The organism is Limnohabitans sp. Hippo3 (genome assembly GCF_003063665.1).
GTDB lineage: Bacteria > Pseudomonadota > Gammaproteobacteria > Burkholderiales > Burkholderiaceae_C > Limnohabitans_A.
Genome location: NZ_NESF01000001.1, coordinates 111,462 through 339,305 on the forward strand (window position 1 = coordinate 111,462; position 227,844 = coordinate 339,305).

206 protein-coding genes, 8 tRNA genes and 1 riboswitch (2 of these 215 running past the window's edge) are annotated in these 227,844 nt (G+C 60.7%); of the genes, 125 read left to right on the forward strand and 89 right to left on the reverse strand.

The genetic code is table 11. The annotated features are described in order from the left end of the window. The 14 genes from B9Z34_RS00570 to B9Z34_RS00635 all read left to right on the forward strand — a co-directional run. Positions 1-175 carry the end of a type II toxin-antitoxin system HipA family toxin gene (locus B9Z34_RS00570; protein WP_233249360.1) on the forward strand. Its footprint begins 1,118 nt before the window's first position, so 175 of the gene's 1,293 nt are visible here — the last part of the coding sequence; its start codon lies beyond the left edge, outside the window; its stop codon occupies positions 173-175. A gap of 276 nt (positions 176-451) precedes the next feature. Further along, a complete protein-coding gene (locus B9Z34_RS00575; RefSeq protein WP_108426157.1) occupies positions 452-6,295 on the forward strand; it encodes a filamentous hemagglutinin N-terminal domain-containing protein in 5,844 nt (1,947 codons plus the stop codon). Beyond that, positions 6,292-7,992, forward strand: coding sequence for a ShlB/FhaC/HecB family hemolysin secretion/activation protein (locus B9Z34_RS00580; RefSeq protein WP_108426158.1), 1,701 nt, complete (start codon positions 6,292-6,294; stop codon positions 7,990-7,992). Before B9Z34_RS00575 ends, B9Z34_RS00580 begins: the two co-directional genes overlap by 4 nt. A gap of 338 nt (positions 7,993-8,330) precedes the next feature. Beyond that, entirely contained in the window at positions 8,331-16,562 is an 8,232-nt protein-coding gene (locus tag B9Z34_RS00585; protein WP_108426159.1) for a YDG domain-containing protein, read from the forward strand. A gap of 111 nt (positions 16,563-16,673) precedes the next feature. Further along, positions 16,674-17,006, forward strand: a complete 333-nt coding sequence (locus B9Z34_RS00590) for a hypothetical protein (RefSeq protein ID WP_108426160.1) — start codon at positions 16,674-16,676, stop codon at positions 17,004-17,006. Continuing rightward, positions 17,003-17,401 (forward strand): hypothetical protein, encoded by a 399-nt coding sequence (locus tag B9Z34_RS00595; protein WP_108426161.1) that lies wholly within the window; start codon positions 17,003-17,005, stop codon positions 17,399-17,401. Before B9Z34_RS00590 ends, B9Z34_RS00595 begins: the two co-directional genes overlap by 4 nt. A 64-nt stretch (positions 17,402-17,465) precedes the next feature. Beyond that, the gene (locus B9Z34_RS00600) at positions 17,466-18,224 is read left to right on the forward strand and encodes an ABC transporter substrate-binding protein (RefSeq protein ID WP_158268686.1); all 759 of its coding nucleotides are present in this window, start codon (positions 17,466-17,468) and stop codon (positions 18,222-18,224) included. Positions 18,225-18,421: 197 nt separating this feature from the next. After that, complete coding sequence (locus tag B9Z34_RS00605) at positions 18,422-19,921, forward strand: sigma-54-dependent Fis family transcriptional regulator (protein ID WP_108426163.1); 1,500 nt, start codon at positions 18,422-18,424, stop codon at positions 19,919-19,921. Between the two features lie 204 nt (positions 19,922-20,125). Continuing rightward, positions 20,126-21,313 carry a substrate-binding domain-containing protein gene (locus tag B9Z34_RS00610; RefSeq protein ID WP_108426164.1) on the forward strand — a complete coding sequence of 396 codons (1,188 nt, stop codon included), beginning with the start codon at positions 20,126-20,128 and terminating at the stop codon, positions 21,311-21,313. 136 nt (positions 21,314-21,449) lie between these two features. Next, a complete protein-coding gene (locus B9Z34_RS00615) occupies positions 21,450-22,214 on the forward strand; it encodes an ABC transporter ATP-binding protein (protein ID WP_108426165.1) in 765 nt (254 codons plus the stop codon). After that, entirely contained in the window at positions 22,211-22,951 is a 741-nt protein-coding gene (locus B9Z34_RS00620) for an ABC transporter ATP-binding protein (RefSeq protein ID WP_108426166.1), read from the forward strand. The genes B9Z34_RS00615 and B9Z34_RS00620 overlap by 4 nt, the downstream gene beginning before the upstream one ends. Continuing rightward, positions 22,948-23,934 carry a branched-chain amino acid ABC transporter permease gene (locus B9Z34_RS00625; protein ID WP_108426167.1) on the forward strand — a complete coding sequence of 329 codons (987 nt, stop codon included), beginning with the start codon at positions 22,948-22,950 and terminating at the stop codon, positions 23,932-23,934. The genes B9Z34_RS00620 and B9Z34_RS00625 overlap by 4 nt, the downstream gene beginning before the upstream one ends. A 10-nt stretch (positions 23,935-23,944) precedes the next feature. Further along, a complete protein-coding gene (locus B9Z34_RS00630) occupies positions 23,945-25,045 on the forward strand; it encodes a branched-chain amino acid ABC transporter permease (RefSeq protein WP_108426168.1) in 1,101 nt (366 codons plus the stop codon). Further along, positions 25,042-25,908: an alpha/beta fold hydrolase gene (locus tag B9Z34_RS00635; RefSeq protein WP_108426169.1), complete on the forward strand. Its 867-nt coding sequence runs from the start codon at positions 25,042-25,044 to the stop codon at positions 25,906-25,908. The genes B9Z34_RS00630 and B9Z34_RS00635 overlap by 4 nt, the downstream gene beginning before the upstream one ends. Positions 25,909-25,952: 44 nt before the next feature. Here the strand turns inward: B9Z34_RS00635 and hemH are convergent, their stop codons facing one another. Then, positions 25,953-27,041: a ferrochelatase gene (hemH, locus tag B9Z34_RS00640; protein WP_108426832.1), complete on the reverse strand. Its 1,089-nt coding sequence runs from the start codon at positions 27,039-27,041 to the stop codon at positions 25,953-25,955. A 19-nt stretch (positions 27,042-27,060) separates the two neighbouring features. Between hemH and B9Z34_RS00645 the strand changes: the two genes are divergently transcribed. Continuing rightward, positions 27,061-27,777, forward strand: a complete 717-nt coding sequence (locus B9Z34_RS00645) for an HAD family hydrolase (protein ID WP_108426170.1) — start codon at positions 27,061-27,063, stop codon at positions 27,775-27,777. Position 27,778: 1 nt separating this feature from the next. Further along, positions 27,779-28,429: a glutathione S-transferase family protein gene (locus B9Z34_RS00650; protein WP_108426171.1), complete on the forward strand. Its 651-nt coding sequence runs from the start codon at positions 27,779-27,781 to the stop codon at positions 28,427-28,429. Positions 28,430-28,453: 24 nt separating this feature from the next. Here B9Z34_RS00650 and hpnD read toward each other — a convergent pair whose 3' ends face one another. Next, positions 28,454-29,293: a presqualene diphosphate synthase HpnD gene (hpnD, locus tag B9Z34_RS00655; RefSeq protein WP_108426172.1), complete on the reverse strand. Its 840-nt coding sequence runs from the start codon at positions 29,291-29,293 to the stop codon at positions 28,454-28,456. Between the two features lie 55 nt (positions 29,294-29,348). Beyond that, the gene (locus tag B9Z34_RS00660) at positions 29,349-30,422 is read right to left on the reverse strand and encodes a squalene/phytoene synthase family protein (RefSeq protein ID WP_108426173.1); all 1,074 of its coding nucleotides are present in this window, start codon (positions 30,420-30,422) and stop codon (positions 29,349-29,351) included. An 85-nt stretch (positions 30,423-30,507) separates the two neighbouring features. Here B9Z34_RS00660 and B9Z34_RS00665 point away from each other — a divergent pair, with 85 nt between their 5' ends. From B9Z34_RS00665 to B9Z34_RS00710, 10 genes are all read left to right on the forward strand, one after another. Further along, the gene (locus tag B9Z34_RS00665) at positions 30,508-31,647 is read left to right on the forward strand and encodes an efflux RND transporter periplasmic adaptor subunit (RefSeq protein WP_108426174.1); all 1,140 of its coding nucleotides are present in this window, start codon (positions 30,508-30,510) and stop codon (positions 31,645-31,647) included. A gap of 4 nt (positions 31,648-31,651) precedes the next feature. Then, positions 31,652-34,807 (forward strand): efflux RND transporter permease subunit, encoded by a 3,156-nt coding sequence (locus B9Z34_RS00670; protein ID WP_108426175.1) that lies wholly within the window; start codon positions 31,652-31,654, stop codon positions 34,805-34,807. Positions 34,808-34,922: 115 nt separating this feature from the next. Beyond that, positions 34,923-35,009 (forward strand) — tRNA-Leu (locus B9Z34_RS00675). 64 nt (positions 35,010-35,073) lie between these two features. Continuing rightward, a complete protein-coding gene (gene tig, locus B9Z34_RS00680; RefSeq protein WP_108426176.1) occupies positions 35,074-36,387 on the forward strand; it encodes a trigger factor in 1,314 nt (437 codons plus the stop codon). 132 nt (positions 36,388-36,519) lie between these two features. Continuing rightward, positions 36,520-37,128, forward strand: a complete 609-nt coding sequence (gene clpP / locus B9Z34_RS00685) for an ATP-dependent Clp endopeptidase proteolytic subunit ClpP (protein WP_108426177.1) — start codon at positions 36,520-36,522, stop codon at positions 37,126-37,128. A gap of 108 nt (positions 37,129-37,236) precedes the next feature. Next, the gene (gene clpX / locus B9Z34_RS00690) at positions 37,237-38,502 is read left to right on the forward strand and encodes an ATP-dependent Clp protease ATP-binding subunit ClpX (protein ID WP_108426178.1); all 1,266 of its coding nucleotides are present in this window, start codon (positions 37,237-37,239) and stop codon (positions 38,500-38,502) included. 98 nt (positions 38,503-38,600) lie between these two features. Continuing rightward, positions 38,601-41,024 carry an endopeptidase La gene (gene lon, locus B9Z34_RS00695; RefSeq protein WP_108426179.1) on the forward strand — a complete coding sequence of 808 codons (2,424 nt, stop codon included), beginning with the start codon at positions 38,601-38,603 and terminating at the stop codon, positions 41,022-41,024. A 99-nt stretch (positions 41,025-41,123) separates the two neighbouring features. Next, a tRNA-Gly gene (locus B9Z34_RS00700) sits at positions 41,124-41,199 on the forward strand. A 44-nt stretch (positions 41,200-41,243) separates the two neighbouring features. Continuing rightward, positions 41,244-41,319: transfer RNA gene (locus B9Z34_RS00705), tRNA-Gly, on the forward strand. 81 nt (positions 41,320-41,400) lie between these two features. Continuing rightward, positions 41,401-41,474, forward strand: a tRNA-Cys gene (locus B9Z34_RS00710). 57 nt (positions 41,475-41,531) lie between these two features. On the opposite strand, the gene B9Z34_RS00715 is transcribed toward B9Z34_RS00710, so the two are convergent. The 3 genes from B9Z34_RS00715 to B9Z34_RS00725 form a co-directional block, all read right to left on the reverse strand. Continuing rightward, positions 41,532-41,810: a cupin domain-containing protein gene (locus tag B9Z34_RS00715; protein WP_108426180.1), complete on the reverse strand. Its 279-nt coding sequence runs from the start codon at positions 41,808-41,810 to the stop codon at positions 41,532-41,534. A gap of 95 nt (positions 41,811-41,905) precedes the next feature. Beyond that, complete coding sequence (locus tag B9Z34_RS00720; protein ID WP_108426181.1) at positions 41,906-42,691, reverse strand: hypothetical protein; 786 nt, start codon at positions 42,689-42,691, stop codon at positions 41,906-41,908. Then, entirely contained in the window at positions 42,682-43,221 is a 540-nt protein-coding gene (locus tag B9Z34_RS00725) for a hypothetical protein (RefSeq protein WP_108426182.1), read from the reverse strand. The genes B9Z34_RS00720 and B9Z34_RS00725 overlap by 10 nt, the downstream gene beginning before the upstream one ends. A gap of 129 nt (positions 43,222-43,350) precedes the next feature. Here B9Z34_RS00725 and B9Z34_RS14585 point away from each other — a divergent pair, with 129 nt between their 5' ends. The 5 genes from B9Z34_RS14585 (at position 43,351) to B9Z34_RS00745 (ending at position 46,097) form a co-directional block, all read left to right on the forward strand. Further along, positions 43,351-43,521 (forward strand): hypothetical protein, encoded by a 171-nt coding sequence (locus tag B9Z34_RS14585; RefSeq protein WP_199220036.1) that lies wholly within the window; start codon positions 43,351-43,353, stop codon positions 43,519-43,521. A gap of 93 nt (positions 43,522-43,614) precedes the next feature. Continuing rightward, on the forward strand, positions 43,615-44,007 hold the full coding sequence (locus B9Z34_RS00730; protein WP_108426183.1) for an MAPEG family protein: 393 nt from the start codon (positions 43,615-43,617) through the stop codon (positions 44,005-44,007). Positions 44,008-44,046: 39 nt separating this feature from the next. Further along, positions 44,047-44,138, forward strand: a tRNA-Leu gene (locus B9Z34_RS00735). Between the two features lie 18 nt (positions 44,139-44,156). Further along, a complete protein-coding gene (locus tag B9Z34_RS00740) occupies positions 44,157-44,783 on the forward strand; it encodes a DUF6806 family protein (protein WP_108426184.1) in 627 nt (208 codons plus the stop codon). Positions 44,784-44,795: 12 nt separating this feature from the next. Continuing rightward, on the forward strand, positions 44,796-46,097 hold the full coding sequence (locus B9Z34_RS00745; RefSeq protein WP_108426185.1) for an MFS transporter: 1,302 nt from the start codon (positions 44,796-44,798) through the stop codon (positions 46,095-46,097). 10 nt (positions 46,098-46,107) lie between these two features. On the opposite strand, the gene murI is transcribed toward B9Z34_RS00745, so the two are convergent. The 3 genes from murI to B9Z34_RS00760 form a co-directional block, all read right to left on the reverse strand. Then, the gene (gene murI, locus B9Z34_RS00750) at positions 46,108-46,965 is read right to left on the reverse strand and encodes a glutamate racemase (protein WP_108426186.1); all 858 of its coding nucleotides are present in this window, start codon (positions 46,963-46,965) and stop codon (positions 46,108-46,110) included. 54 nt (positions 46,966-47,019) lie between these two features. After that, the gene (locus tag B9Z34_RS00755) at positions 47,020-48,573 is read right to left on the reverse strand and encodes a fumarate hydratase (RefSeq protein WP_108426187.1); all 1,554 of its coding nucleotides are present in this window, start codon (positions 48,571-48,573) and stop codon (positions 47,020-47,022) included. A gap of 67 nt (positions 48,574-48,640) precedes the next feature. After that, positions 48,641-49,240, reverse strand: a complete 600-nt coding sequence (locus tag B9Z34_RS00760; protein WP_108426188.1) for a TIGR00645 family protein — start codon at positions 49,238-49,240, stop codon at positions 48,641-48,643. A 171-nt stretch (positions 49,241-49,411) separates the two neighbouring features. Here B9Z34_RS00760 and acs point away from each other — a divergent pair, with 171 nt between their 5' ends. Continuing rightward, positions 49,412-51,373 (forward strand): acetate--CoA ligase, encoded by a 1,962-nt coding sequence (gene acs / locus B9Z34_RS00765; RefSeq protein ID WP_108426189.1) that lies wholly within the window; start codon positions 49,412-49,414, stop codon positions 51,371-51,373. Between the two features lie 76 nt (positions 51,374-51,449). Here the strand turns inward: acs and B9Z34_RS00770 are convergent, their stop codons facing one another. Both B9Z34_RS00770 and B9Z34_RS00775 read right to left on the reverse strand, forming a co-directional pair. Then, entirely contained in the window at positions 51,450-53,279 is a 1,830-nt protein-coding gene (locus B9Z34_RS00770) for a gamma-glutamyltransferase family protein (RefSeq protein ID WP_108426190.1), read from the reverse strand. 124 nt (positions 53,280-53,403) lie between these two features. After that, complete coding sequence (locus B9Z34_RS00775; protein ID WP_108426191.1) at positions 53,404-54,162, reverse strand: 3-hydroxyacyl-CoA dehydrogenase; 759 nt, start codon at positions 54,160-54,162, stop codon at positions 53,404-53,406. 216 nt (positions 54,163-54,378) lie between these two features. Here B9Z34_RS00775 and cfa point away from each other — a divergent pair, with 216 nt between their 5' ends. Beyond that, positions 54,379-55,554: a cyclopropane fatty acyl phospholipid synthase gene (gene cfa, locus B9Z34_RS00780; protein WP_108426192.1), complete on the forward strand. Its 1,176-nt coding sequence runs from the start codon at positions 54,379-54,381 to the stop codon at positions 55,552-55,554. A 29-nt stretch (positions 55,555-55,583) separates the two neighbouring features. Here cfa and B9Z34_RS00785 read toward each other — a convergent pair whose 3' ends face one another. Next, positions 55,584-55,712 carry a DUF3149 domain-containing protein gene (locus tag B9Z34_RS00785; protein WP_199220037.1) on the reverse strand — a complete coding sequence of 43 codons (129 nt, stop codon included), beginning with the start codon at positions 55,710-55,712 and terminating at the stop codon, positions 55,584-55,586. A gap of 137 nt (positions 55,713-55,849) precedes the next feature. Between B9Z34_RS00785 and B9Z34_RS00790 the strand changes: the two genes are divergently transcribed. From B9Z34_RS00790 to ahpF, 3 genes are all read left to right on the forward strand, one after another. Beyond that, on the forward strand, positions 55,850-56,272 hold the full coding sequence (locus B9Z34_RS00790) for a DUF423 domain-containing protein (protein WP_108426193.1): 423 nt from the start codon (positions 55,850-55,852) through the stop codon (positions 56,270-56,272). A 127-nt stretch (positions 56,273-56,399) separates the two neighbouring features. Continuing rightward, complete coding sequence (gene ahpC, locus B9Z34_RS00795; RefSeq protein ID WP_090141908.1) at positions 56,400-56,966, forward strand: alkyl hydroperoxide reductase subunit C; 567 nt, start codon at positions 56,400-56,402, stop codon at positions 56,964-56,966. Between the two features lie 165 nt (positions 56,967-57,131). Continuing rightward, the gene (gene ahpF / locus B9Z34_RS00800) at positions 57,132-58,724 is read left to right on the forward strand and encodes an alkyl hydroperoxide reductase subunit F (RefSeq protein ID WP_108426194.1); all 1,593 of its coding nucleotides are present in this window, start codon (positions 57,132-57,134) and stop codon (positions 58,722-58,724) included. Between the two features lie 44 nt (positions 58,725-58,768). Here the strand turns inward: ahpF and hemP are convergent, their stop codons facing one another. The 7 genes from hemP to B9Z34_RS00835 all read right to left on the reverse strand — a co-directional run bounded on the left by hemP (position 58,769) and on the right by B9Z34_RS00835 (position 64,865). After that, positions 58,769-58,996, reverse strand: coding sequence for a hemin uptake protein HemP (hemP, locus tag B9Z34_RS00805; protein ID WP_233249361.1), 228 nt, complete (start codon positions 58,994-58,996; stop codon positions 58,769-58,771). Beyond that, complete coding sequence (locus B9Z34_RS00810) at positions 58,993-59,406, reverse strand: biopolymer transporter ExbD (protein WP_108426195.1); 414 nt, start codon at positions 59,404-59,406, stop codon at positions 58,993-58,995. Before B9Z34_RS00810 ends, hemP begins: the two co-directional genes overlap by 4 nt. After that, entirely contained in the window at positions 59,396-60,094 is a 699-nt protein-coding gene (locus B9Z34_RS00815) for a MotA/TolQ/ExbB proton channel family protein (RefSeq protein WP_108426196.1), read from the reverse strand. The genes B9Z34_RS00810 and B9Z34_RS00815 overlap by 11 nt, the downstream gene beginning before the upstream one ends. Before the next feature lie 23 nt (positions 60,095-60,117). After that, a complete protein-coding gene (locus tag B9Z34_RS00820) occupies positions 60,118-60,756 on the reverse strand; it encodes an energy transducer TonB (RefSeq protein WP_233249362.1) in 639 nt (212 codons plus the stop codon). Beyond that, positions 60,753-61,439 carry a Fe2+-dependent dioxygenase gene (locus B9Z34_RS00825; RefSeq protein WP_108426198.1) on the reverse strand — a complete coding sequence of 229 codons (687 nt, stop codon included), beginning with the start codon at positions 61,437-61,439 and terminating at the stop codon, positions 60,753-60,755. The genes B9Z34_RS00820 and B9Z34_RS00825 overlap by 4 nt, the downstream gene beginning before the upstream one ends. Positions 61,440-61,450: 11 nt before the next feature. Next, a complete protein-coding gene (locus tag B9Z34_RS00830) occupies positions 61,451-63,679 on the reverse strand; it encodes a TonB-dependent siderophore receptor (protein WP_108426199.1) in 2,229 nt (742 codons plus the stop codon). A gap of 142 nt (positions 63,680-63,821) precedes the next feature. Further along, positions 63,822-64,865 (reverse strand): extracellular solute-binding protein, encoded by a 1,044-nt coding sequence (locus tag B9Z34_RS00835; protein ID WP_108426835.1) that lies wholly within the window; start codon positions 64,863-64,865, stop codon positions 63,822-63,824. A gap of 167 nt (positions 64,866-65,032) precedes the next feature. Here B9Z34_RS00835 and B9Z34_RS00840 point away from each other — a divergent pair, with 167 nt between their 5' ends. After that, positions 65,033-65,917, forward strand: a complete 885-nt coding sequence (locus B9Z34_RS00840) for a patatin-like phospholipase family protein (protein WP_108426836.1) — start codon at positions 65,033-65,035, stop codon at positions 65,915-65,917. A gap of 191 nt (positions 65,918-66,108) precedes the next feature. Here the strand turns inward: B9Z34_RS00840 and B9Z34_RS00845 are convergent, their stop codons facing one another. After that, positions 66,109-66,642, reverse strand: coding sequence for a phasin family protein (locus B9Z34_RS00845; RefSeq protein WP_108426200.1), 534 nt, complete (start codon positions 66,640-66,642; stop codon positions 66,109-66,111). A gap of 193 nt (positions 66,643-66,835) precedes the next feature. Here B9Z34_RS00845 and B9Z34_RS00850 point away from each other — a divergent pair, with 193 nt between their 5' ends. From B9Z34_RS00850 to B9Z34_RS00900, 11 genes are all read left to right on the forward strand, one after another. After that, positions 66,836-67,765, forward strand: a complete 930-nt coding sequence (locus B9Z34_RS00850) for a histone deacetylase (protein WP_108426201.1) — start codon at positions 66,836-66,838, stop codon at positions 67,763-67,765. Continuing rightward, the gene (locus tag B9Z34_RS00855) at positions 67,762-68,214 is read left to right on the forward strand and encodes a thioesterase family protein (protein ID WP_108426202.1); all 453 of its coding nucleotides are present in this window, start codon (positions 67,762-67,764) and stop codon (positions 68,212-68,214) included. The genes B9Z34_RS00850 and B9Z34_RS00855 overlap by 4 nt, the downstream gene beginning before the upstream one ends. Further along, a complete protein-coding gene (locus B9Z34_RS00860; RefSeq protein WP_108426203.1) occupies positions 68,211-68,948 on the forward strand; it encodes a nitroreductase in 738 nt (245 codons plus the stop codon). The genes B9Z34_RS00855 and B9Z34_RS00860 overlap by 4 nt, the downstream gene beginning before the upstream one ends. Positions 68,949-68,974: 26 nt before the next feature. Beyond that, the gene (locus tag B9Z34_RS00865; RefSeq protein ID WP_108426204.1) at positions 68,975-70,846 is read left to right on the forward strand and encodes an ABC transporter permease; all 1,872 of its coding nucleotides are present in this window, start codon (positions 68,975-68,977) and stop codon (positions 70,844-70,846) included. After that, positions 70,843-71,652: an ABC transporter ATP-binding protein gene (locus B9Z34_RS00870; RefSeq protein WP_108426205.1), complete on the forward strand. Its 810-nt coding sequence runs from the start codon at positions 70,843-70,845 to the stop codon at positions 71,650-71,652. The genes B9Z34_RS00865 and B9Z34_RS00870 overlap by 4 nt, the downstream gene beginning before the upstream one ends. Continuing rightward, positions 71,639-72,289, forward strand: coding sequence for an ABC transporter ATP-binding protein (locus tag B9Z34_RS00875; RefSeq protein WP_108426837.1), 651 nt, complete (start codon positions 71,639-71,641; stop codon positions 72,287-72,289). Before B9Z34_RS00870 ends, B9Z34_RS00875 begins: the two co-directional genes overlap by 14 nt. Positions 72,290-72,397: 108 nt before the next feature. After that, positions 72,398-73,582 carry a nicotinate phosphoribosyltransferase gene (pncB, locus tag B9Z34_RS00880; RefSeq protein ID WP_108426206.1) on the forward strand — a complete coding sequence of 395 codons (1,185 nt, stop codon included), beginning with the start codon at positions 72,398-72,400 and terminating at the stop codon, positions 73,580-73,582. A 99-nt stretch (positions 73,583-73,681) separates the two neighbouring features. Further along, positions 73,682-75,061, forward strand: coding sequence for a sodium:proton antiporter (locus tag B9Z34_RS00885; RefSeq protein WP_233249403.1), 1,380 nt, complete (start codon positions 73,682-73,684; stop codon positions 75,059-75,061). Next, positions 75,061-76,047 carry a D-glycerate dehydrogenase gene (locus B9Z34_RS00890; RefSeq protein ID WP_108426839.1) on the forward strand — a complete coding sequence of 329 codons (987 nt, stop codon included), beginning with the start codon at positions 75,061-75,063 and terminating at the stop codon, positions 76,045-76,047. Before B9Z34_RS00885 ends, B9Z34_RS00890 begins: the two co-directional genes overlap by 1 nt. Next, the gene (locus B9Z34_RS00895; protein ID WP_108426207.1) at positions 76,044-77,423 is read left to right on the forward strand and encodes a DNA recombination protein RmuC; all 1,380 of its coding nucleotides are present in this window, start codon (positions 76,044-76,046) and stop codon (positions 77,421-77,423) included. The genes B9Z34_RS00890 and B9Z34_RS00895 overlap by 4 nt, the downstream gene beginning before the upstream one ends. 28 nt (positions 77,424-77,451) lie before the next feature. Beyond that, a complete protein-coding gene (locus B9Z34_RS00900; protein ID WP_108426208.1) occupies positions 77,452-78,612 on the forward strand; it encodes an MFS transporter in 1,161 nt (386 codons plus the stop codon). Here B9Z34_RS00900 and B9Z34_RS00905 read toward each other — a convergent pair. The 4 genes from B9Z34_RS00905 to B9Z34_RS00920 form a co-directional block, all read right to left on the reverse strand. After that, complete coding sequence (locus B9Z34_RS00905; protein WP_108426840.1) at positions 78,609-79,481, reverse strand: TIGR00730 family Rossman fold protein; 873 nt, start codon at positions 79,479-79,481, stop codon at positions 78,609-78,611. The two genes, B9Z34_RS00900 and B9Z34_RS00905, sit on opposite strands and share 4 nt — an antisense overlap. Positions 79,482-79,593: 112 nt before the next feature. Further along, complete coding sequence (gene efp / locus B9Z34_RS00910) at positions 79,594-80,148, reverse strand: elongation factor P (RefSeq protein ID WP_108426209.1); 555 nt, start codon at positions 80,146-80,148, stop codon at positions 79,594-79,596. Positions 80,149-80,245: 97 nt separating this feature from the next. Continuing rightward, the gene (locus B9Z34_RS00915) at positions 80,246-80,680 is read right to left on the reverse strand and encodes a DUF6691 family protein (RefSeq protein ID WP_108426210.1); all 435 of its coding nucleotides are present in this window, start codon (positions 80,678-80,680) and stop codon (positions 80,246-80,248) included. After that, positions 80,677-81,159 (reverse strand): YeeE/YedE family protein, encoded by a 483-nt coding sequence (locus B9Z34_RS00920; protein ID WP_108426211.1) that lies wholly within the window; start codon positions 81,157-81,159, stop codon positions 80,677-80,679. Before B9Z34_RS00920 ends, B9Z34_RS00915 begins: the two co-directional genes overlap by 4 nt. 269 nt (positions 81,160-81,428) lie before the next feature. Here B9Z34_RS00920 and B9Z34_RS14430 point away from each other — a divergent pair, with 269 nt between their 5' ends. After that, entirely contained in the window at positions 81,429-81,923 is a 495-nt protein-coding gene (locus B9Z34_RS14430) for a hypothetical protein (protein WP_146179607.1), read from the forward strand. 23 nt (positions 81,924-81,946) lie between these two features. Then, on the forward strand, positions 81,947-82,252 hold the full coding sequence (locus B9Z34_RS00930) for a hypothetical protein (protein ID WP_108426213.1): 306 nt from the start codon (positions 81,947-81,949) through the stop codon (positions 82,250-82,252). A gap of 142 nt (positions 82,253-82,394) precedes the next feature. Here B9Z34_RS00930 and earP read toward each other — a convergent pair whose 3' ends face one another. Next, complete coding sequence (earP, locus tag B9Z34_RS00935) at positions 82,395-83,465, reverse strand: elongation factor P maturation arginine rhamnosyltransferase EarP (protein ID WP_108426841.1); 1,071 nt, start codon at positions 83,463-83,465, stop codon at positions 82,395-82,397. Between the two features lie 54 nt (positions 83,466-83,519). Between earP and uvrC the strand changes: the two genes are divergently transcribed. From uvrC to dnaB, 9 genes are all read left to right on the forward strand, one after another. Continuing rightward, positions 83,520-85,448, forward strand: a complete 1,929-nt coding sequence (uvrC, locus tag B9Z34_RS00940) for an excinuclease ABC subunit UvrC (protein WP_108426214.1) — start codon at positions 83,520-83,522, stop codon at positions 85,446-85,448. A gap of 53 nt (positions 85,449-85,501) precedes the next feature. Then, positions 85,502-86,071 (forward strand): CDP-diacylglycerol--glycerol-3-phosphate 3-phosphatidyltransferase, encoded by a 570-nt coding sequence (pgsA, locus tag B9Z34_RS00945; protein WP_108426842.1) that lies wholly within the window; start codon positions 85,502-85,504, stop codon positions 86,069-86,071. Then, a complete protein-coding gene (locus tag B9Z34_RS00950; protein ID WP_108426215.1) occupies positions 86,068-86,976 on the forward strand; it encodes a DMT family transporter in 909 nt (302 codons plus the stop codon). The genes pgsA and B9Z34_RS00950 overlap by 4 nt, the downstream gene beginning before the upstream one ends. A 102-nt stretch (positions 86,977-87,078) precedes the next feature. Then, positions 87,079-88,164 (forward strand): tartrate dehydrogenase, encoded by a 1,086-nt coding sequence (locus B9Z34_RS00955; RefSeq protein ID WP_108426216.1) that lies wholly within the window; start codon positions 87,079-87,081, stop codon positions 88,162-88,164. A gap of 165 nt (positions 88,165-88,329) precedes the next feature. Beyond that, positions 88,330-88,602: an HU family DNA-binding protein gene (locus tag B9Z34_RS00960; protein WP_108426217.1), complete on the forward strand. Its 273-nt coding sequence runs from the start codon at positions 88,330-88,332 to the stop codon at positions 88,600-88,602. A gap of 16 nt (positions 88,603-88,618) precedes the next feature. After that, positions 88,619-88,694: transfer RNA gene (locus B9Z34_RS00965), tRNA-Val, on the forward strand. 62 nt (positions 88,695-88,756) lie between these two features. Next, on the forward strand, positions 88,757-90,688 hold the full coding sequence (locus tag B9Z34_RS00970; protein ID WP_108426218.1) for a SurA N-terminal domain-containing protein: 1,932 nt from the start codon (positions 88,757-88,759) through the stop codon (positions 90,686-90,688). Between the two features lie 26 nt (positions 90,689-90,714). Beyond that, a tRNA-His gene (locus B9Z34_RS00975) sits at positions 90,715-90,790 on the forward strand. A gap of 174 nt (positions 90,791-90,964) precedes the next feature. Further along, a complete protein-coding gene (dnaB, locus tag B9Z34_RS00980) occupies positions 90,965-92,383 on the forward strand; it encodes a replicative DNA helicase (protein WP_108426219.1) in 1,419 nt (472 codons plus the stop codon). Positions 92,384-92,400: 17 nt separating this feature from the next. Here dnaB and B9Z34_RS00985 read toward each other — a convergent pair whose 3' ends face one another. From B9Z34_RS00985 to B9Z34_RS00995, 3 genes are all read right to left on the reverse strand, one after another. Beyond that, a complete protein-coding gene (locus B9Z34_RS00985; protein ID WP_108426220.1) occupies positions 92,401-94,074 on the reverse strand; it encodes a PhoH family protein in 1,674 nt (557 codons plus the stop codon). Between the two features lie 157 nt (positions 94,075-94,231). Beyond that, entirely contained in the window at positions 94,232-94,717 is a 486-nt protein-coding gene (locus B9Z34_RS00990) for a peroxiredoxin (RefSeq protein WP_108426221.1), read from the reverse strand. A gap of 158 nt (positions 94,718-94,875) precedes the next feature. Beyond that, on the reverse strand, positions 94,876-95,253 hold the full coding sequence (locus B9Z34_RS00995) for an Mth938-like domain-containing protein (RefSeq protein WP_108426222.1): 378 nt from the start codon (positions 95,251-95,253) through the stop codon (positions 94,876-94,878). A 132-nt stretch (positions 95,254-95,385) separates the two neighbouring features. Here B9Z34_RS00995 and B9Z34_RS01000 point away from each other — a divergent pair, with 132 nt between their 5' ends. Genes B9Z34_RS01000 through B9Z34_RS01025 form a run of 6 tightly spaced genes read left to right on the forward strand, consistent with a single transcriptional unit; the run spans position 95,386 to position 101,452 of the window. Next, on the forward strand, positions 95,386-96,627 hold the full coding sequence (locus B9Z34_RS01000) for a pyridoxal phosphate-dependent aminotransferase (RefSeq protein ID WP_108426223.1): 1,242 nt from the start codon (positions 95,386-95,388) through the stop codon (positions 96,625-96,627). Between the two features lie 58 nt (positions 96,628-96,685). After that, the gene (locus B9Z34_RS01005) at positions 96,686-98,008 is read left to right on the forward strand and encodes a homoserine dehydrogenase (RefSeq protein WP_108426224.1); all 1,323 of its coding nucleotides are present in this window, start codon (positions 96,686-96,688) and stop codon (positions 98,006-98,008) included. Continuing rightward, positions 98,008-99,453, forward strand: coding sequence for a threonine synthase (thrC, locus tag B9Z34_RS01010; protein WP_108426225.1), 1,446 nt, complete (start codon positions 98,008-98,010; stop codon positions 99,451-99,453). The genes B9Z34_RS01005 and thrC overlap by 1 nt, the downstream gene beginning before the upstream one ends. A 5-nt stretch (positions 99,454-99,458) precedes the next feature. Next, complete coding sequence (glp, locus tag B9Z34_RS01015) at positions 99,459-100,712, forward strand: gephyrin-like molybdotransferase Glp (protein WP_108426226.1); 1,254 nt, start codon at positions 99,459-99,461, stop codon at positions 100,710-100,712. Next, complete coding sequence (gene moaD, locus B9Z34_RS01020) at positions 100,709-100,960, forward strand: molybdopterin converting factor subunit 1 (RefSeq protein WP_108426227.1); 252 nt, start codon at positions 100,709-100,711, stop codon at positions 100,958-100,960. The genes glp and moaD overlap by 4 nt, the downstream gene beginning before the upstream one ends. A 3-nt stretch (positions 100,961-100,963) precedes the next feature. Continuing rightward, positions 100,964-101,452, forward strand: a complete 489-nt coding sequence (locus B9Z34_RS01025; RefSeq protein WP_108426228.1) for a molybdenum cofactor biosynthesis protein MoaE — start codon at positions 100,964-100,966, stop codon at positions 101,450-101,452. 13 nt (positions 101,453-101,465) lie between these two features. Here B9Z34_RS01025 and B9Z34_RS01030 read toward each other — a convergent pair whose 3' ends face one another. Further along, the gene (locus B9Z34_RS01030; RefSeq protein ID WP_199220038.1) at positions 101,466-101,909 is read right to left on the reverse strand and encodes a hypothetical protein; all 444 of its coding nucleotides are present in this window, start codon (positions 101,907-101,909) and stop codon (positions 101,466-101,468) included. A gap of 193 nt (positions 101,910-102,102) precedes the next feature. Here B9Z34_RS01030 and clpB point away from each other — a divergent pair, with 193 nt between their 5' ends. Both clpB and B9Z34_RS01040 read left to right on the forward strand, forming a co-directional pair. After that, positions 102,103-104,709 (forward strand): ATP-dependent chaperone ClpB, encoded by a 2,607-nt coding sequence (gene clpB / locus B9Z34_RS01035; protein WP_108426229.1) that lies wholly within the window; start codon positions 102,103-102,105, stop codon positions 104,707-104,709. Positions 104,710-104,781: 72 nt separating this feature from the next. Beyond that, complete coding sequence (locus B9Z34_RS01040; RefSeq protein WP_108426230.1) at positions 104,782-106,473, forward strand: thiamine pyrophosphate-binding protein; 1,692 nt, start codon at positions 104,782-104,784, stop codon at positions 106,471-106,473. A 70-nt stretch (positions 106,474-106,543) separates the two neighbouring features. On the opposite strand, the gene B9Z34_RS01045 is transcribed toward B9Z34_RS01040, so the two are convergent. Then, on the reverse strand, positions 106,544-106,945 hold the full coding sequence (locus B9Z34_RS01045; RefSeq protein ID WP_108426231.1) for an SWIB/MDM2 domain-containing protein: 402 nt from the start codon (positions 106,943-106,945) through the stop codon (positions 106,544-106,546). A gap of 246 nt (positions 106,946-107,191) precedes the next feature. Between B9Z34_RS01045 and rraA the strand changes: the two genes are divergently transcribed. The 10 genes from rraA to B9Z34_RS01095 all read left to right on the forward strand — a co-directional run bounded on the left by rraA (position 107,192) and on the right by B9Z34_RS01095 (position 117,110). After that, entirely contained in the window at positions 107,192-107,707 is a 516-nt protein-coding gene (gene rraA / locus B9Z34_RS01050; protein WP_108426843.1) for a ribonuclease E activity regulator RraA, read from the forward strand. Between the two features lie 250 nt (positions 107,708-107,957). Then, positions 107,958-109,289, forward strand: coding sequence for an isocitrate lyase (gene aceA, locus B9Z34_RS01055; protein WP_108426232.1), 1,332 nt, complete (start codon positions 107,958-107,960; stop codon positions 109,287-109,289). Positions 109,290-109,393: 104 nt separating this feature from the next. Further along, positions 109,394-111,313, forward strand: a complete 1,920-nt coding sequence (gene thrS, locus B9Z34_RS01060) for a threonine--tRNA ligase (RefSeq protein ID WP_108426233.1) — start codon at positions 109,394-109,396, stop codon at positions 111,311-111,313. Positions 111,314-111,399: 86 nt separating this feature from the next. Next, positions 111,400-111,999, forward strand: coding sequence for a translation initiation factor IF-3 (infC, locus tag B9Z34_RS01065; protein ID WP_108426234.1), 600 nt, complete (start codon positions 111,400-111,402; stop codon positions 111,997-111,999). 136 nt (positions 112,000-112,135) lie between these two features. Further along, entirely contained in the window at positions 112,136-112,339 is a 204-nt protein-coding gene (rpmI, locus tag B9Z34_RS01070) for a 50S ribosomal protein L35 (protein WP_019428895.1), read from the forward strand. A gap of 25 nt (positions 112,340-112,364) precedes the next feature. Continuing rightward, complete coding sequence (gene rplT, locus B9Z34_RS01075) at positions 112,365-112,727, forward strand: 50S ribosomal protein L20 (protein ID WP_026036460.1); 363 nt, start codon at positions 112,365-112,367, stop codon at positions 112,725-112,727. 123 nt (positions 112,728-112,850) lie between these two features. Next, positions 112,851-113,909, forward strand: coding sequence for a phenylalanine--tRNA ligase subunit alpha (gene pheS, locus B9Z34_RS01080; RefSeq protein WP_108426235.1), 1,059 nt, complete (start codon positions 112,851-112,853; stop codon positions 113,907-113,909). A gap of 21 nt (positions 113,910-113,930) precedes the next feature. Beyond that, entirely contained in the window at positions 113,931-116,360 is a 2,430-nt protein-coding gene (pheT, locus tag B9Z34_RS01085; protein ID WP_108426236.1) for a phenylalanine--tRNA ligase subunit beta, read from the forward strand. A gap of 29 nt (positions 116,361-116,389) precedes the next feature. After that, positions 116,390-116,740 carry an integration host factor subunit alpha gene (locus tag B9Z34_RS01090; RefSeq protein ID WP_108426237.1) on the forward strand — a complete coding sequence of 117 codons (351 nt, stop codon included), beginning with the start codon at positions 116,390-116,392 and terminating at the stop codon, positions 116,738-116,740. 22 nt (positions 116,741-116,762) lie between these two features. Next, entirely contained in the window at positions 116,763-117,110 is a 348-nt protein-coding gene (locus tag B9Z34_RS01095; RefSeq protein ID WP_108426238.1) for a DUF1840 domain-containing protein, read from the forward strand. Between the two features lie 23 nt (positions 117,111-117,133). Here the strand turns inward: B9Z34_RS01095 and B9Z34_RS01100 are convergent, their stop codons facing one another. Together B9Z34_RS01100 and B9Z34_RS01105 are read right to left on the reverse strand one after the other, a co-directional pair. Further along, entirely contained in the window at positions 117,134-117,616 is a 483-nt protein-coding gene (locus B9Z34_RS01100) for a DUF192 domain-containing protein (protein ID WP_108426239.1), read from the reverse strand. A gap of 81 nt (positions 117,617-117,697) precedes the next feature. After that, entirely contained in the window at positions 117,698-117,982 is a 285-nt protein-coding gene (locus tag B9Z34_RS01105) for a cold-shock protein (protein WP_108426240.1), read from the reverse strand. A 152-nt stretch (positions 117,983-118,134) separates the two neighbouring features. Here B9Z34_RS01105 and clpS point away from each other — a divergent pair, with 152 nt between their 5' ends. Continuing rightward, entirely contained in the window at positions 118,135-118,494 is a 360-nt protein-coding gene (gene clpS, locus B9Z34_RS01110) for an ATP-dependent Clp protease adapter ClpS (protein ID WP_108426241.1), read from the forward strand. Positions 118,495-118,551: 57 nt separating this feature from the next. Beyond that, the gene (gene clpA, locus B9Z34_RS01115; RefSeq protein WP_108426242.1) at positions 118,552-120,891 is read left to right on the forward strand and encodes an ATP-dependent Clp protease ATP-binding subunit ClpA; all 2,340 of its coding nucleotides are present in this window, start codon (positions 118,552-118,554) and stop codon (positions 120,889-120,891) included. Positions 120,892-120,972: 81 nt separating this feature from the next. Here clpA and B9Z34_RS01120 read toward each other — a convergent pair whose 3' ends face one another. Further along, complete coding sequence (locus B9Z34_RS01120) at positions 120,973-121,947, reverse strand: NADPH:quinone oxidoreductase family protein (protein WP_108426243.1); 975 nt, start codon at positions 121,945-121,947, stop codon at positions 120,973-120,975. A 129-nt stretch (positions 121,948-122,076) separates the two neighbouring features. Here B9Z34_RS01120 and surE point away from each other — a divergent pair, with 129 nt between their 5' ends. The 5 genes from surE (at position 122,077) to rlmD (ending at position 126,833) form a co-directional block, all read left to right on the forward strand. Continuing rightward, the gene (gene surE / locus B9Z34_RS01125) at positions 122,077-122,853 is read left to right on the forward strand and encodes a 5'/3'-nucleotidase SurE (RefSeq protein ID WP_108426244.1); all 777 of its coding nucleotides are present in this window, start codon (positions 122,077-122,079) and stop codon (positions 122,851-122,853) included. Beyond that, positions 122,850-123,671 carry a protein-L-isoaspartate(D-aspartate) O-methyltransferase gene (locus B9Z34_RS01130; protein WP_108426245.1) on the forward strand — a complete coding sequence of 274 codons (822 nt, stop codon included), beginning with the start codon at positions 122,850-122,852 and terminating at the stop codon, positions 123,669-123,671. Before surE ends, B9Z34_RS01130 begins: the two co-directional genes overlap by 4 nt. Positions 123,672-123,685: 14 nt before the next feature. Next, positions 123,686-124,534: a peptidoglycan DD-metalloendopeptidase family protein gene (locus tag B9Z34_RS01135; protein ID WP_108426246.1), complete on the forward strand. Its 849-nt coding sequence runs from the start codon at positions 123,686-123,688 to the stop codon at positions 124,532-124,534. An 11-nt stretch (positions 124,535-124,545) separates the two neighbouring features. Next, the gene (locus B9Z34_RS01140) at positions 124,546-125,331 is read left to right on the forward strand and encodes a 3'-5' exonuclease (RefSeq protein ID WP_108426247.1); all 786 of its coding nucleotides are present in this window, start codon (positions 124,546-124,548) and stop codon (positions 125,329-125,331) included. Between the two features lie 65 nt (positions 125,332-125,396). Continuing rightward, positions 125,397-126,833, forward strand: coding sequence for a 23S rRNA (uracil(1939)-C(5))-methyltransferase RlmD (gene rlmD / locus B9Z34_RS01145; protein WP_108426248.1), 1,437 nt, complete (start codon positions 125,397-125,399; stop codon positions 126,831-126,833). 89 nt (positions 126,834-126,922) lie between these two features. On the opposite strand, the gene B9Z34_RS01150 is transcribed toward rlmD, so the two are convergent. Then, entirely contained in the window at positions 126,923-127,618 is a 696-nt protein-coding gene (locus B9Z34_RS01150; protein ID WP_108426249.1) for a Bax inhibitor-1/YccA family protein, read from the reverse strand. Positions 127,619-127,800: 182 nt separating this feature from the next. On the opposite strand from B9Z34_RS01150, the gene B9Z34_RS01155 reads away from it, so the two are divergent. Beyond that, the gene (locus B9Z34_RS01155) at positions 127,801-128,208 is read left to right on the forward strand and encodes a heme-binding protein (RefSeq protein WP_108426250.1); all 408 of its coding nucleotides are present in this window, start codon (positions 127,801-127,803) and stop codon (positions 128,206-128,208) included. A 116-nt stretch (positions 128,209-128,324) separates the two neighbouring features. Here B9Z34_RS01155 and B9Z34_RS01160 read toward each other — a convergent pair whose 3' ends face one another. Both B9Z34_RS01160 and ilvD read right to left on the reverse strand, forming a co-directional pair. Next, positions 128,325-128,630, reverse strand: a complete 306-nt coding sequence (locus B9Z34_RS01160; RefSeq protein WP_108426251.1) for a c-type cytochrome — start codon at positions 128,628-128,630, stop codon at positions 128,325-128,327. Positions 128,631-128,649: 19 nt separating this feature from the next. Then, positions 128,650-130,353 carry a dihydroxy-acid dehydratase gene (gene ilvD, locus B9Z34_RS01165; RefSeq protein WP_108426252.1) on the reverse strand — a complete coding sequence of 568 codons (1,704 nt, stop codon included), beginning with the start codon at positions 130,351-130,353 and terminating at the stop codon, positions 128,650-128,652. A gap of 103 nt (positions 130,354-130,456) precedes the next feature. Here ilvD and lgt point away from each other — a divergent pair, with 103 nt between their 5' ends. The 3 genes from lgt (at position 130,457) to B9Z34_RS01180 (ending at position 133,978) form a co-directional block, all read left to right on the forward strand. Further along, complete coding sequence (gene lgt, locus B9Z34_RS01170) at positions 130,457-131,254, forward strand: prolipoprotein diacylglyceryl transferase (RefSeq protein ID WP_108426253.1); 798 nt, start codon at positions 130,457-130,459, stop codon at positions 131,252-131,254. Between the two features lie 88 nt (positions 131,255-131,342). Then, positions 131,343-132,338: a tripartite tricarboxylate transporter substrate binding protein gene (locus tag B9Z34_RS01175; protein ID WP_108426254.1), complete on the forward strand. Its 996-nt coding sequence runs from the start codon at positions 131,343-131,345 to the stop codon at positions 132,336-132,338. 74 nt (positions 132,339-132,412) lie between these two features. Next, a complete protein-coding gene (locus B9Z34_RS01180) occupies positions 132,413-133,978 on the forward strand; it encodes a malonyl-CoA synthase (RefSeq protein WP_108426255.1) in 1,566 nt (521 codons plus the stop codon). 18 nt (positions 133,979-133,996) lie between these two features. Here B9Z34_RS01180 and B9Z34_RS01185 read toward each other — a convergent pair whose 3' ends face one another. Together B9Z34_RS01185 and B9Z34_RS01190 are read right to left on the reverse strand one after the other, a co-directional pair. Further along, on the reverse strand, positions 133,997-135,304 hold the full coding sequence (locus B9Z34_RS01185; RefSeq protein ID WP_108426256.1) for an ABC transporter substrate-binding protein: 1,308 nt from the start codon (positions 135,302-135,304) through the stop codon (positions 133,997-133,999). Positions 135,305-135,417: 113 nt separating this feature from the next. Beyond that, positions 135,418-135,861: a universal stress protein gene (locus B9Z34_RS01190; protein ID WP_108426257.1), complete on the reverse strand. Its 444-nt coding sequence runs from the start codon at positions 135,859-135,861 to the stop codon at positions 135,418-135,420. Between the two features lie 167 nt (positions 135,862-136,028). Here B9Z34_RS01190 and B9Z34_RS01195 point away from each other — a divergent pair, with 167 nt between their 5' ends. The 9 genes from B9Z34_RS01195 to B9Z34_RS01235 all read left to right on the forward strand — a co-directional run bounded on the left by B9Z34_RS01195 (position 136,029) and on the right by B9Z34_RS01235 (position 143,917). Beyond that, positions 136,029-138,350 (forward strand): cation-translocating P-type ATPase, encoded by a 2,322-nt coding sequence (locus tag B9Z34_RS01195; protein WP_108426844.1) that lies wholly within the window; start codon positions 136,029-136,031, stop codon positions 138,348-138,350. A gap of 9 nt (positions 138,351-138,359) precedes the next feature. Next, the gene (ccoS, locus tag B9Z34_RS01200) at positions 138,360-138,497 is read left to right on the forward strand and encodes a cbb3-type cytochrome oxidase assembly protein CcoS (RefSeq protein WP_090046617.1); all 138 of its coding nucleotides are present in this window, start codon (positions 138,360-138,362) and stop codon (positions 138,495-138,497) included. Positions 138,498-138,567: 70 nt separating this feature from the next. Then, the gene (ccoN, locus tag B9Z34_RS01205; RefSeq protein WP_108426258.1) at positions 138,568-140,007 is read left to right on the forward strand and encodes a cytochrome-c oxidase, cbb3-type subunit I; all 1,440 of its coding nucleotides are present in this window, start codon (positions 138,568-138,570) and stop codon (positions 140,005-140,007) included. A 13-nt stretch (positions 140,008-140,020) separates the two neighbouring features. Further along, positions 140,021-140,647 carry a cytochrome-c oxidase, cbb3-type subunit II gene (gene ccoO, locus B9Z34_RS01210; protein WP_108426259.1) on the forward strand — a complete coding sequence of 209 codons (627 nt, stop codon included), beginning with the start codon at positions 140,021-140,023 and terminating at the stop codon, positions 140,645-140,647. Between the two features lie 9 nt (positions 140,648-140,656). Then, complete coding sequence (locus B9Z34_RS01215; protein ID WP_108426260.1) at positions 140,657-140,797, forward strand: cbb3-type cytochrome c oxidase subunit 3; 141 nt, start codon at positions 140,657-140,659, stop codon at positions 140,795-140,797. Between the two features lie 38 nt (positions 140,798-140,835). After that, complete coding sequence (ccoP, locus tag B9Z34_RS01220; protein WP_108426261.1) at positions 140,836-141,768, forward strand: cytochrome-c oxidase, cbb3-type subunit III; 933 nt, start codon at positions 140,836-140,838, stop codon at positions 141,766-141,768. A gap of 61 nt (positions 141,769-141,829) precedes the next feature. Then, on the forward strand, positions 141,830-143,281 hold the full coding sequence (gene ccoG / locus B9Z34_RS01225) for a cytochrome c oxidase accessory protein CcoG (RefSeq protein WP_369907562.1): 1,452 nt from the start codon (positions 141,830-141,832) through the stop codon (positions 143,279-143,281). Positions 143,282-143,310: 29 nt separating this feature from the next. After that, positions 143,311-143,595 (forward strand): nitrogen fixation protein FixH, encoded by a 285-nt coding sequence (locus B9Z34_RS01230; protein ID WP_108426263.1) that lies wholly within the window; start codon positions 143,311-143,313, stop codon positions 143,593-143,595. Between the two features lie 16 nt (positions 143,596-143,611). After that, entirely contained in the window at positions 143,612-143,917 is a 306-nt protein-coding gene (locus tag B9Z34_RS01235; protein ID WP_108426264.1) for a hypothetical protein, read from the forward strand. Here B9Z34_RS01235 and fnr read toward each other — a convergent pair. Then, entirely contained in the window at positions 143,895-144,614 is a 720-nt protein-coding gene (gene fnr, locus B9Z34_RS01240; protein WP_108426265.1) for a fumarate/nitrate reduction transcriptional regulator Fnr, read from the reverse strand. The genes B9Z34_RS01235 and fnr overlap by 23 nt on opposite strands. A gap of 208 nt (positions 144,615-144,822) precedes the next feature. Here fnr and hemN point away from each other — a divergent pair, with 208 nt between their 5' ends. The 3 genes from hemN (at position 144,823) to B9Z34_RS01255 (ending at position 147,807) form a co-directional block, all read left to right on the forward strand. Further along, positions 144,823-146,205, forward strand: a complete 1,383-nt coding sequence (gene hemN, locus B9Z34_RS01245) for an oxygen-independent coproporphyrinogen III oxidase (RefSeq protein ID WP_108426266.1) — start codon at positions 144,823-144,825, stop codon at positions 146,203-146,205. Positions 146,206-146,287: 82 nt separating this feature from the next. Next, positions 146,288-146,965 carry a sulfite exporter TauE/SafE family protein gene (locus B9Z34_RS01250; RefSeq protein ID WP_108426267.1) on the forward strand — a complete coding sequence of 226 codons (678 nt, stop codon included), beginning with the start codon at positions 146,288-146,290 and terminating at the stop codon, positions 146,963-146,965. 98 nt (positions 146,966-147,063) lie between these two features. Further along, a complete protein-coding gene (locus tag B9Z34_RS01255) occupies positions 147,064-147,807 on the forward strand; it encodes an SIMPL domain-containing protein (protein ID WP_158268687.1) in 744 nt (247 codons plus the stop codon). A 28-nt stretch (positions 147,808-147,835) separates the two neighbouring features. Here the strand turns inward: B9Z34_RS01255 and B9Z34_RS01260 are convergent, their stop codons facing one another. From B9Z34_RS01260 to B9Z34_RS01270, 3 genes are all read right to left on the reverse strand, one after another. Continuing rightward, positions 147,836-148,651 (reverse strand): sulfite exporter TauE/SafE family protein, encoded by an 816-nt coding sequence (locus tag B9Z34_RS01260; RefSeq protein WP_108426269.1) that lies wholly within the window; start codon positions 148,649-148,651, stop codon positions 147,836-147,838. 250 nt (positions 148,652-148,901) lie between these two features. Further along, positions 148,902-149,228 (reverse strand): cell division protein ZapA, encoded by a 327-nt coding sequence (locus B9Z34_RS01265; protein ID WP_108426270.1) that lies wholly within the window; start codon positions 149,226-149,228, stop codon positions 148,902-148,904. Continuing rightward, positions 149,225-149,455, reverse strand: a complete 231-nt coding sequence (locus B9Z34_RS01270; RefSeq protein WP_108426271.1) for a DUF904 domain-containing protein — start codon at positions 149,453-149,455, stop codon at positions 149,225-149,227. Before B9Z34_RS01270 ends, B9Z34_RS01265 begins: the two co-directional genes overlap by 4 nt. Before the next feature lie 71 nt (positions 149,456-149,526). Then, positions 149,527-149,774, forward strand: a riboswitch (cobalamin riboswitch). A 67-nt stretch (positions 149,775-149,841) separates the two neighbouring features. Between B9Z34_RS01270 and B9Z34_RS01275 the strand changes: the two genes are divergently transcribed. The 9 genes from B9Z34_RS01275 to fumC all read left to right on the forward strand — a co-directional run bounded on the left by B9Z34_RS01275 (position 149,842) and on the right by fumC (position 159,283). Further along, the gene (locus tag B9Z34_RS01275) at positions 149,842-151,869 is read left to right on the forward strand and encodes a TonB-dependent receptor (RefSeq protein ID WP_108426272.1); all 2,028 of its coding nucleotides are present in this window, start codon (positions 149,842-149,844) and stop codon (positions 151,867-151,869) included. A 7-nt stretch (positions 151,870-151,876) separates the two neighbouring features. After that, positions 151,877-152,686 (forward strand): ABC transporter substrate-binding protein, encoded by an 810-nt coding sequence (locus B9Z34_RS01280; RefSeq protein ID WP_108426273.1) that lies wholly within the window; start codon positions 151,877-151,879, stop codon positions 152,684-152,686. Beyond that, the gene (locus B9Z34_RS01285) at positions 152,679-153,554 is read left to right on the forward strand and encodes an ABC transporter substrate-binding protein (protein WP_108426274.1); all 876 of its coding nucleotides are present in this window, start codon (positions 152,679-152,681) and stop codon (positions 153,552-153,554) included. Before B9Z34_RS01280 ends, B9Z34_RS01285 begins: the two co-directional genes overlap by 8 nt. 38 nt (positions 153,555-153,592) lie before the next feature. Next, on the forward strand, positions 153,593-154,555 hold the full coding sequence (locus tag B9Z34_RS01290) for an iron ABC transporter permease (protein WP_108426845.1): 963 nt from the start codon (positions 153,593-153,595) through the stop codon (positions 154,553-154,555). Further along, positions 154,552-155,316: an ABC transporter ATP-binding protein gene (locus tag B9Z34_RS01295; protein WP_108426275.1), complete on the forward strand. Its 765-nt coding sequence runs from the start codon at positions 154,552-154,554 to the stop codon at positions 155,314-155,316. The genes B9Z34_RS01290 and B9Z34_RS01295 overlap by 4 nt, the downstream gene beginning before the upstream one ends. 4 nt (positions 155,317-155,320) lie before the next feature. Continuing rightward, positions 155,321-156,814 (forward strand): cobyric acid synthase, encoded by a 1,494-nt coding sequence (locus B9Z34_RS01300; protein ID WP_233249365.1) that lies wholly within the window; start codon positions 155,321-155,323, stop codon positions 156,812-156,814. 10 nt (positions 156,815-156,824) lie between these two features. Next, entirely contained in the window at positions 156,825-157,067 is a 243-nt protein-coding gene (locus tag B9Z34_RS01305; protein WP_108426276.1) for a glutaredoxin domain-containing protein, read from the forward strand. Between the two features lie 133 nt (positions 157,068-157,200). Continuing rightward, positions 157,201-157,803: an NAD(P)H:quinone oxidoreductase gene (wrbA, locus tag B9Z34_RS01310; RefSeq protein ID WP_108426277.1), complete on the forward strand. Its 603-nt coding sequence runs from the start codon at positions 157,201-157,203 to the stop codon at positions 157,801-157,803. Positions 157,804-157,861: 58 nt separating this feature from the next. Next, positions 157,862-159,283, forward strand: a complete 1,422-nt coding sequence (gene fumC / locus B9Z34_RS01315) for a class II fumarate hydratase (RefSeq protein ID WP_108426278.1) — start codon at positions 157,862-157,864, stop codon at positions 159,281-159,283. Between the two features lie 40 nt (positions 159,284-159,323). Here the strand turns inward: fumC and B9Z34_RS01320 are convergent, their stop codons facing one another. Beyond that, positions 159,324-160,796 carry an RNB domain-containing ribonuclease gene (locus B9Z34_RS01320; protein ID WP_108426847.1) on the reverse strand — a complete coding sequence of 491 codons (1,473 nt, stop codon included), beginning with the start codon at positions 160,794-160,796 and terminating at the stop codon, positions 159,324-159,326. 144 nt (positions 160,797-160,940) lie between these two features. On the opposite strand from B9Z34_RS01320, the gene B9Z34_RS01325 reads away from it, so the two are divergent. Continuing rightward, positions 160,941-161,924, forward strand: coding sequence for a TauD/TfdA family dioxygenase (locus tag B9Z34_RS01325; protein WP_108426279.1), 984 nt, complete (start codon positions 160,941-160,943; stop codon positions 161,922-161,924). Positions 161,925-161,948: 24 nt separating this feature from the next. Here the strand turns inward: B9Z34_RS01325 and B9Z34_RS01330 are convergent, their stop codons facing one another. From B9Z34_RS01330 to nth, 5 genes are all read right to left on the reverse strand, one after another. Next, complete coding sequence (locus B9Z34_RS01330; protein WP_108426280.1) at positions 161,949-162,533, reverse strand: DUF2894 domain-containing protein; 585 nt, start codon at positions 162,531-162,533, stop codon at positions 161,949-161,951. Next, complete coding sequence (locus B9Z34_RS01335) at positions 162,530-163,165, reverse strand: OmpA family protein (protein WP_108426281.1); 636 nt, start codon at positions 163,163-163,165, stop codon at positions 162,530-162,532. The genes B9Z34_RS01330 and B9Z34_RS01335 overlap by 4 nt, the downstream gene beginning before the upstream one ends. After that, on the reverse strand, positions 163,165-165,315 hold the full coding sequence (locus tag B9Z34_RS01340; RefSeq protein ID WP_108426282.1) for a DUF802 domain-containing protein: 2,151 nt from the start codon (positions 165,313-165,315) through the stop codon (positions 163,165-163,167). The genes B9Z34_RS01335 and B9Z34_RS01340 overlap by 1 nt, the downstream gene beginning before the upstream one ends. Then, positions 165,312-166,112 carry a DUF3348 family protein gene (locus B9Z34_RS01345; protein ID WP_108426283.1) on the reverse strand — a complete coding sequence of 267 codons (801 nt, stop codon included), beginning with the start codon at positions 166,110-166,112 and terminating at the stop codon, positions 165,312-165,314. The genes B9Z34_RS01340 and B9Z34_RS01345 overlap by 4 nt, the downstream gene beginning before the upstream one ends. Positions 166,113-166,415: 303 nt before the next feature. Then, complete coding sequence (gene nth / locus B9Z34_RS01350) at positions 166,416-167,048, reverse strand: endonuclease III (protein WP_108426284.1); 633 nt, start codon at positions 167,046-167,048, stop codon at positions 166,416-166,418. A gap of 54 nt (positions 167,049-167,102) precedes the next feature. On the opposite strand from nth, the gene B9Z34_RS01355 reads away from it, so the two are divergent. The 3 genes from B9Z34_RS01355 to B9Z34_RS01365 are packed head-to-tail and all read left to right on the forward strand — an operon-like array spanning position 167,103 to position 169,326. Further along, positions 167,103-168,299, forward strand: a complete 1,197-nt coding sequence (locus tag B9Z34_RS01355; protein ID WP_108426285.1) for a PLP-dependent aminotransferase family protein — start codon at positions 167,103-167,105, stop codon at positions 168,297-168,299. Between the two features lie 3 nt (positions 168,300-168,302). Continuing rightward, the gene (locus B9Z34_RS01360) at positions 168,303-169,106 is read left to right on the forward strand and encodes an alpha/beta fold hydrolase (protein ID WP_108426286.1); all 804 of its coding nucleotides are present in this window, start codon (positions 168,303-168,305) and stop codon (positions 169,104-169,106) included. A gap of 10 nt (positions 169,107-169,116) precedes the next feature. Beyond that, positions 169,117-169,326, forward strand: a complete 210-nt coding sequence (locus B9Z34_RS01365; protein ID WP_108426287.1) for a DUF3820 family protein — start codon at positions 169,117-169,119, stop codon at positions 169,324-169,326. A gap of 133 nt (positions 169,327-169,459) precedes the next feature. On the opposite strand, the gene serB is transcribed toward B9Z34_RS01365, so the two are convergent. The 4 genes from serB to mfd form a co-directional block, all read right to left on the reverse strand. Continuing rightward, positions 169,460-170,188, reverse strand: coding sequence for a phosphoserine phosphatase SerB (gene serB, locus B9Z34_RS01370; RefSeq protein WP_108426288.1), 729 nt, complete (start codon positions 170,186-170,188; stop codon positions 169,460-169,462). Positions 170,189-170,215: 27 nt separating this feature from the next. Next, positions 170,216-170,629: a PIN domain-containing protein gene (locus B9Z34_RS01375; protein WP_108426289.1), complete on the reverse strand. Its 414-nt coding sequence runs from the start codon at positions 170,627-170,629 to the stop codon at positions 170,216-170,218. Next, complete coding sequence (locus B9Z34_RS01380) at positions 170,626-170,973, reverse strand: antitoxin (protein ID WP_108426290.1); 348 nt, start codon at positions 170,971-170,973, stop codon at positions 170,626-170,628. Before B9Z34_RS01380 ends, B9Z34_RS01375 begins: the two co-directional genes overlap by 4 nt. Positions 170,974-171,059: 86 nt before the next feature. After that, complete coding sequence (gene mfd, locus B9Z34_RS01385; RefSeq protein WP_108426292.1) at positions 171,060-174,551, reverse strand: transcription-repair coupling factor; 3,492 nt, start codon at positions 174,549-174,551, stop codon at positions 171,060-171,062. Positions 174,552-174,733: 182 nt separating this feature from the next. Here mfd and ispD point away from each other — a divergent pair, with 182 nt between their 5' ends. Both ispD and ispF read left to right on the forward strand, forming a co-directional pair. Beyond that, positions 174,734-175,459, forward strand: coding sequence for a 2-C-methyl-D-erythritol 4-phosphate cytidylyltransferase (gene ispD / locus B9Z34_RS01390; RefSeq protein ID WP_108426294.1), 726 nt, complete (start codon positions 174,734-174,736; stop codon positions 175,457-175,459). Further along, a complete protein-coding gene (gene ispF, locus B9Z34_RS01395) occupies positions 175,456-175,935 on the forward strand; it encodes a 2-C-methyl-D-erythritol 2,4-cyclodiphosphate synthase (RefSeq protein WP_108426295.1) in 480 nt (159 codons plus the stop codon). The genes ispD and ispF overlap by 4 nt, the downstream gene beginning before the upstream one ends. 118 nt (positions 175,936-176,053) lie before the next feature. On the opposite strand, the gene B9Z34_RS01400 is transcribed toward ispF, so the two are convergent. From B9Z34_RS01400 to B9Z34_RS01410, 3 genes are read right to left on the reverse strand one after another with little or no spacing between them, the layout of a single operon-like run. Then, entirely contained in the window at positions 176,054-177,439 is a 1,386-nt protein-coding gene (locus B9Z34_RS01400) for a sensor histidine kinase (protein ID WP_108426296.1), read from the reverse strand. Next, the gene (ompR, locus tag B9Z34_RS01405; protein WP_108426297.1) at positions 177,436-178,167 is read right to left on the reverse strand and encodes a two-component system response regulator OmpR; all 732 of its coding nucleotides are present in this window, start codon (positions 178,165-178,167) and stop codon (positions 177,436-177,438) included. Before ompR ends, B9Z34_RS01400 begins: the two co-directional genes overlap by 4 nt. A 4-nt stretch (positions 178,168-178,171) precedes the next feature. Further along, on the reverse strand, positions 178,172-178,942 hold the full coding sequence (locus B9Z34_RS01410) for a 3-hydroxybutyrate dehydrogenase (protein ID WP_108426848.1): 771 nt from the start codon (positions 178,940-178,942) through the stop codon (positions 178,172-178,174). 101 nt (positions 178,943-179,043) lie between these two features. Here B9Z34_RS01410 and B9Z34_RS01415 point away from each other — a divergent pair, with 101 nt between their 5' ends. The 3 genes from B9Z34_RS01415 to B9Z34_RS01425 all read left to right on the forward strand — a co-directional run bounded on the left by B9Z34_RS01415 (position 179,044) and on the right by B9Z34_RS01425 (position 182,414). Continuing rightward, positions 179,044-179,985 (forward strand): alpha/beta fold hydrolase, encoded by a 942-nt coding sequence (locus B9Z34_RS01415; protein WP_108426298.1) that lies wholly within the window; start codon positions 179,044-179,046, stop codon positions 179,983-179,985. 40 nt (positions 179,986-180,025) lie between these two features. Further along, positions 180,026-182,275 carry a bifunctional (p)ppGpp synthetase/guanosine-3',5'-bis(diphosphate) 3'-pyrophosphohydrolase gene (locus tag B9Z34_RS01420; protein ID WP_108426299.1) on the forward strand — a complete coding sequence of 750 codons (2,250 nt, stop codon included), beginning with the start codon at positions 180,026-180,028 and terminating at the stop codon, positions 182,273-182,275. A gap of 62 nt (positions 182,276-182,337) precedes the next feature. Next, positions 182,338-182,414: transfer RNA gene (locus B9Z34_RS01425), tRNA-Val, on the forward strand. A 149-nt stretch (positions 182,415-182,563) separates the two neighbouring features. Here the strand turns inward: B9Z34_RS01425 and B9Z34_RS01430 are convergent. The 5 genes from B9Z34_RS01430 to B9Z34_RS01450 form a co-directional block, all read right to left on the reverse strand. Next, positions 182,564-182,947, reverse strand: coding sequence for a DUF2237 family protein (locus tag B9Z34_RS01430; RefSeq protein ID WP_108426300.1), 384 nt, complete (start codon positions 182,945-182,947; stop codon positions 182,564-182,566). Between the two features lie 69 nt (positions 182,948-183,016). Further along, entirely contained in the window at positions 183,017-185,056 is a 2,040-nt protein-coding gene (locus B9Z34_RS01435; protein WP_108426301.1) for a M3 family metallopeptidase, read from the reverse strand. A gap of 35 nt (positions 185,057-185,091) precedes the next feature. Further along, positions 185,092-185,943 (reverse strand): bifunctional methylenetetrahydrofolate dehydrogenase/methenyltetrahydrofolate cyclohydrolase FolD, encoded by an 852-nt coding sequence (gene folD, locus B9Z34_RS01440; RefSeq protein ID WP_108426303.1) that lies wholly within the window; start codon positions 185,941-185,943, stop codon positions 185,092-185,094. A gap of 76 nt (positions 185,944-186,019) precedes the next feature. Then, positions 186,020-186,646, reverse strand: coding sequence for a response regulator transcription factor (locus B9Z34_RS01445; RefSeq protein ID WP_108426304.1), 627 nt, complete (start codon positions 186,644-186,646; stop codon positions 186,020-186,022). A gap of 19 nt (positions 186,647-186,665) precedes the next feature. Beyond that, on the reverse strand, positions 186,666-189,182 hold the full coding sequence (locus B9Z34_RS01450) for a PAS domain-containing sensor histidine kinase (protein WP_108426305.1): 2,517 nt from the start codon (positions 189,180-189,182) through the stop codon (positions 186,666-186,668). 171 nt (positions 189,183-189,353) lie between these two features. Here B9Z34_RS01450 and aceE point away from each other — a divergent pair, with 171 nt between their 5' ends. From aceE to lpdA, 3 genes are read left to right on the forward strand one after another with little or no spacing between them, the layout of a single operon-like run. Next, on the forward strand, positions 189,354-192,050 hold the full coding sequence (aceE, locus tag B9Z34_RS01455) for a pyruvate dehydrogenase (acetyl-transferring), homodimeric type (RefSeq protein ID WP_108426307.1): 2,697 nt from the start codon (positions 189,354-189,356) through the stop codon (positions 192,048-192,050). Between the two features lie 15 nt (positions 192,051-192,065). Beyond that, positions 192,066-193,670, forward strand: a complete 1,605-nt coding sequence (aceF, locus tag B9Z34_RS01460) for a dihydrolipoyllysine-residue acetyltransferase (protein ID WP_108426308.1) — start codon at positions 192,066-192,068, stop codon at positions 193,668-193,670. A gap of 13 nt (positions 193,671-193,683) precedes the next feature. Beyond that, a complete protein-coding gene (lpdA, locus tag B9Z34_RS01465; protein ID WP_108426309.1) occupies positions 193,684-195,498 on the forward strand; it encodes a dihydrolipoyl dehydrogenase in 1,815 nt (604 codons plus the stop codon). 86 nt (positions 195,499-195,584) lie between these two features. Here lpdA and B9Z34_RS01470 read toward each other — a convergent pair whose 3' ends face one another. From B9Z34_RS01470 to mltG, 10 genes are all read right to left on the reverse strand, one after another. Further along, complete coding sequence (locus B9Z34_RS01470) at positions 195,585-196,484, reverse strand: hypothetical protein (protein ID WP_108426311.1); 900 nt, start codon at positions 196,482-196,484, stop codon at positions 195,585-195,587. 78 nt (positions 196,485-196,562) lie between these two features. After that, entirely contained in the window at positions 196,563-197,159 is a 597-nt protein-coding gene (locus tag B9Z34_RS01475) for a 3'-5' exonuclease (RefSeq protein WP_108426313.1), read from the reverse strand. 4 nt (positions 197,160-197,163) lie between these two features. Then, the gene (gene ylqF, locus B9Z34_RS01480) at positions 197,164-198,099 is read right to left on the reverse strand and encodes a ribosome biogenesis GTPase YlqF (protein WP_108426314.1); all 936 of its coding nucleotides are present in this window, start codon (positions 198,097-198,099) and stop codon (positions 197,164-197,166) included. 122 nt (positions 198,100-198,221) lie between these two features. After that, the gene (locus tag B9Z34_RS14590) at positions 198,222-198,632 is read right to left on the reverse strand and encodes a hypothetical protein (RefSeq protein ID WP_199220039.1); all 411 of its coding nucleotides are present in this window, start codon (positions 198,630-198,632) and stop codon (positions 198,222-198,224) included. A 326-nt stretch (positions 198,633-198,958) separates the two neighbouring features. After that, entirely contained in the window at positions 198,959-199,240 is a 282-nt protein-coding gene (locus B9Z34_RS01490; protein ID WP_090047922.1) for an HU family DNA-binding protein, read from the reverse strand. A 179-nt stretch (positions 199,241-199,419) separates the two neighbouring features. After that, a complete protein-coding gene (locus tag B9Z34_RS01495; RefSeq protein WP_233249366.1) occupies positions 199,420-200,196 on the reverse strand; it encodes an ankyrin repeat domain-containing protein in 777 nt (258 codons plus the stop codon). 61 nt (positions 200,197-200,257) lie between these two features. After that, the gene (locus tag B9Z34_RS01500; protein WP_108426316.1) at positions 200,258-201,067 is read right to left on the reverse strand and encodes a TatD family hydrolase; all 810 of its coding nucleotides are present in this window, start codon (positions 201,065-201,067) and stop codon (positions 200,258-200,260) included. Between the two features lie 3 nt (positions 201,068-201,070). Next, positions 201,071-202,075 carry a DNA polymerase III subunit delta' gene (locus B9Z34_RS01505; protein ID WP_108426317.1) on the reverse strand — a complete coding sequence of 335 codons (1,005 nt, stop codon included), beginning with the start codon at positions 202,073-202,075 and terminating at the stop codon, positions 201,071-201,073. After that, entirely contained in the window at positions 202,072-202,797 is a 726-nt protein-coding gene (gene tmk / locus B9Z34_RS01510) for a dTMP kinase (RefSeq protein WP_108426319.1), read from the reverse strand. Before tmk ends, B9Z34_RS01505 begins: the two co-directional genes overlap by 4 nt. Before the next feature lie 60 nt (positions 202,798-202,857). Next, positions 202,858-203,859 (reverse strand): endolytic transglycosylase MltG, encoded by a 1,002-nt coding sequence (mltG, locus tag B9Z34_RS01515; RefSeq protein WP_199220040.1) that lies wholly within the window; start codon positions 203,857-203,859, stop codon positions 202,858-202,860. 70 nt (positions 203,860-203,929) lie between these two features. On the opposite strand from mltG, the gene B9Z34_RS01520 reads away from it, so the two are divergent. Together B9Z34_RS01520 and B9Z34_RS01525 are read left to right on the forward strand one after the other, a co-directional pair. Then, entirely contained in the window at positions 203,930-204,886 is a 957-nt protein-coding gene (locus B9Z34_RS01520; protein ID WP_108426320.1) for a folate-binding protein YgfZ, read from the forward strand. A gap of 24 nt (positions 204,887-204,910) precedes the next feature. After that, on the forward strand, positions 204,911-205,231 hold the full coding sequence (locus B9Z34_RS01525) for an HNH endonuclease (RefSeq protein ID WP_108426321.1): 321 nt from the start codon (positions 204,911-204,913) through the stop codon (positions 205,229-205,231). Between the two features lie 11 nt (positions 205,232-205,242). Here B9Z34_RS01525 and B9Z34_RS01530 read toward each other — a convergent pair whose 3' ends face one another. Together B9Z34_RS01530 and B9Z34_RS01535 are read right to left on the reverse strand one after the other, a co-directional pair. Next, entirely contained in the window at positions 205,243-206,100 is an 858-nt protein-coding gene (locus B9Z34_RS01530; protein ID WP_108426322.1) for a YbgC/FadM family acyl-CoA thioesterase, read from the reverse strand. Between the two features lie 90 nt (positions 206,101-206,190). Continuing rightward, on the reverse strand, positions 206,191-207,177 hold the full coding sequence (locus B9Z34_RS01535) for an alpha/beta hydrolase (RefSeq protein WP_108426850.1): 987 nt from the start codon (positions 207,175-207,177) through the stop codon (positions 206,191-206,193). Between the two features lie 186 nt (positions 207,178-207,363). Here B9Z34_RS01535 and B9Z34_RS01540 point away from each other — a divergent pair, with 186 nt between their 5' ends. Next, positions 207,364-208,500: an iron-containing alcohol dehydrogenase gene (locus B9Z34_RS01540; RefSeq protein ID WP_108426323.1), complete on the forward strand. Its 1,137-nt coding sequence runs from the start codon at positions 207,364-207,366 to the stop codon at positions 208,498-208,500. An 11-nt stretch (positions 208,501-208,511) separates the two neighbouring features. On the opposite strand, the gene B9Z34_RS01545 is transcribed toward B9Z34_RS01540, so the two are convergent. The 4 genes from B9Z34_RS01545 to B9Z34_RS01560 all read right to left on the reverse strand — a co-directional run bounded on the left by B9Z34_RS01545 (position 208,512) and on the right by B9Z34_RS01560 (position 213,595). Further along, positions 208,512-208,907, reverse strand: coding sequence for a TfoX/Sxy family protein (locus B9Z34_RS01545; protein WP_108426325.1), 396 nt, complete (start codon positions 208,905-208,907; stop codon positions 208,512-208,514). Between the two features lie 14 nt (positions 208,908-208,921). Next, positions 208,922-209,875: a rhodanese-related sulfurtransferase gene (locus B9Z34_RS01550; RefSeq protein ID WP_108426327.1), complete on the reverse strand. Its 954-nt coding sequence runs from the start codon at positions 209,873-209,875 to the stop codon at positions 208,922-208,924. A 160-nt stretch (positions 209,876-210,035) separates the two neighbouring features. Continuing rightward, positions 210,036-211,121: a phospholipase gene (locus tag B9Z34_RS01555; RefSeq protein WP_108426329.1), complete on the reverse strand. Its 1,086-nt coding sequence runs from the start codon at positions 211,119-211,121 to the stop codon at positions 210,036-210,038. Positions 211,122-211,213: 92 nt separating this feature from the next. Next, a complete protein-coding gene (locus B9Z34_RS01560; RefSeq protein WP_108426330.1) occupies positions 211,214-213,595 on the reverse strand; it encodes a Tex family protein in 2,382 nt (793 codons plus the stop codon). Positions 213,596-213,811: 216 nt separating this feature from the next. On the opposite strand from B9Z34_RS01560, the gene B9Z34_RS01565 reads away from it, so the two are divergent. Continuing rightward, positions 213,812-214,204: a hypothetical protein gene (locus B9Z34_RS01565; RefSeq protein WP_233249367.1), complete on the forward strand. Its 393-nt coding sequence runs from the start codon at positions 213,812-213,814 to the stop codon at positions 214,202-214,204. A gap of 42 nt (positions 214,205-214,246) precedes the next feature. On the opposite strand, the gene B9Z34_RS01570 is transcribed toward B9Z34_RS01565, so the two are convergent. From B9Z34_RS01570 to B9Z34_RS01630, 13 genes are all read right to left on the reverse strand, one after another. Beyond that, on the reverse strand, positions 214,247-215,152 hold the full coding sequence (locus B9Z34_RS01570; RefSeq protein ID WP_108426332.1) for an SDR family oxidoreductase: 906 nt from the start codon (positions 215,150-215,152) through the stop codon (positions 214,247-214,249). Beyond that, a complete protein-coding gene (locus B9Z34_RS01575) occupies positions 215,149-216,084 on the reverse strand; it encodes a glutathione S-transferase family protein (RefSeq protein WP_108426334.1) in 936 nt (311 codons plus the stop codon). The genes B9Z34_RS01570 and B9Z34_RS01575 overlap by 4 nt, the downstream gene beginning before the upstream one ends. A gap of 10 nt (positions 216,085-216,094) precedes the next feature. Continuing rightward, positions 216,095-217,111, reverse strand: a complete 1,017-nt coding sequence (locus B9Z34_RS01580; protein ID WP_108426336.1) for an NADP-dependent oxidoreductase — start codon at positions 217,109-217,111, stop codon at positions 216,095-216,097. A 40-nt stretch (positions 217,112-217,151) separates the two neighbouring features. Next, positions 217,152-217,574, reverse strand: a complete 423-nt coding sequence (locus B9Z34_RS01585) for a PaaI family thioesterase (protein WP_108426338.1) — start codon at positions 217,572-217,574, stop codon at positions 217,152-217,154. 21 nt (positions 217,575-217,595) lie between these two features. Then, on the reverse strand, positions 217,596-218,387 hold the full coding sequence (locus B9Z34_RS01590; protein WP_108426340.1) for an SDR family oxidoreductase: 792 nt from the start codon (positions 218,385-218,387) through the stop codon (positions 217,596-217,598). Between the two features lie 12 nt (positions 218,388-218,399). Further along, complete coding sequence (locus tag B9Z34_RS01595) at positions 218,400-218,705, reverse strand: Dabb family protein (RefSeq protein ID WP_108426342.1); 306 nt, start codon at positions 218,703-218,705, stop codon at positions 218,400-218,402. Continuing rightward, positions 218,705-220,519: an acyl-CoA dehydrogenase gene (locus B9Z34_RS01600; RefSeq protein WP_108426344.1), complete on the reverse strand. Its 1,815-nt coding sequence runs from the start codon at positions 220,517-220,519 to the stop codon at positions 218,705-218,707. Before B9Z34_RS01600 ends, B9Z34_RS01595 begins: the two co-directional genes overlap by 1 nt. A gap of 148 nt (positions 220,520-220,667) precedes the next feature. Then, a complete protein-coding gene (locus B9Z34_RS01605; RefSeq protein ID WP_108426346.1) occupies positions 220,668-221,843 on the reverse strand; it encodes an acetyl-CoA C-acyltransferase in 1,176 nt (391 codons plus the stop codon). A gap of 59 nt (positions 221,844-221,902) precedes the next feature. Next, positions 221,903-224,014: a 3-hydroxyacyl-CoA dehydrogenase NAD-binding domain-containing protein gene (locus tag B9Z34_RS01610; RefSeq protein WP_108426348.1), complete on the reverse strand. Its 2,112-nt coding sequence runs from the start codon at positions 224,012-224,014 to the stop codon at positions 221,903-221,905. A gap of 120 nt (positions 224,015-224,134) precedes the next feature. Next, complete coding sequence (locus tag B9Z34_RS01615; RefSeq protein ID WP_108426852.1) at positions 224,135-224,830, reverse strand: ABC transporter ATP-binding protein; 696 nt, start codon at positions 224,828-224,830, stop codon at positions 224,135-224,137. After that, a complete protein-coding gene (locus B9Z34_RS01620) occupies positions 224,830-225,603 on the reverse strand; it encodes an ABC transporter ATP-binding protein (RefSeq protein ID WP_108426350.1) in 774 nt (257 codons plus the stop codon). Before B9Z34_RS01620 ends, B9Z34_RS01615 begins: the two co-directional genes overlap by 1 nt. Further along, positions 225,600-226,892, reverse strand: a complete 1,293-nt coding sequence (locus tag B9Z34_RS01625; RefSeq protein WP_108426352.1) for a branched-chain amino acid ABC transporter permease — start codon at positions 226,890-226,892, stop codon at positions 225,600-225,602. The genes B9Z34_RS01620 and B9Z34_RS01625 overlap by 4 nt, the downstream gene beginning before the upstream one ends. A 3-nt stretch (positions 226,893-226,895) precedes the next feature. After that, on the reverse strand, positions 226,896-227,844 hold the 3' portion of the coding sequence (locus B9Z34_RS01630; RefSeq protein ID WP_108426354.1) for a branched-chain amino acid ABC transporter permease. It continues 86 nt past the right edge of the window; only the last 949 of its 1,035 coding nucleotides appear in the window; its start codon lies beyond the right edge, outside the window; its stop codon occupies positions 226,896-226,898.

Consider the following 227,844-nt stretch of genomic DNA (forward strand, 5'->3'; position numbering starts at 1 on the left):
GCAGGCCAAAAAGCGGATTCTGGCCATGGCCAAGGCGATGCCCCTTGCAGCCCGTGAACTGCAGTCCAGCCATGCACATGGCTTTGCAGCCCATGCAGTCGTGACCCAAATCGTGACCTTGATCGAGCAACGCTGTGCCCTCACAGAGCGAAGGCTCAATGCGCCTGATTTGTAGGTCAGCGGCTTTAGCCCTGACATGCGGTTGTGCCAAGACCTTGAATGTCGGATCTGAAGGTCCCGACCTACAACTGACCCCCCTGTAGGAGCTTGCCCCTGCAAGCGAATGCCTGCAGACCAACAACACCAAAACTGTTGACCCACGATTTTTGATTTTTTAATAAATTTAAACCAACATTTATGTTCACTTAAGAATAAAAACTGACGCAAATTCTGATAATCACCCTATTCAAAGACTTTTGTGGTCTTTTGTAGCATCCGATTGGGGTTTCAGATGAACGCACGCAGTTACAAAACCGTATTTTCCAAACGCCTGGGCGCACTGGTGGCCGTTGGCGAACACGCCACCAGCCAAGGCAAGGCCAACGGTGCAGGCTCCGGCGGCGGGGCTGCATCGGGGGCATCGTCCACGATCGGCTACATCGCCGCCCTGACCGCCAGCTTTGCATTCGTCAGCCTGGCCTGGGCGGCCCCGGCCACCAACGCGCTGCCCACAGGCGGCAACGTGGTGCAGGGCGCGGCCAGCATGGCCCAAAGCGCCAACCAGCTCAACATCACACAAAGCACCCAGCGCGCCGCCATCAACTGGCAAAGCTTTGACATCGGCGCAGCCGCCAAAGTGAACGTGGCCCAGCCCAACGCGCAAGCTGTCTTGCTCAACCGCGTGGTGGGCCAAAGCCCCAGCCAGATTTTTGGCAAGTTGCAGGCCAACGGCCACGTCATTTTGGTCAACCCCAACGGCGTGCTGTTTGGCAAAGATGGCAGCGTCAACGCAGGCGGCTTTACCGCATCCACCCTCAACATCACTGACGCCAACTTCATGGCCGGCAACATGGTGTACGAGCGCAACGGCAGCACCGCTGGCATCGTCAACCAAGGCAGCATCACCGCAGCGCCGGGCGGCTACGTGGCCCTGCTGGGCGCCACCGTCAGCAACGAAGGCAGCATCCACACCCAAGGCGGCAGCGTGGTCATGGGCGCAGGCGAAACCATCAAAGTGCCCGTGAGCGGTACAGGCCGCATCAAATTGGAGCTGACCCCAGCCGCCATCAACGCCAGCCTGAGCAACACCGGCAGCATCGTCACCGAAGGCGGCCAGGTCTACATGCAAGCCCTGGCCCTGAACCGGGCGGCGGCGCAAATCCTGCAAAGCGGCAGCATCGACACCACGGGCGACAAGGGTGGTAACGTGCACTTGCTGGCCGATGGCGGGCAGATTCGGGTGAGCGGCAGCATCAAGGCCAACAGTACCAACGGCACAGCCGGTGGCGACATTTACATTGGCCGCGACAAAGACACTAATATGTTGGCGGCAGTGGGGGATGTGAGTGGGGCTATGTTGGAGTCCAAGGGCGGGTTTGTGGAGACCTCGGGCCACGAACTCACTGTCGACAACACGCAGGTGCTAGCAGGTACTTGGTTGCTCGACCCGGACAACATAGACATCACTAACGCGGCTACGGCAACGGCAGGCTACTCTAAGGTCTCGGCCGCAAACGTCTCCAGCGCACTCAATGCTGGGGCCAACGTGGTCATCCATACCACCAACGGCGTCAACACCTCTGCAGGCAGCGTCCCTTACACCGCCACCAATCCCACAGGCGAGGGCAACATCTTGGTGTCCTCGGCCATCAGCAAAACCAGCGGCGGCAACGCCAGTCTGACCATCACCGCAGACAACGGCTTGACCGTCAACGCCGCCATCACCGCCTCGGGCGTTGGCACCGGCACCTTGGACATCAACCTCACCGCCAACGGCCTGACCAATGGCACTGCGGTGGGGTCGATGACCACAACCGAGCGCGCCTTGAGCCGCGGCCTACTCATCAACGGCGTGGCGCTCAACGCCAATGGCGGCGACATCACCCTCACCGGCACGTCCTACGCCAGCGCCAGCAGCAATGCCAACGCCAACGCCACCAACGCCGTGGGCAAAGGCGTTCAAATTCACAATGGCGCCAGCTTGACAGCTCGCGACATCACCATCAGCGGTACGGCCGAGAACCAAAGTGGCCAAGTCAGCAACGGCGTGCTGATCCAACGCTACCCCAGTGCATCCACCTTCACCGCCAGCCGCAACATCGCCATCACCGGCACGCTGCAAGGCGCGGGCAGCGGCGCTGCCATTGATATTCGTGAGAGCGGCTGGGGCTCGCAGTCCATCACCATGAACGCAGGTGGCACCATCACCCTGCGCGGCAATAACCGAGCATCGACCAGCAACCCCTCACAAGCCATCTACATCGGCGCTGGTCTTCAAGCGCGGGCGGTGGGCAACATCACGGTTCAAGCTGAGACCAACAACGCCAACGTCAACGCTATCAGTTTCTTCTCAAGTGCCACGACCACGAATGGTGGCTTGAACGGCAACGTGAGCCTGCGCTCCATCGATGCCAACGGCAACGCCACTGGCGATGTGCTGATCCAGGCCAACCAGGGCGGCATCACCTTCAACAACCAGCTACCCAGCGCTTCCAGCGCCACGGCGATCGTGGGCCGCAACATCACCATCGACAACACCGGCGGCACGGTGGACGCCAACACCGGCGCCATCACCGCAGGCACAGGCCGATCGGAGTCGGCCGTGGGGGGCGTCAACTTGGCCGACGGCCGCAGCCTGAGCGCCTCTGGCAATATCAACATCCTGGGTGTGACGAACGCCAACAACCAATGGGGCGTGATGCTCTCAGGCCCCCTGAGCGCCAACACCATGAACGTGGTCGGACGTCACACCAACGGTGCAGCCGGTGGTGGTGGCATGTACATCCGCTCGGGCACCAGCCTGACCACTCGCAGCGGTGACAGCTTGGTTCAAGGCGTCATGCCCTCGGTAGTGGCTTCTTCAGCCTTGGTGCTCGGCGATAGCGCAACCAGTACTGTGACCCTGAACGCGACCAACGGCTCGCGCATCAAACTCCAGGGTGATGCCACAGGAGCGGCGGTGTTCAACAGTGCGCAGGTTTCTACAGGCATCCTGGCCCAAGGCACTGTCAACAGCACCGGCAATATTGAGCTGCAGGGCAGCAGCGGCAGCACCACCGGTTTGAATCTCAACGCAGCCGTCAACCACAGCGGTGGCACCTTGACCCTGTCGGGTACGTCCTCGCCTGACGGCGTAGCAGATGGGTACAGCACCCACGGCGTTTTGGTTCAAAAGGCTGTGACTGTTACAGATAACAGCGAGTTGAACATCACCGGTGCCTACGTCGGTCGTGGTTCGCTCAGCACTGCTTCTAGCACCATTCTCAGCGGAGTCACTGTCTCATCAACTTTGACGGGCAATGGTGGCGCTCTGAACATCACGGGCACATCGTCCTTGCCCTCGGCCATTGCCGCCAATGCGCGGGGGGTGGCCATCACCGGTGCAGTCAGTGGCTGGGGCAACACCACCGTCACTGGGCAGGCTGCAGGCAGCTCCATAGGCCCTAGCATCGTCCTGACCAGCAACGTCAACGTCGGCTCCAGCAAGCTCCAGCTCTTGGCCAACGGGGGACAAATCAACCAAAGCTCAGCGTCCACCATCACTGCTGGCGCCGTGGTCATTGACAACACGGGTGCAGGCCGAAACAGCTTGTTCACCGACAACAGTGTGAGCTCCAACCTGGCTCTCGGCACCTCTTACGGCGGGAGTATCGCGGCTGACGGCACCATCGTGGCAGGTAATGGTGTAGCAAATACGCACAACGGAGTCGACCTAAGTGGCATCTTCAATATCAGTGGCGATGTCAACATCGCTGGCACCACCGCCAGCACCACCGCAGGCCGCGCTGGCGTGAGGTCCTCTGGCACTGTCAATGGTCGCAATATCACCATGGTGGCTAACGCTACGGCCAGCACTGGCTCTGTTCTGGGGTACTACGGTGCTGGCGGGCGTTTCATTGCAAGCGAAAAACTCAACCTGACCGGCATCAGCAGCAACGCAGGCAATGGTCTGTACAGTTATGGAGGGCGCTACGAATCGGGCACGGGCATGACCTTGGTGGGTATATCGGCCCAAGGCAATGCGATGGGCATGGATGCCAACTTGGCGGTCGTCAACGGATCTGCGGGTGGCATCAGCATCACAGCCACCGCGACAGACCCAACGAAAAATGCTTTGAGCCTAAATGGTGCTTCACTGACCAGTTCTGGGGGTGACATTGTTCTCAATGCAGCCAGCGGACATGTAACGGTCGGTACGGGTAATCCGGTTTGGGGCTTGGGTACTCTCAGCAATACCATCACCAGTAACGGCAGTGGTGCCATCCAAATCAAAGCCGCCAGCAGCACACCGAGTACCAGTGATATAGGCAGCATCGACGGCACCACACTTTCGATTGTTCAAAATGGAAATGGTGGGGTGGAGGTCAGCACATCAGGCCAAGGTAATGTCATCGCACCCAAAATCACAAACGCAGGCACAGGCGCTGTGGTTGTTGCTGCAGGTAGTGCCATTGATGCAGGTGACGGCTCCGGCGGTCAGGTCAAGACGGTTGCAGGCAACGCAATTACGCAAACGAGCACTGGGAAAACTTATATTTTCTCAGGCAGTGCATCAGCTACAGATGCTTTGACTAACCTGGATGTCAGCTTTTCCGAACTGCGTTTGTCGGGCGACATGGGCAGTGCACAAAACGCCGACTCTAATGTGAAGTACGCTGCAGGCACCAGTATCAGCGCAGGGGCCAGTGCTCAGGTCATGTTCCGCGAAAAAGTCGTGCTCGACGCCTCGTCGATTTCTGGCAAAGTCTTGAAGACCTATGGCGATGCCAATACCACCAGTAGTACGTCCGATCAGGCGGGCTTGCTCGCTGAGATGAAGAGCGCACTGAAGACAGCCAACACAGGCACCATCACCCAAGTGACAGGCAGCGCGAATTTCAAGATTTCCAAAGCAGCGTTGATTGATGACCTGTCGGGTGCGTTGAGCGGCGCAACTCGCAGCGCCTCAGACCATTTGAGGGCCGTGACCCACAACTACGGTGCATTGACGGCTGGCAAATACACGGCAACGGTGTCGGCTGGACAAGCGCAGGTTGAAGTTGGCAAACGTGCCCTGAGCGGCAGCATTGTCCAAGGCAACACCACCTACGGTGAGGCCCTGGTTGCTGGTGCGGTGAACTTGACCAACATAGTGACAGGCGACGCGGTGCACGCCAACGACGTAATCTTCACGACGACCGGACTGACCAGCAACAGCGGCAACCTTAAGGCGGGCACACACGTTGACGTGCAAACGGTTAGCGGACTAAGCGGAGCGGACAGCGATAACTACACCTTCGCCGATGTCAAAGGCAGTTACAAAGTGGATCAAAAGTCCTTGGTGATTGGTGGGATCACGGCCAACGACAAGGTCTATAACGGAGACGCGGTTGCTGCCGTCAATACAGCGGGGGTGACTAAAGTTGGCCTGGTTGGCGCGGATGTGGTTACCTTGAACGTGAGCGGCACTTTCCGCAACGACACCAACACAGCCGATGATAAAAATGTGAAATTGGTTGCGGGTGTCGTGGCGGCTAAAACGGTCGCGCTCAATAGCACTTATGGTGGCGCAGACAGAGATAATTACCTCATCACAGACCAGACTACAACCAGTGCAGTGATCGCGCAACGAGCGCTGACCATCGATGTGGGAACCGTGGCCACCAAGACGATTGATGGCACCACGACAGCGACCGTGACCCCGGGGGCGCTCAATAACTTGGTCGCGGGTGAATCTTTGGGCGTTTTGGCTGTGGCCAATTTCAGTGATCCCAATGTGGGCACTGCCAAGGTGGTGACCGCCAGCTACACTTTGCAAAACGGGACCAACGGCCTTGCATCGAATTACATTTTGAATGCGGCTACGCCTAACCCTGACAGTCGGCTGCGTGGCAATATCGTGTCGAGTGTGAACCCGATCGTGAACCCGTCGCCGTTGCCTGTGAATAACAACACGACTAGTCGTGTGAGCACCGTGACGGGCTCAGGTAGCTCAGGTGCTGCGACCGGTGTGTTGGATGATCAGCCATTGAGTCAAACGCAAGAGGTATGCTCTGACTTGACTCCAGAAAATTGTGAGTGCCAAGCCAGCGTGATCCCGAGCATCGAGATCTGCTTTGCGCCCAAGAGCGTGGCTGCCACCAAGGAAGAAAAATGAAGAAGTTTGTGATCCGTGACATCAGCTTGTTGACCCTGTTGACCCTTGGGGCGCTGCCGGTGTGGGCGCAGCAAAGCCAGGCACCGGGCGTCAACCCCGGCACGCTGCTTCGCAACATTGAGACCCTGCAGGTCCCCGCCAAGCCTGCCGACAAGCCTACCGCCACTGAGCAAAGCGACGATGCAGACTTGAAGCCCCTGGCCAAGCTGGCCCGGGTGGAAGTGCGCGGATTTGACACTTTGGCCCCAGCCTTCAAACTTTATTGGCAAGACGCCATTGGCAAGCCAGTGTCGGCCGAAGACTTGGCCAAGTTCAAGATCTGGGCCAATGACGAGGCCAAAGAAAGTGGCCTGTACGCCTTTGCCCAAACCGAGGCTGAGCCCGCAGAAAACCCCGCCGACGGCGAGGTGCTGGTGGTGACTTTGGTGGCACCCAAGATCAAGTCGGTCCGCATCTATGTGCCCGACGAAGATCTGGCTAAGCGCTATGAGACTTTGATCACCACCCGTTTTGCCAAGGACTTTGCCCCTGGCAGTTTTGTAGACCCGAACGGTCTGGACCAGCGCCTGGAATCGGCCAGCTTTGATTTGCCTGTGAGCCTGGAAGTGGCCATCCGCTCGGCAGGCCCGAGCTTGGTGGACTTGGTGGTCAATGTGTCGCCTTTGCCCGCCACCCCCGGCCAGGTGAGCAATGGGGTGATGCAGGTCAACAACTATGGACTCAAAGCCTATGGCCGCCCGCAGCTGATGGGTTCGGTCTCGGTGGGCGGCTTCACGCCCAATTCGCTGTTGAACCTGACCACGCAGTTGTCTGAAGGCGTGCGCTACGGCCGCGCCGAATACGAGGCGCCGGTCGAGGCGTATGCGGGGCGCATGAAGGTTTTTGGCAGCCGCTCAGACAGCCACACGATTTTAGGGGGCGATACGGCCACCAAGTCTGTGTCGCAAGAGATGGGCCTGGGCCTGACGCAGATGTGGGGTAGCCACAAGAGTTATGTCTTCAAGACGGTCACCGAGTTGGGCGGGCGACAAACCATTGGCCGCCTGGCACTGGACAACTCAGAGACAAGCCGAGTCGAAGACAGCCAGCTGCGCCTGATTTGGTCGATGGACAACGAACGTGTGGCCCGCGAACCGTCCAAGTTGGCCGTGACGCTGACCGCTGGCGAATATACCCGCTTGGGTGGATCGGAGGCGGCCAACGTCGAAACCGGGGGCTACGGCAAGATCAACGTGTCGGCCCGCGTTCAGCGCAACCTGAACCGCGAAGGCGATTGGCAGTGGGTGGGCCGCTTGCAGGCCCAGGCCGCCAGCCGCACGCTCGATGGTTACAACCGCATGTCTTTGGGTGGTGTGTATGGCGTGCGTGCCTACACCGCTGCCGACGGTGTGGGCGACCAAGGCGTCAGCGGCTCCCTGGAGCTGAACCGCCGCCTGTCCGGCAATCAGCTGGTGGGTGTGTTTTACGACGCGGGCGTGATCCGGCCCAACAAGGTGCATGTGGAAGGTGCGTTCAACACCAGCTACAGCCTGCAGGCCTTGGGCGCACAGTGGTCCGGCAATGTGGGCCGCTGGTACTACAACCTGACCTTGGCCAAGGGCATTGGCGGCTACAAATTGGCAGAAGCCCCTGAACAAGTGACCGAATCCCCCCGCAACCCCTGGCGCTTGTCGGCGGCCCTGTCTTACTTGTTCTGACAGCGCTTGCCCCAACCCTGCTAGCCCGGCCAGTCCGGGCTTTTTTGTTTCCTGAGTCATAAGCGCGTACGCGGTTATCCAAATTCACCAGTCATGCCCGCGCAGGCGGGTATCCATAGGATTTGCATCTTTAATTAAAATTTGTTGAATTAATTGAATTAACAGTTTTAAATGAATTTAATAGTGTTTTTTTAAATCAAAATCACAATATAGTTTGCATTTTTGACGATTTCATCCTAGAATCGCCAAAAAATGCGCTGAGTTAGCAAATTTGTCTATATCTCAGGCGTTCGGGCTGACCACGGGCTGGGTTGGCGCTTGTTGATGTCGAATTTCCCATGAACGCAAACTGCTTTAAAACTGTTTTCTCAGAACGCTTGGGCTGCCTGGTCGCGGTGGGTGAACACGCCTGCAGCCAAGGCAAGTCCTCGGGCGAGTCGGCCTTTGGCCGTTCTGCTGTTGTCGTTTCGGTGTTGGCCTTGGCGGGTGTGTTCATTGGGGCCTTGGTGTTGTCGCAGGTGTTTGTGGGCCTGGCTTGGGCGCAGCCAGCTGCCAACGCGCTGCCTACCGGTGGCACTGTGGTGCAAGGCGCGGCCAGCTTGGCCCAAGGCGCCAACCAGCTCAACATCACCCAATCCACACAGCGTGCGGCCATCAACTGGCAGAGTTTTGACATCGGTGCCAGTGCCAAAGTGAACGTGGTGCAGCCCAACGCGCAATCGGTGTTGCTCAACCGCGTGGTGGGCCAAAGCCCCAGCCAAATCTTTGGCCAGCTGCAGGCCAACGGCCATGTGATTTTGGTCAACCCCAACGGCGTGCTGTTTGGCAAAGATGGCAGCGTCAATGCGGGTAGTTTCACGGCATCGACCTTGGGCATCACCGACGCCAACTTCATGGCGGGCAATATGGTGTACGAGCGCAACGGCAGCACGGCCGGGGTGGTCAACCAAGGCACGATCGAAGTTTCGCCGGGCGGCTATGTGGCCTTGCTGGGTGCGAGCGTGAGCAACGAGGGCAAGATCATCGCGCCTAAAGGCGGTGTGGCCTTGGGCGCAGCAGAGACGATCAAAGTGCCGGTCACGGGCAGTGGCCGCATCAAGCTGGAGCTGACGGCAAGCGACATCAACGCCAGCGTGAAAAACAGCGGCACCATCGTGTCGGAGGGCGGGCAGGTGTACATGCAAGCTCTGGCGCTGAACCGGGCGGCAGCGCAAATATTGCAGAGCGGGCGCATCGACACGACGGGAGAGCAGGGCGGAGCGGTGCACCTGCTGGCGGACGGTGGAACGATCCGGGTGGACGGTAGCATCACGGCCAACAGCACGGGCCAGGATGACAAGGGGCAAGCCCTGGCCGGTGGCGACATTTACATTGGCCGCGACAAGGACACCAACGTGCTGGCGGCGGTGGGCGACGTGAGCGGGGCCATGCTGGAAAGCCGGGGCGGTTTTGTGGAGACTTCGGGCCAGTATCTGGCGACCACGGGGACGCGTGTGCTGGCCAAAGACTGGTTACTCGACCCTTACAACATCACCATCGCCTCAGGTGCAGCCACTGGCACCGATTACAGTGCCTGGACGCCCAGTGCGGACTCCACTATTTTGGCTAGCGACATTGCTGCCAACCTCAACACTGGCACTAACGTGACGATTGCGACAGGCCTGGCTGGCTCGGCTGGCTCTAGCGATGGCAACATCACCGTCAACGCTGCCATCGTGAAGTCTGGCAGCAGCGATGCGACGTTGACTTTGACCGCCAATAATGGCATCACCATCAACCAGCGTATTGGACGGGCTGCAGCAGACACCACGTCAAGTGGCAAGCTCGAAGTGGTCATGACCGCGAACGGCGATGCCACCGATGCGTTGAACAGTCGTGGCATCACGCTCAACAGCTTGATTGACGCCAACGGTGGCACGGTTACCTTAACGGGAACTTCAAAGAACACTACGGGTGTACAACTTGGCCCGACTTACACATACGGTGCCACCAACAACAGCTACAGCGGTGTAGTGTTCAACAATGGATCGGGCATCACTGCCGGTAATTACCAAGTCGCGGGCACACACACTGTGACTGCAGGCAATTCATTTGGTGTCAACGGTATTTACATGACCGGGGCAGTTACTTTCAAAGCGACGGGCAACATCGACAGCAACATCACAGGCAACAGCAACGCCCAAGGCAATTTTGGTGCAGGTGTGATGGTCTGGGATGGTGCTGTGGTCAGGCTTGAAAACCAAGGGACTGGCATCACCACGCTGAAAGGTTCAAACACGAATACAGCGGGAGGTAACGGCATTCGTATTGGCGCTAGCACCAATACGGCAACCATCAACGCGATTGGGCGGGTGACCCTTGGCCAGAAAACGGCTGGTGTGAATGCTCCTGTCTTTGTTCGCGGCGTCCTCAACGCCAGCCAAAACACCTCCAGCCTGGGTGGGCTGAGTGTCTTGGGTCAAACGGGCACTGGCTTGAACACATCGGCCGTTCAAATCTGGGACACCAACATCAATGCCACCGGTATCGATGTGCTGCTTGATGGTGTCACGAACAACGCTACGGGGGTCTACATTCAAACAGCCCCTAACAACACTTGGGCTACAAAAAACCTCACGGTCTCAGGTGTGGCCAATACCACGGCGGGGTCAAGTGGTGCGGGTGTGGTGGTCCAGCGCTACCCAGGGGTTTTAACGGTCAACGCCAGCGGCAACATAGCCATCGAAGGCAGTGTGCAAGGTACTGGCAGCGGCTCTGGTCTCTCCTTTTCGCAAAGCGGTTGGGGACCTCAAGCCCCAAGCCTGACGGCGACGGGGAACATCACCTTGCGGGGTAACAACCGTGCTTCGACAAGCAACACCAGCAATGCTGTGTCCATTGCTTCGGGCGTCCAAGTCAGCGCAAGCGGCAACATTGTCTTGCAAGCGGAAACCAATAACGCCGCGGCCACTGCGATTCTTGCGAATTCGGCGGGTAATTTTGCTGACTGGGCTGCAGCATCAACTGCAAGTACTGGGGCACTGACCGGCAACATGTCGCTCAAATCCACATCGGGTGACGTGTTGATTCAATCGAATCAAGGCAGCATTATTTTGAACAACCAGCTCACCAGCACGCTGGTCAATGGCACACAAACCACTTCAACTGATATTTCAGGCCGCAACATCACCATCGACAATACCGGCGCGGGGATGGCAACGGGTGCCGGGACTGCGGTCACCGGAACAGGTGGTACACAAGGCGCCACCCTAGGATCGGGCAGCATCGACGCGGCGACCGGTGTCATCACACGAGGAGCGGGTAAATCAACCTCGAGCACAGCAGGTGTGCGTATGGCCGATGGCCGTGCCATCACCGCAAAAAATAACATCAATATTTTCGGCGCGGGTACCACTGGGAGCGGCGTTGAAATCAGTGGCGCTGCCGCGCTGTCTGCAAATATGGTGGGCTACACCGGCAACATCAATATCGCAGGTGAAAACACCACCAGTTCTGGCGCTGCCATCAACATCAGCAATGCTTTGTCGACAATCACCGCGCTCAATATTGCAACGTTGACATCCAGTGGCACTGGTTCCGGCACTTCTTTGGTTGCAGCAGGAAATATCACAGTGGGTGGTGAGTTGCAAGTGGAGAACCCTGCGTCGGGAACGATTTCCGGTGTGATCGGGGGCACGGGCATGCTACGAAAAAGAGGAGGTACTGGTGCTGGTACGCTGACACTGACCGGTGAAAACACATACACCGGAGGTACTACGGCAAATGGCGGCATGCTGCAGGTAGGTAATGGCGGAACCACGGGCACATTGGGTGTGGGCGGCGCTATTTCGGTAGGGGCAGCACTGAGTTTCAAGCGTTCCAATACGCTGGAAATTTCTCAAAACATCAGTGGTGTGGGGCAGATCAGCCAGATTGGGACTGGGACAACCATTCTTACCGGTACCAACAGCTACTCGGGTACAACGACCATCAGTTTGGGTGGACTCCAGATCGGTCATTCAGGAACAACGGGAACTTTGGGGGTAGGCGCTGTCAGCGTCGCCAGTGGCGCGAACTTGTCATTCAAAAGATCGGACACATGGACCGTTGCCAATGCCATCAGTGGTGCAGGTAATTTGACGCAAGAGGGTGCGGGAACCACTGTTTTGACTGGCGCCAACACTTACACGGGCACGACCACCATCAGCGCCGGTGCCTTGCAAATCGGTGATGGAGGAACCAGTGGTGCACTGGGTTCGGGTGCTGTGGTCAACAATGCCAGCCTGATTTTCAATCGGTCAAACGCTTTGACAATCGCCAATGCGATCAGTGGCAGTGGTGGGCTGGTTCAGCAAGGCACCGGAACCACTGTTTTGTCTGCAGACAACAGCTATGGCGGCACCACGGTGGTGAGTGGCGGAACGCTGCAAGTGGGTAATGCGGGTGCCACAGGTACGTTGGGTGCGGGTACAGTCACACTCAGCAACAACGCCAACTTGAATTATGTGCGTTCGGCTGACACAACCATTGCTAACAATATCTCGGGTACGGGTAGCCTTTCGGCCAGCATCACGGGCGTGGGCAGTGATTTGACCATCGCTAATGCCGTCGCATTGACAGACGGGACAGTCAATTTGGCTGCAGATGGTCATCTGACAGTGACGCAAAGTGTGGGAACAAGCAACGCCACCAGCAGCGCTGTTGTCATGACATCGGGCAAAGCCACTTCGGCAGGCACGGCGAGCGGTGGAGACATCAGCTTTTCCGGCAGTGGCGGTGTGAGCGTTGGCACCGGTGGGCGTGCGACTTTGTACACGGGTTCGCTGGCTGGCAGTACAGGTTTGGGCATCGTCGCAGGCAACAACCGCTACAACAGTGACGAACTCGCGAGCAATTACACGAATGCCTTGGGCACGGGCGTCTATGCGATCTATCGCGAAGCGCCGACGCTTTCGATCAACGTCAATAACGCCAGCAAAACATACGATGGCGCTGCTTTCAGTGGTGGAAATGGCTTCACGGAGTCAGGCGCGACGGGTCTCAAAAACGGCGACACCCTCTCTAGTGCCTTGTCTTCGGCGGTTTGGGGCGGCAATGCCCAAAACGCGGTGAATGCGGGGACTTACACCCTGAGCGCCAGCGAGAGTGTTGCGGGCAAGAGCGCCTTGGGTTACGTGACCACCTACACATCCGGGACACTGAGCGTCAACAAAAAAGATGTCAGCTTAGCGAATATCACGGCCGCCAACAAGACCTATGACGGCAGCGATGCGGCCACGGTCACCGCAGGTTCGATCAGCACAGGCGTCGGTACAGAGACTTTGCTGATCAGCGGCAGCGGCACGTTCTCGGACAAGAACGCTGCAGACGGAAAAACCGTGACGGTGGCCGATGTGACGGCCCTCACCAAAACCAATGGCACGGGCGACTGGAACAACTACAACCTGACCACCACGGGGGCCATGACCACCACGGCCAACATCGCCAAAAAGGACGTCAGCCTGGCGAGCATCACGGCCGCCAACAAGGCCTACGACGGCAGTGATGCGGCCACGATCACTGCAGGCAACATCAGCACGGGCGTGGGGTCTGAGACTTTGTTGATCAGCGGCAGCGGCACGTTCTCGAACAAGAACGCGGCCGATGGAAAAACGGTCACCGTGGCCGATGTGACCGCGTTGACTAAAACCAACGGCACAGGCGATTGGGGCAACTACAACCTGACCACCACCGGGACCATGACCACCACGGCGAACATTGCCAAAAAGGATGTGAGTCTGACGAGCATCACGGCAGCGAACAAGGTCTATGACGGCAGTGATGCAGCGACAATCACCGCAGGTTCGATCAACACGGGCGTCGGAACGGAGACTTTGCTCATCAGCGGCAGCGGCACCTTTTCGGACAAGAATGCCGACGTCAACAAGACGGTCACTGTGGCCGATGTGACGGCATTGACCAAAACCAATGGCACAGGCGACTGGAACAACTACAACCTGATCACCACGGGCGCCAAAACCACCACGGCAACGATTGACAAAGCCACGCTCTCTGCGGCATTGACCGGGACTGTTGAAAAGGTCTATGACGGCACCACCGCAGCGAGTAATTTGGTCAATGCCAATTTCGCAGTCACGGGCTGGGTGACCGGTGAGGGGGCTACGGTATCCCAGATAGCTGCCACTTACGACAGCAAGAACGTATCTGACAACAATGGCGCAGGTGGCGTTGCCGCAGTGTTGTCGTCATCGCATTTCACAGCGGCAGCGGGTACTTTGCTGAGCAACTACGAGCTGCCAACGACGGCGAGTGGCAATGTGGGCAAGATCACACCGGCTTCCCTCGTGGTCAAGGTCAATGATTCCGCTGCTTTTGTGACGATGAACGCCAGCCAAGCGACCGACAATGGTTTGAGCTATACCGGCTTTGCCAATGGCGACAACGCGGCCAATGCGCTGACGGGTATTGGCACACGCACCTACCTGCCAGCCAGTTTGACGCCTGTAGCAGGCACTTACACGGATGCTTTTGGCTTGAGCAGCACGCCCAACGCTGTCAACGGCAATTACGATGTGACCGTGCAAAAGGGCACGCTGACTGTGGTGCCTGCAGACAAGCTATTGATCACCATTGCAGGCAAGACGGAAACCTATGGTGTCTTGACGGCTGCCAATGCCGGTTTGAGTGCCAGCACGGTAACGGCCCAGTATTGTCTGACGTCCAACTGCTCCAGCAGCTTGGTGGACCTGACAGTGAGCAGGCTACCCGATGGCCGCTGGCAGGCGACGGATGCGACTGGAACATCGGTCACTTTCTCGACCCTGGTGGATACGACAGGAAAAATCTCGACGGGCGGTTTTGTCAATGTGGGTAACTACACCTACGACGCCAGCAACACGCTGCCGCCTTCGGGCACCAATTTCAATGGCCGTGTGGTCAATGGTGGAGTGCTGACGATTGACCCGAAAGCCGTGAGTCTGGAGGCTTCCGGCGTGACCAAGACCTACGATGGCAGCATGGCTTTGGCTGGTCGCAGCGTGGATATCACCAACGCCATGAGTGGCGATCAGGTCTCGGCCTCTTCCAGTGGTGGCAGTTTCGTGGGGAAAAATGCGGGCACGCAGGGCTACACCCTGACTGGCTTGTCGCTGAGCGGTGCAGACAGTGCTAATTACTCGAATGCGACGCAGCTGAGTGGCAGTGATGGCCGCATTGACACCAAGGTTTTGACCTTGACCGCCGGCAGTGTGGTCAAAACTTACGACGGCAACACGAGTTACGCAGTGACCCAGGCCGATCTGGATGCTTTGAGCCTTCAGTTGGTGTCGGGCGATCGGGTGACCGCTGCACAACTGGCATTCGCAGACAAGAATGTATCTCGTGCTGGCAATGGTACGGTGTTGTCAGATAAAACGGTCACATTGAACTCGGTGACTTTGAACGACGGCAACAGTGGTGGCAATTACAGCCTGACGTTGCAAGGCAATCAGACCAGCACGATCAACCCCAAAACTCTGCAAGCCGCAGGCGCTGTGGCTGACAAGGTGTACGACGGTACGCGTCTGGCGACATTGGGTGATTTGAGTGGCTCTGGTGTCGTGGCTGGAGATGTGGTGTCTTTCCAGGCCTCCAGCGCTTTGTTTGACAGTAAGAATGTTTTACGGGATGGCGGTGGTCAAGTGCTCGACAGGATGGTCACTGTGAGCGGTTTGACCCTTGGGGGGCCGCAAGCAGGGAACTATGACTTGTCTTCCGTTAGCTTCACAACACAGGCCAAAATTTTGCCGCTTGAACTCTATGTTGAAGCGTCTGCTCAGAATAAAACGTATGACGGCACACGTGCGGCCAGCGGCACACTGGACATGACGGGTGTTCTCACTGGAGAGTCGGTGTCTTTGAATTGGGGGGCGGGGCAGTTTGCATCCAAGGATGTGGCGCGTGACGGCACAGGTCAAGTGACCGCTCAGACGGTTACATTTGCTGGGCTGCAACTTGCGGGGCCTGATGCGGACAATTACAGCTTGGCCTCAACCACTGCGACCACGACGGCCCGTATCACGCCCAAGTTGCTGAGCGTGTCGGGCACCCGGGTGGCCAACAAGACGCAAGACGGCACGACCCAGGCAGAAGCGTCTGCAGGGAGTCTGTCGGGTCTGGTTGGTGCCGAGATGCTGCAGGCTGTGGCGATGGCAAGCTTTGACAGTGCGAGTGCAGGCAGCAACAAAAATGTAACGGTGCGCTACAGCCTCGCCAATGGTTCCGGTGGCGGCCTCGCGGGAAATTATGAGTTGATGGATGAGGTGTTGACAGCCAGCATCCTGGCGCAAGCTGGCGGCAATCCTGTACAACCTCTGGTGATTCCAGCCGAATCGACAGTACAAAGCTATTTGCGTTCGTCTGGTTCTTCTGCGACAGCAGTGACAACATCCAAGCCAGAGCTTGAAAGGCGCAACGAATGTTCTTCGCTCACGCCAGAGGATTGCGATTGTCAGCCATCCACTCTGAGTGGGGTTGATATTTGCATGGTGCCACTCAAGGTGGTGCGCGACAGGCCTGGTTTGCAGCTGGGCGTGACCTCTCTGAGAGATTGAGCAATTTTTAGCTGTACTGACTGCAGGTGTCCCTCAACAGAGGCGACTTCTATGCAATTTTCTGTTTTATTGATTGAGGCATAAAATACGCATTTTTATGGCATTGATCGCATGAAACGCTTGGCGTGTCTGGTGTTGGGCTTGGCATCCACATGGGGGTGGGCTCAGTCGCGCGACGCGCTGCTTGATTTTTCGCTGGTGGCGCCGCCAGCCACCGATCGTCACAAAATCGTGCAGCCGGTGGTTCAGTGGGTGGTCAAGCCGGAGGCCGCTGACCATTGCGCACAAATTCAGGAGCACGATGGTTTTGCCGTCTGGCAAGAGGGGTGTGTGTATTGGTCTCGCGCCCAGTCCACATGCACCATCGTGACCACGGGGCGCACCACCCATTCTCAAGTGGGGCGATTGTTCCTGTTGTGTTTGAGTGGCGGAGAGCCAGCATGATCGGTGCGTTCGAGTCATGGATTGTGGGTCTGATGGCTGTGCTGGTCGCCAGTCCAATGGCGCAAGCTCAGTCGGTCGATGTCAACGACATGCCCGATGCTGCTCTCGTCAAGCGTTTTCGCCCGCCCTTGGTGGACCGCATGCGGTTTGAGCCTTTGCCTCCAGATCAACGCATGCTCAACGAGCCCAAGGTCAAACTCTTGGCCCGCAAGGATGGGTATGAGTTCTGTTCGCGCATCACGGGGGTCCCCATCAGCCTGACTTCGCGCCCGATGGCTTGTGCCTACTGGAACATCAAGCGCCGCGAGTGCACCGTGGTCACGCCGGAGGTGACGGGCTTCAACTACGTGGGGCATGAACTGCGTCACTGTTTTGAGGGGGCTTTTCATGATTGAAAATCGCACTCGTCAGTTGAATGGGGTTCAGGCAGAGGGACGCAGGGCGTGTTTGCAATGGGCCTTGTCTGCGCTTGTGGCTGGCGCCGTGCCTGCAGCACTGGCACAAGACAGCAAGCCCCGCATGAAGGTGGGCTTCATTGCCCGCTATCAGCCTTACAGTTTTGTTCAGCCCGATGGCCGCTTGACCGGGTTTGATGTGGAAGTGGTCAAGGCCTTGCTGGAGGCATCGGGTTACGAGATGGAGCCGGTGAGTGACACCTTGACGCATCTGCGCACCAAGCTGCAAAACGGCGAGATCGCTTTCATCGGCAACCAGCTGCTGGTCACGCCAGAGAATCGCCGTTATTTTGACTTTGTACGGTCTTACGCCACGATCCAGTTGGTCAGCGTCTTGCATGAAGACGACGACCGGGATTTTCTGAGCCTGGACGACTTTGTAGGCAAAAAATTAGGTGTTTTGGCCAATACCGGTATTGAAGACCAAGCCCGTGGGGCTTTGGGCAAGGCGGTGCATGCGTTCGAGCGGATCGAAGACGCCTTCAAGGCCCTGGCCGATCGCAAAATCGATGCGGTGTTGGAAGAGAACCTGATTGCCGAGTATTTCATCGACCGCGATGGTCTGCCTCTGAAAGTGGGGGTGCCTTTTGCATCGCCCATTCGTGTGGGGCTTGCGGTGCCCAAAGGCCACAAAGAGATGGAAAACCGCTTGACGCAGGCGGTGCAAGGTCTTGTGAAAGACAAAAATTTCAAAACCATCTCGAACCGCTGGTTTGGCTACGACGTCAGCCGCCCCCGGGTCTCGCACGCGGCCAGCACCTGAAGCCCCGCCTGTTTGTCAGTTCTGCGGGAGGCTGCCCCAAGGCAGAACAGTGGTGATTGTGGGAGGCTGCCCCTGCGGCCGAATGGTGGTGCGGCACAAACGCCCGAGCCAGACCACACATTCGCGAGCAGGTGCTCGCTCCCACCAGGGCAGGCCGAATGGCTGAAGTGGCTCCTGCGCCTCGTTAAGATCGTGGGATGCCTTTATCTGTAGATTCTGATTTGACGGGTTTGCCCAGAGATGCCCAGAGCATTTTGAACTTGGCGGCCAAATCATTGTTCGATGTTTTTGCCCATGCCAGCGAGGGTATGCTGCTGGTGGACCGCTCGGGCTGTGTGGTCTGGATCAACGACCAGTACCGCCGTTATCTGCCCGCCTTGGGATTTGCCAGCGAGCAGGACTTTGTGGGCCAGCCGGTGGGCGAGGTGATTCAAAACACGCAGATGCAGCGTGTGCTGGAGACCGGAAAGCCCATTCTGATCGACCTGCTGACCAACAAGGCGGGGACCTTTGTGGTCAGTCGATTTCCGCTGCGTGACGATGCCGGTCAGGTGATTGGGGCTTTGGGTGTGGTGTTGTTTGACCAGGCGCAGTCAAATTTGCAGCCGTTCTTGGCCAAGTTTTCCTTGATGCAGCGCGAATTGGACGAAGCCCGTGACGCCTTGGCGGTTCAGCGGCGTGCGGGATTGGGTTTGCGCCAGGCGCGGCACAGTTTTGCCAGCTTCATTGGTGCCAGTGCGCCCGTGGTGGCGCTCAAGCGCCAAGCCAGAAGGGCGGCCCAGTCCAGCAGCCCGGTGTTGCTGTTGGGCGAAACGGGCACAGGCAAGGAGTTGCTGGCCCATGCGATCCATGCCGCGTCGCCGCGTGCCAAAGGACCTTTGGTGAGCGTGAACATTGCCGCTGTGCCAGAGACTTTGCTCGAAGCCGAGTTTTTTGGTGTGGCCCCTGGCGCTTACACCGGGGCTGACCGCAAGGGTCGGGATGGCAAATTCAGGCTGGCCGATGGAGGCACCTTGTTTCTCGATGAGATTGGGGACATGCCCTTGGCTTTGCAGGCCAAGCTCTTGCGTGCCTTGCAAGAGGGTGAAATCGAACCTTTAGGTTCTAACCGCCTGGTGCCTGTTGATGCCCGTGTGATTGCGGCCACCTCGCGCGATTTGCCCAAGCTGGTGCAGGCTGGCCAGTTTCGGGAAGACTTGTTTTATCGCTTGAATGTGTTGCCCTTGCGAGTGCCGCCTTTGCGTGAGCGCGCCGGTGATATTCCTGCTTTGCTGGAGGTCTTGGCCGAAGATCTGGCTTTGCGCAGCGACTTGCCGCACCCGGAGTTCAGTGCACAGGCGGTGGCCTTGTTGTCGGCCCAGCATTGGCGCGGCAATGTGCGCGAGTTGCGCAACGTGATCGAGCAGCTTTTGCTGCGCAGCGAAACCGGCGTCATCGATGTCTCCGAGGTCGACTGGGTGCTGCGTGAATCGGGGCTCAGCCAGATATCACCTGTGCCTACCGATGTGGGCATGCGTTCATTGAAGGGCGAGCTCGTGGAGGCCGAAGACACAACTCTGCAGCCTTTGTCGCAACAGGTGCAGGCTTTGGAGCGTTCGGCTGTGGCAAAGGCCCTGGCCTTGACCGGCGGCAACAAAGTGGCGGCGGCCAAAATGTTGGGCGTGTCCCGTGCCAAGCTGTACCAGCGCCTTGCATAATATGTCTGAATTTTAGACATATGTATTTTTATTGGTCATTTGAACTGTCTTATAAAAATACACTTCATCTCGACCAATCGGGTACTCATGAAAAGTTCAATGCCGACAAGGACTTGGCGTGTGCCTGATACCGGTGCGTGCTTGGCATAAGTTGTGCAAACGCACAGGGTGACAACCGTCAGTCCATTCCAACAGGAGACCTCCATGTTCCGTCGACACCTCATTTCTCTGGCCGCATTGGCCGTGTCCAGCGCCTTGATGCCCGCCGCCATGGCGCAGGGCAAAGACATCAAGATCGCCCACATCTACAGCAAAACCGGTCCGCTGGAAGCCTATGGCAAGCAAACCCAGACCGGGCTCATGATGGGCTTGAGCTATGCCACGGGCGGCACCATGGAGGTTGCAGGCCGCAAGCTGGTCGTGATTGAAAAAGACGACCAGGGCAAGCCCGATCTTGGCAAGAACCTGCTGGCTGCCGCTTATGGTGACGACAAGGTGGACCTGGCCGTGGGTCCGACCGCCTCGCCTGTTGCGCTGGCCATGCTGCCCGTGGCCGAAGAATACAAAAAGATTTTGCTGGTCGAACCGGCTGTGGCCGACTCGATCACGGGTGAGAAATGGAACAAATACATCTTCCGCACCGGCCGCAACAGCAGCCAGGACGCGATTGCCAACGCCGTAGCGGTAGACAAGGAAGGCGTGAGCATCGTCACCATGGCGCAGGATTCAGCCTTTGGCCGTGACGGTGTCAAGGCCTACAAGGACGCGATCAAGAAGGCCAAGATCGTGCACGAGGAGTACTTGCCGCCCGCCACCACCGACTTCACCGCGGGTGCGCAGCGCATGATCGACAAGCTGAAGGGCCAACCCGGCCGCAAGATCATCTTCATCATCTGGGCCGGCGGCAACCCGTTCAAGATCGCCGACATGGACTTGAAGCGTTACGGCATTGAGATCGCCACGGGCGGCAACATCCTGCCCGCCATGGTGGCCTACAAGCAGTTTCCCGGCATGGAGGGCGCGGCTTACTATTACTTCGGCATGCCCAAGAACCCTGTGAACGACGCCATGGTGGCCTCGCACTACCAGCAGTTCAAGTCGCCACCTGACTTCTTCACCGCAGGTGGCTTCTCGGCTGCGATGGCGTTGGTGACGGCGCTGAAAAAGACCAACGGTGATACCAACACCAACAAGCTCATCAGCACCATGGAAGGCATGAGCTTTGACACGCCCAAAGGCAAGATGACCTTCCGCAAGGAAGACCACCAGGCCATGCAGAGCATGTACCACTTCAAGATCAAGGTCGATCCGGCTTTCGCCTGGGGCGTGCCCGAGCTGATCCGCGAGATCAAGCCCGAAGAAATGAACGTGCCCATCCGCAACAAACGCTGATCGGGTGTCCTGTAGGTCGGTGGCTTTAGCCCCGACATGGTGCCCAAGCGAAGGCGCTTGTCGGGGCTGAAGCCGCCGACCTACAAAAATCACTTTCATTCGCACTGGCGGGTTCGCCCATTTTTGAATTGATCACATGCTTGAAACCCACAACTTGTCCGTGCGGTTTGGCGGTCATGTGGCGGTCAATGCGGTCTCGTGCCGCTTTGAGCCCGGCACGCTGACCGCCATCGTTGGCCCCAACGGGGCAGGCAAAACCACTTACTTCAACCTGATCTCGGGGCAGTTGCCTGCGACCGATGGCAAGGTGCACTTGAACGGGCGCGAGCTGACCGGCTTGCCCGCTTCGGCACGCACCCGTGCTGGCCTGGGCCGGGCGTTTCAGCTGACCAATTTGTTTCCGAACCTGTCGGTGCTGGAGAACGTGCGCCTAGCGGTGCAGGCCACGAAAGAGGGTGCACACCGCCGGGGCCTGAACCTGTGGAGCATCTGGAGCGACCACGCGGCATTGACGAACCGCGCTTTGGACATTCTGCAATCCGTGTCGATGACCGCGCAGCAGAACGCCCCGGTGGCCAGCCTGCCGCATGGCGACCAGCGCAAGCTGGAAGTGGCGCTCTTGATGGCGCTGGAGCCTTCGGTTTATATGTTCGACGAGCCCACGGCGGGCATGAGCCACGACGAAGCGCCGGTGATCCTGGACCTGATCCGCCAGCTCAAAAAAGACAAGACCAAAACCATCTTGCTGGTCGAGCACAAGATGGACGTGGTGCGCGAGCTGGCCGACCGCATCATCGTGTTGCACAACGGCGCTTTGGTGGCCGATGGCGAGCCGAACGAGGTGATCGCTTCACCCATCGTGCAAGAAGCCTACTTGGGCAAAGCCAGGGAGGCCGCATGAACGCGCCAAACATGGACAAGAATTTGCTGACGCTCGAAGGCGTGCACACCCACATCGGGGCGTACCACATCCTGCACGGCGTGGACTTGGTCGTGCCGCGTGGCAAGCTGACCATGCTGCTGGGGCGCAATGGCGCAGGCAAGACCACCACGCTGCGCACCATCATGGGGCTCTGGCAGGCGTCTCAAGGGCGCATCAGCTTTGGCGGCGAAGACATCACGGCGCTGAACACGCCCGCGATTGCGCAAAAGAACATCGCCTATGTGCCCGAAAACATGGGCATCTTCTCGGACTTGACCGTGAAGGAAAACATGCTGCTGGCCGCCCGCAGTGCCAAAAACGCCGCGCAGATGGACGAGGCGCGGCTGCAGTGGATTTTCAAACTGTTCCCGGCGGTCGAAAAATTTTGGAACCATCCGGCGGGCAAGTTGTCTGGCGGACAAAAGCAGATGCTGGCTGTCTCGCGGGCCATTGTGGAGCCGCGCGATCTGCTGATCATCGACGAGCCCAGCAAGGGCCTGGCCCCGGCCATCATCCAGAACATGATCGATGCCTTTCAGCAGCTCAAGGCCAGTGGCGTGACGATTTTGCTGGTGGAGCAGAACATCCACTTCGCCCAGCAGCTGGGCGACACCGTGGCCGTGATGGACAACGGCCGCGTGGTGCACGCGGGCCGCATGCAGGCGCTGGCCGAAGACACGGCTTTGCAGCAATCCTTGTTGGGGCTGGCTTTATGAAGTTATTTCAAGATGTGGACATGCGTCCTTTGCTGCTGGTGCCGGTGCTGGCCTTGTTGGCCTTTCCCTTGATCGGCTCGGGCTCCACCTGGCTCACGCTGACCGTGGCGGGCCTGGCCATGGGCATGATCATTTTCATCATGGCCTCGGGCCTGACACTGGTGTTTGGCCTGATGGATGTGCTGAATTTCGGCCACGGTCTGTTCATCGCGCTGGGCGCATTTGTGGCCACCAGCGTGCTGGGGGCCATGGGCGATTGGACGGGCTCGGGCGAGTGGTGGCGCAATATGGTGGCGGTGCTGCCTGCCATGGGTATCGCCATGGCCGTGGCCGCAGCCGTGGGCCTGGCTTTTGAGCGCTTCATCGTGCGGCCCGTGTATGGCCAGCACCTCAAGCAGATCCTGATCACCATGGGCGGCATGATCATTGGCGAGGAACTCATCAAGGTCATCTGGGGCCCGCTGCAGATCGCCTTGCCGCTGCCCGAGGCCATGCGCGGCTCGGTGCTCTGGAGCGATGCGGCGATTGAGAAATACCGCCTGCTGGCTGTGGCCGTGGGCCTGGCGGTGTTTGCTGCACAGATGTGGGTGCTGGGCCGCACCAAGATCGGCTTGCTGATTCGCGCGGGCGTGCAAGACCGCGAAATGGTCGAGTCGCTGGGCTACCGCATCCGCCGCCTGTTTGTGGGCGTGTTCGTGGTGGGTAGTGCGCTGGCGGGTTTGGGCGGCGTCATGTGGGGCCTGTACCAGCAAAACGTGGTGCCGCAAATGGGCGCGCAGGTCAATGTGCTGATCTTCATCGTCATCATCATTGGCGGGCTGGGCTCCACGGGCGGGGCCTTGATCGGCGCTTTGCTGGTGGGACTGATGGCCAACTACACCGGTTTTCTGGCCCCCAAGGTGGCGCTGTTTTCGAACATTGCGCTGATGGCCGCGATTTTGTTGTGGCGTCCGCAGGGGGTCTACCCCGTGGCCAACCGCTGAAGGGCTGGACATGTTGAACCGTTTGATTTCCAACGACCAGCCGCGCAGCCCCTGGCTCGCAGCCGTGCTGATCGTGATCTTGTTGGGCCTGGCTTTCGCACCGTTTTTGTTTCCTGGCGTCAAAGCCTTGTCGGTGGCAGCCAAGGTGCTGATTTTTGTGGTACTGGTGGTCGGCTTTGACTTGCTGCTGGGCTACACCGGCATCGTGAGTTTTGCCCACACCATGTTCTTTGGCATTGGGGCTTATGGCATCGCCATCTCGTCCAACACCTGGGGGCCGACCTGGGGTGCCATTGGCTTGGGCTTTGCGCTCTCGCTGGGCCTGACGCTCGCGCTCTCGCTGGCCATTGGCCTGTTTTCGCTGCGGGTGCGGGCCATCTTTTTCGCCATGATCACGCTGGCGGTGGCGGCGGCCTTCCAGACGCTGGCCTCGCAGCTGTCCGACTTCACCGGCGGCGAGGACGGCCTGAGCTTCAAGTTGCCCGAGGTCTTGTTGCCCAGCACCGAGTTCAGCGAGGAGCCATTTTTAGGCGTGTCCCTTGACGGGCGTTTGCTGTGCTATTACCTGCTGTTCGTGCTGGCCTTGGGCATGCTGCTGGCCATGCTGCGCATCGTCAACTCACCGTTTGGCCGGGTGCTGCAGGCCATCCGTGAAAACGAGTTTCGTGCGGAGGCCATTGGCTACCGCGTGGTGGTGTACCGCACGCTGTCGAGCGTGCTGTCGGCCTTGTTTGCCTGTGTGGCCGGGGCCATGCTGGCACTTTGGCTGCGTTACAACGGGCCGGACACCTCGCTGAGCTTTGAAATCATGATGGACGTGCTGTTGATCGTGGTGATTGGCGGCATGGGTACGGTCTATGGCGCGGCGATTGGCTCGGTGCTGTTCTTGCTGGCGCAAAGCTATTTGCAAGACCTGTTGCGTCTGGCCAGCGAGGCGGCTGCGGCTTGGCCTCTGTTGTCGGCTTTGTTATCGCCTGACCGCTGGTTGCTTTGGCTGGGCTTGTTGTTCGTGCTGTCGGTGTATTACTTCCCGACCGGGGTGGTGGGGCGCTTGCGCGTGCGCGCTGCCCTCAAGCAGCGCGGCAAGCCAGGCGTTCAGGAGGCTGCATGAGTTTCACTTCCAACTACATCCGATGCGCCGGGCTGGAAATCCATTACACCGACTGGGGCAAGGCCGAAAAAGGCACGGTGATCGCCTGGCACGGCCTGGCCCGCACGGGCCGTGACATGGACGAGCTGGCCGCGCACCTGAGCCAGCGTGGCTGGCGCGTGATTTGTCCGGACACCGTGGGACGCGGTTTGTCGCAATGGAGCGCTGACCCGAAAAACGAGTACTGCCTGGCCTTTTACGCCCGCCTGGCGCGTGAGCTGATGGACGGTTTGCAATTGCGTGCCGTGCATTGGGTGGGCACCTCCATGGGGGGGGCGATTGGCACCGTGTGCGCGGGCGGCCTGGTGGAGCCCAAGCTCAAACACCGCATCTTAAGCCTGACCCTGAACGACAACGCGCCGCAATTGGCACAAACGGCCATCGACCGCATCAAAGCCTATGCGGGCAGCCCGCCCAGCTTTGCGACGGTGACCGAGCTGGAGGCTTTTTTGCGCCAGGTCTACAAGCCCTTTGGCTGGCTCAGCGATGCGCAATGGCGCCGGTTGACCGAGACTTCGGTGCGCCGCCTGCCGGATGGCCGCATCACCCCCCATTACGACCCGGCCATGGCGATGCAGCTGACGGCGCACACCAACGATTACCTGATTTGGGCGCACTACGACGCACTCAAACTGCCTGTGCTGCTGTTGCGCGGGGTGGAGTCGGATTTGGTGCTGCCCGAGACAGTGACCGAAATGCGCGTTCGTGGGCCGGGTGCACTGGGCCTGCTGCGGCACATCGAGGTACCCGGCTGCGGTCATGCACCGGCCTTGAATGTGCTGCAACAACTCGAGTGGGTGACGGAGTTCATTGAATCAGCTTGAGTTCCCATTCGCGAGCAGGGGCTCGCTCCCACGATAAGCGGTGGTTAGGCTTTGGCGCCGTGCGCCAAAGCCCGCGCACGGCTGGTGGCCAAGGCTTTCTCGTCTGGCGCTGACAGGTCCCAGCCCTGCATGTGGCCCAAGCTGATGTCGGCCAGCGCCTCGATCCACTGGGCGTGGTTGTTCAGGCAAGGGATGTAGCTGAAGCTTTCGCCGCCTGCGTGCAAAAACGCTTCTTGCGCTTCTTGTTGGATTTCTTCCAGTGTCTCCAGGCAGTCGCTGGTGAAGCCCGGGCAGATCACGTCGACTTTTTTCACGCCTTGCTGCGCCATGGCGATCAGCGTCGGCTCGGTGTAGGGCTCCAGCCATTTGGCCTTGCCAAAACGCGACTGAAAGGTCAGTTTGTACTGGTCCTTGGACAGGCCCAGCGCCTCGGCCAGCAGGCGGCCGGTTTTCATGCATTCGCAGTGGTAGGGGTCACCCAGGTGCAGGGTGCGCTCGGGCACGCCATGGAAGCTCATCACCAACTTTTCGGCCTGGCCGTGGCTGGCCCAGTGTTCGCGCACGGTTTGCGCCAGTGAGGCGATGTAGCGCGGGTCGTCGTGGTAACGGTTCACAAAGCGCATCTCGGGGATGAGCCGGGTTTTCAGGCCCCAGCGGTAAACCGCGTCGAACACGCTGGCCGTGGTGGTGCCGCTGTATTGGGGGTAGGCGGGCACGATCAGCACGCGCTGCACACCTTCGGCCTTGAGGGCGCTCAGTTGCTCGGGGATGGACGGCTGGCCATATCGCATGGCGTAACGCACGGTGATGTGGTGACCGCGCTCTTGCAGCGTTGTGCCCAGCGACTGGGCCTGTTGTTCGGTGAAGGCTTTCAGGGGCGAGCCCTGCTCGATCCAGATGCTGGCGTATTTGGCCGCCGATTTGGCCGGGCGCACGCGCAAGATGATGCCGTGCAGGATCAACCACCAGATGGGTTTGGGGATCTCCACCACGCGGCTGTCGCCCAAAAATTCGGCCAGGTACTTGCGCAGGGCTGGGGCGGTGGGGGCGCTGGGCGTGCCCAGGTTGCAATACAGCACCGCGGTGCGGGCGGCCTGACCATGCTGGAAGGAGGGTTCTTGTTGAAATGCCATGCGGTATTCTCCCACCACCATGATTGACATTTCCCGAATCAAAGCCATTACCCTCGATCTGGACGACACTTTGTGGCCCGTTTGGCCCACGATCGGCCGGGCCGAGGTGGTTTTACAGACCTGGCTGAGCGCCCATGCCCCCGGTGCGGCAGCGCTGTCGGCCGATGCCGAACTCAAAAAAACCATCCGCGCCGAAATCAACGCCCGCCACGCCGACCGCGCGCATGATTTGTCGTTTCTGCGTCGGGAGTCGATCCGCGCCCTGTTGCAGCAAGCCGGAGAGCCCGGGCACCTGGCCGAGGCGGCTTTTGAGGTGTTTTTTGCCGAACGCCAACGGGTCGATTTGTTTGACGATGCGCTGCCTGCGTTGGCGTTCTGGAGCCAGCGCCTGCCGGTGGTGGCGCTGTCCAACGGCAATGCCGACGTGCACCGCGTGGGCATTGGCCAGCACTTTCATGCCAGCGTGAGTGCCCAGTCGCTGGGCGTGGCCAAGCCGGACTTGCGCATTTTTGTGGCGGGTGCTGCCGCAGCGGGTGTGCAGCCGCATGAGGTGCTGCACATTGGCGACGACGCGCACGCCGACTGCGTGGGCGCTTTGGCTGCAGGCATGCAGGTCGCCTGGCTCAACCGCGAAGGCCACGACTGGACCCATGGCGACACCCGTCCGCACCTGGAGGTGCGAGACTTGCACGCGCTGTGCGCCAGCTGGCCCGACTACACAAACTCAGGAGAATGACATGACTTTGAAGATTTACGGCATTGGCGCTTCCCGCGCTGCACGACCCATCTGGACTGCGCTGGAGTTGGAGGTGCCGTTTGAGCACATCCCCACCCCTTATGCCGCGGGTGCGACCCGCACGCCCGAGTTTTTGGCACTCAACCCCAATGGCCACATCCCGGTGGTGGTGGACGAGCGCCCTGAAGGCGTGGTCACTGTGTGGGAGAGCATGGCTTGTGCTTTGTACATCGCCCGCGTGCATGGCCAGGCCGATGGTCAGTCGATCACGCCCGCCACACCTCGCGAAGAAGCCGAAGCCCTGCGCTGGAGTTTCTGGACCGTCACCGAGCTGGAAAAAGACGCGCTCACCGTGCTGATGCACCGCATGGCCATGCCGGCAGACCAGCGCAAACCCGAGCTGGCCGAGCAAGCGGAAAGTCGGCTGAAAGTGCCGCTGGCTGTTTTGGAAAAACACCTGCAAACCCAAAACGCCCAAGGTCAGCACTTTCTGGCCGCCGACCGTTTCACCGTGGCTGACGTGTGCGTGGCCAGTGTGGCCAGCTGGATCCGCCCGGCGGGTGCGCTGCTGGCGCAATACCCGGCTGTGGCAAGCTGGCTGCACGCCTGTGTGGAACGTCCTGCGCAAAAGCAGGCGCGTGCCATGAAGTGAGGTGTGTGCTTGGTGGCGCGTATTTCAGAACCGCCCCAGCGCCTGCATCTTCCAAGCCAGCCACAGCTTGCGCAGTGGCGTGAGCGCGATGCGCTGGTGCAGAACCTGAAAGCCCGAGGCTTCGATTTCGCGCAGCAGGGTGCGGTAGATGCTGGCCATCATGAGGCCGGGTTTTTGGGCGCGGCGGTCGGCCGCAGGCAGCAGGGCCAGGGCTTCGTCGTACAGGGCGTGTGCGCGCTCGGTCTGGAACTTCATCAGCGCTTTGAAGTTGTCTGAATAGTCACGCTGCATCAGCGCGTTGGCTTTGACGCCAAAGCGCTGCTGCTCGTCCAGCGGCAAATAGATGCGTCCGCGCATGGCGTCTTCGCCCACATCGCGGATGATGTTGGTCATCTGAAAGGCCAGGCCCAGCTTGTGGGCGTAAGCGGTGGTGGCCTCGTCGGTCTGGCCAAAAATGCGGGCGGCGACTTCGCCCACCACGCCCGCCACGAGGTGGCAGTATTGCGTCAGGCCCGCAAAGTCCAGGTAGCGGGTCTGGTTCAGGTCCATCTGACAGCCGTCGATCACGGCCATCAGGTGGCGACTTTCGATGCCGAAGGTCGGGGCCAGGGGCATGAGAGCGTGCATGACCGGGTGGCTGGGCTGGCCCGCGTAGGCTTGCAGCACTTCTTTTTGCCACCAGGCGAGTTTGGTGGCGGCCACGCTGGGGTCTTTGATCTCGTCGACCACATCGTCCACTTCGCGGCAAAAGGCATAAAAAGCGGTGATGGCCGCACGGCGCTCGGGCGGCAAAAACAGGAAGGCGTAATAGAAACTGCTGCCCGAGGCGGCGGCTTTTTGCTGGACGTAGTCTTGCGGGCTCATGGGCTGGGATTCTCGCACCGAAAGAAATGCCCCCGGGCGGGTGCCAGGTGGGATGTCAAGCGGGGGGTGTGCCGGCCAATTTCGTGAATTGCCTGTCCAGCACATCGCGGGTGCCCAAGCCCAGCGCGATGCGCCACAGCAGGGCGCGTATTTCCTGGCGCGGCATTTTGACGCGCTGGGTCAGCGCGGCAGGTCCGGCTTGGCGCAGCAACGCGATGGTGCGCGCTCCAATTAAGGCAGGCAGGGCGCTGGCCAGGCGCAGGCGCAGCGGTTGGAGGGCCAAGGCATAACGCATGCCCTCGGCCAGTTGCGCTTGGGTGTGGTCCAGCCAGGCGGTGTAGAGCGGTGCCAAGGCTTGCATGGTGTCGGCATCGCCGGTTTTGGCAGCATGTGCCAGCACTTCTGGGGTCAGGCCCGCATGCGCCAGGGTTTCTTCTGGCCAATAGCAGCGCCCGACGGCCAAGTCGGCCCCGGCGTCGCGGATGATGTTCAGTCGCTGCAGGCCCATGCCGTAGGCACGGCCGATGCGCATCATTTCGGCCTGCGGCCGCAGGCTGTAGCCGGGCAGGTGGCGGCCGCACAACTCGGTCCAGAATTCGCCCACGCAACCGGCCACCAGCCAGGTGTAATCGCTCAGCTCGGCCTCGGTCTGCAAAGCGTGCAGGCCGGGGCCAAAGCGGGCCATGTCCAGCTGTTGGCCACGGGTGATGTGGCCCAGCACCTGGCGCACGCTGGCCTGGTCGGCGGGGTGCAGGGTGTGCAAAAGCGGCAAGCATTGGGGCAGGGCCTGCATCAGGGCGCGTTCATGCGGGTCGGTTTGCTGCGCGGCAAAGGCCTGGGTCAGGCGCTGGAGTTCTTCGTCTTCTGATGCCGAGGTGCTCGGGGTGGCGATGGCCTGTGTCATGAGGTCCAGCAAGACCTGCCGCTCGGCCAGCGGCAGGGCGGTGGTGTCGGCCACGGTGTCGGTGGTGCGGGCCAGCAGGTAGCCGATGCCCACAGGCGCTTGAAGGGCCGGGGGCAAGAGGCGGATGGTCAGGCCAAAAGAGCGGGAGACGCCTTGCAGGATGGTTTTCTGTGCAGAGTTCAGCCCGCTCGGCTGAGCGCTCGAAAATAAGGGGGTGTGGCGCATGGTCAATACCTATTGTCGCTTGACACCGTTGGTGACTTTGAATAGATTACTAACCAGTCAGTCATTATCTTTTTCCGGAAATCCCATGCCCATCACCTGGTCACTCGCCAAGCGGCGAGTTTTTCATTTGTGCGCGAGCGCAGCTTTTTTGACAACTTTGGCAGCATGTTCCAAGCAAGAGGCCCCGCTGGAGCCCTTGCGCTCGGTCAAATTGATCACGGTGTCAGCGGGCGAATTGAACGTGTCGGGCGAGTATTCGGCCGAGGTGCGTGCGCGTGTGGAGTCGCGCCTGGGGTTTCAGGTCGCTGGCAAATTGGTGGAGCGCCCGGCAGAGCTGGGCCAGCGCGTGACGGCTGGTCAGTTGTTGGCCCGCATCGATGCGCAAGACTACCAACTGGCCTTACAAGCAGCTCAGGCCCAGGTGAGCGCGGCGCAAAGCCAGCGCGATTTGGCCGCAGCAGAATACAAACGCTTTGAGGCATTGAAGGCGCAAAACTTCATCAGCGGTGCCGAGCTGGAGCGCCGCGAGGCCAGCCTGAAAGCCGCCGACGCGGCGCTGAACCAGGCCAAAGCCCAGGCGCAGGCACAAGGCAACCAGGCTGGATACGCCCGTTTGACAGCCAGCCATGCTGGCGTGATCACGGCTGTGGAGGCTGAGGTGGGCCAGGTGGTGTCGGCGGGGCAGCCTGTTGTGCGTCTGGCGCATGACGGTCCGCGTGACGCGGTGTTTGCCGTCTCCGAGCAAACCGCGTTGGCCCTCAAGCCAGGGCAAAGCATGCAGGCCATCTTGGCCAGCACAGGCCAGCCGCTCAAGGGCAAAGTCCGTGAGCTGGCCGCCAGCGCCGATCCGGTCACGCGCACTTATGCCGTCAAGCTGGCTCTAGAGGCATCCGAGCGCTTGCCATTGGGGGCCACCGTCCATGTGCTGGCGGCCGATTTGCCGGGCAGCCAGGCTGCGGTGATCAAGCTGCCGACCAGCGCCCTGCGACAAGAAGGCACCGGTACGGTGGTCTGGGTGCTGGACGAAGCGAGCATGACCGTCAACACCCAGGCGGTGCAGGTCGGCGCGGTGGACGGCAACGCGGTGGTCATCACCGCGGGCCTGAAACCAGGGCAGAAAGTGGTGACTGCAGGCGTGCATGTCTTGTCGCCCGGTCAAAAGGTCACGGTGTACGGCGCTGCACCGATGGCTGCCCCCGCTGCTGCAGCTTCAGCCCCACGGTGACCGCATGAGCAGCACCGACAACACCCGATTCAACCTCTCGCGCTGGGCGCTGGAGCACCCGGCCCTGACCCGCTACCTGATGGTGGTGCTCATGGTGCTGGGCATGGCGTCTTATTTTCAGTTGGGGCAGGACGAAGACCCGCCCTTCACCTTCCGCGCCATGGTGGTGCGGGCCTACTGGCCAGGGGCCACCGCCGAGCAGGTGGCCGAGCAGGTGACCGACAAGATCGAGCGCACCCTGCAGGAAGTGCCTTTTGCCGACAAGATCCGCAGCTATTCCAAGCCGGGCGAGGCGCAGATCATTTTCCAGATCAAGGACAACTCCAAGCCGGGTGATGTGCCTCAGGTTTGGTACACGGTGCGCAAAAAAATCGGAGACATGCGCGGCAGTTTGCCGCAGGGCGTGGTGGGCCCGTTTTTCAACGACGAATTTGGCGATGTGTACGGCGTCATTTACGCTTTAAGCGGTCAGGGTTTCACGGCAGCCGAGCTCAAGACCCAGGCCGACAGCCTGCGGCAGGATTTGCTACGCGTGCCCGATGTGGCAAAAGTGGAGCTGTTTGGTGCCCAAGACGAAAAGGTGTTCGTCGAGGTGTCGCAAAAGAAGCTGGCGCAAATGGGCTTGGACATGGGCGCGGTGCTGGCCCAGCTGAACCAGCAAAACGCGGTCGAGTCGGCGGGCAGTTTGCAGTCGCCCGCCGATGTGGTACAGGTGCGTGTGGGCGGGCAGTTCCAGAGTCTGGCCGATCTGCAGGCCATGCCGATTCGCGGCGCTTCAGGTGCGCAAATCCGTTTGTCCGACATCGCCACCGTGACGCGTGGTTACATGGACCCGCCTTCGGTGAAGGTGCGCCACGACAGCCAGGAAGTGATTGCGCTGGGCGTGTCCATGGCCAAGGGCGGCGACATCATTGCCTTGGGCAAATCCTTGCGAGGTGCGATGGCCGCCGCACAGGCCAATTTGCCTGCGGGCATGAGCCTGACGCAGGTGCAGGACCAGCCCAGCGCCGTGTCCAACTCGGTCAACGAGTTCATCAAGGTGCTGATCGAGGCGGTGGTGATCGTGCTGGCGGTGAGCTTTTTGGCGCTGGGCCTGCACAAGCGGCCGGGCCATCACCCTTTGTGGCGGCGCTGGACGCTGGACATGCGGCCCGGTCTGGTGGTGGGCATCACCATCCCGCTGGTGCTGGCGGTCACCTTTTTGGCCATGCATTACTTTGGCATTGGCCTGCACAAAATCTCGCTGGGCTCGCTCATCATTGCCCTGGGTTTGCTGGTGGACGACGCCATCATCGCGGTCGAGATGATGGTGCGCAAGATGGAAGAGGGCTACGACAAGGTGCGTGCCGCCACTTTTGCCTATGAACTCACCGCCATGCCCATGCTCACGGGCACCTTGATCACCGCGGCGGGCTTTTTGCCCATCGGCATGGCCAAGTCCATGACCGGTGAATACACCTTCGCGATTTTTGCGGTCACGGTGGTGGCGCTCTTGGTCAGCTGGGTGGCTTCGGTTTACTTCGTGCCCTACCTGGGGGCCTGGTTGCTCAAACCGCCAGCGCATGCCGTGTCGGCCGAGCACCTGGATTCTGCAGAGATGTTTGACACCCCGTTTTACCGGCACTTTCGCACCTGGGTGACCTGGTGCGTGACCCACCGCTGGAAGACGATTGGCATCACCGTGTTCTTGTTCGTGATGGGCATTGTGGGCATGGGCAAGGTGCAGCAGCAGTTCTTCCCGGATTCCTCGCGTCCCGAAATCATGGTCGACTTGTGGCTGCCCGAGGGCTCGCCCTTCAAGGCCAGCGAAGACATGGCCAAACGGGTGGAGCAACGCCTGGCGCAGGAAGACGGCGTGAAGTCGGTGACGGCCTGGGTGGGCTCGGGTGTGCCGCGCTTTTATTTGCCACTGGACCAGGTCTTTCCCCAGACCAATGTGTCGCAGCTGATCGTCTTGCCCCATGATCTGAAAACCCGTGAAGTGCTGCGGGCCAAGCTGCCGACCTTGCTGGCGCAGGAGTTTCCCGAAGTGCGGGGGCGTGTGAAATTGCTGCCCAACGGCCCGCCTGTGCCTTACCCGGTGCAGTTTCGCGTGGTCGGGGCAGACCCCAAGGTCCTGCGCCTGAAGGCCGACGAGATCAAGGCGCAAATGCGCCAAAACGTCAACACGCGCGGCGTGAATGACAACTGGAACGAGTCGGTCAAGTCGGTGCGGCTCGAAGTCGACCAAGCCAAGGCACGCGCCTTGGGCGTGACCAGCCAGTCGATTGCGCAGGCTTCGCGCACCTTGCTCAGTGGCTCCACCGTGGGCCAATACCGCGATGGCGACAAACTCATCGACATCGTGCTGCGCCAGCCACTGGCCGAGCGCGACGCCTTGTCGGACCTGTCCCAGGCGTATGTGCCCACGGCTTCGGGCAAATCGATTCCGCTGCTGCAGATCGCCACCCCGGTGTTTGCCTGGGAGCCTGGGGTGATGTGGCGCGAGGGGCGGCAGTTCGCCATCACGGTGCAGTCCGACATTGCCGAAGGTTTGCAGGGGGCCACCGTGACGGCGCAGTTGCTGCCCGAGCTGAAAAAGACCGAAGTCAGCTGGCAAGGCCAGGGCTTGAGCGGCTACCGCATCGAGGTGGCGGGCGCGGTGGAGGAAAGTGCCAAGGGCTCGGCCTCCATTGCGGCAGGTGTGCCGGTCATGTTGTTCATCACCTTCACCTTGCTGATGCTGCAGCTGCAAAGCTTCAGCCGCGCGATGCTGGTGTTCTTGACGGGACCGCTGGGCATGGCCGGGGTGGCAGGCGCTTTGCTGGTGCTGAACCGGCCGTTTGGCTTTGTGGCCTTGCTCGGCGTGATCGCGCTCATGGGCATGATCCAGCGCAACTCGGTGATTCTGATCGACCAAATCGAGCAGGACCGGGCGGCGGGCGTGGTCCCCTGGCAGGCCATTGTGGAGTCGGCGGTGCGGCGTTTGCGCCCCATCGTGCTCACGGCCGCTGCTGCGGTGCTGGCCATGATTCCGCTGTCGCGCAGCATTTTCTGGGGGCCGATGGCTGTGGCCATCATGGGCGGTCTGATCGTGGCCACGGCGCTGACTTTGCTGGCGCTGCCGGCCATGTACGCGGCCTGGTTCAGAATTGAACGCCCAAATCAAGCCCGTGCCTGAATTTGGCCAATTGAAGCGGCTAAAATAGAAAGTTGACCGATTTCAACCGGGCGGTCAGGTGCGTCAGGTGGCTTTCATGCCAGTGACAAGCCTGACGCCCTTTTTGTTTGGACTTGCGCGGGTGGCGAAATTGGTAGACGCACCAGGTTTAGGTCCTGACGGTGGCAACACTGTGCGGGTTCGAGTCCCGCCCCGCGCACCAACCGACTTGTGGCCAAGGGGGCAACCCGGTGGCCTGAGAGACATTCAATTAACCGAGAACGACGATGACTGTGACTGTTGAAACCCTTGAAAAGCTGGAACGCAAGATCACCCTGACTGTGCCTGTGACGGCCATTCAGTCCGAAGTGGATGCACGCCTGAAGAAAATGGCCCGCACTGTCAAGATGGACGGTTTCCGTCCCGGCAAGGTGCCCATGAACGTGGTGGCTCAGCGCTATGGTTACTCGGTTCAGTATGAAGTCCTGAACGACAAAGTGGGCGAGGCTTTTGCTGTGGCCGCTAACGAAGCCAAACTGCGTGTGGCCGGTCAGCCCCGCATCTCCGAAAAAGAAGGTGCGCCAGAAGGCGAGCTGAACTTCGAAGCCATTTTTGAGGTGTACCCTGAAGTCAAGCTGGGCAACCTGGCCGACACCGAAGTGGAAAAACTGACGGCTGAAGTGTCTGATGCCGCCATTGACAAGACCATCGACATCCTGCGCAAGCAGCGCCGCACCTTTGCCCAGCGCGCCCAAGACGCCGCTGCGCAAGACGGCGACCGCGCCACCATCGACTTCGAAGGCAAGATCGACGGTGAAGTCTTCGCTGGCGGCAAAGCCGAAGACTTCCAGTTCATTTTGGGCGACGGCCAGATGCTCAAGGAATTCGAAGACGCCGTGCGCGGCATGAAGTCCGGTGAAAGCAAGACTTTCCCGCTGTCTTTCCCTGCCGACTACCACGGCCAAGACGTTGCGGGCAAAACAGCCGACTTCCTGGTCACGGTCAAGAAAATCGAAGCCGCCAACCTGCCTGAAGTCAACGAAGCCCTGGCCAAGTCCTTGGGCATTGCCGACGCCACAGTGGAAGGCCTGCGTGCCGACATCCGCAAAAACCTTGAGCGCGAAGTGAAATTCCGCCTGCTGGCCCGCAACAAGCAAGCCGCCATGGACGCTTTGGTCGCCAAGGCCGAGCTGGATCTGCCCCAGGCCATCGTGCAAAACGAAATCGAGCGCCTGAAAGAGGGTGCCCGTGCCGATCTGAAGCAGCGCGGCATCAAGGACGCCGACAAGGCCCCGATCCCCGATGACATCTTCCGCCCCCAAGCCGAGCAGCGCGTGCGCCTGGGTCTGGTGGTGGCTGAAGTGGTGCGCGGCAACACCTTGCACGCCAAGCCCGAGCAGATTCAGGCTCACATCCAGGAGCTGGCCTCCAGCTACGAGCGTCCCGATGACGTGGTGCGTTGGTACAACAGCGACAACCAGCGCATGGCCGAAGTGGAAGCCGTGGTCATCGAGAGCAATGTGTCCGATTTCGTCCTGGCCCAGGCCAAGGTGGTCGAAAAAGCCATCACTTTTGAAGAGCTGATGGGTCAGCAGGCCTGATCGGTCATTTGAATCCTTGAAATCCCTTGAGCATGGGGCTTGTGCCGGGCTTGCAGTCTGGCTCACAAGCCCCATCTCTTTGGTGGGGTTGAAAACCCGGTTAAAGTCATCCATGAATTTTCTGGAGAAAAGATGAGCGCACTGGACATCACAAATTTGGGCATGGTGCCCATGGTCATCGAGCAATCGGGCCGTGGCGAACGGGCCTATGACATCTATTCGCGTTTGCTCAAGGAGCGCGTGATCTTTTTGGTGGGTGAGGTCAACGACCACATGGCCAACCTGATCGTGGCCCAGTTGCTGTTTTTGGAGAGCGAAAACCCTGAAAAGGACATCTCGCTGTACATCAACTCCCCCGGTGGTTCGGTGAGCGCCGGCATGGCGATTTACGACACCATGAACTTCATCAAGCCCGATGTGTCTACCCTGTGCAATGGCATGGCCGCCAGCATGGGCGCGTTTTTGCTGTCGTCGGGCGCCAAGGGCAAGCGTTTTGCGTTGCCCAACTCCAAGATCATGATTCACCAGCCTTTGGGCGGTGCGCGGGGTCAGGCCACCGAAATCGAGATCGCCGCCCGCGAGATCGTCAAGACCCGTGCCCAGTTGAACCGCATCCTGTCCGAGAACACCGGGCAGCCTCTGGAGAAGATCGAGTTCGACACCGAGCGCGACTATTACCTCTCGGCCACCGAGTCCAAAGACTACGGTTTGATCGACGAAGTCATTTCCAAACGCGCTTGAGGGTGGCCGGGCTTTCCGGCACCCTGGCTGACGGCGTTGACCCCCAAAGGGTGAACGCCGTTTTTCTTTCGTTATCATTGACGAATTACGGATAGCGAGGCGACATTTATGGCCGATAAAAAAGGCTCAACCACTGAGAAAAACCTGTTCTGCTCTTTCTGCGGCAAGAGCCAGCACGAGGTCAAGAAGTTGATCGCAGGTCCGTCGGTGTTCATCTGCGACGAGTGCATTGATTTGTGCAACGACATCGTGCGCGATGAGTTGGCCACCACCACAGTGAGCGAAGGTGCCAAAGAGGGCTTGCCCACGCCGCTGGACATCAAGACCAATCTCGACAATTACGTGATCGGTCAGGAAAAAGCCAAGCGCAGTCTGGCCGTGGCGGTGTACAACCATTACAAGCGCCTCAAACACAAAGACGGGGCCAAGAAAGACGACGTCGAGCTGGCCAAAAGCAACATCTTGCTGATTGGCCCCACGGGCTCTGGCAAAACCTTGTTGGCCCAAACCATGGCCCGCATGCTGGATGTGCCTTTTGTCATGGCCGATGCCACCACCCTGACCGAAGCCGGTTATGTGGGCGAGGACGTGGAAAACATCGTGGCCAAGCTGCTGCAGACCTGCAATTACGACGTCGAGCGTGCCCAGCGCGGCATCGTCTACATCGACGAGATCGACAAGATCACCCGCAAGTCCGACAACCCCTCCATCACCCGTGACGTGTCGGGCGAGGGCGTGCAACAGGCCTTGCTCAAACTGGTCGAAGGCACCATGGCCAGTGTGCCGCCGCAGGGCGGACGCAAGCACCCCAATCAGGACTTTTTGCAGATCGACACGACCAACATCCTGTTCATTTGTGGAGGCGCATTTGCCGGCCTGGAAAAAGTCATCGAAAACCGCACCGAATCGGGCGGCATTGGCTTTGGCGCCACCGTCAAGAGCAAGAAGCAGCGTTCGCTGACCGACGTGTTCAACGAAGTCGAGCCCGAAGACCTGATCAAGTTCGGTCTGATTCCCGAGCTGGTAGGCCGTTTGCCGGTGATCGCCACTTTGGCCGAGCTGACCGAAGAGGCTTTGGTGCAGATCCTCACCGAGCCCAAAAATGCGGTGGTCAAGCAGTTCACCAAACTGCTGGCCATGGAAGGCGTCGAACTCGAAGTGCGTCCGAACGCACTGACGGCCATGGCCCGCAAAGCACTGGCCCGCAAGACCGGTGCCCGAGGCCTGCGCTCCATCATGGAGCAGGCGCTGATCGACACCATGTTTGAATTGCCCAACCAGGCGAATGTCGAAAAAGTGGTGGTGGACGAGTCCGTCATCGACGACAACAAGCCCCCACTGCTGGTTTACCGCGAGTCGGCCAAGCAGGCCTGAACCACAGGTGCCCACCGCCATGAATACTCCTTCGCCTCTGTGGGTTGAAATCGTGGTGATTGCATCCATGTGCTTTGAATTGACCTGAGGGACACACCATGTCTGGACACACACCTTTGCCATCCACCCCGATCGAATTGCCCATGTTGCCGCTGCGCGACGTTGTGGTGTTTCCTCACATGGTGATCCCACTGTTTGTGGGTCGCCCCAAGAGCATCAAGGCGCTGGAGTCGGCCATGGCCGCAGAGCGCCGCATCATGCTGGTGGCCCAAAAAACCGCCGCCAAAGACGAGCCAGCCATCGACGACATGTTCGATGTGGGCTGCGTTTCGACCATTTTGCAGATGCTCAAATTGCCCGACGGTACGGTCAAAGTCCTGGTCGAAGGCCAGCAGCGTGCGCAGGTGCTGTCCATTGTGGATGGCGAGGCCCACTTCGTGGCCACGGTCACCCCTGTAGAGCCTGCGGGCGAGCAGTCCGATGCCAGCAGCGAGATCGAGGCCTTGCGCCGAGCCGTGATGCAACAGTTTGACCAGTACGTCAAACTCAACAAGAAAATTCCGCCGGAAATCCTCACTTCGATTTCCAGCATTGACGATGCCGGTCGCCTGGCCGATACCATCGCTGCGCACCTGCCCTTGAAACTGGAAAACAAACAGCAAGTGCTGGACTTGTCCAACATCAAGGTCCGGCTGGAAAACCTGTTTGCCCAGTTGGAGCATGAAGTCGACATCCTGAATGTGGACAAGCGCATCCGTGGTCGCGTCAAGCGCCAGATGGAAAAAAACCAGCGCGACTTCTACCTGAACGAGCAGGTCAAAGCCATCCAGAAAGAACTGGGCGAAGGCGAAGAGGGCGCGGACATCGAGGAAATCGAGAAGAAAATCAAGTCCGCCAAGATGTCGGCCGAGGCCCGCAAAAAGGCCGAGGGCGAGCTGAAAAAGCTCAAGCTCATGTCGCCCATGTCGGCCGAAGCGTCGGTGGTGCGCAACTACCTCGATGTGCTCACGGGATTGCCCTGGAGCAAGAAAACCAAACTCAAACACGATCTGGGCAATGCCGAGGACGTGCTGAACCAGGACCACTTTGGTCTCGACAAGGTCAAGGACCGAATTCTGGAATACCTCGCGGTCCAGCAACGTGTGGACAAGGTCAAGGCACCCATCCTGTGCCTGGTCGGGCCACCCGGCGTGGGCAAGACCTCGCTGGGCCAGTCCATTGCCAAGGCCACGGGTCGCAAATACGTGCGCATGGCGCTGGGCGGCATGCGCGACGAGGCCGAAATTCGCGGCCACCGTCGCACTTACATTGGGGCCTTGCCCGGCAAGGTGCTGCAAAACCTGAACAAGGTTGGCACCAAGAACCCCCTGTTCTTGCTGGACGAAATCGACAAGCTGGGCACGGACTTCCGGGGTGACCCGTCCAGCGCGTTGCTGGAGGTGCTGGACCCTGAGCAAAACCACACCTTTGGAGACCATTATGTCGAGGTCGATTTCGACCTGAGCGATGTGATGTTCGTGGCCACCTCCAACTCGATGAACATCCCTTCGGCCCTGCTGGACCGCATGGAAGTGATCCGCTTGTCGGGCTACACCGAAGACGAAAAGACCAGCATCGCCATGAAGTATTTGTTGCCCAAGCAAATGAGCAACAACGGCGTCAAGGAGTCCGAGTTGCTGGTCATCGAAGATGCGGTGCGCGACGTGGTGCGCTACTACACCCGCGAGGCGGGTGTGCGCTCGCTCGAGCGCGAGTTGGGCAAAATTTGCCGCAAGGTGGTCAAGGCCTTGCTGCTCAAGCAAATGAAGCCCCAGGTGGTGGTGAATGCCGATAACCTGAACGACTTTTTGGGCGTGCGCAAGTACACCTATGGCCGTGCCGAGCAAAAGAACCAGATCGGCCAGGTGGTCGGTTTGGCCTGGACCGAGGTGGGTGGCGATCTGCTGACCATCGAAGCCGCCTTGATGCCGGGCAAGGGCGTCATCACCCGCACCGGTTCGCTGGGCGATGTGATGAAGGAGTCCGTCGAAGCCGCGCGCACCGTGGTGCGCAGCCGTTCGCGCCTTTTGGGCATCAAGGACGAAGTCTTTGAAAAGAAAGACCTGCACATCCACGTACCCGATGGCGCCACCCCGAAAGACGGCCCCAGTGCCGGTGCCGCCATGACCACGGCCATGGTCTCAGCCATGACGGGTATTGCGGTGCGTGCCGATGTGGCCATGACCGGCGAGATCACCCTGCGTGGTGAGGTCACTGCCATTGGGGGGCTCAAGGAAAAGTTGTTGGCCGCTTTGCGCGGGGGCATCAAGACCGTGTTGATCCCCGAGGACAATGTGAAGGACCTGCAAGACATTCCCGGCAATGTCAAAAACGGTCTGGAAATCGTGCCCGTCAAGTGGATCGACCAGGTTCTGGATGTGGCCTTGGAAGCCAAACCCACGCCGTTGAGCGACGAAGAGGTAGCAGCCGCAGCCTTGCCGACTGTGACGGCCACGGTCAAAACCGAAGCCGTGAAACATTGATGCAAAATTTTCAGGCTGGCGCCAAAGTCAGCCTGAAATTGCATTACAATTTGACCATTCCAGCGAGCAAGGCATACAATGCCAAGTTTTCTGAAATACGCGGGAATAGCTCAGTTGGTAGAGCGCAACCTTGCCAAGGTTGAGGTCGCGAGTTCGAGCCTCGTTTCCCGCTCCAAACACCGAAAGAAGTGCCAACGTCTTTCAAAATTTTTTTGATGTGCGGGAATAGCTCAGTTGGTAGAGCGCAACCTTGCCAAGGTTGAGGTCGCGAGTTCGAGCCTCGTTTCCCGCTCCAAATACATGAAAGACGTGTCAACATCTTTCAGCCCTATGGGAAGCACCAGCTTCCCATTTTTGTCAGCGTGATTTTGATTCTGGCGCGATAGCAAAGCGGTTATGCAACGGATTGCAAATCCGTCTAGCCCAGTTCGACTCTGGGTCGCGCCTCCAAACAAAAATGCCTCAGCGGTTCACACCCTGAGGCATTTTTCATGCGCCGCTGCCTTTTCAGTTGGCGCGAGCCACCCACACGGTCGCGCCTTCCGGGCCGTACAGCTCAGCGTGGGGCACATTTCGCGCCAGACGGAAGAAGTCGCCCGCCTTGAGGTGTTGGACCTCTTCACCGACGGTGAGCCAATATTCACCGCGCACCACATGGGCACTGACATCGAAAGGGTGGGTGTGGGTGTCAAGTCGGAGGTGGGGTTCCCACTCGCGGACGATGATCTCGTCAAACCCTTCTTCCAAGGATTGGGCTGTGAACGATGCCAATGTGGGGGATTTCATGGGGGGGCACCTCGCTGTTGAAAACCCGATCTTAAGCAGCGACGCCATGCCCGGCAGTCGCCAAGCTGTCATCGGTCGGCCATGGGTTCAAGGGCTTACCAAACCGTACCGGCGCAATAGACGACGGCCGGAAAACTGCTGAGCCATGCCCAAAAAAAGCGGTTGAGACCAAAAAACCAGAACACCAAAAAATGGAAAAGAGAGGCTACACCGCAAAAGACCAGTGCCAGCCGGACATCGAGCAGCGCCAAAGGGAAGCAGCCCTCCCAGAGGGTGAAGGACCAGGCGCAAAGCCGGGCGACTTGGGGGTTTCGGAAAATGCTGTTCTGCGCCAGCGGGCCATACACGCCAGTGTCCAGAAAAAGCGTCATGGCCTGCCCCGAGCGCCATTCCGCCCGCAACAGTTTCACCCAGCCGGAGACAAAGTAAGAACTGACGGTTTGCAGGCTGATGTACCAGAATCCGGCTTGCCAACCCAGGGGTTCATTGGCGATGGCACCCACCAGATGGGCCAGGAGCAAACCAGACAGGCCAACCAGCGTCATGAAGTCGCTGCCGCCATTGAAGGCCCCGCGCCAGCGCAAAAGCAGCAGCAAAGCCATCACAAACAGCACCGCAGCGCTTGCCAAGCCGACAAGGCCCAGCATCAAGCCGAGGGCTAAGACCAGGCGCAAGACGAGCATCGCGCGGTAGGGGCCGGGCTGGAGGAGCAGGGTCAGGCCTGACTTGAGCCATGCGGGCTGGGCGGGCAATTCCTGCGCCAGCATGAGCCAAAGGGTCACGCGGTCGAGCGAAGGCAGGCGCAGATACTCCAAGGTTTGGAGCACCAGGCTGAAGCTCAGCAGCACTTCAAATACGCGGACGGCGAGCGTCAGTTCCATGGGCGCAGCACCGGCGATTGCAGCATGCGTTCGCTGCTGGGGCTTCCGGGTAACTCCATGCGGACTTCGAACTGGTAGGCTGAAAGCCTGCCGATGGGGACGGACGCCAGCATGGCTTGATCGCCCCAGGAGCCACCCTCGAGGGCTTGTCGGGCCAGTTGGCTGACCAGTTGGTAGGTGACGCGTTCCCGGATATCAGCGCCTTCTCGCAAGTCGTTGATGTCGTTGGCCAGGTGGTCCACCAGGTTTTGATGTGTCAAGGCCAAATTGACCGCTGGGTTGTGCAAGAGGTGCCTGATTTGTCTGGGCAGGCGAGGGTAAACCAGTCCCCAGTCGCTCCAGTCGCCGGATTCGGTTTGACCACGCACGTACAGACGCGGTGCAGGGTTGATGCCGTGGTAGAACTTCCAGTTGGGGAAAAATGCCCGAAAGTAAAACAGCCAAGGCCCATCGATGACCCCCCAGCGTTTGCGCAGGGTGATCGCCAGCAAGGCGAAATAAGCCACGATCAGGAGGGTGGTGAAGTCCATGGGGGCAGTTTATCGCCAGTCGAAACACCCCGGCCGTGCTGGCCGAGGGCAAGTGCAAAGCAGGGCCGAGGCGAAAAGGGGCCATTCTTGTGGCTTAATATCGTTTTGTATTTTTATCCGGAGCCACAGATGGGCAACAAAATCGTAACCGAAGCAGATCGTAAATTCACCCCCCCACTGCCTACATTGCCAGGCGTGACCCTGCGCACAGGCGGCCGTGGCCAGCGCGTGAGCCTGGAGCGCGGTGTCGCGACACGCAGCAAGAAAAACCCCGGCAAGCGCTCCAAAAAGGGCGGTTGAACCTGGTGCGCCCGGCGCTTTGCCGGGCCAGTGCCCAGCCACTGATGTCCTCAGTGGCTTTTTTTTCGGTTTTGCGGGATCAAGGAGAGCTCCATGTTGATTTCTTATGGCGCCGTGTTGGCAGCGGGCATCATGCCGGTGGTGTGTGCGGGCATTGCCAAATCGGGCTTCAAGGGCTATGACAACAGCGACCCCCGAGCCTGGTTGGCCCGGCAAACCGGTTTCAGGGCCCGCGCCAATGCCGCGCAAGCCAATTGCTTCGAGGCGTTCCCTTTTTTTGCCGTCGGCGTCATCCTGGCTTTGCTCACGGGTGTTGACCCGGCCACGGTCGACGCGCTGGCCCTGTTCTTTGTTGCAGCACGGGTGGCGTATGTGTTTTTTTACGTCACCGACAAAGCCAAGTGGCGCACCACGGTCTGGTCGGCGGCCTACCTGACGGTGATCGCCTTATTCGCCTTGGCCATGCTGAATTTGCAGATGGATTGAGGCAGAAACACCGCGTTATCAAGGCACAATAAGCGCTCTGCCCCGGTGGTGAAACTGGTAGACACACCGGACTTAAAATCCGTTGCTTCCTGAAAAGGGGCGTGCCGGTTCGATTCCGGCTCGGGGCACCATTTGAGGAAAACATCATCATGAACCACGACAACGCACCGCTTGAGATTCACGTGCATGGTGATGTGCCGATCAAACCCGGCACCGACATCCAGGCGATCCAGGAGGCGCTCAAGCCCCTTTGGCACTACGCCGGGGCACGCAACCTGAGTGAGGGGGCCGTGAGCCTGTACGAAGAAGAGCCCGGCATCCGTTTTGATGCCAGTGCCCAGCGTCTGAACCTGTGCTGGACGGTGCGTGGCGACGATGACTTTCGCATGGTCATGGACGACCTGTGCATGAACCTCAACGAGTTGTCTGCAGCAGGCACGCAGATCGAGGTCACTTTTTACGACACCGAATTTGACGACGAGGACGAGGCCAGCGGCGCCGAGTCGCGTGACGATTTTGTGATGCTGTTTGTGGGGCCCGATCCTGGCGCCATCATGCAGGCCCAACGCGATTTGCTGGTGCACGACGTGGTCAACATGATGGAGCGTCATTTCGACGGCGCCGAGTTGTCCGGCGTGGTGTCTGAAATCGACAAGCTGTTCAGCCAACGCTTTGACAGCCTGGTCAGTTCGCTCGACATCGGCAAACCGCCGCGTGGCCCGGGCGGCAGCAGCGGCCATGGCGGTGGTGGACGCCGCCCACGCCATTTGCACTGATCGGCTCGCAGCATGAACGCCGAAGGCCTTCGCTCTGCACTCAACCCGGGCGTGCGTTTGCGCGAGGTCTTGGGTTGGGCCATGTACGACTTCGCCAATTCGGGCTACTCCACCGTGGTCATCACAGCCGTGTTTGCCGCTTACTTTGTAGGCGGTGTGGCCAACGGTGCCGACTGGGCCACGTTGGCGTGGACATCGGGCTTGAGCCTGTCCTATTTTGTCGTGATGCTGACCATGCCCGGTTTGGGCGCTTGGGCCGATCGGGTGGCGGGCAAAAAGCGAATGCTGATGTGGGTCACGGCGGGTTGTGTGCTCAGCACAGCGGCTTTGTCGCTGGTCGGGCCGGGCCAGGTGGCGCTGGGTTTGTTCATCCTGGTGCTGTCCAACACCTTTTTTTCGTATGGCGAGTCGCTCACGGCCTCGTTTTTGCCTGAATTGGCGAGGCCAGAGGCCATGGGTCGGGTGAGCGGTTGGGGTTGGTCTTTGGGTTACATCGGCGGCATGCTCACGCTGGGGGTGTGCCTGGCGTATGTGTTGGCCGCGCAAGCCCGGGGCGAAACCGGTGCCCAGTTTGTGCCCGTGACCATGTGGATCACCGCGGCCGTTTACGGCGCTGCAGCCTTGGTCACTTTTGCGCTGTTGCGCGAACACTCACCGCCCCAGCCCAATGCCCCGGTGGTGACGGTGATGCAAAGTCTGCGCCGCTTGCGCCAGACGCTGCGCGAGGCCAGGCCCTACCGCGACTTCACTCGTCTCCTGGCTTGCGCTGTGGCCTACCAGGGTGGTGTGGCGGTGGCCATCACACTGGCGGCCATTTACGCCGAGCAGGTCATTGGCTTTCAGCCCCAGGAAACCATGGTGCTGATCTTTGTACTCAACCTGGCCGCTTTTGCCGGGGCCTTGTTGCTCGGTCACCTGCAAGACCGCATGGGCCACAAACTCACCTTGTCGCTGACCTTGGTCGGTTGGGTGATGACTTGTTGCATCGCGGCCTTGTCGACCGACAAGGCCATGTTCTGGTGGGCGGCTGCGATTGCCGGTTTTTGCATGGGCTCGAGCCAGTCGTCGGGCCGAGCCATGGCGGGCTTGATGGTGCCGCCGCAGCGTTTGGGTGAGTTCTTTGGCTTGTGGACTTTTGCCATTCGCTTGGCCAGCATTTTGGGGCCATTGACCTATGGCCTGATCACCTGGTTGAGCGACGGCAACCAGCGCCTGGCCATCGGGTCCACCTCGCTGCTGTTTGTGCTGGGCCTGGTGCTGCTGATGCCGGTGGACGTGGAGCGAGGACGGTTGGCGGCCCAAGCACAAGCCTGAACCAGCAGGCTCAGGCTTGCAGTGACGCCGGCACCGCTTGGCACAGGTGTGGCGGCAAGCCCAACCAGCGTTTCGCGGCGGCTTGCAGGCCTTTCAAGTCGCCTGTGGTGAACAAGTGCAGGCGCTGGGTTTCGGCGACAGGGCCTGCATGCAAGAAGCCTGCGGCAGCCAGCAAGCGGCGGGTTTGCCGGGCCACGGGCTCGCCGGTGGAAACCAGCTGCACATCGGGCCCCACCAGCGTTCGCAATTCGTTCTGGACAAACACATAGTGGGTGCAGCCCAGCACCAGGGTGTCGATCTCGCCGGGGGCTGAGCCAAACCGTCCCATGTCTTGGGTATAGGTCTTGAGCAAGTGTGCGATGTGTTCTTGCACGGCTGCAGCCTGGTCGGGCAGGGTGCTTTGCTCGATGGCCAGGGCCAGGCCGTTGCAGGCCTGCACCACAAATTGGGCCCCGTCCTGCACGCTGTCCAGCAGGCGAGCGAATTTGTCGCTGCCCACAGTCCCGCGTGTGGCGATCACGCCAATGCGACGGGTTTGGCTCAGCGCCAAGGCCGGTTTGAGCGCGGGCTCCACCCCCACCAGCGGCAGCGTCGGGTGCCGGCTGCGCAACTCGTGGATCGCCACGGCCGTGGCCGTGTTGCAGGCCACCACCAAAGCTTTGATGTGGTGTTGCGCCAGCAAATACTCGGCAATCGCATGGCTGCGTTGGCGGATGAAGGCTTCGCTTTTTTCGCCGTAGGGCGCGTGTGCGTTGTCAGCGATGTAGACAAAGCGCTCGTGGGGCAGCTCTTTTTGCAAGGCCTGCAACACGCTCAGCCCGCCAATACCGCTGTCAAACACGCCGATCGGACGCTGGTCGGTGGTCATTTGGGTGTGTGGCTCAGGCTTGGAAAAAAGGCCGCTTGCGCGGCCTGAAATCCATCAACCGGCGTTGACGCCGATGCCCTTGAACTCGCCCGTGGCGATGCGTTTTTGCCATTCGGCCGGGCCGGTGATGTGGGCGCTGGTGCCGCCCGCATCGACCGCCACGGTGACGGGCATGTCAACCACGTCGAATTCGTAAATGGCTTCCATGCCCATGTCGGCAAAGCCCACCACCTTGGCGTGTTTGATGGCTTTGGACACGAGGTAGGCTGCGCCGCCCACGGCCATCAGGTAAGCGCTCTTGTGCTTCTTGATGGCCTCGATGGCGACGGGGCCGCGCTCGGCCTTGCCGATCATGGCGATCAGGCCGGTGTTGGCCAGCATCATTTCGGTGAAGCCGTCCATGCGGGTGGCGGTGGTGGGACCAGCGGGGCCAACGGCTTCGTCACCGACGGGGTCCACCGGGCCCACGTAGTAAATGACGCGGTTTTTGAAGTCCACGGGCAGTTTCTCACCCTTGGCCAGCATGTCCTGGATGCGTTTGTGTGCGGCGTCGCGGCCCGTGAGCATCTTGCCGTTGAGCAAGAGCGTTTGGCCCGGTTTCCAGGCGGCGACTTGTTCCGGCGTGAGCGTATTGAGGTCCACGCGCTGGCTCTTTTCGGTGTCGGCTGTCCAGCCCACGTTGGGCCACAGGTCCAGCGATGGTGCTTCCAAATAGGTGGGGCCGGAGCCGTCGAGCACGAAGTGCGCGTGGCGCGTGGCGGCGCAGTTGGGGATCATGGCCACGGGCTTAGAAGCCGCGTGGGTGGGGTACATCTTGATCTTCACGTCCAGCACGGTGGTCAAGCCGCCCAGGCCTTGCGCGCCAATGCCCAGGGCGTTGACCTTGTGGTACAGCTCCAGGCGCATTTCTTCGACTTGGTCGAGCTTCTCGCCCTTGCTGGATTTTTCGAGCAGTTGGTACATGTCCAGGTCGTCCATCAGGCTTTCCTTGGCCATGAGCACGGCTTTTTCGGCGGTGCCGCCAATGCCGATGCCCAACATGCCGGGAGGGCACCAGCCAGCGCCCATGGTGGGCACGGTTTTCAGCACCCAGTCGACGATGCTGTCGCCGGGGTTGAGCATGATCATCTTGGACTTGTTCTCGCTGCCGCCGCCTTTGGCCGCCACGGTCACGTCCACCTTGTTGCCGGGCACGATCTTGGTGAAGATCACGGCGGGCGTGTTGTCTTTGGTGTTTTTGCGGTTGAAGTGCGGGTCGGACACGACGGAAGCGCGCAGCATGTTGTCGGGGTGGTTGTAGCCGCGGCGCACGCCTTCGTTGACGGCGTCTTCCAAACTGCCGGTGAAGCCGTCGAATTTCACGTCCATGCCGACTTCGAGGAACACGTTGACGATGCCGGTGTCCTGACAGATCGGGCGGTGGCCGGTGGCGCTCATTTTGCTGTTGGTCAGGATCTGGGCGATGGCGTCTTTGGCAGCGGGACTTTGCTCCCGCTCGTAGGCGCGGGCCAGGTGCTGGATGTAATCGGCCGGGTGGTAGTAGCTGATGTACTGGAGCGCAGCGGCAACGGATTCGATCAGGTCGGCTTGTTTGATCAGTGTGGTCATGGTGCTAGGGGTTCCGTGAAAATCAAAAATCGGTCGTTGTCAGGCACTGTGAGGCGCTGTGAGGTGCTCAGTGGGTCTTGTCGTGGTGCGACATCAGGCGATCGGCATAGGCGATGGCAATGGCGCTGAGCAGGAAAGCCATGTGGATCAGGGTTTGCCACATCAGCACTTTTTCGTCGTAGTTGGCGGCGTTGATGAAGGTTTTGAGCAGGTGGATCGAGCTGATGCCGATGATGGCCGTGCCCAGCTTGACCTTGAGCACCGAGGCGTTCACATGGTCCAGCCACTCGGGTTGGTCCGGGTGGTCCTCCAGATTCAGGCGTGAGACAAAGGTTTCGTAACCGCCCACGATGACCATGATCAGCAGGTTGGAAATCATGACCACGTCGATCAGGGCCAACACGACCAGCATGATCACGGTTTCATTCAGCGCGGTGATGGGGGCATCGGCTTTGTAGCCAATGCTGCTGATCAAGGCCTGCAGGGCTTGCTGGTTGCCAAAAGCCGCTTCGAGCAGATGCACCAGTTCGACCCAGAAATGGAACACATACACCGCTTGTGCGGCGATCAGGCCCAGGTACAGTGGCAGTTGCAGCCAGCGGCTGGCGAAAATGAAATTGTTCAGCGGGCTCAAGGAATTTTTTTTCGACGGCGTGGGTTTGGACATGGTTTTCCTGTTTGGGAAGTCCGTGACTTCGGGCAAACCCGAATTCTAGGGCTTAGACGGGTCTTTCCGGCCGCAAAGCCTGCAAGTCTGCCGTCAGTCAGTGCTTTGTAAGAGCGAAAGCCGACATTTGCACCAGTTCCAAAAACGCCACGTCCTTGAGGAGACAAACCGATGAGTTCCACCATCTACCAACCCAGCGCCGACTTCGTCCAAAACGCCCATGTGTCCGGCATGGCCGCCTATGACGCGCTGTGCAAAGAAGCCGAAACCGACTACCAAGGATACTGGGGCCGTTTGGCCAAAGAGCTGATCACCTGGAAGACGCCTTTCACCAAAGTGCTGGACGAGTCCAACGCACCATTTTTCAAGTGGTTTGAAGACGGCACCCTGAACGCCTCCTACAACTGCCTGGACCGCAACGTCGAGAAAGGCCTGGGCGACAAGACCGCCATCATCTTTGAAGCCGACGGCGGCGAAGTGACCAAGGTCACCTACAGCCAGTTGCTGGCCAAGACCTGCCAATACGCCAACGCCTTGAAGAGCCTGGGCATCAAAAAGGGCGACCGCGTCGTCATCTACATCTCCATGTCCATCGAAGGCGTGGCCGCCATGCAGGCCTGCGCTCGCATCGGTGCGACCCACTCGGTGGTGTTCGGTGGCTTCTCGGCCCAGTCCCTGCGCGACCGCATCGAAGACACGGGCGCTGTGGCCGTGATCACCGCCGACAACCAGGTGCGCGGCGGTAAGTTGCTGCCCCTCAAATCCATCGTGGACGAAGCCATCAACCTGGGCGGTTGCGGCTCGATCCAAAATGTCTTGGTCGTCAAGCGCTCGGGCGCTGACATCGCCATGACCGCTGGCCGCGACCTGTGGATGGCCGACTTGGCCGATAAGCAAGCCACCACCTGCGAGCCCGAGTGGGTCGGTGCCGAGCACCCCCTGTTCTTGCTCTACACCTCCGGCTCCACCGGCAAACCCAAAGGTGTGCAGCACAGCACAGGCGGCTACCTGCTGCACGCGGCGCTGACCACCAAGTGGACCTTTGACCTCAAGGCCGACGACGTGTTCTGGTGCACGGCCGACATCGGCTGGGTCACCGGCCACACTTACATCACCTACGGCCCCTTGGCCTTGGGCGGTACCGAGATCGTGTTCGAGGGCGTGCCCACCTACCCCGATGCCGGCCGCTTCTGGAAGATGATCCAGGACCACAAGGTCTCGATCTTCTACACCGCTCCCACCGCCATCCGCTCGCTCATCAAGGCCGCCGAGTCCAACGACGCCGTGCACCCCAAGAGCTACAACCTCAGCAGCCTGCGCTTGCTGGGTTCGGTCGGCGAGCCGATCAATCCTGCCGCCTGGGAGTGGTACCACCAGCACGTGGGCGGCGGTCGCTGCCCGATCGTCGACACCTTCTGGCAAACCGAGACCGGTGGTCACATGATCACCCCGCTGCCGGGTGTGACGCCCATGGTGCCCGGTTCCTGCACATTGCCGTTCCCCGGTATCCAGGCCGCCATCGTGGACGAAACGGGCAAAGACATGCCCAACGGCCAAGGTGGCATTTTGGTGGTCAAAAAGCCATGGCCTTCCATGATCCGCACGATCTGGGGCGACCCTGAGCGCTTCAAGAAGAGTTACTATCCTGAGGACTTCAAGGGCAAGTACTACCTGGCGGGCGACGGCGCGATTCGCGACGAAAAGACCGGCTACTTCACCATCACCGGCCGCATCGATGATGTGCTGAACGTCTCCGGTCACCGCATGGGCACGATGGAAATCGAATCGGCCTTGGTGAGTTGCACCGAGCTGGTGGCCGAAGCCGCCGTGGTGGGTCGCCCTGACGACACCACAGGTGAGGCGATTTGCGCCTTTGTGGTGCTCAAGCGCTCGTTGCCCAATACCGAAGAGGGCAAGGCCATTGCCAAGCAGTTGCGCGACCACATCGCCAAGGAAATTGGCCCGATCGCCAAGCCCAAGGACATCCGCTTCGGTGAGAACCTGCCCAAAACCCGTTCGGGCAAGATCATGCGCCGCCTGCTGCGCTCGCTGGCCAAAGGCGAAGAGATCACGCAAGACATCTCCACGCTGGAGAACCCCGCCATCCTGGGGCAGCTGGGTCAGGCTTACTGATCGGTCATGCCGGGCTTGATCCGGCGCTGATGCAAAACGGCAGCCTAGGCTGCCGTTTTGCTTTTGTGGCTGTGCTTCAGTCGCCCAGCACCACGCCCTCGCGCCGGGGATCGGCCCCGCCAAACCAGCCCCTGGGCGTGCGCTCGATGGCCTGCAGGCCGCTGGTCATCTCCATTTCGCGCACCTCGTGGCCACGCGCCTGGAGGGCGTCCACGGTGCTGCGCTCAAAGCGCTGGGCTTCGAGCAAAGTGGGGCCGCCCAGCGAGCCGAAGTTCGGCAAGTCAATCGCTTGCTGCGCGTTCAGGCCCCAGTGCAGCGTGCCCGTGAGCAGCTTGGCGGTGTAGTGAATGATGAGTGCGCCCCCTGGGCTGCCGCCGCTCATGAGCAGTTGGCCTGTGGCTTTGTCAAACACCAAGGTGGGGGACATGGATGAGCGCGGGCGTTTGCCGGGCTCGACCCGGTTGGCGATGGGGCGGCCCTGCGCGTCGGCAGGGGCCAGGCTGAAATCGGTCAATTCGTTGTTGAGCAAAAAGCCGCCGGGGCGAGACGGGTCGGTGCTGACCATGCGGCGTGCGCCAAAAGCGGCTTCGATGGTGGTGGTCATGGCCACCGCCCGGCCTTGCGCATCGACCACGCTGATGTGGCTGGTGCCGTATTCGGTTTGCGTGGGCATGGGCGCGAAGCTGGTGGTTTGGCCACCGGGCTGGCCTGCAGGAGCGGTTTTCATGGCCTGGGTGCCGATCAGCTGGCTGCGTTCACGCAGGTAGCCGGGGGCCAGCAGGTTGCGCCAGTCGCCTGCGGGGGCGTTCACAAAATCCGGGTCGGCCACGTACTGCGCCCGGTCGGCAAAGGCCAGGCGAGAGGCTTGGGTGTAACGGTGCAAAAAGTCGGGCGAAGGCAGGCCACCAGCCAACTCCGGGCCTTGCGCCTGGGTGCGGCTTAGCATGCCCAAAATCTGGCCGATGGCGATCTGGCCCGAAGACGGTGGCGGGAAGCCGCAGATGCGGTGAGCCCGCGATGTGGCCGTGTGGTCAAAACACAGGGCTTCGCGCTCTTTGGGCTGATAACTTTTCAAGTCCTGCAGGCTTAAGGTGCCGGGCCGCGGTGCTTGGGCCGTACGTGCCACGATGGCCTGGGCCACTGACCCTTCGTGCAGGGCTCGGCTGCCTTCGTCAGCGATGCGGCGTAGGACATGCGCGTATTCGGGGTTGCGCAGCACATGGCCCACGGGCCAAGCCTTGCCATCGGCTTGGTAGAAAAAGCGCAGTGCCAGCGGGTCTTTTTTCAGGTGTGGATCGGCTTGCAGCAAGGTACGCAGACGCGGGCTGACCCGAAAACCTTGCTCGGCCAGCGCGATGGCGGGCGCGAACAACTGCGCCCAGGGCAGACGACCGTGTTGCCGGTGCGCCGCTTCGAGCATGCGCACCGCGCCGGGCACACCCACCGAATGGCCGCTTTGCACCGCATCGTCAAAGGGGATGGGCTTGCCCTGGTCCATGAACATGTCGCTGCGGGCACCTGCAGGGGCGGTTTCGCGCCCATCGTGCGCCGTGACCAGGCGGCCATCAAAGTGCAGCAAAAACGCGCCGCCGCCAATGCCGCTGGACTGCGGCTCCACCAAGCCCAGCACCATTTGCACCGCGATGGCCGCATCGAGTGCCGAGCCGCCTGCGCGCAGCACCTGGTGCCCCGCATCGGTCGCCAAGGGGTTGGCGGCGGCCACGGCCTGCCGTGCATAGGCCCAGCCAGGTTTGGCGCTGTTGCCGCTGGCGGCTTCGGGTTGTTCGGGCACGCTGTAGCGCCATGTGTTGGCGGACGCTTGTGTCGTGGTCAAGCCCGTGGGCGGTGTGGCGCAAGCGCTCAAGAGCGCCAGCGCGATCAGGCTCAAAGCAAATGGGCGGTTCATGGTGTCTCCCTTTGCTGGCCATGTTAGCGGCAAGCGCAGGTTTGGCCCAGTGCGTCAGCGACCCCGTTGACCCAAAAAAACAGGCCCCGCAGGGCCTGTCAAAAGTCGACCTGAGCGCAGCAGCTCACTTCGGTGCCAGTCGAATAGCGCCGTCCAAACGAATGACTTCGCCGTTGAGCATGTCGTTTTCGATGATGTGTTTGGCCAGTTTGGCGTAGTCCTGCGGGGTGCCCAAGCGGCTGGGGAAGGGCACGCCTGCGGCCAGCGCGTCTTGCACTTCTTGGGGCATGCCAAACAGCATGGGCGTGCCGAAGATGCCGGGGGCAATCGTCATGTTGCGGATGCCGTTGCGGGCCAGGTCACGGGCAATGGGCAGCGTCATGCCGACCACGCCGCCTTTGGATGCGGCATAAGCGGCCTGGCCAATCTGGCCGTCATAGGCCGCCACGCTGGCGGTGCTGATCAGCACGCCGCGCTCGCCAGTGGCCTCGGGCTCGTTCTTGCACATGGCCTCTGACGCCAGGCGGATCATGTTGAAGGTGCCGACCAGGTTGACCATGATGGTCTTGGTGTAAACGGCCAGGCTGTGCGCGCCGTTTTTGCCCACGGTCTTTTCTGCGGGGGCGATGCCTGCGCAGTTGATCAGGCCCATCAGCTTGCCCATGGACACGGCCTTGGCCACCACGGCCTGGCCGTCGGCCTCGTTGCTCACGTCGCATTTGACAAACGCGCCGCCGAGTTCTTTGGCGACAGCCTCGCCTTTTTCAGCCTGCATGTCGGCGATCACGACTTTGCCGCCGTTGGCCGCCAGCATGCGGGCCGTGCCTTCGCCCAGGCCCGATGCGCCGCCAGTGACGATGAAAACCTTGCCTTGAATGTCCATGTTTTTCTCCTGAATAGGGTTGACGTTACGTCAACGTCAATTATGCACAGATGGATGGCCTCTGAGGGTGTGCCCGCGCAGCGATTTCAGTCGGTTCGTACCGTGAAATCGGTACTCGACTACTGGCTTTGTTGGATGTACAAAGGCCCCCTGGTTTCCTAGCATGGTTTGGGTCAAGGGTCTCTGGCCCAAATTGCATCAGCACAGGAGAACGGTATGGCCTCAGACCTCACTTGGGACAAGAGCGAAACATCGATCTTGCAGACCGACGACAACTGGCGTCGAGCCAGCGAGTTGCTGGCCACGGCCGATATCCAGGTCGGGGGCAGCCGGCCCTGGGACATGCGTGTGCACCACCACGCCACGTTCGACCGCATCCTGACCCGCGGCAGTCTGGGACTGGGCGAGAGCTACACGGACGGCTGGTGGGATTGCGACCAGGTGGATGAGCTGATCACCCGCATCTTGCGGGCGCGGCTGGACGAGCAGGTGGGTCGGGCCGGTTGGTTGTGGGCATCACTCAAGGCGCGGCTGACCAATCTGCAGTCGCCGCACAGGGCCTGGCAGGTGGGAGAGGTGCATTACGACCTGGGCAACGATTTGTACGAAGCCATGCTGGACCCGTCCATGGCCTACAGCTGCGGCTACTGGCCTGTGGCCCAAAACCTGTCGCAGGCGCAAGAGGCCAAGCTTGACCTCATTTGCCAAAAGCTGCAGCTCCAACCGGGCATGACGCTGCTGGACATCGGTTGCGGCTGGGGCAGCCTGATGCTGTTTGCGGCCCGCCATTACCGCGTCAAGTGCGTGGGCCTCACTGTCTCGAAAGAGCAAGCCCGCCTAGGGGCCGAAAAAGCGCAGGATTTGCCTGTGCATTTCGAGTTGGCCGATTACCGGCAATTCAACCCCCATGGCGAGCAGCGCTTTGACCGCATTGCCTCGGTGGGCATGTTCGAGCATGTGGGTCACAAAAACTACCGTGCTTATTTCGAGATGGCCCGGCGTTCTTTGCGAGACGATGGCTTGTTCCTGCTGCACACCATCGGCAAAAACCGGGCGGGGGCGGGGATTGACCCGTGGATTGAAAAATACATCTTCCCCAACGGGGTGCTGCCTTCGGCCTCCGAGATCGCGTATTACAGCGAGGAGCACTTTGTCATGGAAGACTGGCACAACTTTGGCGAAGACTATGACAAAACGCTGATGGCCTGGCATGCGCGTTTTGAGGCGGCCTGGCCGGGGTTGAAAGCACGTTACGGGGAGAGCTTTTACCGCATGTGGCGCTACTACCTGCTGTGCTGCGCAGGCACCTTCCGAGCCCGCGACAACCAGCTGTGGCAAGTGGTGCTGTCACCAGGCGGCAAGACCGGGGGCTACCGCAGGCCTTTGATGTGAGGATGGACCCGAGGCAGTCAGTCCATGACTCATTCCTTGTTGTTCATCTTGCGCACAAACATGCGCACAAAGAAGGCGGCCATCAGCAGCACGAACAGGATCACGGCCAAACTCATCAGGCCGTAGTCGGTGGAAAACAGGTCGGTCAAGAGTTTCATGGGGCTTCCTTTTGTTGGTTTTGATGTTTGACTGTGCTGCAAAAGCCCCGAAAAAGCGCTGACGAAAGTCAAGGTCTGGGCGTGCGCCGTGCTCCAATGAGCCTTGTCCTTTTTTCTGGCGCTGAGCCCAGCCTGACATGATCACCTCGCCGATGTTTTCCTTGCCTGTGTCCGCCCGCATTTTTGGTGCTTTGGGAGCGCTCAGTGCCTGCACCAGCGTGGTGTTCAGTGCCGCGTTTGCCCATTTGCCGGTCTTTGCCGCAGGTGTGCCGACAGCGGTGCAAACCGCCTTGAGCCAGCATCAATTCCATTCGGTGGGCTTGCTGATCACGGGTTTGGCCATCGGGGTGTGCGGTGTGTCCCGCTGGAGTTTGGCTGCGGGTGGGCTGATGCTGGTGGGTTTGCTGTTGTTCAGCTTCAACCTGTATGCGCGGCATGTGCTGGGTTTTGACGCCTGGCGCGCGGCAGTGCCTTGGGGTGGGGCGGCGTGGATTTTGGCTTGGTTGAGTCTGGCGGTCGCTTGCTTCCAGGGGCGTGTAGAGCCAGGTGGTTGGGCTTGAAGCCGAAGGTTTTGCCTATCGGTCCCATAAAAACTACTCATGAGTGAAAACCCTAGGTTGCATTATGATTGCGACCAATGAGTTTTCTCATTCGATAGTTTTTTTAAACCAACCCAAGGAAATGACCATGTCCTCTTTGATCAATACCCAAGTCCAGCCTTTCAAGACCCAAGCCTTCCACAACGGCAAGTTTGTGCAAGTGTCCAACGAAACCCTCAAGGGCGAGTGGTCTGTGCTGATTTTCATGCCCGCAGCCTTCACCTTCAACTGCCCCACCGAAATCGAAGACGCGGCCGACAACTACGCCGAGTTCCAGAAGGCCGGTGCCGAGGTTTACATCGTGACCACCGACACCCACTTCTCGCACAAAGTCTGGCACGAGACATCGCCTGCCGTGGGCAAGGCCAAGTTCCCCCTGGTCGGCGACCCTACACACCAGCTGACACGCGCTTTTGGCGTGCACATTGAAGAAGAAGGCCTGGCACTGCGCGGCACCTTCATCATCAACCCCGAAGGCATGATCAAGACCGCCGAAGTGCACTCCAACGAGATCGCCCGCGACGTGTCCGAGACCCTGCGCAAGCTCAAGGCTGCCCAGTACACCGCCGCCAACCCCGGCCAAGTGTGCCCCGCCAAGTGGAAAGAAGGCGCCAAGACTTTGGCTCCTTCCATCGACCTGGTCGGCAAGATCTAAATCTTGTTGGTGACGCCCTGATCTTTCAGGGCGTTGGGTTCAGCACATGCAGGCTAAGCGCTGGCGTGTGCTGCGCCCAACGATTTCCCACTCACTTTTTGTCCCCCAGACCTGCGCCACAAGTGCGGGTCCGAGTTCACTTCACCCTGAAAACTGGAGAACACCATGCTCGACGACACCCTCAAAGCCCAATTGCAACAATACCTGGCCCTGTTGCGCCAGCCGATTCGCCTGATTGCCTCGCTCGACGACAGCGAGACTGGCGTGGAAATGAAGCAATTGCTGGAAACCATCGTGGGACTGTCCGACAAGGTGTCCCTGGACACGTCAGGCGATGACGCCCGCAAGCCTTCTTTTGTGGTGGCGCGTGACGGCCAAAACACCGGGGTACGATTTGCCGGTTTGCCGCTGGGCCACGAGTTCACTTCGCTGGTTCTGGCGCTGCTGTGGACCGGCGGCCACCCGCCCAAGGTCGAGCAAGACGTGATCGACAGCATCAAGGCGCTGGACGGTGGCTTCAACTTCGAGGTTTACATGTCGCTCAGCTGCCACAACTGCCCCGACGTGGTGCAGGCGCTCTCGCTGATGGCCATCGTCAACCCCAAGGTGAAGACCGTGGTGATCGAAGGCGGTGCCTTCCAGGCCGAAGTCGAAGCGCGCCAGATCATGGCCGTGCCCATGGTGTTCCTGAACGGTCAAGTGTTCGGTTCGGGCCGCATGTCGGTCGAAGAAATCGTGGCCAAGCTCGACACCAACGCCGGTGAGCGCGACGCGGCCAAGCTCAGTTCCAAAGACCCGTTTGACGTGTTGGTGGTGGGCGGCGGCCCGGCTGGTGCGGCCGCTGCCGTGTACGCGGCCCGCAAAGGCATCCGCGTGGGCGTGGCCGCCGAGCGTTTTGGCGGCCAGACCAACGACACCATGGCCATCGAAAACTACATCTCGGTGCTCGAGACCGATGGCCCCAAGTTTGCGGCAGCCCTGGAAGCGCAGGTGCGCCACTACGAGGTGGACATCATGAACCTGCAGCGTGCCGACAAAATCATCCCCGCCAGCCAGCCCGGTGGCCTGATCGAAGTGCGGATGGCCAATGGTGCGAGCCTCAAGGCCCGCTCGGTGATCCTGTCGACCGGCGCCCGCTGGCGCAACGTGAACGTGCCCGGCGAAGCCGAGTACAAAAACAAAGGCGTGGCCTACTGCCCGCACTGCGACGGTCCGCTGTTCAAGGGCAAGCGCACGGCGGTGATTGGCGGCGGCAATTCCGGCATCGAAGCGGCGATTGACCTGGCGGGTATCGTGGCCCACGTCACGGTGTTCGAATTTGCCGACCAGCTCAAGGCCGACGCGGTGCTGGTGAGCAAGCTCAAGAGCCTGCCCAACGTCACTGTGCACACCAATGCCCAAACCACCGAAATCACCGGAGCGGACGGCAAGGTCAATGGCATCCGTTACAAGGATCGCACCACGGGCGATGACCACTGGGTCGAGCTCGAAGGCGTGTTCGTGCAGATTGGCCTGGTGCCCAACACCGAGTTCCTCAAAGGCACTTTCGAATTGAGCAAGTTCGGCGAGATCGTGGTGGACGCCAAGGGCCACACAAATGTGCCCGGCGTGTTTGCAGCCGGGGACTGCACCACCGTGCCTTACAAGCAGATCGTCATTGCTGCAGGCGAGGGCGCCAAGGCCGCACTCAGCGCCTTTGACCACCTGATCCGCTTGCCTGCTGTGGCCCAAGCCGAGGTGGTCGTCGAAGCGGTTTGAGTTCGGCAGTGCCCCTGATCAACCCGGCACCTTGGCCGGGTTTTTCATTTGGTCAGGATCAACTTGCCCTGCCGTGTGCTTTGCAGGCGGTAAGTGGCCCCCAGATGCTCAATGAGCACCAGGTTCTGGTCGCCCAAGACATCGCGGCTGTCCAGGGTTCGCGGGTTGGTGGACTTCACCTTGAGCCCTTGGTGGGCAACGGCAGGGGGCAGCTTTGGCGCATCCATTTCTTTGCAGGGTGGGGTGATGGACACAGAGGGCGTAGCGTTCATGGCCGCTGGCCCTCAGTGACAAAACCGATCCGGCTCAGCCCGGCGCGTTGGGCTGCCGTCATGGCCTGGGCCACACGCTCGTAGGGCACGTTTTTGTCGCCCCGGATGTAGAGCTGGGGTTGCGGCTCGCGGGCGGCTTGCGCGCGCAGGCGCTCTTGCAGCGCATCGGCGCTCACGGCCTGCTGGTCCAGATAGAACTGGCCCTGGGCGTCCACCGACAGTTGCAGCTTGTCGGTTGGGGTCTGGTCGCGGCTGCTGCTGGCACGAGGCAGCGCCACTTTGACCGTGTGCTGGATGACGGGCATGGTGATGATGAAGATGATGAGCAGCACCAGCATGACGTCCACCAGGGGGGTTATGTTGATTTCGCTCACGACCTCATCGCTGTCTTCGTGGGCTTCAAAGGCCATGCTGACCTCCGTGGTGCTGAACACGGGCCCCGGTCACAAAGTAGGCATGCAGATCGTGCGCAAAGCGGTTCATGCGGGCGATGATGAACTTGTTGCCGCGCACCAGGGCGTTGTAGCCCAGCACGGCGGGAATGGCGACGGCCAGACCCAGTGCGGTCATGATCAGCGTCTCGCCCACCGGGCCGGCCACGGCGTCGAGGCTGACGTTGCCGCTGGCACTGATGCTCACCAGCGCGTGGTAAATGCCCCAGACGGTGCCAAACAGGCCCACGAAAGGCGCGGTCGAACCGATCGAGGCCAGAACGGCCAGGCCGTTTTGCAGGCGGCTGGTGCTGTCGTCGATGGCATTGCGCAGGCTGCGTGTGACCCAGTCGCTGATGTCCAGCCGGTCGTGCAGCTGCTTTTGTGCGGCTTGGTGGTGTTCGGTGGCTTCCTGGCCGACTTGGGCCAGGGTGTGGAACAGGTTGCCGGGCCGCTGGCTGAGCACCGACAGGCCTTCGGCCAGGCTGGTGGTGTGCCAGAACTGCTCGCTGCCCAGGGCGCTTTGCTTGTGGCGCCAGACGTCCAGCGCCTTGAGCACGATGACCACCCAGCTGATGACCGACATGGTCATCAGGGCCATCAGGATCAGGTGGGTGACGGCGTCACCTTGCGCCCAGATGTGGGACAGGCCGAAAGAGGTGGGCATGAAATTACTCCTTGAAATGGGGGTCAGTCGAGAACAAAGCGGATGGGGACGTTGAACCACATGGCTTCGGGCTGGCCGGCGCGCTTTCCGGGCACATAGCGCCAGCGTTGCACCGTCTCCAGGGCGGCGTCATCCAGCCGCGGGTAGCCGCTGGTGGTTCGGATGTCGGCTTTTTCGGCGCGGCCTTCGGCATTGATGAAAACCCGCACGAGCACCGTGCCCTGTTCGCCCAGGCGGCGGCTCATGCGCGGATAAGCTGGCGGCGGGTTGTTCAAGTAGTCGGCGTCGCTGGATGGCAGCACCATGGCCTGGGCGACGGTCGGGGCCGGGCGTGCGCTGCCAGTGGTCACAGGGGCCGCAGCGGCGGTGGGCGATCTGGGGACGGCGCTGGTGGCGGGGGCGAACTCTTTGGGCTCGATTTGGGGCTCGGGCGTCACGGTCTGCTGCACGGCAGGGCGCTGTGCAAGCGCTTGCGCTGGCCGGGTCGGTGTCGTCTGCACGGGCTGTGCAACGGCCACGGGAATTTCAGCCACCACGCTGGCCAAAATGACCGGGTCGCTGGCGCCCGGCAAGCTGGGGCTGGTCAGCGGGTGGACGACCAGCCAGACCACTCCGGCATGGGCCAGCAAAACGGCGCCACTGGTGCGCAGGACAGATTTCATGTGCTGGCCCATTGGCGCAGGAGGTTGTGGTAGACGCCGGTCAGTGCAATGGTCTCGGTGGTTTCGCCCAGCTGGGCGCGCAGTTTGAGCAGGCTCATGTCCAGGTCGAACAGCAGGCGGCGTTGCTCGTCGCTGCGCACCATGCTTTCAATCCAGAAGAACGAGGCCAGCCGCACGCCGCGGGTGACGGGCGTGACTTCGTGCACGCTGGTGCCGGGGTAGAGAACCGCGTCGCCCGCAGCCAGCTTGACGCCCCTGCTGCCCCAGCTGTCCTGCACGCACAGCTCGCCGCCGTCGTAGTCTTGCGGCTCGCTCAGGAACAGGGTGCAGGAGATGTCGCTGCGCACCCATTCGCCAGTGCTGGCCGAGTGCATCACGGCGCCATCCACATGCGGACCGAAGGCATTGGTGTCGCCGCCGTAGCGGTTGAACAGCGGGTTGTAGATGCGCCGGGGCAGGGCGGCCGACAGGAACAGCGGTTCGCGTTTCAGGGCCTGGCGCACGAGCGCCTGCAACTGGCGTGACACCGCGCTGTCCTGGGCGAGTTGCTGGTTGGATTTGCGGGTGCGGGCCTGGCTGCCCGCACTGACGCGGCCATCGAGCCAGGGGGCGTCGCGGCCCAGCAGCTGGCGGGCCTGCGCGACTTCGTCGGGTGTCAGCAGTTGTTGGAGTTGCAGCAGCATCCGTGTTGTCCTCAGAACAGGGTTTTCAGGCTCAGTTCCACGCGGCGTGGCGCACCCGGCATGTAAAAGCCGCGGTACAGGCTGTCGGCGTAGAGTTGGTTGCCCAGGTTGGTGATGTTGAGCTTGAGCAGGGTGGCGTCGCTCAGGGTGTATTCGGCCATGGCGTCCACGGTGGTGAAGGCCGGTGCCGTGACATGGCGCGCGCCCTCGGGGTTTTGTTCGCTGCGGTGGTTCAGGCCAGCGCCCATGCGCCACTGCGGATGCAGGCGCCAGGTGGTCCAAAGGCTGGCACTGTGTTTGGGCGTGAGGGCGGAGCGGTCGCCTTGCACCTGGGCACCGGTGCCGTTGGCGCTCAGGGTCTGGTTGCTCACGTCGATGCGGGCCCTTGGAATCCAGGTGTGGTTGAAGAACACTTCCCACGCAGGTGTGATGCGACCTGCGAAGTTGAACTCCATACCGCTGGCGTGGCGCTGGCCGGACAGCAACATCTGGCTGGCTGCGCTGTCGGGGTCGGTGTTGCGCTCGTTGTATTTTTGGGAGTGGAAGAAGGCGATGCCGAGCAGCGTTTTCTTTTCGAACAGTTCTAATTTGCTGCCGATCTCGATGTTGCGGCTTTTCTCAGGTGAGGTGTTGGCGGTGCGGGCATTGTGGCTGCCTGCCGCAAAGCTGCCCAGGGCGAACTGGTAGGTGTCTCCCGAGGTGTTGTAAGAGGTGCCATAAGAGACGTAGTAAGTTGCGTCGTCTGCGGGCTGCCAGATGGCACCGATCCGTGGGCTCCAAAGTGTGTCATTGCGCTCGTTGCGGTTGCCGCTGGTGTCGGTGTATTGCGCCGAAAACCGGTCCATGCGCAGCCCCACGACGACTTTGATCGCGCTTGTGAGGCTCAGGGTGTCCTGCGCATAAAGGCCAATGTTTCGAGCCCTGAAGTGGTTAAGAGCCAACGCGCGGGTGTCAGTGATCGACTGGCCGTCGTTGGGTGTGCCGACGGTGGTGCCCAATGCAGCGTAGCTGAGCCCCGCTGTGGCGTTGTTGTTGCGCAGGGCTTTTTCATCGCTGTAGTCCACACCGGCGAACAGTCTGTGCCTGTGGCCAAGGGCTTCAAAGCTGGTGGTGTAGTCGCTCTGGATTTGTGTCAGATCGCTTTCGGCGCGGCGGGCTTTGGGCGAGCGGGTCAGCGCGGTGCTGTTGCCGAGCGTGGACAAGGTTGTGATGTTGGTGAATCGGATGGCGCTGGCCAGCAGGTCGCGCTCGTAATGGCCGTGGCGAACAGTGGTCTTGAGTTCGCTGTCCTGGTCGAAGCGGCGCTTGTGGCTGAAGGTGCCGTAGCTGCTCTCGGTGCGCAGGTGGTCGCTGACCAGCCCGTAGTAGTTTTTGGCGGGCAGTGTGGGCACCAGGGTACCGATCGAGCCGCTCGCGCTGGTGATGGCGCTGCCGGTGTTGATCAGCCAGGGGTGGTTGTAGAGCGGGCGGCCCTTCGTTTCGAGGTGATACAGGCCCAGCGCATATTCGTCGCGCTCGCCAATGCCCCAGCGGTAGGTGCCGGCCACGCCTTTCTTGCCCACTTTGGCGCCCCAGTTGTCGGCCTGGTGGTCCATGACGTTCAGGCGCACGGCCGAACTCTCGCCCTTCTGCCGGTTGAAGTCACCGGTGATGCGGCGCGTGTGGCCGCTGCCTGCCATGACATTGATTTCGTTTTGGTCCATCAGGAAGGGCTGTTTGTTGACCTGGTTGACCACGCCACCGGTGGAGCCTTTGCCAAACAGCATGGAGGCCGAGCCCTTGAGCACTTCAACCCGGTCGAGGTTGAAGGTGTCGCGCTCGATCAGGGGGGCGTCGCGCAGGCCATCGACGTAGATGTCTCCAGCCTGGCCGAGCGAGAAACCGCGCATGCGCACATCTTCTTCTCCGGTCTCGCCCGCCATGAAAGTGACGCCTGCAGTGGTCTTGAGAACTTCCCGGAAATCGTCCAGATTGCGCTCGTCCATGAGTTTTTCGGTCATCACCGTCACGGTCTGGGGTATGTCCTTGAGTGCCTGATTGCCTTTGGCAATGCCGGTTCTTGTCACCAGCAGCTTGTCTTTGGCGGCAGTGGCCGATTCCTGCGTGTCTCGAACGGTCACGGTCTTGAGGGTTTTTTCAGGTGCTTCCTGCGCGAGGACCTGTGCAGTGGTGCCGAGTGAGCCGGCCAGCATCATGGCGGCCAGGGGCAACAATTTGTTGGGGGTGGTGGGTGCGTTCATGGGGCGATAGCCTTGAAAAGTTGCTTTCACAGCAAAACGAAGACAAAGGCTGGCTATCACCCCATGCCGCGAGGCAGGGCGAATGGCTTGCTGAGGAAACGAAAGGAGGGCGGCAGGCACTGGCGCCTGCCGCAGGCGGGCTTTACTTGAAGCCGACGCGGTCGAGCATTTGCTGGACCTTGATCTGGTTCATGCCGACGGCGCTGATCGGGATCAGTTCGCTCTTGAAGCTGCCGCCGGTCATGGCCTTGAGGGCCGGATTGTCAAAACTCACGCCTTTGGCCACGGGCCATTCGTTGTTGCCGTTGGCAAAGTGGTTCTGGGCTGAGGGGCTGGCCAGGTATTCCAGGAACTTGATGGCGTTGTCAGCGTTTTTGGCGTTTTTAGCCACCGCGCCACCGGCCACGTTGACGTGCGTGCCCCAGCTATTTTGGTTTGGAAAGACCACGCCGATCTTTTCGGTCACGGCCTTGTCGGCCGGATTGGTCGAGCGCATCAGGCGGGCGAGGTAATAGGTGTTGGTCACGGCCACGCCGCATTCGCCAGACGCCACCCCTTTGATCTGGTCGGTGTCACCGCCCTTGGGGCTGCGCGCCATGTTGTCCACCAGCCCTTTGAGCCAGACTTCGGTTTTTTGCGGACCCAGGTGCTCGGTCATGGCGCCGAACAGGCTCAGGTTGTAGGGGTGCGAGCCGCTGCGGATGCACAGGCTGCCTTTGAGCTTGGCGTCGGCCAGTTTTTCGTAGCTGTCCACATCGGTTTTGCTGAATTTGACTTTGTCGTACACGATCACGCGCGCCCGTGTGGACAGACCAAACCAGGCGGTGCCACCGTTGTCGGCAGGCTTGGCACGCAAGTAGGCGGGGATGGCGTCTTCCAGCAGTTTGGATTTGACGGGTTGGAACAAGCCGTCGACTTCAGCGCGCCACAGGCGCGAGGCGTCCACCAACAAGATCACGTCGGCAGGCGAGGCGGCGCCTTCTGCCTTGAGGCGAGCGAGAATACCGGCATCGTCCGCATCAACCCGGTTGATTTTGATGCCGGTGGCTTTGGTGAAGTCGCTGTACATGACTTCATCGGTCGGGTAGTGGCGGGCTGAATAGATGTTGAGCACTTTGTCTTGGGCCATGGCCGATGTGGCGCTCATGAGGCAAGCGATGCTCAAAAGGGATTTGGAAAATGTCATGGTGGTGTCGCGCTGGGTGTGTGTTGATAGCCAGAGTTTAATCCAAATGCGAATCATTATCAATAAGATTTGAGGAAAACATGCATTCATTGAAGGGTTTTGGCCAGCAGGCCAGTCAAAAATCCAACAACCAGGCTTGGCCCTTGGTCAAGCGGGCCGCCTGTGGGCTGGGACTCTTGGCAGCAGGGCTGTTGCTCGGTGCATGCAGCAGTTTGCAAACAGCGCCGCCAGTTGAGCCCGGCGTCCTGCCTGTGGCTGAGCGCCGCGAGTTGCGTCTCGGACTGGCCTTGGGCGGTGGTGCAGCCAGGGGGTTTGCCCATGTGGGCGTGATCCAGGTGCTGGAGGAGGCGGGTCTCAGGCCCAGCCATGTGGTGGGCACATCGGCTGGCAGCTTGGTGGCCTCCTTGTATGCCAGCGGCAAAAGCCCGCAGGAGTTGGTGCGTGTGGCCGAATCCATGCAGGAAGCCGAGATCACCGACTGGATGCTGCCGATTCTGAACCGGGGGGCCTTGCGCGGAGAGGCTTTGGCCAAGTATGTGAACACCCAGGTGGGCGGCAAAACGCTGGAACAGATGAAGATTCCGCTGGGCATCGTGGCCACCGACTTGAGCAGCGGGCAGGCGATCACGTTCCGAAGGGGCAATACCGGTGCCGCGGTGCGGGCGTCAAGCGCAGTACCTGCGGTGTTCCAGCCCGTGCGCGTGGGTGAGCGGGAATATGTCGATGGCGGTCTGGTGGCCCCCGTGCCTGTGCGTCAGACCCGTGAGATGGGGGCCAACTTTGTGATCGCGGTGGACATCTCCAGCGACCCGGAGGGCAACCCTTATGGCGACACTTTCCAGATCCTGATGCAAACCTTCGCCATCATGGGCAAAAGCATCAACACCCTGGCGCTCAAAGAGGCCGATTGGGTGGTGCGTCCGGCTTTGTCTGGGGTCAAAAGCGCTGATTTTGGGGCACGCCAGCGGGCCATTGAAGCGGGCCGAGCCGCCATGCGGGCTGCGTTGCCTGCTCTGAAAGTGCGTTTGGCCCAGTTTGAAGAGGGGCGATGAGGGCTTTGGCCCGTGACAGCTGTTTGTCACACCCGCGAAGTCGGGTATCCACGGTCGCTGAAGGATAAAAAAAGGGCTGATCTTGCGATCAGCCCTGGAAGGGATCCCTGTTTCCCAGACGAAATTCAAAGAGATCCGAGGAGACAACTTGCAGCGAACAGGCCTTTGCAAAACCTGTCCGCGTTGAAAAATCACTTCTTCTTGCCAGCCTTGGGGGCAGCAGTTTGTGTCACGGCGGCCAGGTTGGACTCGGCCAGATCGGTGGCTTGCTTGACGGCTTTTTGCACCGACTCAAAAGCTGTGTTGGCGGCGGTCACGGCACCCTTCATCATGGCCACAGCTTGCTCGGAGCCAGCTGGGGCGTTTTGGGCGGCGCTGTCCACCAAGCTGGCGAACTGTTTTTGTGCCGCAGCGGCCTGGGCTTCGAAAGCCTTGGTGAACTCGCTGTTGGTGCCCGAGGCGATGTCGTACAGGTGGCGGCTGTAAGCGGCGGTTTTTTCAGCCAAAGGCTGGAACAGGTTGGCTTGCATGGCCAACAGTTCCTGTGCGTCTTTCACGCTCAGGGCGGCTTGGGTGTTGTTGGCGGACTCGTCCAGGGCAGCCTTGGCCACGCTCAGGTTCAGTTCGACCATTTTTTCCACGCCTTCGAAGGCTTTGGCGGTCAGGCCAAACAGGGTTTCCAGGTTGGCTTTGTGCGAGGCGACGATTTGTTCAGCGGTCATCATGAGGATCTCCAGATCAAAAGATAAATGTGGTTTCAGGAAGACTGCGCCGTAACTGGCCGGGGCCGTACAACTATGTTGCAGTGCAGCATGGTTTGAATTTTAGGGTTTCCACGGGGTATTGCAAGGGGATAGACCTGCTGACGGCTCAGTTTAGAGAGCGTTTTCTAGAATCAAGGCCCCACCAGACCCCAGCATGCACGCCTACTACGCCGACCATTTCGTCCTGCCTTTGCCCGAAGGCCACCGCTTTCCGATGCGCAAATACAGCCGCCTGCGCGACCGCCTGACGCAAGAGCTGCCGGGCGTGGTCATGCGCGAAGCCCCAGCCGCGAGCGATGGCGAGCTGGCGCTGGTGCACACACCCACCTACATCCAGGGCGTGGCCACGGGCAGCCTCGAGGCGGCATTGCAGCGCGAGATCGGTTTCCCCTGGAGTCCGGCCATGGCCGAGCGGGCGCGCCGCTCGGTCGGGGCCACGGTGGCTGCAGCGCGGGATGCGCTGGCCCAGGGCGTGGCGGGCAATCTGGCGGGCGGCACGCACCACGCCTATGCGCACAAGGGCGGGGGCTTTTGTGTGTTCAACGACATTGCCGTGACGGCCCGCCTGATGCAGGCCGAGGCCTGGCGGCACCACCGGAAAAAGCTCAAGGTGGCGGTGATCGACCTGGATGTGCACCAGGGCAATGGCACGGCGCATATTTTTGCGGGCGACCCGAGCGTGTTCACCCTGTCGCTGCACGGCGAAAAGAACTTCCCCTTCCGCAAAGAGCCGAGCGATCTGGACGTCGGCCTGCCGGACGGCTGCACCGACGAGCCGTATCTGGCCACGCTGCACCAGGCGCTGCAGACCCTGCAGGACCGCTTTGATCCGCAATTGGTGATTTACCTGGCCGGGGCCGACCCGCACGAGGGTGACCGGTTGGGGCGGCTGAAATTGACTGCCGACGGCATGCAGGCGCGAGACCGGGTGGTGATGGACTGGGCCTGGCAGCGCAGGCTGCCGGTGGTGCTGTGCATGGGCGGGGGCTACGGCCACGACATCGAGACCACGGTGCAGGTGCAAATGCAGACCTGGGATGTCGCTTTGGGCTACTGGCAACGCTGGCACAATCTCGGGCGATGAACACCCCTGTTTCACCCACAAGCAAACCCCAAGCCGACGCCCGCAGCAGCTACAAAGCGTTTCGCGCCATCAGCACCCGCTGGATGGACAACGACGTCTACGGCCATGTGAACAACGTGGTCTATTACAGCTGGTTCGACACTGCGGTGAACGCCACCCTGATCGAGCAAGGCGTGCTGGACATCCACGCGGGCTCGACCATCGGCCTGGTGGTGGAAACCCAGTGTTTTTACTTTGCGCCCTTGGCGTTCCCTCAAACCATCGACGCGGGCATTCGCGTGGCCAAGCTGGGCACGTCCAGCGTGCGCTACGAGGTGGGCCTGTTTGCGCAGGGCGAAGACCTCACCGCCGCCCGGGGCCACTTTGTGCATGTGTACGTGGACCGCGAGACCCGCCGACCCGTGCCCCTGCCGGCCGCACTCAAAAATTTTCTGGAGACTTTGACATGAGTATTTCCCCCATCGGACCGCAGGTCAGCACCCGCGTGAACGACCCGGCGAGCGTGGACGCCGCCATCCTGAGCCGCTTTTCAGCCCGCGCTTACTTGCCCAAAGCCGTCGACCGCGGCGTCTTGCAAGAGGTGCTGAGCATTGCCGCCCGCGCGCCCAGCGGCACCAACACCCAGCCCTGGAAGGTCTATGTGCTGCAAGGTGCCAAGCGCGACGAGCTGGTGGCCAAGACCTGCGCGGCGCACGACGCCATCAGCGCCAACCCGGCATTGGCCTCTGATTACGCCGAGGCCTACGACTATTACCCCGAAAAATGGGTCAGCCCCTACATCGACCGCCGCCGCGAGTGCGGTTTTGGCCTGTACGGCGTGCTGGGCATCGGCAAGGGCGACAAGGCGCGCATGCACCAGCAGCACCAGCAGAACTTCCACTTCTTCGACGCGCCTGTGGGCCTGATCTTCACCATCGACAAGGTGATGGGTCGGGGCAGCTTGCTGGACTACGGCATGTTCTTGCAAAGCATCATGGTCGCTGCCCGGTCGCGCGGCCTGCACACCTGCCCGCAAGCGGCGTGGAACGGCTTTTCCAAAATCATCCTGCCCCATGTGGGCGCGGGCGAGAACGAGATGGTGGTCTGCGGCATGGCGCTGGGCTATGCCGACGAGTCGGCGCTGGTCAACACCTTCCAGACCACGCGGGTGCCCGCTCAAGACTTCACCCACTGGGTGGACTGACGCTTCTATAAAGACAAGGGTCTGGTTTGGGATTCGACGCACTGGCGCTGCAACTGCTCAATGGCCTGAGCCACGCCACCACCTTGTTCTTGATGGCCTCCGGGTTGACGCTGATTTTTGGCGTGACCCGGATCGTCAATTTTGCGCATGGCAGCTTCTTCATGCTGGGCGCTTTGTGGTCGGCTCATGCTGTGACGAACTGGTGGCCCGCCATGGCGGACACCGCCTGGAGCTATGGTGCGGTGATCTTGATGGGCGCGTGTGTGGCAGCCTCGCTGGGGGCGCTGACCGAAGTCACGCTGCTCAAGCGCATGCGCCATGCGCCGCAGCTCTACCAACTGGTGGCCACCTTCGGCCTGACGCTGGCGCTGCACGACGCGATGCGCTGGTTCTTTGGCCCTGAAGAGGTGTTCGCGCCGCGCTTTCCGGGCCTCAAGGGCGCGGTCCAGCTGGGCGAGTCGTATTTCCCGACCTGGCAACTGTTCACTTTGGTGCTGGGGCCGCTGGTCTGGCTGGGCCTTCACTTTTTGCTCACGCGCACCCTGTGGGGTCAGCGCGTGAAGGCGGCCACACAAGACCGCGAGATGCTCGCCGCGCTGGGCGTGAACCCCGCGCCGCTCATGCTGGGCGTGGTGATGCTGGGCTGCGGTCTGGCAGGGTTGGCCGGGGCGCTGCAGCTGCCGCGCGAGCCCGCGCATTTGCAGATGGACGTGAACGTGGTGGTCGAAACCTTTGTGGTCGTGGTCACGGGTGGGCTGGGCAGCATTGGCGGGGCTTTTGTGGCGGCGGTGCTGATCGGCGTGATCCACGCCTTGGGCCTGAGCTTTTTCCCGCAAGCGACCTTGGTGCTGGTGTTTTTGACCATGGCGGTGGTGCTGGTTTGGCGGCCGCAGGGCCTGGCCGGGTCGGCCGCCCATGCCGAGCAACGCGAAAGCGTGCCGGTGTTTGCGCTCTGGCCTGTGGCAGCCTGGGGGCGGGCGCTGTTGGTGGCGGTCTTTGTGGGTTTGACGCTGCTGGCCTGGGGTCAGGGCGATTACGGCCGCAGCTTGGCCGAAGACGTGATGGTGATGATGCTGTTTGGCCTGAGCCTGCAGTGGATGATGGCGCTGGGCGGCCTGGTCAGCTTTGGCCACGCGGCGTTTTTTGCGTTGGGCGCTTATGGCGCAGCGCTCTCGCACCTGCACTGGGGTGCTGCTTTGCCGGCCGCTTTGGCCGCAGGCATGGCGCTGGCGCTGGCCGTGGCCTTGGCGTTTGGCGCTTTGGTGGTGCGCAGCAGCGGGGTGTACCTGGCCATGCTGTCGCTGGCGCTGGCGCAAATGATTTGGGCAGGGGCCACGCAATGGGTGGACCTGACAGGGGGCGACAACGGCCTGATCGGCCTGCGTTTGATCGCCCCCGAGTCGCGTGCGCTGTGGGACGCAGCGCTGGGTGTTTTCATGCTGTTGGCTTTGGCGGGCATGGCTCGTGTGGCCCGCTCGAGCCGGGGCGCGGCTTTGCAGGCTCTGCGCGACGCGCCGCTGCGGGCAGCGGCCAGCGGTTTGCCGGTGCAGGCCTTGCGTTACCAGGTGTTTGTGGGCAGCGCCACTTTGGCGGGCCTGGCCGGGGGCTTGTGGGCGGCGTTCAAAGGGGCGGTGTTTCCGTCGGTGGCCTCGGTCGCCATGTCGGTGGACGCTTTGCTGGTGATTTTGCTGGGCGGGGTGCACCAGCTCTGGGGCTCGGCCGTGGGCAGTGCGCTCTTGGTGTGGGGCGGGGCTGAGTTGGGGCAGGGTCTGGACTATTGGCGCGGTGTTTTGGGCTTGGTCATCATGCTCGTCATGGTGCTGGCGCCCAGTGGTGTGCTGGGCGGGCTGCAAATGGTGCTGGCCCGCTTTGCTTCTCCAAAGGGGAGCCGCGCATGAGCCTTCAAGCAGTTTTGCAGGTGCGCGGTCTGGCTAAACACTTTGGCGGTGTGCGCGCCCTGGACGGTGTGGACTTCTCTGTGCCCGCAGGCCAGTGTGTGGCCCTGATCGGCCCCAACGGCGCGGGCAAGTCGACTTGCTTTGCCTGTCTGGCGGGTCAGCAGGTGCCCACGGCGGGTGAGGTGCTTTGGCAGGGGCAGTCCCTTTTGGGCAAACCGCCTGCCGAGCGTCAGCGCCTGGGCGTGGCCCGCACCTTCCAAGTAGCGCAAACCTTTGAGGCGCTCACGGTGCTGCAAAACATCCAGCTGGTGCTGCGCTGCGCCCAGCCGCTCGCTTGGTGGGACCGGCTGGACCGCCGCCAACCCGAGCGGGCGATGCGTCTGGCCGCGCAAGCGGGTTTGCGAGTCCAGGCCCACACCACCGTGGCCGATTTGCCTTACGGCGCCAAAAAGCGCCTGGAGCTGGCCATGGCACTGGCGGGCTTGCCCAACGCTGTGCCCCATCCGGGTGCCCATGCAGCGCCGTCCTTGCTGCTGCTGGACGAACCTGCTGCCGGGCTGGCCCTGGCCGAGCGGGCCGACATGATGGCGCTGGTGCGCCAGGTGGCAACTCAGGGCGTGACGGTGCTCTACACCGAGCACAACATGGACGCCGTGTTTGGCGTAGCCGACCGTGTGCTGGTGCTGATGCATGGCCGTTTGGTGGCCGACGGCCTGCCCGAAGCGGTGGCGCAAGACCCGCAGGTGCGCGAGCGCTACCTGGGGCTCGATTTCGACATGAAAGGTTTGCACGATGCTGACCGTTGAAGGGCTGAACGCCTGGTATGGCCAAGCCCAGGCCTTGTTTGATGTGAGCCTGTCGGTGGGCGAGGGCCAGCTGATCGTCATTCAGGGCCTGAACGGCGCGGGCAAATCCACGCTGCTGCAAAGCTTGATCGGCATCGGCCCCCGGGCGCAAGGCCGCATCACCTGGCAAAACCAGCCCATCCAAACCTGGCCCGCGCACCGCCGCGCCCGGGCGGGGCTGGGTTTTGTGGCCGAGGACCGACGCTTGTTCACCGGCTTGTCGGTGAAAGAAAACCTGTGGATCGCCGCAGCTTCGGGGTCAAACGCTCAGGCCACGCCCGCACAGCGCTTTGAGCGCGTGATGTCTTTGTTCCCCCAGCTGCAAACCATGCTGCACCGCCCGGCCAGCCAGATGAGCGGGGGCGAACAGCAAATGCTGGCGCTGGCCCGCACCCTGATGATCGGCCCGCGCCTCTTGCTGCTGGACGAGCCTTGCGAGGGCATCGCCCCGGTGCTGGTGGCGGCCATGCGCGACGCGTTGTTGCAGCTGGCCCGCGAAGGCGTGGCCATGCTGGTGGCCGAGCAAAACAACATCCTGGCCCGGCACGCGCAGCGGGTGCTGGTGCTGACCAGTGGACGGATGGACGGGGCGGCCTGATGCCCGCAGGCCCCCCAGCTGAGCGCAGCCGCATCAGGATGCGCTAGCTGGCCATCCCTTACACTGCCTGACAACACGAGCGGCCCCAGCCGCCAGAGACAACACATCATGATCATCACCAGCCTGCTCGACACCGACCTGTACAAATTCACCATGATGCAGGTCGTGCTGCACCAGTTCCCGGGTGCACAGGTCGAATACAAGTTCAAGTGCCGCAATCCCGGCGTGGCGCTGGCCCCGTTTGTCAATGAAATCCGGCAGGAAATCCGCTCCTTGTGCAGCCTGACCTTCAAGGAGTCGGAGCTGCAGTACCTGCGTTCGCTGCGTTTCATCAAGAGCGACTTTGTGGATTTTCTGGGGCTGTTCAAGCTGAACGAAAAATACATCCAGGTCACGGCGCTGCCTTCTGGCGAGATCGACATCACCATCCAGGGCCCTTGGCTGCACACCATCTTGTTCGAGATTCCGGTGCTGGCCATCGTCAACGAGGTGTATTTCCGCAACACCCAAAAAGTGCCCGACCTGATGGAGGGCCGTCGCCGTCTGGACACCAAGATCGCCCAACTGCAGGCCCCTGGCCTGGAAACCCTGAAGATCGCGGATTACGGCACCCGTCGCCGCTTTTCTCGGGCCTGGCACGAAGAGGTCTTGCGCGTGCTCTCGGCCCGTTTGGGCACGGGGCCCGAAGGGCAGTTTGCCGGCACCAGCAACGTTTATTACGCTTATTTGTTGGGCCTGACGCCCCTGGGCACCATGGCGCATGAGTATTTGCAGGCGGCGCAGGCCCTGGGTCCGCGCTTGCGCGACAGCCAGGTCTTTGCTTTCGAGTCCTGGGCTAGGGAATACCGCGGTGACCTGGGCATTGCCCTGAGCGATGTGTACGGTTTCAACGCCTTCCTGCGCGACTTTGACATGTATTTTTGCAAGTTGTTTGACGGCGCTCGCCACGACAGTGGCGACCCGTTCAGCTGGGGTGAGCGCATGATCGCGCACTACCAGCAAAACCGGGTGGACCCGAAAACCAAGACGCTGATTTACAGCGACAGCCTGACCATTCCGCGCACCATCGAGCTGTTTGAGCAGTTCCGCGGGCGCTGCCAGCTGGCTTTTGGGGTGGGCACCAACCTGACCAATGACTTAGGTTACGAGCCCCTGCAGATCGTCATCAAGATGACGCGCTGCAACGGCCAGCCTGTGGCCAAACTGTCGGACTCGCCGGGCAAGGGCATGTGCGATGACGAGAAGTACTTGGCCTATTTGCGCCAGGTGTTTGAAATTGCCCCAAGTGCCTGAAATGGCTCGGGATGCCCGCTAACATACGGCACCATTTAACAGGAGATGCGCATCATGAGGTTTTTGGATACCCGATGGAATGCTTGGTTGGCTTTACCAATGCTAATGGCCATGTCCGGCGGGGCATTCGCCGCCGATTTTGATGGCGCGCAGTTGTCGGTGATATGGGGGGTGCCATTTGCGGGCATTTTGCTGTCTATCGCCTTGATGCCTTTGTTGGTGCCGCATTTTTGGCATCACCATTACGGCAAGGTAGCTGCCGCGTGGGGGGTGGCTTTCTTGTTGCCATTTGCCATCGTCTTTGGGCCAGCCGCTGCAGGCGTTAACGCTGTGCACGCTTTGTTTGCTGAATACATTCCCTTCATCATTTTGCTCACGGCCTTGTTCACCGTGTCGGGTGGTATTTTTATTCGTGGCAATTTGCATGGCAGTCCAGGCTTGAATACGGTCATCTTGGCCATTGGCGCGGTGCTGGCCAGTTTCATGGGGACCACGGGAGCGTCGATGTTGCTGATTCGTCCCTTGATTCGTGCCAATGACAATCGCAAGCATGTGGCGCATGTGGTTGTGTTCTTCATCTTCATTGTGTCGAACGCAGGGGGTTCGCTGACCCCGTTGGGTGATCCGCCGCTGTTCCTGGGTTTCCTCAAAGGGGTGGATTTTTTCTGGACATTGCAAAACATCTTTCCCGAAACCTTGTTCATGTTGGGCAGTCTGCTGGCGATTTTTTATGCCTTGGACACTTGGTACTACCACCGTCGCGAGGAGCTTTTGCCGCAAGATCCCACCCCGGATTCCCGGAACATTGGGTTTGATGGAGCCATCAACTTTGTTTTGCTGGGCGTGGTGGTCAGCTTGGTGCTGATGAGCGGGTTCTGGAAATCCCCCGTCTCTTTCAATATTTACGGGACTCAAGTGGGTCTGCCCGGCGTGTTGCGCGATGTGGGCCTGGTGGCCGTGACCCTGTTGTCGCTCAAAATCACCCCCAGTAAGGTTCACGAGGACAACCAGTTTGGCTGGGGACCCATGGAAGAGGTTGCCAAGTTGTTTGCCGGCATTTTCCTCACCATCATCCCCGTGATCGCCATGCTCAAGGCGGGTACCAACGGGCCTTTTGGTGCCGTGGTGTCTGCTGTGACCAAGCTCGACGGCAGCCCGGACGTGATGATGTACTTCTGGATCACGGGCTTGCTCAGCTCTTTCCTGGACAACGCGCCCACTTACCTGGTGTTCTTTAATACGGCCGGGGGTGACCCGCAGGTCCTGATGACCACGCTGGCCCCCACTTTGGCGGCCATCTCGGCGGGTGCCGTGTTCATGGGGGCCAACAGCTACATTGGCAATGCGCCCAACCTCATGGTCAAAGCCATTGCCGAAGACCGTGGCGTGAAAATGCCCAGCTTCTTTGGTTACATGCTCTGGTCGGGCGGCATTTTGGTGCCACTGTTTGTCGTGATGAGTTTCATCTGGTTCAAATGATGTCCAAACCTTCCATTCTGGTGGCCCGCGCCATCTTTCCCGAGGTCCTGCAGTCTTTGGCTCAGGTGTTTGAAGTCGAGAGCAACCAGGCCGACGAGGTCTGGTCTGCCGCCGAGCTCACCCGCCGCATGCAGGGCAAAGCGGGGGCTTTGACCACGGGCAGTGAGCGCATCGACGCGGCGCTCTTGCAGGCCAACCCGCAACTGCGCATCGTGGCCAACATGGCCGTGGGCTACAACAACTTCGACGTGCCCGCCATGACCGCTGCGGGCGTGGTCGCCACCAACACCCCCGATGTGTTGACTGAGACCACGGCCGACTTTGGCTTTGCGCTCTTGATGGCCACGGCCCGGCGCGTGACCGAGAGCGAGCATTACCTGCGAGCTGGCTTGTGGAAGAAGTGGAGCTACGACATGTTTGCGGGGGCCGAGGTGCATGGCTCGACCCTGGGCATCATCGGCATGGGGCGCATCGGACAAGGCATTGCCCGCCGTGCGGCGCATGGCTTTGGCATGAAGGTCATCTACCACAACCGTTCGCGCCTGAGCGCCGATCTCGAAGCCGAGTGCAAGGCCACTTATGTGTCCAAGCAAGCGCTGCTGCAGACCGCTGACCATGTGATGTTGGTCGTGCCTTACAGCGCCGAGTCGCACCACACCATTGGCGCGGCCGAGCTGGCCCAGATGAAACCCACCGCCACGCTGGTGAACATTGCCCGTGGTGGCATCGTGGACGATGCGGCCCTGGCCAAGGCCTTGGCGGCGCGGCAAATCGCCGCCGCAGGCATCGATGTGTTCGAGGGTGAGCCCTCTGTGCACCCCGACTTGCTGAAAGTCCCCAATGTGGTCCTGACCCCCCACATCGCCAGCGCCACCATCAAGACCCGCAAGGCCATGGCCCAGCTGGCCGCCGACAACCTGGTCGCCTACCTGACCCGTGGCCAGGCCTTGACCCCCTTGAACACCCTACCAGGCGCCGCTGCATGAGTGAATGGGTGCTGCTGGCCCTGGGCGGGCTGAATGTGTTGCTGTTGCTGGGGCTGTGGCGTCGCTCCACAGCCACCCCTGATGCGCAGAGTGCGCAAAACGCTCAGGATCTGCGTGCCGCCGAGCAAACCGCTTGGCAGCAACAGCAGTTTGCTGCTGTGCTGGCCCAGACCGAGCGGCTGGAACGTGAGCTGCGCACCGAGATCAGCCAGTCGGGCGTGCAAGGCCGCCAAGAGGCCATGCAGACCCTCACCTTGTTCCAGCAATCGCTGCTGCAGCAAAGCGCAGAAGCCACCCGCACGCAAAACCAGCAAATTGACGCGCTGGCCCAGCAACTGGCCTTGCTGCAAAAAAGCCTGACCGACAGCCTGGCCCAACAGGTCAATGCGCTGTCGGAAGCCAATGCCCGGCGCCTGACCGAGATGCGCGGCACCATGGAAACCCAGCTGGCCCAGCTGCAGCAAAGCAATGCCGCCAAACTGGACGAAATGCGCCAGACCGTGGACGAAAAACTGCAAGCCACCCTGCAAGCCCGCCTGGGCGAGAGCTTCAAGCAAGTGGCCGAGCGGCTGGAGCAGGTGCACAAGGGCTTGGGCGAAATGCACAACCTGGCACAAGGCGTGGGCGACCTCAAACACTTGCTGACCAACGTCAAAACCCGTGGCATGTTTGGCGAGGCGCAACTGGCCTCGCTGCTCGAACAAGTCCTCACGCCCGAGCAGTACGCGGTGCAAGTGGCCACCCGCCCCGGCGACAAAAACCGGGTGGACTTTGCGATTCGCCTGCCGGGCCGCTCTGACAGTGGCCAGCCGGTTTGGCTGCCGATTGACGCCAAGTTTCCCAACGAAGACTACGAACGCCTGCTCGAAGCCCAAGGCCGCGCCGACCCGGTGCAGGCCGAGTTGTGCGCCAAGGCCCTGGAGACACGCATCAAACTCGAAGCCAAATCGATTGCTGAAAAATACCTGGAGCCCCCGCACACCACCGACTTTGCGGTCATGTTCCTGCCCACCGAAGGCCTGTACGCCGAAGTGCTGCGCCGCCCCGGCCTGATGGAGGCGCTGCAGCGCGACCACCGCGTCACGCTGGCAGGCCCGACCAACCTGATGGCCATGCTCAACGCCTTGCAAATGGGCTTCAGAACCCTGGCGCTGGAAAAGCGCTCCAGCGAAGTCTGGCAGGTGCTGGGCGCGGTCAAGACCGAGTTTGGCAAGTTTGGCGATGTGCTCGACAAAGTGCGCAACCAGACGCAAACCGTGCTCAACACGCTGGACCAGGCCCAGACCCGCAGCAACGTGATGAACCGGGCCTTGCGCCAGGTCGATGCCTTGCCCGAGGCCGACGCACAAGCCCTGCTGCCCGGCGGGGACCACTGATGGCCAAGCGGCCGAGGCGGGCCCGGGGATGAAAACACTGCCCCGTCTGATCGCTGGCCAGATTTTTTTGCATGCCTGCATGGCGGGCATGCGCATGGCCATCCCTTTGCTCGCGCTTAAACAGGGCTTCAGCGCCATGGCTGTCGGGGCCTTGTTGGCTTTGTTTGCCCTGACCCAAGTCTTTCTGGCTTTGCCTGCAGGGCGTTACGCCGACCGCACGGGCCTGAAAAAACCCTTGTTGCTCAGCGTGGCGATGTCCTCTGTGGGGGCGGGGCTCTCGGTGCTGTGGCCCATTTTTCCGGTCATGTGCCTCAGCGCCCTGGCCACTGGCGGGGCCACGGGCATGGCGGTGATTGCCTTGCAACGGCATGTGGGCCGTCTGGCCAAAGACCCGGCAGACCTGAAGGCCGCGTTCAGCTGGTTGTCGATTGGCCCGGCGATTTCCAACTTCTTGGGGCCGGTCCTGGCGGGTTTGCTGATCGATTACGCCGGACCCGAGCCCGCCGACCTGACTGGTTTTCGCTGGGCCTTTTTGTTGATGGCGGTGTTGCCGCTGAGCACCTGGTTTTGGGTGCGCACGGTGCCCGAGCTGCACAGCCCCCCGGCCCTTGACAACGCCGCACCGCGCCGCGCCATGGATTTGCTGGCCGAGCCCATGATGCGGCGTTTGCTGGGGGTCAACTGGCTGCTGTCTTCGTGCTGGGATGTCCACACCTTTGTGGTGCCCGTGCTGGGCCACGAGCGGGGTTTCAGCGCTTCGGTGGTGGGCACGATTTTGGGCGCATTTGCTGTCGCTGCGGCGTTCATCCGGGTGTGTTTACCCTTCATTTCGCGGCATGTCCAGGAGCACCAGATCATCACCGGGGCCATGCTGTGCACCGCGCTGCTGTTTGGCCTGTACCCCTTCATGCCCACGCCCTGGAGCATGGGCTTGTGCTCGGTCTTGCTGGGCTTGGTGCTGGGCACGGTGCAGCCCATGATCATGAGCACATTGCACCAGATCACCCCCAAGCACCGACAGGGCGAGGCGCTGGGTCTGCGATTGATGAGCATCAATGCGTCGAGCGTGCTGATGCCCATGGTCTTTGGGGCTGCGGGGGCCATTGCCGGGGTGGCCCCGGTGTTTTGGGTGGTGGGCACCGCTGTGGGCCTGGGCGCACGCGCGGCGTGGCGCTTGCGGCCTGCTTAACCCACCTTCAGCTGGTAAAACTCGCAAATCGCCTGCCACGCCGCTTCGGGTGTGTCCACATAGCGGAACAGCTTCAGGTCGTCTCTGGAAATGGTGCCTTCTTGCACCAGCACCTCCATGTCGATCAAGCGCTGCCAGAATTCGGTCCCAAACAACAAGATCGGCACCGGGCGTGATTTGCGCGTTTGCACCAGCGTCATCACTTCAAACAGCTCGTCCAGCGTGCCAAACCCGCCCGGGAACGCCACCAGGGCCTTGGCCCGCATCATGAAATGCATCTTGCGCAGCGCAAAGTAGTGGAACTTGAAGCTCAGCTCGGGGGTGACGTAAGGGTTGGGTTTTTGCTCGTGGGGCAGGGCGATGTTCAGCGCCACCGAGGGTGCCCCCGCTTCTTGTGCCCCCCGGTTGGCCGCCTCCATGATGCCGGGGCCGCCGCCTGTGCAGATGAACAACTTTTCTTCGTCGGGCATGGACGCGCAGGACTTGGCGACTTGTTGCGCAAAAATGCGGGCGTTTTCGTAATAGTGGGCGTTGCGCACCGCGGTTTCGGCCCGGGCGATGTCCTGCGCCTGACCGCTTTGCCGGGCGGCTTGCAGTTGCGCTTGGGCGCTGGCCATGTCCATGAACCGCGCACTGCCAAAGACCACCACGGTGTGTTCAATCTTGGCCTCGGCTTGCGCCAGGTCAGGTTTGAGCATCTCCAGCTGGAAACGGATGCCCCGGGTCTCGCGGCGCAGCAAAAACTCGGGGTCTGCAAAGGCCAGGCGGTGGGCTTCTGGCTCCAGCCAGTCGGCGGTGTTGGCCTCGGCTTGCAGATCGGCCCAGGCGTGGGGCAGGGAGGGGGTCAGGAGGTCTTGTCGGGATTGCATGGCGGAATTGTGCATGCACCAGACCTGCAGGCAAGACGGTGATGCCCCAACAAATCGCTTTGACCATGAAAAAAGCCCCTTGCGGGGCTTTTTGTGGTGCGGGATCGGAAGATCAGACGCGCTTGCGGTATTCGCCTGTGCGGGTATCGATCTCGATTTTGTCGCCTTGGTCCACGAACAAGGGCACGGGCACTTCCATGCCGGTGGCGATCTTGGCGGGCTTGAGTACTTTGCCCGAGGTGTCGCCTTTGACAGCGGGCTCGGTCCAGGTGATTTCGCGCACCACGGTGGTGGGCAATTCGACCGAGATGGCTTTCTCGTTGTAGAACACCACTTCGAGTTCCATGCCGTCTTCGAGGTAGTTCAGCGCGTCGCCCATGTTGGTGGCTTCGACTTCGTACTGGTTGAAGTCGGTGTCCATGCAAACGTACATCGGGTCAGCGAAGTACGAGTAGGTGCACTCTTTCTTGTCCAGAATGACCTGGTCCATCTTGTCGTCGGCGCGGAACACGACTTCGGTGCCGAAGTTGGCGATCAGGCTTTTGAGCTTCATGCGCACGGTGGACGAGCCGCGGCCACCGCGTTGGTATTCGGTGCGCAGGACGACCATGGGGTCTTTGCCGTGCATGATGACGTTGCCGACGCGGATTTCTTGAGCGGTTTTCATAGGAATTGAGTCTGAAATGAAAAGGGGTGGCTTGAAGCCAAGCCCATTATTCTAACCTGTGGGGCTCGGCTTTTGGGCTGAAGGTGCCCGCAGGCACTCAGTCCCGCGCCGTCAGGCCATGGGCCAGAGCGCCCAGCACAATGCCGCCCAAGGCCCACAGGATGTCGGTGTTGCCCGTGCCCAAGGCCGCAATCGCGGGGCCGGGGCACACGCCCGACAATCCCCAGCCCACGCCAAAAATGGCCGAGCCGATCACGGTTTGGCGGTTCCAGCTGGCCGGTTGCGTCAGGAACTGGCCGCCCAGCAGGGGGCGACTGAACCAGCGGGGAAAACCTTTGTATGCCAGCATGGCCAGGCCCGCTGCGCCGCCCATGACCAGCATCAAGCCCCAATCCTGAAAACGCAAAAAGCTCAAAACCACATCGGGCTGAACCATGGTGGCCAGCGACAGGCCAAAGCCAAACAAGGCCCCGGCGATCAGGGTGACCAGTGCCTTGGGCAGAGAAAGTGTGTGAGGGTTCAGCGGGTTCATGCCAGGCCTTTCGTGAACATTGCCATCAGGTTGGCGGTCATGAAAGCGGTGGCCATGAAGGTCAGCACCGCGCCCAGCGAAGGCAGCTGCAGCGAGCCCAGCCCGCAAATGCCGTGGCCGGATGTGCAGCCATTGCCCAAGCGGGCACCGTAGCCCACCAAAAAGCCGCCCACCAACAGCTGCCAGGCGGGCACACTGGTGTGCTGCGCTTCACCCCCCGCCAGCGTGAACCGCCAAACCAGCGCCCCCAGCACCACGCCCAAGGCGTAGACCAGCCGCCAGTGGCGGGTGTTGACGAAGCGGGCTTGCTGGAAAAACGCCCGTTTGGACACGAACGACCAACTGCTGGAAAAGACGGAACTCATGCCGCCAACCCAGCCGTTGAACAAATACAGCAGCGCCACGCCAGCGCCAATGGTCAGGCCGCCCAGCAGGTAGTGCTGCCAGCCGAGGGGGAAGAGGGTGTCAATCAAAGTCATGGGTCGGGATTATCGGGCACTCGGATCGGTTCAATCTTGCGGGCATCCAGCTTGAAGGCTTTGGGGTTCAGTAGGACCCTCAACTGCATTTGCAGGGATAGAACGACTGACAGAAATGCAGGGAATAAGGTTATAGTTTGGTTAGACAACGACTTACGATAATCAGCGATGCCCAACAAGGAGTGCCGGGTTTTAGACGGTGTCCATTTAGCTCAACTAGTCTGATTCCCCCTGTTTTCGATTCTTCACATCCTCATCACTCTCACATCATGCGCCTTATCGCTCTGTTTATTCCCCTGATCCTTGCTGCATGTGGGAACCTCAATCAAGCGACGAATGACCTGAACACGTCCTTCAATCAGTTGCTGGGCACTTACTCGGCACCACTGCTTGCCGGATCTCCCCGGCCGAGCGGGTGTTCTGAACAGAAGTGCCGTGCACTTGACGAACTTGAACGAATTGGATACGAAAAGGCCCGCCGTAAGGAAATCACATGGACACGATTGGTCGATGCGTTCTATGAAGGCCGTCGTCGCCTTTACCCAGAGTCCAACGATGGTGGCGCGGTCTACGAGTATCAGGCCTTTCAACGTGCGCTTGCAGAGCAGCTAGACGCTGGAAGAATGACAGAATCGCAGTGGGCATACTTGGTCGAGCGTAAGTCTGCCGAGATTCGAGAACGTCAGAGAACAGGTACCACAACCTGCAATACGACCAACATCGGCACAACTACGTTTCCCAACTATCAGACGATTTGCCGCTAGCCTTTAATGCGAAGATTTGCGTCATGAAACTCTGGCCTAGACGAAGTGCCGACGATCAAGATTGGTCGAGATACCTCTCGCAGGCGCCGACCTCCTCGAAGCGCCTGCTGATCGAAGAGTGCAGGAGGCGAGGAGTAATCATATTTGTTGATGATCCGACGGAAACAACAGAAGGTGTCTATTCGAACTTTCGTGCGGTCGCCTCGGAGGCGGAGCTTCAGAGGAGACTTCTCGGCAAGGCTGCGTCAACAAAGGCCACACTGGCGAACGTCATTGCAGCGTTTGCACTTGTCGTTTCGGTAGTCGCACTTATCAAGTCGTTCCAGTGAGGCCTAACACCTCGTTCAATAGGCCCGCGTAGGTATGGCGGTTACCTCAAAAGTTACTCAACACAATCCACCATCCGCGCTGCGGATGGTGCGCTCTTCAAAGGATTTCGTTGCTTTTGGGAGGACTGCCCCCATGTTATTGTCAACACATGAACTTGATTAGTTGTGTGACTAAATCAGTTTGCCCAGAAATTTGATGGCGCTTGGTTTGGGTGTTCTGGCTCCAAATCTTCAGCGTTTCGGCATTGAGCGCAGGCCATTCACCCGCTTCCATCCCGTTCCAAACTCGATGCGCCTTGCACAAGCTCTCCGGGGCCTGCATCCATTCCAAAAACGCCTCCAGCTTGGCGTGGTGGGCGTTGTCGTCTTGTGGGTAGATGTGCCAGATGAAGGGCTGGCCTGCCCATAGCGCCCGGACCAGCGAGTCTTCGCCACGCACAAAATTCAAGTCGCAGGCCCAGAGCATTTCGTCAAAGCCGTCCTGGTCGGTGTAGGGCAGGGCGCTCCAGTTCGGTGGTTCGGCCATGCCGTTCAGCGCTTGCTGCACTGCCGATAGTGGGCGGCCGGGGGTGACCAGCAGGTGGTGGGGTGTGCCCGCCAGTTGCGCCAGCAGCTGCGGCAGGGCGGCGGGTTCGTAGCAGAACAGGCTGATCAGCAGGCCGTTTGGGGCCAGGTTGGGGGCGTGTTGCTCGCGCCAGGCAGCGCGGTCAAAGCTTTGTTGACGAGCCAGCAGGTCGGTTTCGCGCAGCAGGCCGCCCGTGTCTGGGGTAAAGCCGGGGTAAAAGAAGGTCTTGGTCCAGCCCTTGGCCGGGCCGCTCATGATGGGCGAGGGCAGCTGGTGCATGCGGGGCACCCAGTCTTCGGCGCTCAGGTATTCGAGATTGATCCAGGTGGGCTGTTGGGCGTGCGTGGCCACGCCATGCGCCATAAAGGCTTCAGGGATGTCGCAGCCAAAGGCTTCGACCCAGACGTCGGCCGGGGGCAGCGCTTGCAGAGTGCTGGCTTGGCTGGCATCGGCCCACGGGCGCACTTCGATGCCTGGCTCTTGGTGGGCGGTGGGCGCCATCCAGGTCAGGGCCGAGGCGTCGTCCACCCACAGGCGCACGCGCTGGCCCGCGTCGCGCAACTGGCGCGTCAGGCGCCAGCACACGCCCAGGTCGCCGTGGTTGTCGATGACGGTGCAGAAGATGTCCCAGAGTCGGCCAGTTTGCATGCGGCGATTGTCGCTGGAGATTTCACACACATCTTTTCACAGACAATATCCGCCATGTCGAACACCCATGATGAAGTCCTGCTCGCGCAAGTTGCCGCGCTGCCCGCCTTGCCGGGGGTGTACCGCTACTTTGATGCGCAGGAGCAGCTGCTGTATGTGGGCAAGGCGCTGAACCTCAAGCGCCGGGTGTCGAGTTATTTCCAGAAGGACCACGGCGGCACCCGCATTGGCCACATGGTCAGCAAGATCACGCGCATGGAAACCACCGTGGTGCGCTCCGAGGCCGAGGCGCTGCTGCTGGAAAACAACCTCATCAAGACGCTGCACCCGCGTTTCAACATCCTGTTTCGGGACGACAAGAGTTACCCCTACCTCAAGCTCACGGGCAATGGCCGCGTGGCGCTGCCCGCTGTGGTCAAGACGCCCGAGGCGCAGCATTACCCGCGTGTGGCCTATTACCGGGGGGCGGTGGAGAAGAAACACCGTTACTTTGGGCCGTTCCCCAGCGCCTGGGCGGTCAAGGAGTCGATTCAGCTGATCCAGAAGGTGTTCAGGCTGCGCACCTGCGAGGACACGGTGTTTGCCAACCGCACCCGGCCTTGCCTGCTGTTTCAGATCAAGCGTTGCTCCGGCCCCTGTGTGAACCTGATCAGCCCCGAGGACTACAAGGCCGATGTGCAGCATGCCGAGCAGTTTTTGCGAGGCGAGACCCAAGCGCTGATGCGCGAGATGGAAGCGCGGATGATGCAGCATGCCGATAAGCTCGAATTCGAGCTGGCGGCCGAGGTGCGCAACCAGCTCACGGCGCTGTCGCGGGTCTTGCACCAGCAGTCGGTGGACACAGCAGTGGACACCGATGCCGACATTTTGGTGGCCAAGGTGCAAGGCGGCCGCGCCTGCGTGAACCTGGCCATGGTGCGCGGTGGGCGTCATTTGGGCGACCGGCCTTATTTCCCGGTGCATGTGCAGGACGCGCAGGACTTGCTGGGTCTGGAGGAAGGAGAGGCGCAGCGCCCCGTAGAGGTGCAGGTGCTCGAAGCCTTTTTGGCGCAGCACTACATCGGCGTGCCCGTGCCGCCGCTCTTGATCTTGAGCGCGGCGGTCGACAAAGCGCTGATCACGGCTTTGTCGGCGCAGTCGGGTGTGAAGATCAGCACCGTGACGCAGCCGCGCGAGCACCGCCGCGTCTGGCTGGAGATGGCCGAGAAAAACGCCGAGCTGCAACTGGCCCGCTTGCTGGCCGAAGAAGGCTCTCAGCAGGCCCGCACCCGGGCATTGGCCGAGGCGCTGGATTTGGCTCCGGACGATCTGGACCAGCTGCACATCGAGTGTTTTGACATCTCGCACACGGCGGGCGAGAACACGCAGGCGTCTTGTGTGGTGTTTCGCCAGCACAAGATGCAAAGCAGCGACTACCGGCGCTACAACATCGAGGGCATCACGCCCGGTGACGACTACGCCGCCATGCGCCAGGTGCTGATGCGCCGCTATGGCAAGCTGGCCGAGGCCTTGCGTTCGGGCGAGGGCACGGCCAAGTTGCCTGACCTGGTGTTGATCGACGGCGGCAAAGGCCAGGTGAGCATGGCCCGAGAAGTCTTCACCGACCTGGGGCTGGACCTGTCGCGCATCGTGGGCGTCGAAAAAGGCGAAGGCCGCAAGGTCGGTCTGGAAGAGCTGGTGTTTGCCGATGGCCGCGAGAAGGTCTATCTGGGCAAGGATTCGGCGGCGCTCATGCTGGTCGCGCAGATCCGCGACGAGGCGCACCGCTTTGCCATCACCGGCATGCGGGCGGCACGCGCCAAGGTGCGGGTGGGCGGCAGCAAGATTGAAGAGATTCCCGGCATCGGGCCGCGCAAACGGGCCAAGCTGCTGCAGCGCTTTGGCGGGGTGCGCGGTGTGGAAAGCGCCAGTGTCGAGGATCTGTTGAGTGTGGAAGGCATCTCCCGGGAGCTGGCCGAGGCGATTTACAACGCCTTGCACTGAGCGCACGTCATGTTGTCATGAAGCCCTTGCCCGGGCGTGCCACAATCCAAACCATGTTTTTCACGATTCCCACCCTCATGACCTGGACGCGCATTGTCGCGATCCCTTTGATCGTTGGCGTGTATTACCTGGGCAGCCTGAAGGTCGAGACGCAAAACCTGATCGCCACGGTCATGTTTGTGCTGTTTGCCATCACCGACTGGCTCGACGGCTTTTTGGCCCGCAAACTCAACCAGACTTCGGCTTTTGGCGCGTTCCTGGACCCCGTGGCTGACAAGTTCCTGGTCTGCGCCGCCTTGTTGATTCTGGTGCACATGAACCGGGTGCATGTGCTGGTGGCCCTCATCATCATTGGCCGCGAAATCGCTATTTCCTCCTTGCGCGAGTGGATGGCGCAGATCGGGGCCAGCAAAAGTGTGGCCGTGCACATGGTGGGCAAGCTCAAGACCACGGTGCAAATGGTGGCGATTCCCTTCCTGCTGTACGACGGCGTTCTGCTGGGCGTGATCGACACCCGCACTTGGGGGGCGGTGCTGATCCTCATCGCCGCCGTGCTGACCATTTGGTCGATGGTGTACTACATGCAAAAGGCCTTGCCTGAAATCCGAGCCCGCGTGAAATGAGCGGGGGCCGCGTATCTGACGCCTGGGTCCGGGCGACACCTGCTGTGTTTGTGTTGATCTGGAGCACGGGCTTCATCGTCGCCCGCTACGGCATGCCGCATTCCCCACCTTTCTCCTTTTTGGTGGTTCGGTACGTGCTGTCGATCGCCTGCTTTTTGCCCTGGATTTTTTGGGCCAAGGTGCCCTGGCCACAAAACCGCATGCAGTGGCTGCACTTGTCGGTCACGGGCATGCTCATGCATGGCGGCTACCTGGGCGGTGTGTGGGTGGCGGTCAAGGCGGGCATGGGTTCTGGCCTGTCGTCGCTGATTGTGGGGTTTCAACCAGTGCTGACGGCCATCTGGCTTTCCTACAGCCTGCGCGGATCGGGCCAGCCCGGGGTGTCTCGCCGCCAGTGGCTGGGTCTTTTGCTGGGCTTTGTCGGCCTGCTGATGGTGGTCTGGCGAAAGCTCACGCTGGGTTCGCCCATGGACCATGTGACCTCGCTCAACATGGCCTTTGCTGTGGGGGCCTTGTTCAGCATCACCATCGGCACCTTGTACCAAAAGCGGTTTGTTCAACCTTGCGATGTGCGCTCGGCCAACACGGTGCAGATCATGGCGGCCCTGGCCATCACGGTGCCCCTGGCCTTGGCCGAGACGGAGCTCATGCAGTGGAATCCAGAGCTGGTCGGCGCCATGGCGTGGTCGGTGCTGGGTTTGACGGTGGGGGGCAGTTCCTTGCTTTATGTACTGATTCAGCGGGGCGCAGCGGCTTCGGTGACCAGCCTCATGTACCTGGTGCCGCCGACAACAGCCATCATGGCGTGGCTCTTGTTTGGCGAAACCATCACGGCCGCCACCTTGGTCGGGACGGCGCTGACGGCTTTGGGCGTGAGCCTGGTCGTGCGGCCGTCACGTTCGTGAAAGCCTTTGCCACCCTTTTTGATTAAGCTGCGACCCCTTGATGTGCCCGGGCACATGTGGGCAGCGTGAGCCGTTTATTTATTCAAGCAGAAAGTGATTCCCATGACAAAGCACCGCATCGCCGTGATTCCAGGAGACGGCATTGGCAAGGAAGTGATGCCCGAGGGCTTGCGCGTGATGGACGCTGCAGCCCGTAAATTTGGCATCGACTTGCACTTTGATCACTTTGATTTTTCCAGCTGGGACTACTGCGAAAAGCACGGCCAGATGCTGCCCGACAACTGGAAAGACCAGATCGGTGGCCACGATGCCCTGTACTTTGGTGCTGTGGGCTGGCCCGACAAAATCGCTGACCATGTCTCGTTGTGGGGCTCCTTGCTGCTGTTCCGCCGCGAGTTTGACCAGTACATCAACCTGCGCCCAGCCCGCTTGATGCCCGGCATCATCGCGCCTGTGGTGCGCCGCGATGGCAGCGCACGCCAGCCTGGCGAGATCGACATGTACATCGTGCGCGAGAACACCGAAGGTGAGTACTCCAGCGTGGGCGGGCGCATGTTCCCCGGCACCGAGCGCGAAATCGTCATGCAGGAATCCATCATGACCCGCGTGGGCGTGGACCGGGTGCTGAAGTTTGCTTTTGAGCTGGCGCAGTCGCGCCCCAAGAAGCACCTGACCAGTGCCACCAAGTCCAACGGCATCGCCATCACCATGCCTTACTGGGACGAGCGTGTGGCCGAAATGGCCAAGTCGTATCCTGGCATCAACGTGGACAAGTTCCACATCGACATCCTGACGGCGCACTTTGTGCAACGCCCTGACTTTTTCGATGTGGTGGTGGCCAGCAACCTGTTTGGTGACATCCTGTCCGACCTGGGCCCCGCATGCACGGGCACCATCGGGATCGCCCCCAGCGCCAACCTGAACCCCGACCGCAAGTTCCCTTCTTTGTTCGAGCCCGTGCATGGCTCGGCCCCGGACATTGCAGGCAAAGGCATTGCCAACCCGATCGGCCAGATCTGGTGCGGCGCCATGATGCTGGAGTTCCTGGGCTACAAAGCCGCCCACGATGCGGTTTTGGGGGCCATCGAGAAGGTGCTGGCGTCGGGAAAGGACGCTCCGCGAACGCCCGATCTGGGAGGGACAGCCAAGACAGCGGATGTGGGCCGGGCGATTGCAGAGGCGCTTTGATGCCCCTTGCGACTGCCGCGGTGGTCGCTTTGGCGTTGAAAAAGGCCGCTTCGGCACATGCATGGACAGTTTTAAAGGCTAGAATTCAAGCCCACAGCCGAGTCTGTGGCCCCAATTTTCTGTCCACTGCCGGTTGCACCGGTTTGTAACTTCAAGAGGTTTCTTGTGAACAAAACAGAGCTGATCGAACACATTGCAAAACAAGCAGACCTGTCCAAGGCTGCAGCAGGCCGCGCATTGGAAGCCACCATGGGCGCTGTGCGCACCACCTTGAAAAAAGGCGGCACCGTGTCTTTGGTGGGTTTTGGCACTTTTGCGGTGGGCAAACGTGCTGCACGCACGGGCCGCAATCCACGCACAGGCGCAGCGATTAAAATCAAGTCAGCCAAAGTTCCAAAGTTCCGCCCAGGCAAGGCCCTGAAGGATGCTTTGAACTGACAACACTTTTCAGGTGGGGCGCTTAGCTCAGTTGGTAGAGCGGCTCCTTTACACGGAGTAGGTCGGCGGTTCGAGACCGTCAGCGCCCACCACCCTACAAAGTAAAGGCGAACCCAGTGTTCGCCTTTTTTCTTGATAACCCGAGACTTCAGACATGTTTGATTCCATTCGCAACAACTCAAAAATCTTGATGGGGTTGTTGTTCTTGTTGGTGATTCCGTCTTTTGTGCTGTTTGGCATCGAGGGCTACAGCCAGTTTGAAGACAAAGGTGCCGCGGTGGCCCGGGTGGACGGGCAAAAAATCACCCAGTCCGAGTGGGACGCTGTCCACCAGCAGGAAGTGGACCGCATTCGCGCATCGGTCCCCAACCTGGACCCGAAACTGCTGGACTCGGCAGAGGCGCGTTATGCGACCCTCGAAAAAATGGTCAACGACCGTCTGATTGCCCGCGCCTCTGAAAAGCAATTGCTGGTCACGAGTGATCAGCGCCTGGCCCGCTACCTACAGCAAGACCCCTCGATTGCAGGCTTGCGTGGCGCAGACGGTAAGCTGGACATGGAACGCTACCGCCAGTTGGCGGCCAGCCAAGGCATGACCCCCGAGATGCTCGAAGCCCGTGTGCGCCGTGACCTGTCCAACCAGCAGGTGTTGGCCGGTTTGCAAGCCTCGGTGTTTGCGACGCAGCGTCAGACCGATGCCGCACTGGATGCCTACTTGCAGCGCCGTGAGATTCAGGTCAAGCGCTGGAGCCCGGCAGACTTTGCCGCCAAGGTCGAGGTGTCGGATGTGGACCTGGAGCGCTATTACAAAGACCATGCAGAGCGTTTTCGTTCGGTGGAAAACGTGGACCTGGAATACCTCGTCCTGGACGTGGCGGCCCTGCAAAGCCGGATTGAATTGCCTGAGCAGGACCTGAAAACCTACTACGAGCAAAACCTGCAACGGCTCGCAGGTCAGGAGCAGCGCCGCGCCAGCCACATCCTGATCAATGCCGCGAAAGATCTGCCCGCGGCAGACAAGCAAAAAGCCCGTGCCAAGGCCGAAAGCCTGTTGGCCACCGTTCGCCAGTCACCCAAAACCTTTGCCGAGGTGGCACGCAAGAACTCGGATGACACCGGTTCGGCCGCACGCGGCGGTGATCTGGACTTTTTCGCCCGAGGCGCCATGGTCAAGCCTTTTGAAGATGCCGCCTTTGCGCTTCAAAAGGGCGACATCAGCGACATCGTGGAGTCCGACTTCGGCTACCACATCATCTTGTTGACCGATGTGAAGCTGCCCCAGGCACCGTCTTTCGAGTCCATGCGCCCGCAATTGGAAGCGGACTTGCGCAAACAGCAAGCCCAGCGCCAGTTCGCAGAATTGGCCGAAACCTTCAGCAACAGCGTGTACGAGCAGTCGGACAGTTTGACGCCCGTGGCAGAGCGGCTGAAATTGTCGGTACAAAAAGCGCAAGCGTTGACCCGCACACCACCACCCGGTGCGCAGGGCGTTTTGAGCCATCCCAAATTGTTGCAAGCCATCTTCTCTGAAGACGCGATCGCCAAACGCCGCAACACGGCTGCGGTAGAGGTGGCTCCGAACACGCTGGTCTCGGCCCGTGTGGTGAACCACCGCCCAGCGGCCGTTCGTCCTTTTGCAGAGGTCAAAGCCGATGCGCGTCAACTTCTGATTCAAGCCCAATCTGCCGAGCTGGCCAAAGCCGAAGGTCAAGCCCGACTGGCGGCCTGGAAGACCGATGCCGCTCAGGCCAACTTGGGTGAGGCGGTGACGGTTTCGCGTGATCAGGCGCCTGCATGGCCGCAAGCGGTGATCGATGCTGCTTTGCGTGCCGATCCCTCCAAAATGCCAGCCCTGTTGGGTGTGGACCTGGGCCTTCAGGGCTTTGCCGTTGTGCGTGTGAACAAAATTGTGCCGCGCCCGGAGTCGACGGCTCAACATTCCGAGCAAAGCCGCCAGCAATTTGCCCGCTTGTGGGGGCAAGCCGAGTCTCAGGCTTACCTGGCCAGTTTGAAGTCGCAATTCAAAGTTGAAATGTTGGCGCAAAAACCTAAAAAGTTGGAAGGTTCCGAGGCCGAAAAGCCCTGAGCTTCAGGCTATAATATCGATTTACGGTGGCTGTAGCTCAGTTGGTAGAGTCCAGGATTGTGATTCCTGTTGTCGTGGGTTCGAGCCCCATCAGCCACCCCAAAGTCTCCAAGGCCCTTTCGACAACGAAAGGGCCTTTTCATTTGTGCATCACTTTGTTTGTGTTGCCAAGTTGTCCTCGTTTGGGCACCGGATACCCCATGTTTATCCACAGGGTTATTCCGTGACGCCAAGCGCTGAGGGGGCTACCATTGCTTTTTGATTTGTCGGTACGCCATGTCTGCTGTTTTTTCTCCCCGCCTGAGTGAATTCCCCTCAGACCTGTCCTCTGACAGCCAAATTGCCAAATTGCGTGTTCCGCCTCACTCGATCGAGGCCGAATCGAGTGTGCTGGGTGGCTTGTTGCTGGACAACGGGGCTTGGGACCGTGTGGGTGATTTGTTGGTCGATTCCGACTTTTACCGGCACGAGCACAAGTTGATTTATGCCGCGATTGGCGCTTTGATCAATGCGTCCAAACCGGCCGATGTCATCACTGTCAGCGAGCATCTGCAAAACCAGGGCAAAACCGCCGAGACGGGCGGTTTGGGCTACCTGAACTCCCTGGCCCAGTATGTGCCCAGTGCCAGCAACATCCGCCGCTACGCCGAGATCGTGCGCGAACGCTCGATCCTGCGCAAACTGGTGTCGGCCAGCGACGAGATCGCGACCAACGCCTTCAACCCCCAGGGCAAGGCGATTGACCGCATCCTGGACGAAGCCGAGCAAAAGATCTTCAACATCGGTGAAGAAGGCTCGCGCATGAAGCAGGGCTTCCAGTCCATGGACACGCTGGTGGTGGAGCTGCTCGACCGCGTGCAGGAGATGGCCGACAACCCCAACGACATCACCGGGGTGCCTACCGGCTTTTACGACCTTGACCGCATGACATCTGGCCTGCAGCCGGGCGACATGGTGGTGCTGGCTGCACGTCCCTCCATGGGTAAAACGGCTTTTGCCATCAACATCGCCGAGCATGTGGCCTTGAACGAAGGCCTGCCGGTGGCCGTGTTCTCCATGGAAATGGGCGCATCCCAGCTGGCGGTGCGTGTGGTCGGCTCGATCGGCCGCATCGACCAGGGCCATTTGCGCACAGGCAAGCTCAGTGATGACGAGTGGCCACGCTTGACCGAAGCCATCGAGAAACTGCGCACCGTGTCTTTGCATATCGACGAAACCCCAGGGCTCACGCCCTCCGAGCTGCGGGCCAACGCCCGCCGTCTGGCGCGGCAATGCGGCAAGTTGGGTTTGATTGTGGTGGACTATTTGCAGCTGATGAGCGGCTCGGGTGGCTCGGGCGGTGATAACCGTGCGACCGAGCTGGGCGAGATTTCGCGGGGCTTGAAAATGCTGGCCAAAGAACTGCAATGTCCGGTGATTGCGCTGTCGCAGCTCAACCGCAGCGTCGAACAACGCACCGACAAACGCCCCATGATGAGCGACTTGCGTGAGTCCGGCGCCATCGAGCAGGATGCCGACATCATCATGTTCATTTACCGTGACGATTACTACAACAAGGATTCCAAAGATCCGGGTGTGGCGGAAATCATCATTGGCAAGCAGCGTAACGGCCCGACAGGCACGGTCCGGCTCACCTTCCTGAAGAATCTGACCCGTTTTGAAAGCCTGGCCTCAGGCCTCAGCGACGATTACTGAGACCCGAGGACGGGTTTTTAAAGCGCTTCGCTGGCAAAGTCGGCCAGGCGCGAGCGCTCACCCCGCGCCAGCGTGATGTGACCCCCGTGGGCCCAGCCCTTGAAGCGGTCGACCGCATAGGTCAAGCCCGACGAGCCCTCGGTCAAGTAGGGCGTATCGATCTGGGCCAGGTTGCCCATGCAGATGATCTTGGTGCCCGGGCCTGCGCGGGTGATCAAGGTTTTCATTTGCTTGGGCGTCAGGTTTTGCGCTTCGTCGATGATCACGTACTTGTTCATGAAGGTGCGACCGCGCATGAAGTTCATGCTCTTGATCTTGATGCGGCTCTTGATCAGCTCGTTGGTCGCAGCGCGACCCCATTCACCCGCATTGCCGCCGTCGCCCTTGGCCAGAAACTCCAGGTTATCGTCCAGCGCGCCCATCCATGGGCCCATTTTTTCTTCTTCGGTGCCGGGCAAAAAGCCGATGTCTTCGCCCACGCTCACGGTGGCCCGGGTCATGATGATCTCGGTGTAGCGGCGGTCATCCAGCACCTGCGTCAAACCAGCGGCCAGCGCCATCAAGGTTTTGCCTGTGCCTGCGGTGCCTGCCAGCGTGACAAAGTCGATGTCCGGATCGGTCAGCAGGTTCATCGCGAAATTTTGTTCACGGTTGCGCGTGGTGACGCCCCAGACGGCGTTCTTTTGGTGGGTGAAGTCCTTGAGGGTGCGCAGCACCGCTGTTTTGCCGCGGATTTCGGTCACGCGGGCATACAGGCTGGGCTCTCCGGGGGCCTCAAAGTACACAAACTGGTTCATGAACAAGCTGGGCACGATGGGGCCGCTGATGCGGTAATAAGTGTGCGTGCCTTGTTGCCAGCTTTCCACGGTTTTGCCGTTCTTGAGCCAGAAGTCGCTGGGCAAGGCCATGGAGCCCGGATACAACAAATCCCCGTCTTCGAGGGTCTTGTCGTTTTGGTAGTCCTCGGCCTGCAGCCCCAGCGCACGGGCCTTGACGCGCATGTTGATGTCCTTGGACACCAACACCACTTCACGGGGGGCATGCAGTTGGCCCAGCGCCTTGACCACGCCCAGGATCTGGTTGTCGGCCTTGCCTTGTGGCAACGCCAGGGGCAGGCTCAGGTCCAGTGCCTGGGTCTGGAAAAACAATTGGCCCATGGCATCGGTGTGGCCCGTCGCGCTCAGGGGGGAGCCCTTGCCCAGATCGGCCCCTTGTGCCGAGGCCAGGGTGTCCAGCGAACGGCTGGCTTGGCGCGCATTGCGGGCGACCTCGGTCATGCCTTTCTTGTGACCGTCGAGCTCTTCCAGCACGATCATCGGCAAAAAGACATCGTGCTCCTCAAAGCGGAACAGACTCATCGGGTCGTGCATCAGCACATTGGTGTCGAGCACAAAGAGTTTGCTGGGGCCGCCGGACCTGCGTTTGGGCCGGGCCGGGCTGGCCACGCGGGCAGGGGCGGCAGCAGAGCTGACCACCACAGATGGCTCGTTGTGAGGGTGGGGGGCAGCAGGTGCGCTTTTACGGCTTCGTGGTCCGCGTTTGGCTTCTGAAGCTGGCTCTGCAGCCACGGCCTGGGTCTTGGTTTCGACCTGGATCAAGCCGGTCGCGGCATCGTCCTCAGTGTGTGCGGACTCGAAGGCGGTGTGGGTCAAGCGGCTGGCGCGTTGGGTGGGAGCGGGTGGCAGTGGCATGAGCGAAGGCCTCTTGAGGGGTGAAAAATCCGGACGCTGAAAAATAAAAAGCCGCCTGGAGGCCAAGGCGGCTTTTGGTAGGGGAGAGAAGGGGGCTGACTTTCAGCGGCATGAATTCATTATGCACGAGCCGAAAGACAAAACCCGCCCGGGGGCATCACGCCACGGCAGCAGCTTTTTTCAGGTCCTTGACCGCCTTGAGCACTTCTTCCACATGCCCGGGCACTTTCAGGCCGCGCCACTCTTGCTTGAGCGTGCCGTCTGCGCCGATCAGGAAGGTGCTGCGCTCGATGCCTTTGACTTTCTTGCCATACATGATCTTGTTCTTCACCACACCGAACATGTGGCACATTTTTTCTTCGGTGTCGGCAATCAGCTCAAAAGGCAATTCCAGCTTGGCTTTGAAATCGTCGTGCGACTTCATGTTGTCACGGGACACGCCCAGAACCAAGGCACCTGCTTTGACGAAATCCTTGTACTTGTCGCGGAATTGCATGGCCTCGGTGGTGCAGCCGGGGGTGTTGTCCTTGGGGTAGAAAAACAAAACCACGGGTTGACCGAGGTGGGAGATGTTGGAAACTTTCAGGCCGCTGGTCGCGTTCGCTTCAAATTCGGGAAGGGGCTTGTTCAGAACGATCGCCATAAAACTTTGATCTCGCTTGACAGGTTGAGCGCTTGCCGCCATTGGGTGGCGTCAAATGCGCTGAAGGCATAGGCCTCGGCAACCTTCGATTTTACTCTGAATGAGGGCCTTTAGATGAGCAAGTACTTGTAAACAAGTAGGCGATGCAAATGCATGCTTTAAGCTTCCAGCAGCAAAACGACCACGACTTTTCGCCCCTCGCTGGCCAGAATGTTGTAGGTGCGGCAAGCGGCTGCGGTGTCCATGGTTTCGAGCCCAATGCCCCGCGAAATCAAAGGCGCAAGCCAGGCGGGCTGAGGAAAGCGCAGGCGCTGGCCGCTTCCAAAGATGACCAACTCGGCTCCGCTGGTGGCCAGTGGCGCGAAATCTTCTGGTTTCAGGGCTTCAAATTGGCTCACCGCCCATTTTTCAGGCACGGCGCCCTGCAGGCTGCTGACGGTCAAAGAGTGGGTGAATTTTTCACCATTGACTTCGATCCATCCGGGGCCGTAAGCGTTGATGGTGAGGCTGTTGGACTTGTCGGGTTGTAGTTTCATGGGGTCTTCGGAGCGAACGGGTGAACTTCGTGGCGATATTAGAGTCGTCGCTCGGGATGGCAGGGCTGAAACGGCGCTGAATTGTGGTCAAATTATAGGTTTTCCCCTCTCGCAACCGCCTTTGGAGGCACTTTGAAGCCCATTCAAAAATCTGCCAAGCTCGCCAACGTTTGTTATGACATCCGTGGGCCGATCATGGATCGTGCCCGTCAGATGGAAGAGGACGGGCAAAAGATCATCAAATTGAACATCGGAAATCTGGCAGTTTTCGGCTTTGATGCACCCGAAGAAATTCAGCAGGACATGATCCGCAACCTGCCCAATTCGGCGGGTTACTCCGACAGCAAAGGCATTTTTGCGGCACGCAAAGCCGTGATGCACGAGACCCAAAAGCAAGGGGTCGTGGGTGTCACGCTCGATGACATTTACCTGGGCAACGGTGCCAGCGAATTGATCGTCATGGCCACCAATGCCTTGCTGGATAACGGCGATGAACTCCTGTTGCCATCGCCCGATTACCCCTTGTGGACAGCCGCGGCCAGTTTGTCGGGCGGCTCGCCTGTGCATTACCGCTGCGAAGAGGCCAATGGCTGGATGCCGGATCTGGACGATATCCGTGCCAAAGTGACCCCGCGCACCAAGGGCATCGTGGTCATCAACCCGAATAACCCGACAGGCGCACTGTATTCCGACGACTTGCTCAAAGGCATCGTGGCCATTGCGCGTGAACATGGCTTGGTGATTTTTGCCGATGAGGTGTACGACAAGGTGTTGTACGACGGAGTGAAGCACACGCCGCTGGCCAGGTTGTCTCAGGATGTGTTGACCCTGACCTTCAATTCCTTGTCCAAAAGTTACCGCTCATGTGGTTACCGTGCGGGTTGGATGGTCATCTCGGGCGACAAGAAAAATGCCCGCGATTACATTGAGGGCCTGAACATGCTCTCGAACATGCGCCTGTGTGCCAACGTGCCGGGCCAATGGGCGATTCAGACCGCCTTGGGCGGACACCAGAGCATCAACGAATTGGTGGGTGAGGGTGGCCGCTTGCGCAAGCAACGCGATCTGGCTTATGCCCTGATCACGGCCATTCCCGGGGTGAGTTGTGTCAAGCCGCAGGCGGCGCTGTACATGTTTCCCAAGCTGGACCCGCGCATTTACCCGGTCAAGGACGACCAGGATTTCTTCTTGCAACTGCTGGAAGAAACCAAGGTCATGCTGGTTCAGGGCACCGGGTTCAACTGGCCCGATACCGACCATTTCCGCATCGTGTTCTTGCCCCATGAAGACGATTTGCGCGAGGCCATTGCCCGCGTGGCGCGTTTCCTGGAAGGTGCCCGCAAGCGCTTTGGCACCGAGGCCCTGGCGGCCTGAATTTGAAAATGAACACCCGGTTGTTTCGGGTGTAACGTCGTAAAGAAGTGAAGAAAAAATGAAACCGATCAAAGTGGGCCTGCTGGGCATTGGCACTGTGGGCAGCGGCACTTTCAATGTGCTCCAACGCAATCAGGGGGAAATCCAACGCCGTGCGGGTCGTGGCATCGAGATCACCATGGTGGCCGACCTGAACGTGGCGCGTGCCCAAGAACTGGTGGGCCATGGCGTACAGGTCGTGGCCGATGCACGCGAGGTCATTGCCAACCCGGAAATCGACATCGTGATCGAATTGATCGGTGGCTATGGTGTGGCCAAGGCGCTGGTCATGGAAGCCATTGCTGCAGGCAAGCATGTCGTCACCGCCAACAAGGCCCTGCTGGCGGTGCATGGCACCGAGATTTTCGCGGCCGCCCAGGCCAAAGGCGTGATGGTGGCTTTTGAAGCCGCCGTGGCCGGGGGCATCCCGATCATCAAGGCCCTGCGCGAAGGCCTGACGGCCAACAGCATCCAGTGGGTGGCCGGCATCATCAACGGCACGACCAACTTCATCTTGTCCGAAATGCGGGACAAAGGGCTGGACTTTGATGTGGTGCTCAAGGAAGCCCAGCGTCTGGGTTACGCCGAAGCCGACCCGACCTTTGACATCGAAGGTGTGGATGCCGCGCACAAAGTGACCTTGATGAGCGCGATCGCGTTTGGCATTCCGGTGCAGTTTGACAAGGCGTATGTGGAGGGCATCACCAAGCTGGGCGCTGCCGACATCAAGTACGCCGAGCAGTTGGGCTACCGCATCAAACTCCTGGGCATCACCAAGCGCACCGAACAGGGCATTGAGCTGCGCGTGCATCCCAGCCTGGTGCCTGCCCAGCGCCTCATTGCCAATGTGGAAGGTGCCATGAACGCCGTGATGGTGCAAGGCGATGCCGTGGGCACCACCTTGTATTACGGCAAAGGCGCAGGCTCCGAGCCCACCGCCAGCGCGGTCATCGCGGATCTAGTAGACATCACCCGTTTGCACACCGCCGACCCCCTCAACCGCGTGCCGCATCTGGCTTTCCAGCCCGGTGCCATGAGCAATTTGTCGGTGCTGCCCATGTCCGAGGTGGTGACCAGCTATTACCTGCGCTTGCGCGTGGCCGATCAGGCGGGCGTGCTGGCCAAGTTGACCGGCCTGCTGGCCCAGGCCGACATCAGCATCGACGCGGTCTTGCAGCGCGAGGCCGATCAGGTGAGCCAGGCGGGTGAAAACCAGACCGACGTGATCATCCTGACCCACGACACCCGCGAAGGCACTTTGAACGAGGTGCTGGCACAGATGCAGGCGCTGCCCACCGTGATGGCGCCGATCGTGCGCATTCGCAAGGAAGAGTTGAACTGATGCGCTACCTGTCGACCCGCGGTTACGCCGACCGCAAGCAATTTTGTGAAATCCTGCTCGAAGGTTTGGCGCCGGACGGTGGCCTGTACCTGCCGGAAAGCTATCCGCAACTCGATGATGCCGCGCTGACACGCTTGCGCGGCGTTTGGCAAAGCCAGGGCTATGCGGCTTTGGCTTTTGAGGTGCTGTCGCTCTACATCGACGACATCCCGCGCGACGAGCTGCAAGCGCTGTGTCGCAAGACCTACACCCCAGCGGTGTTTGGCACGCAAGCCATCGTGCCGCTCAAGCCTTTGCAAACCGCAGGTCAGGCCCAGCCCGACCTCTATTTAGAGGCTTTGTCCAACGGCCCGACCTTGGCCTTCAAGGACATGGCCATGCAGTTGCTGGGCAATTTGTTTGAATATGAGCTGGCACGGCGCGGCGAAGAACTCAATATTTTGGGCGCGACATCGGGCGATACCGGCAGCGCGGCCGAATACGCCATGCGCGGCAAAAAGGGTGTGCGCGTCTTCATGACCAGCCCGAACGGCCGCATGAGCCCGTTCCAGCAAGCGCAGATGTTCAGTCTGCTCGACGAAAACATCCACAACATCGCTATCGAAGGCGTGTTCGACGACTGCCAGGACATCGTCAAGGCGGTGTCCAACGATCTGGATTTCAAGCGCCGATACAAGATCGGCACGGTGAATTCCATCAACTGGGCGCGTTTGCTGGCCCAGGTGGTGTACTACTTTGCCGGGTATTTCCAGGCGACCCAGCGCAACGCACAAAAGGTCAGCTTTACGGTGCCGAGCGGCAACTTTGGCAATGTGTGCGCGGGCCATGTGGCCCGCATGATGGGCTTGCCGATTGACCGCTTGGTGGTGGCCACCAACGAAAACGATGTGCTGGACGAGTTTTTCAGCACAGGCGTTTACCGCGTGCGCGGCACCGCCGACACGCACGAAACCTCCAGCCCCTCGATGGACATCTCCAAGGCCAGCAACTTCGAGCGCTTTGTTTTCGACCTGCTGGAGCGCGATGGGACCCAAACCAAAGCCATTTTTGGCGAAGGGCTGAGCCGCCAAGGCTTCTTCGATTTGTCGGGCGATGTGCGCTTCGCCAAGGCCGCTGCGGTCTACGGCTTCGACAGCGGCCGCAGCACCCATGCCGACCGTCTCAAGACGATTCAGCAGGTGTTTGAGCGCTATGGCGTGATGATCGACACCCACACCGCCGACGGCGTGAAGGTGGCCCAAGAGCATCTGAACCCGCAGGTCCCCATGATCGTGCTGGAAACCGCTTTGCCCATCAAGTTTGCCGCCACCATCGTGGAGGCTTTGGGTCGCCAGCCCGAGCGCCCACCGCAGTTTGAAGGCATCGAAGCCTTGCCCAAGCGTGTGCAGGTCATGAAAGCCGACGTGGATTTGGTCAAGGCCTACATCTCGCAGCACTGCGACTGAAGCCGATGAGCCAGTCCCCCCGCCCACCTTTGATGTCGCTGGACGAGGCACTGGCCACGCTGCTGGCGCACATCAGCCCCTTGGCCGGCACAGAGTCGGTGGCCACCTTGGACGCCGACGGCCGCATCCTGGCGCAAGACGTGGTGTCTTCCTTGCAAGTGCCGGCCTTTGACAACGCTTCCATGGACGGCTACGCGGTGCGCAGCACCGATGTGCAGCAAGCCGGGGTGGCGTTGAAGGTGACCCAGCGCATTCCCGCTGGGCACTTCGGGCAGCCCTTGGCACCCGGGCAGGCTGCCCGCATTTTCACAGGCGCCCCGGTGCCTTCAGGTGCTGACGCCATCGTGATGCAGGAGCAAACCGAGCCGGCAGAACAGACCGACCAGGTCCGTTTTGTGGCTGCGGCCCAGCCCGGCCAGTGGATTCGCCGCAGTGGCGAAGACGTTCGTCAGGGGGATACCGTATTGAAGCGCGGTCAAAAACTGGGTCCCGCCGAGCTGGGTCTGGCGGCCAGCCTGGGTTTGGCCCACCTGCAGGTCATGAGCCGACCCAAAGTGGCCTTGTTTTCCACGGGCGACGAGTTGGTCATGCCCGGTGATGTGGCCCCTGCCGACATGCCGCCCGGGGCCATTTACAACTCCAACCGGTTTTTTTTGCGGGCTTTGCTGCACCGCCTGGGCTGCGAGGTGAGCGATCTGGGCATCGTGCCCGACCGCCGGGAAGCCACGGTGGCCGCGCTCAAGACGGCGGCCGACCACCACGACCTGATTGTGACCAGCGGCGGGGTATCGGTCGGTGAAGAAGACCATGTCAAACCTGCCGTGCAGTCTTTGGGGGCCTTGTCGCTTTGGCAGATCGCGATGAAGCCGGGCAAACCCTTTGCCTATGGCCATGTGCGGCGCGAGACAGCGACGGGCCTGGCCCATTTTGTGGGTCTGCCGGGCAATCCCGTGTCGAGCTTCATGACCTTTTTGCTCTTGGTCAAGCCCTTGATCCTGGCCCTTCAGGGTGCTGAGCAGCGTGCGCCTGTCCGGATGTCCTTGCCGGCCCATTTTGAGTTGCCCAAAGCCGACAAGCGGCGTGAATTCTTGCGTGTTCGCCGCAATGCGTTGGGTGGGCTGGACCTCTTTCCCAACCAAAGCTCGGGGGTGCTGACCTCGGTGGTTTGGGGCGATGGCGTGGTGGACAACCCCGCAGGCCAAACCATTGCGCATGGGGACCTTGTGAGTTTCTGGCCATTTGCGGAGTGGTTGTCATGAAGATTCAGGTGCGTTACTTTGCCTCTCTGCGCGAAAGCATTGGGCTGGCCAGCGAGATGGTGGACACGGACAGCCAAGACGTGGCGGGCCTCAGGGCGCAGTTGATCGCGCGCGGCGGTGCCCATGCCGAATGCCTGGCCAGCCAGCGGCCCGTGCGCGTGGCGGTCAACCAGGTCATGGCCACAGATGCTGCGCCGCTCACTGCCAACGCCGAAGTGGCCTTTTTCCCGCCTGTCACCGGAGGCTAAGCCATGCCCGATCTCGTCACCGTGCAGCAAGAAGACTTCGATGTGTCGCAGGAATTGAGCGCCTTGCGGGCACAAGATTTGCGCGTGGGCGCGGTGTGCAGTTTTGTGGGCACGGTGCGCGATACCCGCGCCTTGACAGGCCAGGCGCAAGACGAGGTGCAGGTGATGGAACTGGAACATTACCCGGGCATGACCGAAAAATCGATCGAAGGCATGATCGAGCAAGCGCACCAGCGTTTCGATTTTTATGCCGCCCGCGTGGTGCATCGGGTGGGGCGCTTGCTGCCCGCCGATCAGATTGTCCTAGTGGCGGTCACTTCGGCGCACCGTGGCGAGAGCTTCAAGGCCTGCGAATTCCTGATGGACTACCTCAAGACCCAAGCTCCTTTCTGGAAAAAAGAGCAAACCCCGCAAGGGGCACAGTGGGTCGATGCGCGGGTGTCCGACGATGCGGCTCTGGCCCGCTGGGGCATTGAGGGCCGCAACGCCTGAGCGGTTGCAGGCCTCAGTGTTTGTAAACCGGGGGCGTGGCCACCGTCCCCGCGCTGTCACCGTGGCTTGGGGGCGGGCTGGCCGTCATCAGGCCCCAATCGGCCTTGGCCATGCACTGGCGAATCAGGTGGATCAGCCCGTGGACCAGTGAGGCTTGCAAATTCATCTGGCAAGACTGCGTGTTGTCGCCAGTTTTCTGCTGGAACACGATCTGCAATCCGCCGCTGGCTTGCAAACTGATGTGTGCATCGGTGACCAACAGGGGCTCGCTGCCCAAAGGCAACTGCTGCACTTTGCCATCGTACGGGGTCGCAAAATCTGCAGTTTGCAAAAAAGCCTCGCGTTTGAGTTCGGTCAGCATTTGCCGGGCTGCGGGGTCTGCAACGGCCAGTTCTGGCTGCGCGGCCTCCAGGCGGCCAATCGACTGGTCCATGCCGGGCAGCAAGCGCATCACCATGCGGCGGGTCAGCCAAAAACGGAACTCCTGGGCGTCCTGGTGTTCAGGCGCAACAACAGGCGATCTTGACGTTCGTCATGGCTGACGGACAGCTGGTGAATGTTCATGGCTTGATTTTAGGCAAGCCCGAGCCGGGTTGCCTGACTTGAAAATGGGCAATGCCTCCCCAAATGTCCATCATTGGAGAAATCTCATGCGCCTAGACAAACTGACCACCAAATTTCATGAAGCCTTGTCCGATGCCCAATCCCTGGCGTTGGGACGGGATCACGCGTACATCGAGCCTGTCCACGTGCTGGTGGCGATGCTCAAGCAAGAAGAGGGGCCCAAGGCTTTGCTGTTGAGAGCCGGCGTGCAAGTGCCGGGCTTGACCCTGGCTGCAGAAGCCGCGTTGGGCCGCTTGCCGCAAGTCACGGGGCAGGACCAGGTCCAGGTCGGCCCCGAGCTGGCCAAGCTGCTGCAAGGGGCTGAAAAAGAAGCCATCAAGCGGGGTGACGCCTTCATCGCCAGCGAACTGTTTTTGCTGGCTGTGGCCGACCACAAGGGCGATATTGGACGCTTGGCCAAAGAGCATGGCCTCAGCCGCAAGAGCCTGGAGACGGCCATCGACGCGGTTCGCGGGGGGCAGTCGGTGGGCAGTGCAGAGGCCGAAGGCCAGCGTGAAGCCCTCAAGAAATATTGCATCGACCTGACCGAGCGTGCCCGCATCGGCAAGCTGGACCCGGTGATTGGCCGCGACGACGAGATTCGTCGCGCCATCCAGGTTTTGCAGCGCCGCACCAAGAACAACCCGGTGCTGATCGGCGAGCCTGGTGTGGGCAAGACCGCGATTGTCGAAGGCTTGGCCCAGCGGATCCTGGCGGGCGAGGTGCCTGATTCGCTCAAGGGCAAGCGGGTGCTGTCGCTCGACATGGCCGCTTTGCTGGCCGGGGCCAAGTTCCGCGGCGAGTTTGAGGAACGCCTGAAAACCGTGCTCAGCGAACTGGCCAAAGACGAAGGCCAGACCATCGTGTTCATCGACGAGCTGCACACCATGGTGGGCGCGGGCAAGGCCGAAGGCGCCATGGACGCGGGCAACATGCTCAAGCCTGCGCTGGCCCGGGGCGAGCTCCATTGCGTGGGCGCGACCACGCTGGACGAGTACCGCAAATACATTGAAAAAGACGCCGCGCTGGAGCGCCGTTTCCAGAAAATTCTGGTCAACGAACCCACGGTGGAGGCCACCATTGCCATCTTGCGGGGTTTGCAGGAGAAATACGAAATCCACCACGGGGTGGACATCACCGACCCGGCCATTGTGGCGGCGGCCGAGCTCAGCCACCGCTACATCACCGACCGTTTCCTGCCTGACAAGGCGATTGACCTGATTGACGAAGCCGCGGCCAAGATCAAGATCGAGATCGACTCCAAGCCCGAGGTGATGGACAAGCTCGACCGCCGTTTGATCCAGCTGCAGATCGAGCGCGAAGCGGTGCGCAAGGAGAGCGATGAGGCCTCGCAAAAACGCTTTGCCTTGATCGAGGAAGAGATCGACAAGCTCAAAAAGGAAGCGGCCGATCTGGAGGAAATCTGGCGGGCCGAGAAGTCGCAAGCCCAAGGTGGCCAGCAGGTGCGCGAGCAAATCGACCAGCTCAAGCAGCAAATCGAGGAGTTCACGCGCAAGGGCGATTTCAACAAGGTGGCCGAGTTGCAGTATGGCAAGCTGCCTGCGCTGGAAAAAACCCTCAAGGAGGTGCAGGCCAAAGAGTCGGCCCCCGGTGAAAAACCGGTGCACCGCTTGCTGCGCACCCAGGTGGGGGCTGAAGAGATTGCCGAGGTGGTGTCGCGTGCGACAGGCATCCCGGTGTCCAAGATGATGCAGGGCGAACGCGAAAAGCTGTTGCAGATGGAAGATAAGCTGCACCAGCGCGTGGTGGGCCAGGACGAAGCGATTGCGGCCGTGGCCAACGCCATCCGGCGCTCGCGTTCGGGCCTGTCCGATCCGAACCGCCCAACCGGCTCTTTCATGTTTTTGGGCCCCACAGGGGTGGGCAAAACCGAGCTGTGCAAAGCGCTGGCGGGCTTTTTGTTTGACAGCGAGGACCACCTCATCCGCATCGACATGAGCGAGTTCATGGAAAAGCATTCGGTGGCCCGCCTGATCGGTGCGCCACCAGGCTATGTGGGCTATGAAGAGGGCGGCTATTTGACCGAGGCGGTGCGTCGCAAGCCCTACAGCGTGTTGCTGCTCGACGAGGTGGAAAAAGCCCATCCCGATGTCTTCAACATCCTGCTGCAAGTGCTGGACGACGGTCGCCTGACCGACGGACAAGGCCGCACGGTGGACTTCAAGAACACGGTGATCGTGATGACCTCCAATTTGGGCTCGCACCTGATCCAGTCCATGGTGGGGCAGCCTGCCGAAGACATCAAGGACGCGGTGTGGGATGAGTTGAAAACCCGTTTCCGTCCGGAGTTCCTGAACCGCATCGACGAGACCGTGGTCTTCCATGGGCTGGAAGCCCAGCACATCGCCGCGATTGCCGAGATCCAGCTGCAGGTCTTGCAAACCCGCCTGGCCCGCATGGATCTGACCTTGAAGGTCAGTGCCGCCGCCTTGTCCGAATTGGCCAAGGTGGGCTTCGATCCGGTGTTTGGCGCACGGCCACTGAAAAGGGCGATTCAGCAGCGTCTGGAAAACCCCTTGTCCAAACTGCTGCTGGAAGGGCGCTTTCCGCCCAAGTGCACCATCGAGGTCTCGGTGGACCCGGTGCGCGCCCCGGGCCAGTTCGACTTCCAGGTGGTCGAACACGCGTCGTGACGCGACAGGCCGTGCAAGCAGCGCTTGCACGGCTGTGACAGACCCGCCCTGCGGCCTTGGGCACAATGGGGCATGACTTCAAAAATTGCTGGCCACCTTCTCGTTGAATGCCTTCTGGCCCAAGGCGTTACCCATGCGTTTGGCGTCCCCGGCGAAAGCTATCTGGCGGTGCTGGATGGCTTTCATTTGCACCGCGACACGATCCGGTTTGTGACCTGCAGGCAGGAGGGTGGGGCGGCTTTCATGGCCGAGGCCCAAGGCAAGCTGACGGGCCGCCCAGGTATCTGTTTCGTCACGCGCGGCCCGGGTGCCACCAACGCCTCCATCGGTGTGCACACCGCGTTCCAGGATTCCACGCCCATGATTTTGTTTGTGGGCGATGTGGCCAGCGACACCCGCGACCGCGAGGCCTTCCAGGAAATGGACTACACCCACTTCTTTGGCCCTTCGACCAAAGGCATGGCCAAACGGGTCGAGCGCTTGGACGACCCGGAGCGCTTGCCCGAGTATGTGGCCCGCGCTTTTGCCACGGCCATGAACGGTCGGCCTGGCCCTGTGGTTTTGGTGTTGCCTGAAGACATGCTGACCCGCCCCGTCAAGGCCGAGGCGCTGGGTCGCGTAGAGCCTGTTCAGGCCTGGAGCGACCCGGGCGCCTTGCGCACACTGCGCGACCTGCTGCTGGCGGCCCGCAAGCCTCTGGTGATTGCAGGTGGCGGCGGATGGACCACGCAGGCCGCTCAAGCCTTGCAGCGTTTTGCCGAAAACTGGCAACTGCCTGTCGCCAATGCTTTCCGCTTTCAAGACACTTTTGACAACCACCACCCTTTGTATGCCGGTGATGTCGGCATTGGCATCGGGCCGGCTTTGGCTCAAGCCGTGCGCGAGTCGGATCTGATCTTGGCTTTGGGGCCGCGCCTGGGCGAAATGACGACCAGTGGCTACACCTTGCTGCAAGCGCCCAAACCCGTCCAGAAATTGGTGCACATCCATGGCAGCCCAGAAGAGTTGAACCGTGTATACCAAGCGGATTTGGCAATCCTCGCCACCATGAATGCGGCTGCACGCAGCCTTGAAGTGCTGACAGCACCCACCGAGCTGCCTTGGACCGAATGGACGCAGCAGGTGCATCAGGGCTATCTGAACAACCTGAAACCCCAGGCCTTGCCCGGCGATGTGGACATGCCCGACATTGTGGCCACGCTGCAAAAGCATCTGCCTCCCGATGCGGTGGTCACGAACGGGGCTGGCAACTTTGCCAGCTGGATGCACCGTTTCTTCAAGCACCATGGCCTGGCCAAGGGTCACAAAACCCAATTGGCGCCCACGGTCGGGGCCATGGGTTATGGCGTCCCGGCAGGCATTGCGGCCAATTTGCTGACCGGACGGGTGGCTTTCACCATCGCAGGTGACGGTGACTTCTTGATGAATGGTCAGGAGTTGGCGACCGCTGTGCAGCACGGCGGCAAAAGCATCATTGTGGTGTTGAACAACGGCATGTACGGCACGATCCGAATGCACCAGGAGCGCGAATACCCCACGCACGTGACAGGCTCGCAGCTGAAAAATCCTGACTTTGCCGCTTTGGCCGAGGCGTATGGCTATGTCGGGGTGCGCATCCAGAAAACGGCGCAATTCGAATCGGCGCTGCTGGATGCACTCGCCCGTTCACAGGGCACCCTGATCGAGGTGACGCTTGACCCTGAAGTGATCACCACACGCGGCACCTTGCAGGCGATCACGCAAGCGTCTTTGGCCAAGAGATGAAAGGCATGGCTTTCAAACCGACGTAAAAAAACCCGCTTGCGCGGGTTTTTTCATGAGGTAGCAAGCTGAATTACTTCAGGTGCTTGCCAATCAAGCCGGCCATTTCAAACATGGTGACTTGTGCCTTGCCAAACACAGCCTTGAGCTTGTCGTCGGCGTTGATGGCACGGCGGTTCACGCTGTCTTGCAGGTTGTGCTTCTTGATGTAGACCCACATCTTGCTGACCACTTCGGTGCGCGGCAGTGGTGTAGCGCCCACCACAGCAGCCAATGCTGGGCTGGGTGTCAAGGCTTTCATGAAAGCGGGATTGGGGGTGCGTTTCTTAGCAGGTGCCGCCTTTTTGGCGGGTGCTTTTGCCGCTACTTTTTTAGCGGGTGCTGCAGCTTTTTTCGCTGGAGCAGCTTTCTTGGCCGGAGCTGCTTTTTTAGCGGGTGCAGCTTTTGTTGCCGGGGTTTTTTTCGCAGTTGCCATGGTGAAATTCCTTTGATCGGAAGTGGGTTCGTCGCTGAGTAACAGTTTGTTTCCAGCTGACTGCATGCTACTGGAGAAACTGCGACTTTCCAAGCCGAATCCGCATTTTTCTATAGGGGTTGTTGCTGATTTACGTGCAGATTCGCGGATTTTTCATCGCTGCTTGGACATACGCACCGACTCAGTGCGTATGCGCTGTGTAAGTCGCTTCGATTCCACTTGTTTTTTATTGGCCACGGCATGGTGATGACGATGAACACAAGTGCTTCTTTTTCGACCTGTGATTTTTGTGACGCGCACAAAGCGGATGACTCGGGTGATTTTCGGGTGTTGGCGCCTGTCTTCAAAGATTTTGGTGGACGGACGTCTTTTCATGGACAGGTGTTGACCGTAAAGTGCTATCAGGACAACAGCCATGTCAAAAAGGCTGTGGAGTCGGATGGTTTGGGACGTGTTCTGGTGGTCGATGGGGCGGGTTGTTTGCAACGCGCTTTGCTTGGAGGCAATTTGGCCGCGGCTGCCGCACGCCATGGTTGGGCGGGTGTAGTGGTCTATGGTTGTGTGCGTGATCTTTCAGAGATCAGCGTTTTGCCCATGGGCATTCGAGCCTTGGCCTTGAACCCGATGCCAACGGTGCGTGCCGATCAGGGTCAAACAGGCGTGACCGTGTCGGTTCAAGGCACGCTTGTGCATACAGGGGATTGGCTTTATGCGGACAGCGATGGCATGGTGCTCAGTCGCCATGCCCTGCCCATTTCATAAGTTGTCAGGTATTTTCATAATTTGAAAAAATACACATGCTGCGATGCCGCAATTTTTCTCAATATGAGAAATAAAAAATCACATTGCGAAATTATTTACGTAAGCCATTGATTTTAAACAAATAAAAATATGTCTTGTATAAGACATAAGAATGTGAGTTGGTCTTCTATAAGAGTTAAGATGAATCCAACGACGAAGCAGAATTCGCTGCCTACATCGCCAGATTTCCACTTGACTACAGGAGTTCTCCATGCCAGCCAACCTCACACAACAACTGAGCCGTGAACAGCAAATCGCCGCCCTCGAAAAAGACTGGGCCACCAATCCACGTTGGAAAGGTGTGAAGCGCGGTTACTCCGCAGCCGACGTCGTGCGCCTGCGCGGCAGCATGCCCATCGAGCACACCCTGGCCAAGCGCGGTGCAGAAAAGCTCTGGGAAAAAATCAACGGCGGCGCCAAGAAAGGCTACGTCAACGCCTTCGGTGCTATCTCCGCCGGTCAGGCCATGCAACAAGCCAAAGCCGGCTTGGAAGCCGTTTACCTGTCGGGCTGGCAAGTCGCTGCCGACGGCAACACGTCCGAGACCATGTACCCCGACCAGTCGCTGTACGCCTACGACTCGGTGCCCACCATGGTGCGCCGCATCAACAACACCTTCAAGCGCGCTGACGAAATCCAGTGGAGCCGTGGCATCAACCCCGGTGACAAGGAGTTCATCGACTACTTCCTGCCCATCGTGGCCGATGCAGAAGCCGGTTTCGGTGGCGTGCTCAACGCTTTCGAGCTGATGAAGAACATGATCGCCTCGGGCGCAGCGGGTGTGCACTTTGAAGACCAATTGGCGGCTGTGAAGAAATGCGGCCACATGGGTGGCAAGGTGCTGGTGCCCACTCAAGAAGCTTGCGAAAAATTGATCTCTGCACGCTTTGCCGCCGACGTCATGGGCGTGTCCACCATTGTGCTGGCCCGCACCGACGCTGAAGCCGCGAACCTGATCACCTCCGATCACGACGCCAACGACAAGCCGTTCCTGACTGGCGAGCGCACACAAGAAGGCTTCTACCGCGTGAAAAATGGTCTGGAGCAAGCCATCAGCCGCGGCGTGGCTTACGCCCCTTATGCCGACCTGGTCTGGTGTGAAACTGGCGTGCCTGACATCGGCTTTGCCCGTGAATTTGCCCAAGCCGTGCACGCCGCCTGCCCCGGCAAGCTGCTGTCCTACAACTGCTCGCCATCGTTCAACTGGAAGAAAAACCTCAACGACAAGCAGATCGCATCCTTCCAGGACGACCTGTCGGCTTTGGGTTACAAGTACCAGTTCATCACACTGGCAGGTATCCACATCAACTGGTTCAACACCTTCCAGTTTGCCCACGCTTACGCCCGCGGCGAAGGCATGAAGCACTACACCGAGATGGTGCAAGAGCCCGAATTCGCAGCCCGCGACAAGGGTTACACCTTCGTGTCGCACCAGCAAGAAGTCGGCGCAGGCTACTTCGACGACGTGACCACCGTGATCCAGGGCGGCTCGTCTTCTGTGAAAGCCCTCACAGGTTCGACCGAAGAAGAGCAGTTCCACTGATCGACTGCGGGTATCTGAAGGCGAGGGCGGCGTAAAATCCCCCCTCAGCGTTTAGACACATCCTCCAAGCGCGGCCTGTGCCGCGCTTTTTTACTTGTAGACACATGGTTCAGATCACTCTCCCCGACGGTTCATTGCGCGAATTCCCCGCTCCGGTCACCGTGGCCGAAGTCGCCGCCTCCATTGGCGCTGGCTTGGCCAAGGCGGCTTTGGGTGGCAAGGTCAACGGGCAACTGGTGGACACTAGCTTCAGCATGTCGACCAACGCCAACCTGGCCATCGTGACCGCCAAGGACCCTGAGGGTCTGGAGTTGATCCGCCACTCAACGGCCCACTTGCTGGCCTATGCCGTCAAGGACTTGTTCCCTGAAGCACAAGTCACCATCGGTCCGGTCATCGACAACGGTTTTTATTACGACTTTTCCTACAGCCGCCCCTTCACGCCGGAAGATCTGGTGGCCATTGAAAAACGCATGACCGAACTGGCCAACAAGGATGAGCCAGTGGTGCGCCGGGTGTTGCCGCGTGACGAGGCGGTGGCCTATTTCAAGGGTTTGGGCGAGTATTACAAGGCCGAGATCATTGCCAGCATCCCGGCCGATCAAGAGGTCAGCCTGTACCGCGAAGGCAATTTTGAAGACCTGTGCCGGGGCCCCCACGTGCCCAGCACGGGCAAACTCAAGCACTTCAAACTCATGAAAGTGGCGGGCGCCTACTGGCGTGGCGACAGCAAGAACGAGATGCTGCAGCGCGTCTACGGCACGGCCTGGGCCAGCAAGGAAGACCTGCAGCAGTACCTGGTGCGCCTGGAAGAAGCCGAAAAACGCGATCACCGCAAGCTCGGACGCGAGCTGGACCTGTTCCACATCGACGAGCATGCCCCGGGGCTGGTGTTCTGGCACCCCAAAGGCTGGACCGTTTGGCAAACCATCGAGCAGTACATGCGACAGGTGTACCGCGACAACGGCTACCAGGAAGTCAAAGGCCCGCAGATCATCGACAAGAGCCTGTGGGAGAAGACCGGCCACTGGGACAAGTACCGCGACAACATGTTCACGACCGAGTCGGAAAAGCGCGACTATGCGCTCAAGCCGATGAACTGTCCGGGCCATATCCTGATCTTCAAGCAGGGCATCAAGAGCTACCGCGACCTGCCGCTGCGCTACGGCGAATTCGGCCAGTGCCACCGCAACGAGCCTTCGGGTGGCCTGCACGGCATCATGCGCGTGCGTGGCTTCACGCAGGACGATGGCCACATCTTCTGCACCGAAGACCAGATCCTGCCCGAGTGCGACACCTTTACCAAAGTGCTCAAGAAGGTCTATGCCGACTTTGGCTTCACCGACATCCTCTACAAGGTCTCGACCCGCCCGGCCGCCCGCATTGGCTCCGACGAGTTGTGGGACAAGGCTGAAAAAGCCCTGATGGACAGCTTGCGAGCTTCGGGTTGCGAGTTTGTGATCTCGGAGGGCGATGGTGCTTTCTATGGCCCCAAGATCGAATACACCTTGAAAGACGCCATTGGCCGCGAATGGCAGTGCGGCACCATCCAGGTGGACTTCAACCTGTCCGAGCGTCTGGACGCCGAATACACCGCCGAAGACGGCAGCCGCCAACGCCCTGTGATCCTGCACCGCGCCATCGTGGGCAGCATGGAGCGTTTCATCGGTATTCTGGTCGAGCAGCACGCCGGGGCTCTGCCCACCTGGCTCTCGCCCCTGCAGGTGTCTGTGTTGAACATCACCGACGCACAGGCTGATTACTGTCGTGAAATCGCTGCAAAACTGCAAAAATCAGTGTCAAATCAAGGCCTTAGGGTCGATCTGGACCTGCGTAACGAGAAAATCACGTATAAAATACGCGAGCATTCGTTGCAAAAGCTGCCTTACATCCTTGTCGCTGGCGACAAAGAGAAGGCAGCAGGTACCGTCGCAGTGCGCGCCCGAGGCAACAAAGACCTCGGTGTGATGTCGATCGATGCGTTCATTGAACTCGTTGCTGCCGACATTGCTTCTAAAGCCTGAAGGTGAGTTTCGCCACATGCTTTGGCCCGTGGGCACAAAGATGGATGCGCTGCATGTCGCAGTTTTGTTCCGTAAAGGATTGAGTCATCGCTACCGAATTTCGTGATCGTCGCCACCGCGAAGAACGTAAACACCGTTTGAACCGTGAAATCATGGCCCCCGAGGTCCGTGTGTCTGGCCCTGACAATGAGCCCATGGGTATCTTGTCGTTGGCCGAGGCCCTGCGCCTGGCTGGAGAAATGGATGTGGACTTGGTTGAAATTGCCGCCACAGCCACCCCTCCGGTTTGCCGTTTGATGGACTACGGCAAGTTCAAGTACCAAGAGCAAAAGCGTGCGGCGGAAGCCAAAGCCAAGCAAACGGTCATTGACATCAAGGAAGTCAAGTTCCGCCCCGGTACAGACGATGGTGACTACAACATCAAAATGCGCAACATCCGCCGCTTTTTGGCCGATGGCGACAAATGCAAGATTACCCTGCGTTTCCGGGGCCGCGAGATCACCCACCAAGAGTTGGGGATGGCCTTGCTGAACCGGATTCGTGACGAATTGGCCGATTCCATTATCGTCGAGCAATTTCCCAAGCTGGAAGGCCGTCAGATGATCATGATGATCGCGCCAGGGCGGAAAAAACCTGCTGGTGGCGGCAAAGCTGCAGACGCGTCTGCACCTGCTGAACCGGCTTGATGAAGAATTTGACCGGCTTTCGGGCCGGTTGAATCAAAAGCTGCCTTTGGGTGGCTTTTGTTAAAAGTGGCTCGGGGCCAACAAGGCTGCAAAGATTTTGCAGACGCCTCACGAGCACAATTAAAGGAGCATTGACATGCCCAAGATGAAGACCAAAAGCAGTGCTAAAAAGCGCTTCCGTGTTCGTCCCGGTGGAACCGTTAAACGCGGCCAAGCCTTCAAACGTCACATCCTGACCAAGAAGACCACCAAAAACAAGCGTCACCTTCGCGGTGCAGTCGCTGTGCATGAGACCAATATGGGTCACATCGCTCAGATGCTGCCTATGGCTGGCCTGTAATCACTGACGAACAAGGAGAAAAACTATGCCTCGCGTTAAACGTGGTGTAACGGCACGCGCCCGTCACAAGAAAGTCCTGGCCCTTGCAAAAGGTTTCCGCGGTCGCCGCGGCAATGTCTTCCGCATCGCCAAACAGGCGGTGATGAAGGCTGGCCAATACGCCTACCGTGACCGCCGCACCAAAAAGCGTGTGTTCCGTCAGTTGTGGATTGCCCGTATCAACGCCGCTGCGCGTGAATGCGGTCTGACCTACAGCCAGTTCGCCAACGGCCTGAAGAAGGCTGCCATCGAAATCGACCGTAAGATGTTGGCGGACATCGCCGTGCACGACAAGGCCGCTTTTGCTGGCATCGTGAACCAAGTCAAAGCCAAACTGGCCGCAGCTTGAGTCCATGAGTGACACGGACCTTCGGGTCTGTGCCACGCACTCGATCAAAGGGATTGAGGCTCGCAACAGCTTCAGTCCCTTTTTTATTCCCCCATTCAACGATCTTCCACCGATCCCCACACCATGAACGAGCTGGACACCCTGGTCGAATCCGCACGCCAGAGTTTTGCGCAGGCACTGACACCTGCCGACCTCGAAAACGCCAAGGCCCTGTTTCTGGGCAAAGCCGGTCGCATCACCGAGCTGATGAAGGGCATGGCCGCTTTGAGCGTGGAAGACAAGAAAACCCGGGGTGCCGCCATCAACCTCGCCAAGCAGGCGATCGAGGCCGCCCTGAACGACCGACGTCAGGCGCTGGCGGACGCCGAGCTGCAGGCCCAGCTCAAGGCCGAGGCGCTGGACGTGACCTTGCCTGGCCGCAGCGCCAATGTGGGCGGCCTGCACCCTGTTTCGCTCACGCTTGAACGTGTGGAGCAGATCTTTGGCTCCATGGGTTTTGAAGTGGCCCAAGGCCCCGAGATCGAGACCGACTGGTTCAACTTCACCGCGCTCAACACGCCCGAGGACCATCCGGCCCGGTCCATGCACGACACTTTCTATGTCGAAGGCGGCCACCTGCTGCGCACGCACACCAGCCCCATGCAGATCCGTCACGCGGTGCAGCACGTCAAGCGTTACCGTCACTTGCTTGATGCGGGTCACGCTACCGAAGGGGCTTCGGCATCCATGCCCGAGATCCGCGTCATCGCGCCGGGCCGCACCTACCGCGTGGACAGCGACGCCACCCACTCGCCCATGTTCCACCAGTGCGAAGGCCTGTGGATTGGCGAGAACGTGAGCTTCAAAGACCTGAAAGTCGTGGTCACCGATTTCTGCCGCACCTTTTTCGAAAGCGACGATCTGGTGCTGCGTTTCCGCCCCAGCTTCTTCCCTTTCACCGAGCCCAGCGCCGAGATCGACATCCAGTTCCAGAGCGGCCCGCTCGCCGGGCGCTGGCTCGAAGTGGGTGGTTCTGGCCAGGTGCACCCGAACGTGGTGCGCAACATGGGCCTGGACCCCGAGCGTTTCATCGGCTTCGCCTTTGGCATGGGCATGGACCGCTTCACCATGCTGCGCTATGGCGTGAACGACCTGCGCCTGTTCTTTGACGGCGATGTGCGCTTCCTGAGCCAGTTCCAGTAATTCCAAGCCGAGACCCGAGACATGCAATTTCCCGAATCCTGGTTGCGCGAATTCTGCAACCCGTCCCTGACGACCCAGCAACTGGCCGACACCCTGACCATGGCCGGCCTCGAAGTGGAGGAGCTCGAGCCTGTTGCTCCACCTTTCACGAAGATCGTGGTCGGTGAAATCAAGGAAGCCGTCCAGCACCCCAATGCCGACCGCCTGCGCGTGTGTCAGGTGGACGTGGGGCAGGGCAGTTTGCTCAACATCGTCTGCGGCGCGCCCAATGCCCGCGTGGGCATCCGTGTGCCCTGCGCCCTGGTGGGGGCCGAGTTGCCCCCAGGTGAAGACGGCAAGCCTTTCGTCATCAAGGTCGGCAAGCTGCGCGGCGTGGAAAGCCAGGGCATGCTGTGCTCGGCCAAAGAGCTGCAGATTGCCGACGACCATGGCGGCCTGTTGGAGTTGCCCGCAGACGCGCCTCTGGGTCAGGACATCCGCCAGTATTTGAATCTGGACGACACCTTGATGACGCTCAAGCTCACGCCGAATCTGGCGCATTGCCTGAGTGTCTACGGCATCGCCCGAGAAGTGTCGGCCTTGACTGGCGCACCGCTCAAGGCCCCGACTTTTCCGGCTGTGGCCACGCAAATCAGCGACAAACTGGCTGTGCAGGTGCAGGCCCCCGACCTGTGCGGCCGCTTCAGCGGTCGGGTGGTGAAGGGGGTGAACACCCAGGCCCAGACGCCGCCATGGATGGTGGACCGCCTGGCCCGTTGCGGCCAGCGCAGTGTGAGCCCGCTGGTGGACATCTCCAACTACGTGATGTTCGAGTTCGGTCGCCCTTCGCACATTTTTGACCTCGACAAGATCCACGGCGGCCTGCAGGTGCGCTGGGGCCAAGCGGGTGAATCGCTCAAGCTGCTGAACGGCAACACCGTGACGGTGGACGACAAGGTGGGTGTGATCGCCGACGACAGCCAGGTCGAGTCGCTCGCGGGCATCATGGGTGGCGACGCCACGGCCGTGTCGGATGACACGCAAAACATCTACATCGAAGCCGCTTTCTGGTGGCCGACCGCCATCGCGGGTCGTTCGCGCCGCTACAACTTCTCGACCGATGCCGGTCACCGCTTTGAGCGTGGCGTGGACCCGCAACTGACGGTGGAGCACATCGAGCGCATCACCCAGCTGGTGCTGAACATCTGCGGCACGCCAGAAACAAAGGTCGGCCCCATCGACGACCAGACCCTGAACATTCCGGCGATCCAGCCCGTCACCCTGCGCGTGGCCCGTGCGGTCAAAGTCATCGGCATGCCGCTCACGCAAAAGCAATGCGCCGACGCGCTGCGCGGTTTGGGTTTGCAAGTCACAGAAGGCGAGGGCATGGTCACCGTGACGCCCCCGAGCTTCCGCTTTGACCTGCAGATCGAAGAAGACCTGATCGAGGAAGTGGCCCGCATGGTGGGCTACAACAACCTGCCCACAAACCCGCCGCTGGCCCCCATCACCGCCAAAGTGCGCCCAGAGACCGAGCGCAGCCCGTCCGCCGTGCGACGCGCCATTGCGGCACTGGGTTACCAGGAAACCATCAACTACAGCTTTGTCGAAGAAGCCTGGGAACGCGACTTGGCGGGCAACACCCAGCCAATCCGGCTGCTCAACCCGATCGCCAGTCAGATGAGCGTGATGCGCTCCAGCCTGATCGGCTCGCTTTTGCAGGTGGTCAAGTTCAACGCCGACCGCAAGGCCGACCGCGTGCGCGTGTTCGAGCTGGGCCGCGTGTTCCTGCGCAACGCCGCGGTGCAAAGCACCGACACCACGGTGGAGGGCTTTGACCAACCCATGCGCGTGGCGGGCATGGCCTGGGGCCCTGTGGAGCCCCTGAGCTGGCAGGGCAAGGCCCGTAACGTTGATTTTTACGACGTGAAGGCCGATGTGGAAAAGCTGCTGGTCCCGCGCAAAGCGACTTTTGCAGCCGCTGAGCACCCCGCGCTGCACCCCGGGCGCTCGGCCCAGGTGCTGGTGGACGGCTTGGTGATTGGCCATGTGGGCGAGTTGCACCCCCGTTGGCGTCAGGCCTGGGAGCTGTCCAGTGCGCCCGTGGTGTTCGAGCTGTCGCTCGACGCCGTGACGGCCCGCGTGGTGCCTGTGGCCCATGCGGTGGCCAAGCACCAGTCGGTGGAGCGCGACCTCGCGGTCATCGTGAACGAGCAGGTCACCCACGGCCAATTGATGGCGGCCATTCATGCGGCACCCACCCAAGGTTTGCTGCGCGATGCGGTGCTGTTTGACATTTACCGCCCCAAAGCCGAGTCCGTTGGCCCATTGGCCGCTGGTGAAAAGAGCCTGGCGGTACGCCTGACCTTGCACAGCGACGAGGCAACCCTGACCGATGAACAGATCGACGCGGCCATGACGGCGGTGATTGACCAGCTTGCGCGGCAGGTGTCGGGTCGTTTGCGGGCTTGATGCCGTGGCTTCATTGAACGGACGCGCACATGCAAATCAGCTTTGAAACCCTGGAAACCCCGGCCCTGACCAAGGCGCACCTGGCCGATTTGCTGTTCGAGCAGATCGGCTTGAACAAGCGCGAGTCCAAGGACATGGTCGATGCCTTCTTCGACCTGGTCGTGGACAGCCTGATCGCCGGGGACGATGTGAAGATCTCAGGCTTTGGCAACTTCCAGATCCGCACCAAGGCAGCCCGTCCGGGCCGCAACCCGCGCACCGGAGAATTGATCCCTATTGATGCACGTCGTGTCGCGACCTTTCATGCCAGCCATAAACTCAAGGCCTTGATCCAGGGCGATGCCGTTGACGACGAAAGTATGGAGACGGTGGGCCGCTGAATCCAACACGATTGGAGCCCCCATGTTGTTCAAATTCAAATCCCAAGCCGCCAGCGACCTCATCATGCTGGAAGCCGACGCCAGAAGGCTGCTCAAAATCATCCTGGACAAGGACCCTGTCCAAGGGATCGTGCTGGCGCAAGACCTGCCCGCGGCCATGGCTCGCCTGGAAGCGGCCGTGGCGCAAGATGAGGCCACGCGCAAACAGCGTGCAGCCCAAAACAAGCCTGAAGAAGAGACTGCCGAGCGGGCAGACGACGGCGAGGCCAAGCTGCAAGAGGCCGTCAGTCTGGCCCAGCGCGCTGCGCCCATGCTCAAGCTGCTGAAACTGAGCTCTGCTCAGGGCGCTGATGTAGTTTGGGGTGTTTGAGCGTTCCCGGTGCAGCGCTTCGCTCAGCGTTTGAAGACCGCGCCGCCCAATTTGTAACCCGCCTTGAGTTGTCGCTTGGCAAACCAGCCGAGATTCATCTCCAGGACATAGCGAACAGGCTTTTCAGAGCAATGCGAGTCGTCGCTTTGGGGTTTCATGTCCGCAATGTTCACAATCGTCCCGTCATCTGCCACAAAAGCGGCAGACAAGGGGATCAAGGTGTTTCGCATCCAGAAGCATTGCGTGGCGGGCTGCTCAAAGACAAACAACATGCCTTCGTGCTGAGGCATTTCCTTGCGCCACATCAGACCGATTTGGCGCTGCTCCGGCGTTTGGGCGAGCTGCACATCCAGCACGTGCATGCCCGCTTGCAGCTGGGTTCTGGGCAGATTCAGCTGGGGCCCCTGCTGGGCCCAGCAGTTGACGGCGAGCAAGGCCAAGGCCCAAGCGCCAAGGCGATGCCATCGATGGAACGTGGGGCGGTTCAAGAGTGCAGAAATGTTCATGGGTTCGGGATGCGCGGGTGAAAGCCCATAGGATAAAGGCATCCCCATGCTGTGAGGGGAGGCGCGCGCCGATTCGGGCGTTCAAACTCCGGGCGCAGGGGCGGCAGAGTCAGACGTGGCCGGGTCCCTCGCCGCGTCAGGCTGCGCAGGACCGGGGGCATCCGATTCGGTGCGGATGTTCGCGGCCATCAGGCCTTTGCTGCCTTGGCTCAGCTCAAAGCTGACGCGGGCACCTTCCTTCAGGCTTTTGTAGCCTTCGGACTGGATGGCCGAGAAGTGGGCAAAAGCATCCGGCCCGCCGCCATCGGGCTGAATGAACCCAAAACCTTTGGCATCGTTGAACCATTTGACCGTACCACTGGGCATGCGATGTCTCCGTTTTTTGCTCAGTGTGGTTCGGGATTATCAATTTTGTCAATGTGAGGTTTTCCCCGATGCCGGACGGGATGACCATTTCCAACCAAGACTTTTGTCGCGGTCCGTCTCAAGATGGCCCAAAGCGTCGATAGAATGAATTCATGGCAACGAAAAAACCTCAAAATCCCACGCTGCCGACCGTGACCCCCCGAGTGCCCGATGGTGGCGATTCGGTGGTCCTGGAACGCCGCGCCCAAAAAATTGAACCGCCCCAAATGTACCAGGTGGCGATGTTGAACGATGACTACACCCCCATGGAGTTCGTGGTGATGGTGATCCAGGAGTTTTTCAGCAAGGACCGCGAGGCCGCCACGCAAATCATGCTCAAGATCCATCTCGATGGCAAAGGCGTTTGCGGGGTTTACTCCCGAGATGTCGCCGCCACCAAAGTGGATCAGGTCCTCGACGCGGCCAAACAGGCTGGTCACCCGCTGCAATGTGTCAGTGAACCTATTGAATAGTGTGGCTTACCCCCCACATCGTCTCTATCTCTCTCAGCAAGGCAAAAAGGAAATCACATGATTGCCCAGGAATTGGAAGTCAGTTTGCACATGGCCTTTGTTGAGGCCCGTCAGCAGCGCCACGAATTCATCACGGTTGAGCACCTGCTGCTGGCTTTGCTGGACAACCCCAGCGCCGCCGAAGTGTTGCGCGCTTGCGCAGCCAACATCGATGATTTGCGCAAAGCTTTGAGCAATTTCATCAAGGACAACACGCCCCAGGTCGCGGGCACCGAAGAGGTGGATACCCAGCCGACTTTGGGCTTTCAGCGCGTGATTCAGCGTGCCATCATGCATGTGCAGTCCACAGGCAGTGGCAAAAAAGAAGTGACCGGCGCCAATGTGCTGGTGGCCATTTTTGGCGAAAAAGATTCGCACGCTGTGTACTACCTGCACCAGCAGGGCATCACCCGGCTGGATGTGGTGAATTTCATCGCCCACGGCATCCGCAAAAGCGACCCACCCGAAGCGGCCAAATCGGCCGATAACCCATCGAGCTCTGAGAGCGAAGAGGGTGGCAATGGTGGTGAGCGCAATGAAAAAGCCTCGCCACTGGAGCAGTACACCAACAACCTGAACCAGGCGGCCAAAGACGGCAAGATCGACCCGCTGATCGGTCGCGAGTACGAAGTCGAGCGCACCATCCAGATCCTGTGCCGCCGCCGCAAGAACAACCCGCTGCTGGTGGGCGAAGCGGGCGTGGGCAAAACCGCGATTGCCGAGGGCTTGGCCTGGCGCATCACGCAGGGCACGGTGCCCGAAATTCTGGCCGAAGCCACGGTGTATTCATTGGACATGGGCGCATTGCTCGCCGGCACCAAATACCGGGGTGATTTTGAGCAGCGCCTCAAAGGTGTGCTCAAGTCGCTCAAGGACAAGCCCAACGGTATTTTGTTCATCGACGAGATTCACACCTTGATCGGTGCGGGTGCGGCTTCGGGCGGCACGCTCGACGCGTCCAACTTGCTCAAGCCTGCGCTGTCCAGCGGTCAGCTCAAGTGCATCGGCGCGACCACCTTCACCGAATATCGCGGCATCTTCGAAAAAGACGCTGCCCTGTCTCGCCGCTTCCAGAAAGTGGACGTGGTCGAGCCCACCGTCTCCGAGACGGTGGACATCCTCAAAGGCCTCAAGAGCCGTTTTGAAGACCACCACAGCGTCAAGTACACCATCGCCGCCTTGCAGGCGGCCGCCGAGCTGTCAGCCAAGTTCATCAACGACCGCCAATTGCCCGACAAGGCGATTGACGTGATCGACGAAGCCGGGGCTGCCCAGCGCATCCAGGTGGCGTCCAAGCGCAAGAAGACGATTGGCAAGACCGAGATCGAAGACATCGTGGCCAAGATCGCCCGCATCCCGCCTGCCAACGTCTCGAACGACGACCGCAGCAAGCTGCAAACCATCGAGCGCGACTTGAAGTCGGTGGTGTTCGGACAGGACAAGGCGCTGGAAGTGCTGGCCTCGGCCGTCAAGATGGCCCGCTCGGGTCTGGGCAAGACCGACAAGCCGATTGGCTCCTTCTTGTTCTCCGGCCCCACGGGCGTGGGCAAGACCGAAGCGGCCAAGCAACTGGCTTACATCCTGGGCATTGAGCTGATCCGTTTTGACATGTCCGAGTACATGGAGCGCCATGCGGTCAGCCGCCTGATCGGTGCGCCCCCAGGCTACGTGGGCTTTGACCAGGGCGGTTTGTTGACCGAAGCCGTGACCAAGAAGCCGCACTGCGTGCTCTTGCTCGACGAGATCGAAAAAGCGCATCCGGACATCTTCAACGTGCTGTTGCAGGTGATGGACCACGGCACCTTGACCGACAACAACGGGCGCAAGGCTGACTTCCGCAACGTGATCATCATCATGACCACCAACGCGGGGGCCGAGACCATGAACAAGGCCACGATTGGTTTCACCAACCCGCGTCAAGCCGGAGACGAAATGGGCGACATCAAACGCCTGTTCACGCCTGAGTTCCGCAACCGCCTCGATGCCATGGTCAGCTTCAAGCCGCTGGATGAGCAGATCATCCTGCGCGTGGTGGACAAGTTCTTGCTGCAGCTGGAAACCCAGCTGGCCGAGAAGAAGGTGGAAGTCACCTTCACCGATGCGCTGCGCAAGTTCCTGGGCAAGAAGGGCTTCGATCCGCTGATGGGCGCTCGCCCGATGCAGCGCCTGATCCAGGACACCATCCGCAAGGCTTTGGCCGACGAGCTGCTGTTTGGTCGCCTGACCGAGGGCGGACGCCTCACAGTGGACATCGACGACAAGGACGAAGTGCAGTTGGACATCACGCCCAACCCGAAGAAGGAGAGTCGCGCTTCGCGCTCGGAACCTGCCGAGCCAGAAGAAGCTACGGCCAACTGATGGAGCAGCTCAAAGCTGCAAAAAAGGAGGCCTCAACAGGCCTCCTTTTTTATGACTCACAACCATGCGTTTTTTGCAGCATCAGTTCACCATGACCAACTTGCCTTTGACGCTGCGCGAGCCCATCAAGGTGTAAGCGGCCTTCAGGTCGTTCATGGGCAAGGTCCGGTCAATCACCGGCTTGATCTTGCCTTGGCCATACCACTGCGCCAATTCGGCCATCATGGCCGCGTTGGCTTGGGGTTCACGTTTGGCAAAGTCACCCCAGAACACGCCCACCAATGAAGCGCCCTTGAGCAAAGGCAAATTCAAGGGCAGGGCAGGGATGGGCCCCCCGGCAAAGCCAACCACCAGGTAGCGACCGCGCCAGGCGATCGAGCGGAAGGCAGGCTCGGCCAGATCGCCACCTACCGGGTCATAAATCACGTCCGGGCCGCGGCCTCCGGTCAGTGTTTTCAGGGCTTCGCGCAGGTTCTCGCGACCGTAATTGATGGTCGCGTCCGCACCCAATGCGGTGCACAGGGCGCATTTTTCGTCGGTGGACGCCGCTGCAATCACTTTGGCTCCCATGGCCTTGGCAATCTGAATGGCCGCTGTGCCCACACCGCCTGCGGCACCCAAAACCAGTACCGTTTCACCGGCTTTCAGGGCCGCGCGGTCGACCAGTGCATGGTGCGAGGTGGCATAGGTCATGATGAACGCCGCACCATCGATGGCCGAAAACCCGTCGGGCAAAGGCATGCACAGTTTGGCCGGTGCCAGTGTATGGGTGCCAAAGCCCCCGGTGCCCGACAGGCAGGCCACGGTCTGCCCCACTTTCAGGTGTTTGACGCCTTCGCCCAGGGCTTGCACCACCCCTGCATACTCAGACCCCGGCACGAAGGGCAGCTCGGGCTTCATCTGGTACTTGTTTTGAACGATGAGCAGGTCGGGGAAGTTCAGGCTGGCGGCCTGTATTTGAATGAGGACCTGGCCTGGCCCAGGCGTGGGCGTGGGCAGTTCTTTCCAGGTGAGCGCGTCCACCCCGATGGGGTTCTCGCAAAGCCAAGCGTGCATGCATTTTCTCCTTGTCATCTGCTTCATGGGATGGGCCTGCATCTTAGGCAAACCGGGGGGCGTGGCCATGTCCCCTGAGCGACCAAGGCAGGGTGCCGCCTACAATCGAGGTCTGGACAGGAACACAACATGAAAATTCTCATTTCCAATGACGATGGCTTTCGCGCCGAGGGGATTGTGGCCCTTTACGAGGCGCTCCAAAGCATCGCCGATGTGGAGGTGGAAGTGGTGGCCCCCGAGCACAACAACAGCGCCAAATCCAATGCGCTGACATTGCACACGCCCTTGTACGTCCACCGCGCCGACAACGGTTTTCGGTATGTGAACGGCACGCCTGCGGATTGCGTGCACATCGCACTCACGGGCTTGCTGGGTTATCGCCCCGATCTGGTGATTTCCGGCATCAACAATGGGGCCAATATGGGCGACGACACGCTGTATTCAGGCACCGTCGGCGCAGCCATGGAAGGTTATCTTTTCGGCATTCCCGCCATCGCCGTGTCTCAAATCGACAAAGGCTGGGCGCATCTGGATGCCGCAGCCGCCCAGGTCAAGCTCTTGGTGCAGCAAATGCAATCGGGTGATTTGATGGGCACCCGGCCCTGGCTGTTGAATGTGAACATTCCCAACTTGCCCCTGGCGCAGATCAAAGCGCCCAAACTGTGTCGCCTGGGCCGTCGTCACGCGGCCGAGCCGGTCATCACCCAAGTGGACCCGCGTGGCCAGACCATGTACTGGATTGGCAATGCTGGCCCGGCCATGGACGACAGCGAAGGCACCGATTTCCATGCGGCAGGCTTGGGCCATGTGGTGGTGACACCGCTCAAGGTGGACTTGACCGAACACGCCCACCTGGACCACTGGGCCCAGACCCTGGGCCGTCTGTTTCCTCAAGGCCGCGCATGAGTCAGCGCCCTGGTTTTCCGGTCAAGTTGTCGCAAACAGGCGCCTCAAGTCCTGCGCGCAAAACGCCTGCGGCTGCGCCGACCCGTCCGCTCACCAAGCCAAGTCCTGTGGTGGTGTCAACCCCAGGCGTGAAAGGGCCAGCGACACGCCAGCCTGCGCCCGTCTCGGGGCTGGGCCTCGATTCTGGTGCCGTGCGGGCACGCATGGTGCGCAAGTTGGCCGAACAAGGCGTGCAGGACGCCCGGGTGCTGGAGGCCATGGGCCGGGTAGAACGCCACCGTTTTGTGGAAAGCGCTTTGGTCAACCAGGCTTACGAGGACACCAGTTTGCCGATTGGCCTGGGGCAAACCATCTCCAAACCCAATGTGGTGGCGCGCATGGTCGAATTGCTGTGCCAGGACGTGCCGGGCAAATTGGGCCGCGTTCTGGAAATCGGCACCGGTTGCGGCTACCAGGCCGCCGTGCTCAGCCATGTCGCCACCGAGGTGTACAGCATCGAGCGTTTGCGAGGCCTGCACGAAAAAGCCCGAACCAATTTGCGGCCCTTCAGGCTGCACAACGTGCACCTGATTTTTGGCGATGGCATGCTGGGTTATCCCAAAGGCGCGCCGTATGCCGGCATCATTTCGGCCGCTGGCGGCGAGGCCGTGCCCCAAGCTTGGCTAGACCAGTTGGCGCTGGGCGGGCGTTTGATTGCGCCGACCATCACCCCGGCGGGCCATCAGGCGCTGGTCGTGATTTTGAAAACTGCGCAGGGCTATGAGCGTCAGGTGCTCGAGGCGGTGCATTTTGTCCCTCTAAAATCAGGCGTCGCCTGAACACGTAAAAACCGATGACTTCACTCCTACCTTTTCGTCCCCTGGTTTTGACTACTTTGGCTGTGGCATTGCTGAGCGCCTGCACCTCGTCTGTTCGGGTGCCTGCGCCAGTGGAGGACCGAACGGGGATGAGCCGTGCACCCCAAACGCCGTCCGCCCCCGTGACAACGGCTTCGGGTGAAGTGGACAAGTCCTTGCCTGGCAGTGAAAATGCTGGCAAACCCGGTTATTACACCGTTCAGCGAGGCGACACCTTGACCCGTATCGGTCTGGACAACGGGCAAGGCTGGCGTGATTTGGCCCGCTGGAACAATCTGACCAACCCCGACCTGATCGAAGTGGGTCAGGTCTTGCGCGTGGCCCCACCTGGGGCTGCTCTTGAAAACTCCGGCGTGGTGGTTCGCCCGATCGCGCCTTCGGGCAGCACCTCGGCCACGGCCACACCGCCCAAGCCCGAGCCTGCACCGGCTGCACAAAACGGTTCGCTCAGCGACGAAGGCCTGGGCTTCATTTGGCCGGCCAATGGAGTGCTGATTGCCGGATTTGACGAGGCCAAAAACAAAGGCCTGGACATCGGGGGTAAAGCGGGAGATCCCGTGATGGCCGCTGCCGATGGGCAGGTGGTCTATGCCGGCTCGGGCCTGCGTGGCTACGGCAACCTGATCATCCTCAAACACAACAACACGTTTTTGACGGCTTATGCGCACAACCAGGCCTTGCTGGTCAAAGAGGACCAAAAGGTGCGCAAGGGCCAGAAAATTGCCGAAATGGGCAAGTCCGATGCGGACCGCGTCAAACTGCACTTTGAAGTGCGCAGACAAGGCAAGCCTGTAGACCCGGCCAAGCTTTTGCCCGCACGCTGAGCGGCTTGTCCATGCCGTGGCCTGTCCTGGTTTTTGACATCGAAACCATCCCGGACATGGCCGGCTGGCGTCGGCTGAATCCGGGGCCTGCCGAGGTGACCGATGCCCAGCTGCATGCGCAGTGGCAGGCCGAGCGGGCTGCGGAGGGCAAAAGCGATTTCATGCCCCTGTACCTGCAGCGCATTCTGTGCATCAGCTGTGTGTTTCGCCATGCCGAGGGTTTGCGCGTGCACTCCTTTGTGGACCGCGATGGCCACAGCGAAGCCAAAGTGGTTCAGAACTTTTTCCAGGCCATCGAAAAGCATGCTCCCCAATTGGTCAGCTGGAATGGCAGCGGTTTCGATCTCCCGGTGTTGCACTACCGGGGGTTGATGCACGGCGTGGTGGCCGACAAGTACTGGGACCTGGGCGACGATGACCGCGAGTTCAAGTGGAACAACTACATCTCGCGCTACCACATGCGCCACCTGGACCTGATGGACCTGCTGGCCAAATACACGCCCAAAAACAACGCCCCCATGGACGCCCTGGCCAAGCTGTGCGGCTTTCCCGGCAAGCTGGGCATGGATGGCGCTCAGGTTTATGCGCAGTTTCAGGCGGGTCACACCGAAGACATCCGGCGTTACTGCGAAACCGATGTGATGAACACCTATTTGCTGTACTGCCGCTTTCAGAAAATGCGCGGCGGCTTCACCGAGGCCGAGTACGCGCAGGAAATCGCCTTTGTCCAAGACCAGCTGGGTAATCTGGCCCCGCAAGAGCCGCACTGGCAGGAATACCTGCAAGCTTGGGCTTGACGTTTCCCCCTGAAACTGTGCGCTGGACCCTCCAGGGCGGCCTCACATCCTGAGACAATCAGAGGATGAGCGAACCCGACATTTCCCTATCCCAAGCCCACGCCGACGAACCCAGCCACTCCAGCGCCGACCTGCCTGAGGGCTGGCTGCGCGTGGGCTCCCTGGACATGGATGCCCAAGGCATCGCCCGCCGACCCGACGGCAAAGTGGTGTTCATTGAAGGCGCTTTGCCTTTCGAGCTGGTGTCGGTCAACGTGCACCGCAAAAAGAACAATTGGGAGCAGGGCACCGTCACCCAGATCCACCATGAGTCCTCTCAGCGCGTGCAGCCCGGTTGCCCCCATTTCGGCTTGCATGCGGGGGCCTGTGGCGGCTGCAAGATGCAGCACCTGGAGGCCTCGGCCCAAGTGGCGGTCAAGCAGCGCGTGCTTGAAGACAACCTGTGGCACCTGGGCAAGGTCAAACCGGAAACCATGCTGCGCCCGATCGAGGGGCCGACCTGGGGCTACCGCTACCGTGCCCGCCTGTCGGTGCGTTATGTGATCAAAAAGGGCGAAGTGCTGATTGGCTTTCACGAGCGCAAAAGCCGTTACATCGCCGACATGAAGGTCTGCCCGGTCCTGCCGCCCCATGTCAGCCGCATGCTGTTACCTTTGCGCGCCTTGATCGGCCAGATGGACGCTCGCGAAACCTTGCCCCAACTGGAGCTGGCCTGCGGCGACGAGGTCACGGCCTTGGTGCTGCGGCATCTGGAGCCCTTGGGCGAGGGCGACAAAGCCCTGCTGCGGGCCTTTGCCGCCGAGCACCAGGTGCAGTGGTGGTTGCAGCCCAAAGGCCCGGACACGGTGCATTTGCTCGACGAGGGTGGGGCGCAGCTGAGTTACGGCTTGCCCGACTTTGGTATCACCATGCCGTTTCGGCCCACCGATTTCACCCAGGTCAACCCCTTCATCAACCGCGTGCTGGTGGCCCGTGCGTTGCGCCTGCTGCAAGCGCAAAAAACCGAGCGGGTGATCGACTGGTTCTGTGGCCTGGGCAACTTCACCCTGCCCATTGCCACGCAAGCGGCGCAGGTGCTGGGCATCGAGGGTTCCGAGACGCTGGTGGCGCGTTCACTCGACAACTACGCCCGCAACCAGGCCACCCGGCCCGCAGGCCAGGCCCTGGCCCCCACGCAGTTTGTGGCGCGCAATTTGTTTGAGATGACGCCCGAGATGCTGGTGGCCGATGGCACCGCAGACAAATGGCTGGTGGACCCGCCACGCGAAGGTGCTTTTGCCCTGAGCAAGGCGCTGGCCGAGCTGCACGAAAACCAGGACCTGCGCCAGGGCTGGACACCGCCAAAGTGCATCGTTTATGTGAGCTGCAACCCCGCCACGCTGGCCCGAGACGCAGGCATTCTGGTGCACCGTGCCGGTTACCGATGCGTGAGTGCCGGGGTGATCAACATGTTCGCTCACACCGCCCATGTGGAGAGCATGGCGGTGTTTGAATTGGCCTGAGACCCAAGGTCTGGAGGCCGGCCACCGGCCCTACGCCGACAAAAAAGGCTCCCGAGGGAGCCTTTTTGTTTGAAGGGAGGTGACGCGAATCAGTCGCGCTCACCGCCCATGATGCCCAACAAGGCCAGCAAGCTCTGGAACACGTTGAAGATGTCCATGTACAGGGCCAGTGTGGCGCTGATGTAGTTGGTCTCGCCGCCGTCGATGATCTGTTTCAGGTCGTACAGCATGTAGGCGCTGAAGATGCCGATGGCCATGACCGAGATCACCATCATGCCCACGGTGGAGCCGACAAAGACGTTGATGATGCCGCCGATCATGATGGCCAAGGCGCCCACAAACAGCCACTTGGACATGCCCGACAGATCACGTTTGATGGTGCTGGCCAGGCTGGCCATGACGAAGAACACGCCAGCGGTACCCGCAAAGGCGGTCATCACCAGGTCGGCGCCGTTCTTGAAGCCCAGCACCATGGCGATCATGCGCGAGAGCATCAGGCCCATGAAGAAGGTGAAGGCCAGCAGCACGGGCACGCCAGCTGCCGAGTTCTTGGTTTTCTCGATGGCGAACATGAAGCCGAAGGCACCCGCCAGGAAGACCACAAGGCCCACGCCTCCCGACAGCGAGCGGGTGATGCCGGTGCTCACGCCCAGCCAGGCGCCCAAAACGGTAGGCAGCAAGCTCAGGGCCAGCAGCCAGTAGGTATTGCGCAGCACGCGGTTGCGTGTGGCCAGATCGGTGCCGTGGCCCCAGTCTGTGGTGTTCAGTGTGCGAAGGTCGCTCATGCTTGTCTCTCCTGTTCAAACCCTGATTTCAGGGCCATTGCATTGTAGGGTGAGGCTGCCCGCCGACCCAATATCCGCGCCGTCATGGGGTTATCCGGGTGAATCAGTTTTGCACAGGGGTCTGCAATGGCGGTCGTGTGCCCGTGTATCCTTGTGGTTTTCAAAACTGATCAGTCCACACCATGAAAACTCAAGCCAGCCTCGAACTCTCCGATGTCAAAGCCATTGCCGCTGCGGCCGAAGCCGAAGCCCTCAAGAACAACTGGGCGGTGAGCATCGCCATCGTCGATGCAGGCGGCCATTTGCTGCACTTTGCGCGTCTCGATGGCGCAGCGCCCGTGTCCTCGCACATCGCCCCGGCCAAAGCCCACACGGCGGCTCTGGGCCGTCGCGAGACCAAGGGCTACGAAGACGTCATCAACGGCGGCCGCACCTCGTTCCTGTCGGCTCCGACCATTCAGGGCATGCTCGAAGGGGGCGTGCCGATCATGAAAGACGGCTTTTGCCTGGGCGCGGTCGGTGTGAGCGGCGTCAAGTCGAACGAAGACGCCCAGATCGCCAAAGCCGGTATCGCCGCCATTGGTTTGTGAGGGCCTGGGTGGTCCAGGGTGAGCGGCAGATGCAGCTCACGGACCGCCACAGCATTCATTGAACCCAGCAAAAAGCCGCTCCTTGGAGCGGCTTTTTGCTGTGAGCGTCGTGCGCTTCAGGGCGTGTTCAAAATCCACAAGGCCAGTTTTTGGGCATCGGCATCGCTGACCTGCGGGTTGGCCGGCATCATCACTTTGCCCCAGACGCCCGACCCTCCCTGTTTGATCTTGCGGGTCAGGTGCTCGACCGCGGTCTTGTCACCTTTGTACTTGGCGGCCACATCCTTGAAGGCCGGGCCTACCACTTTGCGCTGAACGCCGTGGCAGCCCATGCAGCTTTTGCTCGTGGCCAGAGCCTGGTCGGCCATGGCCGGGGCCACCGCCCACAAGGCCAGTACGCCGGTGACCAGGATGCGCAGCATGCGAGTGGCTTTCACGGGATCAGTACAGGTCCAGCACGGCACCTTTGCTGGCGCTCGATGCATTGAAGGCAAACTTGGCCTGCACACCCCGGGTGTAACGGGGCTCAGGGGCTTTCCAGCCTTCGCGGCGCTTGGCCAGTTCGGCTTCGGGCACGTTCAGCTCCAGGATCAGCTTGTGCGCGTCGATGGTGATGCTGTCGCCTTCTTTGACAAACGCGATCGTGCCGCCTGCAGCGGCCTCAGGGGCGACGTGGCCCACCACCATGCCCCAGGTGCCGCCGGAGAAACGGCCATCGGTGATCAGGCCCACGCTTTCGCCCAGACCGGCACCAATCAAAGCGCCCGTGGGGGCCAGCATTTCGGGCATGCCGGGGCCGCCCTTGGGGCCGAGGTAGCGCAAAACCATCACATCACCGGCTTGGATCTTGCCCGCCAAAATGGCTTGCAAAGCGGATTGCTCGTCGTCGAACACACGGGCGGGGCCGGTGATGACGGGGTTTTTCAGGCCGGTGATTTTGGCCACGGCGCCTTCGGGCGACAGGTTGCCTTTGAGGATGGCCAGGTGGCCTTCGGCGTACATCGGTTTGTCGATCGGGCGGATCACATCCTGATCGGCGCGGGGCGTGTCGGGCACGTCTTTCAGGTTTTCGGCCACGGTCTTGCCCGTGATGGTCATGCAGTCACCGTGTAGCAAACCGGCCTTGAGCAGGACCTTCATGACTTGCGGGATGCCGCCGGCCTGGTGCAGGTCCACCGCCAGGTACTTGCCGCTCGGTTTGAGGTCGCAAATCACAGGCACTTTCTTGCGCATGCGCTCGAAATCGTCAATGGTCCAGTCCACGCCCGCAGTGTGGGCGATGGCCAGGAAGTGCAGCACCGCGTTGGTCGAGCCGCCCGTGGCCATGATCACGGCCACGGCGTTTTCGATGGCTTCCTTGGTGACGATGTCGCGGGGCTTGAGGTCGTTCTTGATGGCTTCGATCAGCACCTTGGCCGATTCCTTGGCCGAGTTCTGCTTTTCGTCGTGCGGGTTGGCCATGGTCGACGAGTAGGGCAGGGACATGCCCAGCGCCTCGAAAGCCGAAGACATGGTGTTGGCGGTGTACATGCCGCCGCAAGAGCCCGTGCCAGGGATGGCGCGTTTTTCGATTTCCTTGAGGTCGAAGTCGCTGAGTTTGCCTGCAGCGTTTTCGCCCACGGCCTCGAACACGCTCACGATGTTCAGGTCTTTGCCCTGGTAACGGCCGGGCAGGATGGTGCCGCCGTACACATAGATGGCGGGCACGTTGGCGCGCAGCATGCCCATCATGCCGCCGGGCATGTTCTTGTCGCAGCCGCCGACCACCAGCACGCCGTCCATCCACTGGCCCTGCACGCAGGTCTCGATGCAGTCCGAGATCACCTCGCGGCTGACCAGAGAGTACTTCATGCCTTCGGTGCCCATGGCCATGCCGTCGGAAATGGTGGGGGTGCCGAAAATCTGGGCGTTGCCACCGGCTTCTTCGATGCCCGCCACGGCCGCGTCGGCCAGCTTTTGCAGACCGCTGTTGCAAGGCGTGATGGTGCTGTGGCCGTTGGCCACGCCGACCATGGGTTTGACGAAATCGCCTTCTTCATAGCCCATGGCGTAGTACATCGAGCGGTTCGGGGCGCGGGATTTGCCCTGCGTGATGTTGGCGCTGCGGCGGTTGATGGGGGTGATTGGGATGATTTTGTCGCTCATGGTGGTGTCTAGGTAGATGGCCAAAAGAAGGTCGCCACATTCTAACGGGCGAGTCACAGGCCTTTGTGTCCGGTCGGAGGCTTGACCGGTGCACAATCCGGGCATGCTGATCCATCCTCAAATTGACCCTGTCGCCCTGCAACTCGGCCCTTTGGCCATCCACTGGTACGGCCTGACTTATCTGGCCGCTTTTGGCTTGTTTTTCTGGCTGGGTACACGCCGTTTGGCGCATTTGCCGTTCAAAAATCTGCCGCAATGGCAAAAACGCGATGTGGAAGACATCCTGTTTTTGGGCGTGCTCGGCGTCATCTTGGGCGGGCGTTTGGGGTATTGCCTGTTTTACAAACCGGCTTATTACCTGTCCAACCCCCTCGAAATCTTCGCGGTTTGGCAAGGCGGCATGAGTTTTCATGGCGGCTTGCTGGGCGTGATGCTGGCCATGTTCTGGTTTGCCCGCACGCGCCAACGCCCTTTTTTGCAGGCCATGGACTTTGTGGCCCCTTGTGTGCCCACGGGCCTGGCGGCGGGGCGGGTGGGCAACTTTCTGAATGGCGAGTTATGGGGCCGTGTGGCCGACCCGTCCTTGCCTTGGGGCATGGTGTTCCGGGGCGCGGGCGATTTGCCGCGCCACCCATCGCAGCTCTACCAGATCGCGCTGGAGGGCTTGCTGCTGTTTGTGTTGCTGTGGTGGTTTGCCCGCAAAGAACGCCCAACGGGTCAGGTGTCGGGTGCATTTTTGTTGGGCTATGGCTTTTTCCGCTTTGTGGCCGAGTTTTTCCGCGAACCCGATGCCCATCTGGGCCTCTTGAGCCTGGGCATGAGCATGGGGCAATGGCTGTGTGTGCCCATGATGCTGGGCGGTGTGGCGCTGTGGGTCTGGAGCCGCAAGACATCCGGGTGACAGCCGGCCAGTCCCTACGCCCATAGACGCCGAGCAAGTTCGCACGACTCGCCTTATGATGCGGGCACCTAAAACGAGGAGACGTTTCATGACCGCTCAGTTCAACGCTCAACAGCGCCGGGATTTCTTGAAGAGCCTGGCCGCCTTGTCCGGCAGCCTGCCCCTGTGGGCGCAGGCCCAAAGCAGCTGGCCCACCAAACCTGTCACGATGGTGGTGCCGTTTCCGGCAGGCGGGGGCACCGATGCATTCGCCCGACCCCTGTCCGCCCAGTTTGCCAAATTGACCGGCAAACAATTGGTCATTGACAACCGGGGCGGCGCAGGCGGCACCCTGGGCGCCGGGGTGGCGGCCAAGTCGGCCCCCGATGGCTACAACCTGTTCATGGGCGCTGTGCACCACACGATTGCGCCCAGCATGTACCCCAAGCTGGACTACGACCTGGAACGTGACCTGGTTCCCTTGATCCTGGTGGCCAATGTGCCGCAGGTGCTGGTGGTCAACCCCAAGAAAGTCCCGATGGCCGATTTCAAGGCCTTTCTGGAGATGGTCAAAAAGAACCCCGGACGCCTCAATTACGGCTCAGCGGGCGGCGGCACCTCCCACCACTTGGCGGGCGAGTTGTTCAAGCTGCAGACCAAGACCTTCATCACCCACATCCCTTACCGCGGCGCAGGCCCGGCTTTGCAGGACCTGATTGCGGGCAATGTGGACATGATGTTCGACGGTCTGGGTTCTTCGGCTGCCCATATCAAAGGCGGCCGGATCAAGGCGATGATGGTCTCGGGCGCCAAGCGCAATGCGGCATTCCCGGACGTGCCTTGCTCGGCCGAATTGGGTCTGCCCGATTACACCGTCTCGACCTGGTATGGCGTGTGGGCCCCCAAAGGCACGCCAGCGGACGCCCAAGCCCGGGCCATCGAAGAAATCCGCCGTGCCTGCCAGACCGACGAAGCCAAAGCCGTCTGGGCCAACCAGGGTGCAGACTTCCCCAACCTGACCACCACCCAGTTTGACGCTTTCATCAAAAAAGAGCTGGCCAAGTGGTCGCAGGTCGTCAAGGCCTCGGGGGCCAAGCTCGACTGAGCCCGGCATTGAATGAGTAATGGGCCTGTGATCGGGCCCTTTTTCATGCTTTTTCACGTTGTCACTTTGAAACCATGACCCACCAGAACCTGTTTTCGGCCCTGCGGGCTGCTTTTCCTGCCGACCTGACTGCGGTGGCGATCGAAACCGACGAGGGCTTGCACTACAGCTGGCAAGACCTGGACCGCGCCACGGCCATGATGGCCAATTTGCTGCAATCGCTGGACTTGCCCGCAGGCAGCCGCGTGGCGGTGCAGGTCGAAAAATCGGTCGAAGCGATGATGCTTTACCTGGCGACATTGCGTGCTGGTTATGTGTTCCTGCCGCTCAACACCGCTTACCAGAGCGCCGAGATCGAATACTTCATCGGCAATGCCGAACCGGCTGTCGTGGTTTGCAGCCCGGCCAACTTTGGCTGGGTCAGCAAGATCGCTTTCAAGTCGGGGACGCAGCATGTGTTCACATTGGGCGATGACCGCACAGGCAGCTTGCTGGAGCGGGCCGCGCACCACAGTGACCAGCACCAGGCGGTGCCGCGTCAGGCCGATGACCTGGCCGCGATCCTCTACACCAGCGGCACCACCGGTCGCAGCAAAGGTGCGATGCTCACGCACGGCAACATGCTCAGCAATGCACTCACGCTCAAGGACTACTGGGGCTGGACAAAGACCGGTGGGCCTGAAGGCCGTGGCGATGTGCTGATCCATGCTTTGCCCATCTTCCATGTGCATGGTCTGTTTGTGGCCATTCATGGGGCCCTGATCAACGGCAGCAAGATGATCTGGATGGCCAAGTTCGAGCCCAAGCGTGCCATTGCGCACATGAAAAGGGCCACCGTCTTCATGGGTGTGCCCACCCTGTATGTGCGCATGCTGGCCGAGCCCTCGCTCGACAAAGCGGCGGTCCAAAACATGCGTTTGTTCATCGCGGGCTCTGCGCCTTTGTTGATCGAAACTTTTACCGAGTGGCAGCAGCGCACAGGCCACACCATTTTGGAGCGCTACGGCATGAGCGAAACCGCCATGCTCACCTCCAACCCGTATGCGGCAGACAAACGTTACGCCAACCAGTCCGAGCGCCGCGGCGGCACCGTGGGCTTTCCTTTGCCCGGCGTGTCCTTGCGCGTGCGCGGCGACGACGGACAGGACTTGCCGGTGGGCGAGATCGGCGGTATCCAGGTCAAAGGCCCCAATGTGTTCAAGGGCTACTGGCGCATGCCCGAAAAAACCGCCGAAGAATTCACCGCCGATGGCTATTTCAAGACCGGCGATGTGGGCAAGGTCGATGAGCGGGGGTATGTGACCATTGTCGGCCGCAGCAAGGACCTGATCATCAGCGGCGGCTACAACGTGTACCCGGCTGAAATCGAGGGCTACATCAACGAGATGAAGGGCGTGGCCGAGAGCGCGGTGGTGGGCGTGCCCCATCCGGATTTTGGTGAGGTGGGTGTGGCCGTGGTGATTGCCAAGCCCGGGGCCAGTGTGCAGCCGGATGCGATTCTGGCTGAACTGAAGGCCAAACTGGCCAATTTCAAAATCCCCAAGCGTTGCTTTGTGGTGGCCGAGTTGCCGCGCAACACCATGGGCAAGGTGCAAAAGAACCTGCTGCGCGAGCAGTACAAGGCGCTGTTCGCCAGCTGATCGCTTAGCGGGGCGGCCTCAGGGCAGGTAACTGTTTTTTTCGTGCACGCCCTGGATGTGCCGAGCGGCTTGCTCCGGCGTGATGTCCTGGTTGATGACTTTGACATTGGCGTACCAAAGCTCCTCTTCCATGGACGGCCACACCCGGTTGATTTTTTGGGCGTTCAGACGGATGGTGTCCTGGCACTCTTGGCGCCAGTTGAGCATTTCCTGCCCCAGCGGGTCATGGACCTTGACCGGGTGATCCGACAAGGGAAAGTAGCCCGTCAGGGTGTCGGTGAGCAGTTGGGCGAAATCGGCGCTGCCCAGCCAGGCGATGAATTTCAGGGCTGCGGCCTGGTTGGGGCTGTTCCGGTTCACGCCAATCCCGAAGTCCGGGTGCACCGAGATGTGGCATGTCTGACCGGCTTTTTCGAGCGGTGGCTTGAAAACGCCCAAGTCAATCGGTTTTTTGTAGGCAAAACTGGTGCTGCGCAAAAAATCAATGTCCCATGAGCCGGTCGGGTACACCGCGGCGTGGCCAGTGGCAAATAGCAGCTGGATGTCGGCGTTGGACATGTCGTTTTGTCGGGGATGCATGTGCGGCTTGAGCCTGGCCATCATCTCCCAGGCCTTGATGAAGCCAGGGTCGGTGAATTTGGCTGTGCCCCGGATCAGACCCAAGCGGGCTTTCTCGCCGCCCCAGAAATTGGGCCCCATGCCTGTGAAAACGACCTGGGTGGACTCCCACATATCGGCCGTGCCCAGCGCCAAGGGGGTTATGTTGCCAGCCGCCCCGATCCGGCCCAGCAAATGCAGAAATTCTTCGACCGTGACAGGCGGCTGCAGGTTCAGGTCCTTGAAGATCTTCTTGTTGTAGAACAAGCCGTGCATGACATAAGCCACAGGCAGGCAATAGGTGGTCTGGCCGTCGTCCGTGATCCAGGCTTGTCGCGCCTGCGGGCTGAAGTGCACGAGCTCCTGTGCTTTCAAAGGCAACAAATAACCTTTGGCATGCATGCGCACGCTGCCATCAAAGGGACGGCAAAACACCAGATCGCCTGCGCGGCGGGTGGACAGACGCGACTCCAGGCGGGCGTCGTATGCCAAGGGTTCTTCTGCCCTGAAGCTCAGGCGGATGCCGGGATGCTGTCTTTGAAATGCCGGGATCAGCACTTTGTCCCAAAACAGCTGGTCGTCCTTGCGCCAGCTTTCGATCACCAGATTTTGGGCCAGGGCCGTGCAGGCCATCGTGCTCAGCGCCAGCCAAGCCCATGCCAGACGCAGGACCCGCCTCGTGCGGGGACGCGGGTGGGTGTGTGGTTGCAGCTGCAGCAAACTGGCCATGTCTCGGTATTCCTGAAAATGTATTCATTTTAGGATGTCGAAAGACACGGCCCCGGGAGGCAAAACTGTTGGGGTCGAGGGGCATGTCGCCCCTCGACGCACCATGGCATGGCTCAGCGCAGTACCAGCACCGGTATGTGCGAATGCGTCAGGACCTGCTGGGTCTCGCTGCCCAGCAGCAGGCGCTTGATGCCTTTGCGCCCGTGCGAGGCCATGACGATCAGGTCGGCTTTGTGCTTTTTGGCCGCTGCGATGATGGCGTCGGACACCACATCCGATTTGACGGTGATGGCCTTGGTGCTCACAGCTTTGGCTTTGGCCGATTTTTCGACTGCTGCCAGTTGTGCCTGTGCCGAGTCGGTCCACTGGGCCTCGACCCGGGCGATTTCCTCCACAGACAGGGGGATGCTGCCTTCAAAGTAAGCCTGGGGGTAGCGGGGAACGACCTTGAGCGCAACCAGTTCTGCGCCACAGGTGGCGGCCAGCTCAATGGCACTGGCCACGGCTTTTTTGGAGAGGGTGGAGCCATCGGTGGCTACGAGGATGCGTTTGTACATGAATTGCTCCTGATGTCGTTGATGAAAGTGCAGCTTAAAAGAGCTGCAAACGTGCCCACTTGATGCACATCAAGCTTTCTGCGCGGCATCTGTCGTATCTTCAAAACATGACACAAGTCAATGTTCTGCCCCAAGTGACCCCGATGGCGGCTGAGCCCATGGGGCCGATGGGCCCGGGCAGCGAAGACCACGACCTGCGCCTGCAGCTGCTCGATGAACCGCAGGAGTGGGCTGCGTTCAGTCTGCCCGAAAAAGACGAATCGGGTTGCTGGCGCTCCAGCGTGGTGTTTGAGGGGATGCATTGCGCCGCCTGCGCCATCACTCTGGAGGATGCCTTGCGGGCCGTGCCCGGGGTCCGGTCAGTGCAAATCAGTGGCGCCAGCCACCGGGGACAAGTGGTTTGGTCGCCCGAACGCACCCGACCTTCGCAGTGGATGCGCTCGGTCGAGCGCCATGGCTACAAGGCCTTGCCCGCCAACGATGCCCATGCGCATGCACAACGACGCGAAGAAGCCCGGCGCATGGTCTGGCGTTGGGCGGTGGCGGCCATGTGCATGATGCAAGTCATGATGTACGCCACCCCGACGTACCTCACGCAACCGGGCGACATCTCGGACGAAGCCATGCACTTACTGCGCTGGGCGTCCTGGGTGCTGTCATTGCCCGTCATGCTGTTTTCGTGTGCCCCATTTTTGCGCAATGCCTGGCGCGATTTGCGTGAACGCCAAATCAGCATGGACTTACCCGTGGCGCTGGGCATGGTGGTGACATTTGTGGTCAGCACGCTGGGCACTTTCGAGCCCGAGGGCCCGTTCGGGGCCGAGGTCTTTTTTGACTCGTTCACCATGTTCGTTTTCTTTTTGCTCACCGGCCGCTGGCTGGAGTTGCGCATGCGCGACCGCACGGCCGGGGCTTTGGAGGCCGTGCTCAACCGACTGCCCGACAGCGTGCGCAAGCGCCAGGCCAATGGCAGTTGGGCGCTGGTGTCCATTCGCCGCCTGCAGGTCGGTGACGTGATCGAGGTCTTGCCCGGTGAAGCCTTTGCGGGCGACGGCCTGGTGCTGTCCGGTCAGACCCAAGTGGACGAAGCCTTGCTCACGGGCGAGTCGCGGCCACTGGCACGGCGCGCGGGCGACCGCGTGATTGCAGGCAGCCACAACTTGAGCGGCACCTTGCAGGTCCAGATCGAGCAGGTTGGCGCCGCCACCCGCTATGCGCAAATCGTCTCGCTGATGGAAAGCGCCTCGGTGTCCAAGCCCGCCATGGCGCAGCTGGTCGACCGCTGGGCCAAGCCCTTTTTGGTGGCGGTGATGCTGGCCTCATTGGCTTCGGCCGTTTACTGGTGGCCAAGCGATCCGGCGCATGCGGTGATGGTGGCCGTCGCCGTGCTGATCGTGACCTGTCCCTGCGCTTTGTCTTTGGCCACACCTGCGGCCATGTTGGCCACGGCCGGGGCACTGGCCCGCAGCGGGGTGCTGGTGCGGCGCCTGAGTGCCTTGCAAAACCTGGCCCACATTGACACCGTGATTTTTGACAAAACCGGCACCTTGACACGCGACGCTTTTGAGGTGGTTCGCATCCACACGCGCGAAGGCTTTAGCGCGGACCTGGCCCTGGATTGGGCCGCCAGCCTGGCGCGGCATTCCCTGCACCCGGTCTCGCGGGCCTTGTGGTCAGAGGCCCGTCGCCGTGCCGATGCGACAGGCCGTCTGGCTGAACTCGAAGCCTTGACCGCGCAAGAGGTGAGCGAGCGGGCAGGGCAGGGCGTGCAAGGTGTTTTGACGCTGCAGGGGCAGCCTGTTCAAACTCTGCGCCTGGGCTCGGCGGCGTTTTGTGCGGCACCAGCATTGCCCGGGCACCATTTGCAGGTCAGCCTGGCCGATGCGTCTGGCTGGTTGGCGAGCTTCGAGTTGGCCGAAGAGGTGCGGCCCGAAGCGGCCCGTGTGGTCCGCCAGCTGGCCAGCCTGGGGCTGTCTATCCAGGTCCTGTCTGGCGATGCGCAGACCGCTGTGAGTCAGGTGGCCCAGACCGTGGGCATTGAGTCCGCGCAAGGCTGCTGCAGCCCCCAACACAAGCTGCAGGCGTTGCAGGCCCTGCAGGCCCAGGGCCACAAAGTGGCCATGGTGGGTGACGGCCTGAACGACGGCCCGGTGTTGGCCGGGGCCGATGTATCCTTTGCGCTGGGCCAGGCCGTGCCGCTGGCCCAGTCCAAATCCGATTTTGTGTTGATGGGCGGCCAACTCGATGTGCTGGTGAGCACTGTGCTGCGCAGCCGCCGGACGATGCGCATCGTGCGGCAAAACCTGTGGTGGTCAGCGGCTTACAACGCCGCTTGCGTGCCGCTGGCCCTGATGGGGTGGTTGCCTGCCTGGGCGGCAGGCCTGGGGATGGCGCTCAGTTCCCTGCTGGTCGTGCTCAATGCTTTGCGGCTGGCACAGGCGCTGCCCGAAGTGACGCCTGCACCCGCACTGATCCTTCAAGCTGCTTGAGGCAAGACCATGGACATCCTGTATTTGCTGATTCCCTTGTCTGTGGCTTTGGTGTTTTTCATCCTGGCCGGTCTCTGGTGGGCGATTGACCGGGGTCAATTTGAGGACATCGAGGCCGAAGGCGAGCGCATTTTGCGTGACGATTGATTTTGATCAAGTGACCTCGGTGTATACCCGGGCAAACTGTGCTGGTAGTTTTTAAAAAGAAGAGGTGAAAATGAAATTTGCCAATATGCAGGCGACGTCCTACAACGACAAGGTTGTCAGGCAATTCGCCATCATGACGGTGGTTTGGGGCGTAGTGGGCATGCTGGTGGGCGTGATCATCGCGGCCCAGCTGACCTGGCCGGAGCTCAACCTGGGCATTTCCTGGCTCAGCTACGGTCGCCTGCGGCCATTGCACACCAACGCGGTGATTTTTGCGTTCGGTGGTTGCGGCTTGTTCGCAGCGGCTTACTACGTGGTGCAGCGCACCTGCAACGTCCGGCTGTTTGGCGAGAAACTCGCGGCTTTCACCTTCTGGGGCTGGCAACTGGTCATCTTGTTGGCCGCCATTTCCCTACCTTTGGGTTACACCAGCGGCAAGGAATACGCCGAGCTGGAGTGGCCCATCGACATCCTGATCACCCTGGTCTGGGTGGCGTTTGCCGTGGTCTTCTTTGGCACCATCGGCACACGCAAGGTGCGTCACATTTATGTGGCCAACTGGTTCTTTGGTGCGTTCATCATCGCCGTGGCCTTGTTGCACATCGTCAACAGCGCAGCGCTGCCCGTGGGCATGATGAAGTCCTACTCCGCCTACGCGGGTGTGCAGGACGCCATGGTCCAGTGGTGGTATGGCCATAACGCTGTGGGCTTCTTCCTCACGGCTGGTTTCCTGGGCATGATGTATTACTTCATCCCCAAGCAGGCTGAGCGCCCCGTGTACTCGTACCGCCTGTCGATCGTGCACTTCTGGGCCCTGATCTTCACCTACATGTGGGCCGGCCCACACCACCTGCACTACACCGCGCTGCCCGATTGGACCCAATCGGTGGGCATGGTCTTCTCGCTCATCTTGTTGGCCCCCAGCTGGGGCGGCATGATCAACGGCATCATGACCCTGTCTGGCGCCTGGCACAAACTGCGTGACGACCCGATCCTGCGTTTCCTGATCGTGTCCCTGTCTTTCTACGGCATGTCGACCTTCGAAGGCCCGATGATGTCGATCAAGACCGTCAATGCGCTCTCCCACTACACCGACTGGACCGTGGGCCATGTGCACTCGGGTGCCTTGGGTTGGGTGGGTCTGGTGACCATGGGCTCCATGTACTACCTGATTCCCCGCTTGTTCGGTCAAAAGCAGATGTACAGCGTCAAGGCGATTGAAGTGCACTTCTGGACGGCCACCATCGGCATCGTGATCTACATCGCGGCCATGTGGATTGCCGGTGTGATGCAAGGCCTGATGTGGCGCGCTGTGAACGCCGACGGCACCCTGACCTACACCTTCGTCGAGTCGGTCAAAGCCACTTACCCGTTCTATGTCTTGCGTTTGCTGGGCGGTTTGCTCTACCTGATGGGCATGCTCATCATGCTTTGGAACACCTTCAAGACGGTGACTCGGGGGCGTTCTGTTGAAGTCCGCATTCCCACTCTCGAACCTGCACACGCCTGAGGAGAAATCAAACATGGCTCAAAACCAAAAATCAGGCGGCTTGTCGCATGAGAAAGTCGAGACCAACAACTTCCTGATGATCGTGCTGATCCTGGTTGTTTTGTTGGTCGGTGGCATGGTCGAAATCCTGCCGCTGTTCTTCCAGAAGTCCACCACCGAACCGGTGCCGGGCCTCAAGCCCTACACCGCGCTGCAAGTGGCCGGACGCGATGTCTATGTGCGCGAAGGTTGCTACAACTGCCACTCGCAGATGATCCGGCCCTTCCGCGCCGAAACGCTGCGCTACGGCTCCTACTCGCTGGCGGGTGAATTCGTCTACGACCGCCCCTTCCAGTGGGGCTCCAAGCGCACAGGTCCTGATCTGGCCCGTGTGGGTGGCCGCTACAGCGACGAATGGCACCGCATCCACCTGACCAACCCCCGTGATCTGGTGCCCGAGTCCAACATGCCCGCCTACCCCTGGCTGGAAAAGACGGCCGCCAACGCCAGCTCCATACAGGCCCACATGAGCGGTCTGCGCACACTGGGCGCGCCTTACACGGACGAAGAAATCGCCAAGGCCCCTGAAGAGGTGAAAGGTAAGACCGAGCTGGATGCTGTCATCGCCTACCTGCAGGTGCTGGGCACCCACCGCAAATAAGGAACGGCCATGGACATCAACACATTGCGATCCATCGTGACTTTGCTCGCCTTTGCTGCCTTCATCGGCATTGTGGTGTGGGCGTGGTCGCGCCGTAACCAGGCCAGTTTTGACGAGGCGGCGCAGCTGCCATTCCGTCAGGACGACTGAGCTGTCCACCAGAACTCAAAAAATACCAAGGAATCCCCATGAGTGACTTCATCAGCAATTTCTGGCACTTGTACGTGGCAGGTATCACGCTGGTCAGCATCATCGCCTGCCTGCTTTTGCTGTGGTTCAGTGGCAAGGCCAAGGCCATGACCGCCAACGACAACACCACTGGCCATGTCTGGGACGGTGACCTGCGCGAGATGAACAACCCCTTGCCGCGTTGGTGGGTGGGCCTGTTCGTGATCACCATTGTCTTCTCCCTCGTTTACCTGGCCATGTACCCCGGTGCGGGCAGCTTTGCCGGCAAATTCGGCTGGTCTTCGGCTGGTCAATACGAAACCGAAGTGGCCAAAGGCAACGCCGAAGTGGCCCCCCTGTACGCCAAGTTTTTGGGTATGCCGCCTGAAGAGGTGTCCAAAGACCCGAAAGCCTTGGCCATTGGGGACCGCTTGTTCATGAACAACTGCGCGCAATGCCACGGCTCGGACGCACGGGGCAGCAAAGGCTTCCCCAATCTGGCCGATGCCGACTGGCTTTATGGCGGCACACCTGACGCGATCAAGACCACCTTGGTGCAAGGCCGTGCGGGCAACATGCCCCCCATGGCCGCAGCGGTGGGCGGCCCTGAAGAGGTGCGCAACGTGGCCCACTACGTGCTCAGCCTGTCGGGCAGCCCGCACGACTCCCTGCGCGCCTCGCTGGGCAAGTCCAAGTTTGGTGTCTGCGCAGCCTGCCACGGCATGGACGGCAAGGGCAACCACGCCCTGGGTGCGCCCAACCTGACCGACGACATCTGGCTGCACGGTTGGGGTGAAAACGCCATCGTCAACATGATCAACAACGGCAAGGTCAACCAGATGCCCGCCCAGGCTCAGAAGCTGACCGAAGGTCAGATCCATGTGCTGGCCTCTTATGTCTGGGGCTTGTCCAACAACGCCCCGGTGAGCACCACGGTCAGCGCCGCGAAATGATGTCCCCCGTGCAGCAGGCCCGTCCTGCTGCACCCTTTGACCCAAGGTCTGCATTTTGTCCATCCCCGATCAGCGTCCCCCCCGCAGCGTGATCCCCATCACCCCCGTACCCACCGACGGTGATGCGGAACTGGTGTCGCTGTACCAGGCGCACCAAAAAATCTACCCACGCAGTGTGCAGGGCGTTTTCGCCCGCTGCCGTTGGTTGATGGTGGTCATCACGCAATTGGTTTTTTATGGCCTGCCTTGGCTGGAATGGGGGCAGCGTCAGGCGGTCTTGTTCGATCTGGGGGCTCGGCGCTTCTACATTTTCGGCTTGGTGCTGTATCCGCAAGACTTCATTTACCTGACCGCGTTGCTGGTCATTTCTGCACTCTCCTTGTTTCTGTTCACGGCAGTGGCAGGGCGTTTGTGGTGCGGTTTTGCCTGCCCGCAAACCGTTTACACCGAAATTTTCATCTGGATCGAGCGCCAGTTCGAGGGCGACCGATCTGCCCGCATGCGCCTGGATGCCGCACCGCTGAGCTTCAACAAAGTCTGGCGCAAGACGTGCAAGCAGCTCGCCTGGATCGTGTTCTCGTTGTGGACGGGTTTCACCTTCGTGGGCTATTTCACGCCCATCCGCGAGTTGACGGCAACGATCCTGTCGCTGGGCTTTGGCCCGTGGGAAATTTTCTGGATCCTGTTTTACAGTTTTGCCACCTACGGCAACGCGGGCTTCATGCGCGAGCAGGTGTGCAAATACATGTGCCCCTATGCCCGCTTTCAAAGCGCCATGTTCGACAAGGACACGCTCATCGTCACCTACGACGAAGGGCGGGGCGAGCCCCGGGGTGCCCGATCCAAAAAAGCCGATCCCCAAGCCCTGGGCCTGGGTTCTTGTGTGGACTGCACCTTGTGTGTGCAAGTCTGCCCCACCGGCATCGACATCCGCAAAGGCCTCCAGTACGAATGCATTGGCTGCGGCGCTTGTGTGGACGTGTGTAACAACGTGATGGACAAAGTGGGTTATCCGCGCGGCCTGATCAAGTTCTCCACGCAAAACGCGATGGACAAGGGCTGGAACTGGGCGCAAACGGTGCGCCGCATTTTCCGCCCCCGCGTGTTGGTCTACACCGCTGTGTTGTGGGCCATCATCGTCGGTGTCGGGGCATCCCTGTGGCTGCGCCAGCCTTTCAAAGTGGACATCGAACGCGACCGTGCCACTTTGGCCCGCATCGTTGCAGGCGGTCAGATCGAGAACGTGTACCGCCTGCAAATCATGAATGCAGCCGAACACCACTTGAACTTTGAGTTGCAGATCGATGGCTTGCCTGGCCTTAAGCTGGTGGGTGAGCCTGAGGTCCAAGTGGCCGCCACCGAGTCCCGCTGGGTATCGGTGCGTTTGCAGCTGCCCTATGATGCGGCCGCTGCGGGCTCGTACCCGATCCATTTCCGCATCGCCTCACGCGCGCCCGATGGCCAAGTGGTGGGACAGTTGAGCGAGAAAACCGTGTTCCTGGTTCCCCGTTGATGGGTGACCTCCTTTTCAGAAAGACACACATGAACAACGCACTGCGCAAGCCCCAAGAGGGTCAACCCTGGTGGCGCTTTGGCCTGGTCTGGATGGTGGTGGGCGGCCCGGCCGTGGTGGTCGTGGCGGGATTGGTCACGTTTTACATTGCCGCCAGCAACCCCGACCCGGTGCTTCAGGTGACGCCGCGCAGCGCCATGCAGGAACGCCAGGGCATCGCGCATGCCCCAGCCATGCAAGGCCGCAACCACGCGGCCACGGGCGAATTGCCCTCAGCGGTCCAGGCGCCTGCTGCCGCACCGACTCAACCCTGAGGGGAAGGAAGACACCATGCGGGCTCAACGTTGGATGTGGATTGCCTGGCCTGCCTTTTTGGTGGCCGGACTGATGGAAATGCTGGTGTTCGCCTTCGTCGACCCGCGAGACCTGCACTGGTTCGGGCGCGATCTGGACTTGTCCAGGCAAGCGATTTATACCTTGGCTTTTTTCGCGTTTTGGAGTCTGACCATGCTCTCCAGCGCCCTGACCACGCTGCTGGGCATGTCCCCGTTTGAAGTCAACCGCTGCCCGGTAGCGCCGGGCGATCGCCCGACAGACTGTGCGCAGGGCGGCGTCAATGGCACGCGTTGTTGTTGACCAGACGCTGCAGACCTTCGGTGTCCACGATGCGGACATGGCGTTGTTTGACTTCCACCATGCCTTCTTCGACGAATTTGGAGAAAGTGCGGCTGACGGTTTCGAGCTTCAAACCCAGGTAGCTGCCGATTTCCTCGCGCGTCATGCGCAGCACCAGCTCCGACTGGGAAAAGCCACGGGCGTGCAGGCGTTGCACCAGATTCAGCAAAAAAGCAGCCAGTCGCTCCTCGGCCCGCATGCTGCCCAGCAGCAGCATCACGCCGTGTTCGCGCACGATTTCGCGGCTCATGATTTTGTGCACATGGCTTTGCAGCGCGGTCACCTCGCGTGAAATCTCTTCGATGCGGTCAAACGGCATGACACAGACCTCGGCATCTTCTAGAGCCACCGCATCGCAGGTGTGCTGGTCGTTCACGATGCCATCCAAACCAATGATTTCGCCTGCCATCTGAAAACCCGTGACCTGGTCGCGTCCATCTTCGGTGGCCAGGCAGGTTTTGAAAAATCCCGTGCGGATGGCGTACAGCGAGGTGAACTTCTCGCCGTTGGTGAACAAAGTGGTCCCGCGCTTGACTTTGCGGCGCACCGCCACCAGATCGTCGAGGCGGTTGAGGTCATGCTCGCTCAGGCCCATGGGCATGCACAACTCACGCAGGTTGCAATTGGAGCAGGCGACTTTGATGGCTTGGGGATTCATGGTTGATCTCATGGTTGAGAAATGGATTTGCCTTGGATCAAGTCTTGAGCTTATACCGAAAACGACCCCGAATTTCAGGGTATACCCTGTCTGCGCAGGAAATCCCGGGAAACCGGTAAAGCGTTTGACTTGAGTCAATACAAGCGTGGGGGCAAACAGGCAAAGTCGCACCATTGTTGTGAACACATTCGAATTAAGGGGCAGCCGCATGTCCGTCATCACGCCTGAATTGCTGACACGTTTTGACGTGCCCGGTCCGCGTTACACCTCCTATCCCACAGCGGATCGTTTCGTCGAAGCCTTTGGCGAAGCCGACTATGTGCAAGCCTTGGCGCAGCGTCAATCGGGCACGGTGGGCAAGCAGACACCTCTGTCCTTGTATGTGCACATCCCGTTTTGCGAATCGCTTTGTTATTACTGCGCTTGCAACAAAATCATCACCAAGCACAAAGAGCGTTCTGCAGCGTATTTGAAATACCTCGGCAAAGAGGTTGAACTACACACCCGACACCTGGGGCGAGGGCAGTCGGTCAGCCAGTTGCACTTGGGTGGCGGCACGCCCACTTTCATGAGCGACGAAGAGTTGCGCCAACTCATGGCCATGCTGCGAGAACATTTTGAATTCGTGCCGGGCGGTGAATACTCTGTCGAGGTGGACCCGCGCACCGTGGACGACAGTCGACTGGCCGTGCTGGCCGAATTGGGCTTCAACCGCCTGAGTTTCGGCGTGCAGGACTTTGACCCTGCGGTGCAAAAAGCCGTGCACCGCATACAGCCGTCCGAGCAGGTGTTTCAACTGGTCCAAGCGGCTCGCCACCTCGGCTTCGAGTCGGTCAACGTTGATCTGATTTACGGCCTGCCTTTGCAAACCCCCGAGTCCTTTGACCGCACACTTGAGCAGGTGAAAAGTCTGCGCCCTGACCGCATTGCGCTGTATGCCTATGCGCACCTGCCCGAACGCTTCAAGCCCCAACGCCGCATCCATGCAGAAGAATTGCCCTCGGGTGCAGCCAAAGTGTCCATGCTGTCGCGCTCGCTCGACGCCTTGACCGATGCGGGCTATGTCTACATTGGCATGGACCACTTCGCCTTGCCCGATGACGCCTTGGCCGTGGCCAAAAGGCAAGGGCGTTTGCACCGCAACTTCCAAGGTTACAGCACGCAAGCCGATTGCGACCTGATTGCCTTGGGCGTCTCCTCCATCGGGCGGATCGGCGCGACTTACAGCCAGAACGCCAAGACCATGGAAGAGTACTGTGACCTGCTCGACCAGGGCCACTTTCCGGTGGTGCGGGGCCTGGCGCTCACGCGCGACGACCTGATTCGCCGCTCGGTCATCATGGCGCTGATGTGCCAGGGCCATTTGCAATACGAGTCCATCAACCTGGCCTGGTTGGTCGATTTCAAAACCCTGTTTGCCAAAGAGCTGAGCCAGCTCGAAGACATGCAGTCGCAAGGCTTGGTGGCGCTGAGTGACTCCGGCATCCAGGTCACCGCCATGGGCTGGTTTTTTGTGAGGGGCGTGGCCATGGTGTTTGACCGTTACGTCCAAGCCGACCGCAACCGCAGCCGCTTTTCCAAAATCATCTGATGCCTTGGTGCTTTGGGCATGGCCCGGCCATGGGCTGTGCGCATCGCCGACAATGCGACGCAGATCAACCAGCAGGCAGGGCATGCAAAGTTCTTTGGCCATCACGGCCTTGATGATGGGGGTGTTGGGTGGGCCACATTGTGTGGCCATGTGTGGCGCCGCCTGTGCGGGCCTGGGCCTAGCCGCAGGCGAGCGGCGTGCTCAGGCCTTGCTGGCTTTTCAGCTCGGGCGTTTGGCCGGGTATTCACTGCTGGGCGCGGTGGCTGCAGCCAGCGTGCAGGGCCTAGGCTGGTTGACCACGCAGTCGGCCGCCATTCGCCCGGTCTGGACCTTGCTGCACCTCACGGCCCTGGTGCTGGGCTTGCTGCTCATGCTGCAGGCACGACAACCCGTGTGGCTCGATGCCGCCGCTCGCCGCTTGTGGGCGCATGTGCGAGCCTTCAACAGCCGCTGGGGACGCGCCGCGCCCTGGATGGTGGGCGGGCTGTGGGCCTTGATGCCTTGCGGTTTGCTGTATTCGGCTTTGATGGTGGCCGCCTTGACCAGCCAGCCTGTGGAGGGTGCGGCGACCATGGCTTTGTTTGCGCTGGGCAGCAGCCTTAGCCTGTGGGCTGGTCCCTGGTTGTTTTTGCGCATGCAAACACTCGGTGACGGAGCCTGGGGCATGCGTGTGGCTGGTTTGGCGCTGGCAGGCGTCTCGGCCTGGGCTTTGTGGATGGGTTTGGTGCATGACCAAGCCCCTTGGTGCGTTACACCCTGAAACCAAACCGCACCGGACCAGACAGTTCTTTGACCCTGCTGGCCTTCACAATGCGCGTGTTTCTGTCAGTTGTTTTGACCCATTCCCGGAAAGAGCCCATGACTTTGATTTCCAAGCCTTCCATGGCCTTGGCCCTGATGACCACGCTTTTGGGGCCTGTCGCCTTCGCACAAGGCCCAAACCCATCCACCTCTCAGATGCCTCATGCGGGCTATGCTGTCGCGCATCAAGTCCTGCACCTGAGCGCTTCGGCACAGACAGAAGTGGCTCAAGACTGGCTGGTCATGAGCTTGTCGGTTCAAAAAGAGGGCTTGCAAGCGCCTGCGGTTCAAAAGCAGCTCAACGCGGTGCTGTCGGCCGCCTTGGCTGTTGCCAGCCCCATGGCCAAGCCCGTCGCACTGGAAGTGAGAACGGGCGAGATGAACGTTTCACCCCGGTATGGGCGAGATGGGAAGATCAATGGCTGGGTAGGGACGGCGCAATTGGTGTTGCAGGGCCGCGATGCCGAGCAGATCGCCACCCTCGCGGCGCGGTTGCCAGAGATGACGGTCTCGCGGATCGAATGGCGGCTGAGTGCAGAGCAAAAGAATGCGGCCGAAACACGCATCCAGGCCGAGGCGGTCGCACGTTTTCAGACCCGAGCCCAAGCCTTGACGCAGCAGTTTGGCTTCAGCGCTTACACCCTCAGGGAAGTGCGCGTGAACGCGCAAGAGGCCAGTGAGGGCAGTGTCATGCCCCGCATGGCCATGGTGCAGATGGACGAGACACCCGCTGCTGTGCCCACGATGGCAGGCAAGTCGCGCGTGGTGGTGAACCTGACGGGCAGCATCGCCATGCGCTGACAGGGTGGGCCTGAATTCAGGCCCTGAATCAGGCGGACAGGCCTTTGTAGAGCATGTAAGCGGCCAGCAGATAAAGCACGCTGGCAAAAACGCGCTTGAGTTGCTTGACCGGCAGTTTGTGGGCCGTTGCCGCGCCAATGGGGGCCATGAGCACGCTGCACACGGCAATCACCGCCAAAGCGGGCAACCACAAGTAGCCAAAGCTGTAGGCTGGCAGGTCCTGCACGTTCTGACCGCTGACGATGTAACCGGCCACGTTGGCCAGCGCAATCGGAAAACCCAAAGCTGCGCTGGTGGCCACCGCGTTGTGGATGGCCACATTGCACCAGGCCATGAACGGCACGCTGATGAAGCCCCCGCCTGCACCCACCAGGCCCGACAGCAAACCGATCAGACCGCCTGCGCCCAGCAAACCCTGGAAACCAGGCACTTGGCGAGAAGGGGCAGGTTTTTTGTCCAGAAACATTTGCGTCGCCGAGAAGCCGACAAAAGCCGCAAAAAACAAGGCCAGGTAAGTGCCTTTGGCAAAAGCAAAAATGCCCATGCTGCCGATCAGGCTGCCGATCACAATGCCCGGGGCCAGGCCCTTGACCAGATCCCAGCGCACGGCTTTTTTCTTGTGGTGGGCACGCACACTGGAGACGCTGGTGAAGATGATGGTGGCCATGGATGTGGCGATCGCCATCTTGACGGCCAGGTCGGGGCTGACCCCACGCGCACCCAGCAGGTAAGTCAAGAACGGCACCATGATCATGCCGCCGCCAATGCCCAACAGGCCCGCCAAAAAGCCCGTGCACAGGCCCAAAACGGCCAATTCGGCCAACAGCAGAGGTTCGATGATCATGGGGGAATGGAAAATCTAGAAAGGAAAGGTGTCTGCGAGTGCCACCGGACCGGCATCCTGAACCGGGGTTCAGGTGGGCGAGGGCAGACTGGCGTTGGGTTCATCTGACGCGAGACGATCACGCTCACCAGCCAATGTACCAAGCCCGGGCTCTAAGAGCATTGGTTCAAGGAAATATAAAGCCCGGCATGCACCGCAGACCATGGCATTGTAGGACTTTCAAAAGACCTGCCACAGAACAACGTCTGCATCAGATCAATTGACCGTCTTGCTCCAGAACATGGTCCAGACGCTTGAGCAGCTGCGACAAGCGCTCTTGCGATGCTTCGGGGACATCTGCCGCAGCAGCTTGGGTGTTGGTGGTGGGCGAAGGCGTTTCAGATTGCTCGAAGGCCAGATTCAACGCTGCCAGAACGGCGATGCGGTCACGCGCCTTGATCTTGCCGGCATCGCGGATCTTGCACATGGCTTCATCCACTTTGCGCACCGCAGCCAACAAGCGCTCTTCACCCCCCTCGGGGCAACCGAGGATGTAACTTTGTCCCATGATCTGGACGTCCAATTGTTTGTTGCTCATGCTGAAGCCTCAGGAGATGCGGGGGTGCTGGATGCGGGCAAACGCTCAATCAGGGCATCCACACGCGCTCTGGCTGCCGCCAGTCGGGATTTGAGCTGGTCACGCTCAAGGGTCAGCGCCTGGACTTGCTGGGCCAATAAAGCGTTGGTGCGTTGAAGCTCTTCGTGGCGCAGCAACAAATGATCCACACGCTCGGCAATTTGATCAATGGTGTCGGAATGGGCCATGGCAGACAAAGAAAAAGAGATTTCGCATTGTAGAGCGTGGGCGATTTTGTAGGCTGGGAGACAGTTTGGCGCATAAAATGATTGTTGTTGGTGCTCGCGATGCCGGTTCACGGCGCGCAGTTCAACGGGAAGCAGGAGGGAAAAGCCAACCCGGCCCACCTAACCTGCGCTGCCCCCGCAACGGTAAGCAGACGGGTTTTCTGTCAAAAGAAAATCCAGCTTTCATCTCAAACCACTGGTCGCCCTGAAACAGGCAACTGGGAAGGTGATGGAAGTCGCTCTGTCAGCCCGGATACCGGCCAACAAGGTGACCTGTCGCAAGACAGGTTGTAAAGCCCATGCACTGTCGGGGAAGGCGGTGAGGGCGTTTGACTTGTTAGTTTCTCATGAAGAAAAATATTTCTACTGTGGCGCGTTATGCCGCCCATACTTGTGGTGTCGCTCCAATTTTGTGGGCTTCGGTTGTCCATGCTCAGGTGCAGGGCGTAGCCCCAAGCCTTGACCTGTCACAAAACTCTGTGGTGATCAGTGCATCCAAATACAAACAGGATGCGCATGAGTTGCCGGTAGCCACCACCGTAATTACCCGTGCCCAGATCGAGTCCTCTGGTGTTGGAACAGTCAACGAGGCCATCATGAAACTCGGTGGTGTGCTGGGCCGTCCAAGTCTTTCCGGGGGAAACGAATACTCTTTGGACCTCGGGGGATTTGGTGATACAGCTGCCTCCAACATGGTGGTGGTCATTGACGGTATCGCTTACAAGCAGGGAGACTCCAGTGAACTGAGATTGTCTGCCTTGGCGCTTGATCAGATTGAGCGAATCGAGATTCTCCGAGGCTCATCGTCTGTGCTGTACGGCGAAGGGGCGGTTGCAGGGGTGATCCACATCATCACGAAAGCTTCGGGTCTGGTGCATCCAGTGGGTGTCTCGGGGCAGGCTACCGCTTCTGTGGGCTCCTACGGGACACGTGAAGTAAAAGGCGGCTTGTTCTATTCGGCTGAGCAATGGAATTTCAATGCTTCGGGACTAGACCGTCGATCAGACGGTTATCGTCAAAACGGCGCAAGTTCTGACAAAAACGTCAATGTGTCCGCACAGTTCCGTGGAGATAGCTTTCGCGTTGGCGTCATTGCTAATCAGCGCAGTGAGCATGCTCAGACACCTGGTGGATTGACGCTGACGCAGTACGCTGCCGACCCACGCCAGGCACAACCCTCTTCATTCAGCAACCGAACTTATCTGGATGCTAGGGCCAATGGCCAGGCGGCATTTGTTGAGGCGGATGTCTTGGGGAGTGTGTTGCGATTGGATTTGGCTCAGCGCAAGCGAGATTACGAAGCGCTGGCGGTCATGGGAGCTTTCGCATATCCGTTGCGATTTGAAACCAGCAACAACAGCACGGGACTGCAAGCGATTCGTCCCATGGACACAAGCTGGGGTCGCCAAACCTTTACGGTCGGTACAGAGAAAATTAACTGGGATCAAAACCGCATTTACCCGCTCAATCCCTCTTTTGGCAGCAGTATCAAACTGGGCTACAACACCACATCCTATTTCCTTAAAAGCGATTCGATCCTGAAGGCTACCGGTACGCAGTTGTCGGTGGGTTATCGCTCCGAAGATATTGATAAATTCCAGAATATCGTGGGGGGATTCACTCCAGGGAAAACGGTCAGTACAGACAAATTGTCTGCGGCAGAGTTGGGGTTTTCTCAGACACTGAACGAGGCTGCGACGGTGTATGGACGTTGGGCGGAATCTTACCGCTTGCCTAACGTAGATGAGTTCACGACTCCGGCCTACGACACGAACGGTAACCCAATTGCTCTGCGGCCGCAAACCTCTACGGAGAAGGAGCTTGGCCTCAAGTACCGCTGGCCAAGCCAGGCGCGTGCCAGTGTCCGCTGGGCGCGCTCAGATCTGAGAAACGAGATCATTTACGACCCTGCTAACTGGGCCAACATCAATCTGGAACCTACCCGCCGCCAAACTCTGGAATTCTTCTGGAGCTATCCGCACAGCTCTAGCCTCAGCGTTTCGGGTAGCCTGAGTCTGCGAGATGCTAAGTTCTTGTCTGGCGCCAATATGGGCAAACAAGTGCCTATGTCGCCCAAGCAGTCATTGGGTGTACGGGTCGATTGGCGCATGCCTGCCAAGCAAGTCATGTCATGGATGGTGACAGCGGTTAGTCAGCAAGCCATTGCAGGCAGCTTTGATAACGCCAGCAAAATGCCCGGATACGCCACTCTCGATTGGCGCTATGCACATACCCTCGACAAACTTGAGTTGTCGATTCTTGTGAAAAATCTGCTGGACAAGAAATACTATGGCTATGCCACGACAACCAGTGGTTACACCTTGTATCCGGACATGGGACGAAATCTCATGTTGACAGCTAAGTACAAGTTTTGACGCTTGTATGCAAAGCTTGGTGCTCGGCCCCCAACGCATCGTCTGTCTCACCGAAGAGACAACGGAGTGGCTCTATTTGTTGGGGCAGGAGCAGCGCATCGTGGGCATCTCGGGCTACACGGTGCGCCCGCGCCGGGCCCGCGAAGAAAAGCCCAAGGTCAGTGCATTTTTGAGCGCCAAGATCGACAAGATCCTGGCGCTCCAGCCTGATTGTGTTTTTGGCTTCTCGGACCTTCAGGCCGACATTGCGTCCTTGTTGATCAAGGCAGGCGTGCAGGTGACGGTGTTCAACCAGCGCAGCGTGGATGAAATTTTTTCCATGCTGTATCAGGTGGCGGCCATGGTGGGGCAGGCCGAGCAGGGCTTGGAGCGTTTGCAGGCCATGCGGGCCGAGCTCCAAGCGATCCAGCACAAAGCGGCAGGCTTTAAGCGCCGACCCAAGGTATTTTTTGAAGAATGGGACGAGCCCCACATCAGTGGCATTCGCTGGGTGTCTGAATTGTTGGGCATGGCCGGGGGCGACGATATGTTCCCCGAGCTGGCGGTGCAGTCGCTGGGCAAGGACCGCATCATCGCCGATCCACAGACCATCATCGACCGTGCCCCCGACATCATCATCGGCTCCTGGTGCGGCAAGAAGTTCCGCCCTGAAAAAGTCGCAGCCCGACCCGGCTGGCAGCATGTGCCGGCCGTGCGCAACGGGCAGTTGTTTGAAATCAAATCGGCCGACATTTTGCAGCCGGGTCCTGCCGCCTTGACCGATGGCGTGGCCCAGATGCACCGCATCATCAGCCAATGGGTGGACCAATATGCGTGATCCTCGGTCCTTCTGGTGGATCGGTTTGTTGCTGTGCTCTGCCTTGGCACAGGCTGTGACGGTGCGTGACGACCGCCAGCAGGATATCGTGATCACCAAGCCGCCTGAGCGGATTGTGAGCCTCTTGCCGTCTCTGACCGAAACCGTTTGTGCGCTGGGCCAATGCCACAAGTTGGTCGGCTTGGACCGTTATTCCAACTGGCCCGAATCGGTGCGCCAGCTGCCGCGCATGGGTGGCGGTCTGGACCCCAGCATGGAAGCGGTGGTGGCGCTACGCCCCGATCTTGTGCTGATGGCCACTTCGGCGCGGGGCGCCGAGCGCTTTCAAGCCCTGGGTTTGACCGTGCTGGTGCTGGAGCCGCGCACCCATGCCGATGCGCAGCGGGTGCTGCACACCGTGGCGCAGGCGCTGGGTGTGCCCAAAGCCCAAAGCGATGCCGTTTGGCGGCAGATCGATGCGGGTGTGGTTGCGGCAGCGCAGTCTTTGCCGTCCCACGCCAAAGGGCAGAAAATTTACGTCGAAGTCAGCCCTGCGCCTTACGGTGCGAGCGAGTCGTCTTTCATTGGCGAGACACTCGCGCGTTTGGGCATGCGCAACATCTTGCCCGCCAGCTTGGGGCCTTTCCCCAAAATCAACCCCGAGTTCGTGGTGCGTGCCCAGCCCGATGTGATCATGGCCGGTGACAGCAGCCGCGCCAACATGGCGCAGCGACCCGGGTGGTCTCAGCTCAAGGCGTTCCAGTCGGGCAAGGTCTGCGCCTTTTCATCGGAAGAGTCCGACATGCTGGTGCGTGCGGGTCCGCGCATCGCCGAAGGTGCGCGCCTCATGGTGCAGTGTTTGCAGCGGACGGCGGGGGATAAGCCTTGAGCCATTCCCCCAAGCCCTGGCTGCTGAGTCTGGTGCTGATGGTGCTGGGCGTGGTGGGCATCGCCTTGGGCAGTGCCATGGGCAGCACGGGTTGGGCGCCTTGGTGGTCGGACGTGCAAGACCCGATCACCTCGCAAATCGTGTGGGACATCCGTTTGCCCCGTTCTTTGGGGGCCTGGGCGGGCGGCGCTTTGCTGGGCTTGGCCGGGGCCTTGGCGCAAGGCTTGTTTCGCAACCCCTTGGCCGATCCTTATTTGTTGGGCAGTGCCTCGGGCGCGTCACTGGGCGTGGCCATTTACCTGAGCCTGTTTGGCGGCAGCGTGATGACCATGGGCTGGTGGGTCAAACTGGGCATGACGGGCGCTGCGTTCGTGGGTGCGGTACTGGCCGTGATGCTGACCTTGCTGCTGGCCCGAGGTGTGCAACACACCTTGCGCTTGTTGCTGGCGGGGGTGGTGGTGGGTGTGGTGCTCGGCGCCATCACCTCGTTTTTGAATTTGTGGCGGCCCGAGGTGTGGCAGGGCATGCAAGGCTTCATGCTGGGCTCCACAGGCTTCATGGCCTGGACCTCGTGTGTGTTGATGTGCGCGGTCTTGCTGTTGTGCGGGGCTTTGGCGGTGGTCATGGCGCGTGTGCTGGATGCCCTCACTTTGGGCGAAAACACCGCGCTCAGTCTGGGGGTGCCATTGGCACAAGCCCGCGTGTGGTTGATCGCCGTGATCGCTTTAGCCACGGGGACGGCGGTGGCGCAAATGGGATTGATCGCATTTGTGGGCCTGGCTGCACCCCATGTGGTGCGGGCGGTGGTGCTCGCCACGCACCGCTGGACGGTGGTGTTGGCCGCTTTGACGGGCGGTTGGCTGTTGTTGCTGGCGGACCTGCTGGCACGCGGCTTGATAGCGCCGCAGGAAATGCCAGTGGGTGTCCTCACGGCGGTGCTGGGCGGCGGTTATTTGCTGTGGCGCATGTCCCGCATCGCATCGGTTCGGGGGCTGTCATGAACGCCGCCTTGCAAGCGCTTGACCTGCGTGTTGACCTGGGTGGGCAAGAGGTGCTGCACGGGGTGAACTTGACCCTGCCCGCTGGCCGCTGGACCAGCATCGTGGGGCCCAACGGCGCTGGCAAATCTACCTTGCTCAAGGCTTTGTCTGGTTTGCTGCCGGCACAAGGCCAGGTGCATTGGTTTGGCCAACCCATGGCCGGTATCGCGCGGCGAGAGCGGGGGCAGCAGCTGTCGTGGTTGGGGCAGGGCGAGGGCGCCAGCGACGACTTGCGGGTGTCTGATGTGGTCATGCTGGGACGGCTGCCTTTTCAGGATTGGTTGTCGGCGCCCAGTGCACTCGACCAGCAAATGGTCGAGTCGGCCCTGAAAGCCACCCAGGCCTGGGATTGGCGCGAGCGCACTTTGGGCCAGTTGTCGGGCGGTGAGCGCCAGCGGGTGTTACTGGCCCGCGCCTTGGCGGTCAATGCACCCATCATGCTGATGGATGAACCACTGGCCAATCTGGACCCGCCGCATCAGGTGGACTGGCTGGAGCAGGTGCATTGCCTCTTGGCCCAAGGGACCACGGTGGTCAGCGTGCTGCACGAGATCGGCATGGCCTTGCACGCCGACGATGTGGTCGTGATGCAAGCCGGGCGGGTGGTGCACCATGGCGCCTGCGCCGACGAAGCCACACAGCGGGCCATCGAAGCGGTGTTTGACCAGCGCATCCGCATCGTGTCGGTAGACGGGCAAAGCGTGGCGCTGCCTCGGGTTTGATGCCATGAACGCACCGCACAAAGCACGTTGCATCATGGTGCTGGGCACCTCCAGTGGTGCGGGCAAAAGCTGGTTGACCACCGCGCTGTGTCGCCATTACGCCCGTCAGGGCCTCAAAGTCGCGCCTTTCAAAGCCCAGAACATGAGCAACAACGCCCGCGTGGTGGCCAGTTCCAGCGGCTTGGGCGAGATCGGCAGCGCACAATATTTTCAGGCGCTGGCGGCCCAAGCCGAGCCCGATGTACGCATGAACCCGCTGCTGCTCAAGCCCGAGGCCGACACGCGCAGCCAGGTGGTGTTGCTCGGGCAAGTGCATCCTGAACTGACTGAAACCCCTTGGCACGAGCGCAGCGAAAAAGTCTGGCCACACATTGCGCAGGCACTGGACGAACTGATCGCAGAAAACGATGTGGTCGTGATCGAAGGCGCGGGCTCGCCCGCCGAGATCAACCTGATGGCCAGCGACATCGTCAACCTGCGCGTGGCACGCCACGCCAACGCCCAATGCCTGTTGGTGACCGACATCGACAAAGGCGGGGCCTTTGCCCACCTGTATGGCACCTGGGCATTGCTGCCGCCAGAAGACCAGCAACGCATCACAGGCTTTGTGCTCAACAAGTTCCGTGGCGATGCCAGTTTGCTGGCCCCCGCCCCCGAGCTGCTCCAGGACTTGACGGGTGTGCCCACCGTCGCCGTCTTGCCCATGTGGTGGCAGCACGGCTTGCCCGAAGAAGATGGCGTGTTTGACGACCGCAGCCGTGCCAACGGGGCGGTGACCAAAACCGTGGCCGTGATCGCATACCCGCGCATCAGCAACCTGGACGAGTTTCAACCGCTCAAAAATGTGCCCGGCGTGCGCCTGCTTTGGGCCCGCAGCCCGGCCGATCTGGCTGGCTTGCACACCAGTGACTGGGTCATCTTGCCCGGCAGCAAACACACCAGCAGCGACTTGGCCTGGCTGCGCCAGCAAGGGCTGGACGCGGCCATCGCGCAGCATGCGCAGCGCGGTGGTGCGGTGCTGGGCATTTGTGGTGGCTTGCAAATGCTGGGCGAAGCGCTGATCGACACCCATGGCATCGATGGCAACGCACCGGGTCTGGGTCTGCTGCCGCTGGTGACTCAGTTCGCGCCGGACAAGACGGTGACCCAAACCGTGTCACGCTTTGGCCCGCTGAAAGGGGCTTGGGCTGCATTGAGTGGCATCGAGGTCGCAGGCTATGAAATCCACCATGGCCAGACGCAGGGGCACAGCGCCATGCTGGCAGCAGGCACAGTTCTGCGTGAAGTTTTGCCAGGCTTGGCGTGGCAAAGTGGCAGCGGTCAGGTGTTGGGCACCTATTTGCACGGGCTGTTGGAATGCCCGGCTGTACTTCAAGCCTTGTTCGGCGCTGGGGTGCCGACGCTCGAAACGGTGTTCGACGGCTTGGCAGATTTCATTGAACAGCACATCGATCCCGCCGTCTTGCAGCGGCTGATTCAAGACCCCACCGCCCGGTAAAATCAGAACCATGGAACTCAAAATCGTCGTCTACTCCAAGTCCGCATGCCCCCAATGCGAGTCCGCCAAAATGCTGCTCAAAACCAAGTCGCTGGCTTTTGAAGAAATCAAGATCGATGGCGAAGCCGAGCGCATGGCGTTTTACGAAAAATGCGGCCCTTCGGTCCGCCAGATGCCCCAGATTTTCATCAACGACCAGCGCGTGGGTGGCCTGGCCGGCTTGCAGGCGGCCTTGGTTCAACTCGGGCGCTGAGACCCGCAAGCCCTGACCTCGACGCCAGCACCCGCTGCGTCAGGGCTGCGAACTGTGTGCTGGCGAACCGTTCATGATGAACGCTTGATCAATGATGGTGCCTTGGCAGGTGCCGTGCATTTCAGGAGTTCTCATGTCCAAAGTTCTGGTTCTTTACTATTCCACTTACGGTCACCTGGAGACCATGGCGCAGGCCGTGGCCGAGGGCGCTCGGTCAACAGGGGCGCAAGTTGATCTGAAGCGGGTCGCGGAAACCGTGCCGTTGGCGATTGCCCAAAGCGGTCATTTCAAGCTGGATCAGGCCGCACCCGTGGCCACAGTGGCGGAGCTGGAAAACTACGACGCCATCGTTGTCGGTGCGCCCACACGGTTTGGCCGGATGCCTGCTCAAATGGCCAGCTTTCTGGACCAGGCGGGTGGTCTGTGGGCACGCGGGGCCTTGCATGGCAAGGTGGGCGGCGCCTTCACATCGACGGCCACGCAGCACGGCGGGCAAGAGGTGACCCTGTTTTCCATCATCACCAACCTGATGCACTTTGGTATGGTCATCGTGGGCTTGCCCTACAGCCACCAAGGACAAATGAGTCTGGACGAAATTGTGGGTGGCACGCCCTATGGGGCCACGACCATTGCTGGCGGCAAAGGAGAACGCCAACCCAGCAAGATAGAGCTGGAGGGTGCACGCCATCAAGGCCTGTTGATCGCGCAAACAGCCAACAAGTTATTTGGCACCTGAGGGGCATCGACTTCTCAAGGCCTGTGTGCTGCATTGCGGCACGAAATCGAGGACGCTGATGACATCGCAAAGACAGGAGTTCGACCCCTTGGGCCCTGTGCTGGTCGACTCGGATCGCTTGTGGGGGGCGCAAACTCAGCGCGCCCTCTTGCACTTCAACATCTCCAGTGAACGGATGCCTGTGGAACTGATCCACGCCTTGGCTTCGGTCAAACGGTCTTGCGCCAAGGTCAATGGTGACCTGGGACTTTTGCCGATGCACAAAGTGCGCAGCATCATGGTAACGACCGAAGAAATCATGGCGGGCACGCACGATGCCGAGTTCCCGCTGTCGGTCTGGCAAACCGGCTCTGGCACACAGACCCACATGAACATGAATGAGGTCCTTGCCAATCGCGCATCCGAGCATTTGGCAGGCCCTCGTGGTCCAGAGCGGCTGGTCCATCCCAACGACGATGTGAATTTGGGGCAATCGTCCAACGATGTGTTTCCAACGGCCCTGCATGTGGCTGCGGCTTTGGGCATTTCGACACACGTGTTGCCCGCGCTGGACGAGCTGCAGGGCAGCCTGCAGGAGAAATCACAGGCTTTCTCGGGCATCGTCAAGCTGGGCAGGACACACCTGCAAGATGCCACGCCGATCACGCTGGGACAGGAGTTTTCAGGTTATGCCGCGCAATTGGCCAACGCCCGCCAGCTGATCCAGGGCGCGCTGAGCTGGCTTTACCCATTGGCCATCGGCGGCACGGCGGTCGGAACAGGCCTGAACACCCACCCGCAATTTGGCCCACGTGTGGCGGCCGAGTTGGCGCGGGTGCACCACATGCCCTTTGAGAGTGCCGACAACAAGTTCGCAGCCTTGGCTGCACACGATGCTTTGGTGGCAACGCATGGCATGCTCAAAACGCTGGCCATTGCGTTAACCAAGATCGCCAACGACATTCGATGGCTGGCTTCAGGCCCGAGATCGGGTTTGGGCGAAATCACCATCCCGGACAATGAGCCCGGCAGCTCCATGATGCCCGGCAAGGTCAACCCCACCCAATGCGAAGCATTGACCATGCTGTGTGCCCAAGTGATGGGCAACGATGTGGCCATGGGCATCGGCGCGGCGTCCGGGCATTTCGAGCTCAACGTCTACAAACCGCTGTTGGCCCACAACCTGCTGCAGAGCATTCGTCTGTTGGCCGACGGCATGCGCAGTTTCGACCAGTATTGCGTGCGGGGTATCCAGCCCGATGTTGAACGCATCGATGCGCACCTGAAAAAATCCTTGATGCTGGTGACCGCCTTGGTCCCGCACCTGGGCTATGACCGATCGGCAGAGATTGCCAAGTGGGCTTTGAAGAATGGCAGCTCACTCACCGAGGCCGCGCTCTCGCTGGGCTACGCCAGTCAGGCGCAATTGGATCTTTGGCTTCAGCCCGCGTCGATGCTGGGGCCCATGCCAAGCCACGCCAACCCGTCACCTGACACCTGAAACGCACCAGATCAAACGCCGTGGTGCTGCGCGGACTGCATCAATGCACCAGCACAAAATCAATGAACCCGCGCTCGACCGAGGTGAAGACCAGCTTGACGGTCACCGCCTGGCCAACCCTCAGCTCAGGCAGTGGGCCCGTGAGCCGACCTTCTGCCGGAGGTTGAAGGATGCGGACCCAAACGCCGTGGTCCCCCAGGCCAGTCACCAAACCACTGAAACGCTCGCCCACATGGGAGTGCAGCAACAAGGCGGCCTCGGATTTGCGAACTTGGCGTTCCACTTTCTGGGCGGCATCTTCTTGCGCTGTGCAGTGCGACGCCAGATCGGCCAATTCGGCATGGGCGTAAGCGGGCTTGGCGTTGTTCAGCACCGACTTGATCAGCCGCTGAGTGATCAGATCGGGAAAGCGCCGATTGGGCGCGGTCGAATGCATGTAGTCGTGCACGGCCAAACCGAAATGGCCGATCGGGACATGGCCGGGGCGTTCCACCACGTATTCGCCAGAGCCCATGAGTTTCACGATGACCAGTGACAGGTCGGGAAACCGCAGCGGGTCCCGCTTGTGCTGGTTGGCCAAAAAGGCTTCCAGGGCTTGTCCGTCGGGTTCGTTCGGCAATGTGACCCCGTACTCTTGTGCCACCTGCACAATGCGCAGCCAACGCTCGGGGGAGCGCACTACGCGGCGCAGCGATGCACGGCCGTGGGTCGCCAGAAAACGGGCGGTGCTGCGATTGGTGGCGATCATGAATTCTTCGATCAACTGCCTGGCCCGATTGTGTGGCTGCTGTTGAATGTCCGTGATCCGGTCGCCATCGAACAGCGCTTTGGGCTGAAAAGTTTCGAATTCCAGCGAACCTTCTGCACGCCGCAAGACCCTGAGTTTTTGCGCCAACTCGTCTTGCAGGCGCAGCTGAACCTGCATGCCCTTGACCCGGCGAGCGGGCTCCGGCAAATCGCCTTCACCCACCAGCCACGCCGAAACGGCGTCGTAAGCCAGCTGCGCCTTGTTGCGCACCCGCGCCCGATAGATCGACGATTCCAGCAAGACCCCGTCCTCGCTGAAAGCCATTTCAACCACCACAGCCAAACGGTCTTCGTCCTGATTGAGGGAGGTCAGATCGGTGCACAGCCGCTCAGGCAACATCGGAAAGATCAGGGCCGAGGTGTAGACCGATGTGGTGTTTTGGCGCGCATGTTCATCGATGGGCGTGCCTTTTTTCACCAACGCATCGACATCGGCAATGGCCACATGAACCCGGATCTTGCCTTGGTGTAGCGGCTCGATCACGGTCAATTGGTCCAGGTCACGCGAATCGTCGTTGTCGATCGAGCACCACAGCCATCCGGTGAGGTTCTGGACAGCCTCGTCAGACTCGGTGGCAGGGCCTTTGAGCGAGGCGACCTGTCGCTGTACCGCGTGTGAAAACTCCGGCTCCAGTCCTCTGCTGAACATGGCCCAGGTGGCGATGGTCGAAAGGTTGGCCCTGTGGTTGGACAGGATGTGGCGCATGAGGAGCCTTTCCGGGTATTGTCCCATTCTGCGCCTCTTGTGGGGATGAACACTGTTCGCAAAGCCTCTTTGGCGTGCCCGGTAAACTTGTTCTTGTGGTGCGCAAAAGGTCATCTGCGGCCAACACCGACCTGAAAGGACAACATGAGCCTGATACTCAAACAAACGATCACCGGGCCTGCGGCCTGGAAGGGTGCCGACATGGTGGGGGACACCTCTTGGTTGCATCACTTGTCGGCGGAGGTGATCGCAACGCTGGATGCCGCACTGGCCCATGTCAAAGCCCAAGGGCTGACGTTTCCGAATTTTTCCCGCGAAGACTTTCCAATTGGCGACTGGGCACAAGCCCTGAAGGCGCACAGCGACGAGCTGGAAAACGGCCGGGGCTTTCTGGTGCTGCGCGGCCTGCCTGTGGAGCGCTACAGCGAAGAAGACATCCAGATTCTCTACTACGGCATGGGTCTGCACATGGGCGTGCCTGTGCGGCAAAACCCCAAGGGCGACTTGCTGGGCGTGGTCATGAATGTGGGCGATGTGACGAAAAAAACCACCCGCGTTTACGAAACCAACCTGTATTTGCCTTACCACTCGGACCCGTCGGACGTGGTGGGCCTTTTGTGTCTGCGCAAGGCCAAGCAGGGGGGCTTGAGCAGCTTGGTGAGCGTGGCCGCGATCTACAACGAGATCCTGCAACACCACCCCGAGTACCTGGGTCTGTATTACCGCACCTGGTATTTTTCGCACCTGTGCGAGGACCTGCCCAGCTTGTCGCCCATCTTCAGCCACCACCAGGGCAAGCTCAGCTGCCGTTACCTGCGCCAGTACATCGAACTGGGCCATGAGATCCGCCAGCTGCCCTTGTCGAAGGTCGAAATCGAAGCGCTCGATCTGTTTGATGACATCATGCACCGCGAGGATTTCCGCCTCAGCATGATGCTGGAGCCCGGTGACCTGCAGTTTGCCAACAACTATGCGGTGCTCCACTCGCGCAATGAGTTTGAAGACCACGGCGTCCACGAACTCAACCGCAAAATGCTGCGCCTGTGGGTCAAGATGCCCAATGCGCGGACCTTGGCGCCGGAGTTTCCAGGTCGTAACGGGTTCCCGGCACCTGTAGCACTCGCCTGATGGGTCCGCCAAAGACCCTCTGACTTATGGGCGGGTTTTGGCGGGGAGGATCGTTTTTTTGGGCATCAACTTGCCCTTGTCGGCGTCATCCAGGCACAGCAGTGTGTCCACATGCGCCATGAAACGGTTGAGGTAGTCCGGCGAGAGGTCGCGCATCAGGCCCAGCGAGCGCAGCACCAACATGTGCGAATTGATGGGCCCGGCGTTTTGCGGGGCTTGGGCGATGGCTTGGCTGACCTGCTTTTGCACGCTGATCTTGCTCAGCTGCTTTCGGAACTGCTGGATGCGCGGATTTTCGGATGGCCACCCTGGTGTTTTGCCACCCGCTTGCGGGGCATTTTTCGACCGCATGTCTTGCAGCAGCGTGGCCAAGGGGGAGGGCATCGCTGCAGGCGCTGCATGGGGCTCGCCCGCTGTGCGCGTCCGTGCTTCCAAACGTTGAACAGCCTCTTGCAGTTTGGCCAGGAGCAACAACTGCGCAGGCCCGGACAGCGTTTGCATGCGCTGGTTCAATGCTTCGATGTAGTGCCAGCCGACCGCATCTAGCCGCGCAGCACCCGAGGCGCGCAAGGCGTCAAGGTCTGGCAAGGCTGGTGTGGCTGGGTTCATGGCTTGGCTGCGTTGGCCGCTTTGGGCACCGGGGCCATTTCCACACGGCGATTCTGGGCGCGGGCTTTCTCGTTGGTGTTGGCTACCAACGGTTGCTCCTGACCAAAGGCCGCCGCAAACAGCAGTGACGAAGGCATGCCTTCTTCGATCAAGGTGCGTGTCACCGTGAGGGCACGTTGGGCCGACAGTTCCCAGTTGTCTGCAAACTGCCGGTTGCGGCTGCCGACCGCCTTGTCGTCGGTGAAACCGCTGACCATCAGCATTTCGTCCCGCGACTGCAGGTAGCTGCGCAGGGGCACCACCAGGCTTTTGAGCAGCTGGCGCCCTTCGGGTTCGAGCTTGTCGGAATTCAATTCAAAGAGCAGCTTGCCACTGATGCCAATGCGGCCGTTGTTCAAGGTGATGCGGCCACTGGCCAGTGGAATGGCCAAGGCTTGCTCCAGCGACAGGCGTTTTTGTTCTTCGACTTGGCGCTTTTGCACCTCGTCTTCGAGCTTGGACGCCATATCCAGTTGCGCCGCCATCACCCCCACCAACAGCAGCACAAACGCGCCCAGCAGGCCGGTCATCAAGTCGGCGAACGAGATCCAGGTGGGCGTGGTGGATTCGCTCTCGGCTTCAAGTTCCAGCATCAAGCGGCTCCTTCGGCTTGGCGTTGCTGCAAGGCTTCCAGCACGTCTTTCTGGCTGCCGATGCTCAGGTCGATCATTTCACGGGCCTGCGCCACGTAATAAGCCAGCTGTTCGTCGCTGCGCGTCATGGATTTTTCGATGGCCTGCTCGATGCGCTGCAGGTTGGCCATGAGTTTCTCGTTGGTTTCAGAGAACGAACGCACCGCAAAGCCAAAGGTTTCGCCCAGGCTGGCCACATCGACCGCGCTGGCCGTGACTTGCGCAGCCATCTCGCTCAGCTTGCCCGTCTCGGTCGCCACGTGTTCATGGAACTGGCCGCTGGTTTGGTTCAGCGATGCCTGGCTGGCCGTGACCATGGCGTCAATCACGCCACGCTGCTCGGTCGATGCATGGTTGATCGCGTCCAGCAAGGTGCTGAGTGTGCCCAGAATGCGGGTGCGTTCTTCGAGCAAGGCGTTGTCACGCGCCACGCTGACCGAGATTTCCTGACGCAACTGCCCAATGACTTCGGCCGCTGCTTTGGGCGCCTCAGAGGCGGTTTCGATCAGGCGGGTGATGGGGTCTTCGAGCGCGGTGCCCAGCGTGGTCAGGTGTGTGGTGACCGCAGTTTGCAGTTCTGCCAGGCGGGCCACCGCGGTCTGACCCCGCGCGTCTTCGGCGTCTCGCAGGGACGACAGCTCCTGGCGCAGCACAGCGGCCAGTTCTTCGGCCCGTTGCCGGTGTTCTGCTGTCCATTGCGCCTCCGATGCGATGCGCTCGCGCATCAGCGCTTCGCTGCTGGCCACGAGGCGTGTGATCTCTGCCAAAGTCTGTGTGGCCTGGGCTTGGGTGTGGGTGGTGATGTCTTGCGCGGTGCGGCTCAGGGTGTCGCAGATGGCTTGCTGCTGCGCCAGGGTCTGCGCACCCGTGCTTTGCCATTGATCGCGCAGCGATGCGGCCATCTGCTCCAGCGAGGCCTGCCAAGCTTGCAGACGCTGCTGGTCGGCGCTGCTTTGCAGGGCCTGCTGCTGGATGTGTGCGGCGCTGACCTGGTCAACCAAGGCCCGGGCGCTGCGCTCGAAATTCTGGCTGAACACATCCAGCGTCTGACCGACGCGTTCGGTCATGTGGCTGCTGGCTTGCTCGTGGCGCGTCAGTGTCTCGGTGCTGGTCTGCGCCAAGGCGGCGGCCAGGCTCGCCATTTGGTCGTTGAGCTGGCTCAGTTGCTGTTGCGTGTTGTGCAGCAGGCGCTCGTTCATGCCCTGGGCTTGCTCGGCCAGTTGCGTCATGCTGGCTTGCACCACCGGGCGAATGCCCTCGCTGGCGAGCTGGAGGCTCTGGCTCAGACTGCTGCGCAACGATTGGTCAACCGACTGCGCCAGCCCTGTGTAGGCGGATTTGACTTCCTGATGAAAGCTTTGCTGGTTGGCCAGCAAACGCTCGTTCAGTTGCTGGCTGGTGTCGGCCATTTGGGCCATCAGGGTCTGCAGCTGCTGTACCACCTGCGGCAGGGCTTGCGATTGTTGCTGCAGCGCTTTGAAGGTTTCTTGCCGCTGGTGCACCAGAGAAAAACCACGCAGGGTGGTTGCCGTGCAGGTGTCCAGAACTTGGGTGGCCTGTGCCCGTTCACGGCGGGCCAGACTGCTCATCAGGCCCAGCATGGCCGAGGTGGCCACACCTGCCACCGAGGTGCCAAACGCCAGGCCCAGCCCTTTGATCGGCTCTGAAAAGGCAGCACGGATTCCGGCCACATTGCTGGAGCCCTCCAGCGCAAACACGGCACCATTGAGGGTGACGACCATGCCCAGGAAGGTCCCCAGCATGCCCAGCATGACCAAGAGCCCGACCAGATAAGGCGTGAGGGCCGGACCGGGCAGGCCTGTTCGCGCACCCTCGACACGTTGACGCACCGGATTTTGCAGCCCGGCGGGCAAGGTGATCAGCCAGTCGCTGAGGCTTTGAAGGTCTTGCGGGATTGCCATCAATGCCTGATTCAAAGCCTGGGTGGTAGCGCGGTACTGGCGCAACTCCATCGCGCCAAAGACATAAACCGCGCCAATGCAGACCGTCATGGCCAGAACCAGCGGGTGACTGGCCGCCACCGATGCAGCGACCCAGACCAGCGCCAAGACACCAAGCCCAAAGGCGATCAGGAAGGAATAACGTTTCATGGTTGTTGTGGGTTTTCTTGGTTGAACGCTTCGAGCAAGCCCAGCGTGGGTTGCAAGCGTGTGTCCATTTCTGCCAGCAAAGCCATGCGCATGGCTTGGCGCAATGGCATGAGCCAGGGGGCTGTTGGGCTCAACAGGGCGGTGTTGTCTGCGGGATCAGCGTCAGCGCCGACCTGCTGGATGGCTTGGGCCTGTCGCTTGGTGTGCGCCTTGACGGCTTGTGCAAAGCGTTTTTCGTGCAGCTTGGCCACTTTGGCCAGCAAAGCGGCCTCACGCTCGGCGAGGATGTTTTCAAAAGCCGCGTCGAGCGTCGCCAGTTGCTGCAAGGCGCTGGAGCCTTTGGCCAGTTGCGCGCGCACTTGAGCACGCAAGGTCTGCAAAGTGCTTTCCATTTGCCTTTGGTGGGCGGCATAGAACCGTCGGTAAGGCTCAAAAGCCGTTTTGGGATCGATGGGCTCGTCCAGCTCAGCCGGGGGCATCTCAATCCGTGTCAGACCCGAGCCCGGCGGTGCCCCCTGCAGGATCGATTGCTCCAATTGCGCCCGCACTTTGCCCACATGTCGGCTCAGGGCCTCGCCGGACATCGGGGCGGCACGGCGCATGTGCGGCGCTTGCTCCACTGGGGATTCGGGGTTGAGCACGCCATGCAAGGCGATGGCCTGGCGAAAATTGAGCCAGTCGCCCAGTCTTTGCCCGACATCGCCCTCAGACCGCGCAGTATCGAGCAGGGCGTTTTCAGTCAAAAAACGCACCAGTCGGGAGCTGTTGAAATGGGCACGCGGCGAGGGGCGCGTCATGGGTGGGTGTTTTGGGATACGAAAAAGCAGAGCGGCGTGGCTCGGGGGGAAGGATGCCCTGGTGGGCACAGCCGATTCAGCAAAATTGTGATTTTACCCGTCGAAGGCATGGACCCCCGATCAAGTCGGGGATGACGAAATAAAGACCAGACGGCTGGAAAAAACCACTTTGTCATACCCGCGAAGGCGGGTATCCATGGCAGCCGAAGTAATTGACCCCCGATCAGGTCGGGGGTGACGAAACAGAGTGGTTGCAAGTATTTTGGTCATACCCGCGCATGCGGGTATCCACGTCCCCGCATTTCACAAAACCTTGGGTTTGAAATCACAAAACGCCGCGACCGCACACTGCCCGCACAGGGGTTTGCGGGCTTGGCACACATAGCGCCCGTGCAGGATCAGCCAGTGGTGCGCATCGACCAGGTATTTGGCCGGAATGCGTTTGAGCAGCTTTTGCTCCACTTCCAAAGGCGTTTTGCCCGGGGCGAGGCCCGTGCGGTTGCCGAGGCGAAAGATGTGCGTGTCCACCGCCATGGTCGCTTCTCCAAACGCCGAGTTGAGCACCACATTGGCGGTTTTGCGGCCGACGCCGGGCAAGGCTTCGAGGGCTTCGCGCGTGCGGGGCACCTGCCCGCCGTGTTGTTTCACCAAAATCCGGCAGGTTTCCATCAGGTGCTTGGCTTTGCTGCGGTACAGACCAATGGTCTTGATGTAGCTCTCCAGACCTGCCAAGCCCAGGTCCAGGATCTTTTGCGGCGTACCCGCCACCGGGAAGAGTTTGCGCGTGGCCTTGTTCACGCCCACATCGGTGGCTTGGGCCGACAGCAGCACGGCGGCCAGCAGCTCGAACACGTTGGTGTATTCCAGCTCGGTCACGGGCATGGGGTTGGCGGCTTGCAAGGTGGCAAAGAAGGATTCGATCTGTGCGGGTTTCATGGGGTGTCCAGAAGTTGGCAAAATGACGGCCAAGTCAACACGGGAAGATACACCATGCCTTTGCAATTTGCCGATCGCCTGAACAACGTCGAAACCTCCGCCATCCGCGAGCTTTTCAAGCTTTTGGGCAAGCCCGGCATCATCAGCTTTGCAGGCGGCTTTCCCGACAGCGCCATGTTTGACGTGGACGGCATCCGCGAAGCCAGCAACGCGGCCCTGAGCCAGGACCCCGGCGCAGCTTTGCAATACGGCGCGACCGAAGGCTTTGGCCCGCTGCGCGAGCAACTGGCTCACTTCATGGGCCAAAAGGGTGCCAAAGACGTGGCCGCAGACCAGCTGATCGTGACCACGGGCAGTCAGCAGGGGTTGGATTTGATTGGCAAAACCATGATCAGCCCCGGCGACAAGGTGATCGTGGAGGGTCCGACCTTCCTCGCAACCATCCAGTGCTTTCGCTTGTATGGGGCTGAGCTCATCAGCGTCCCGGTGGACGGCCATGGCGTCAAGACCGACGAACTGGAAAAACTGATCGCGGAGCACAAGCCGAAATTCGTCTACCTGATCCCGACCTTTGGCAACCCCAGCGGGGCCTTGATGAGCGTCGAGCGCCGTCGCCAAGTGCTGGAGATGGCCGTCAAGCACCAGACCCTGATCGTCGAGGACGACCCTTATGGCGATCTGTACTTTGGAGAAGCGCCACCGCCCAGCCTGCTGGCCATGAGCGCCTCGGTGCCCGGCAGCCGCGAGTTGCTGGTGCATTGCGGCTCGCTGTCCAAAGTGCTGTCGCCCGGCCTGCGCGTGGGCTGGATGATTGCGCCCGCCGAATTGCTGGGCAAAGCCACGATGTGCAAGCAGTTCAGCGACGCACACACCAGCACCTTTGCCCAGGCCACGGCGGCGCACTACCTGAAAGCCGGACGCATGCCCGCCACGCTGGACAAGGTGCGTGCCGTCTACGCACAACGTGCCCAAACCATGGGCGATGCGCTGCGCAAGGAATTGGGCGATGCGGTCGAGTTTGTCCAGCCGCAGGGCGGCCTGTTCGTCTGGGCGCGCCTCACAGGAGCTGGCGGCAAGGTGAACGACGGCAATGTCTACGCTAAACGCGCCATCGAGCAGGGCGTGGCCTTTGTGCCGGGCACGCCTTTCTTTTGCGCCAACCCCGATCACGCTACCTTCCGCCTGAGCTTTGCCACGGTGGGCGAAGACAAAATTCTTGAAGGCGTCTCTCGCTTGGCCAAGGCGCTTTGAGCCATGGCTGCGGGAACCGAACTGTGCATCACCGTCAACGGTACTGACGTTTGGCTGCAAGGGCAGGGTGACGAGGTCATCCTCATGCTGCACGGCTGGCCGGATACCCGCGCGCTGTGGGACGGCACCGTGGCCGCCCTGCAGGACCGCGCCACCTGTGCGCGCTTGACGCTGCCGGGCTTTGAGTCAGGCCCCTCGGCCACCAGCTTGGACGACATGTGCGAACTGCTGCGCCAGGTCGTGGACCGCATCAGCCCGGACAAACCCGTGACCCTGATGCTGCACGACTGGGGCTGCATTTTTGGCTATCAATTCGCCATGCGCCACCCCGAGCGGCTGACCCGTGTGGTGGCGGTGGACGTGGGTGACCACAACTCGGGTGCCTTGTTGCGCAGCTGGGGCGCGAAGGAAAAACTCTCTGTGATGGGCTACCAGGTCTGGTTGGCCTTGGCCTGGAAAATCAGTGGCCGTCTGGGCACCCGCATGACCCGCGCCATGGCGCGTTGGCTGCGTTGCCCGACCGACCCGGCCACCATCACGCACAAGATGAACTACCCCTACGCCATGCAATGGTTTGGCGCGGCGGGTGGATTCAAAGGTGCAGCGCAAATCAAATTACCGATGCCGCTGCTGTTTGTTTATGGCGAGCGCAAGCCCTTCATGTTCCATTCTTCCAAATGGCTTGAGAAAATCGCCGTTACGCCCGGCTGTGCGGTGCAGGGTTTGCCTTGCGGGCATTGGGTCATGATCTCGCGGCCGGAGGCCTTCCATGCCCGTGTGCGTGAATGGCTGTGGGGCGGGGCTTGAGGGTGAAGGCATGCAAGCCGAAGACCTGTTCAAACTCGTCAACACGCCCATGCCATTTGGCAAGCACAAGGGTGTGCTGATTGCCGACTTGCCCGGCAACTACCTCAACTGGTTTGCACGCGAGGGATTCCCCAAGGGCGAGGTGGGCCGCTTGCTGCAGCTGATGCAGGAGATTGACCACAACGGGCTGAAAGACCTCCTGCAGCCCTTGCGCCGATGATGCGCTCGGTCATGCATGGATGCCGGAGCAAGTCCGGCATGTCATGGGCAAGTCCTGCGTGTCCTGGGTCAGTAAAGCGACTTTCTCATGACTGTCACCCCGCACTTGATGCGGGGTCCATGCCAGCTTGAGCTCAAGGCCTGACGACTTCTAGCAGCCGATCCAACCCGCCTTCGTTGATCGCCACCATCGCCTGCTCGCGCACCTTGGGCTTGGCGTGGTAAGCCACCGACAAACCGGCTGCGCCCATCATCGGCAGGTCGTTGGCACCATCGCCGACAGCGATGCATTCGTGCGGCTCGATGCCCAGCAGCGACGCCACTTCGAGCATGGTTCTGCGCTTCTCGGCCCCGTCGCAAATGTCGCCCCAGCTTTGCATGACCAGGCCGCCCGTCAGTTCACCGTTCACCACTTCAAGTCGGTTGGAGCGGGCAAAGTCGATGTTCAGGCGCTCTTTCACGCGGTCCGCGAAAAAGGTGAAACCACCTGACACCAGCAGCACCTTCATGCCCGCCTTCTGGCAGGCCGCAATCAGCTCGGCCGCGCCCGGGTTGATCTTCAGGCGCTCGGTGTACACGCGCTCCATGTCGGCCAGCGTCACGCCCTTGAGCAAAGCCAAACGGCGGCGGAGGCTTTCCTTAAAGTCGGTGATTTCGCCTCGCATGGCGGCCTCGGTGATGGCCGCCACCTCGGACTTGCGGCCCACGGCATCGGCAATCTCGTCGATGCACTCGATGCTGATGAGCGTGGAGTCCATGTCAAACGCGATCAGTTTGAAGTGGGACAGTGACAGGGGGGCGGTGAAACCTTGAATGGCGAGGCCGGGGGCGAAATGGGTGACAGTGGCGGTGGCAGATGTCATGGGTAATTGGAGTCAAAGTAATGGGGATCAGGCCAGCCAGTTTTGAAGCTTCAGTCCGGGTACGCGGGCAAAGGCCATATCAGCACTCACCAGTGTGGCATCACAACGAATGGCCTGCGCGGCGATCAGCAGATCGTTGGGCCCCAGAGGGGTGCCGCTGGATTCGAGGGTATTTCGCAATTGGGCATAAACAGGTCCATCTGCTTCGTCCATTGAGATGACTTTCAGCCCCCGCATTTGCAGCTCGTAAGCGCGCTGAAGACGCGGGCTCGGCCGCTTGTGCAAGCCGTAAAGCAACTCGCATTGCACGACGATGCTGGTGCACAAATCGATGTCCGGCTGTTCGCGCAGGACTTGCATGGCACGGCGAGCGGCCATGCCATCACCGTCCATCATCATGTGGCTGACGATGTTGGTGTCCAGAAGATAGGTGCTGCTCATTTTTCGAGATCAATGTCGTCGAGCGGCATCAGGCCTTCGTCCACATCTGGGAATGACTCATGGCACTGGCCAAGTTTTTTGATTTCCTCCAGCGCCATCAACAAGGCTGCTGCAGATCCGCGCTGCGGCCAAGCAGCAACAGGCTCCAAAACCAAGGTGTTGCCCACTTTTTTCATGATGACTTCTTGGGCTTCAAACTCGAACTCGCGCGGAATTCGCACCGCCTGGTTCGCACCATTGCGAAAAAGCCGCACATGGCGACCGGGATCGGCCGGCGCAGGCGCGTCAGTGGGCGTCAAATAAGGGGCGGATTTCTCGGCGGCCGTGAGGGCAGTAGAACTCATGATGCACCTCCATGAAGTAGGGAGTTGATTTTAACATATGCCAGGCATATGCTTGGTGGTTGCTTGCTGTCTTCGGTGCCTTCGGCTCAAGCCGCCACTTCCACCTTTGGCGTCCCCAAACTTCTCAGCACATCCCGCACCATCTGCGCCCGCGCCTTGGGATCGGGCAGTTCGCGTTCGATGCGCAGCTTGTCGTTGCCAGCCAGCTTGATGTGTTTGTTCTTCTGGATCAAACCAATGATGGCCATCGGGTCCACGGGCGGGTTGGGCTTGAAGGTGATCTGTATGACGCCCGGGGCGGCGTCGACCTTGACCACGCCATAGGGCTGGGTCAGCACGCGCAGGCGGTGCACGTCGACCAGGGTCTGCGCTTGTGCAGGTAGCTTGCCAAAGCGGTCCACAAGCTCTTCGAGCAGGGCGTCGATCTGATCGCTGGTCTTGGCGGTGGCCAGCTTTTTGTAAAAGCTCAGGCGCAGGTGCACATCGCCGCAGTAGTCGTTGGGCAGCAGGGCAGGGGCGTGCAGGTTGATGTCGGTGGTGACGTTCAGCGGGTTGAGCAAATCGGGTTCCTTGCCTGCTTTCAAGCTGCGCACCGCTTCCGACAGCATTTCGTTGTAGAGCTGAAAACCCACTTCGAGCATGTTGCCGCTCTGGTTTTCGCCCAGCACCTCGCCCGCGCCGCGAATTTCCAGGTCGTGCATGGCCAAATAGAAGCCGCTGCCCAACTCTTCCATTTGCTGGATGGCGTCGAGCCGCTGGGCGGCTTGTTTGGTCAGGCCTTCGATCTCGGGCACCATCAAATAGGCATAGGCCTGGTGGTGGCTGCGGCCCACGCGCCCGCGCAGCTGGTGCAGCTGGGCCAGGCCAAACTTGTCGGCGCGGGAAATCACGATGGTGTTGGCTGTGGGCACGTCGATGCCGGTCTCGATGATGGTCGAGCACAAGAGGATGTTGTAGCGCTGGGCCACAAAGTCGCGCATCACGCGTTCGAGCTCACGCTCGGGCATCTGGCCGTGGGCCACGGCGATGCGGGCTTCGGGCAAGATTTCTTCGAGCTTTTGCTTGCGGTTCTCGATGGTCTCGACCTCGTTGTGCAAAAAGTAGCACTGGCCGCCGCGCTTGAGTTCGCGAAGCACCGCCTCGCGGATCACGCCCGTGCCTTCGTTGCGCACAAAGGTCTTGATGGCCAAGCGGCGTTGCGGTGCGGTCGCAATCACGCTCAAATCGCGCAAGCCCTCCAGCGCCATGCCCATGGTGCGGGGGATGGGGGTGGCGGTGAGTGTGAGCACATCGACCTCGGCCCTCAGGGCTTTCATGGCCTCTTTGTGGCGCACGCCAAAGCGGTGCTCCTCGTCGATGATGAGCAGGCCCAGGTCGTGGAATTTGGTGGATTCGCTCAGCAGCTTGTGCGTGCCGACCACGATGTCCACCGTGCCGTCGGCAATGCCTTTGAGTGCTGCGGTGACTTCTTTGCCCGACCGAAAGCGCGAGACTTCGGCCACTTTGACGGGCCATTTGGCAAAGCGGTCTTTGAGCGTCTGGTAATGCTGCTCGGCCAGCAGCGTAGTGGGCGCCAGCAGGGCGACCTGTTTGCCGCCCGTCACGGCCACAAAAGCGGCCCGCAGGGCCACCTCGGTCTTGCCAAAGCCCACATCGCCGCAGACCAGGCGGTCCATGGGGCGGGGGCTGATCATGTCTTGAATCACGCAGTGGATGGCGGCCTTTTGGTCGGCGGTTTCTTCAAAGCCGAAGTCGTTGGCAAAGGTCTCGTAGTCTTGCGGGCTGTAGCGGAAAGGGTGGCCCTCGCGTGCGGCGCGGCGGGCGTAGATGTTGAGCAGCTCGGCGGCCGCATCGCGCACTTGTTCGGCGGCTTTGCGTTTTGCTTTTTCCCATTGGCCACTGCCCAGCTTGTGCAGCGGCGCTTCGTCGGCGCTCACGCCTGTGTAGCGGCCAATCAGTTGCAGCTGGCTCACCGGCACATAGAGCGTGGCCTTGTCGGCGTATTCCAGGTGCAAAAATTCCTGCAGGGCGGGCGTGCCGTCTTCGTTTTTTTGGCCCATGTCCATGTTGACCAGACCCCGGTAGCGGCCAATGCCGTGGGCACTGTGCACCACCGGATCGCCCACGTTCAGCTCGCTCAGGTCTTTGATCAGCGCTTCCACATCGCTGACTTGTTCCTGCTTTTTGCGGCGGCGGGTGACAGCCCCTGCCGCGAAAAGTTCGGTTTCGGTGACGAGGTCGATGTCTTTTTCAAACCAGTGGAAACCGCTGGTGAGCGCGGCGGTGGCCATGCCGACTTTTTCGTCGCTGGCCAAAAAGTCTTGCAGGCTGTCGAACACGGGTGGTGTCAGGCCGCTGGAGCGCACGAAGTCGAGCAAGCTTTCGCGGCGGCCGTCGCTCTCGGCCAGGATCAGCACGCGGCTGGCACTGCTGCGGATGTGCGCTTGCAATCTGGCCAGGGGGTCTTCGGCACCGCGCACCACCGTCAGTTCGGGCAGGGACTGGGCGAGGGTGTTGTCGGCCACGTCTTGCGTGCCAGCACGCAGGGCCAGTTGCGCGTGGCCGTTGGTCAGTGTGTAGAACTGCTCCGCACTCAAAAACAGCGCATCGGGCGGCAGAACAGGCCGCTCAGGGTCGCCCTGCACCAGGCGGTAGCGGTCGCGGGTGTCTTGCCAAAAGCGCTGAAAGGCGGGTTCCAGATCGCCGTGCAGCACCACGGTGGCGGCGTCCGCCTGACCCGCGCCCAGGTAATCAAACACCGTGGCGGTTTCTTCAAAAAACAGCGGCAGGTAGTACTCGATGCCCGCCGTGGCCACGCCGTTGCCCATGTCTTTGTAGATTCGGCTCTTGGTTGGGTCGCCTTCGAGCAGTTCACGCCAGCGGCTGCGAAAGCGTGCACGCGCTGCTTCGTCCATCGGGAACTCGCGCCCGGGCAGCAGACGCACCTCGGGCACGGGGTAGAGGCTGCGCTGGCTGTCGGGGTCAAAGGTGCGGATGCTGTCGATCTCGTCGTCAAACAAATCCACCCGGTAAGGCACCAAAGAGCCCATAGGGAAGAGGTCGATCAAGCCGCCGCGCACCGCGTATTCGCCAGGGCTGACCACCTGGCTCACATGCGAGTAGCCCGCCAGCGTGAGCTGGGCCTTGAGTTGGGCTTCGTCGAGCTTTTGCTTGACTTTGAACTCGAAGGTGTAGCCCGCCAAAAAGGACGGTGGGGCCAGCCGGTACAGCGCCGTGGTGGCAGGCACCAGCACCACGTCTGCGCTCTCGGCATGGTTGCGCTGCTTGATGCGCCAGAGCGTGGCCAGGCGCTCCGAAATCAGGTCCTGGTGGGGCGAGAAGGTGTCGTAGGGCAGGGTTTCCCAGTCGGGGAACATCACGCAGCGCAGATCGGGCGCAAAAAACACCAGTTCGTCCATCAGGCGCTGGGCATCGGCCGCGTCGGCGGTGACGATGGCGGTGAGCTTGCCCGCTTTCTTTTCGCGCTCAGCCAGCTGGGCCAGCAGCACGGCATCGGCCGATCCGGCGGGGCGGGGCAGGGTGAATCGTTTGCCGGAAATCAGGCTGGGCAGTTGCATGGGAGCGAAGGGCAATGGCGAAGTGAAAAAGCAAAACACCCCCCGCCGTCATGGAGGGGGGTGAAGAAATCGTCAGACGCCGCCATTGTAGAAGCGAGGCAGCAGAGCCCCCGAGCTGGTCGTGGGCATGAGGCGGCGAACTCGAACGAGGCAGCAGGAGCGACCTCCTACAATTCAAGCCCATGTCGTCGACCCCTACCACTCCCCGTTTTCATGCCTTGGTGCCTTGCGCGGGCACAGGCAGCCGCGCAGGCACACCCATGCCCAAGCAATACCAGATGGTGGCTGGGCAAGTCATGGTTTTGCATACCCTGCAGGCGCTGGCCCGTGTGCCGCAGCTGGCCAGTGGTTGGGTGATTCTGTCGCCGGGTGATGATTTCAAATGGCCCCAAGTCGGTTGGCCTGCGCATTTCAGGCGTGAGGCTTGCGGTGGCGCGACCCGGGCCGAGAGCGTATTCAATGGCCTGAGCGCCATGCTGGCAGCAGGCGTCGCGGCGCAAGACTGGGTGCTGGTGCACGACGCAGCGCGTTGCTTGGTCACCCCCGAGGCGGTGTCGCAACTGATCGAAGCTTGTCAAGATGACCCGGTGGGCGGTTTGCTGGCTTTGCCGCTGCCCGACACTTTGAAATCGCACACCCTGAACGGGCAGCTTGCCCGCGTGGCCAGCACCGTGCCGCGCGAAGACAAATGGCTGGCCCAAACCCCGCAAATGTTCCGTTTGGGTGCTTTGCATGCTGCCTTGGCAGACGCGGCAGCCACAGGGTTTGCAGGCATCACCGACGAGTCGAGCGCGATGGAGCGCCAGGGCTTGGCGCCCCGCCTGATGCCCTGCTCGGCCCAGAATTTGAAAGTCACTTACCCGGCCGACTTCGCGTTTGCCGAGGCGGTTTTGAAAGGCAGAACATGAACATCCGCATTGGCGAAGGCTGGGACGTGCACGCCTTGGTGCCCGGGCGACAGCTGATTTTGGGTGGGGTCAAGATTCCTCACACCACAGGCCTGCTGGGCCATTCAGACGCCGATGTGCTGTTGCACGCCATCACCGATGCGGTGCTGGGCGCTGCGGGCCTGGGCGACATAGGACGGCATTTTCCGGACACGGATGCGCAGTTCAAGGGCGCCGATTCGTCGGTGCTGTTGCAAGAGGCCATGCGCCGGGTACGCGCCCAAGGCTGGGAGCTGGTGAATGTGGACAGCACCATCGTGGCGCAAGCCCCCAAACTCGCCCCGCACATAGCGGCGATCAACGCTGGGGTGGCCAAGGCGCTGGGCGTTCAAGCGGACCAGGTCAATGTGAAGGCGAAGACCGCCGAAAAGCTCGGCCCTGTGGGCATGGGCCAAAGCATCGAAGCGCGTGCGGTGGCTTTGCTGAAAAAGGCTTGATGGCAAGCTTGAGCTGGTGATCCCACATTCGCGAGCAGGGGCTCGCTCCCACGAAGACCAAACTTCCTGTCTTTGACTTTGTGGGAGGTCGCCCCTGCGGCCGAATCTCTGCTGTGGCTCAAGCCTCGTTGTGCGCTTGCCTGAACTTCATCAGGGCCATCAAGCCGCCCGCGCTGTTGTTGAACACCGAAAACGTGCCCCCCATGCGCTGCACCGAGCGCTCGACAATGGCCAAGCCGAGGCCCGAGCCTGTGGCCGAGGTTCGAGCCGCGTCGCCCCTGAAAAACGGTTGCGTCAGGTTTTTCAGGGCCTCATCAGACACCCCGGGGCCTTGGTCGCGCACACGCAACAGAACCCAGCCTTCATGCACCCGGGCGACGATTTCGACCCGCGTGATGCCATCGCTGGGGCTTTGGCCATAGCGGCGGGCGTTTTCCAGCAGGTTCGACAACACCCGAGACAGTTCCACTTGTTCGGCCTTGACCTGCAGGTCTTCTGCCACATCCACACTGATCTCGAAGCGCGGGTTGTTGCGCCAGGGGGCGATGCTGCGGCTGATCACGCCGGACAGCAGCACCGGACCGAGCTCGGTCGGTTCAGGGCGGGCGTAGTCGAGGAATGTGTCGATGATGGCGTCGAGTTGCGAGATGTCGGCGGCCATCAAGTCGCGGGTTTCTGGATCGCTCACGCTCAGCTCGGTCTCCAGCCGCAAGCGGGCCAGGGGCGTGCGCAAGTCGTGCGAGATGCCCGCCAGCATCAAGGCCCGCTCTTGCTCGATTTTGGCCAGGCGTTCGGCCATGCGGTTGAAGCCGATGTTGACCTCGCGGATTTCGCTGGTGGCCGCGTCTTCGTCCAAGGTCGAGGTGTTGAAGTGGCCTTCGCGCACTTGACTCGCCGCAAAGGACAAGCGTTTAAGCGGGCGGTTGATCAGGCCCGCCATGATGGCGGCCCCCGCCAAAGACAGCGCCAAGGTCACGGCCAGCCAGGTCAGCCAGGCCGAGCCGCCCAAGGGGCGAAGCCGCTCCGGGTCCATTTGCAGCCAGTAGCTGTCTCGCTCGATCTTGAAGCCCACCCACAAACCGGAGGCGTCGTTCACCCGTGAGGCGATAACGGTGTCCGGCCCGAGTCGTCTGGCCATTTCCTGCGCCAATCGGCTCTCCATGTCTGATTCACCATAAGGCACCACACGGTCGCTGGGTTCTCGAATCAGGATGCTGAGGTCTTCCTCGTCGGCCAGCATTTTGAGCAGCGCGACACGGGCAATGGCATCCGAGTGCATCAAGGCCGTTTTGGTCAGGTTGACGACGGTCGCAATTTGGTGGGCATTGCGCAAGATGCGCGGCTCGTACTCTTGGGTACGAAACATTTGCAGCCAAGCCAGGCTGCTGAACAGGATCAGCAAGGCCAGCAAAAAGAAGGTGCGCCAAAACAGACTCAATTTGAGCCTGCGCGGCGATTTATCGGGCTGGGCACCTTCGGGCGAGGTGATTTCTGCAGGGTTCACGGCTGCCCATCAGGCACAAAGACATAACCGACGCCCCAGACGGTCTGGATGATTTTGGGCGATGCGGGATCGGCCTCGATCATCTTGCGCAGTCTGGAAATCTGGACGTCCAGACTCCGGTCGAACGGCTCGAAGTCGCGGCCACGGGCCAATTGGGCCAGTTTGTCGCGTGTCAGGGGTTGCTTGGGGTGGCGGGCCAGGGCCTTGAGCATGGCAAATTCGCCGCTCGTCAAGGGCATGTCCTGGCCATTTTTAGACAGGGATCGGGTGCCCAAGTCCAGCGAAAAAGCGCCAAACACAATGACTTCGTGGTCACCCGAAGAGGGCGCGCCGGGCACCTCACCTTGGGGCCTGCGGCGCAACACCGCATGGATACGCGCCAGCAACTCGCGCGGGTTAAAGGGCTTGCCCAGGTAGTCATCGGCCCCGATTTCCAGGCCCGTGATGCGGTCCACGTCTTCACCTTTGGCGGTGAGCATGATGACCGGGGTTTTCATACCCGCGGCCCGCAGCCGTTTGCAAATGCTCAGACCGTCCTCGCCAGGCAGCATCAGGTCGAGCACGATCAGGTCGATCGTTTCGCGTTGCAAGATGCGGTCGAGGGCTCGACCGTCTTCAGCCAGCAGCACATCGAAGCCCTCGGGCGACAAAAATCGACGCAACAAATCGCGGATGCGGGTGTCGTCGTCAACGATGACGATCTTGTCCAGGCGTGCAGAAGTACTCATGGCATTACTGGGCGGTCCAGCCGCCGTCCATGTTCCAGGCTACGCCGCGCACGTTGTTGCCCGCGGCCGAGCAGAAGAAGACCGCCAGCTCGCCCAGCTCTTCTGGGGTGGTGAACTGCATGGAGGGCTCTTTCTCTTGCAGCAGAACTTTTTTGGCCTCTTCGTTGGACAAGCCCATGGCTGCAGCCTTGGCGTCCACCTGTTTTTGCACCAGCGGAGTCAACACCCAGCCGGGGCAAATCGCGTTGCAGGTCACACCTGTGGTGGCGTTTTCGAGGGCGGTGACCTTGGTCAGGCCCACCACACCGTGCTTGGCGGCTACATAGGCCGACTTTTCGGCAGAGCCCACCAGGCCGTGGATGGATGCCACGTTGATGATGCGGCCCCAGTTGGCGGCCTTCATGGCGGGCAGGGCCAGGCGTGTGGCGTGGAAGGCGCTGCTCAAGTTGATGGCGATGATGGCGTCCCAGCGCTCGACCGGGAAGTCTTCGATGCGGGCGACGTGTTGGATGCCCGCGTTGTTCACCAGGATGTCGACCCGGCCAAAGGTGTCGGCGGCGAACTTCATCATGGCTTCAATCTCGCTGGCCTTGCTCATGTCGGCACCGTGGTAAGCCACTTTCACGCCCAAGGCGGCGATCTCGGCCTTGGGGCCTTCGGCATCACCAAAACCGTTCAAAACAATGTTGGCGCCTTGCTTGGCCAAAGCCTTGGCAATGCCCAGACCGATACCGCTGGTTGAACCTGTGACCAGTGCTGTTTTACCTTGCAACATGATTTCCACTCCGAAAGATGAATTAGGATGTTCAAAAGTCCATTATGGCGCTGTCACCGACCTGTTTCAGTAGCAAAGCCGCCAGATTGTTTCCGATTGTCATGACTGCCACCCACAACGCCTCTCGCCTCTCGCCCCAGCTCGAATGGGTGACTTGTCCCCACCCCGAGGGCCAGCACCGCATGGCTTTTTGGCGTTGGGGCGAGGCCACAGCACGCCGTGTGGTGGCGTGCGTGCACGGCCTGACCCGCCAAGGCCGGGATTTTGATCGCCTGGCCCATGCCCTGGTCGCACAAAGTCCAGAGCCGCTGCAGGTCATTTGTCCCGATGTGGCCGGGCGAGGGCGCAGCGAGTGGCTGAGTGATCCCGCCCACTACCAAATTCCGCAATATGCAGCCGACATGCTGGCCATGCTGGGTCAGATTCAGCTGCAGCTGGGGGCCGACCAGCCCTTGCAAACCTTGGACTGGGTGGGCACCAGCATGGGCGGTCTGATTGGCATGGTGTTGGCTGGACAGCCCGGGCTGCCTTTGCCGTGCCCCATTCGCCGCCTGGTGCTCAACGATGTGGGCCCCGCCATCACCTGGTCATCGGTGCAGCGCATGCAAGGCTATGTGGGCCAATACGGTCAATACCGCGACCTCGATGAAGCCGCGGCAGCGCTCTGGGACTTGTCGCAAGGCTTTGGACCGGTCTTGCCCGAAGTCTGGCGCGAAATGTCGGCCCACATGATGCGCCCAGGCACTGATGGCCAACTGACCCTGCATTACGACCCGGCCATCGGCGTGCCCGTCAGGGCCATGACCCCCGAAACGGCCGCTGCTGGCGAAGCCATGCTCTGGACTTTGTACGACCAAATTCAGGCGCAAACCCTCTTGATTCGCGGGCAGGACTCGGACTTGCTGACCGCAGAAACGGCCTTGCAGATGACCCAACGCGGCCCCCGTGCCCGACTGGACACCTGGCCCGGCTTTGGCCACGCGCCCACTCTGACAGGAGACGACCAGATCGCGGTGGTGGCCAAGTTCTTGCTTGGACCTTGACACCATGGTCAGCCCCACATTCAGCCATTCCGCCAGCCCGATGGCGACCACACCCCGTTTGCACGCGTCCAGTCTGCACGCGTCGCAATTGCCCCCTGTCATGCTGGCCACGGCCGATGCTTCCGGGGTGATCGATCCCGGCGAAACACTGGCCAAAGCCCGTGCTTTTGCAGAACCCCTGATTGCCGGTGAAACCCTGGACACGGGCGAAAACATCCTGGCGCATGCCGATGCCGTGGCCGCGATCCTGGCGGACATTGGCGGCTCGGTCGCCATGCAGGCGGCCAGTTATTTGGTCTATGCCTGCCCGCACCTGAACAAGCCCGAAGAGGTGATCGCCAAGGCGTTTGGCCCGCATTTGGCGCAACTGGCCATGCAGACGAACCAGCTGGTGCATGTGCAACGCTTGTCTCGAGCAGCTGAATCGAGCACGCACGGTCCAGACAACACGCCGCTGAGCCCCCGCATGCAGACCGAGAACGTGCGCAAAATGCTGCTGGCTTTCAGCCGCGATTTGCGCGTGGTCATGCTGCGCCTGGCCTCGCGTTTACAAACCTTACGACATTACGCCGCCACCAAGCTGCCGGTGTCGGCCGCTTTGGCCAGTGAGTCGCTGCAAGTGTTTGCACCGCTGGCCAACCGTTTGGGCATCTGGCAGATCAAATGGGAAATGGAAGACCTGTCTTTCCGTTTTCTGGAGCCTGCCACTTATAAGGACATTGCCCGCCTGCTGGATGAAAAACGCACCGAGCGCGAGCGCTACATGGTGGCGCTGCGCGAACGGCTCCAGCAGGCCTTGGCCAGCCAGGGCATTGAGGCCTCGGTCGAGGGGCGGCCCAAACACATCTACAGCATCGTGCGCAAAATGCGCGGCAAGGCCTTGCCCTTTGAGCGTGTGTTCGACATCCGGGCACTGCGCGTGGTGGTGCCCACCGTGGCCGACTGCTACCAAGTGCTCAGCTGGGTGCACGAGCACTTTGTGCCGATTGCCGAGGAGTTTGACGACTACATCGCCAAGCCCAAAGCCAACGGCTACCAGTCGCTGCACACCGTGGTGCGCGATGCCGATGGGGGCCCCATCGAGGTGCAAATCCGCACCCGGGCCATGCATGAACACGCAGAGCACGGCGTGGCCGCGCACTGGGCTTACAAGGAGGCCGGGGCCAAAGGCTACGCCGGGGTGTCGGCCACCAGCGAATACGACACCAAAATCGCCGTGCTGCGCCAACTGCTGGCTTGGGAGCGCGACTTGTCCGGGGCTGCTCAAGCCAATGACCAGGGCGGCGGCCTATTTGACGACCGCATTTATGTGCTGACGCCCGATGCGGCTGTGGTGGAGCTGCCGCAAGGCGCCACGCCCATCGACTTTGCCTACACGGTGCACACCAACCTGGGCCACCGCTGCCGGGGCGCCAAGGTGGACGGGGCGATGGTGCCACTGAACACCCAGCTGGCCAACGGCCAGACAGTCGAGATCACCGCCATCAAGGAAGGCGGGCCGTCGCGCGACTGGCTCAACCCGGAATTGGGCTTTTTGGCCAGCCCGCGTGCGCGGGCTAAAGTCCGCGCCTGGTTCAACGCGCAAGTGATCGCCGAAACCGTGGCCCGTGGGCGTGAAGCGGTTGAGAAATTCCTGCAGCGCTTGGGGCGTACCTCGATCCGCCTGGAGGACCTGGCCAGCCAGCTGGGCTTCAAGTCGGCTGAGGGGCTGTTTGAGGTGGTGGGCAAGGACGAATACTCCCTGCGCAACATCGAAGTCCTGCTCAACCCGCCAGAGCCTTCGCTGGAGCCGGACGAGTATTTTCAGAAGAAGTTCAAAGGTGCCGCGGCCCGCAAATCGCCCTCGGGCGTGCTGGTGGTGGGGGTGGATTCCTTGCTCACACAACTGGCACGCTGCTGCAAACCTGCGCCGCCCGATGCGATCAGCGGCTTTGTCACGCGCGGCAAGGGCGTGAGCATTCACCGCCAGGACTGCAGCAACTTCCGCGAATTGGCCTCACGCCATGGCGAACGTGTGATCGAGGTGCGTTGGGGCGAGCACAAGGGTGCAGATGCCTTGGTGTACCCGGTTGACGTGGCGGTGGAAGCCTTTGACCGGCAAGGCTTGCTGCGCGACATCTCCGAAGTGTTTGCCAAAGAAAAGATGAACGTCATCGGTGTGCAAACCCAGTCCGTCAAAGGCACGGCCTGGATGACCTTCACGGTGGAGATCGGCGACGCCGCCCGCCTGAACAAGGTTCTCGGCACCGTGCGCAGTGTCAAGGGGGTGCGGGCTGCACGAAGGCGGTGAGCACGTCTTATTGGAACTCACCCGGAAAACCCGATTTTTCCCGCTATAATTCAAGGCTTAGTAGGCGCGTAGCTCAGTTGGTTAGAGCACCACCTTGACATGGTGGGGGTCGCTAGTTCGAATCTAGTCGCGCCTACCAAATTCGGTAGGAAAATCAAGCACTTGGCGGAAACGCCCGGTGCTTTTTTTCGTCCATACGCCCAAATTGAGCGTATCTCGGTCACTTTTCCGCCACTCGCTTGCACTTTGCGGTCCACCAGTGTGCATGCAAGCCTGAACAGTTTGTCTTTAAGGCTTGCCCACGGCTTTGATGGCGTGTGACTGCAACTGCGCCAGCGTCACAAAGTCCAGCGCACGTTCGTGCGTGCATTCCAGCACCACGGGCGGTGCAACGCCAGCATCCAGGGCTTCTTTCCAGCGGGTGGCGCACAGCCACCAACGGTCGCCCGCTTTCAAACCGGCAAAGCGGTATTCACGGCTGGGGGTAATGAGGTCGTTTCCCCGGGCCAGCGAAAAATCCAGAAATTCCTGCGTGACTTTCGCGCACACCACATGGCTGCCCTGGTCATGTTCGTCCGTGTTGCAGCAGCCGTCCCGGTAGTACCCGGTCAACGGGTCGTAGGAGCAGGGGACCAGCGCCTCCACCAAGACGTTGCGTGCGTTGTCGCTCATGATTTTTGTGACCTTGACAGCATCGAATGACCCATTGAAGCCCCAAGCATTCAGGGCGCGGCGTTGGACTCAGGCGGCGTCCATGCCTTGGTGGCGCAGCAAGGCGTCCAGGCTGGGTTCGCGGCCCCGGAAGGCCTTGAACGATTCCAGCGCCGGGCGGCTGCCACCTGCTTCCAGAATGGTTTGGCGGTACAGGCGACCCGTTTCCACACTGGGCGTGCCATCGGCCGCGGCGGTTTCTTCAAACGCGGCATAAGCATCGGCGCTCAGCACCTCGGCCCATTTGTAGCTGTAATAGCCCGCAGCGTAGCCACCTGCAAAGATGTGGCTGAAGGTGTGGGCCATGCGGTTGAAAGCGGGCGGGTGCAGCACGGCCACTTCATCGCGCACTTGTTGCAAGAGCGGCATGAAGTCTTGCGCCGGGTCGTGCTCGGCGTGCACCAGCATGTCGAACAATGCAAATTCGATTTGGCGCAGCGTCTGCAAGCCGCTTTGGAAGTTTTTCGCGGCCAGCATCTTGTCGAACAGCGCGCGCGGCAGCGGCTCGCCCGTCTCCACATGGGCGGTCATGTGGCGCAGCACCGACCATTCCCAGCAGAAGTTTTCCATGAACTGGCTGGGCAACTCGACCGCGTCCCACTCGACACCGCTGATGCCCGAGACATCGCGCTCGTTCACCTGGGTCAGCATGTGGTGCAAGCCGTGGCCAAACTCGTGGAAGAGGGTGATCACGTCATCGTGCGTCAGCAAGGCGGGTTGACCATTCACGCCTTCGGCGAAGTTGCACACCAGGTGCGCCACGGGCGTTTGCAGCACGCCCGTGTCGGGCCGCTGCCAGCGGCCGCGCACATCGTCCATCCAGGCACCACCACGCTTGCCCGCGCGTGCGGGTGGGTCCAGATAGAACTGGCCGACCAATTGGCCGTCGCGCTCGATCCGGTAAAAAGCCACGGCCGGGTGCCAGACAGGGGCCTGGTCGGGGCGGATAGTCACTTCAAACAGGGTTTCGATGATCTTGAACAAGCCGGCCAGCACTTTGGGGGCTGTGAAGTACTGCTTGACCTCTTGCTCGCTGAAGCTGTAGCGGGCTTCCTTGAGTTTTTCACTCAAGTAGGGCACGTCCCAAGCGTTAAGCGGGCCGGTGATGCCCAGCGCGTTGGTTGCGAATTCGCGCAAGTCGGCCAGGTCTTTTTCGGCAAACGGGCGGGCTTTGGCCGCCAGGTCGCGCAAGAAGGCGGTGACCTTTTCAGGGGATTCGGCCATCTTGGGCACCACAGACACCTGAGCGTAGTTGTCAAAACCCAAGAGGCGCGCCTCTTCCTGGCGCAACGCCAGGATTTCCTGCATCAAGGGCGTGTTGTCGAAGTGCTTCGCGTCATCAGGGGCTTGATCCGACGCGCGGATCACATAGGCTTTGTAGAGCTGCTCGCGCAAAGCGCCGCTGTCGGCAAACTGCATCACGGGCAGGTAGACCGGCATTTTCAGGCTCAGGCGGTGGCCCTCTTTGCCTTCTTTTTGGGCGGCCTCCCGGGTGGCCTGCACCACATCGGCGGGCACGCCTTGGAGCTGGTCTTCGCTCACGTACAGCGCAAACTTGTCGGTCGCGTCGAGTGTGTTTTCGCTGAACTTTTGCGTGATTTCGGCCAGCCGTTCCTGGATGGCGGCGTAGCGCTCTTTGGCTGCACCTTGCAGCTCGGCACCGCCCAGTACAAAGGCGCGCAAGGCATTTTTGTGGGCTTGTTTTTGCTCATGGTTCAGGCGGGTTGCGTCAATCGCCTTGTATTTGGCGTACAGGCGCTCGTCGCTGCCCAGGCGTGTCCAGAACTCGGTCACGCGGGGCAGGGCGGCGTTGTAGGCGGCGCGCAGCTCGGGCGTGTCGGCCACGCTGTTCAGGTGTGAGACCGCGCCCCAGGCCAGTCCCAAGCGTTCGGTGGCCACGTCGAGGGTCTGGGCGATGGCTTTCCAGTCCGCAAGAAAGTCCGCCGCGGTGACTTTCTCCAGGGCTTGTTCTGCCGCAGCCAGCAGTTCGTCCATGGCCGGGGCCACATGCTCGGGGGCAATGCGGTCAAACAAGGGCAGGCCAGAGGTGTCGAGCAAGGGGTTGGTCATGGGTTTCCAAATAGGGGTTCAGTCGGTACTTTGTATCACTTGGAGGCGCGTTCAGCCGCTTCAAGGGTATTGACCAGCAGCATGGTGATCGTCATGGGGCCCACGCCACCGGGGACCGGGGTGATATAGCCTGCGACTTGTTTCACGCCGTCAAAGTCCACGTCGCCACACAGCTTGCCTTCGTCGTTGCGGTTCATGCCCACATCCAGCACCACTGCACCGGGCTTGACCATGTCAGCGGTCAGCACGTTGCGCTTGCCCACCGCCGCCACGATCACGTCGGCTTGCAATGTCAGCGCTTTGAGGTTTTGGGTGCGCGAGTGCGCGATCGTCACGGTGGCGTCTTTTTGCAGCAGCATCAGCGCCATGGGCTTGCCCACAATGTTGCTGCGACCGATCACCACCGCGTGTTTGCCGCGCAGGTCGTAGCCGATGCTTTCCAGCATCTTCATGCAGCCATAAGGCGTGCAAGGCCAGAAACCCGGCATGCCGGTCATCAAGGCCCCGGCACTGGCGATGTGAAAGCCGTCCACGTCTTTGGCCGGGCTGATGGCCTCGATCACTTTTTGCGCGTCGATGTGGGCGGGCAGGGGCAGCTGCACCAGGATGCCGTGGATGCTGGGGTCTTGGTTGAGCGCCTCCACGCGTGCCAGCAGAGCCGCCTCGGTCATGTTGGCGTCGTACTTTTCGAGCACCGAGTGCAGGCCGCTGTCTTCGCAGGCTTTGACCTTGTTGCGCACATAGACCTGGCTGGCCGGGTTGTCGCCCACCAGCACCACGGCCAGACCGGGGGTGATGCCTTTGGCCTTGAGGGCCTGGGCTCGGCTGGCGACTTCGGTGCGCAGTTTTTTGGACAAGGCGTTGCCGTCGATGAGTTGGGCGGTCATGTTTGAAACTCGAAAAGGTCAGTGAAAAATGCAAAACGCCCGACAGGTGCGGGCGTTTGGAGCTTGTGGGTGCGGATCAGGCTTTGGGTGCGTTTTGCCCCAGCGCGATCTTGAGCAGATCGGCCACCGTGTTGGCGTTGAGCTTCTCCATGATGTTGGCGCGGTGCGCTTCCACCGTCTTGATGCTGATGCCCAGATCGTCGGCAATCTGTTTGTTCAGGCGACCGGCCACGATGCGCTCAAGCACCTGGGCTTCGCGCCCTGTGAGCTTGGACAGCAGGGCGTCTCGGCTGGCGGCTTGCTGGTAACCGGCAAAAGCGTCACGGGCTTCGTCGAGCATGCGCTCGACCAGACCCAACAGTTCTTCTTCTTTGAACGGTTTTTGGATGAAATCCATCGCGCCTTTTTTCATGGTGTTCACGGCCATAGGCACGTCGCCGTGGCCGGTGATGAACACGATGGGCAAGGGGGATTTGCGCTCGATGAGGCGGTCTTGCAACTCCAGACCGGTCATGCCGCCCATGCGCATGTCGGCGATCAGGCAGGCGACTTCGCGGGGGTCGTAGCGGCTGATGAAAGACTCGGCACTGTCAAAACAACGCACCCGGTAATCCTTGCCTTCGAGCAACCACTGCAAGGAATCGCGCACTGCTTCGTCATCGTCCACAACGTACACAGTGCCTTTTTTGGGAATCAAGCTCATTCATTTACCCCGTGGGTTGTTATGTGGTCAAAGCGGCTTCGACCGGAATCCAGAAGGAGAACCTGCAACCGGTCACCTCGCCGGCATTGTAGAGGTTCTCAGAAACGATCCGGCCCTGGTGAGATTCGATGATGCTGCGGCACAAATTCAGGCCAATCCCCATGCCTTCCACCTTGGTCGAGAAAAAGGCTTCGTAGACCCGCTCGGTGTCTTCCGGTGGCAAACCTTGGCCTGTGTCCGTGACTGAAAACTCCACCACCGACTGGTTGTCGATTTGCCTGGGCACGATGCGCAACTCGACATGCCGTTGCCCGGCGGGGCGGTTGGCGTTGTCGATCGATTCGGCCGCATTTTTCATCAGATTGATCAGCACCTGTTCGATCAGGATCGGGTCCACCATCAGCTGTGGCAGTCGGGCCGCCACATGGTGTGTCAGGCGCACGTTGCGACGGCGCATCTCGATTTCGGCCAGCTCCAGTGCTTCGCTGACCATGGCCGACACATCCGACAAGGTGCGGTTGGGCTCGCTGCGCTTGACGAAGCTGCGGATGCGCAAAATGATCTGACCGGCGCGCTGAGCCTGGCGGGCGGTTTTGTCTAGCGCAGACAGCAGGTCTTCTTCCTTGACCTGCTGTGACTTGATGCGCGAAATCATGCCGCTGCAGTAATTGCTGATGGCTGTGAGCGGCTGGTTCAGCTCATGCGCCACGCTTGAAGCCATTTCGCCCATGGTGATCAAGCGGCTGGCGTTTTGGGCGCGTTCGGCTTGCTGGGCCGCCAGCTCTTCGGCCTGTCGGCGCGGCGTGATGTCGCTGGCAATCACCATTTGCGCCAGTCGTCCGTCGGCCCAGTTGATGTAGCGCGAGCGCACTTCCAGCCATTTGCCCAACTCCGACACGAAGATTTCGGAGTTTTCGGATTTGGCGACGGTCAGGCTTTCCGTGGGCAGACCCGCCATCTCGTCCACATCGTCGTTCTCTTCAGCCCGGTCATTGCTGTCGGTCGCGCCCGCTTGCTGCACCAGTCTCAGGTGCCCCACGGTGTTCTGACCAAACCAGAGCCGGTACAACTTGTTGGCAAACAGCAGCTCTTCGCTGCCCAAAGGGGCCACCGAAACCGAGGCGTCCAGCGCCTCCAGCACGATGGTGAAGCGTTCATGCGAACTGGCCAGTTGCTCCCGAATCCGGTTGGGCTCGGTGATGTCGGTCATCGAGGTCATCCAGCCGGTTTGCTTGCCGGTCGCATCGATCAGCGGTGACACATACATGCGGGCATCAAACAGCTGACCGTTTTTGCGTTTGACCCGCACCTGAAAACCACCTGCGGAGTGTTGCCCGCTGATCTCTTCTTCCAACCGTTTCATCAGCAACTCGCGGTCCTGGTCTGGCCAGTAGGGGAAAGGGGCCACCGCACCGACCAGATCGGACTCGCTCCAACCCGTCATCTGGCAAAAAGCGGGGTTGACGTAAGTGATGCGCCCGCGCAGGTCAAGGGCCCGCATGCCGGTTAGCATGGAGTTTTCCATGGCGCGTCGGAAGTTGGTTTCGGCCACCAGGGCTTTTTGGGCCTGTATGCGCCTGCGGGTATGCCGCCAGTTGCCGATCAGCATCCAGGCCGTCATCACGCTCAACACACTCACCAACCAAAACAAGCCGCCACCCACCAGGCCCTGAGAAGTGCGCCAGGCTTGGGCCCGCAAAATCAGGTCATTGCCCACGGGTGAGACGGGCACTTCGTAATCGTTGTTGGGTTTGTCACTGCCGGGCAGCAAGCGCCACAGGGCAATGCGGCCCGGAATGGTTTGTCCGGCCAGCAATTGGCCTTTGCCGTCTTGCAGTGCCACGGCATATTTGGCCAGCACCTCGGTCGGGATGCCGTAGCGCAGCAGCCCTTCCATGGTGTATTCCGCCAGAATCACCCCGCTGAAGCGGCCTTGGTCGTTACTCAGGGGGGTGTGCAACTGCAACACCGCGAGTTGGGCGTCCTTGTCCACATCGGTGTTGATCTGGCCATAGATGGGCTGCATCAAGTCGCGGGCCAGGCTGAAGTGGCTTTCGGTTTCGCCGACTTTGAGTACCGTGCCGGCACGCATGTGCTGGCTGGGCGAAATGCTGGAGACGCTCTGGTTGGCGATGATGCGCCGCCGGTCGTCGATCCAGGTCAAGGACAGAAACTCCGGGTATTGCTGCACTAGGGCTTCAGCTCGGGACAAAAACTGATCGGTGCGGATCTCCTTGTTGGAGACATCGCGTGCCAGGCGCATGACCTGTTCTTGCCGCTCCAGCAAACGCAGACGCAGACGTTGTTGAGCGTATTCCACATCCCGTTTGATGGCTTCCTGCTCCCGCTCGATCTCTTCGACCCGCAAGTACCAGAATGCGCTGGCAATGGCGGCCAAAAAAAGCACCACAGCCACCACGGGGGCTAGGTTGGCATAACGGTCCTGTCTGTTGGGAGATTGGCGGTGCCACCACGAGCGCCACCAAGCCCACGGTCCGACCTTGGTCACGACCGATGCTGCTTTGTTCAATTCCATCCCCGGAGTTTAGGGGACAAGCCCTCGGTCACGTCCCTGTGATCCGCTTGGCAGTCCGAGAAACCAGCATTAAATTTCACAATGCAAAATACAAAAGCACAATTTGAAATAACGAAAAAAATATGTGAGAATTCAGGCATCATTTGTTCACAACAGCAACAGGAGACACGCATGACAGCGGCAGCACCTCAACAACCGGACCGTGACCTGGACGCACAGGAGACCCGTGAATGGATGGACGCACTGTCCGCCGTGATTGAAAAAGCAGGACCCGAGCGTGCTCACTTTTTGCTCGAAGAGTTGCTGGAAGAAGCCCGCCAGCACAGCATCGATCTGCCGTTTTCGGCCACCACCGGTTATGTGAACAGCATCGAGCCCAACGAAGAGGCCCGCTGCCCCGGCAACATCGAGATCGAAGAACGCCTGCGCGCTTACATGCGCTGGAATGCCATGGCGATGGTCGTCAAGGCCAACCGCCACAACCCCGAAGACGGTGGTGACCTGGGTGGTCACATCGGCTCGTTCGCCTCGCTGGCCCACATGTTTGGTGCTGGCTTTAACCATTTCTGGCACGCCGAGAGCGAAAACCACGGCGGCGACTGCCTCTACATCCAGGGCCACGTCTCCCCCGGCGTCTATGCCCGCGCTTACCTCGAAGGCCGCCTGACCGAAGAGCAGCTGCTCAACTTCCGCCAGGAAGTCGACGGCAAAGGTCTGTCGAGCTACCCACACCCCAAACTCATGCCCGAGTTCTGGCAGTTCCCCACGGTGTCCATGGGTCTGGGCCCCTTGATGGCGATCTACCAAGCGCGCTTTTTGAAATACCTGCACGCCCGTGGCATCGCCAACACCGAAAACCGCAAAGTTTGGGTGTTCTGCGGCGACGGCGAGATGGACGAAGTTGAATCACTGGGCGCGATCGGCTTGGCCGCACGCGAGAACCTGGACAACCTGATCTTTGTCGTCAACTGCAACCTGCAACGCCTGGACGGCCCGGTGCGCGGCAACGGCAAGATCATCCAAGAACTCGAGGGCGAGTTCCGCGGCTCGGGCTGGAACGTCATCAAGCTCTTGTGGGGCAGCGAGTGGGACAGCCTGCTGGCCCGCGACAAGGACGGCGCGCTGCGCAAGCTGATGATGGACACCCTGGACGGTGACTACCAGGCCTTCAAAGCGAACGATGGCGCGTATGTGCGCAAGCATTTCTTTGGCCGCGACCCCCGCACACTCGAGATGGTGGCGCACCTGTCGGACAACGACATCTGGAACCTCAAGCGCGGTGGTCATGACCCACAAAAGGTCTACGCCGCGTACCACAAGGCGGTCAACACCAAGGGCCAACCCACCGTGCTGCTCATCAAGACCGTCAAGGGTTTTGGCATGGGCAAGGCAGGCGAGGGCAAGAACACCGTCCACCAGACCAAGAAGCTCACGGACGACGACATCAAGTACATGCGGGACCGCTTCAACATTCCGATCCCGGACAGCGAGTTGCCCAAGATCCCGTTTTACAAACCGGCCGATGACACGCCAGAGATGCGTTACCTGCACGAGCGCCGCCAAGCGCTGGGCGGCTACCTGCCCAAGCGCCGTGCCAAGGCCGACGAGAGCTTCACCGTGCCATCGTTGGAGACCTTCAAGGCCGTGATGGAGCCCACCGCGGAAGGCCGCGAAATCTCCACCACCCAAGCGTATGTGCGCTTTTTGACCCAGCTGCTGCGCGACCAAGCCCTGGGCCCCCGCGTGGTCCCCATCTTGGTGGACGAAGCCCGCACCTTCGGCATGGAAGGCCTGTTCCGCCAGATCGGCATCTACAACCCTGCTGGCCAGCAGTACACCCCGGTCGACAAAGACCAGGTCATGTACTACAAGGAAGACAAAGCCGGTCAGATCCTGCAAGAAGGCATCAACGAAGCCGGTGGCATGTCCAGCTGGATCGCTGCGGCCACCAGCTACAGCACGTCCAACCGGATCATGATCCCGTTCTATGTGTACTACTCGATGTTCGGCTTCCAGCGTATTGGCGATCTGGCTTGGGCTGCGGGCGACATGCAAGCGCGCGGCTTCTTGCTGGGCGGCACATCGGGTCGCACCACGCTCAACGGCGAAGGCTTGCAGCACGAAGACGGTCACAGCCACATCATGGCCAACACCATCCCGAATTGCGTGTCGTATGACCCCACCTTCGCCCACGAAGTCGGCGTCATCTTGCACCACGGCTTGAAGCGCATGGTCGAGAAGCAAGACAACGTCTTCTACTACCTGACGCTGCTGAACGAAAACTACGCCATGCCAGGTCTGACGCCCGGCACCGTAGAGCAGATCATCAAGGGCATGTATTTGTGCAAGCCCGGTGCTGCTGGCGAGAAGCGCGTGCAACTGCTGGGCTCGGGCACCATCCTGCGCGAATCCATCGCCGCCCAAACCCTGCTGGCCACCGACTGGGGCATTCAGGCCGACGTGTGGAGCTGCCCGAGCTTCAACGAACTGACCCGCGACGGTCAGGACGCCGAGCGCTACAACCTGCTGCACCCGATGGAAACACCTCGCGTGCCGTTTGTCAGCCAGCAACTGGCCAAGCACAATGGCCCCGTGGTGGCATCGACCGACTACATGAAGGCCTATGCCGAGCAGATCCGGCCTTTCATCCCGAAGGACCGCACCTACAAAGTGTTGGGCACCGATGGTTTTGGTCGCTCCGACTTCCGCAGCAAGCTGCGCGAGCACTTCGAGGTCAACCGCCACTACATCGTGATCGCCGCCCTCAAGGCGCTGAGCGAAGAGGGCAAAGTGCCTGTGGCGCAGGTGGCCGAAGCCATCCAGAAGTACGGCATCAAAACGGACAAAATCAACCCCCTGTACGCTTAAAAACCGGAGACAAACATGGCATTGGTAGAAGTACAAGTCCCGGATATCGGGGATTTCGATGAAGTGACCGTCATTGAGTTGATGGTCAAAGTGGGCGACACCGTGAAAGCCGAGCAGTCGCTGATCACGGTCGAATCCGACAAAGCCTCGATGGAAATCCCGTCGAGCACCGCGGGTGTCGTGAAGGAAATGCGCCTGGCGCTTGGTGACAAGGTCAAACAAGGCTCGGTCGTGCTGGTGGTCGAGGCCGCTGCCGCTGCAACCGCTGCAGCACCAGCAGCCGCACCTGTTGCAGCGGCCCCCGCTGCAGCGCCAGCCCCAGCCGCTGCACCAGTGGCAGCGGCATCCGGCCCCGTGCAAGTGCATGTGCCCGACATCGGCGACTTCAAGGACGTGGCCGTCATCGAGGTCATGGTCAAGCCTGGTGACACCATCAAGGTCGAGCAATCGCTGATCACGGTCGAGTCCGACAAAGCCTCGATGGAAATCCCGTCGTCGGCCGCTGGCGTGCTCAAGGAATTGAAAGTCAAAGTGGGCGACAAGGTCAACATTGGTGACCTGCTGGCCATTCTGGAAGGCACAGTTTCTGCAGCTGCCCCAGTTGCCGCCGCCGCTGCACCTGTGGCTGCGGTTTCGGCCCCGGCTGCCGCCGCATCGGCACCAGCGCACGCCCCCGGTGGCACCACGCTGGGTTTGCCCCACGCCTCGCCATCGGTGCGCAAGTTCGCCCGCGAGCTGGGTGTGCCACTGGATGAAGTTAAAGGCTCCGGCCTTAAAGGTCGCATCACCCAGGATGATGTGCAAGCCTTCACCAAGGCCGTCATGTCGGGCGCTGCGCAGACCAAGGCGCAAGCGGCCAAAGCCCCTGCGGGCGGTGGAGGCTCCGAACTGGGCCTGATCCCCTGGCCCAAAGTGGACTTTGCCAAATTCGGCCCGATCGAGCGCAAGGAGATGAGCCGCATCAAGAAGATCAGCGGCGCCAACCTCTTGCGCAACGCCGTGATGATCCCGGCTGTCACCAACCACGACGACGCCGACATCACCGATCTCGAAGCCTTCCGCGTCTCCACCAACAAGGAAAACGAGAAGAGCGGCATCAAGGTCACCATGCTGGCCTTCCTGATCAAAGCCTGCGTGGCCGCGCTCAAGAAGTTCCCCGAGTTCAACAGCTCCCTCGACGGCGATGCCCTGATTTACAAGCAGTATTACCACATTGGCTTTGCCGCCGACACGCCCAACGGTTTGGTAGTGCCTGTGATCAAGGATGCCGACAAGAAAGGCGTTTTGCAGATCAGCCAGGAAATGGGCGAGCTGGCCAAGAAGGCCCGAGACGGCAAGCTCGGCCCTGCCGACATGTCGGGCGCAACTTTCACCATCTCCAGCCTGGGGGGCATTGGCGGCAAGTACTTCACGCCCATCATCAATGCGCCCGAAGTGGCCATCCTCGGTGTCTGCAAGAGCACCATGGAGCCCGTCTGGGGCGGCAAGCAGTTTGTGCCACGCCTGATGCTGCCCCTGTCCTTGACATGGGACCATCGTGTCATCGACGGCGCTGCAGCGGCTCGCTTCAATGCGTTTCTGGGTCAAATCCTCAGCGACTTCCGTCGCGTGTTGCTCTGAGAGGAATTGACGTATGGCACTGATTGATATTCAAGTCCCCGACATTGGCGACTTCGACGAAGTGGCCGTGATCGAGTTGCTGGTCAAACCCGGCGACACCGTCAAGGCCGAGCAATCGCTCATCACCGTGGAGTCCGACAAGGCCTCGATGGAAATCCCGTCGAGCCACGGGGGCGTGGTCAAGGAACTCAAGGTCAAGCTGGGCGACAAGGTGAAAGAAGGTTCCGTGGTGATGGTGCTTGAAGCGTCTGAAGGCGCCGCGGCTCTGGTAGCCGCTCCCGCTCCTGCGGCTGCACCGGCAGCAGCACCTGCTGCCCCGGTCGCTGCGCCCGCTGCCGCCAGCTTTGGCGGCTCGGCCGATATCGAGTGCGACGTGGTCGTGCTTGGCGGCGGCCCCGGAGGTTACTCGGCGGCTTTCCGCGCGGCCGACCTCGGCCTCAAGGTTGTGGTGGTCGAGCGCTACAGCACCTTGGGCGGCGTCTGCCTGAACGTGGGCTGCATCCCTTCCAAGGCCTTGCTGCACGTTGCCGCCGTCATGGACGAAGTGGCACACCTGGGCGACTTGGGCGTCGAGTTCGGCAAGCCGGTGGTGACCATCGACAAGCTGCGCGGCCACAAGGAAAAAGTCATCGCCAAGCTCACGGGTGGTCTGGGCGCCATGGCCAAGATGCGCAAGGTCACCATCGTGCGCGGCTACGGCAGCTTTGTCGGTGCCAACCACATCGAGGTGGAAGAAACCACAGGAAGCGGACAGGACAAGACCGGCAGCAAGAAGGTTGTGGCCTTCAAACGCGCCATCATTGCAGCGGGCTCGCAGGCCGTGCGCCTGCCCTTCATGCCCGATGACCCGCGTGTGGTCGATTCGACCGGTGCGCTGGCCCTGGCGGGTGTGCCCAAGAAAATGCTGATCGTCGGTGGCGGCATCATCGGCCTGGAAATGGGCACGGTCTACAGCACGCTGGGTGCCCGCCTGGACGTGGTCGAGATGATGGACGGCCTGATGCAAGGCGCCGACCGCGATCTGGTCAAGGTTTGGGAGAAGATGAACAAGGGTCGCTTCGACAACATCATGCTCAAGACCAAGACGGTGGGTGCGCAGGCCACGCCCGAGGGCATCAAGGTGCAATTCGAAGGTCTGGACGGCACCAAGAGCGAAGGCACTTACGACCTGGTGCTGCAAGCCGTGGGCCGCACGCCCAACGGCAAGAAGATCGCTGCAGAAAAGGCAGGCGTGGCCGTGACCGACCGTGGCTTCATCAATGTCGACATCCAGATGCGCACCAACGTGCCGCACATCTTTGCCATTGGCGACATCGTGGGCCAGCCCATGTTGGCGCACAAGGCGGTGCACGAAGCCCACGTGGCGGCCGAAGTCATTGCGGGCGAACTGCAAGGCAACAAAGAGTTGGCAGCGGCGGCGTTCAACGCCCGCGTCATCCCCAGCGTGGCCTACACCGACCCCGAAGTGGCCTGGGTGGGCTTGACCGAAGACCAAGCCAAAGCACAAGGCATCAAGGTGAAAAAGGGCTTATTCCCTTGGACAGCGTCTGGCCGCGCCATTGCCAACGGCCGCGACGAAGGCGTGACCAAACTGCTGTTCGACGATTCACCCGAGGCCCACGGCCACGGCAAGATCCTCGGCGGCGGCATGGTGGGCACGCACGCGGGCGACATGATTGGTGAGATCGCTCTGGCCATCGAAATGGGCGCAGACGCCGTGGACATCGGCAAGACCATCCACCCACACCCCACGCTGGGCGAGAGCATCGGCATGGCGGCAGAAGTGGCGCACGGCAGCTGCACAGACGTGCCGCCCAGCAAGAAGTAAACGCTGCGAGCCTCAAAATGAAGAAGCCCGGACGGGAAACTGTCCGGGCTTCTTGGTTTCTGCGGTCCGCTGGTCTTCACTGCCTATCAATGCGCCCCAAGGTAACACCCCTCAGCCCGCTCCCCATCCACTTCCTCATCTTCTTCGCTGCACAAGGCGGCGATCAGGGCTTGGTCCACGACTTGGCCGGGCAGCAGCAGCTCTTCATTCGTCCAGCGCTTGACCAAGTGGCCATTGGCCACGCCGCCGGTGTGTGGGGCTTGGTAGGCGCGGCGGTGTTGCATGGTGACGCCGCTGTTGGCGTTGGCGATGAAGCGGCTTTCGCCCAAGGCCCAGGGTTCAAAGTAGGCGTTGGCGACAGCATCCACTTGGCGGAAGTAGCTGCGTGCGCCCTCGGCGTTGAGCTTTTTGCGCACGGTGCGGGTGATGAGGCCTTGCAGGTGGTCGAGCGCGGCGTCGTCCATTTGCGCCAAGGCTTCGGTGCTCATGTTTTGTGTGGCCAGCGCAGCGGTGGCGGCCAGCTCGGCAGGCAGCACTTGCACCATGGCTTTCACCACGTCGTGGTGTGGCGCAATGGCGGTGGCCACGCCGCGTGTTTGCGGCTGAATGGGGCAGCGGATCTCGACAAAGCGCGGCTTGACGGGGCCTGTGCAGCCGTCGTGGTGGTAATACTCGCCCTGGCTGAGGCGCCCCTTGCTGGAGCGCCCGCGCACATCGCGGTAGGTGGGGTGTTGGCTGTGAACATTCAGGCAGACGACCAATCCGGTGGCATCGACCAATTGGTAGAAGGCTTCACGCCATTCGGGTAAGAGGAGTTTGTCGTGCAGGTAGTCGCTGGGCAGGGCGGCTTCTTGGCCCGCTTCGCCTTCAATGACCAACACAAAGGGCTTTGGCCGGCGCACGCGCCACAGGGTGTTGGCAAATTCCAGGACCGAGCTGGTGCTTTCTGTGTTGGAGGTGGCGCTGTGGCCTGTGGGGTCAGACATAGGAAAGTTCGGCAATCGGTCGCGATCAATGACGATCAGGCAGTCGGCAGGAATTTTAGGGCTTCATTTCAAAAGGGCTCAGCCTGTGCCCAGCGCTTGCCACACCCGAAGGGCGGCATACGCGTCGTTGGCGGCATAGACCAGTTGCGATTCGCTCAACCGTTCATTGGCCCAATTGCTGGTGGCAGCCTTTTTGGATTTCATGAAGCGCTGATTGAACAACACCGCCACCGCGCCCTTGACCCCCATGTCTTTGCGGTAGCCGCGCTGGTGGAAGATGGTGTTGAGTTCCAGAATGCCTTGGGGCTCAATGCCCAGTTTCTGGATGATGCGTTTTCGGTCATCGCCCAAACCAAAACCAGCTTTGACGATCCCCGGTTGCGCCAGCAGTGTGGCAGCCACGCTTCGGCATTGTGGATCGTGCAACTGAAACACCCAGGCTCGCTCTGCAGTGGCAAGTTGCAGGATGTGGGGGCCATCAGAAGCTTCACCCACTCTGAAGGTGGGTTTGGACTCGGTATCAAAACCCCATGCGCCGGCCTGAAGCAGCTGTGCATGGGCTTGCTCCGCTTGTGTGCCGCTGCTGACCAGGGTAATTCGGTCCAGTCCAAGCCGCTCAAAAAGCGGGAGGAGGGCGATGGCGTCTTTGTCAGGGGTGGTATGACGAGGGCTCATGTGATCAGCCCGCCGTTTTTCGTGAAGTCTTCTTGGTCTTGTCGATCGCCTGTTTGCGCACAGCGCGTTCAGCATCGGCTTTTTTCCCTTCGGCCAACCATTGGGCGAATTGTTCGGGAGTTTCCAGCGTGATGCGGCCCAGTGCGGCCGAGCGAAAGTCATGGATCACGATGTGTGCGGCCTTGGTGGTGTTGACCCGTCCGCCACTTTGCATCGCGCCGCGCACTCGGCCAACGGCTTCGAGCAAGGTTTCGTCGGTGTGGCTGGCCACATCGGTGATTTTGTAGCGGTCCGTCAGTGCCTGCGGATAGTGAGAGATCAGGTAATTGAGCAACTCCAGCGCCACCACTTCTTCATCAAAAGCGTTCACGCCAATCGCTCCGCTGGCTGCGAGGTTGTAACCGCTTTGCTCAACGATGATGCGCGGCCACAGCACGCCCGGCGTGTCGTACAGATAAAAATCGTCGGCCAGCGCGATGCGCATCTCTTGCTTGGTCACGCCAGCTTCGTCACCTGTTTTGGCTGCGCGTTTGCCTTTGAGGGTGTTGATCAGCGTGGATTTGCCCACGTTGGGAATGCCGCAAATCAGCACGCGCATGGGTTTGACCATGCCGCCACGGTGGGGGGCCAGTTGTTGGCAGGCGTCGATCAGTGCTTTAGCGGGCGAGCTCATGCTCGTGTCCAGGCCTATGGCCCGCACGCCGGGCAGGGCGTTGTAATGGGCCAACCATTGGGTGGTGCGGGCTGGATCGGCCAAATCCTGTTTGCTCAAAATTTTGAGAGCGGGCTTGCCCTTGATCAGCTCGGCCAACATGGGGTTGGCACTGGAGCCGGGAAGTCGCGCATCGAGCATTTCGATGACGACGTCAATCTCTTTGATGCGCTCCCCAATCGCTTTGCGCGTGAGGTGCATGTGTCCGGGAAACCATTGAATCGCCATAAAAGCCGCTGCCAACCGAGAATCAAAGATGTTGATTGTCGGTCACTTTGGTTGCGGTGGTTGAGTTTTCAACAGACCGTGGCGCCATGGGGCGCATCCCTTGGCCCATGGCGCCATGCAGATCAGCGGACCAGATCTTCCAGCGCGTCGATGACGATGCTGGTGCCAATGGCGATCAGCAAAATATCAGAGGCGACCCGGACATATTTGTAGCCCGCAGGAGGTACGCCCAACGTCAGCACCACCGAGCGGGGCAAATCGTAATAAACCACACCAGCAGGCAAAGGTGCACCCTTGCGCCATTTTTTCGCTTGACCCGGTGGCAAGCAGCCGTTGCCTTTTTTGGCCAAGCCGGGTGGACAAAACCCCATATTTTCTTTTTGCCCGTAGTAAGCACGTGCCGCTTCTTGCTGGTGCGGCTGAAAATAAGCACCAATGGCAAGGGTGCCGGCAGAGGAGGGCGCTGGCATGTGCGGCGGCTGAGGTGTTTGCGAGCGGTGCATGCCTTGCGGCTCGTGATCGCGCTTGCGCATGGGATGTTGTGCGCGATCCAGACTTGGCTTGCCTTGGCGCTGGGCTTTACGGGGCGTTTCATCATCCGGCTTTTGTGCCTGAGCTGCTTGGGGTAGCCATAAAGCAGGCGCCAAGGCCAGCAATGCGGTGCAGATGTATCGTTTCGAGATCATTGGGCGCTTTCGTTGAACTTGTCGAACGGTGGATCTGCACAACTTAGCTGCACCTGCGGGAATTCGATGTGCGTCAGCACACACAAGTGCATGTCTTGCCCAGCGCCCGGCCCATGAAAAAAGGCAGCCAGGTTATTCACCATGGCTGCCTTTCGGCGAAAGTAATTGAAAAATTACTTCTTCTTGTTCACGGCTGCTTTGAAAGCGGCGCCGGCAGTGAAACGAGGCACGGTAGCGGCTGCAATCTTGAGCTTCTCACCTGTGCGTGGGTTCTTGCCAACGCGGGCAGCGCGCTTGGCTGCTTTGAAGGTACCAAAACCAATCAATTGCACGTCTTGTTTTTTTGCAACTGTCTTGGTGATGATTTCAACCAAAGCGCTCACGGCACGGCCGGCGGCGGCTTTGGACATGTCTGTTTCTTTTGCCAAGGCTTCGATCAGTTCTGCTTTGTTCAAGATTTTCTCCAAATGAATAGAACGGCGAGATTTTGCCATGCAAAGATGCTGTTGTTGACTTAATTTTTCTCAATTTCATCAAGTTGTTTCACCTATGCAACTTTACATAATATACATCGTATGTAATTAGATGGGTGTGAAACATCCCACCGATGAGGGATAGCTTAGCTACAGCAGCTTCACCAGCCGGTTTTGAAAGGCTTGCTGGGCACCTTTGCAGCACTGTCCACCTGAGCGGGTCCGATTGGCGGCGATGTCTGAACAACGGCAGACAGGGATCCGGGCTGAGTCACCGCTGCGTTGGTAGCAGGCTCTAGAGCGCGTGTAGGCACTGCAGGATCTTCGAGCCTTGCCGCACGCGCACGTTGGCGCTGCAAGCCGACTTCAATCAATTCCTTGGCGTTTTTGCGTTGGCCGCGTACAGCAAAATCCAGCGCCGTCATGCCCAACTGGTTTTTGATGTTCAGGTCAGCACCGGCCTGGATCAGCACCTTGACGGCCTCGGGGCTGCCGTACATGGCGGCCATCATCAATGGTGTGGTGCCGTTGGGAGATTCCGCATCAATGTAGGCGCTTTGCTCGAGCAAAAACTCAATGACCTGTACCTGACCCGCAGAGGCCGCGTAATGTAGAGGCGTCCAACCGGGTTTGTTGACATCGGCATCGTTTTCCACGAGCTTTTTGACCAAGGGCAAATAGCCTTTGAGCGCGGCCAGCATCAAGGCACTTTCATCCTTGTCGTTGCGAACTTCCACTTTGACTTTGGGCCAACCCGCCAACAACTCAGCCACTTTGAGCGATGGCTCCCGCACGGCCAGCATCAGGCCAGAAACACCGGACGGATTGACCGTATTGGGATCGAAACCACGCTGCAACAAGCTCTGGACTGTTTTGACATCATCGAACTGGATCGCCTTGAAAAAGTCTTCGTAAGAGCCTGCCCACGTGATGCTCAAGGAAGACAAAAAACCAGCAAAAACAATAATCTTTTTAAACAACTGAAAGCTGTGCATGAGGTTATTCAGCCGAGGTTCGGGCAAACAATTGAAGGAAATTCCGCGTGGTGAGTTCACCGATGGCCTCGCTCGTCGAGCCGCGCAACTCCCCGAGCAGCCTGGCCACGTAGGGCACATAAGACGGGTTGTTGGTCTTGCCCCGGTAAGGCACAGGGGCCAGGTAAGGGCTGTCGGTTTCGATGAGCAAGCGATCATCGGGCACAAATTTGGCTACTTCGCGCAAATCGGCTGCCGTTTTGAAGGTCAGGATGCCTGAGAACGAGATGTAAAAACCCAAGTCCAGTGCGGCACGGGCCACCTGCTGGCTTTCGGTGAAGCAATGGAATACGCCGCCTGCGCACCCCGCACCACCCGTCTCGCCCTCTTCGTTCAGGATGGCGATGGTGTCGTCCGAAGCCTGCCGCGTGTGGATGACCAAAGGCAAGCCTGTCTGGCGGGCCGCCCGGATGTGGGTGCGAAAACGTTCACGCTGCCATTCCAGATCGGCCACAGTGCGCCCGCCTTTGCGCTCGTCCATTTGGTAATAGTCGAGGCCCGTCTCGCCAATGGCGACCACTTTGGGACGGGCCGCGCCATCCAGCAAATCCTGCAGGTTCGGTTCGCGCACGCCTTCGTTGTCGGGGTGTACACCCACCGTGGCCCACATGTTGTCGTGGGCCATGGCCAGGTTGTGCACCTCATCAAACTTTTCCAGGGTGGTGCAAATGACAAGGGCACGCGTCACCTGAGCGGCCTGCATGGCCTGCTCGATGACGTCCAGCTGGCTCATCAGCTCCGGAAAATTGAGGTGGCAGTGGGAGTCGGTGTACATGGCTCAGCCCTTGGACATCAGGGTTTGGTGGGCGTCGGCGGTCAGGGCTTCGAGCATCAGACCGGCATTGAAGGGGTGTTCGGCCGTGCGGGCCGACTGCATCAGGCGCTTGAACCAATCGGTCAGCACCGCCACCGATGCGGCGCAAGCAGGCAATTGGCTGGTATCAAAAAATCGAGGCAAGGCCCCCGACTGGCGCAACACCAGGTCGTGACACAGTTTTTGCAGGGCATCGATGGCCTGGGCCGGGCTGAGTTCAGCCAAGTGACGGGCATCGCCCTGGCGCATGGCTTTGGGCAAAGCGGCCCACCAATCGGGCGACAAACCGCTTTCGGCCTGGCGCAGCACATCGGTGGGGCGGCCCCCTGCACTGCGCAGCAAAGCCTGCGCCACAGGCGCTTGCACACCCTGCCCGCTCAGCCAGTTCAAGGCTTCATCGGCTTCTGGCCATTTCATCGTGTAGGCGAGACATCGGCTGCGGATGGTCGGCAAGAGCAGGTGCCCTGCTTCGGTGGCCAACACAAAGCGCACGTCGCCAGGCGGCTCTTCCAGCGTTTTGAGCAAGGCGTTGGCCGTGATGGTGTTCATGCGCTCGGCCGGGAACACCAGCACCGCTTTGCCGCGCCCGCGTGCATCGGTGCGCTGCGAAAACTCGACCGCATCGCGCATCGCGTCGACCCGGATCTCTTTGCTGGGTTTGCGGGTTTTCTTGTCGATCTCGTCCTGGGCTTTTTCCGACAAAGGCCAGCCCAGCTCGATCATGACCGTCTCGGGCATCAGCACTGCCAGGTCGGCGTGGGTACGCACGGCAATGGCGTGGCAGCTGGCGCAATCGCCACAAGCGCCATGCGCTGAGGGTTTTTCGCAGAGCCAGGCCGAGGCCAAAGCCAAGGCCAGGTCGTATTGGCCCAGGCCCGATGGGCCTTGCAGCAGCCAGGCGTGGCCGCGTTGGGCCAGCAAATCGGTGGCTTGCCGGGCGATCCAGGGGGCTGGCACGTTGGCGCTCATGCGGCGCTCCGCTGGAGCCAATCGTTCACGATGCGTGACACATCTGCACCCACGGCTTCCATGCTTTGCGCAGCATCGATGCGGGCAAATCGCCCTGGCATTTCGGCTTGCCGTTTGGCATAACCGGCACGGACCGCGGCAAAAAATTCGGCGGGCTGGGATTCGAATTTATCTGGCACACGGGCAGAGGCCAGACGCTCGGCTGCAATGAGCGGGTCAAGGTCGAACCAGACGGTCAAATCGGGTTGCCACAAATATGGATACTCGCCTTCGCGGGCATGACGTGCATGTGGGGTGTGGCTTGCTTCTGGGGTATGCCCTGCTTGCGCTGTTGTGGCGTCGTCGACAGGGCGCTGCTGCACCATGCGCTCCAGCTGAGCCAGCACTTGCCAGTCAAAGCCCCGCCCACCGCCTTGGTAGGCGAAGGTCGCATCGGTGAACCGGTCGCACAAGACCACATCACCCCGCGCCAGTGCGGGTTCGATGACTTGAACCAAGTGTTCACGGCGGGCTGCGAACATCAGCAGCGCTTCGGTCAGCGGGTCCATGGCCTCGTGCAACACCAATTCGCGCAGTTTTTCCGACAGCGGCGTGCCGCCCGGCTCGCGGGTCAACACCACGGCCCTGCCCGCTTGGCGGAACAGATCGGCCACGCGGGCGATGTGCGTGGACTTGCCCGCGCCGTCGATGCCTTCAAAACTGATGAATGTGCCGCTGCTCATAAAGGTGTTAAATCCATCCCCCCATTGTCGCCGATGCCACTGGCCAGGCCACACAGCCAATCACTGCCCGCGCTGGTAGCGGTTGACGGCCCGGTTGTGCTCGTCTAGGGTGGCGCTGAAGTGGCTGGTCCCATCGCCCTTGGCCACAAAATAAATGGCAGTCGTTTTGGCGGGTTGCACAGCAGCCAGCAAAGCGGCTTTACCGGGCATGGCAATCGGCGTGGGCGGCAGACCGGCCCGGGTGTAGGTGTTCCAGGGGGTGTCGGTCGTCAGGTGCACCCTGCGCAAATTGCCGTCAAAAGCTTCCCCCAGCCCATAAATCACAGTGGGGTCGGTCTGCAGGCGCATCCCGATGCGCAGCCGGTTGTTGAACACGCCCGAAATCTGCGCCCGGTCTTGCGCCTTGCCCGTTTCCTTTTCCACAATACTCGCCAGAATCAGCGCTTGCTCGGGCGACTGCAGGGCGGCTCCAGGTTGACGAGCCTCCCAAGCTTGCTGCAGGTGCTTGTCCATGGCTTTCATGGCCCGCTGCAGCACCGCCAAATCACTGGCCCCTTTGGCGTACGAATACGTGTCCGGGTAAAAGCGCCCTTCCGGGGCCACGCCGGGACGGCCCAGTTTGGCCATCACGGCCTCGTCGCTCAAGGTTCGGCTGTCAGCTTGGAGGCTTTCCGCCTTGGCCAAAGCCTGGCGCACCTGCCGCCAGTTCCAGCCTTCCACAATCGTCACCGCGCGCAGACTCTCCTCGCCTCGGACCAGCATGTTCAGCAGCCGTTGCGGCGAGGTGCCCGGTGCAATTTCATAACTGCCCGCCCGCATCTGGCGCGACTGGCCGGACAAGCGAAACCAGGCATACAGCAGCGTGGGCGAGGTCTGAGCCCCGGCATCGGCCACGGCCTGGGCAATCGCCTTGGGGCTTGTGCCCGGCTCGATGGACAGATCCAATGTGGCCTGACGGGTGTCCATGGGTTGGTGCAACCACCAAGACGCGCCTCCCAGAAGGCCCAAGGCCACGAGCAACAGGCTGACCAACCACTTCATCAAGCCTTTGAGCACGGGCATGTCCTTGTTCGGGTGTTGAAAACGTGGACGGGATGATAATTCACGCCTTGCCAGACGACCGAGCCGCCCCATGAACACCCCTGCAGATTTCAGCCCTCAGCTTCCAGCCCTCTTGAACGGCACGAGTCCCCTGCCCCACTTGGGCGTGATCCAGGCTCAGGGCGAGGACGCGGCCAACTTCTTGCACAACCAGCTGAGCAACGATGTGCTGCTCCTGCCCGTGGGCCAATCACGCCTGGCGGCTTTTTGCTCGGCCAAAGGCCGCATGCAGGCCAGCTTCATCCTGGTCAAAACCGCGCCCGACACCGTCTTGCTGGTCTTGAGCCTGGATTTGCTGGCCCAGACCCTCAAGCGCCTGTCCATGTTTGTGCTGCGGGCCAAAGTCAAAATGAGCGACGCCACCAGCCAGTGGCAGCTGCGCGGCTTGCTGGGCGACAGCGCTCGGGCTGCAGTGGGCTCAGTAGCCCCTTGGCAGACCACAGTCACCGACGGGGCGCATGCGGTGGCCCTTTATCCGGCCGTGCTGGGCGAATCCAAAACCCCACGCGCTTTGTGGATCGCCCCGGCGGGCCATGCGCTGCCTGCAGGCCCCGAGGTCACGCCCGAAGTCTGGCAATGGTCCGAAGTGATGAGCGGCGTGACCCTGGTCAGCCAGCCTGTGTTCGAGGCTTTTGTGCCCCAAATGCTCAATTACGAGTCAGTGGGCGGCGTGAACTTCAAAAAAGGCTGCTATCCAGGGCAAGAAGTCGTGGCGCGCAGCCAGTTTCGCGGCACCCTCAAGCGTCGCACGGCACGCGTGCACAGCCCCGTGGCCTTGGAAGCCGGGCAAGACATCTTCACGCCCACCGACCCCCAACAACCCTGCGCCACCGTGGTCTTGTGTGCCGCGCGGCCTGACGGACAAGGGTTTGATGCGCTGGTGAGCGGCACGACCGACAGTCTGCAAATAGGCTGGCACACGGATCTGTCAACAGGTACGGCCATGACGCCCCTCGCGCTGCCTTACGAGTTGCTCGCGGATATCTGAAATAGCCAGCGCTGGAGAATTGACTTGAACCGTTGGAACATACCTCCATGGCTAGAAGCAGCGGTGTTGCAGAGAGACAAAGCCTGCGTCTATTGCCGCCGAGACTTTTCAGTACCGGCACTTAGCCGTGGGGAAAAGCCTTCTTGGGAACACATCATCAATGACGAAGCCATCATCACCCGCACCAATATTTCACTGTGCTGCGTTTCATGCAATGCGAGCAAAGGTGCGAAGGATTTGCGGATTTGGCTCGAGTCCAACTACTGCAAAGAGAAAGGCATCAACCGGTCGACAGTGGCCGATGTTGTGAAAACTGCATTGGCTGATATTGAAAAAGCGGCCTGAACCGCTTCGAGTCAAATCTTGCGCACCATCTCGATGTGCGCAATCCCTGCCTCCTCAAACACCGCGCCATGCGGCTTAAAGCCAGAGCGTTTGTAAAAACCTTCGGCACTGCACTGGGCATGCAGGATCACCTGCTTGTCGCCTCGGTGCTGCGCAGCCTCCATCAGGGCATGCAGCACCCGGCGGCCCAGGTCACTCCCACGCATTTGCTTTTTGACCGCCATGCGGCCGATGCGGGCCACACCGGGCGCGTGCTGGATCAGGCGGCCTGTGGCCAAACAAAAGCCCATGCGGTTCAGGGCCACGGCGTGTAAGGCGGTCTCGTCTTCGTGGTCCCACTCCAGCTCGGCGGGCACTTTTTGCTCGTGCACAAACACCTCGGTGCGCAGCGGGCTCGCCAGTTTCTGGAAGTCGTGCCACGAGCCCACATGCACCTGCACCATGTCTTCGCCGCGCTCAAAGCTTTCCAGCATGTCGCGCAGGGGCGCGGGAATGGGCTGGCTCTTTTTGGCCACCGGGTCGGCGTACACATACACCAGCTCGCTGGTGATCAGCAGTTCATCACCCCGAAAAATCGCCCCCGCAAACGTCATGGACGAGTTGCCCACCCGGTCGCAGCGCATGCACACATCGAGATAGTCGTCCATTTCAGCGCTGGCGTGGTACTCGACGCTGGCCTTTTTGACGAACAGGTCACCACCCAACTGGTGCATGGTTTCGGCGTATGGCATGGCCAACTGCCGCCAATAGTCGGTGACTGCGGTGTCAAAGTACATGAGGTAGTGGCCATTGAAGACGATCTTTTGCATGTCCACCTCGACCCAGCGCACGCGCATGCGGTGAGAAAAACGGAAATCCTGGCGTTTCATGAATCAGCTCCTTTTGTGGGATGGATACCCGCATGCGCGGGCATGACAAGATTTTTTAAGGTTGAGGCAAGTCAAGCTTTTGGTGTTTGGTCATAACCGGCTTGACCGGGTATCCCTGACTTCAAAGGCCGCCCGCAAAGCCCGGCCCGCATCGGCATGGGCTTGCAAGGCATCGGGAATGGCGCGGCCCATGGTGATGAAACCGTGGACCACGCCTTTGTAAATCTCCAGATCGACCGGCACACCCGCCATGCGCAACTTGTCCGAATACTGCACACCCTCGTCCACCAGCGGGTCGCATTCGGCCAGGCCGATCCAGGCGGGGGCCAAACCTGCGTGGTCGGGCGCGTTCATCGGTGCAAAGCGCCAGTCGTCGCGGTCGGCTTCGTCGATGTAATTGGCAAAAAACCAGTCCACCGTCTGCTTGTCGAGCATGAAGCCCTCGGCAAAGGTGTGGTGCGAAACGGTGTCCTGCCGTCCAATGCAACCGGGGTAAAACAGCAGTTGCAGGCACAAGGCCAGGCCTGCATCGCGTGCCATCAGGGCGCACACAGTGGCCAGGGTGCCGCCTGCACTGTCGCCGCCCACGGCCAATCGTGTGGTGTCCAGGCCCAGCGCCTGGCCCTGCTGGCGCAGCCAGTTCAGGGCGTCCCAGCTGTCGTGCACGGCCGTTGGAAAGCGGTGCTCGGGTGCCAGCCGGTAGTCCAGCGACACCACGGCGCAGTGGCCCAGGCGCGAGAGTTGGCGACACAGCACATCGTGGGTGGTCAGGCTGCCCACGCTGAAGCCCCCGCCATGGATGTACAGCAGCACGGGCAAGGCGAGCTGGCTGCGCAGGGCATACAGCCGGGCGGGCATGGCGTGGCCATCGCGGGCCGGGATCTGGATGTCCTCCACCCGGTCCACCTGCGGCGCGGGCTGCAGGTCGAGCATGGGTCCGCCGATGTCGTAAAACGCCCGCGCCTGCTCGGGGGTCATGATGGCCATGGGCGGGCGACCTGCGCGTTCCACCCGTTCAATCAGATGGCGTGTGGCGGCGTTCAGCAAGGCGCGGGGGTTGGTGTGGTGGCTGCTCATGGGGCGGATGAAAAAGCTGGTAAAAGACCTGGGTTCGCCCTTCGTCAGGGCACCCTCTTGCAAACAAGGGTGACAGCTCCGGGGTGGCGAAAACCCATTCCTGCATCAAAATGGTTCCTGATCGTACAACGCCCTGCTCGCCAAAATTGTCACGGGTGAGCAGGCTCAATTGATTGGAGTTATGGCATGTCTTTCATCAACTACGTCACCCAGATCCAGATCGACTTTGGCGCCGTGAAGCTGCTGCAGTCTGAGTGCGCGCGCGTGGGCATCCGCAAGCCCCTGATCGTGACCGACGCGGGCGTCAAAGCCGCAGGCGTGCTGCAAAAAGCCCTCGACGCCCTGCCCGACCTGCCTGTGGCGGTGTTTGACCAGACCCCCTCCAACCCGACCGAGGCGGCGGTTCGCGCCGCGGCGACCCTGTACAAAGCCAACGGCTGCGACGGCCTGATTGCGGTGGGCGGTGGCTCGGCCATCGACTGCGCCAAGGGCGTGGCGATTGCGGTCAGCCACGAAGGCCCGCTCAAAACCTACGCGACCATCGAAGGCGGCTCGCTCAAGATCACCGACCGCGTGGCCCCCATCATCGCCGTGCCCACCACCAGTGGCACCGGCAGCGAGGTGGCACGAGGCGCGATTTTGATCCTGGACGATGGCCGCAAAGTCGGTTTCCACAGCTGGTTCATCGTACCCAAAGCGGCCATTTGCGACCCCGAACTGACCTTTGGCCTGCCGCCCATCCTGACGGCTGCGACCGGCATGGACGCGGTGGCGCATTGCATGGAAACCTTCATGGCCGCGCCCTTCAACCCGCCTGCCGACGGCATCGCGCTCGATGGTCTGGCCCGGGGCTGGGCGCACATCGAACGCGCCACGGTCAATGGCCAGGACCGCGAAGCCCGCCTGAACATGATGAGCGCCAGCATGCAGGGCGCCATGGCTTTCCAGAAAGGCCTGGGCTGCGTGCACTCGCTCAGCCACAGCCTGGGCGGCGTCAACCCGCGCCTGCACCACGGCACTTTGAACGCCATGTTTTTGCCAGCCGTGGTGAAGTTCAACGCAGCGGCTGAAAGCGTGCAAAAAGAAAACCGCCTCAACCGCATGGCCCAGGCCATGGGTCTTCAAAGCGGCTCGGACATCCCCGACGCCATCCGCGACATGTGCGCCCGCTTGGGGCTCCCCACGGGCTTGGGTGCCATGGGCGTGACCGAAGGCCTGTTCGATGCCGTCATCACCGGGGCCTTGGCCGACCACTGCCACAAAACCAACCCGCGCATCGCCTCGGCAGACGAATACCGGGACATGTTGCTGACCAGCATGTAAGCTGCGGGAGGTCACGCCCGAGGGGATCGGGCGGTCTTTTTGTCCGCCAATTTCGCTTTGGCTCTTTCCCTCGCCTGCACCTTGACCAAATGGCCACGCAAAGCAGCATCCCAAGCGGATTTGGCCCACTGTTGGGCGTCATCTGGGACGTCGAACATTTCATCCGGTGCAGCCCAATAAGACAGCGCGACTTCTTTGCCCTTCATGGCGTAGGTGAACGGCGCCAGCCCCTTTGCCTCGAACTCGGGCCGATTAACCGCATCGGCCTTGAGGTACAGCCGCTGGTCCATCACGATGGCGAACATCAAACCCTCGTGGTAGAGGCCATGGCCGCCAAACATGCGACGGGCCGACACGGGGGCCCAATCTTCCAGCAACTCCTGCACAAAGGGGATGAAGTCACTCATGTGCGGGGCCGACGTCAGGGCGCGTCGTGGCTGGGCATCTTGGCGCCCACATGCACCTCGCCACGGGCCTCGGCCAGTTCTACCTGACGCTGGCGCTCGGCCAGTTTGGCCTTCTGTTCCGGGGTGCGCTGGTCGTGGCAATGGTCGCAGCTGACCCCTTTCACGTAGTGCGGCGACAACTTGTCCTGTGCGCTCAAGGGCCAGCGACAGGAGCGGCACAGTTCGTGGCTGCCCACGCCCAGGCCATGGCCCACGCTCACGCGCTCGTCGAACACAAAGCACTCACCTTCCCAAATGCTCTGCTCTGGCGGGATTTCTTCGAGGTACTTGAGGATGCCGCCTTCGAGGTGGTAGACCTCGTCAAAACCACGCATTTTCATGAGCGCGGTGGACTTTTCGCAGCGGATACCGCCCGTGCAGAACATCGCCACCTTGGGCTTTTTGGGCGCATCGGTTTTTAGGTGGTCCTGCGCTTCCAGCCAGGCGGGCAGCTGCACAAAATTCTTGATGTTCGGGTTGACCGCACCCTTGAAGGTGCCAATCGCCACCTCGTAGTCGTTGCGCGTGTCGATGACCACCACATCCGGGTCGGCCAGCAAGGCGTTCCAATCGGCGGGTTTGACGTACTGGCCCACCGTCTTGTTCGGGTCCAGCTCGGGCACGCGCAAGGTCACGATTTCTTTTTTGAGCTTGACCTTCATGCGGGTGAACGGCGGCTTGGGGCTCCACGACTCTTTGTGCACCAGATCGGCCAGGCGCGGATCGGCCCGCAAAAACGCCAGCACGGCGCGGATGCCTTTTTCCGGGCCGGCAATCGTGCCGTTGATGCCCTCATGCGCCAAAAGCAAGGTGCCTTTGACCTCGTTGGCCTCGCAACAAGCCTGCAAAGGCGCTTGCAGATCAGCGAAGTCGGGCAAATCGACAAATTTGTAGAGGGCGGCGGTGAGGAACGGGGTATCGGCTTGCATAGGGGTGATTATCCCAGCCCGGCGAGCTGGAAATTCGTCACGCCCGACTGGATCGGGTGTCTATGCCTTCGGTGTCCATGGATACCCGCGTTCGCGGGCATGACGCGTTTGAAACCGGAGGCCATTTCTGGAAATGCTCTCGCGCGTGTGCAACACCCCATCACAAAGTCCGAACGTCTGCCACTGCAGGCCTTGCCAGCCATTCCCCGAACTCATCGGCCATCTGCTGCGCAGCGCTGGCTGCCGCCCTCCACACTTTCACCCGCCCCGCCAGATCCCGGTCGTAGGTCATGAAGTCCTGGCGGTCGGGCAATTTACCGCCCGGCAGGGTTTTGACCCATTCTGGATTGGGGGCCAGGACGATGGTGTTGTCCAGAAACGGGGTGACCCCATGTCGCCACTTGAGGGCTTTGTCCAGCCAGCCGGGCACCACGTTTTTCTGGAAATGCGGGTAGAGCACGATGGAACGATCAGTCCCTGTTGCTGGCGCCGTCCAGTTCAAATGCAGGTGGTAATCGGTGATGCCGCCGTCCCAATACGCGCCAGCAGGGGCACCGGGGATGTCGTGCACGGCTTTCAGGGCAAACGGTATGGAGCAGCTGGCCTGCAGCGCAGGCATGAAGTTGCCTTCGGTCAGCCCCACAGCGCGGGTGCGAAAGTCTTGCGCATCAAACGGCAAAGCCGCGCCCTGCCCTGAAAACACCACCCGCTCCAGCCAACCGCCGAGCGCCCGGCGGCTCACGGCGTTGCTGAGGTAGGCCCCGGCGTAGCCCAGCGGCGTCGCCACGAGGTGCTCGCGGTGCAGCACATGCCGCCCTCGTGAGGTGACGATGTGCAAACGATAGCGCGGATGGCTCAGCGCCTCGTGGATGCGACCGCCGTAAAAGGCCTGCAGGCTCTGTCCAAAAGCCCCGCTGACCTGCTCGGCGCTCACGCGCTTTTGGCCCGGCAACGGTTCGTAGTGCTGGTGGATGTAGTCGTGCTCCAAGCGCTCAAACGCCGCCACCGAATTGTTCAGGCAAGCGGTGGCCATGCGCCAGGCACCAATCGAGGCGCCCACCAAGTCCACGGCTTGCGTGCTCTGGGACAGCCAATCGCCAAAGATGAAGCGGTCCAGAGGCCCGAGGATCAAACCCTTGGGGCCGCCAGCGGCACCCGGGATGACGCCAATGTGCTCAGGGCGCAGGCCGTGTTCGCGGATATGGGCCAAGGCTTTGGGGCCTGCGTGGATGTGGAGCGCTTGCATGGGGACCGAGTGTAGAGGGGCAGATGGACGAGGCTGAAGACACGCTGGTCTTACGCGAATGAATACCCGCATGCGCGGGCATGACATACGCCTTATTTCTTCAAACCCTGCAACTTTGCAAACGCGCTGGCCATGGCCGAACCCGACCCGGCTGCGGGGGGCGAGGTGTAACCACCGCCGCCGCGCTGGCGGTTGTCCCGCCCTGCGCCTTCAAAACGGTTGTCTCTCGGACCATCGCGTCTGGCGGGCGCGGCGTCCAGCTTCATGGTCAGGCTGATGCGTTTGCGGGCCACATCGACTTCGAGCACCTTCACTTTGACGATGTCACCCGTCTTGACCACTTCGCGGGCGTCGGTCACGAACTTGTTGGCCAGCTGGCTGACGTGAACCAGGCCGTCCTGGTGCACACCGAGGTCGACAAACGCGCCAAACTGGGCCACGTTGCTCACGGTGCCCTCCAGGATCATGCCCTCTTTCAGGTCCTTGATGTCTTCCACGCCGTCGGCCAGGCGGGCCACCTTGAAGTCGGGGCGCGGGTCGCGGCCAGGCTTTTCCAGCTCGCCCAGAATGTCCTTGATGGTGATCGCGCCAAACTGCTCGCTGGCAAACAGCTCGGGCTTGAGGGTCTTGAGCACATCGCTGCGGCCCATGATCTCTTGAATGGGCTTGCCGGTCTTGACGATGATCTGCTCGACCACCGGGTAGGTTTCGGGGTGCACGCCCGTCATGTCGAGTGGGTTGTCTCCGCCACGGATGCGCAAGAAGCCCGCGCTTTGCTCAAAGGTCTTGGCCCCCAGGCCGGTCACCTTGAGCAGATCTTGACGCGACTTGAACACGCCATTGGCATCGCGCCAGCGCACCACCGACTTGGCCACGCTGGCCGACAAACCCGACACGCGGGTGAGCAAGGGAACGCTGGCCGTGTTCAGGTCCACACCCACCGAGTTCACACAGTCTTCGACCACGGCGTCCAGCGTTTTGGCCAGCTCGCTCTGGTTCACGTCGTGCTGGTATTGGCCCACGCCAATCGCTTTGGGGTCGATCTTGACCAGCTCCGACAGCGGGTCTTGCAGGCGGCGGGCGATCGAGGCCGCGCCGCGCAGGCTCACGTCCACATCGGGCATTTCCTGGCTGGCGAATTCGCTGGCCGAATACACCGAAGCGCCCGCCTCGCTGACCACCACTTTTTGAATCTCAGGGCCCTCGCGCAGTTTGGCCAGTTGCTTGATCAGGTCCCCCGCCAGTTTGTCGGTTTCGCGGCTGGCGGTGCCGTTGCCAATCGCAATCAGGTTGACGTTGTGCTTTTCGCACAGCTTGGCCAGGGTGAACAGCGAGCCTTCCCAGTCCTTGCGCGGCTCGTGGGGGTACACCGTGGAGGTGTCGACGAGTTTGCCGGTGGCGTCCACCACGGCCACCTTCACGCCCGTGCGGATGCCTGGGTCCAGCCCCATGACCACGCGGGGTCCTGCGGGGGCGGCCAGCAGCAAATCGCGCAGGTTGTCACTGAAGACCTTGATGGCGACCTTTTCGGCCTCTTCGCGCAGGCGGGCAAACAGGTCGCGCTCCGTGGACAGGCTCAGCTTCACGCGCCAGGTCCAGGCCACGCATTTGCGGATCAGGTCGTCCGAGGGGCGGCCTGCATGGCTCCAGCCCAGGTGCATGGCGATCTTGCCTTCGGCGATGCTGGGTTTGCCCGGTTCTGGCTTGGAACTGAAACTCGCCTCCGGCTCGGGCAGCACCAGTTTGGCATCCAGCATTTCCAGCGCCCGGCCCCGAAACACGGCCAACGCCCGGTGGCTGGGCACCCGGCCAATCGGCTCGTCGTAGTCAAAGTAATCGCGGAACTTGGCCACGTCGGCGTTGTTTTCGTCCTTGCCCTCGGCCAGCTTGCTTTTGAACAGGCCCTCGTTCCACAGCCATTCGCGCAGGGCTTGCACCAGCGAAGCGTCTTCGGCCCAGCGCTCACTCAGCAAATCACGCACACCATCGAGCACGGCAGCGGTGGTGGTGAAGTCGGCCCCTTCAATCTTGCCTGCAGGCAGCACAAAGGCAGCGGCCTCGGCATGCGGGTCGAGCGAGGGGTCTGCAAACAGCTTGTCGGCCAGCGGCTCCAGCCCGGCTTCGCGGGCAATCATGCCTTTGGTGCGGCGCTTGGGCTTGAAGGGCAAATACAGATCTTCCAGCTCCTGTTTGGTGGGTGCCGCGTCGATGGCGGCCAACAAGTCGGGCGTCATCTTGCCCTGCTCGGTGATGCTCTTGATCACGGCGGCGCGGCGGTCCTCCAGCTCGCGCAAATAACCCAGGCGTGCTTCGAGTTCGCGCAGCTGGATGTCGTCCAGGCCACCGGTCACCTCTTTGCGGTAACGGGCGATGAACGGGACGGTAGCACCGCCATCAAGCAATTCCACAGCGGTCTTGACCTGGTCAGGGCGGATACGGATTTCTGCGGCCAGTTGGGCCAGGATTTTTTGCATGTCTCAGGTCACATCCAGAGGGGAAAGCGGGCAAGTTTGCCACAAGCCATCTGAGCCGCCGCCACACCACCGCTCAAACTGTCAAATCACAGTTTGAGTGTTAAATAATCTTAAAAACAAAAAATAATCCCATAATTTCACAAATTTATAGACATCAAACCATCAAAACTGTAAACTGAGGTCAAATCAACAAAACAGTCAATTGAGAGAGTGATGATGAATTTGACAAATCAACATAGCATCGGCACCGCCAAGCGGCTGGCCATGGTGGTGATGGTCTGTTTGTCCATGGTCTTTCTGACGGGTTGCCAAACCATGGGAGGCGGCGCGATCCCCAACGTTGAATACGAAAAATTCACCCCCAAACCCACGGACAAGCGGATCATGAAAGAGGTCAACCTGCGCTGGGAAGTGCGTGACGATGTGGCCCAGTACTGCGCCAAGTCGATTGGCATGGGGCGGGAACAGGCTTACATCACTCCACCTGTGGCGTGCGCGGTTTGGCACGTGCAGCGCCAGGAATGCGTGATCGTGACGGGCAGGGAAACTTCCCATGTGGCTTTGGGCCACGAAGTTCGCCACTGTTTTGAAGGCCACTTCCACAAGTAAACCCCAGCGCCCATGGCGCTGGGCTCACGGAGCCGATCAGCCTCAAATGGCGCGCAAGGCTTTTCGCAAACTTTCACCCACGTCAGGCCGCGCCGCAAACGGATCGGGCGGGTTGATGCCCTGAACAATCGCCTCCATGCGGCTTTGCACATTGCCCAGCGCCTGCGGATGGCTGTAAATGTAAAACTTCCCGCTGGCCACAGCATCAAACACCTTTTGCGCCACATCGGCGGCTGAAACCTTGCCACTACTGACAGCTTTATCACTTTGCGCCTGGCCAATCAATTGGCTGGCTGTGGGTTTTTCGGGTGGCAAATCTGCGGGCCGGTTGCGGTGGCTCTGGCTGATGCCGGTGGGCACAAAGTAAGGACACAGCACGCTGGCGCTGACCTGGTCACTGACCAGCTGCAAGTCCTGGTAGAGCGTTTCGGTCAAGGACACCACCGCGTGTTTGCTCACGTTGTAGATGCCCATGTTGGGGGGCGTGAGCAAACCGGCCATGCTGGCGGTGTTGACGATGTGACCTTGGTAAGCCGGGTCGGCCTTGGCGGCCTCAAGCATCATGGGGGTGAACAGACGCACACCATGCACCACGCCCCACAGGTTCACGCCCAGCACCCACTCCCAGTCGGCCACGGAGTTTTCCCAAACCAGGCCCCCTGCCCCGACACCCGCGTTGTTGAACACGAAGTGCGGTGCGCCAAAACGGGCCTTCACGTCAGCGGCGAGCTGCTCCATGGCCGCCACCTTCGACACATCGACCTTGCGGGCCAGCACCTGCACCCCCTGGGCAGTCATTTCGGCTTCGGCTTTGTCCAGCGCATCCTGCTGCACATCGACCAGCACCAGGTTCATGCCAAGCCTGGCGCCAATGCGGGCGCATTCCAGCCCGAAACCCGAGCCGGCACCGGTCAGGACTGCGGTTTTGCCTTTGAAATTCTCGATCATGCAAGGGCCTTTTTGAGTGTGAACCCGACGCGCGGGAAATGGACATGGACATTGCCCGCACGGTCATCGGTGCGGCGCAGGGTGTAACGGGTGCGGGTGGCGGCCACAAGCTCGCCCTCGGTGGGCTCTTGCCCGAAGTTGTCGGCCGCGATCACCACCCGTGTGCCCAGCGCGATGTCGTGCTCGTCCTGGAACACCTCGCCCGGCAAAGCTGCAGGCGTGGCACTGTGGGCCAAGCGCAAAGCCTCCTCGGCGGTGCATGGGCTGAAACTGCCGTGACCGATGACCTTCATGCGGGCCATCCACGACTTCACTTCGGGGGTGGCGTCAAAAATGCCGGCCAAGGCGGGCGTGCGCTCTTGCGTGAACCACAGCGGGTGATACGCCGCGAAGTCGGCCACACAGGGCTGGGCACCGAACAGGTAATCCTGCCCATGCAGCATATTGGCCAAACGGCGCAGGTAGCTCTTGTAAGTGCCGGTCGCGTCTGCGGCTGCCATGCGGGCCGCCCCACCCCGCATGGCGGTGCGATCGGCCACAAAGGCCTGCACCGTGTCAGCGGACGCGCCTGCAAAGACTTGCGCCACACCCGCAGGCTGGAAGTTGTAGGCCATGGCGGAGGGGAACAGGGCGCTGTCGGCCCACTGCGCCACGATGCGGGCGGCACCCTTGATGGCTTCGGGGTAGATCGTGGGTGTGGGTGCGATGTGCTCCAGCACATCGCAGATGAGGGCGGTGTCGCAATACACGTCTGCACCGAGCTGCAGCACTGGGGTTTTGCGGTAACCGCCTGTGAGCGCCGTCAGATCGGGCTTGGGCATGACCATCGGGATGAAGACGCTCTTCCAGGCCAGTTGCTTGTGACCCAGAATCAGCCGGATTTTTTCGGCAAAGGGCGAAACCGGGTAGTGGTGCAGGATCAGGTCGGACATGGCTGGGGCCTCAGATCAGTTTGACCAGCTGCTTGCCGAAGTTCTTGCCTTTGAGCAGACCGAGGAAAGCCTCGGGTGCAGCCGCCAGGCCTTGGGCCACCGATTCGCGGGGGCGCAGTTTGCCCGTGCCGACCAGGGTGCCGAGTTCTTGCAGGGCTTCGGGCCAGACTTCCATGTGCTCGCTGACGATGAAGCCTTCGATCTTCATGCGGTTGACCAAAATCAGCGCGGGGTTGGCCATGGGCAGCGGCGCACCGTCGTAGCCAGCGATCATCCCGCACACGGCGATGCGGGCAAACGCATTGGTGCGCAGCATCACGGCGTCGAGCACCATGCCACCCACGTTCTCAAAATGGCCGTCAATGCCGTTGGGGCAGGCATCGCGCAGGGCTTTGGACAGGCTCAGGTAGTCCTTGTGTTCCTTGTAGTCGATGCAGGCGTCAAAGCCCAGTTCCTTGACCACGTAGTCGCACTTGTCTTTGCCGCCTGCGATGCCCACCACGCGGCAGCCCCGGGCCTTAGCCAAAGCGCCGTAGGCGCTGCCCACCGCGCCGCTGGCCGCGCTCACCGTGACGGTCTCGCCAGCTTTGGGGGCGATGATTTTCACCAGGCCATACCAGGCGGTCACGCCGGGCATGCCCACCGCGCCCAGGTAGTGCGACAGCGGCACATGGGTGGTGTCGACCTTGCGCAGGGCGCCGACCACGTTGGCGTCGACCACGCTGTATTCCTGCCAGCCGCCCATGCCAACCACCTGGTCACCGGCTTTGAATTTGGGGTGGCGGCTGTCCACCACCTCACCCACCGTGCCTCCGATCATGACTTCACCCAGCGGCTGCGGTTGGGCGTAGCTTTTGCTCTCGTTCATGCGGCCACGCATGTAGGGGTCCAGGCTCAGGTAATGGTGGCAAACCAGCACCTGGCCGTCTTGCAGTTCGGGCAAAGGCAACTCGACCATTTTGAAATTGTTGACAGTAGCCTCGCCTTGTGGGCGGTTGTCCAGAACGATGCGGTGGTTGATGGGCATGAAGGTCTCCAGTGCGTTGGAATGGGTGAATGAATCGGAATCAGTCGGTCGAGGGTGATGGGGAATCGCGACGACTCACATATTTGAAAGTGCCCGTCGCGTGGGCGCACAACTGGCCTTGGGCATCGAACACGCTGCCCTCGGTGAACGCCATGCTGCGTGTGCGGTGCTGCAGGTGCCCCTTGCCGACCAGCGCTTGACCCGCAGGCACTTTGGCGGGGCGCATGAAGGTGGTTTTCATCTCGATGGTGACCACGCCCATCTCGGGGTCCACGCTGCGCGCGGCCGTGGCCATGATCACATCCAGAAAGGTCATGACCGCGCCGCCGTGCGTGACGTCGAAGGAGTTGAAGTGTTCGGGTCGTGGGGCAAACAACAGCTCGGACTGGCCGCCTTCGAACTTCTCCAGCGTGAAGCCCAAATGGTCAACGAACGGAATCCGGGCACCAAATGGGATGCTCATATCTTCAGGTCCGCCAAAGTTTCAACCACCGATGATGGCGCTCACGCCACCGTCGACGGCCATCCACTGGCCGGTGATGTGCTTGCCCGCGTCGGATGCATAGAGCACGACCAAGCCCTTAAGGTCTTCGTCATCACCCAGGCGGCGCAGCGGTGCGCCTTGGGCCATCTTGTCGGCGCCGAGCTTTTCCAGCAGACCATGGGTCATCTTGCTGGGGAAAAACCCCGGGCAAATCGCGTTGACGGTGATGCCGTGCTCGCCCCACTCGCCCGCCAGGGCGCGGGTGAAGTTGATCACGGCGCCCTTGGAGGTGTTGTAGGCAATCGTCTTCATCTCCGAAGGGTTGCCCGCCAAACCGGCAATCGAGGCCACGTTCAGGATGCGGCCTTTGCCGCGCGGGATGAAGCTTTGCTTGGCCACCTCTTGAGAGAGGATGAAATAACCGCGCACGTTCAGGTTCATGACCTTGTCCCAGGCTTCGACCGGATGGTCTTCTGCGGGCGCCCCCCAGGTCGCGCCCGCGTTGTTGACCAGGATGTCGATCGGGCCCATGCGCTCCATGGTCTCGGCCGCCAAGCGGCGGATGTCTTCTTCTTTGCCGCAGTCGGCCGCGATCCAGCGGGCATCAATGCCTGCGGCCTGCAGCTCAGCAGCGGCTTCTTCAAGGTCGGCCGCCTTGCGCGAGCTGAGCATGATCTTGGCCCCGGCCTCGCCCAGGGCGTGGGCCATTTGCAGGCCCAGGCCGCGCGAGCCTCCGGTGACGAGGGCGACTTGCCCCGTCAGGTCAAAAAGTTGTTGAATGGTGCGTGCCATCTTGTACTCCTGTTATTCAACGGTGTAATCCATGCAGCGGCGCTCTTTCACGACCGCCTTCATGAAGGGCTTGATGGCCACATGATCGGGGTGATTCTGGTAAGCCGCTAGCACCTGCGCGTCATCGAGCAACATGTGCAACACCAGGTCGTTGGTGCAGTCCATGCCGGGGGTGGCGGTGGCCACTTCAAAGGTGCGGATGCCGGGCACCACCTGGGCGCAAGACAGCAGCAGGGCTTTGGCCTTGCCCAGGTTGGTGGCCTTGTCGGCACCTTCGGCCTGCTCGTGCAGGTTCCACATCACGATGTGACGGATCATCAGAACGCCTCCTCGGGCAGGTCGGCACAGGTCGGGTCACGGCTTTTGACCACGTTCAGCCAGGCGCCGATCTTGGGCAGTTCGTAGCGGAAGAAATAGCGGCAAGCGGCGCGACGGCCCTGCGCGGCTGGGCTGAGGTCACTGGCTGCGCTGCAGGCCACGTCGAGCCAGATCCAGGCGATCACGGTGTGGCCAAAAGCCTGCAGATACGGCACGGCGTTGGCCAGGGCCTGCGCGGGTTCGGCACCCGCCCAGGCTTGTTGCGTGGCCTCGCCCACTTGCTTCAAGGCATCGCGCAAGGCGGCCGCTTCAGGGCCCCAAGCAGTTTCGGCTTTGGCGGCGGTGGCCAGCATGCGTTCGGCCAGCAGCTGCAGGCCCCGGCCGTTTTCCATCAGCACCTTGCGACCGAGCAGGTCCATAGCCTGGATGCCGTGCGTGCCCTCGTGGATCATGTTCAGGCGGTTGTCTCGCCAGTACTGCTCCACCGGAAAATCGCGCGTGTAACCATAGCCGCCGTGAATCTGGATGGCCAGGCAGTTGGCTTCCAGACACCATTCGCTGGGGAAACTCTTGACAATGGGCGTGAGCACTTCCAGCAGCAGCCGCGCCACATCGGCGTCCTCGGCGGTGCCTGTGTGTTGCTCGTCCACCAGTCGGGCGCAGTACAAGGCGAGCGCCAGCGCCCCTTCGCTATAGGCTTTTTGCGCCAGCAGCATGCGTTTGATGTCGGCGTGCTCGATGATGCGCACCTGGGGCTGGCTCGCATCCTTGCCCCCTGCCCCGGTGGGCCTGCCTTGTGGGCGGTTTTTGGCGTAGTCGAGGCTGGCGTAATAACCGGCCATGCCCAGCATAGTGGCGGCCATGCCCACGCCGATGCGGGCCTCGTTCATCATGTGGAACATGCAGCGCAGGCCTTCGCCGGGCTTGCCAACCAAGTAGCCCACGGCCCCGGCTTCACCACGCACCGGGTATTTGCCCTCGCCAAAGTTCAGCAGCGTGTTGGTCGTGCCGCGCCAGCCACATTTGTGGTTCAGGCCTGCCAGCGCCACATCGTTGCGCTCGCCCGTCAGTTGCCCGTTCGTGTCCACCAGCTTCTTGGGTACGATGAACAGCGAGATGCCTTTCACGCCGGGCACCAGTTGCCCATTGGCGTCGGGGATCTTGGCCAGTACGAGGTGGATGATGTTCTCGGAGAGTTCGTGCTCGCCCGAGGAGATCCACATCTTGTTGCCCTTGAGGCGGTAACGTGGGCCCAAAGCATCGGCCTCAAAACCCTCGCCATCGGGTGTGGCGCGGGTCATCACGTCACTCAGCGACGAGCCCGCTTGCGGCTCACTCAGGCACATGGTGCCGGAAAAGCGACCCGAAAATTCGTTCGCGGCAAACACCTTTTTTTGCACATCGGTACCGTGCACCATGAGCAAATTGGCGTTGCCGCTGGTCAGCATGCCCGAGCCAATGCTGACCGAGGCCATGGCAAAAAAGGCGTTGGCCGCCGCTTCTACGGTGTAAGGCAGCTGCATGCCCCCGATCTCGTAGTCCTGCGCGGCGCTCAGCATGCCCGATTCGGCATAGGCCTTGTAGGCCTCGTGCGTGGCTTGGGGCAGGATGACTTTTTCACCGTCAAAGTGCGGTTCTTGCGTGTCCACCAGGCGGTTGAACGGGGCGTATTTTTCCCTCGCAATGCGCTCGCAGGTGTCGAGCACCGCGTCAAAGGTTTCCCGGCTGTGGTCAGCGAAACGCTCACGGGACTGCAGGTTCTCGACCTTCAGCCAGTGGTGCAGCAAAAAATCAACGGTGGGGCGAAGGCTCATCGAATCGTTCTTTCATGGCAATGTCCTGTGGGAGCGAGCCCCTGCTCGCGAAGCATTCGGCCGCAGGGGCAGCTTCCCACAGAAAAAAGGGGCAGAAGACATGATGCCCTCTGCCCCTGAGTGGATCAGCCATCCACGCGACAGTTCATCACAGCACTTCGAAGATGCCGCAAGCGCCCATGCCGCCACCGATGCACATGGTCACAGCCACGCGCTTGGCACCACGGCGCTTGCCTTCGATCAGGGCGTGGCCGGTCAGGCGCTGGCCTGACACACCGTAGGGGTGACCCACGGCAATCGCGCCTCCATTGACGTTCAGGCGGTCGGCTGGAATGCCCAGCTTGTCGCGGCAGTACAGCACCTGCACAGCAAAGGCTTCGTTCAGTTCCCACAAGTCGATGTCGTTCACCGTGAGCCCCAGACGTGCCAAGGCTTTGGGTACGGCATATACCGGGCCAATGCCCATCTCGTCGGGCTCGCAACCGGCCACCGCAAAGCCGAGGAATCGGCCCATCGGCTTCAAGCCACGTTGTTCGGCCAGCTTTTCGTCCATGAGCACGCAAGCGCCTGCACCGTCTGAGAACTGGCTGGCGTTACCGGCCGACACCAGGCCGCCAGGCAAAGCAGAGCGCAGGCCGCTGATGGCTTCCACCGTGGTGCCTTCGCGCAGGCCTTCGTCCACGCTCACGGTCACTTGCTTGGTGGTCATGCCCATGACCTTGTCGATCACGCCTTGTGTGACGGTGATGGGGGCGATTTCGTCATTGAACAAACCAGCGGCTTGCGCAGCACAAGCCTTCTGCTGGCTGGCAGCACCGTACTCGTCCATGCGGTCACGGCCGATCTTGTAGCGCTTGGCCACTTGCTCGGCGGTTTGCAGCATGTTCCAGTAAATCTCGGGCTTTTGTTTGGCCAGCGCCAGGTCTTGCAGCATGTGGGTGTTCATCTCTTGCTGCACGCAGGAGATGCTCTCCACGCCGCCGGCCACATACACCTGACCCTCGCCCGCGATGATGCGCTGAGCGGCCAAGGCAATGGTTTGCAGGCCCGAGGAGCAAAAACGGTTGACGGTCATGCCCGAGACCGAAATGGGCAAACCGGCCTTGAGCGCGATCTGGCGGGCGATGTTGGCGCCCGTGGCCCCTTCGGGCGTGGCGCACCCCATGATCACATCTTCGACCTCGGCGGCGTCAATGCCAGCGCGGGCCACGGCGTGTTGAACCGCATGGCCGCCCAAGGTGGCGCCGTGGGTCATGTTGAAAGCGCCCTTCCAGCTCTTGGCCAGAGGGGTGCGGGCGGTGGATACGATGACAGCATTCGTCATGATGGTCCTTTCATGTGGGGGACAGAGCTAAAGATCTGTCCCGCCAAAAATTTAAAAAATCAGTTGAATGTCTTGCCTTCGGCCACCAAACGGGCCAACAGGGGCGCGGGTTGCCAGAACTGGGCGTCGTCGTGCGGGTTCTTGGCGAAGCGTTTCATGGCTTCGGCCACGTTGAACAAGCCGATGGTGTCGGCGTAGATCATGGGGCCGCCGCGCCACAGCGGGAAGCCGTAGCCGGTCAGGTACACCATGTCGATGTCGCTGGCCTTGCTGGCGATGCCTTCTTCCAGAATGTGGGCAGCTTCGTTGACCAGCGAGAACACCAGGCGCTGCACAATTTCTTCGTCGGAAATCTTGCGTGGCGTGATGCCCAAAGCGGCGCGGTGCTTTTCGATCATCTCGACCACCACAGGGCTGGGAATCGCATCGCGCTTGCCGGCCTGGTAGTCGTACCAGCCTGCGCCGGTCTTTTGACCATAGCGGCCCATCTCGCACAGCAGGTCAGCGGTTTTGCTGTACTTGAGGTGCGGCTTTTCCACATAACGGCGCTTGCGGATCGCCCAGCCGATGTCGTTGCCCGCCAAGTCACCCATGCGGAAGGGGCCCATGGCAAAGCCGAATTTCTCGATGGCCTTGTCGACTTGCGCCGGGGTGCAGCCTTCTTCGATCAGGAAACCAGCCTGGCGGCTGTACTGCTCGATCATGCGGTTGCCGATGAAACCATCGCACACGCCCGAGACCACCGAGGTTTTCTTGATCTTCTTGCCAATCGCCATCACAGTGGCCAGCACGTCCTTACCGGTTTTTTCGCCACGCACCACTTCGAGCAGTTTCATGACGTTGGCGGGGCTGAAGAAGTGCATGCCGACCACGTCTTGAGGGCGCTTGGTGAAGCTGGCGATCTTGTTCACATCGAGTGTGGAGGTGTTGGAGGCCAGGATCGCGCCGGGCTTCATCACTTCGTCGAGTTTCTTGAAGACGGCTTCCTTCACGCCCATTTCTTCGAACACGGCTTCGATCACCAGATCGGCCTGGCCGATGTCGTCGTAGCTCAACGTGGTGCTCAAAAGCGCCATGCGCTCGTCGTATTTTTCTTGTTTGAGCTTGCCTTTTTTGACCTGGGCTTCGTAGTTCTTGCGGATGGTGGCAATGCCGCGGTCCAGCGCGTCCTGCTTCATCTCCAGGATCTTGACCGGGATGCCCGCGTTCAGGAAGTTCATCGAGATGCCGCCACCCATGGTGCCGGCACCAATGACGGCGACGCTCTTGATCTCGCGCTTGGGCGTGTCTTCGGGCACGTCGGGGATCTTGCTGGCAGCGCGGTCGGCCATGAAGATGTGGCGCAGTGCGCGGCACTCGGGCGTCATCATCAGGTTCATGAAGATTTCGCGCTCGAAGACCATGCCGTCTTCAAACTTCTTCTTGGTGGCCGCTTCGACCGCGTCCACGCACTTGGCGGGTGCGGGCAGGTTTTTGGCCATGCCCTTGACCATGTTGCGGGCGAACTGGAAGTAAGCATCGCCTTGCGGGTGCTTGCAAGGCAGGTTTTTCACCAGTGGCAATGGCGAACCGTCGGCATGCGCTGCGGCCACTTTGCGGGCCAACGCCAGGGCTTCTTCAGGCAGGCTTTCAGCCGACTTCGCCATGGCATCAAACAGTTTTTGGCCTGGCAGCATGGCCAGCATCTCGCTCTTGATGGCTTCGCCACTGACGATCATGTTGAGCGCAGGCTCGACACCGATCACGCGGGGCAGGCGCTGCGTGCCACCGGCACCGGGAATCAGGCCCAGCTTGACTTCGGGCAGCGCAATGCTGGCGCCCGGCGCGGCAATGCGGTAGTGGCAGCCGAGCGCCAGTTCCAGACCGCCGCCCATGGCGACCGAGTGGATGGCCGCCACCACGGGCTTGGCAGAATTCTCGCAAGCGCGGATGACGCTGAGCAAATTAGGTTCCTGGATCGCCTTGGGCGAGCCAAATTCACGGATGTCTGCACCGCCCGAAAAGGCTTTGCCCGCGCCTGTGATGACGATGGCCTTGACCGATGCGTCGTTGTTGGCTTTTTCCAGACCATCAGTGATGCCAATGCGGGTGGACAGGCCCAAACCGTTGACGGGCGGGTTCATCAACGTGATGACCGCGACATCACCGTGGACTTTGTATTCAGCTGTCATGCTGGACTTCCTTTGCGTGAAAAGTTAAAAAAGAACGACCGTTCGTTTTTATGCATTGTAGACATAAAAAACGGCCCGATTACAAAAATTTTGTCGCCACAGAGACGTGGGCCAAACCCATCAAACCTCCAGCCACTCCTTGCGGATGTAGCTGTTGGCGCGCAGCTCATCGGGTGTGCCCTGGAACACGATGGCACCGTGGCCCATGACCAAAGCCCGGTCCGAAATGCTCATGGCAATGGTCAGCTTTTGTTCGATCAGCAAGACCGAGACACCCCGTGATTTCAGGCTTTGCAGGTATTGCCCCACCAATTCCACGATTTTGGGGGCCAGGCCCTCGGTCGGCTCGTCGATGATGATGAGGTCCGGATCGCCCATCAAGGTACGGCACAGCGTGAGCATTTGCTGTTCGCCACCGGACAGGACCCCGGCCTCGGTGTGCTCGCGCTCTTTGAGGCGCGGGAACATGGCGTACATGTCGTCAAACGACCAGCGACCGTTGTGGCCGCTGCGCTTTTGGCCCAGTTGCAGGTTCTGGTGCACCGTCAACTTGGGGAAGATGTCGCGGTTTTCTGGCACATAACCGATCCCCAAGTGAGCGATCTCATAGGCTTTTTTGCCCTGGATCGACTGGCCTTTCCAGTCAATGCGGCCCTGGCACTCGACCAAGCCCATGATGGCCTTGGCCGTGGTGGAGCGGCCCGAGCCGTTGCGCCCGAGGAGCGCCACAATTTCGCCCTGCCCGACCTCGAAGCCCACACCATGCAGCACATGGCTCTTGCCGTAATAGGCGTGAAGGTTGTCTATCTGCAGCATCAATGGCCTCCTGCCTGACTGTCCGCCACCGGAGAGCCCAAATAGGCTTCCTGCACCTTGGCATTGGCCCGCACCGCGTCGGGGGTGTCGAAGGCGATGACTTCGCCGTACACCACCACCGCGATTTTGTCGGCCAGCCCGAACACCACGCCCATGTCGTGCTCCACCGTGAGCAGGGTTTTGCCCACCGTGACCTCCTTGATGAGCTGGATGAAACGCGAGGTTTCGCTTTTGCTCATGCCGGCTGTGGGTTCGTCCAGCAAAATGACATCGGAGCCGCCCGCAATGGTCACGCCAATTTCCAGCGCGCGCTGCTCGGCATAGGTCAAGTTGACGGCCAGCACATCGCGCTTTTTATCCAGGTGGATCATCTCGAGCAATTCGTTCGTGCGATCGTTCGCGTCTTTCAGCCCCGAAAGGAACTTGAAGAAGGTGTACTTGTAGCCCAGGCTCCAGAGCACGGCGCAGCGCAGATTTTCAAACACGCTCAGCTTGGGGAAGATGTTGGTGATCTGAAAGCTGCGCGACAGCCCCATCCGGTTGATCTCGTAAGGCGTTTTGTGCTGAATGGCTTGGCCGTTGAGCAAAATATCGCCGCTGGTCGGGCCAAAGCGGCCGCTGATCAGGTTGAACAGCGTGGACTTGCCCGCGCCGTTGGGGCCGATCACCGCCACCCGTTCACCGGCCTGCACAGCCAGGTTCACGCCCCGGATGATTTCGGTCTTGCCGAAGTTCTTTCGGACGTCTTTGAGTTCAAGAGCGTAGGCACTCATACTGCGGTCTCCCGGCGCTTGATTTCTTTTTCAATGTCGGTCTGGATCTCGCCCCAGTCGCGGGCAAACTGCCGACGCGCGAGCTCGAACAAACCCAGTCCCGTGAGCATGACAAAAGCCGAGCCGAACCAGCTGTCCAGGCTCTTGGCGTTCAACGTAGCCCCCATGAACTTGACGGTGTCACCCAAAGCCGAATTGAGCTGCAGGTGGTAGACCATCTCGATCATGGCCCCGGCCCCCGCGAGCATGACGATGGCGGTGAGGCCCAGGCCCAGGTAGCTGGTCCAGATCTGACGCAGCTTGCCGAATTTGGCCACCCGCAGGTTCATCATGATCAGGCTGGCGATGCCACCCGGGGCATACATGACCATGAACAGGAAAACCAGTCCCAGGTACAGCAACCAGGCCTTGGTAAGCTCCGACAGCAGCACAAAGGCGATGATCATCAAAATCGCGCCAATGATGGGGCCAAAGAAGAAGGTGGCACCCCCCAAGAAGGTGAACAGCAAATAAGCGCCCGAGCGCCCTGCTCCCACCACTTCGGCCGTGACGATCTCGAAGTTGAGGGCGCCCAAACCGCCCGCGATGCCGGCAAAAAAGCCCGCGATGATGAAAGCGATGTAGCGCACGCGCTGGGTGTTGTAGCCGATGAACTCGACCCGTTCGGGGTTGTCACGCACCGCATTCAGGATGCGGCCCAGCGGCGTTTGAGTGAAGGCGTACATGAGCGCCACACACACAAAGGTGTAGACCGCAATCAGGTAATACACCTGAATTTGCGGACCGTAGGTGATGCCAAAGAAGGCTTCACCCGCCACACGGTTGCCCGACACGCCCGCCTCGCCCCCGAAAAACTCCGAGAACATGAGCGACATGGCAAACACCAGCTCGGCCACGCCCAGGGTGATCATGGCAAATGGCGTGCCCGACTTGCGGGTGGTGACCCAGCCGAGCAAAATGGCAAAGCCCATGCCCGCCACACCGCCCACAATGGGCAGCAGGCTGACGGGGATGTTGAGCTTGCCGCCACTGACCGCGTTCAGCGCATGAATGGCCATGTAGGAGCCCAGCCCGGTGTAGACAGCATGGCCAAAACTCAGCATGCCGCCCTGCCCCAACAGGATGTTGTAGGACAGGCAGGCAATGATGGCGATGCCCATTTGCGCCAACATGGTCACCGACAGGTTGCTGGTGAAAACCAAGGGGGCCAGGACCAGTACCAAGGCAAACAGGCTCCAGATGACCCAGCGGGCAACGTTGTAGGGTTTGAATTTGTAAACAGCAGCCATGTCTTAACCCTCGCGTGTGCCCAAAAGACCCTTGGGCCGGAAGATCAGGATCAGCACCAAAAACAGATAAGGCAAGATGGGCGCGACCTGTGACAGCGTGAGCTTGGCAAAAGAGTTTTCCTGCGTGGCGGCCGACAAGGCCCAGCCCATGTCTTTGGCCAAGGTCAGGAAGGAGTAGTCAATGGCCACGGCAAAGGTCTGGATCACACCGATCAGCAAGGAAGCCAGGAAGGCCCCCGACAGCGAGCCCATGCCGCCCACCACCACGACCACGAAGATGACCGAGCCCACGGTCGCTGCCATGGCGGGCTCCGTCACGAAAGTGCTGCCGCCGATCACGCCTGCCAAACCGGCCAGGCCTGTGCCCGCACCAAACACCAGCATGAACACACGCGGCACATTGTGGCCCAAGGACTCCACCATTTCGGGATGGGTCAAGGCCGCCTGAATCACCAGACCAATGCGGGTGCGGGTGAGCAACAACCACAAGGACACCAGCATCAGCAAAGCCACCAGCATCATGAAGCCCCGGGTTGCGGGAAATGGCGAGCAAACCACACGCACTGCGGCGTCTGCGGCGCTGCACATCTCGGCAGGAGCGGCACCCCAGACCAGGCTCAGGCCGTTGACCGAATGGTTGATCAGGGTGAAGGCCGAGCTGCGCAAAATTTCGGGCGGCGGAAACTCCACCGCCGTGCGGCCCCAGACCAGTTGCACCAGCTCGAGCACCACATAAGACAGGCCAAACGTGACCAGCAATTCGGGCACATGGCCAAAGGGGTGAACCTTGCGCAAGGTGACGCGCTCGAACACCGCACCGCAGGCACCCACCAACAGGGGGGCCACGATCAGGGCGGGCCAGAAACCGATCCAGCCCGACAGGGTGTAGCCGAAATAGGCCCCGATCATGTAAAAGCTGGCGTGCGCGAAATTGAGCACGCCCATCATGCTG

Coding starts and splice junctions, on each gene's coding strand:
- rlmD (WP_108426248.1), top strand. CDS start 125,397: ATGAGCGAACCCGACATTTCCCTATCCCAAGCCCACGCCGACGAACCC.
- B9Z34_RS00770 (WP_108426190.1), bottom strand. CDS start 53,279: ATGAACCGCCCATTTGCTTTGAGCCTGATCGCGCTGGCGCTCTTGAGC.
- B9Z34_RS01295 (WP_108426275.1), top strand. CDS start 154,552: ATGAACGCCGCCTTGCAAGCGCTTGACCTGCGTGTTGACCTGGGTGGG.
- B9Z34_RS00860 (WP_108426203.1), top strand. CDS start 68,211: ATGAGTATTTCCCCCATCGGACCGCAGGTCAGCACCCGCGTGAACGAC.
- B9Z34_RS00790 (WP_108426193.1), top strand. CDS start 55,850: ATGATCACCTCGCCGATGTTTTCCTTGCCTGTGTCCGCCCGCATTTTT.
- B9Z34_RS00990 (WP_108426221.1), bottom strand. CDS start 94,717: ATGGCGATCGTTCTGAACAAGCCCCTTCCCGAATTTGAAGCGAACGCG.
- B9Z34_RS01300 (WP_233249365.1), top strand. CDS start 155,321: ATGAACGCACCGCACAAAGCACGTTGCATCATGGTGCTGGGCACCTCC.
- B9Z34_RS01265 (WP_108426270.1), bottom strand. CDS start 149,228: ATGAGCAACAAACAATTGGACGTCCAGATCATGGGACAAAGTTACATC.
- B9Z34_RS01500 (WP_108426316.1), bottom strand. CDS start 201,067: ATGTACACCGACTCCCACTGCCACCTCAATTTTCCGGAGCTGATGAGC.
- B9Z34_RS01040 (WP_108426230.1), top strand. CDS start 104,782: ATGACTTCAAAAATTGCTGGCCACCTTCTCGTTGAATGCCTTCTGGCC.
- B9Z34_RS01255 (WP_158268687.1), top strand. CDS start 147,064: ATGACTTTGATTTCCAAGCCTTCCATGGCCTTGGCCCTGATGACCACG.
- B9Z34_RS00720 (WP_108426181.1), bottom strand. CDS start 42,691: ATGGAACTGACGCTCGCCGTCCGCGTATTTGAAGTGCTGCTGAGCTTC.
- aceE (WP_108426307.1), top strand. CDS start 189,354: ATGACAGCGGCAGCACCTCAACAACCGGACCGTGACCTGGACGCACAG.
- B9Z34_RS01605 (WP_108426346.1), bottom strand. CDS start 221,843: ATGACGAATGCTGTCATCGTATCCACCGCCCGCACCCCTCTGGCCAAG.
- mfd (WP_108426292.1), bottom strand. CDS start 174,551: ATGCAACTGCCCAGCCTGATTTCCGGCAAACGATTCACCCTGCCCCGC.
- B9Z34_RS01105 (WP_108426240.1), bottom strand. CDS start 117,982: ATGCCCAGTGGTACGGTCAAATGGTTCAACGATGCCAAAGGTTTTGGG.
- pncB (WP_108426206.1), top strand. CDS start 72,398: ATGATCATCACCAGCCTGCTCGACACCGACCTGTACAAATTCACCATG.
- ahpF (WP_108426194.1), top strand. CDS start 57,132: ATGCTCGACGACACCCTCAAAGCCCAATTGCAACAATACCTGGCCCTG.
- B9Z34_RS01235 (WP_108426264.1), top strand. CDS start 143,612: ATGCGGGCTCAACGTTGGATGTGGATTGCCTGGCCTGCCTTTTTGGTG.
- B9Z34_RS00820 (WP_233249362.1), bottom strand. CDS start 60,756: ATGAAATCTGTCCTGCGCACCAGTGGCGCCGTTTTGCTGGCCCATGCC.
- B9Z34_RS14430 (WP_146179607.1), top strand. CDS start 81,429: ATGCGCCTTATCGCTCTGTTTATTCCCCTGATCCTTGCTGCATGTGGG.
- B9Z34_RS00740 (WP_108426184.1), top strand. CDS start 44,157: ATGAACCACGACAACGCACCGCTTGAGATTCACGTGCATGGTGATGTG.
- B9Z34_RS01135 (WP_108426246.1), top strand. CDS start 123,686: ATGACTTCACTCCTACCTTTTCGTCCCCTGGTTTTGACTACTTTGGCT.
- acs (WP_108426189.1), top strand. CDS start 49,412: ATGAGTTCCACCATCTACCAACCCAGCGCCGACTTCGTCCAAAACGCC.
- B9Z34_RS01215 (WP_108426260.1), top strand. CDS start 140,657: ATGGACATCAACACATTGCGATCCATCGTGACTTTGCTCGCCTTTGCT.
- B9Z34_RS00725 (WP_108426182.1), bottom strand. CDS start 43,221: ATGGACTTCACCACCCTCCTGATCGTGGCTTATTTCGCCTTGCTGGCG.
- B9Z34_RS01130 (WP_108426245.1), top strand. CDS start 122,850: ATGAGTCAGCGCCCTGGTTTTCCGGTCAAGTTGTCGCAAACAGGCGCC.
- lon (WP_108426179.1), top strand. CDS start 38,601: ATGTCTGGACACACACCTTTGCCATCCACCCCGATCGAATTGCCCATG.
- B9Z34_RS00785 (WP_199220037.1), bottom strand. CDS start 55,712: ATGAAACTCTTGACCGACCTGTTTTCCACCGACTACGGCCTGATGAGT.
- dnaB (WP_108426219.1), top strand. CDS start 90,965: ATGTCTGCTGTTTTTTCTCCCCGCCTGAGTGAATTCCCCTCAGACCTG.
- B9Z34_RS01555 (WP_108426329.1), bottom strand. CDS start 211,121: ATGCAAGCGCTCCACATCCACGCAGGCCCCAAAGCCTTGGCCCATATC.
- B9Z34_RS01290 (WP_108426845.1), top strand. CDS start 153,593: ATGGTGCTGGGCGTGGTGGGCATCGCCTTGGGCAGTGCCATGGGCAGC.
- B9Z34_RS01415 (WP_108426298.1), top strand. CDS start 179,044: ATGACTGCCACCCACAACGCCTCTCGCCTCTCGCCCCAGCTCGAATGG.
- ispF (WP_108426295.1), top strand. CDS start 175,456: ATGAACATCCGCATTGGCGAAGGCTGGGACGTGCACGCCTTGGTGCCC.
- B9Z34_RS00670 (WP_108426175.1), top strand. CDS start 31,652: ATGAGCAGCACCGACAACACCCGATTCAACCTCTCGCGCTGGGCGCTG.
- B9Z34_RS01505 (WP_108426317.1), bottom strand. CDS start 202,075: ATGAGCGCCAACGTGCCAGCCCCCTGGATCGCCCGGCAAGCCACCGAT.
- B9Z34_RS01445 (WP_108426304.1), bottom strand. CDS start 186,646: ATGAGCTTGATTCCCAAAAAAGGCACTGTGTACGTTGTGGACGATGAC.
- B9Z34_RS00620 (WP_108426166.1), top strand. CDS start 22,211: ATGAACGCGCCAAACATGGACAAGAATTTGCTGACGCTCGAAGGCGTG.
- ilvD (WP_108426252.1), bottom strand. CDS start 130,353: ATGAGCGACAAAATCATCCCAATCACCCCCATCAACCGCCGCAGCGCC.
- B9Z34_RS00915 (WP_108426210.1), bottom strand. CDS start 80,680: ATGAACCCGCTGAACCCTCACACACTTTCTCTGCCCAAGGCACTGGTC.
- B9Z34_RS00760 (WP_108426188.1), bottom strand. CDS start 49,240: ATGTCCAAACCCACGCCGTCGAAAAAAAATTCCTTGAGCCCGCTGAAC.
- B9Z34_RS01175 (WP_108426254.1), top strand. CDS start 131,343: ATGACCGCTCAGTTCAACGCTCAACAGCGCCGGGATTTCTTGAAGAGC.
- B9Z34_RS01195 (WP_108426844.1), top strand. CDS start 136,029: ATGGGCCCGGGCAGCGAAGACCACGACCTGCGCCTGCAGCTGCTCGAT.
- thrC (WP_108426225.1), top strand. CDS start 98,008: ATGCGCTACCTGTCGACCCGCGGTTACGCCGACCGCAAGCAATTTTGT.
- hemH (WP_108426832.1), bottom strand. CDS start 27,041: ATGGCATTTCAACAAGAACCCTCCTTCCAGCATGGTCAGGCCGCCCGC.
- B9Z34_RS01575 (WP_108426334.1), bottom strand. CDS start 216,084: ATGTCCGACCTGATCCTGCACCACTACCCGGTTTCGCCCTTTGCCGAA.
- B9Z34_RS01345 (WP_108426283.1), bottom strand. CDS start 166,112: ATGACGCGCCCCTCGCCGCGTGCCCATTTCAACAGCTCCCGACTGGTG.
- B9Z34_RS01535 (WP_108426850.1), bottom strand. CDS start 207,177: ATGAGCAGCCACCACACCAACCCCCGCGCCTTGCTGAACGCCGCCACA.
- B9Z34_RS01520 (WP_108426320.1), top strand. CDS start 203,930: ATGAACACCCCTGCAGATTTCAGCCCTCAGCTTCCAGCCCTCTTGAAC.
- uvrC (WP_108426214.1), top strand. CDS start 83,520: ATGTCGAACACCCATGATGAAGTCCTGCTCGCGCAAGTTGCCGCGCTG.
- B9Z34_RS01005 (WP_108426224.1), top strand. CDS start 96,686: ATGAAACCGATCAAAGTGGGCCTGCTGGGCATTGGCACTGTGGGCAGC.
- B9Z34_RS01625 (WP_108426352.1), bottom strand. CDS start 226,892: ATGGCTGCTGTTTACAAATTCAAACCCTACAACGTTGCCCGCTGGGTC.
- B9Z34_RS01190 (WP_108426257.1), bottom strand. CDS start 135,861: ATGTACAAACGCATCCTCGTAGCCACCGATGGCTCCACCCTCTCCAAA.
- ompR (WP_108426297.1), bottom strand. CDS start 178,167: ATGAGTACTTCTGCACGCCTGGACAAGATCGTCATCGTTGACGACGAC.
- B9Z34_RS01090 (WP_108426237.1), top strand. CDS start 116,390: ATGCAAATCAGCTTTGAAACCCTGGAAACCCCGGCCCTGACCAAGGCG.
- B9Z34_RS00815 (WP_108426196.1), bottom strand. CDS start 60,094: ATGCCCACCTCTTTCGGCCTGTCCCACATCTGGGCGCAAGGTGACGCC.
- thrS (WP_108426233.1), top strand. CDS start 109,394: ATGGTTCAGATCACTCTCCCCGACGGTTCATTGCGCGAATTCCCCGCT.
- B9Z34_RS01565 (WP_233249367.1), top strand. CDS start 213,812: ATGAATTTGACAAATCAACATAGCATCGGCACCGCCAAGCGGCTGGCC.
- B9Z34_RS00775 (WP_108426191.1), bottom strand. CDS start 54,162: ATGGACATTCAAGGCAAGGTTTTCATCGTCACTGGCGGCGCATCGGGC.
- B9Z34_RS01150 (WP_108426249.1), bottom strand. CDS start 127,618: ATGAGCGACCTTCGCACACTGAACACCACAGACTGGGGCCACGGCACC.
- B9Z34_RS00855 (WP_108426202.1), top strand. CDS start 67,762: ATGAACACCCCTGTTTCACCCACAAGCAAACCCCAAGCCGACGCCCGC.
- B9Z34_RS00630 (WP_108426168.1), top strand. CDS start 23,945: ATGTTGAACCGTTTGATTTCCAACGACCAGCCGCGCAGCCCCTGGCTC.
- B9Z34_RS14590 (WP_199220039.1), bottom strand. CDS start 198,632: ATGCGCAAGCGCGATCACGAGCCGCAAGGCATGCACCGCTCGCAAACA.
- B9Z34_RS01330 (WP_108426280.1), bottom strand. CDS start 162,533: ATGAACCCAGCCACACCAGCCTTGCCAGACCTTGACGCCTTGCGCGCC.
- B9Z34_RS01420 (WP_108426299.1), top strand. CDS start 180,026: ATGGCGACCACACCCCGTTTGCACGCGTCCAGTCTGCACGCGTCGCAA.
- B9Z34_RS01595 (WP_108426342.1), bottom strand. CDS start 218,705: ATGATCCGTCACATCGTGATGTGGAACCTGCACGAGCAGGCCGAAGGT.
- ccoS (WP_090046617.1), top strand. CDS start 138,360: ATGGACATCCTGTATTTGCTGATTCCCTTGTCTGTGGCTTTGGTGTTT.
- B9Z34_RS00985 (WP_108426220.1), bottom strand. CDS start 94,074: ATGCCACTGCCACCCGCTCCCACCCAACGCGCCAGCCGCTTGACCCAC.
- pheS (WP_108426235.1), top strand. CDS start 112,851: ATGAACGAGCTGGACACCCTGGTCGAATCCGCACGCCAGAGTTTTGCG.
- B9Z34_RS00955 (WP_108426216.1), top strand. CDS start 87,079: ATGACAAAGCACCGCATCGCCGTGATTCCAGGAGACGGCATTGGCAAG.
- B9Z34_RS01615 (WP_108426852.1), bottom strand. CDS start 224,830: ATGCTGCAGATAGACAACCTTCACGCCTATTACGGCAAGAGCCATGTG.
- hemN (WP_108426266.1), top strand. CDS start 144,823: ATGTCCGTCATCACGCCTGAATTGCTGACACGTTTTGACGTGCCCGGT.
- B9Z34_RS01320 (WP_108426847.1), bottom strand. CDS start 160,796: ATGCGCCACATCCTGTCCAACCACAGGGCCAACCTTTCGACCATCGCC.
- moaD (WP_108426227.1), top strand. CDS start 100,709: ATGAAGATTCAGGTGCGTTACTTTGCCTCTCTGCGCGAAAGCATTGGG.
- surE (WP_108426244.1), top strand. CDS start 122,077: ATGAAAATTCTCATTTCCAATGACGATGGCTTTCGCGCCGAGGGGATT.
- B9Z34_RS01580 (WP_108426336.1), bottom strand. CDS start 217,111: ATGCCCATCAACCACCGCATCGTTCTGGACAACCGCCCACAAGGCGAG.
- B9Z34_RS01100 (WP_108426239.1), bottom strand. CDS start 117,616: ATGAACATTTCTGCACTCTTGAACCGCCCCACGTTCCATCGATGGCAT.
- B9Z34_RS01335 (WP_108426281.1), bottom strand. CDS start 163,165: ATGCTGGAACTTGAAGCCGAGAGCGAATCCACCACGCCCACCTGGATC.
- B9Z34_RS01230 (WP_108426263.1), top strand. CDS start 143,311: ATGAACAACGCACTGCGCAAGCCCCAAGAGGGTCAACCCTGGTGGCGC.
- fnr (WP_108426265.1), bottom strand. CDS start 144,614: ATGAATCCCCAAGCCATCAAAGTCGCCTGCTCCAATTGCAACCTGCGT.
- B9Z34_RS00905 (WP_108426840.1), bottom strand. CDS start 79,481: ATGCAATCCCGACAAGACCTCCTGACCCCCTCCCTGCCCCACGCCTGG.
- clpP (WP_108426177.1), top strand. CDS start 36,520: ATGAGCGCACTGGACATCACAAATTTGGGCATGGTGCCCATGGTCATC.
- B9Z34_RS00875 (WP_108426837.1), top strand. CDS start 71,639: ATGCTGACCGTTGAAGGGCTGAACGCCTGGTATGGCCAAGCCCAGGCC.
- B9Z34_RS00885 (WP_233249403.1), top strand. CDS start 73,682: ATGCTAATGGCCATGTCCGGCGGGGCATTCGCCGCCGATTTTGATGGC.
- pgsA (WP_108426842.1), top strand. CDS start 85,502: ATGTTTTTCACGATTCCCACCCTCATGACCTGGACGCGCATTGTCGCG.
- lpdA (WP_108426309.1), top strand. CDS start 193,684: ATGGCACTGATTGATATTCAAGTCCCCGACATTGGCGACTTCGACGAA.
- B9Z34_RS01275 (WP_108426272.1), top strand. CDS start 149,842: ATGAAGAAAAATATTTCTACTGTGGCGCGTTATGCCGCCCATACTTGT.
- rraA (WP_108426843.1), top strand. CDS start 107,192: ATGACGATGAACACAAGTGCTTCTTTTTCGACCTGTGATTTTTGTGAC.
- wrbA (WP_108426277.1), top strand. CDS start 157,201: ATGTCCAAAGTTCTGGTTCTTTACTATTCCACTTACGGTCACCTGGAG.
- B9Z34_RS00895 (WP_108426207.1), top strand. CDS start 76,044: ATGAGTGAATGGGTGCTGCTGGCCCTGGGCGGGCTGAATGTGTTGCTG.
- B9Z34_RS00615 (WP_108426165.1), top strand. CDS start 21,450: ATGCTTGAAACCCACAACTTGTCCGTGCGGTTTGGCGGTCATGTGGCG.
- B9Z34_RS01025 (WP_108426228.1), top strand. CDS start 100,964: ATGCCCGATCTCGTCACCGTGCAGCAAGAAGACTTCGATGTGTCGCAG.
- B9Z34_RS01285 (WP_108426274.1), top strand. CDS start 152,679: ATGCGTGATCCTCGGTCCTTCTGGTGGATCGGTTTGTTGCTGTGCTCT.
- B9Z34_RS01360 (WP_108426286.1), top strand. CDS start 168,303: ATGGCTGCGGGAACCGAACTGTGCATCACCGTCAACGGTACTGACGTT.
- B9Z34_RS00650 (WP_108426171.1), top strand. CDS start 27,779: ATGACTTTGAAGATTTACGGCATTGGCGCTTCCCGCGCTGCACGACCC.
- B9Z34_RS01470 (WP_108426311.1), bottom strand. CDS start 196,484: ATGTCTGACCCCACAGGCCACAGCGCCACCTCCAACACAGAAAGCACC.
- B9Z34_RS00825 (WP_108426198.1), bottom strand. CDS start 61,439: ATGCTGCTGCAACTCCAACAACTGCTGACACCCGACGAAGTCGCGCAG.
- B9Z34_RS01475 (WP_108426313.1), bottom strand. CDS start 197,159: ATGAGCCCTCGTCATACCACCCCTGACAAAGACGCCATCGCCCTCCTC.
- hpnD (WP_108426172.1), bottom strand. CDS start 29,293: ATGAGCCCGCAAGACTACGTCCAGCAAAAAGCCGCCGCCTCGGGCAGC.
- B9Z34_RS01260 (WP_108426269.1), bottom strand. CDS start 148,651: ATGATCATCGAACCTCTGCTGTTGGCCGAATTGGCCGTTTTGGGCCTG.
- B9Z34_RS00930 (WP_108426213.1), top strand. CDS start 81,947: ATGAAACTCTGGCCTAGACGAAGTGCCGACGATCAAGATTGGTCGAGA.
- cfa (WP_108426192.1), top strand. CDS start 54,379: ATGGCCTCAGACCTCACTTGGGACAAGAGCGAAACATCGATCTTGCAG.
- B9Z34_RS00610 (WP_108426164.1), top strand. CDS start 20,126: ATGTTCCGTCGACACCTCATTTCTCTGGCCGCATTGGCCGTGTCCAGC.
- folD (WP_108426303.1), bottom strand. CDS start 185,943: ATGACCGCCCAACTCATCGACGGCAACGCCTTGTCCAAAAAACTGCGC.
- B9Z34_RS01550 (WP_108426327.1), bottom strand. CDS start 209,875: ATGCAAGCCGATACCCCGTTCCTCACCGCCGCCCTCTACAAATTTGTC.
- B9Z34_RS01590 (WP_108426340.1), bottom strand. CDS start 218,387: ATGGCACGCACCATTCAACAACTTTTTGACCTGACGGGGCAAGTCGCC.
- B9Z34_RS01570 (WP_108426332.1), bottom strand. CDS start 215,152: ATGATCGAGAATTTCAAAGGCAAAACCGCAGTCCTGACCGGTGCCGGC.
- B9Z34_RS00625 (WP_108426167.1), top strand. CDS start 22,948: ATGAAGTTATTTCAAGATGTGGACATGCGTCCTTTGCTGCTGGTGCCG.
- efp (WP_108426209.1), bottom strand. CDS start 80,148: ATGAAAACCGCTCAAGAAATCCGCGTCGGCAACGTCATCATGCACGGC.
- hemP (WP_233249361.1), bottom strand. CDS start 58,996: ATGAACGCTACGCCCTCTGTGTCCATCACCCCACCCTGCAAAGAAATG.
- B9Z34_RS01410 (WP_108426848.1), bottom strand. CDS start 178,942: ATGTTGCAAGGTAAAACAGCACTGGTCACAGGTTCAACCAGCGGTATC.
- mltG (WP_199220040.1), bottom strand. CDS start 203,859: ATGCCCGTGCTCAAAGGCTTGATGAAGTGGTTGGTCAGCCTGTTGCTC.
- ccoP (WP_108426261.1), top strand. CDS start 140,836: ATGAGTGACTTCATCAGCAATTTCTGGCACTTGTACGTGGCAGGTATC.
- ispD (WP_108426294.1), top strand. CDS start 174,734: ATGTCGTCGACCCCTACCACTCCCCGTTTTCATGCCTTGGTGCCTTGC.
- B9Z34_RS00715 (WP_108426180.1), bottom strand. CDS start 41,810: ATGAAATCCCCCACATTGGCATCGTTCACAGCCCAATCCTTGGAAGAA.
- ylqF (WP_108426314.1), bottom strand. CDS start 198,099: ATGGCGATTCAATGGTTTCCCGGACACATGCACCTCACGCGCAAAGCG.
- B9Z34_RS01185 (WP_108426256.1), bottom strand. CDS start 135,304: ATGGCCAGTTTGCTGCAGCTGCAACCACACACCCACCCGCGTCCCCGC.
- B9Z34_RS00810 (WP_108426195.1), bottom strand. CDS start 59,406: ATGGCCTTTGAAGCCCACGAAGACAGCGATGAGGTCGTGAGCGAAATC.
- B9Z34_RS01560 (WP_108426330.1), bottom strand. CDS start 213,595: ATGCAAAAAATCCTGGCCCAACTGGCCGCAGAAATCCGTATCCGCCCT.
- clpB (WP_108426229.1), top strand. CDS start 102,103: ATGCGCCTAGACAAACTGACCACCAAATTTCATGAAGCCTTGTCCGAT.
- glp (WP_108426226.1), top strand. CDS start 99,459: ATGAGCCAGTCCCCCCGCCCACCTTTGATGTCGCTGGACGAGGCACTG.
- B9Z34_RS00635 (WP_108426169.1), top strand. CDS start 25,042: ATGAGTTTCACTTCCAACTACATCCGATGCGCCGGGCTGGAAATCCAT.
- ccoO (WP_108426259.1), top strand. CDS start 140,021: ATGGCTCAAAACCAAAAATCAGGCGGCTTGTCGCATGAGAAAGTCGAG.
- B9Z34_RS00665 (WP_108426174.1), top strand. CDS start 30,508: ATGCCCATCACCTGGTCACTCGCCAAGCGGCGAGTTTTTCATTTGTGC.
- B9Z34_RS00950 (WP_108426215.1), top strand. CDS start 86,068: ATGAGCGGGGGCCGCGTATCTGACGCCTGGGTCCGGGCGACACCTGCT.
- B9Z34_RS01160 (WP_108426251.1), bottom strand. CDS start 128,630: ATGCTGCGCATCCTGGTCACCGGCGTACTGGCCTTGTGGGCGGTGGCC.
- B9Z34_RS00890 (WP_108426839.1), top strand. CDS start 75,061: ATGTCCAAACCTTCCATTCTGGTGGCCCGCGCCATCTTTCCCGAGGTC.
- B9Z34_RS01585 (WP_108426338.1), bottom strand. CDS start 217,574: ATGAGCATCCCATTTGGTGCCCGGATTCCGTTCGTTGACCATTTGGGC.
- B9Z34_RS00660 (WP_108426173.1), bottom strand. CDS start 30,422: ATGCGCCACACCCCCTTATTTTCGAGCGCTCAGCCGAGCGGGCTGAAC.
- B9Z34_RS00590 (WP_108426160.1), top strand. CDS start 16,674: ATGAAACGCTTGGCGTGTCTGGTGTTGGGCTTGGCATCCACATGGGGG.
- clpX (WP_108426178.1), top strand. CDS start 37,237: ATGGCCGATAAAAAAGGCTCAACCACTGAGAAAAACCTGTTCTGCTCT.
- B9Z34_RS01280 (WP_108426273.1), top strand. CDS start 151,877: ATGCAAAGCTTGGTGCTCGGCCCCCAACGCATCGTCTGTCTCACCGAA.
- B9Z34_RS00755 (WP_108426187.1), bottom strand. CDS start 48,573: ATGACCACACTGATCAAACAAGCCGACCTGATCGAATCCGTTGCCGCT.
- tig (WP_108426176.1), top strand. CDS start 35,074: ATGACTGTGACTGTTGAAACCCTTGAAAAGCTGGAACGCAAGATCACC.
- rplT (WP_026036460.1), top strand. CDS start 112,365: ATGCCTCGCGTTAAACGTGGTGTAACGGCACGCGCCCGTCACAAGAAA.
- B9Z34_RS01530 (WP_108426322.1), bottom strand. CDS start 206,100: ATGAAACGCCAGGATTTCCGTTTTTCTCACCGCATGCGCGTGCGCTGG.
- B9Z34_RS01450 (WP_108426305.1), bottom strand. CDS start 189,182: ATGGAATTGAACAAAGCAGCATCGGTCGTGACCAAGGTCGGACCGTGG.
- B9Z34_RS01380 (WP_108426290.1), bottom strand. CDS start 170,973: ATGAGTTCTACTGCCCTCACGGCCGCCGAGAAATCCGCCCCTTATTTG.
- B9Z34_RS01375 (WP_108426289.1), bottom strand. CDS start 170,629: ATGAGCAGCACCTATCTTCTGGACACCAACATCGTCAGCCACATGATG.
- B9Z34_RS01095 (WP_108426238.1), top strand. CDS start 116,763: ATGTTGTTCAAATTCAAATCCCAAGCCGCCAGCGACCTCATCATGCTG.
- B9Z34_RS00575 (WP_108426157.1), top strand. CDS start 452: ATGAACGCACGCAGTTACAAAACCGTATTTTCCAAACGCCTGGGCGCA.
- B9Z34_RS01340 (WP_108426282.1), bottom strand. CDS start 165,315: ATGAAACGTTATTCCTTCCTGATCGCCTTTGGGCTTGGTGTCTTGGCG.
- B9Z34_RS01620 (WP_108426350.1), bottom strand. CDS start 225,603: ATGAGTGCCTACGCTCTTGAACTCAAAGACGTCCGAAAGAACTTCGGC.
- B9Z34_RS00900 (WP_108426208.1), top strand. CDS start 77,452: ATGAAAACACTGCCCCGTCTGATCGCTGGCCAGATTTTTTTGCATGCC.
- pheT (WP_108426236.1), top strand. CDS start 113,931: ATGCAATTTCCCGAATCCTGGTTGCGCGAATTCTGCAACCCGTCCCTG.
- B9Z34_RS14585 (WP_199220036.1), top strand. CDS start 43,351: ATGGGCAACAAAATCGTAACCGAAGCAGATCGTAAATTCACCCCCCCA.
- B9Z34_RS01325 (WP_108426279.1), top strand. CDS start 160,941: ATGAGCCTGATACTCAAACAAACGATCACCGGGCCTGCGGCCTGGAAG.
- B9Z34_RS00645 (WP_108426170.1), top strand. CDS start 27,061: ATGATTGACATTTCCCGAATCAAAGCCATTACCCTCGATCTGGACGAC.
- B9Z34_RS00995 (WP_108426222.1), bottom strand. CDS start 95,253: ATGAAACTACAACCCGACAAGTCCAACAGCCTCACCATCAACGCTTAC.
- B9Z34_RS00745 (WP_108426185.1), top strand. CDS start 44,796: ATGAACGCCGAAGGCCTTCGCTCTGCACTCAACCCGGGCGTGCGTTTG.
- ccoN (WP_108426258.1), top strand. CDS start 138,568: ATGAAATTTGCCAATATGCAGGCGACGTCCTACAACGACAAGGTTGTC.
- B9Z34_RS01365 (WP_108426287.1), top strand. CDS start 169,117: ATGCAAGCCGAAGACCTGTTCAAACTCGTCAACACGCCCATGCCATTT.
- B9Z34_RS01270 (WP_108426271.1), bottom strand. CDS start 149,455: ATGGCCCATTCCGACACCATTGATCAAATTGCCGAGCGTGTGGATCAT.
- clpA (WP_108426242.1), top strand. CDS start 118,552: ATGATTGCCCAGGAATTGGAAGTCAGTTTGCACATGGCCTTTGTTGAG.
- B9Z34_RS01045 (WP_108426231.1), bottom strand. CDS start 106,945: ATGGCAACTGCGAAAAAAACCCCGGCAACAAAAGCTGCACCCGCTAAA.
- B9Z34_RS01140 (WP_108426247.1), top strand. CDS start 124,546: ATGCCGTGGCCTGTCCTGGTTTTTGACATCGAAACCATCCCGGACATG.
- murI (WP_108426186.1), bottom strand. CDS start 46,965: ATGACCACCGACCAGCGTCCGATCGGCGTGTTTGACAGCGGTATTGGC.
- fumC (WP_108426278.1), top strand. CDS start 157,862: ATGACATCGCAAAGACAGGAGTTCGACCCCTTGGGCCCTGTGCTGGTC.
- aceF (WP_108426308.1), top strand. CDS start 192,066: ATGGCATTGGTAGAAGTACAAGTCCCGGATATCGGGGATTTCGATGAA.
- B9Z34_RS00920 (WP_108426211.1), bottom strand. CDS start 81,159: ATGACTTTGATTGACACCCTCTTCCCCCTCGGCTGGCAGCACTACCTG.
- B9Z34_RS01435 (WP_108426301.1), bottom strand. CDS start 185,056: ATGACCAACCCCTTGCTCGACACCTCTGGCCTGCCCTTGTTTGACCGC.
- aceA (WP_108426232.1), top strand. CDS start 107,958: ATGCCAGCCAACCTCACACAACAACTGAGCCGTGAACAGCAAATCGCC.
- B9Z34_RS01610 (WP_108426348.1), bottom strand. CDS start 224,014: ATGACAGCTGAATACAAAGTCCACGGTGATGTCGCGGTCATCACGTTG.
- B9Z34_RS00585 (WP_108426159.1), top strand. CDS start 8,331: ATGAACGCAAACTGCTTTAAAACTGTTTTCTCAGAACGCTTGGGCTGC.
- B9Z34_RS00730 (WP_108426183.1), top strand. CDS start 43,615: ATGTTGATTTCTTATGGCGCCGTGTTGGCAGCGGGCATCATGCCGGTG.
- B9Z34_RS01430 (WP_108426300.1), bottom strand. CDS start 182,947: ATGAGCGACAACGCACGCAACGTCTTGGTGGAGGCGCTGGTCCCCTGC.
- B9Z34_RS00845 (WP_108426200.1), bottom strand. CDS start 66,642: ATGATGACCGCTGAACAAATCGTCGCCTCGCACAAAGCCAACCTGGAA.
- B9Z34_RS00605 (WP_108426163.1), top strand. CDS start 18,422: ATGCCTTTATCTGTAGATTCTGATTTGACGGGTTTGCCCAGAGATGCC.
- tmk (WP_108426319.1), bottom strand. CDS start 202,797: ATGAGCAGCGGCACATTCATCAGTTTTGAAGGCATCGACGGCGCGGGC.
- B9Z34_RS01305 (WP_108426276.1), top strand. CDS start 156,825: ATGGAACTCAAAATCGTCGTCTACTCCAAGTCCGCATGCCCCCAATGC.
- B9Z34_RS01355 (WP_108426285.1), top strand. CDS start 167,103: ATGCCTTTGCAATTTGCCGATCGCCTGAACAACGTCGAAACCTCCGCC.
- B9Z34_RS01540 (WP_108426323.1), top strand. CDS start 207,364: ATGTCTTTCATCAACTACGTCACCCAGATCCAGATCGACTTTGGCGCC.
- serB (WP_108426288.1), bottom strand. CDS start 170,188: ATGACATCTGCCACCGCCACTGTCACCCATTTCGCCCCCGGCCTCGCC.
- B9Z34_RS01545 (WP_108426325.1), bottom strand. CDS start 208,907: ATGAGTGACTTCATCCCCTTTGTGCAGGAGTTGCTGGAAGATTGGGCC.
- B9Z34_RS00870 (WP_108426205.1), top strand. CDS start 70,843: ATGAGCCTTCAAGCAGTTTTGCAGGTGCGCGGTCTGGCTAAACACTTT.
- B9Z34_RS01155 (WP_108426250.1), top strand. CDS start 127,801: ATGAAAACTCAAGCCAGCCTCGAACTCTCCGATGTCAAAGCCATTGCC.
- rpmI (WP_019428895.1), top strand. CDS start 112,136: ATGCCCAAGATGAAGACCAAAAGCAGTGCTAAAAAGCGCTTCCGTGTT.
- B9Z34_RS00580 (WP_108426158.1), top strand. CDS start 6,292: ATGAAGAAGTTTGTGATCCGTGACATCAGCTTGTTGACCCTGTTGACC.
- B9Z34_RS01120 (WP_108426243.1), bottom strand. CDS start 121,947: ATGCACGCTTGGCTTTGCGAGAACCCCATCGGGGTGGACGCGCTCACC.
- clpS (WP_108426241.1), top strand. CDS start 118,135: ATGGCAACGAAAAAACCTCAAAATCCCACGCTGCCGACCGTGACCCCC.
- lgt (WP_108426253.1), top strand. CDS start 130,457: ATGCTGATCCATCCTCAAATTGACCCTGTCGCCCTGCAACTCGGCCCT.
- ahpC (WP_090141908.1), top strand. CDS start 56,400: ATGTCCTCTTTGATCAATACCCAAGTCCAGCCTTTCAAGACCCAAGCC.
- B9Z34_RS00830 (WP_108426199.1), bottom strand. CDS start 63,679: ATGAACGCACCCACCACCCCCAACAAATTGTTGCCCCTGGCCGCCATG.
- B9Z34_RS01030 (WP_199220038.1), bottom strand. CDS start 101,909: ATGGTGATGCGCTTGCTGCCCGGCATGGACCAGTCGATTGGCCGCCTG.
- B9Z34_RS00970 (WP_108426218.1), top strand. CDS start 88,757: ATGTTTGATTCCATTCGCAACAACTCAAAAATCTTGATGGGGTTGTTG.
- B9Z34_RS01180 (WP_108426255.1), top strand. CDS start 132,413: ATGACCCACCAGAACCTGTTTTCGGCCCTGCGGGCTGCTTTTCCTGCC.
- B9Z34_RS00850 (WP_108426201.1), top strand. CDS start 66,836: ATGCACGCCTACTACGCCGACCATTTCGTCCTGCCTTTGCCCGAAGGC.
- B9Z34_RS01600 (WP_108426344.1), bottom strand. CDS start 220,519: ATGAGCCTTCGCCCCACCGTTGATTTTTTGCTGCACCACTGGCTGAAG.
- B9Z34_RS01250 (WP_108426267.1), top strand. CDS start 146,288: ATGCAAAGTTCTTTGGCCATCACGGCCTTGATGATGGGGGTGTTGGGT.
- earP (WP_108426841.1), bottom strand. CDS start 83,465: ATGCAAACTGGCCGACTCTGGGACATCTTCTGCACCGTCATCGACAAC.
- B9Z34_RS00835 (WP_108426835.1), bottom strand. CDS start 64,865: ATGACATTTTCCAAATCCCTTTTGAGCATCGCTTGCCTCATGAGCGCC.
- B9Z34_RS00595 (WP_108426161.1), top strand. CDS start 17,003: ATGATCGGTGCGTTCGAGTCATGGATTGTGGGTCTGATGGCTGTGCTG.
- nth (WP_108426284.1), bottom strand. CDS start 167,048: ATGAAACCCGCACAGATCGAATCCTTCTTTGCCACCTTGCAAGCCGCC.